Source organism: Candidatus Omnitrophota bacterium, from assembly GCA_021735655.1.
Classification (GTDB): domain Bacteria; phylum Omnitrophota; class Gorgyraeia; order Duberdicusellales; family 4484-171; genus JAHKAJ01.
Genome location: JAIPGM010000003.1, coordinates 115,344 through 278,835, shown reverse-complemented (window position 1 = coordinate 278,835; position 163,492 = coordinate 115,344). Strand labels below are relative to the sequence as shown.

Annotated in this window: 171 protein-coding genes, 15 tRNA genes and 1 riboswitch (1 of these 187 running past the window's edge); of the genes, 15 read left to right on the top strand and 171 right to left on the bottom strand. The window is 37.8% G+C overall.

Going from position 1 to position 163,492, the window contains the following annotated elements; translation table 11 throughout:
• The first annotated feature begins 441 nt into the window (after positions 1-441).
• Positions 442-1,905 (top strand): recombinase family protein, encoded by a 1,464-nt coding sequence (locus K9L86_04155; GenBank protein ID MCF7908045.1) that lies wholly within the window; start codon positions 442-444, stop codon positions 1,903-1,905.
• Here the strand turns inward: K9L86_04155 and K9L86_04150 are convergent.
• The 10 genes from K9L86_04150 to K9L86_04105 all read right to left on the bottom strand — a co-directional run bounded on the left by K9L86_04150 (position 1,868) and on the right by K9L86_04105 (position 9,830).
• Positions 1,868-1,944: transfer RNA gene (locus K9L86_04150), tRNA-His, on the bottom strand. The genes K9L86_04155 and K9L86_04150 overlap by 38 nt on opposite strands.
• A gap of 30 nt (positions 1,945-1,974) precedes the next feature.
• The gene (locus K9L86_04145) at positions 1,975-3,294 is read right to left on the bottom strand and encodes a DUF748 domain-containing protein (protein MCF7908044.1); all 1,320 of its coding nucleotides are present in this window, start codon (positions 3,292-3,294) and stop codon (positions 1,975-1,977) included.
• Positions 3,295-3,333: 39 nt separating this feature from the next.
• Positions 3,334-3,407: transfer RNA gene (locus K9L86_04140), tRNA-Arg, on the bottom strand.
• A 4-nt stretch (positions 3,408-3,411) separates the two neighbouring features.
• A tRNA-Pro gene (locus K9L86_04135) sits at positions 3,412-3,489 on the bottom strand.
• 119 nt (positions 3,490-3,608) lie between these two features.
• Positions 3,609-4,103, bottom strand: coding sequence for a hypothetical protein (locus tag K9L86_04130; GenBank protein MCF7908043.1), 495 nt, complete (start codon positions 4,101-4,103; stop codon positions 3,609-3,611).
• Between the two features lie 36 nt (positions 4,104-4,139).
• Positions 4,140-4,925 (bottom strand): inositol monophosphatase, encoded by a 786-nt coding sequence (locus K9L86_04125; protein MCF7908042.1) that lies wholly within the window; start codon positions 4,923-4,925, stop codon positions 4,140-4,142.
• 61 nt (positions 4,926-4,986) lie between these two features.
• Entirely contained in the window at positions 4,987-5,448 is a 462-nt protein-coding gene (smpB, locus tag K9L86_04120) for an SsrA-binding protein SmpB (protein MCF7908041.1), read from the bottom strand.
• A gap of 11 nt (positions 5,449-5,459) precedes the next feature.
• Positions 5,460-6,407 (bottom strand): AEC family transporter, encoded by a 948-nt coding sequence (locus K9L86_04115; GenBank protein MCF7908040.1) that lies wholly within the window; start codon positions 6,405-6,407, stop codon positions 5,460-5,462.
• A gap of 79 nt (positions 6,408-6,486) precedes the next feature.
• Positions 6,487-7,296, bottom strand: a complete 810-nt coding sequence (locus tag K9L86_04110) for a PKD domain-containing protein (GenBank protein MCF7908039.1) — start codon at positions 7,294-7,296, stop codon at positions 6,487-6,489.
• Complete coding sequence (locus K9L86_04105; protein MCF7908038.1) at positions 7,296-9,830, bottom strand: PKD domain-containing protein; 2,535 nt, start codon at positions 9,828-9,830, stop codon at positions 7,296-7,298. Before K9L86_04105 ends, K9L86_04110 begins: the two co-directional genes overlap by 1 nt.
• Before the next feature lie 141 nt (positions 9,831-9,971).
• On the opposite strand from K9L86_04105, the gene K9L86_04100 reads away from it, so the two are divergent.
• The 3 genes from K9L86_04100 to K9L86_04090 all read left to right on the top strand — a co-directional run bounded on the left by K9L86_04100 (position 9,972) and on the right by K9L86_04090 (position 11,116).
• Positions 9,972-10,053, top strand: a tRNA-Leu gene (locus K9L86_04100).
• Positions 10,054-10,061: 8 nt separating this feature from the next.
• Positions 10,062-10,157 (top strand) — tRNA-Ser (locus K9L86_04095).
• Positions 10,158-10,165: 8 nt separating this feature from the next.
• Positions 10,166-11,116, top strand: coding sequence for a CPBP family intramembrane metalloprotease (locus K9L86_04090; GenBank protein ID MCF7908037.1), 951 nt, complete (start codon positions 10,166-10,168; stop codon positions 11,114-11,116).
• 36 nt (positions 11,117-11,152) lie between these two features.
• On the opposite strand, the gene K9L86_04085 is transcribed toward K9L86_04090, so the two are convergent.
• Both K9L86_04085 and pyrE read right to left on the bottom strand, forming a co-directional pair.
• Entirely contained in the window at positions 11,153-11,803 is a 651-nt protein-coding gene (locus K9L86_04085) for a M48 family metalloprotease (protein ID MCF7908036.1), read from the bottom strand.
• Between the two features lie 143 nt (positions 11,804-11,946).
• The gene (gene pyrE, locus K9L86_04080) at positions 11,947-12,486 is read right to left on the bottom strand and encodes an orotate phosphoribosyltransferase (GenBank protein ID MCF7908035.1); all 540 of its coding nucleotides are present in this window, start codon (positions 12,484-12,486) and stop codon (positions 11,947-11,949) included.
• A gap of 199 nt (positions 12,487-12,685) precedes the next feature.
• On the opposite strand from pyrE, the gene K9L86_04075 reads away from it, so the two are divergent.
• Together K9L86_04075 and K9L86_04070 are read left to right on the top strand one after the other, a co-directional pair.
• Positions 12,686-13,726, top strand: coding sequence for a Na/Pi symporter (locus K9L86_04075; protein ID MCF7908034.1), 1,041 nt, complete (start codon positions 12,686-12,688; stop codon positions 13,724-13,726).
• Between the two features lie 129 nt (positions 13,727-13,855).
• The gene (locus tag K9L86_04070; protein MCF7908033.1) at positions 13,856-14,530 is read left to right on the top strand and encodes a hypothetical protein; all 675 of its coding nucleotides are present in this window, start codon (positions 13,856-13,858) and stop codon (positions 14,528-14,530) included.
• Positions 14,531-14,532: 2 nt separating this feature from the next.
• On the opposite strand, the gene K9L86_04065 is transcribed toward K9L86_04070, so the two are convergent.
• From K9L86_04065 to K9L86_03910, 32 genes are all read right to left on the bottom strand, one after another.
• Positions 14,533-14,925 carry an NUDIX domain-containing protein gene (locus tag K9L86_04065; protein MCF7908032.1) on the bottom strand — a complete coding sequence of 131 codons (393 nt, stop codon included), beginning with the start codon at positions 14,923-14,925 and terminating at the stop codon, positions 14,533-14,535.
• Entirely contained in the window at positions 14,922-16,388 is a 1,467-nt protein-coding gene (locus tag K9L86_04060; protein MCF7908031.1) for an FAD-binding protein, read from the bottom strand. Before K9L86_04060 ends, K9L86_04065 begins: the two co-directional genes overlap by 4 nt.
• An 18-nt stretch (positions 16,389-16,406) precedes the next feature.
• Entirely contained in the window at positions 16,407-17,090 is a 684-nt protein-coding gene (locus tag K9L86_04055; protein ID MCF7908030.1) for a hypothetical protein, read from the bottom strand.
• Between the two features lie 99 nt (positions 17,091-17,189).
• A complete protein-coding gene (locus tag K9L86_04050) occupies positions 17,190-17,609 on the bottom strand; it encodes a type II secretion system GspH family protein (GenBank protein MCF7908029.1) in 420 nt (139 codons plus the stop codon).
• 53 nt (positions 17,610-17,662) lie between these two features.
• Positions 17,663-18,058, bottom strand: coding sequence for a prepilin-type N-terminal cleavage/methylation domain-containing protein (locus K9L86_04045; protein MCF7908028.1), 396 nt, complete (start codon positions 18,056-18,058; stop codon positions 17,663-17,665).
• Between the two features lie 114 nt (positions 18,059-18,172).
• Positions 18,173-19,396 carry a type II secretion system F family protein gene (locus K9L86_04040; GenBank protein MCF7908027.1) on the bottom strand — a complete coding sequence of 408 codons (1,224 nt, stop codon included), beginning with the start codon at positions 19,394-19,396 and terminating at the stop codon, positions 18,173-18,175.
• Positions 19,397-19,413: 17 nt separating this feature from the next.
• Positions 19,414-21,123, bottom strand: a complete 1,710-nt coding sequence (gene tadA, locus K9L86_04035; protein ID MCF7908026.1) for a Flp pilus assembly complex ATPase component TadA — start codon at positions 21,121-21,123, stop codon at positions 19,414-19,416.
• Positions 21,124-21,223: 100 nt separating this feature from the next.
• Positions 21,224-22,714 carry a hypothetical protein gene (locus K9L86_04030; GenBank protein ID MCF7908025.1) on the bottom strand — a complete coding sequence of 497 codons (1,491 nt, stop codon included), beginning with the start codon at positions 22,712-22,714 and terminating at the stop codon, positions 21,224-21,226.
• A 49-nt stretch (positions 22,715-22,763) separates the two neighbouring features.
• Positions 22,764-23,102: a hypothetical protein gene (locus K9L86_04025; GenBank protein MCF7908024.1), complete on the bottom strand. Its 339-nt coding sequence runs from the start codon at positions 23,100-23,102 to the stop codon at positions 22,764-22,766.
• The gene (locus K9L86_04020) at positions 23,099-23,578 is read right to left on the bottom strand and encodes a hypothetical protein (protein ID MCF7908023.1); all 480 of its coding nucleotides are present in this window, start codon (positions 23,576-23,578) and stop codon (positions 23,099-23,101) included. The genes K9L86_04025 and K9L86_04020 overlap by 4 nt, the downstream gene beginning before the upstream one ends.
• A gap of 1 nt (position 23,579) precedes the next feature.
• On the bottom strand, positions 23,580-25,067 hold the full coding sequence (locus K9L86_04015; protein ID MCF7908022.1) for a hypothetical protein: 1,488 nt from the start codon (positions 25,065-25,067) through the stop codon (positions 23,580-23,582).
• Between the two features lie 6 nt (positions 25,068-25,073).
• Positions 25,074-25,259, bottom strand: coding sequence for a helix-turn-helix domain-containing protein (locus K9L86_04010; protein ID MCF7908021.1), 186 nt, complete (start codon positions 25,257-25,259; stop codon positions 25,074-25,076).
• A gap of 235 nt (positions 25,260-25,494) precedes the next feature.
• The gene (gene lipA, locus K9L86_04005) at positions 25,495-26,370 is read right to left on the bottom strand and encodes a lipoyl synthase (GenBank protein MCF7908020.1); all 876 of its coding nucleotides are present in this window, start codon (positions 26,368-26,370) and stop codon (positions 25,495-25,497) included.
• Positions 26,371-26,375: 5 nt separating this feature from the next.
• Entirely contained in the window at positions 26,376-26,768 is a 393-nt protein-coding gene (locus K9L86_04000; GenBank protein ID MCF7908019.1) for a hypothetical protein, read from the bottom strand.
• Entirely contained in the window at positions 26,765-27,337 is a 573-nt protein-coding gene (locus K9L86_03995) for a prepilin-type N-terminal cleavage/methylation domain-containing protein (GenBank protein MCF7908018.1), read from the bottom strand. The genes K9L86_04000 and K9L86_03995 overlap by 4 nt, the downstream gene beginning before the upstream one ends.
• A gap of 5 nt (positions 27,338-27,342) precedes the next feature.
• Positions 27,343-28,239 carry a type II secretion system GspH family protein gene (locus tag K9L86_03990; protein MCF7908017.1) on the bottom strand — a complete coding sequence of 299 codons (897 nt, stop codon included), beginning with the start codon at positions 28,237-28,239 and terminating at the stop codon, positions 27,343-27,345.
• Between the two features lie 135 nt (positions 28,240-28,374).
• Entirely contained in the window at positions 28,375-29,214 is an 840-nt protein-coding gene (locus K9L86_03985) for a hypothetical protein (GenBank protein MCF7908016.1), read from the bottom strand.
• An 83-nt stretch (positions 29,215-29,297) separates the two neighbouring features.
• Positions 29,298-30,866, bottom strand: a complete 1,569-nt coding sequence (locus K9L86_03980; GenBank protein ID MCF7908015.1) for a hypothetical protein — start codon at positions 30,864-30,866, stop codon at positions 29,298-29,300.
• A complete protein-coding gene (locus K9L86_03975; protein MCF7908014.1) occupies positions 30,863-31,279 on the bottom strand; it encodes a prepilin-type N-terminal cleavage/methylation domain-containing protein in 417 nt (138 codons plus the stop codon). The genes K9L86_03980 and K9L86_03975 overlap by 4 nt, the downstream gene beginning before the upstream one ends.
• Positions 31,280-31,381: 102 nt before the next feature.
• On the bottom strand, positions 31,382-32,149 hold the full coding sequence (locus tag K9L86_03970; protein MCF7908013.1) for a lipoate--protein ligase family protein: 768 nt from the start codon (positions 32,147-32,149) through the stop codon (positions 31,382-31,384).
• On the bottom strand, positions 32,128-33,579 hold the full coding sequence (gene gcvPB, locus K9L86_03965) for an aminomethyl-transferring glycine dehydrogenase subunit GcvPB (protein ID MCF7908012.1): 1,452 nt from the start codon (positions 33,577-33,579) through the stop codon (positions 32,128-32,130). Before gcvPB ends, K9L86_03970 begins: the two co-directional genes overlap by 22 nt.
• Positions 33,572-34,918 (bottom strand): aminomethyl-transferring glycine dehydrogenase subunit GcvPA, encoded by a 1,347-nt coding sequence (gene gcvPA / locus K9L86_03960; protein MCF7908011.1) that lies wholly within the window; start codon positions 34,916-34,918, stop codon positions 33,572-33,574. The genes gcvPB and gcvPA overlap by 8 nt, the downstream gene beginning before the upstream one ends.
• A 15-nt stretch (positions 34,919-34,933) precedes the next feature.
• Positions 34,934-35,314, bottom strand: a complete 381-nt coding sequence (gene gcvH / locus K9L86_03955) for a glycine cleavage system protein GcvH (protein ID MCF7908010.1) — start codon at positions 35,312-35,314, stop codon at positions 34,934-34,936.
• A gap of 1 nt (position 35,315) precedes the next feature.
• Entirely contained in the window at positions 35,316-36,425 is a 1,110-nt protein-coding gene (gene gcvT, locus K9L86_03950; GenBank protein ID MCF7908009.1) for a glycine cleavage system aminomethyltransferase GcvT, read from the bottom strand.
• 83 nt (positions 36,426-36,508) lie between these two features.
• Positions 36,509-37,168: a polyphenol oxidase family protein gene (locus tag K9L86_03945; protein ID MCF7908008.1), complete on the bottom strand. Its 660-nt coding sequence runs from the start codon at positions 37,166-37,168 to the stop codon at positions 36,509-36,511.
• A gap of 15 nt (positions 37,169-37,183) precedes the next feature.
• The gene (locus K9L86_03940) at positions 37,184-37,834 is read right to left on the bottom strand and encodes a prepilin-type N-terminal cleavage/methylation domain-containing protein (GenBank protein MCF7908007.1); all 651 of its coding nucleotides are present in this window, start codon (positions 37,832-37,834) and stop codon (positions 37,184-37,186) included.
• A gap of 12 nt (positions 37,835-37,846) precedes the next feature.
• Positions 37,847-38,065 carry a DUF167 domain-containing protein gene (locus K9L86_03935; GenBank protein ID MCF7908006.1) on the bottom strand — a complete coding sequence of 73 codons (219 nt, stop codon included), beginning with the start codon at positions 38,063-38,065 and terminating at the stop codon, positions 37,847-37,849.
• Complete coding sequence (locus K9L86_03930) at positions 37,980-38,996, bottom strand: DNA recombination protein RmuC (GenBank protein MCF7908005.1); 1,017 nt, start codon at positions 38,994-38,996, stop codon at positions 37,980-37,982. The genes K9L86_03935 and K9L86_03930 overlap by 86 nt, the downstream gene beginning before the upstream one ends.
• A 7-nt stretch (positions 38,997-39,003) precedes the next feature.
• Positions 39,004-39,567, bottom strand: a complete 564-nt coding sequence (locus tag K9L86_03925; GenBank protein ID MCF7908004.1) for a hypothetical protein — start codon at positions 39,565-39,567, stop codon at positions 39,004-39,006.
• On the bottom strand, positions 39,552-40,184 hold the full coding sequence (locus K9L86_03920; protein ID MCF7908003.1) for a phosphopantothenoylcysteine decarboxylase: 633 nt from the start codon (positions 40,182-40,184) through the stop codon (positions 39,552-39,554). Before K9L86_03920 ends, K9L86_03925 begins: the two co-directional genes overlap by 16 nt.
• Positions 40,181-41,215 (bottom strand): pyruvate kinase, encoded by a 1,035-nt coding sequence (pyk, locus tag K9L86_03915; GenBank protein MCF7908002.1) that lies wholly within the window; start codon positions 41,213-41,215, stop codon positions 40,181-40,183. Before pyk ends, K9L86_03920 begins: the two co-directional genes overlap by 4 nt.
• Entirely contained in the window at positions 41,212-43,071 is a 1,860-nt protein-coding gene (locus tag K9L86_03910) for an amino acid permease (GenBank protein MCF7908001.1), read from the bottom strand. The genes pyk and K9L86_03910 overlap by 4 nt, the downstream gene beginning before the upstream one ends.
• Before the next feature lie 125 nt (positions 43,072-43,196).
• Here K9L86_03910 and rpsU point away from each other — a divergent pair, with 125 nt between their 5' ends.
• Positions 43,197-43,352: a 30S ribosomal protein S21 gene (rpsU, locus tag K9L86_03905; protein ID MCF7908000.1), complete on the top strand. Its 156-nt coding sequence runs from the start codon at positions 43,197-43,199 to the stop codon at positions 43,350-43,352.
• A 12-nt stretch (positions 43,353-43,364) separates the two neighbouring features.
• On the opposite strand, the gene K9L86_03900 is transcribed toward rpsU, so the two are convergent.
• From K9L86_03900 to K9L86_03685, 44 genes are all read right to left on the bottom strand, one after another.
• A complete protein-coding gene (locus tag K9L86_03900; GenBank protein ID MCF7907999.1) occupies positions 43,365-46,178 on the bottom strand; it encodes a PD-(D/E)XK nuclease family protein in 2,814 nt (937 codons plus the stop codon).
• A gap of 13 nt (positions 46,179-46,191) precedes the next feature.
• Positions 46,192-49,344: a UvrD-helicase domain-containing protein gene (locus tag K9L86_03895; protein ID MCF7907998.1), complete on the bottom strand. Its 3,153-nt coding sequence runs from the start codon at positions 49,342-49,344 to the stop codon at positions 46,192-46,194.
• Positions 49,345-49,383: 39 nt separating this feature from the next.
• Entirely contained in the window at positions 49,384-49,734 is a 351-nt protein-coding gene (locus K9L86_03890) for a hypothetical protein (GenBank protein MCF7907997.1), read from the bottom strand.
• Between the two features lie 75 nt (positions 49,735-49,809).
• A complete protein-coding gene (locus tag K9L86_03885; protein MCF7907996.1) occupies positions 49,810-50,487 on the bottom strand; it encodes a hypothetical protein in 678 nt (225 codons plus the stop codon).
• 5 nt (positions 50,488-50,492) lie between these two features.
• Positions 50,493-51,071 carry a nitroreductase family protein gene (locus K9L86_03880; protein ID MCF7907995.1) on the bottom strand — a complete coding sequence of 193 codons (579 nt, stop codon included), beginning with the start codon at positions 51,069-51,071 and terminating at the stop codon, positions 50,493-50,495.
• On the bottom strand, positions 51,072-52,151 hold the full coding sequence (gene ribD, locus K9L86_03875) for a bifunctional diaminohydroxyphosphoribosylaminopyrimidine deaminase/5-amino-6-(5-phosphoribosylamino)uracil reductase RibD (protein MCF7907994.1): 1,080 nt from the start codon (positions 52,149-52,151) through the stop codon (positions 51,072-51,074).
• Between the two features lie 9 nt (positions 52,152-52,160).
• Positions 52,161-53,009: a PHP domain-containing protein gene (locus K9L86_03870; protein MCF7907993.1), complete on the bottom strand. Its 849-nt coding sequence runs from the start codon at positions 53,007-53,009 to the stop codon at positions 52,161-52,163.
• The gene (gene nusB, locus K9L86_03865; protein ID MCF7907992.1) at positions 52,996-53,415 is read right to left on the bottom strand and encodes a transcription antitermination factor NusB; all 420 of its coding nucleotides are present in this window, start codon (positions 53,413-53,415) and stop codon (positions 52,996-52,998) included. The genes K9L86_03870 and nusB overlap by 14 nt, the downstream gene beginning before the upstream one ends.
• 23 nt (positions 53,416-53,438) lie before the next feature.
• On the bottom strand, positions 53,439-53,897 hold the full coding sequence (gene ribE, locus K9L86_03860; protein MCF7907991.1) for a 6,7-dimethyl-8-ribityllumazine synthase: 459 nt from the start codon (positions 53,895-53,897) through the stop codon (positions 53,439-53,441).
• 12 nt (positions 53,898-53,909) lie between these two features.
• Positions 53,910-55,097, bottom strand: a complete 1,188-nt coding sequence (locus K9L86_03855; protein ID MCF7907990.1) for a bifunctional 3,4-dihydroxy-2-butanone-4-phosphate synthase/GTP cyclohydrolase II — start codon at positions 55,095-55,097, stop codon at positions 53,910-53,912.
• A gap of 111 nt (positions 55,098-55,208) precedes the next feature.
• Complete coding sequence (rpsI, locus tag K9L86_03850) at positions 55,209-55,619, bottom strand: 30S ribosomal protein S9 (GenBank protein MCF7907989.1); 411 nt, start codon at positions 55,617-55,619, stop codon at positions 55,209-55,211.
• A 2-nt stretch (positions 55,620-55,621) separates the two neighbouring features.
• Positions 55,622-56,047, bottom strand: coding sequence for a 50S ribosomal protein L13 (gene rplM, locus K9L86_03845; protein MCF7907988.1), 426 nt, complete (start codon positions 56,045-56,047; stop codon positions 55,622-55,624).
• Positions 56,048-56,125: 78 nt separating this feature from the next.
• The gene (gene hisA, locus K9L86_03840) at positions 56,126-56,836 is read right to left on the bottom strand and encodes a 1-(5-phosphoribosyl)-5-[(5-phosphoribosylamino)methylideneamino]imidazole-4-carboxamide isomerase (protein ID MCF7907987.1); all 711 of its coding nucleotides are present in this window, start codon (positions 56,834-56,836) and stop codon (positions 56,126-56,128) included.
• Entirely contained in the window at positions 56,833-57,432 is a 600-nt protein-coding gene (gene hisH / locus K9L86_03835) for an imidazole glycerol phosphate synthase subunit HisH (protein MCF7907986.1), read from the bottom strand. Before hisH ends, hisA begins: the two co-directional genes overlap by 4 nt.
• Before the next feature lie 15 nt (positions 57,433-57,447).
• Complete coding sequence (locus K9L86_03830) at positions 57,448-58,065, bottom strand: imidazoleglycerol-phosphate dehydratase (protein MCF7907985.1); 618 nt, start codon at positions 58,063-58,065, stop codon at positions 57,448-57,450.
• Between the two features lie 9 nt (positions 58,066-58,074).
• Positions 58,075-59,295: a histidinol dehydrogenase gene (gene hisD, locus K9L86_03825; GenBank protein ID MCF7907984.1), complete on the bottom strand. Its 1,221-nt coding sequence runs from the start codon at positions 59,293-59,295 to the stop codon at positions 58,075-58,077.
• A complete protein-coding gene (gene alaS / locus K9L86_03820) occupies positions 59,292-61,847 on the bottom strand; it encodes an alanine--tRNA ligase (GenBank protein ID MCF7907983.1) in 2,556 nt (851 codons plus the stop codon). Before alaS ends, hisD begins: the two co-directional genes overlap by 4 nt.
• Positions 61,834-62,313: a RecX family transcriptional regulator gene (locus K9L86_03815; protein MCF7907982.1), complete on the bottom strand. Its 480-nt coding sequence runs from the start codon at positions 62,311-62,313 to the stop codon at positions 61,834-61,836. Before K9L86_03815 ends, alaS begins: the two co-directional genes overlap by 14 nt.
• Entirely contained in the window at positions 62,310-63,722 is a 1,413-nt protein-coding gene (locus tag K9L86_03810; GenBank protein ID MCF7907981.1) for a Do family serine endopeptidase, read from the bottom strand. Before K9L86_03810 ends, K9L86_03815 begins: the two co-directional genes overlap by 4 nt.
• 43 nt (positions 63,723-63,765) lie before the next feature.
• Entirely contained in the window at positions 63,766-64,770 is a 1,005-nt protein-coding gene (recA, locus tag K9L86_03805; GenBank protein MCF7907980.1) for a recombinase RecA, read from the bottom strand.
• A gap of 69 nt (positions 64,771-64,839) precedes the next feature.
• Positions 64,840-65,454: a glycerol-3-phosphate 1-O-acyltransferase PlsY gene (gene plsY / locus K9L86_03800; protein MCF7907979.1), complete on the bottom strand. Its 615-nt coding sequence runs from the start codon at positions 65,452-65,454 to the stop codon at positions 64,840-64,842.
• The gene (locus K9L86_03795) at positions 65,442-65,987 is read right to left on the bottom strand and encodes a CDP-alcohol phosphatidyltransferase family protein (GenBank protein ID MCF7907978.1); all 546 of its coding nucleotides are present in this window, start codon (positions 65,985-65,987) and stop codon (positions 65,442-65,444) included. Before K9L86_03795 ends, plsY begins: the two co-directional genes overlap by 13 nt.
• A gap of 16 nt (positions 65,988-66,003) precedes the next feature.
• Positions 66,004-66,309: a hypothetical protein gene (locus K9L86_03790; GenBank protein ID MCF7907977.1), complete on the bottom strand. Its 306-nt coding sequence runs from the start codon at positions 66,307-66,309 to the stop codon at positions 66,004-66,006.
• Positions 66,310-66,324: 15 nt separating this feature from the next.
• Positions 66,325-66,891, bottom strand: coding sequence for a signal peptidase I (gene lepB / locus K9L86_03785; protein MCF7907976.1), 567 nt, complete (start codon positions 66,889-66,891; stop codon positions 66,325-66,327).
• Between the two features lies 1 nt (position 66,892).
• On the bottom strand, positions 66,893-68,689 hold the full coding sequence (gene lepA, locus K9L86_03780; GenBank protein ID MCF7907975.1) for a translation elongation factor 4: 1,797 nt from the start codon (positions 68,687-68,689) through the stop codon (positions 66,893-66,895).
• A 14-nt stretch (positions 68,690-68,703) separates the two neighbouring features.
• On the bottom strand, positions 68,704-69,348 hold the full coding sequence (gene cmk, locus K9L86_03775; protein MCF7907974.1) for a (d)CMP kinase: 645 nt from the start codon (positions 69,346-69,348) through the stop codon (positions 68,704-68,706).
• Positions 69,345-70,187 carry a prephenate dehydrogenase gene (locus tag K9L86_03770; protein MCF7907973.1) on the bottom strand — a complete coding sequence of 281 codons (843 nt, stop codon included), beginning with the start codon at positions 70,185-70,187 and terminating at the stop codon, positions 69,345-69,347. Before K9L86_03770 ends, cmk begins: the two co-directional genes overlap by 4 nt.
• Before the next feature lie 7 nt (positions 70,188-70,194).
• Positions 70,195-71,211, bottom strand: a complete 1,017-nt coding sequence (aroF, locus tag K9L86_03765; protein ID MCF7907972.1) for a 3-deoxy-7-phosphoheptulonate synthase — start codon at positions 71,209-71,211, stop codon at positions 70,195-70,197.
• A 3-nt stretch (positions 71,212-71,214) separates the two neighbouring features.
• Positions 71,215-72,306: a histidinol-phosphate transaminase gene (hisC, locus tag K9L86_03760; protein MCF7907971.1), complete on the bottom strand. Its 1,092-nt coding sequence runs from the start codon at positions 72,304-72,306 to the stop codon at positions 71,215-71,217.
• Positions 72,307-72,334: 28 nt separating this feature from the next.
• The gene (locus tag K9L86_03755) at positions 72,335-72,928 is read right to left on the bottom strand and encodes a type II secretion system protein GspG (protein MCF7907970.1); all 594 of its coding nucleotides are present in this window, start codon (positions 72,926-72,928) and stop codon (positions 72,335-72,337) included.
• Entirely contained in the window at positions 72,918-73,976 is a 1,059-nt protein-coding gene (gene pheA, locus K9L86_03750) for a prephenate dehydratase (protein MCF7907969.1), read from the bottom strand. Before pheA ends, K9L86_03755 begins: the two co-directional genes overlap by 11 nt.
• A gap of 24 nt (positions 73,977-74,000) precedes the next feature.
• On the bottom strand, positions 74,001-74,732 hold the full coding sequence (locus K9L86_03745; GenBank protein ID MCF7907968.1) for a nucleotidyltransferase family protein: 732 nt from the start codon (positions 74,730-74,732) through the stop codon (positions 74,001-74,003).
• A gap of 3 nt (positions 74,733-74,735) precedes the next feature.
• On the bottom strand, positions 74,736-76,493 hold the full coding sequence (ptsP, locus tag K9L86_03740) for a phosphoenolpyruvate--protein phosphotransferase (GenBank protein MCF7907967.1): 1,758 nt from the start codon (positions 76,491-76,493) through the stop codon (positions 74,736-74,738).
• Entirely contained in the window at positions 76,486-76,752 is a 267-nt protein-coding gene (locus tag K9L86_03735; protein ID MCF7907966.1) for an HPr family phosphocarrier protein, read from the bottom strand. The genes ptsP and K9L86_03735 overlap by 8 nt, the downstream gene beginning before the upstream one ends.
• Positions 76,728-77,990 (bottom strand): YvcK family protein, encoded by a 1,263-nt coding sequence (locus tag K9L86_03730; protein ID MCF7907965.1) that lies wholly within the window; start codon positions 77,988-77,990, stop codon positions 76,728-76,730. Before K9L86_03730 ends, K9L86_03735 begins: the two co-directional genes overlap by 25 nt.
• Positions 77,991-78,017: 27 nt before the next feature.
• The gene (locus tag K9L86_03725; protein MCF7907964.1) at positions 78,018-78,488 is read right to left on the bottom strand and encodes a PTS sugar transporter subunit IIA; all 471 of its coding nucleotides are present in this window, start codon (positions 78,486-78,488) and stop codon (positions 78,018-78,020) included.
• A 24-nt stretch (positions 78,489-78,512) separates the two neighbouring features.
• Positions 78,513-78,586 (bottom strand) — tRNA-Gly (locus tag K9L86_03720).
• Positions 78,587-78,599: 13 nt separating this feature from the next.
• A tRNA-Leu gene (locus K9L86_03715) sits at positions 78,600-78,681 on the bottom strand.
• An 8-nt stretch (positions 78,682-78,689) separates the two neighbouring features.
• Positions 78,690-78,762, bottom strand: a tRNA-Lys gene (locus K9L86_03710).
• A gap of 4 nt (positions 78,763-78,766) precedes the next feature.
• Positions 78,767-79,324 (bottom strand): ribosome recycling factor, encoded by a 558-nt coding sequence (gene frr, locus K9L86_03705; GenBank protein MCF7907963.1) that lies wholly within the window; start codon positions 79,322-79,324, stop codon positions 78,767-78,769.
• Positions 79,325-79,339: 15 nt separating this feature from the next.
• The gene (gene pyrH, locus K9L86_03700; protein MCF7907962.1) at positions 79,340-80,053 is read right to left on the bottom strand and encodes a UMP kinase; all 714 of its coding nucleotides are present in this window, start codon (positions 80,051-80,053) and stop codon (positions 79,340-79,342) included.
• Positions 80,054-80,072: 19 nt separating this feature from the next.
• Entirely contained in the window at positions 80,073-80,597 is a 525-nt protein-coding gene (gene tsf, locus K9L86_03695; protein ID MCF7907961.1) for an elongation factor Ts, read from the bottom strand.
• Between the two features lie 42 nt (positions 80,598-80,639).
• Positions 80,640-81,458, bottom strand: a complete 819-nt coding sequence (gene rpsB / locus K9L86_03690; GenBank protein ID MCF7907960.1) for a 30S ribosomal protein S2 — start codon at positions 81,456-81,458, stop codon at positions 80,640-80,642.
• 168 nt (positions 81,459-81,626) lie between these two features.
• Complete coding sequence (locus K9L86_03685; protein MCF7907959.1) at positions 81,627-83,420, bottom strand: ABC transporter ATP-binding protein/permease; 1,794 nt, start codon at positions 83,418-83,420, stop codon at positions 81,627-81,629.
• Between the two features lie 58 nt (positions 83,421-83,478).
• Between K9L86_03685 and K9L86_03680 the strand changes: the two genes are divergently transcribed.
• The gene (locus tag K9L86_03680) at positions 83,479-84,378 is read left to right on the top strand and encodes a Gfo/Idh/MocA family oxidoreductase (protein MCF7907958.1); all 900 of its coding nucleotides are present in this window, start codon (positions 83,479-83,481) and stop codon (positions 84,376-84,378) included.
• A 3-nt stretch (positions 84,379-84,381) separates the two neighbouring features.
• The gene (lpxB, locus tag K9L86_03675) at positions 84,382-85,482 is read left to right on the top strand and encodes a lipid-A-disaccharide synthase (GenBank protein ID MCF7907957.1); all 1,101 of its coding nucleotides are present in this window, start codon (positions 84,382-84,384) and stop codon (positions 85,480-85,482) included.
• A 23-nt stretch (positions 85,483-85,505) separates the two neighbouring features.
• Here lpxB and mnmG read toward each other — a convergent pair whose 3' ends face one another.
• The 15 genes from mnmG to murJ all read right to left on the bottom strand — a co-directional run bounded on the left by mnmG (position 85,506) and on the right by murJ (position 105,094).
• The gene (gene mnmG / locus K9L86_03670) at positions 85,506-87,317 is read right to left on the bottom strand and encodes a tRNA uridine-5-carboxymethylaminomethyl(34) synthesis enzyme MnmG (GenBank protein ID MCF7907956.1); all 1,812 of its coding nucleotides are present in this window, start codon (positions 87,315-87,317) and stop codon (positions 85,506-85,508) included.
• An 86-nt stretch (positions 87,318-87,403) separates the two neighbouring features.
• Positions 87,404-88,147, bottom strand: coding sequence for a 2,3-diphosphoglycerate-dependent phosphoglycerate mutase (gene gpmA / locus K9L86_03665; GenBank protein MCF7907955.1), 744 nt, complete (start codon positions 88,145-88,147; stop codon positions 87,404-87,406).
• 81 nt (positions 88,148-88,228) lie between these two features.
• Complete coding sequence (locus tag K9L86_03660) at positions 88,229-90,520, bottom strand: vitamin B12-dependent ribonucleotide reductase (protein MCF7907954.1); 2,292 nt, start codon at positions 90,518-90,520, stop codon at positions 88,229-88,231.
• 197 nt (positions 90,521-90,717) lie between these two features.
• On the bottom strand, positions 90,718-91,710 hold the full coding sequence (locus K9L86_03655; protein MCF7907953.1) for a LacI family transcriptional regulator: 993 nt from the start codon (positions 91,708-91,710) through the stop codon (positions 90,718-90,720).
• Positions 91,711-91,753: 43 nt separating this feature from the next.
• Positions 91,754-92,938 (bottom strand): hypothetical protein, encoded by a 1,185-nt coding sequence (locus K9L86_03650; protein MCF7907952.1) that lies wholly within the window; start codon positions 92,936-92,938, stop codon positions 91,754-91,756.
• A gap of 52 nt (positions 92,939-92,990) precedes the next feature.
• The gene (locus K9L86_03645) at positions 92,991-93,947 is read right to left on the bottom strand and encodes an ROK family protein (protein ID MCF7907951.1); all 957 of its coding nucleotides are present in this window, start codon (positions 93,945-93,947) and stop codon (positions 92,991-92,993) included.
• Between the two features lie 54 nt (positions 93,948-94,001).
• On the bottom strand, positions 94,002-94,940 hold the full coding sequence (locus K9L86_03640) for a lysophospholipid acyltransferase family protein (protein MCF7907950.1): 939 nt from the start codon (positions 94,938-94,940) through the stop codon (positions 94,002-94,004).
• Positions 94,941-94,954: 14 nt separating this feature from the next.
• Positions 94,955-95,443 (bottom strand): adenosine-specific kinase, encoded by a 489-nt coding sequence (locus tag K9L86_03635; protein ID MCF7907949.1) that lies wholly within the window; start codon positions 95,441-95,443, stop codon positions 94,955-94,957.
• Positions 95,444-95,452: 9 nt separating this feature from the next.
• Positions 95,453-96,904 carry an apolipoprotein N-acyltransferase gene (gene lnt, locus K9L86_03630; protein MCF7907948.1) on the bottom strand — a complete coding sequence of 484 codons (1,452 nt, stop codon included), beginning with the start codon at positions 96,902-96,904 and terminating at the stop codon, positions 95,453-95,455.
• Positions 96,905-96,913: 9 nt separating this feature from the next.
• The gene (secA, locus tag K9L86_03625; protein MCF7907947.1) at positions 96,914-99,772 is read right to left on the bottom strand and encodes a preprotein translocase subunit SecA; all 2,859 of its coding nucleotides are present in this window, start codon (positions 99,770-99,772) and stop codon (positions 96,914-96,916) included.
• Entirely contained in the window at positions 99,765-100,865 is a 1,101-nt protein-coding gene (prfB, locus tag K9L86_03620) for a peptide chain release factor 2 (GenBank protein MCF7907946.1), read from the bottom strand. Before prfB ends, secA begins: the two co-directional genes overlap by 8 nt.
• Before the next feature lie 83 nt (positions 100,866-100,948).
• Positions 100,949-102,025 (bottom strand): PilT/PilU family type 4a pilus ATPase, encoded by a 1,077-nt coding sequence (locus K9L86_03615; protein ID MCF7907945.1) that lies wholly within the window; start codon positions 102,023-102,025, stop codon positions 100,949-100,951.
• 71 nt (positions 102,026-102,096) lie between these two features.
• Positions 102,097-102,366 (bottom strand): MGMT family protein, encoded by a 270-nt coding sequence (locus K9L86_03610; GenBank protein ID MCF7907944.1) that lies wholly within the window; start codon positions 102,364-102,366, stop codon positions 102,097-102,099.
• On the bottom strand, positions 102,363-103,580 hold the full coding sequence (locus K9L86_03605; protein MCF7907943.1) for a GIY-YIG nuclease family protein: 1,218 nt from the start codon (positions 103,578-103,580) through the stop codon (positions 102,363-102,365). The genes K9L86_03610 and K9L86_03605 overlap by 4 nt, the downstream gene beginning before the upstream one ends.
• Positions 103,559-105,094 carry a murein biosynthesis integral membrane protein MurJ gene (gene murJ / locus K9L86_03600; GenBank protein MCF7907942.1) on the bottom strand — a complete coding sequence of 512 codons (1,536 nt, stop codon included), beginning with the start codon at positions 105,092-105,094 and terminating at the stop codon, positions 103,559-103,561. The genes K9L86_03605 and murJ overlap by 22 nt, the downstream gene beginning before the upstream one ends.
• A 72-nt stretch (positions 105,095-105,166) precedes the next feature.
• Between murJ and rpsT the strand changes: the two genes are divergently transcribed.
• On the top strand, positions 105,167-105,469 hold the full coding sequence (gene rpsT, locus K9L86_03595) for a 30S ribosomal protein S20 (protein MCF7907941.1): 303 nt from the start codon (positions 105,167-105,169) through the stop codon (positions 105,467-105,469).
• Here the strand turns inward: rpsT and K9L86_03590 are convergent.
• The 11 genes from K9L86_03590 to K9L86_03540 all read right to left on the bottom strand — a co-directional run bounded on the left by K9L86_03590 (position 105,458) and on the right by K9L86_03540 (position 115,761).
• Positions 105,458-106,150: a hypothetical protein gene (locus K9L86_03590; protein ID MCF7907940.1), complete on the bottom strand. Its 693-nt coding sequence runs from the start codon at positions 106,148-106,150 to the stop codon at positions 105,458-105,460. The genes rpsT and K9L86_03590 overlap by 12 nt on opposite strands.
• Before the next feature lie 63 nt (positions 106,151-106,213).
• Positions 106,214-106,729 carry a hypothetical protein gene (locus tag K9L86_03585; GenBank protein MCF7907939.1) on the bottom strand — a complete coding sequence of 172 codons (516 nt, stop codon included), beginning with the start codon at positions 106,727-106,729 and terminating at the stop codon, positions 106,214-106,216.
• Positions 106,722-108,707, bottom strand: a complete 1,986-nt coding sequence (gene bamD / locus K9L86_03580; protein ID MCF7907938.1) for an outer membrane protein assembly factor BamD — start codon at positions 108,705-108,707, stop codon at positions 106,722-106,724. Before bamD ends, K9L86_03585 begins: the two co-directional genes overlap by 8 nt.
• Positions 108,708-108,760: 53 nt before the next feature.
• Positions 108,761-110,014 carry a ComEC/Rec2 family competence protein gene (locus K9L86_03575; protein MCF7907937.1) on the bottom strand — a complete coding sequence of 418 codons (1,254 nt, stop codon included), beginning with the start codon at positions 110,012-110,014 and terminating at the stop codon, positions 108,761-108,763.
• 196 nt (positions 110,015-110,210) lie between these two features.
• Entirely contained in the window at positions 110,211-110,561 is a 351-nt protein-coding gene (locus K9L86_03570; protein MCF7907936.1) for a helix-hairpin-helix domain-containing protein, read from the bottom strand.
• Between the two features lie 39 nt (positions 110,562-110,600).
• The gene (locus tag K9L86_03565; protein MCF7907935.1) at positions 110,601-110,987 is read right to left on the bottom strand and encodes a DUF2752 domain-containing protein; all 387 of its coding nucleotides are present in this window, start codon (positions 110,985-110,987) and stop codon (positions 110,601-110,603) included.
• A gap of 8 nt (positions 110,988-110,995) precedes the next feature.
• Positions 110,996-111,388: a DUF4234 domain-containing protein gene (locus tag K9L86_03560; GenBank protein MCF7907934.1), complete on the bottom strand. Its 393-nt coding sequence runs from the start codon at positions 111,386-111,388 to the stop codon at positions 110,996-110,998.
• Between the two features lie 137 nt (positions 111,389-111,525).
• Positions 111,526-112,119, bottom strand: coding sequence for a prepilin-type N-terminal cleavage/methylation domain-containing protein (locus K9L86_03555; GenBank protein MCF7907933.1), 594 nt, complete (start codon positions 112,117-112,119; stop codon positions 111,526-111,528).
• A gap of 205 nt (positions 112,120-112,324) precedes the next feature.
• The gene (leuS, locus tag K9L86_03550) at positions 112,325-114,778 is read right to left on the bottom strand and encodes a leucine--tRNA ligase (GenBank protein ID MCF7907932.1); all 2,454 of its coding nucleotides are present in this window, start codon (positions 114,776-114,778) and stop codon (positions 112,325-112,327) included.
• A 19-nt stretch (positions 114,779-114,797) separates the two neighbouring features.
• Positions 114,798-115,646: a deoxyribonuclease IV gene (locus K9L86_03545; protein ID MCF7907931.1), complete on the bottom strand. Its 849-nt coding sequence runs from the start codon at positions 115,644-115,646 to the stop codon at positions 114,798-114,800.
• A gap of 31 nt (positions 115,647-115,677) precedes the next feature.
• Positions 115,678-115,761, bottom strand: a tRNA-Leu gene (locus K9L86_03540).
• Positions 115,762-115,864: 103 nt separating this feature from the next.
• Here K9L86_03540 and K9L86_03535 point away from each other — a divergent pair.
• The 3 genes from K9L86_03535 to K9L86_03525 all read left to right on the top strand — a co-directional run bounded on the left by K9L86_03535 (position 115,865) and on the right by K9L86_03525 (position 119,011).
• Positions 115,865-115,940: transfer RNA gene (locus K9L86_03535), tRNA-Ala, on the top strand.
• Positions 115,941-115,948: 8 nt separating this feature from the next.
• On the top strand, positions 115,949-117,886 hold the full coding sequence (locus K9L86_03530; protein MCF7907930.1) for a DEAD/DEAH box helicase: 1,938 nt from the start codon (positions 115,949-115,951) through the stop codon (positions 117,884-117,886).
• Between the two features lie 63 nt (positions 117,887-117,949).
• On the top strand, positions 117,950-119,011 hold the full coding sequence (locus K9L86_03525; GenBank protein ID MCF7907929.1) for a tetratricopeptide repeat protein: 1,062 nt from the start codon (positions 117,950-117,952) through the stop codon (positions 119,009-119,011).
• Positions 119,012-119,094: 83 nt separating this feature from the next.
• Here the strand turns inward: K9L86_03525 and K9L86_03520 are convergent, their stop codons facing one another.
• The gene (locus tag K9L86_03520; protein MCF7907928.1) at positions 119,095-119,421 is read right to left on the bottom strand and encodes an exosortase system-associated protein, TIGR04073 family; all 327 of its coding nucleotides are present in this window, start codon (positions 119,419-119,421) and stop codon (positions 119,095-119,097) included.
• A 105-nt stretch (positions 119,422-119,526) separates the two neighbouring features.
• Positions 119,527-119,623: riboswitch (cyclic di-GMP riboswitch) on the bottom strand.
• 195 nt (positions 119,624-119,818) lie between these two features.
• Here K9L86_03520 and rpmB point away from each other — a divergent pair.
• Positions 119,819-120,073, top strand: a complete 255-nt coding sequence (gene rpmB, locus K9L86_03515) for a 50S ribosomal protein L28 (GenBank protein MCF7907927.1) — start codon at positions 119,819-119,821, stop codon at positions 120,071-120,073.
• Here the strand turns inward: rpmB and recJ are convergent.
• The 20 genes from recJ to tilS form a co-directional block, all read right to left on the bottom strand.
• A complete protein-coding gene (gene recJ, locus K9L86_03510) occupies positions 120,032-121,702 on the bottom strand; it encodes a single-stranded-DNA-specific exonuclease RecJ (GenBank protein ID MCF7907926.1) in 1,671 nt (556 codons plus the stop codon). The genes rpmB and recJ overlap by 42 nt on opposite strands.
• The gene (gene argS / locus K9L86_03505; protein MCF7907925.1) at positions 121,702-123,318 is read right to left on the bottom strand and encodes an arginine--tRNA ligase; all 1,617 of its coding nucleotides are present in this window, start codon (positions 123,316-123,318) and stop codon (positions 121,702-121,704) included. The genes recJ and argS overlap by 1 nt, the downstream gene beginning before the upstream one ends.
• A 13-nt stretch (positions 123,319-123,331) precedes the next feature.
• Positions 123,332-124,402 carry a threonine synthase gene (gene thrC, locus K9L86_03500; protein ID MCF7907924.1) on the bottom strand — a complete coding sequence of 357 codons (1,071 nt, stop codon included), beginning with the start codon at positions 124,400-124,402 and terminating at the stop codon, positions 123,332-123,334.
• Positions 124,399-125,670: a homoserine dehydrogenase gene (locus K9L86_03495; protein ID MCF7907923.1), complete on the bottom strand. Its 1,272-nt coding sequence runs from the start codon at positions 125,668-125,670 to the stop codon at positions 124,399-124,401. Before K9L86_03495 ends, thrC begins: the two co-directional genes overlap by 4 nt.
• Complete coding sequence (locus K9L86_03490; protein ID MCF7907922.1) at positions 125,667-126,017, bottom strand: PilZ domain-containing protein; 351 nt, start codon at positions 126,015-126,017, stop codon at positions 125,667-125,669. Before K9L86_03490 ends, K9L86_03495 begins: the two co-directional genes overlap by 4 nt.
• A 28-nt stretch (positions 126,018-126,045) precedes the next feature.
• A tRNA-Pro gene (locus K9L86_03485) sits at positions 126,046-126,124 on the bottom strand.
• A 211-nt stretch (positions 126,125-126,335) separates the two neighbouring features.
• On the bottom strand, positions 126,336-126,581 hold the full coding sequence (locus K9L86_03480; protein ID MCF7907921.1) for a hypothetical protein: 246 nt from the start codon (positions 126,579-126,581) through the stop codon (positions 126,336-126,338).
• Positions 126,582-126,608: 27 nt separating this feature from the next.
• Complete coding sequence (locus tag K9L86_03475; GenBank protein ID MCF7907920.1) at positions 126,609-126,959, bottom strand: hypothetical protein; 351 nt, start codon at positions 126,957-126,959, stop codon at positions 126,609-126,611.
• 275 nt (positions 126,960-127,234) lie between these two features.
• Positions 127,235-128,239, bottom strand: coding sequence for an NAD(P)-dependent glycerol-3-phosphate dehydrogenase (locus K9L86_03470; GenBank protein ID MCF7907919.1), 1,005 nt, complete (start codon positions 128,237-128,239; stop codon positions 127,235-127,237).
• Positions 128,240-128,368: 129 nt separating this feature from the next.
• Positions 128,369-128,439 (bottom strand) — tRNA-Gly (locus K9L86_03465).
• A 17-nt stretch (positions 128,440-128,456) separates the two neighbouring features.
• Positions 128,457-128,539, bottom strand: a tRNA-Tyr gene (locus tag K9L86_03460).
• A gap of 9 nt (positions 128,540-128,548) precedes the next feature.
• Positions 128,549-128,622 (bottom strand) — tRNA-Thr (locus K9L86_03455).
• 15 nt (positions 128,623-128,637) lie between these two features.
• Positions 128,638-129,486 (bottom strand): NAD(P)H-hydrate dehydratase, encoded by an 849-nt coding sequence (locus K9L86_03450; GenBank protein ID MCF7907918.1) that lies wholly within the window; start codon positions 129,484-129,486, stop codon positions 128,638-128,640.
• A complete protein-coding gene (locus K9L86_03445) occupies positions 129,440-129,802 on the bottom strand; it encodes a holo-ACP synthase (GenBank protein MCF7907917.1) in 363 nt (120 codons plus the stop codon). The genes K9L86_03450 and K9L86_03445 overlap by 47 nt, the downstream gene beginning before the upstream one ends.
• On the bottom strand, positions 129,799-130,524 hold the full coding sequence (locus tag K9L86_03440) for a pyridoxine 5'-phosphate synthase (protein MCF7907916.1): 726 nt from the start codon (positions 130,522-130,524) through the stop codon (positions 129,799-129,801). The genes K9L86_03445 and K9L86_03440 overlap by 4 nt, the downstream gene beginning before the upstream one ends.
• Positions 130,521-130,658, bottom strand: coding sequence for a hypothetical protein (locus K9L86_03435; GenBank protein ID MCF7907915.1), 138 nt, complete (start codon positions 130,656-130,658; stop codon positions 130,521-130,523). Before K9L86_03435 ends, K9L86_03440 begins: the two co-directional genes overlap by 4 nt.
• A 41-nt stretch (positions 130,659-130,699) precedes the next feature.
• Positions 130,700-131,461, bottom strand: a complete 762-nt coding sequence (gene cdaA / locus K9L86_03430; GenBank protein MCF7907914.1) for a diadenylate cyclase CdaA — start codon at positions 131,459-131,461, stop codon at positions 130,700-130,702.
• Entirely contained in the window at positions 131,461-132,657 is a 1,197-nt protein-coding gene (gene folP, locus K9L86_03425) for a dihydropteroate synthase (protein ID MCF7907913.1), read from the bottom strand. The genes cdaA and folP overlap by 1 nt, the downstream gene beginning before the upstream one ends.
• Positions 132,614-134,449 (bottom strand): ATP-dependent zinc metalloprotease FtsH, encoded by a 1,836-nt coding sequence (gene ftsH / locus K9L86_03420; protein MCF7907912.1) that lies wholly within the window; start codon positions 134,447-134,449, stop codon positions 132,614-132,616. The genes folP and ftsH overlap by 44 nt, the downstream gene beginning before the upstream one ends.
• Positions 134,450-134,545: 96 nt before the next feature.
• Positions 134,546-135,532 carry a tRNA lysidine(34) synthetase TilS gene (gene tilS, locus K9L86_03415; GenBank protein ID MCF7907911.1) on the bottom strand — a complete coding sequence of 329 codons (987 nt, stop codon included), beginning with the start codon at positions 135,530-135,532 and terminating at the stop codon, positions 134,546-134,548.
• Between the two features lie 56 nt (positions 135,533-135,588).
• Here tilS and K9L86_03410 point away from each other — a divergent pair, with 56 nt between their 5' ends.
• The gene (locus K9L86_03410; GenBank protein ID MCF7907910.1) at positions 135,589-136,860 is read left to right on the top strand and encodes a radical SAM protein; all 1,272 of its coding nucleotides are present in this window, start codon (positions 135,589-135,591) and stop codon (positions 136,858-136,860) included.
• On the opposite strand, the gene K9L86_03405 is transcribed toward K9L86_03410, so the two are convergent.
• The 36 genes from K9L86_03405 to K9L86_03230 all read right to left on the bottom strand — a co-directional run.
• The gene (locus K9L86_03405) at positions 136,857-137,189 is read right to left on the bottom strand and encodes a hypothetical protein (protein MCF7907909.1); all 333 of its coding nucleotides are present in this window, start codon (positions 137,187-137,189) and stop codon (positions 136,857-136,859) included. The two genes, K9L86_03410 and K9L86_03405, sit on opposite strands and share 4 nt — an antisense overlap.
• An 18-nt stretch (positions 137,190-137,207) precedes the next feature.
• On the bottom strand, positions 137,208-137,915 hold the full coding sequence (locus K9L86_03400; protein MCF7907908.1) for an MBL fold metallo-hydrolase: 708 nt from the start codon (positions 137,913-137,915) through the stop codon (positions 137,208-137,210).
• 1 nt (position 137,916) lies between these two features.
• Complete coding sequence (locus K9L86_03395) at positions 137,917-138,573, bottom strand: YggS family pyridoxal phosphate-dependent enzyme (protein ID MCF7907907.1); 657 nt, start codon at positions 138,571-138,573, stop codon at positions 137,917-137,919.
• Positions 138,574-138,577: 4 nt separating this feature from the next.
• Positions 138,578-139,336 carry a radical SAM protein gene (locus tag K9L86_03390; GenBank protein MCF7907906.1) on the bottom strand — a complete coding sequence of 253 codons (759 nt, stop codon included), beginning with the start codon at positions 139,334-139,336 and terminating at the stop codon, positions 138,578-138,580.
• A gap of 14 nt (positions 139,337-139,350) precedes the next feature.
• Complete coding sequence (locus K9L86_03385) at positions 139,351-140,370, bottom strand: hypothetical protein (protein MCF7907905.1); 1,020 nt, start codon at positions 140,368-140,370, stop codon at positions 139,351-139,353.
• Positions 140,354-141,811: a hypothetical protein gene (locus tag K9L86_03380; protein MCF7907904.1), complete on the bottom strand. Its 1,458-nt coding sequence runs from the start codon at positions 141,809-141,811 to the stop codon at positions 140,354-140,356. Before K9L86_03380 ends, K9L86_03385 begins: the two co-directional genes overlap by 17 nt.
• Positions 141,812-141,842: 31 nt before the next feature.
• Positions 141,843-141,915 (bottom strand) — tRNA-Phe (locus K9L86_03375).
• Between the two features lie 147 nt (positions 141,916-142,062).
• Positions 142,063-144,222 carry a PAS domain S-box protein gene (locus K9L86_03370; protein ID MCF7907903.1) on the bottom strand — a complete coding sequence of 720 codons (2,160 nt, stop codon included), beginning with the start codon at positions 144,220-144,222 and terminating at the stop codon, positions 142,063-142,065.
• A gap of 7 nt (positions 144,223-144,229) precedes the next feature.
• The gene (locus K9L86_03365) at positions 144,230-145,207 is read right to left on the bottom strand and encodes an ABC transporter substrate-binding protein (protein ID MCF7907902.1); all 978 of its coding nucleotides are present in this window, start codon (positions 145,205-145,207) and stop codon (positions 144,230-144,232) included.
• A gap of 12 nt (positions 145,208-145,219) precedes the next feature.
• Positions 145,220-145,783: a hypothetical protein gene (locus K9L86_03360; GenBank protein ID MCF7907901.1), complete on the bottom strand. Its 564-nt coding sequence runs from the start codon at positions 145,781-145,783 to the stop codon at positions 145,220-145,222.
• A gap of 19 nt (positions 145,784-145,802) precedes the next feature.
• The gene (locus tag K9L86_03355; protein ID MCF7907900.1) at positions 145,803-146,000 is read right to left on the bottom strand and encodes a hypothetical protein; all 198 of its coding nucleotides are present in this window, start codon (positions 145,998-146,000) and stop codon (positions 145,803-145,805) included.
• Between the two features lie 22 nt (positions 146,001-146,022).
• Positions 146,023-146,238 carry a DUF2007 domain-containing protein gene (locus K9L86_03350; protein ID MCF7907899.1) on the bottom strand — a complete coding sequence of 72 codons (216 nt, stop codon included), beginning with the start codon at positions 146,236-146,238 and terminating at the stop codon, positions 146,023-146,025.
• Positions 146,216-146,596 (bottom strand): hypothetical protein, encoded by a 381-nt coding sequence (locus tag K9L86_03345; GenBank protein MCF7907898.1) that lies wholly within the window; start codon positions 146,594-146,596, stop codon positions 146,216-146,218. Before K9L86_03345 ends, K9L86_03350 begins: the two co-directional genes overlap by 23 nt.
• 13 nt (positions 146,597-146,609) lie before the next feature.
• Positions 146,610-147,305 (bottom strand): glycosyltransferase family 2 protein, encoded by a 696-nt coding sequence (locus tag K9L86_03340; GenBank protein ID MCF7907897.1) that lies wholly within the window; start codon positions 147,303-147,305, stop codon positions 146,610-146,612.
• Positions 147,306-147,348: 43 nt separating this feature from the next.
• A complete protein-coding gene (locus K9L86_03335) occupies positions 147,349-148,500 on the bottom strand; it encodes a hypothetical protein (protein ID MCF7907896.1) in 1,152 nt (383 codons plus the stop codon).
• Entirely contained in the window at positions 148,497-149,351 is an 855-nt protein-coding gene (locus tag K9L86_03330; protein ID MCF7907895.1) for a tetratricopeptide repeat protein, read from the bottom strand. Before K9L86_03330 ends, K9L86_03335 begins: the two co-directional genes overlap by 4 nt.
• Before the next feature lie 26 nt (positions 149,352-149,377).
• Complete coding sequence (locus K9L86_03325; GenBank protein ID MCF7907894.1) at positions 149,378-149,833, bottom strand: hypothetical protein; 456 nt, start codon at positions 149,831-149,833, stop codon at positions 149,378-149,380.
• 95 nt (positions 149,834-149,928) lie between these two features.
• Positions 149,929-150,267, bottom strand: a complete 339-nt coding sequence (locus K9L86_03320; protein ID MCF7907893.1) for an exosortase system-associated protein, TIGR04073 family — start codon at positions 150,265-150,267, stop codon at positions 149,929-149,931.
• A gap of 58 nt (positions 150,268-150,325) precedes the next feature.
• Positions 150,326-150,784: a hypothetical protein gene (locus K9L86_03315; protein MCF7907892.1), complete on the bottom strand. Its 459-nt coding sequence runs from the start codon at positions 150,782-150,784 to the stop codon at positions 150,326-150,328.
• Positions 150,785-150,807: 23 nt separating this feature from the next.
• Positions 150,808-151,194 (bottom strand): response regulator, encoded by a 387-nt coding sequence (locus tag K9L86_03310; GenBank protein MCF7907891.1) that lies wholly within the window; start codon positions 151,192-151,194, stop codon positions 150,808-150,810.
• The gene (locus K9L86_03305) at positions 151,191-151,526 is read right to left on the bottom strand and encodes a DUF2845 domain-containing protein (GenBank protein ID MCF7907890.1); all 336 of its coding nucleotides are present in this window, start codon (positions 151,524-151,526) and stop codon (positions 151,191-151,193) included. The genes K9L86_03310 and K9L86_03305 overlap by 4 nt, the downstream gene beginning before the upstream one ends.
• 20 nt (positions 151,527-151,546) lie before the next feature.
• The gene (locus K9L86_03300) at positions 151,547-151,840 is read right to left on the bottom strand and encodes a hypothetical protein (protein ID MCF7907889.1); all 294 of its coding nucleotides are present in this window, start codon (positions 151,838-151,840) and stop codon (positions 151,547-151,549) included.
• Positions 151,841-151,861: 21 nt separating this feature from the next.
• Positions 151,862-152,173, bottom strand: a complete 312-nt coding sequence (locus tag K9L86_03295) for a hypothetical protein (GenBank protein ID MCF7907888.1) — start codon at positions 152,171-152,173, stop codon at positions 151,862-151,864.
• A gap of 211 nt (positions 152,174-152,384) precedes the next feature.
• Positions 152,385-152,648, bottom strand: a complete 264-nt coding sequence (locus K9L86_03290) for a hypothetical protein (GenBank protein MCF7907887.1) — start codon at positions 152,646-152,648, stop codon at positions 152,385-152,387.
• Between the two features lie 22 nt (positions 152,649-152,670).
• Complete coding sequence (locus K9L86_03285; protein MCF7907886.1) at positions 152,671-152,832, bottom strand: hypothetical protein; 162 nt, start codon at positions 152,830-152,832, stop codon at positions 152,671-152,673.
• A gap of 11 nt (positions 152,833-152,843) precedes the next feature.
• Positions 152,844-153,461 (bottom strand): type II secretion system protein GspG, encoded by a 618-nt coding sequence (locus K9L86_03280; GenBank protein ID MCF7907885.1) that lies wholly within the window; start codon positions 153,459-153,461, stop codon positions 152,844-152,846.
• Positions 153,462-153,506: 45 nt separating this feature from the next.
• Positions 153,507-154,622 carry a chorismate synthase gene (aroC, locus tag K9L86_03275; protein MCF7907884.1) on the bottom strand — a complete coding sequence of 372 codons (1,116 nt, stop codon included), beginning with the start codon at positions 154,620-154,622 and terminating at the stop codon, positions 153,507-153,509.
• A 14-nt stretch (positions 154,623-154,636) separates the two neighbouring features.
• A complete protein-coding gene (locus tag K9L86_03270; protein MCF7907883.1) occupies positions 154,637-155,458 on the bottom strand; it encodes a prepilin peptidase in 822 nt (273 codons plus the stop codon).
• Complete coding sequence (locus tag K9L86_03265; protein ID MCF7907882.1) at positions 155,452-156,363, bottom strand: shikimate dehydrogenase; 912 nt, start codon at positions 156,361-156,363, stop codon at positions 155,452-155,454. The genes K9L86_03270 and K9L86_03265 overlap by 7 nt, the downstream gene beginning before the upstream one ends.
• A 1-nt stretch (position 156,364) precedes the next feature.
• Positions 156,365-156,820, bottom strand: coding sequence for a hypothetical protein (locus tag K9L86_03260; protein ID MCF7907881.1), 456 nt, complete (start codon positions 156,818-156,820; stop codon positions 156,365-156,367).
• 47 nt (positions 156,821-156,867) lie between these two features.
• Positions 156,868-158,367, bottom strand: a complete 1,500-nt coding sequence (locus K9L86_03255) for a 2-isopropylmalate synthase (GenBank protein ID MCF7907880.1) — start codon at positions 158,365-158,367, stop codon at positions 156,868-156,870.
• Positions 158,368-158,370: 3 nt separating this feature from the next.
• Positions 158,371-159,363: a ketol-acid reductoisomerase gene (ilvC, locus tag K9L86_03250; GenBank protein MCF7907879.1), complete on the bottom strand. Its 993-nt coding sequence runs from the start codon at positions 159,361-159,363 to the stop codon at positions 158,371-158,373.
• A 58-nt stretch (positions 159,364-159,421) separates the two neighbouring features.
• Complete coding sequence (ilvN, locus tag K9L86_03245) at positions 159,422-159,895, bottom strand: acetolactate synthase small subunit (GenBank protein MCF7907878.1); 474 nt, start codon at positions 159,893-159,895, stop codon at positions 159,422-159,424.
• 143 nt (positions 159,896-160,038) lie between these two features.
• Positions 160,039-161,715: a biosynthetic-type acetolactate synthase large subunit gene (gene ilvB, locus K9L86_03240; GenBank protein ID MCF7907877.1), complete on the bottom strand. Its 1,677-nt coding sequence runs from the start codon at positions 161,713-161,715 to the stop codon at positions 160,039-160,041.
• 109 nt (positions 161,716-161,824) lie between these two features.
• Positions 161,825-163,408 (bottom strand): citramalate synthase, encoded by a 1,584-nt coding sequence (gene cimA / locus K9L86_03235; protein MCF7907876.1) that lies wholly within the window; start codon positions 163,406-163,408, stop codon positions 161,825-161,827.
• Positions 163,405-163,492, bottom strand: partial view of an aspartate kinase gene (locus K9L86_03230; protein ID MCF7907875.1) — the end only. It continues 1,145 nt past the right edge of the window; the window shows 88 of its 1,233 coding nt (coding positions 1,146-1,233); the start codon falls outside the window, past its right edge — the gene reads right to left on this strand; it ends in the stop codon at positions 163,405-163,407. Before K9L86_03230 ends, cimA begins: the two co-directional genes overlap by 4 nt.

The window sequence follows — 163,492 nt, the reverse complement described above, 5'->3', positions numbered from 1 at the left end:
CTATTAGATGTCGCTGGAGTGGTTATATCGATATGGTCAGTTGCGATTCGATAACTTAGTAATGCTGATCAAAATAAGAATAGACGTTATTTGTATTTTTCTTTAAAATGGGTTCTGACTTTTTGATATAGGGACCCCAATGTTCTTTTTTTACCTTCCAGAAGAAAATTAAACGGAATTTTGTAAGAAAATGAGAGATTTTTTTGAAACAGCCGGAAGTTCAAACCAATTTTTTCCAAGAATTCTCTCTGGGGGGCGGGGTTTGCCGGGCTTGCTCCGCAAGCCTTGCGCCATTCGGCACATCCCAAGGCAATCTAGCCCCTCTGTCCTTAAGGTAGAGTCAAAGCAACCGCCAATTTTTTTTAAAACAGAATTCCTAAAATACCTTGGGCTGGATTTTTATTTTTATTGCTAATATCTAAAAAAAAGGGGGCTAGAAAAATGAACAAATATTTTTTATACGTGCGTAAATCTACTGATACCGAAGATAAGCAAGTCCTCTCTATCCAATCGCAGTTAATCGAAACAAGACTGTTTGCTAAAAAGGAAGGTTTGGCCATTATCGATGAATTCCAGGAAGCAAAAACTGCCAGGTCACCAGGCCGGCCGGTCTTTAACCAAATGATTAAACTTATTGAGCAAGGTAAAGCCGATGGCATTATTGCCTGGCATCCTGACCGCTTGGCTAGAAACTCCATTGACGGCGGAAAAATCATTTACCTCACCGACATCGGTAACATCGTTGATTTACGCTTTCCTACTTACCGCTTTGACAATACGGCCCAGGGCAAGTTTATGCTTAGTATCAGCTTCGGCCAATCAAAGTATTACGTGGATAACCTAAGTGAAAATACCAAGCGCGGCATAAGAGAAAAATTACGGCGTGGTGAATACCCGGGCTTTGCCCCGATCGGTTATACTAATGACGGCAAAGGCAAAATCTTAGTGGATGAAGCGGTGGCGCCGCTGGTTAAAAAACTTTTTCTCTTATGCACTGAGAATAAATATACTCTGGACGATTTAAAAAAATTGGCGGCTGCTTTAGGCTTGGTGAGCAAGAGATTCAAGAAACCTCTTGTTATCAGTAATATCGCAAGAATTTTGCATAACCCTTTTTACTACGGTGCCTTTTCCTTTAAAGGCGAACTATATCAAGGCACCCACCAGCCCATAATTGATAAAGAACTCTTTGATATAGTTCAGGAAGTTTTAAAATTAAAAAGTAAAGCTATCCTCCATAAAAATAGGTATTTCGCCCTAAAAGGGTTTATGCGCTGCGCTGAATGCGGCTGTCAAATCACCGCCGAGAACCAAAAAGGGCATAATTACTACCGCTGCACCAAACGCAAAGGCCCCTGTTCTCAGAAGAAATACACCCGCGAGGAAGAGCTAACCGAACAAATCAAAACGGCCATTCTTGCGATTCAGCTTGATGACGGCATTTTTTCTCTAATGATGAATGAGCTTAAGCGGGAAATCGGGCTTTTTGAGGCCGGTAAAATCCACACCCAGCGCAGCGCTGAAATAAAGATAGAAGAAATAAACCAGAAGCTCAAAAAACTGCTTGATCTATATATTGACGGCGGGATATCTGAGGAAGAATATAAAAAGAAAAAATACCAATTAGTAAACAGGAAGGTTGATTGGGAAACTAACCCCCAAAACAGTGACGGGAAATGGTTCGAACCGATGAAAAACTTCCTAACTCTTGCTCACCAAGCCGGTTGTATTGCCTTGGCGGCAAACCCCGCCCCCCAGAGAGAATTCTTGGAAAAAATTGGTTTGAACTTCCGGCTGTTTCAAAAAAATCTCTCATTTTCTTACAAAATTCCGTTTAATTTTCTTCTGGAAGGTAAAAAAAGAACATTGGGGTGGATGACGAGATTTGAACTCGCGACATCTTGAACCACAATCAAGTGCTCTGCCAACCTGAGCTACATCCACCGTAATTTAAAATTTCAAAATATCTAAAAATTAAGGCGCTACTACCGGATTAGGGTGATCCTGTTCTTTGGCCTCAAGGGCACCTTCTTCACCCATCTCTATAAGCTTAGGAATAAATATATCTTTTAAAGCATCAATAAGCTCTTCGCCAGTCTCTTTCATCCTTTCTACGGCATCGTCAGCACCAAGCTCTTTATTGTCTTTTATCAATTCTTTTACGTTCTCCTGCATAACGTTAGCTGCACCTTGCAAAATACCTCCTAAACCAAAATTAAAAGTTGTATTAAAGCTTTCTTTTATCGAAGCAAAATCAATTTTAGGAGTGTCCATCTTAGTTTTAACTACAAAGTTAAAAGATGGCTTATTGTCACCCATGGCAATAAAAGCCAAAATTGTTTTCACAGTTTTAGCCCGAGAGCTACCCTCTTGATCTTCAGCCAGCTCTAGATACTCAATACTATCTAAAAATAAAGTATTTTTAATAGTTAAATCATTATTCTCAGAAACAAAATTAGATTCCAGGGAAAGTAAGGCCTCTTTGACCCCTAAACCTTCCAATTTCCAATTAGGCGGATAATAGTCTTCAAAAGCAGAATAGTCTATTTTATCTAGCCCTAATTCTACCTCCATATTTTTATTAGAATAATCCACCCAGCCCTTTAAAGCTATATTTTTTCGAGAAACCCCCTCTTCAGTTTTTAAAGCTCCACTGATATCTAGAATAAACTTCTCTAAATCCGGGTAGGAAATATTTTTTAAATAAGCATCTATATTATTAATTATAGTAACTATTGGTTCGCGTTTTAATCTATTCGTAAGTTGTATTCGGCCACCCTTAATGTAAATATTTTTTATTACTAAAGAAAACTTTCTTGCTGGCTTACTTTCATTCTCAATTTGTCTTGGCTCTACAGATCTCGACTCAAAATTGGTTTTTTGTCCAGAAAGGGAAGGTTTCTCTTTGATTTCTTCAGGAGTTTTTTTACTACGCTGACGCCAAGACTTAGAAAAAATAGGTTCAGCTCTGACTCCTTTTCTATCTAAGGTTACATTGATTACCGGATCTTCTAGGGAAAGATTACTGATTAGGAAACGCCTAAAAGGATTAGATAAACCTAAGGATGCTTTTGCCTTTCTAAAAGACAAATCACTACTCCGAAAATTCTTGATCTCTATAGCAAAAGGGAAACTTAAACTGATAGATTCTAATCGGGCTTCACTACCAAAATCCTTCTGAAGTTTAGCTATAATAATATCTCTACCCTTTAAATTGATAAAAACGAAAAGGGCTACGTGTAGCAAAACCACGATTACTGCTATCCATACCAAAATGATCAATATTTTTTTCATCCCTTCTCCTACTATTAAAATCTGCTAAATTAAAATACGCGTGCCCGGTAGGAATCGAACCTACAACATCCTGCTTAGAAGGCAGGTGCTCTATCCGATTGAGCTACGGGCACAATTTGGTCGGGGCGAGTGGATTCGAACCACCGGCCTTCTGCTCCCAAAGCAGACGCGCTAACCAAACTACGCTACGCCCCGGACAAATTAAACAAAATAATTTTTCTACACCCTAAGCTTAAAAAATCATAAGCTTCATTTATTATATCGATTTTTTTAGGGGTGTAAAGGATGTTTTTTGGAATTGTTTAAGACTAAGATTAGGCAGTCGCTTTAGTAAGCTTAACTCTTGAAGAAAAGTATTCATAAGAACCAAAAAGGACAACTACATAGACCAAGTTTGCTGCAAGAGAGGTCCTGAAAAAAGGAATAGCGTAAGTAAAGCAAGCTGACAAACCTTCAAGGGTCGGTGGGTACCAGCCCATCATCCATACGCCTAAGTTAGTAACAACGAAGAATAAAACCGATGAAATAATTGCATAAAAACCGGTTGTGACAACTGTTCTTTTCTTAGCTAAAAATGTACCTAAACCATAGATCATAATGATCGATAGCCAAGTAAAAGCCATTGTATTGTGGGTACCGATAATTAAATCAGAAATAATGTAGATTGATAAAGGCAGTAAATAACCATACGGCTTCTTCCAATAAACACCAGAAAAAAGAGCAACCGCAACCAAAGGAGAAAAATTAGGTACATGGGGAATTAAACGTGAAGCGATTCCGATAATAATAAATATTGCTGCTAACCACATAGGATTTTATGATACCAAAAATTTATAACTTGTCAACTATCTTTTAAGTTTAAGATTTGACCTGACAATATCCTCTATTTGCCCGTGGACTCTGTTGTTGGAAGCGATATAGCCTATAGTTTTATAGGTTAATCGCTCACCTCTTAAATCGCTCAAGAAGCCACCGGCTTCCTCAATAATACAAACCCCGCCGGCAAAATCCCAGGGCCGGTCATGAAACTCTACCACAAAGTCTAGAACCCCTTCAGCAACATAAGAGAGATGTCGAGCTGAAGAGCCAAACATTCTAATATTAAATACCTTCTCGGCTAAATCTCCCAAAGTACCCAGCATCGGACCAGGCGTATAGCGGATACTTGAATCAAAAGCAATTGAGCATTCTTTCAAATCATTATTTTCAGAAACTAATATCTTAGTATCGTTCTTGTATGCTCCTGACCCTCTCTCGGCGATATAGAGTTCATCAGAACTAGGCATATAAATTATTCCGGCAACAAAATCCTTTTGCTTATGCACTATGCCGATAGATACGCCAAAAATATCTATATTACGGATAAAGTTATGCGTCCCATCTAAAGGATCGATGATCCATATATATTCACTGTCGAGATCGCTATTTCCGGTTTCCTCAGCAAGAATACCATGACTAGGGAATTGGGCTTTGATTTTATCAATAATCATCAACTCGGCCTCTTTATCTAGATTGGTAGCGAAATCTCGATCGCCCTTCTTCTCAATTTTGCTTACCTTGCCAAAACCATCAAGCAAAAATTCGCCAGCTTCTTTAGCTGCTGCAATCCCTAAATCCAGAATCTTACTCATTGTCTTTATCCTCCCTTAGCAAAGCTATTCTTAACATTTTAGTTATAAAAACGCAATCGAACTAAAGACGTTTCCTATGAAATACCTTTAAGGCCCGCTCGGCTTCTCGCTTAGTAATATCTTCTTTTATCTTTCTGCGTTTATCATAGGAATGCTTTCCTTTAGCTAGACCAATCTCGATTTTAGCAATGCCGCGCTGATTAAAATATATCTTTAAAGGTATAAGCGTATAGCCCTTTTGGACAGTGGAACCGATCAGCTTTTTAATTTCCTTTTTGTGTACCAAAAGCTTTCTAACTCTTTTAGGTTCACTCTTAAAATGCGAGCTCTTGGCAAACTCAGGAACATGCATATTATACAAAAAAAGCTCATCTTTCTCAATCCGAGCAAAACTGTCTTCCAAAGAACAGCTTTTGGTACGTAGAGACTTAACCTCGTTACCTCTCAGCTGAATCCCAGCATCAAAAGTCTCAAGAATACTGTAATCACGCCTGGCTTTTCTATTGGTCGCAACTGTCTTCATCTGTAATCACCCTATAAAAAACTAAACCCGAGAATCTGCAAAAACCCTAACCATAAGGGAATAGTAATAATTCCTAAAATGTGGGTAAAGAACACTCCTTGAGAAATAAACTCATTGTCGGCCCGATGTAAATGAGCAATAATCGGTAAAGAAACTGCTGATGGCATTGCCGCCTCGATTATAACAAAAACTCCAAGCAGTGAAAACACCTTAAAATACAATAACCCGATCAAGAATAAAAGCGGCATAACGACTAATTTCAAAATACTAGCTTCAACGATTAACAACAAACGTTGAGATATACCCTTTGGCTTAATCTTAGCCAGCCAACAACCTAAAATTATTAATGATAATACAAAACTCATATTACCAATCAGCTGCATCGGATCAAGAATAATCTTTGGCATTGAACCGGCCAGCTTGCTGTAAATAAACAACAAAGCAACTAAGGTACTTATGATCGGCGGAGTAAAAATTGATTTGTAATGAAACCGCTCACCCTTTTTGCGGAAAATTAGAAAACTCCCCAAAGACCACATAAGGATATTGTATCCGAGAAGATAAAGAAAAATATAGACTAAAAATTTCTCGCGGACCCCCGGAGGGAAAAGGAAAAAAGCTATGTTCATCGGCAGGTATCCTCCATTCTGGAAACTTACCACGCTAATGAACTCATTTTTTATTTGGTGTTTTTTTCTCCAAGAAACAGCCGCCGCAAGCAGATAGCCGGCAATAAAGATAACAACCGATATTAAAAGAAAAATCCAAACTGAATTAGCTAAAACTATCTGAAAATTCTCAACCAAGCCTGAAAAAATCAAAAAAGGTACAGTAAAATATATAACCAAGGTAGTCAAAACGCCAAGGCCCTTGTCGGTTATGACTTTTCTTTTATAAAGAAAAAACCCAAAAAGGGTAATCAGGGAAAGCTTTGTCACGGCTAGAAATAGTAAACCCATGGCTAAAATTATAGCATAAAAAAATCGAAACGTCCCATTTTTTACCCTGGTTGTTGTTTGGCGGAGAAAAAATTAGCAGCTACTGCCTTATAATCTCCATTGCGGCAACCGGAGAGGCCTGAACATTGGCAGTAAACCCTGAAGTAGCAACATTGCAAGCATCTTGCGACTGATCATAAACTGTTAAGGAAACCTGATATATTCCATTTAAAGGATAGTGATGTTTTACTCTGGCTCCCCTTGCGGTATTACCGTCACCAAAATCCCAAAAGTAAACTAAATTATCTCCATCGGGATCATAAGAGTTAGAAGCATCAAAAATAGCCTCTTTACCCTGACAGCAAACCTTATTCGGACCGGCATCAGCCACTGGAGGTTGGTTAACTTTTACTAAAATCGTACCGCCACTAGAGCTATAAGAAAGTCCTTGTTGGAAATCTTCAGCAAAAACAGCTATTGTATATCTTCCAGGAAGCAAGTAGCTATGGGTGGCTTTCGCCCCAAATTCCTTCTTAACCCCATCGCCAAAATCCCAAACATATTTGGAATAGGCACTATTTTTAAAACCGGTAACCTCATAAACAACTTCTTCCCCTAAGCAAACTACCTGTAAACTTTGGGGCTGATCGTTTTTTCTCATCCGGCGAATCTTAGCCAAACAAGCCTTAGCCTGGGTATTGTCCGGATTAACAATCAAAGCCTTACGACACTCTATCTCGGCATCGCTAAAGAGTCCTTTTTCCAAAAATCCTTTTCCCAACTTTACTAAAAAATCATCAACTGCTTTAGAAAAAACCGGTTGATAGCAAAGCAGAAAAAATAGACTAAAAACTGTAAGCCCGATAAGAAAATTTCTCACCATTCGGGTAAAGATATTTTTCCTTAACATTATTTCTTTCTAACATCAATTACCGCAACCGGGGTAGCCTGAACATTAGCAGTAAACCCTGCCGTACCTAGGTTGCAATCACTTCCTGAATCATCCTTAACCGTTAACACTACGTCATAAATCCCGTGCTTTCTGTAAGCGTGAGTTACTTTAACACCTTTAGCCTTACGACCATCGCCAAAATTCCAAGAATAAGTTAGTTTATCTCCATCAGGATCATAAGAATTAGAAGCATCAAACACTGTTTCCTTACCCTGACAGCAAACCAGGTTAGGCCCAGCATCGGCAACCGGTGCAGTATTAACCCTGACTTCGATATCGGAACTTGCAGTTGAGCAAGGTAAATTTCTTTGATCGTTTACTGTAACCTTAACTTTGTAGCGGCCGCCCTTTGAATATTTATGCGTAACTTTGGCTTTATCTTCTCTTATTGTTCCATCACCAAAGTCCCAGAAATATCTCAAGCTATCACCGTTAAAGTCTCTAGCCGAAGAAGCATCAAAACTAAAAGTTTGATCTAAGCAACCTAATTTAGAGCCTTTCAGAGATACCGAAGGTGAAGAATTAATATCTACCTTGACGATATCGGTAGAACTTGAACAAGGAGTGCCTTTTCCGTCATCAGCGGTGAAAGCAACATTATAGACTCCTCCTTTATCGTAAACATGCTCTGCCCTTAAGCCTTCAACAATTTCTCCACCTCCGAAATTCCAATGATAAGCACAATCATTGCAACCATCCTCACTAGATGCCGAACCGCTAAATTCAACTACTTCGGCTTGGCAGGCGCTAATCTCACCTCCAGCGTTAACTAATGGCACACGATTTAAATTCACAACCAAGCTATCGCTGTCAACGCTACAATTTGTGCCAGAAAAATCATCAACAACTAAATTGACTTTATACTGGCCTCCTTTTTGATAGGTATGGCTGATTATTTTACCCTCGGCTTTGGTGCCATCACCGAAATTCCAATAATAAGTAAGCCGGTTACCATCACTATCCTCAGAACCTCCAGCATTGAACTTTACCTTATATTTATCATCTTGAGATTTTAGGCATAAACTAACATCCTCGCCAGCTGAAGCTACCGGAGGGGTATTAATGCGAACGGTTTTGGCAAATACATCTTTACTACAGGCGGTATCAAAGTTATCGTCCACGCTAAGAGTAACTCTGTAAATTCCACCTTTTTCATAAAACTTTTTAACTTTTTTCCCGACACCAGTTGTTCCGTCGCCGAAATCCCAAGAGTAAACCGTATCTCCCGGGGTTTCATCAACAGTAGAACTAGCATCAAGGGTAATTTTCTGATTTATGCAAGCTGATTCAGTAACCGTAAAATCAGCCCGGGGCGCAGTATTTACAAATATTTTCTGAGTAATCTTATCAGTATTACACTCGAGACCTGAATCATCAAATACGGTCAAAGCAACTAAGTATTCTCCTCCCTGATCATAGGCATGAGTTATGATTGATTCGGTACTAGTTACCCCGTCACCAAAGTCCCAATGAAAAGAAAGATTCTGATCGTCAGGATCGTAAGATTTAGTTGCATCAAAAATAAATTTATTGCACTTAAGCGGAGCCGGTCTTTTAAACGGGATCGGAGAAGGCTCCTCTACTGGAACTCTCTTAACTGATAGTTTTTTTACCAAGGGAAGAGCCTTAGCTGTAGTTACTGGTAAAGCTGGAGCTTTCCTAAAGTAAATTGGCAACAACTCGCCCTTATCATTAGCTATCTTTAAAGCAGCATGGGCTGATCGTTGAGTTCCTTTAGTAATTACATATTTGAATCGTCGCGAGCTCAAAACATTTACCGGCACAACCGTCTTGCTCCACTCTCCGCTGCTCGAATCATTAATATCATATTTAGTCCTTAATAATGGGTCATATAAAACACTGATTCCACCTCTTCGGTCAATATCGTAATTTTCTACTAAAAGCTCTTTAGTGCCAGCCGGCACATCAGGGTAAAAATACATCTCCTCTCCCTCATTAGAAGCTAGACGCATTGTAATATTGTAACTATAGGCCTCAGCGCTTTTCGGAAATATCTTAAATTTAAAAAGATTGGCATCGTCACCTTTAAGGCCCCGGACTTTCATTTTAAATTGATAGCCACCATCTATTTTCTTGCCTTGATCCGCTGAGTAAGGTCCGAAGGTAAAATAATTATAGTCATAGTCTCCTTCGGAAAATTGCTTCTCGGCAAGAAGTTTGTTACCGTAGACAGCGAACTCAGTAACTGTATCCCAAGAATTATCGGCATTCTCTTTCCAGTCGCGTTTTCCTCCAGTATCAGGATCGAAAACCTTAATCAACAAATCTCCGGCTTCCTGATCAGGAATTTCAAAATATATTTCTAATTCATTATCCTCAGCCCCCATCAGCGGGCTGCCCTCTGAACCAAAAACATAAAAATACTTTATGTTTGAATAGTCTTCGGGAAGCCGATAAGCATAAGCTGAGCTTACAACAAGTAATAAAAATACCCCTAGTACAGACAATAATTTGAACCAATTACGACTCATATTCCTACCTCCTAAATTATTTGTGATTTTCTGCCTCTGTGGCCAAGAAGCAGCTAGTTAACTTTGTGCTAGGATTATACACAATAAATGGAAACCTGTCTAGTTTTTTGATATAATCGGTCAAGGCCTAAAAAAGCTTACGCGGAAGTGGCGGAATTGGCAGACGCGCATGATTCAGATTCATGTGGGTAACTCCATGGGGGTTCAACTCCCCCCTTCCGCATAATTTATGGAGAGGTGGCTGAGTCCGGTTTAAAGCGTCCGATTCGAAATCGGATGCCTCGCTTAACAGTGGGGCCCTGGGTTCAAATCCCAGCCTCTCCGCCAATATAAAAATGTCAAAACGAAACCAATACATCCTCTTCATCATAGTTTGCATACTAGCAATACTTCTTATTGAAGCAAGTATCACTCCAATCTCTAATTCAGAGGTAAGTTTTCCCTTTGAGCTTAATAAAGCAAAATTTGTTTTAAACTCGGCCATGATCCTCTTGGTTATTTTTGGTCTCCTCTACTTAAATATTATTCTCATCGGAATAATTCAACTAGCTATCTTAACTGTCCGAAAAATCAAAAAGAAGGCTCTGGCTTCAATTCAAGAGAAACAAAAACCGTTTAACTTATCAGAAGAAAAAGCAAGCCAACTTTTATTCTTAATATCCGCCTGCCTATGTTTTAGCTATATCGTTCCTACTCTCCTCTATAAACTCCAATGGAAATTATCGCTTGATTTTCTGATCTCAATAAATATGTTGCTGCAAATAACAGTAATCTTGTTAGTCTGGAAATATTTAAAAATTAAAAATTTGGGCTTAGCTTTTGATAAAAAATACACCATCTTTGCCTTAAGTACCTATAGCGCTGTCTTACCTATTCTTATAGTTTCAGCTCTGGTTAATGGTTTCGTAGCCAATAAATTGGGTTTTAAGGACTCGCTTAATCCAGCAATCGAACTTTTATTCTTACTGAAAAATAAAACTTCGATTTCCTTGCTGGTTTTACAAGTAATTGCCTTGGGCCCTTTAGCTGAAGAGTTATTTTTTCGCGGATTTATCTATAAATTAGTACGCAGCCGATTTAACTTCTTAGGCTCAGCAATGGTTGTTTCACTGTTCTTCTCGCTCTTACACCGAACCCCTTATAGCGTCCTGCCTATTTTCATCCTCAGTATGGCTCTTTGCTATCTCTATGAAAAATCGCAAAACATTTACCCTTGTTTTCTCTTTCACTCTATCTTCAACACAGTCAACCTTTCATTTTGTTTACTAATGAAAGAATTCTTTTAAAAAATAAATATTTTTGAGGTTTAATTAACTATATTGTTAATAGTTAATGTAATCATCTACGCCTAGAGGTAGACGTAAAACTTCCTTAATTCGGCGGATTCTTTGATCGGTATAAGGATGGGTTTTAAAATAAGAAAGTGGCCTGATTTTCTTTTTGTTTTCTTGATAAAGCTTCTCTTGAACCTCTATCCCGGCAATTGGATTAAATCCGGCCAATCGACAATATTTAACTGCCACCTCGTCGGCATTAAGCTCATCGTCTCGGGAATAGCCGGTTAAGATCTGAGCTAAAGCAAAAGAAAGCCCTTGAGTAAACCTAGCGTTTCGGGTTGCCCCAGCTGAGGCAACGACTAAAAGATTATAGCCCATGGCTGCCTGAAGCCTTTTTATGCTGTGGCGACTCACAATATGGGCGATCTCATGGCCTAAGACAAAAGCAAGCTGATCATCATCTAATAAATCAAAAAGCTCTTTAAATACATAAACATAGCCACCGGGAAGAGCAAAGGCGTTAATTTGACTTTTAGCTTTATCATCCTCTTCAATAATATAGAAATAATAGCTTATTTCTTTACGGTCAGTGTATTCGGTTATTTTTGAAGCAATGTTCTGGAGCCTTTTGATATCTAGGGGATTTTTAGAAATCTTAAATTCCTCGGAAATTTTCTTAGCAATGTTCCTACCCATAGCTACCTCCCGTTCAGTAGAAAAAAAATAGAGGTCCTGGGATTGGGTCCCAACATTATACTCGCTGCTAATACAGCCTAGCAATGATAAGCTAAGAACAAAACAGAGACAATTTTTTACAGTGAGGCTTTTTTGGATACGATTCATAGAAAATCAGATTTTCTAAATAAAGATACAAGCGGGCAATTTAAGGCAGCGAGGTTTTCGGTTGCGCCTTCTTCACGATCGACCACAACCAGAGCTTTTACTACTTTTATTCTCTCCTGTTTTAAAATTTCAATTGACTTAATCAATGAACCGCCGCTGGTAGCGACATCATCAACAATAACCACCTTCATGCCGCTTTTTAAGTCTTGACCTTCAACTAACTTCTGACGGCCATGTTTTTTGGGAGTTTTGCGAATTAAGAATCCTTTTAATTTCTTGTTACGCTTATAAGCAAGCAGGCATACACCGCTAACAATCGGATCAGCTCCCAAGGTTGGACCACCGATCGCCTGAATTGAATCTTTTTTTATCAAGTTAAAAGCAAGCCGAGAAATTAAATAGACTCCCTTAGGGCTTAGGGATACCTTTCTTACATCAATATAAAAATTGCTTATCTTGCCGGAGGCTAGCTTAACTCTTTTTTTAAGAAAAGCCTCCTTTTTTAATAAAGAAAGCAGTTGTTGTCTCTCGCTCATAATTAAAATTATAACCTAAAAAGAAAAGGCTTGCAATGATTCCTTTTCTTTGTATAATACTTTTTCACGAATAGTTTTATAATTTCACTTCTTGAAAAAATATCAAATACACTTTATGCCTCCAAAAAGGCTAAACACTCCGCTAAAATTAATTCTCGTCCTTAGCTTTGTTTATTTATTTTTAGTCAGTATCGGACTAATGGGCGCAGCTTTTAAAGGCTTTGGTAAGGGTTTTGCCGAAAGCTTAATCGCAACCACTGCCAATCCTTTTATCGGGTTGTTTATCGGAATTCTGGCTACCAGCATAGTCCAAAGTTCATCAACCACCACCTCAATTGTTGTCGGCATGGTTGCCTCGGGAGTTATGACTATATCCAACGCGGTCCCAATAGTTATGGGAGCCAATATCGGCACTACCGTAACCGGAATGCTAGTTGCAATCGGCCATATCAACCGCAAAGAAGAATTCAAAAAAGCCGTAACTGGAACTGGAGTGCATGACTTTTTTAATCTTGTCTGTGTATGCATACTTTTTCCGCTTGAGGTAGCTTTTGGCTTTTTAAGCAAAACTGCTGCTCTGATGGCTAAAATTTTTAGTAATGTCGGCGGCATTAAATTTACTAGCCCAATTAAAATCATCACTCAACCTTTAATACATCTAATTGACGGCCTAATTGAAAAATTAAACATTCCCAGCCATGCCCACTACATATTGCTTCTAATTATTTCAATTATAATTCTTTTTTCAGCCCTCTACTTCATTGTAAAAATCATGCGCTCGCTGGTAATGCAAAGAGCTGAGATTGTACTTAATAATGTTTTAGGTAAACATGCTGTCTTGGCTATAATCGTTGGAACTATTCTTACCGCCGTCGTCCAAAGTTCATCAATCACCACTTCTTTGCTAGTTCCGCTGATGGCAGCCGGGATACTAACTGTTGAAATGGCATTTCCGATAACCATGGGAGCCAACATCGGCACTACGGTAACCGCTATGCTTGCTTCCTTTGCTACCGGAAACATCGCAGCAATTACCGTTGCCTTTACCCATTTTCTTTTTAACATTATTGGAGTTTTCATAATTTACCCGATAAAACGAATACGGGCTATACCGATATTTTTAGCTAAAAAATTAGGCCAGCTGGCTTCAATAAAAAGAAGATATGTTATCTTCTATGTCTTAATCATGTTTTTTGCTCTACCGGGTCTATTAATTTTTATTTCCCGGGTGTTGAAATGACAATAATAGTCCGGTCGCCTAAATATCGGAAAAATCTTATTCTCTTCGAGCAGAATATTTTTCCGAAGCGGCTCGGACATAATTCGCTCTTGATAGCTGAAGCATCAAGAGCTCATTAAGGAGGTTATGATGTTTAAAAATCTATTACAATTCTGGAAAGGAAAAAATTTCTTAAGCCAAGTTCTTGATGAGTTTAAAAATATGCTCGACGACTCTCAAATCATGTTCGTCGCTGTATGCAGAAAACTCATTGATAATCAAGAAGAGCCAGGCCTAAAAGAAAAGATCTATGAAATTGACGGCAAAATAAACCAGCTGCAAAAAGATATCAGAAAAAGGGTAATTGAGCACCTCTCAATTCAGCCATCAGTCGATGTTCCTACTTGCCTGCTTTTAATGAGTGTAGTGAAAGATGCTGAGCGGCTTGGCGATTATGCCAAAAACCTTCTTGAAGTAACTAGTCTATTGAATAAACCAGTAGATAAAACAAAATACACCGAGCTTTTTAACAATATTGAAGGAGACATAGTCACCCTTTTTGCCCAGACCAAAAAAGCTTTTATCGAATCGGACGAAACAGAGGCTGCTAAAACCTGGGAATACCAGAAGGAAATAAAACGACGCTGCGATGAAACAATAAAAAAGCTATCGCAAAGTAACCTTTCAGTAAACGAGGCTGTTTCGCTTACTCTAGCTGCTCGTTACTTTAAACGCATTGCTTCGCATTTAACCAATATTGCAACTTCGGTCATATTGCCTTTGACTGATTTAGACTATTTTGACGAAAAACGAAAGGAAGATTAAATCTAGTTAACCTCTTTCAAATAGGCAAGTATCTTCTTATCAGCCGGAGCAAGCGCTAGCCCTTCGGCTTCCGGAAACGAAAAAAAACCAAAATCATTACAATCAAGAGCTTTCGGTTTACCACTCTTAATTTGACAACGAATTAGAAAAATCTTAATTATTAAATCCTGATCTTCATCAAAAAACTCATTGACTAATTCCTTAGCCTCTATTTTTAGACCTAATTCCTCAGCTATCTCCCGCTCTATCGCTTGCTTGTTGGTTTCACCAGCCTCGATTGCGCCGCCGGGAAACTCCCAAAGCAAACTATAGCAATCGTGAGGGTTTCTTTGACAAAGCAAAAACTTGCTATCGCGTTTAATTAAAGCTGCAGCGACAGCTAACTCTTTTTTCATAAATCCTTAAGTAGTTCCCGATCGAATATATTATCTAAACCCAAAAGACAATCAGGATCAAAATATTTCTTTACCCGAGCCATTCCTTTAATATCTTCAGCGCTATACATTAACTTTAAATAAGACTTCTTTATCTTTCCAATTCCATGCTCAGCTGATACTGTACCACCAAGAGCTACTGCCCTCTGACAAAGCTCTTTAAGATACTCTTTAGCCTGCTCACTTTCAGTATCACTCTTAGGCAAAAAGTTAAAATGAAGGTGCGACTCACCGATGTGACCAAAATTAACATAATCAATCCCGCATTCTTTAGCTATCTTTCGATAATCCTGATACATCTGGTCAAATTTACTTTCCGGCACGGCAATATCCGAGGCTACCTTAACCTGCTTAGACTGACGTAAAAATTCATTTATCATCTGAGGTAATTTGTGCCTTATCGCAAACACCTTTTCCCTTTCTTGAGCAGTATCAGCAAAAATAGATTCTTCAACTAAAGCACTACTTTGCTCAATTAAGTTCTGCCACTTATCAATTAATCGTTCATGATCACTGACCACTTCTACTTCTTGCTCAAAGTAAACTGCCGCAGCCGCTTCAGGAATAAAAGAATACTCTTTTTTAAGCAACTTTAAAGAATTGGCATCAAAAAATTCTAAAGATGTCGGGACTATAGTCCTTTTTTGTTTTAAGGCTTTGATATCACTAACAAATTTTAAGCTATCTTCCTCTTTACTGAAAAAAATTAGGCCATCAAAAGCCCGATAGGGAATATCCTGCAAAGATAAAACGCAGGAAACAATAATGCCTAATGTACCCTCTGAACCAATAAAAAGGTCGATCAAATCTAAATTATCTTTCATAAAATAACCGGCCTGAGACTTACAATTAGGGATTGCATAACTAGGAAGCTTAAACTTAAATCTTCTTTTTTTAAGCTCAAAATCAAAAACTCTACCTTTAGCCAATATCTGGCCTCTTTTTATTTTAATTAACTCACCATCAGCAAGGCAAAGTTCAATTTCCTTAACATAGTTGCGTATCCCTCGATAACCAAAACCTCTTACTCCGGAAGCAGCAGTTGAAACCGTACCTACAGCTAAAGCTAAAGGTTCAGTTGGTGAAGCCCGAAGGGTTAGCTTTAACTTATTAATCCGCGTTTCTAACTCATCAAGTGAAACCCCGGCGCTGAGCTTAGCGGTTTTATCTTTAAGGTCAACTTCAATATCTTTTCTAAAACCTTCAAAGGATATGATTGCGCCGCCAAAAGGAGTACATCCGCCGGTTGTCCCGGTTCTACCAGCTGAAGCAGTAAATGGAATCTTTTGGCGCTTAAGTTCAAGAATGCATTTTGAAAGCTCGGTCTTATCCTTAGGGAGATAAACCCGACAAGCACTACCTTTGAGATTAGAGGTATCTTCTAGATAGGTAAGTAAATCTTCTTTTTTATTCTTTATGATCATTGATCCGGGGGGTGATAATTAAAAAGAAATATTTAAACTGCTGGCTAAAGCTTTACCGTCGAAAAGCTGGCCTTCAAGGTTAAGCCAAGTTCGATCGCTCAAAGGTATATCCAAACCTAAAACTAAACCAACACCTTTAGTTAAATCTGACATACGTCGCTTGCGCTGATCATCTACCCAGTGAATATAATCAACTCTCGACCATTTTGTACCCAAATAAGGGGTAACCTTAGAAAAACTATATGAAGCTAACATTGATACCTGCCAATCATCCAAGATAGATCTATTCTCTATGCCATCAAGATCAATAGAGTAAGGATGAACACTAATATGATGAAAACCAAAAACTAGCCTCTTTTTCTGATTATCATAAAGCTTAAAACGAACTCCGTAGCCACCGGCAAAAGATGAATTATAGTCAACCTCATCGCTATCAACCGGATGCTGTTTAAGGTTGCCGACTCCAATCTTTAAATCAATAGTCAGCCAATCAAAAAAACCGTAGGAAAATCCCAAAAAATTCTGAGCAGAACGCAAACTTCCATATTCAGCTTCTAAATCCCGCTCAAGTAAAAGGTGGGTTTGAAATCCTGAAAAATACTGATTAGCCTGTGGCATCTTTGTTCCATAACAAGGAGCTGAAAAGGCAGAGCTAATGGCTAAAAACAAAGTTAAAACTAAAGATAAAATAAACTTAATCATTATTAACTAGATTATATCAAAACTTCGCTGATCGGCAACTAAATAAAAAAAGGCACATTCTATTTTAAAACAGAATGTGCCTCTAATTAACTGTTAAATTTAACGCCCAGTACAAGTAGCAGCAGTAAGAGCGCAATCACAATCAGCTGCTTCATGATCGTCCTGATCAATATGCCAAGCTTCACCTCCGCTGGTTGCTTCAGCGCAAAAAGTTGGTGGATTCGAAGCATTGTTAACAAAACCAGTTGGCACTGAATAACTCCAGTGACCAGTCGGTGATAAATCAAGGCCTAGAAGTTCATTGGTGTTGGTAGTATTTGCCGTATCCACGTAAGCACGCTCTTCGATACGATAGGATTTCTCAGCAGCCTGAATAAGTGTTAGATGGGTTCCGGCCTCGCGGTCAAGAATTCTTCTTTGAACGCTCAGGTAAGTCGGAAAAGCCAAAAGAACTAACAAACTTATTACAATTATAACTGTAATAAGCTCAATTAGGCTAAAACTTGGTCTAGACAACATAGTATTTAAAACCCTTGGAAAAAACAGTTAGCTATCCTTACTGCAAAACTAGTTTAGTGAAAATCGTGGTCCCCACCAACATGATTAGTTTCGTTAATTGTGACTGTTTTACCTCCGTGCTTGGAGCCAGCTGCGCCAACTCTTGTGGCTGTAATAGTAAAAGTATCTGCTGCATCAGCAATTGAATAGTTCCAATCAGCAGCATGGGCAGCTATAGCATCAGATATACCTTCAGTCCAATTGTCGAGATCGCTAAAATTTCCTGTATAAGCGGTATGCTCGGTACGATACATTTTCTCGGCCTGAGCAGCGATAGCAAGGTTATTTTTTGCGGCAGCCACCTTGCCTCTTTCAACTACTGCAAGATACTGAGGAATAGCTACTCCAGCTAGAATTCCAATAACAATTACTACAATCAATAGTTCTAGAAGCGTAAACCCTTTTCTCATCTTGAAACCTCCTTTCAATAAGTCCCAACCATTAGGACGGATTAATAATTATATCCTTTATTCCTTTTATACCACATCTATCAGCCACTGTCAAAACCTAACCTTTGTTAGGCGCTATTGAATGCTAGTCAGCTTAAATAAAGGTAAAAACAGCGAAATAACTAGGCCACCGATAATAACTCCCATAAAAATAATCATTAAAGGCTCAAAAGCAGCAATGATTCTCTCAACCCGGGTAGTAAGTTCTTTACGATAATGCAACGAAACTTTGTTAAAAACTTCAGAAATCGTTCCGGTTTCCTCACCAATTTTAGTCATTTCAGAAACCAAGAGCGGAAAAACATTTGCATTCTTTAACTCCTCAGATAAAGAAGCACCCTCTTTTACTCTCTCCTTAACAAACATAATACTATCCCTAAGCAAGGTATTACCAATGCTTTCGGCGGTAATCTCCAAACCATAGACTACCGGTATGCCGCTATCAAGAAGGATGTAAAGGGTTGAAGTAAGTCGTTCAAGATAAAAAGTAATCATTACCGTCCCAAAAAGCGGGATCTTAAAACAAGCTCGATCCCACCAGCGGCGCACAGCAACTCGATCTTTAATCATAAAAAATAAAACAATTAAACCCACCAGAATTACAACAACCATGAGAAAGTGCTCAGAAAAGAATCGACTAAGTGCAAAAATTATCCGGGTAGGAAGCGGAAGCTCTATATCAAACTGCTCAAAAATCTTTATAAATTTAGGAAGAATAAACTTTAAAAAAATTACAACTGCCAAACCGGCAGCAACCATCAAAATTACCGGATAAACTAAGGCGCTTTTAACCTTTCGCTCAAATTCCATTCGTAACTCTAAATAGTCAGCAAGTTTTTCTAAAACAAAAGGTAAATTTCCTGAAGTTTCCCCAACATGAACGATCCCCCGCCAAAGAGGCGAAAATACAGTTGGATGTTTAGAAATCGCCTCACTGAAAGAAAGACCGCTTTTTACATACTCGCAGCATTTGCGTAATACTTTCTCCAACTTTAAACTCTCGCTCTGATGGGCAATGATTTCCAAACTACGTAAAAGGGTTACGCCAGCTGAAAGGGTAGTTGCTAAATTCCTAGCAAAAAAAGTTAAATCGATAAGTTTTACGCCTGAACGTTTACCTCGACGAACCAAGCCGCCCACCGGAGATCTATGAGCTTTTTCTTTTAGCGGAGATATCGAAATGACAAAAAGACCCTTGCCTTTTAGACGCTCTACTAGCTCCGAACTGGTAAGAGCATGAGTTACGCCCTTAAAAGTCTTTCCATCCTTTGATTTTGCCAGATAATTAAATTTAGGCATATGTTTTAAAGTTTATCTTAGTAAACTACCGCTACCGATAAAATTTCCTCTAGAGAAGTTATCCCTTCCTCCACTCTCTTTAAACCACTCTCCAAAAGACTCAGTGAACCAGTCTTCTTGGCAATCTTCATAATCTCTCCTGGTTCAGCTCCTCGATGTATTGCCAAGCGTACCTCTTCAGTAACTAAAATAATTTCAGTAATAACTGATCTAGACTTATAACCAATAAAATTACACTTTTCACACCCTTTAGCTTTATAAATGACCGGAGAACTGATAGTTACTCCATCAGGGATACTTTCTTTTCTCACCTCATAGGGCTCCTTGCAAGAAGGACAAAGCTTGCGTACTAGGCGCTGGGCAACAATTAGTCTGGTAGAGGCAGTTACCAAGTAACTAGGTATGCCAATGTCGACAAGCCGAGTAACTGTAGAAGCAGCGTCATTAGTGTGAAGCGTTGAAAAGACCAAATGGCCAGTTAAGGCCGCTCGGATCGTCATCTCAGCAGTTTCTAAATCTCTTACCTCTCCGACTAAAATTATATCCGGATCCTGTCTTAAGAAACAACGAAGCGCATTGGCAAAAGTAAGGCCAATCTCTGGCTTCACTTGAACCTGGTTTATTCCTTCAATACGATATTCCACCGGGTCTTCTACAGTAAGAATATTTCTAGTTGAAGCTTTAATTTCGTTTAAAGCTGCATAGAGAGTGGTTGATTTTCCACTTCCAGTGGGTCCGGTAAGAAAAACTAGGCCATAAGAAGTATTAATTCCTTTTCGGATCAACTCAAGTTCCTGGGGTAAAAACCCTAACTTTGCTAAGTCTAATGGTACCCGAGACTTATCAAGAATTCTCAATACTACCTTTTCGCCATAAATAGTCGGAAGAGTTGAAACTCGCAAATCAATAAGACGTTTTGACACTTTTACCATAAAGCCCCCATCTTGAGGGAGGCGTTTTTCGGCTATGTCCATTTTAGAAAGGATCTTGACCCGAGAAATTATCGGTAAGTACAGTCCAGCTGCTGGCGAAGGCATATCAAACAACACTCCGTCGATACGGTAACGTAGGCTTAGCTTATCATAATGTGGCTCAAGATGAATATCAGAAGCATTCTCCTCAATTGCCTGGCGAATCAAAAGATCTACCAACTTAACAACCGGAGCTTCCTCAGCCTGAGCAATAAGTTTATCTAAGCTTAGATCAGTTTCCTCAGAAGCAAGTTCTTTGATCGCGGCTTTTTCTTCAGAACCAGCTATTTGAATAGCATCACGAAATATTTTATCCCGACCATAAAAAGACTCAAGGGCTTTCAAAATATCAGTACGAGTTGAGACTACTACGTTTATTTCACAACTGGTTATTTTTTTTAAATTATCCAAAAGAATCAAATCTAAAGGATCAAACATTACTATAGTTAACGAGTTAAGGCTACGTGAAAGCGGCAAGACAATATTTTTTACGGCAAAATCTTGAGGAATAAGTTCTTCTAAGTTTTGTTCTGAATTTGGTTTTAATCTTCCTGAAGCCAAAGAAACATAAGGAATTGAAAGCTGCTTACTTAAAGCTATGACGATCTGCTCTTCATTTACATAGCCTAAGCGTATCATCACCTCGCCAAGCTTACCACCTTCTTTTTCCTGTAGTAAGATGGCTTCCTTAAGCTGCTTCTCGGCAATGATACTTTCAGAAATTAAAATGTCGCCTAATTTTTTATAACGTGCCATTCTGATCCTACCATTAAAAATAGAAAACAGAAGCCAGCCTTTTCAGGTCAGAATTATTGTCTCTGGCCTTTTTAATCCTGCCTTCTGTTCTCTGATTATTCTATCTAACAAAACTATCTAAGGCTACTGTTACTGAATCTCTCTTAGTTACATCAGCTTGCTCACGAGGTAAAACCTTGATTCTCTTAGCCTGTATCATTGTTCCGTCTTCGACGATTCGCGGGGTTAAAAATACCAGCAATTCCCGCTCTTGATTATCGGCGCCTGGACGTTCGGTGTAACTGAACATTTTTCCCAAAAATGGAATATCGCCCAAAAGAGGAATCTTACGTATGATTTCTTTTTCTTCCTTGCGGATTAAACCACCAATATAAAGAGTTTCGCTATCTTTCAAGCGAATTACACTTTTCGTACCTCTTTCTTCAACGTTCTTCACTTCGCCGCCTGATATACCGGTAACGGTTATACCACTATCAGTAGATTCACGATTAAACATCTCAACCATTAAAGTAATTTCCTGAGTATTAGGATTAACCTGAGGAGTAACCCGAAGCTTAGTCCCAGTTTCCTCACGTTCAACATTCTGAGTAATTGAACCTCCGCCAGAAGTATCTTGGGTAGTAGTAACACCGATAGCTTCATTTACCGTTAAGTTAACTTCAGCTGTTTCATTAGAAATAGTAAGTATTTTTGGCCGAGCGATAAACTTAGTCGAAGTGTCCTCGGTCAAAAACTGCATTACTGAGGTAAAACCGGTTAAGTCCAGTATACTTAAAACCGGCGGAGCTAATCCTCCGGCTGTAGTTTGGACTACTTGTGTTCCTTTTAAAAATTTGGCTCCAAAAGGTACTTCACTTGAACGAGCGCCGGCTCCAACAGCCCCGTATAAACCATTAGCATAGTTAAACCCTAATTTATCAAGGTGAGTCTTAGAAACATCTAGCATTTCTACTTCGATCATAACCCGCGGTATAGCAAGATCCAACCTGCTCACCACTTCATCAATAATCGGAAATTGGGACGGAACATCAACTACGATTAAAGAGTTAGTTATCGGATCTTCGGTCACTTTGCCAAATTCACTCAATACTGCTTCAACAGCCTGTCGAATGCCTCCGGCTTCTGTTTCTCCGCCATCTTCTTCACCGCTCTCAGAATCTTCAATAATATCCTCTATCTCTTTCTGCATTCGAGCGGTTTTTACTCGTACATAGTTTAAACGATAAACTTTACTAATTAACTCTAAGCTTGGTTTACCCATCTCCTTTACTACAAAAATATTAGAATCCGGATAATAATCATAACTAAGTTTATTGGCCTTAAAAACAACGTCCATTGCTTCTCGCAAAGGAACTTCATCAAAATAGAGGGTTAGCTTTCTCTCCTGTACCGCCTCAGTGGATACAAAGTTGAGACCAGTTTGCTGAGAAAGCATTTTCAAAACATCTACCAGCTGGGCTTCCTCAAGGTCAAGTGAAACCCGCTTGTCAAAGGTACCAAGCAAATACCCTCCATAGATATCATCCTGGGAAAACCCGCTACCGGAAATAATAAATACTACCGCTAAAATCAAAGCAAAAATTTTCTTCATATTGCCCCCCTTAATAACCAAAAAAATATTAAATTCTTAGATATCATAATTATTTTTTAGTAACCATCATCTTATGAATCTTATCGCCATGAACTATGAAAACTACATTCTTGGTAATCCGAAGTACTGAAGCATTCTCAAGGCTCTTAAGTTGATCACCAACTTTATAAACCTCACCGTCGATAATCGTCTGTGGCATTAAGCTTCCCCACAAAACCCCCTGAACAACGATCGTTAAAGGCTTGACAACTTCTTGAACCCCTGCCTCTCCGGCAACCTCTTCCTTAGGAAGTAATGATTCAAAAGGATTTCGATAGCTTTCAGCTGAATAAAGCAGTATCGGCAAAAGCAAAAACAATAAAAGAAAAGCCACTTTTATAAGCCTCATTTAAGAACAACCCCCTTTATCTCAGCATCAACCGCTACTTTTTCTCTATCACCACTCAAGCTTGCGGTAACTACCTCTATATTTTTATCAGCGAGGGAATCAACAAACTCTACAAAATTACTATAAGGACAAGTGGTGTTAAGCCTTACCCTAACCTCCCAATAAGAATCTTTATCAATACGCGAAAGTCGCAAGGAAGGAAGATCAATCTTAGCCAGCCTTGCTTTTTCTTCAACAAGCTTCTTAAAAAGAATTGTGTCTTTTTCCAAAAACTGGCTTCTAAGCTGTTCAAGTTTACTGTTAAGGTTTATCCATTCAAATATAATATCCTTAGCCTCTTTTATCTGTACTTCCTCTTCTGATAATTTTTTGAGCTTTAGAGAATAGTTAGAGTAAATACTGCGTAGCGATATTGCAACGATAAGTACAATAAACAAACTAACAACAATATTTTTATAACGCGCTAATTCTTTCATTTTACTTTAAAGTTATAGAAAAATAGGTAACTTCAAATTCCTTTTTAGTTTGTCGCTTAGAAAAATCAATTTCAATGGTCGGAAAAGCTTGTTGTAATGAGGGCTCGGCCTTAAGCCTGGAAACAAAATCATCTAAGCCCGAACGCTCATCTTGATCGTCGTCACGAAACAGATATCCGGTTACCTTTCCATTACTAGTTCCCTTCTGACGAGTAATTCTAAAATTCTCAAGCCACAACCCTTCCGGTAAAACCCTGCGGCTACTTAAAGCTTCAAAAATATTAGCAAGATTACTAAATGACTCTTGAGAATCTTTTAACTCTTTGGTCTTTTTCTCTAGATCCTTAACAACCTCCGGATACTGATCCCAAGAAAAGTTTTCAAGCCCTTTAGGAACAACAACTTCCTCTCTTTGCCTATTTACATAAGCTTTCTTTTCAACAACCTCATTGCCCATAATAATAGAAGTAAAAAAAGCAGCTACCAAACCTATACCTAAAAGAGCTCCGATTAAACCTATCCTTAAGTCGGGAGCATCAACGCCAATCTCAATCATCTCTCCTTCTTTAGAAATCTGGGTCTTCCTGAAGCTTGATTTAAAAACTGAAGGGAATTGATCTTGAACTGCTGCCCCGAAAGCCTTCATGCTTTCAACGCTGGCATCATTACGATTGGCTATATCAGAAGAAGAAACAGCCTCAACTGAAACCTGTAGCCCTTCTTCAAGGCTAGAAGCTAACTCTTTACTCTCAATGTCACTGACCAAGATAAACTTATCAAGTTTATAAGAACGAAATTCACGTTTAAAGTACTGAAAAGAAAAATCTACTGATTCGGAAAATTTACCGGTGTCAAAAGAGTCTTCCTTCTTAGGAATAGTAAGATAACGGTTGAATACCGGAAGTTCATCCTGGAAAAAAGTAAGATGGGATTCGGTCTTTGTAATGTCCAAAAGGGCAAAATCCTTTATTTTTGAGAACCGCTTCAAGGTCTTAAGTGCCCTAAATAGAGATAAAGAAGATGGCTCAATAAAAATAATACCAAGATCCAAACGACCCAAGATATCTCTAATCCGCCCTAGATTTTTGTCCCGGATGCCGACAAAAGATATATTCATCTTTTTCTCTTTGGCTGAACGCACGCTGGCGTAGGTCCACTCCAACTCAGTCATCTTAAAAGGTATATACTTCTCAACTTCATAAACCAAAGATGACTCAATCTCGCCCTTACGCATGAGTGGCATTTCAAGAGAACGAAAAATAAAATCTCGATCAGCTAAAGAAAGGTATATGCTCTCACTAACAACACCCGCTTCTCTGAGTGCTTTATTAATTGAAGCTTCTAAGCGGACATCCTCATTTACCACTCCCTGTTTAGACTCTTCGGCAACAGAAAGGTTAAACTGATTAAAATTAACGAGATTGCGGCCGCTGACTACTGCTACCCCTAAAGTATCTACACCCAAATATAATCCTACTGTTTTAGCCATAACTTATCACTCACTACACTTTTTCAGCCACTGATCAATATACTTACGATCAAAACGCCAAACTTTACCGATTTTTATTCCGGTAATCTTCTTTAAGTGTAGCCAATTATAAATAGTCTGCTTCTGCAGACCTAAATAATCTGCCAACTCATCAACACTCATCAACCGAGGAACTGCCTTTCTCTTTATCATTTGTTATAAAATGGTTATATCTCTATTAAATTATCTTTGTTTACCTCTGTCAAGCATAATTTCCTACGATTTAACGCTATTTTCAATATATTGTATGCTTTTGACTATGCCACTAGATATTGTGTACAAAGCCCCCTTCTAAAATTATCAGGAAATAAGCTCACTTATCCTAAAAAATACCCTGTCTTTCTGATTGATAAGTAAATACTTAGGAAAGTATTTAGTATATATACTATTAAAGGCCGGAACTCATTAAATGAGCCATATATGAAGAACGAACGTAGGGACCACTAATAACATTCTTAAAACCTAATTTTAAAGCATAATTTTTAAAATAATCAAAAGTATCAGGATGAACATAACTTTTTAAAGGGTAATTATTTCGCGAAGGAGGTAAATATTGACCGAGAGTTAAAAAATCACAACCTATAGAATTTAAATCAGCCAAGACCCTCTTAACCTCCTTTTCCTTTTCGCCCAAGCCGAACATTAAACCCGTCTTAGTAAAAATTCGCTGGTTCAACTTCTTTGTAGTCTCCAGAACAAATAAGGAACGCCGATAACTGGCACCTTTCCTTACCTTCTTATATAACTTAGGAACAGTTTCTAGATTGTGAGCTATAGTTTCTGCTCCTGATTCGACTACCTTTTCAATAGAGTCTTTTTTCCCCAAAAAATCAGGTATCAAGAGCTCAACTCTTTTTTTAGGATCTAAAGCTAGAATCTCTCTTACGGTTTCTACAAAAATTGCTGCCCCTCCGTCAAGAAGATCATCGCGAGTAGGAGAAGTAATAACTAGATAATTTAAATTCAAAAGTTTAGCTGCCTGCGCTATCCTCTGCGGTTCATTAAAATCAAGTTGGCCTGGTTTACCTTTACCAATAAGGCAAAAACTACAACCTCGAGTACAAACATCACCTAAAATTAAAAAAGTTGCAACCTGCTTAGAAAAACACTCAGAAATATTAGGACAACGAGATTCCTCACAAACCGTATTTAAAGAAAGATTACGTAGCCTTGTCTTTAGCTTATGATTCAAACTCAAATTTATATTTTTTTTAAGCCAAGCCGGCTTAGAACAAGATAGGCTTGAAGTTTGTCCTGAAACCATTATCTTTAGTGATGGGGGCAAGTTTGGCTACTAGAAGTAACATTTTCTACTGTAATTTTAGGTAAATCCGGAAAAGCAGGTGCCGACCGACTGACTTCTATACATACATGTTCAGTGTCAGTCCAAACGCCGCCTGACTCTTCCTCTCGCATCGGAACAGTTCCCATGCAATTCCAGGCACTAGCCGCAGTAACACAGGTAAAGTTATCCGGAGGGTTACCATCAGAATTAGCCCGTTCAATAAGTTGACCGCTTTTCGAAGCATAAACCCAAGCGCTTTCTTGAGCTTTACGTTTAATCTCTCCTTCAACTATAGCTTTAAAGCTCGGGCTAAAAGATACAAAAGCACTCAAGAGAATAGAAAGAGAAACTGTGATTGAAATTACAATTGCTATCATTGTACTACATCCAAAAACCAAAAACGTATTGCGTCTTCCCGAGAAGCATTAAGACCGAAGCTAACGTTTTCAAGTGTAAGGTTAACCCTAATAAAATGTGGCTCATCAGGAATAGTCACCCCGCCAACGACTTCGCAATGGTGTTCAAAGATTAGCTCGGGGTTATATTTTCCATCAATTAAAACATCAGTAACGCCTCCAGTAGTCTGTAAAATCAAGGCTCCGTCATTCTGTATGCTATAGGTATAATTTACATTATCAGTAATATTATCAGGAGTAATACTATATATATCTGCCTCACCGTTAAAGGTAAAGTTACTACCACTAGTACCATTAATAGTGATACTTCCGCAAGGGCTAAGCGGGGTAATAGTGGTGACAGCGCTAACGCAACGAGTACGCATATCACTAACGGTATATTCTAGCTGACTCCACATATTCGTTCTTTCCCTACTTAAATTAACTTGGCGGGTAAAAAAAATTGCTATAGAAGTAATGGTAATCATTATAAAACTAATAACAAGTAAAACTACAATCATCTCAATTAAAGTAAAGCCTTTGCTATTCATAGCTTTTAATCCCTTTCAAAAGCAAGCACTGTCAAACTAGATCGCTTAACAGATATTTGACCTCTATTTTGTTGCTTATACCAACGTACCTCAATCGTATGGGGATCATTAACACCGGCAGCAGGAATAGAAATTCTTGAAACACTATTAATTACTGCCTGAGACATAATCGGGGTAACTGTCACCATTGAACTCCAGGTTACAGCACCGCTATCGTTATTTATAATCCTGGACCTAGTTACTATATTATCGGCATTTTGAATGCCTGCTCCGTTTAATTCGATATTAATTGCAATATTGTAAATAACTAAAAGATCTTTTTCTACTGGGTAAGCCGGAAGATCTATTGATAAGGAATCGCCACCGGATCCAACTACTGTTTCATTACCAATGCCAAAAAGGACTTCACATCCAGCAGCAGCATCACAGGTAACTACCCCAGTATTAGCCTCACTAAGATGCACCTTAGGAAAAGGAATTATATCCTTTACGGTAACTCTTTTAGTTATGCCACTGTTAGCGCCAGAGATTGCCTCTTCAGGATAATTAACTTGAGCAATAATTTCTTTATAGGGAATACAACGAGTGCTACCGGTGTTGCAAGCCCGTCGATTAGTTACTACCGTGGTCCAATTAAAAAAACCATCTACCGGCGACCCAACCGGATTACTCTGCGTACAAGAGGAACCAAAAAGACCCGGACATAAATCAGCATGGTCATAAGAACGACTAAGAAGTTCTTCTTTGTGCGACAAGGCTATGCTTAAAGCGCGGCCGTCATTTTCAGCTCTTTTTATGAAGTGTTTTCCGGTAACTAAAGCTGTTCCCAAAGCAATTAAAGCTATACCGATTAAAACTACCGAAACTACTATCTCAATGAGGGTTAATCCCTTATGTTTCATTTATAAAACAACTTTTATTTTAACGAACTATAAATATTATAACGCCAGAAAGGCCAATAAGAAAGATAAACTTTACCTATAATAAATAGACATAGAGGGCCGGAATTAGCCCTCTATGTCTTGTCTTCTTTAATTCTAGTTAATCGGTGTTACTGTAACAACTAAATTCCTCATGCCATTAGGACTTTGAACTGACATGCAAGTGTCATTGTAAGCCTTAATTGCAAGATTCAAAGTTGCTGGGAAAGATCCTCCGAACATGTCCGGTGTAAGCGCAACGCTTCCGGTATGGGTTGGATCAACTACGCCTGAGGCTGAACCCTTTCCGCCATAAGGTATAGTCATTATGGCCGGATTACCTATAGGTGAGCCATTAACGAACAACTTCGTATAAACATCACCTTCGGGAAAAGATTGATAGGTAGTTCCACCACAACCACCACTAAACCAAGGATCATGTTTTCGGTTAGGCTGGATAATATTCTTATAACCTTCAAGCCTAATTGTCCAGGTAACCAAAATTCTAGCCACATCACGATACTCAGCCCAGTCGCCATCGAAGTTAACTGTTGCTCCTAAGTCAGAAATTGGAACATACTCAGCATTACTAGGTGCATATTCATAAACTACGTTATAACCTGCTGGAGCCCCGGCATTCGGATAGCTGTGAAGAGTGCCGGTTGATGGATCGATAGCGTCAGTAACATAGCAGAACATACTGCCACAAATTGGATAAAGTGAAGTTGGAGTTCCTTCAATCTTTCGCTTCTTACTGTAATTACTCAATCCACTACAACCCCCAGCTGGAACGTACTTGTAAAAGTCAGGCCAACGGGTTTCAATTAAGGTAAATGTCCCGCTTCCTTCATCAGAAATCACCAAAGGTGCTACTGCAATATTCTGGCCTTCTTGAGCAAAACCCAACAGAGGCAGAACCAACATAGAAACTATAGCCAAAATTGCTATCTTTTTCATTTTGTACCTCCTTGTACTCATCTTTCTTTTTCCTAATACTTAATCTATACTAATCTCTTCCCTCAATGGCGTCTATATAATCCCTACTCCCGCACTCTGAAAACATCCAGTTCCATGCGGTTTACGGTCATCGTTAAGTGTTCGCCAAGAGGAATATTAGAGTCGTTAGGTATAAAATAAGATACCCTTATTTCGTATTTTTTACCCGGTGTAAGCCATGATGAATCTATTGATGTTGCGCCAAAAACACTAAAGGCGGAAGTAAAATTTTTCTGATGTACAATATTCGTAGGAAGACCGAGTTCGCTTCCACCCTGTTCAAATACCCTAACCATGCTATAAAAATAGGTATTAAAATTAGGGTTCATGCCCGCTGGCATATCAGGTACCGCCTCAATAAGCCAAACAAGAACTAAAGACTCTCCGCTTTTTGGCACAAATTCATAGCGAAAATCTGAATCAATTTCAACAAAACAAGCACTACATTCAGACTGGTTATTACTCTGTATGCAGTTATTTACTAATTCTTGCAAAGCAACACATTCAAAAGCTTGAACTGCATGGCAATTTTTACTAACCCCTGCAGAAACAGGTATAAGATTATCCCAATTATTCATTATGCTCGTACAACCACCGTCATCGGCTATAGTAGCTGTATTGCCACCGCTAGTATCGCACTCGCCCATGCCCGCACCACTACATACTCCAGACTGACAACAGTGATTATCCTTAAATCCAACCTCTGCAGCATCAGCATAAACAGAACAAGAATTAATATAATTTAAAAAGGCTCCTGGACCATACTGAAAGCAGGGATCATTGTCTGGATCAAAAGTTATGCCTTCATTATCAAAGGCAACTGTAACGTCATCAGTATCGTTAAAAGTCCCAGCTGGATGAGTAGTAACTGTATAAAAATCACTCCCAGTGCTTGAAGTATGGAATAACGGATTATACCCCAAGCTTGCTACTGCTTGGGCTTCAGTTACAGGAACACAACCTTTATCAAGAGGAGTTTTATCTCCAATGCAATATGTTTCAGGAGGGGAACCAACACTAACGCAACCAACAGAGCTATAATCATCTGAAATCGGACATCCTGCCTGCTGACAATTAGGAATATCGCCACTAACAACATTCAAGGGATTAAAGCCAGTACAATTATCAAACACAGGATCAAGACCACAAAAGGTAGGACCACAGGTAGTACAGGAAACTCGAGTTGAGCCGTCGCAATTTTCACTAAAAGGCACTGGATTATATCCACCACTAGGCCCAGGATCCGTTGCACTGGGAGCACAAAAGTACTCTGGCGGAGTTGTTGGATTAATACAACAATCAGCGCAGCCCTCCTTCCAACCCATACAAGCATTACAATCAGCTAGAGCCTTAAATAAATCTACTCCGCCAAAACTGGGCGGAGTACAGTTTGTTATTTCAGTTAAAGCTAAAGGATAACCGCTAAATCCATCGGTAGAATAAGTAATTATTTCTTCATTGGCTGGGAAATATTTTAGAAAAGGGTGTGTTTGAGCAAATGAATATTCAAAGAAATAGCTTGAGCTAAGAAAAAGAGCCGCCAAAATCAAGACTCCGAAAGCCCCAAAAATACGCCGGTTACCTCGAGCCTTTTTATTCAATCTATTTTTCACCAAAGATCACATCCTTTTATAGGTTCACTTCCACTGTCACTCACATTCATAGTCGCGCCAAGACACAAATTACTATTTATCCTAGTAGCTGTTGCCGTAAAAGTAGTCGTGTTAGCTACTATTCCATAATTAAAATAAGGGTCATTTATATACACTCCCAAGTGATCTTCTAATTCTTGAGAACCACAAGGAGCACTAACACACTGATAGTAGGTCTTCTGAGCCAAGCGATGTCGTTTCTGAGCATTATAAACAGCCATGAGATTAAACTCAGCGTGTTTGCCCCTGCTTCTCTCAATCATCCTGTGATATGAGGGAGAAGCAATTGCCGCTAAAATCCCCAATATGATTATCACCGTGATAATTTCAACGAGCGAAAATGATTTATTTTTGTTCTTACAACGCCTCCCCATTATCGTTCCCCATCTAATTATTTTATACCATATTTATATCTATTATTCAATGGATAAAGAGTTTTTATGAAAACAATGAAAACGCTTTCATTAGCCATAAAATCAAAAAAGATGAATCTGCTGTTTCTTTTTTAGGATATCACTAACTGTCAGCTCTTCTGATGGTGAAATCACATCCCGGTAAAGTTCAAGCCCAAATGTATTTTCGAAGCTTTTAGCTAATAATTGGCTCAAAGAAGAAAAGTCGGTATGATGGCCAAGCAACTGTTCCAAAGAAGTTGCCCTCTTTCTAACATCAAAAGGAGTTTTAATCGCCTTATCAATTATCGAAAAATCCAATTCTTGAGGAATACTACCATGCTGAAAAATTAAGTTTCGCTTACGCCTTTGGGCATTACCACCGATTTTCTTATCAGCCGCAACCAAATCTAATTTCTGCCAACTGGAAAAACAAAAAGGAGTCTGCTCATCTAGGCTTGTCTCTTCAGTATCTTTAGCATACTTAACGGAAATTCCTAAACTTTGGTAGAAATTTATCAAAAAACTACAAATAGTTTTATAGGACTCTTTGACCGAGCTAGTCAAACTTAAATCCTCCAACACGCAGGTAATACTATAAGTAAGCTCACGATCATGCAGAATAGCTGAACCTCCAGTAACTCTCTTTAAAAAAGGTAACTTATTGGTTAATTCTAACACCTCGTTAGGTTCTTGGCTGTAACCTAAAGTAATAAATGGCTCACTCCAGCCATAAATCCGCAAAGTCGGAACCCGCTGAGTTTGATAGTTAAGCAGTATTGCCTCATCAACAGCCATATTATAATAACCGTCTTTTTTCTTATCGACGATTAAGCGCCATCTTTTTTCCATCTTACCTCCGGAAAGCGTGCTGCCTGAACCTCATCAGCCCTTTTAATCGGTGCCTCACAAGGAGCATTCTTAACCTTGTATAATTCCTCAGCTATCTCTCGATCGATGCTAATCATCACCCGGATAAATTTATCGAGAGTCTTTTTACTCTCAGTTTCAGTAGGCTCAATCATCAAGGCCTCCTTAACAATCAAAGGGAAATATATCGTCGGCGGATGGATACCGTAGTCAATAAGTCTTTTAGCGATATCTAAAGCTGAGGCACCTTTTTCTTTCTGAAGCTTAGCTGAAAAAACTACCTCATGCATACAAGGTTTATTGTAAGCCAAATGATAATGATTCTTTAACTTCTCCTTTATATAGTTTGCATTAATTACTGAATTTTGAGCGACTCGCAACAAGCCCTCCCTTCCTAAACGTAAAATATAACTATAGGCTCTAACTAAAACGCCAAAATTACCATAGAAGGTACGTAAACGGCCAATTGAATTTTCCAGCGAGTAGTCAAAATAATAAACGTCATCTTTTTTAGCTACGACTGGTGTAGGAAGAAAATCAACTAACTTGCTAGCAACTCCAACCACACCAGCTCCGGGACCACCGCAGCCATGGGGAGTAGAAAAGGTTTTATGCAAATTAAGATGAATAACATCAAAACCCATTTTCGCCGGGTTAGTAATGCCTAAAAGCGGGTTAAAATTTGCTCCGTCATAATAAAGCAAACCTCCAGCCTGATGAACTATTGCTGCCACTTCCAGAATCTGTTCTTCAAACAAACCCAAAGTATTAGGATTAGTGAGCATTATCGCTGCTGTATCCTGATCTACCGCTGCTCTTAGTTTTTCAATATCGATTAATCCTCCCTCAGTACTTTCAATTATCACTGTCTCATAGCCGCACATACTAGCTGAGGCTGGGTTTGTGCCATGGGCTGAATCAGGAATAATAACTTTAGTCTTCCTATTTCCAGAAACTTGATGAAACTTACGAATCATCAACAAGCCAGTAAGCTCACCTTGAGCACCGCTTGAGGGCTGAAAGGTGAATTGTTTCATTCCGGTTATTTCAGATAAAAGCATATTCAAATTATAGATAAGCTCAAGAGCCCCTTGCACCGATTCTGGATCCTGATAAGGATGGATTCCTTTAAAAGCCTCTAGGTTGGCCAAAGACTCATTAAGCTTCGGATTATATTTCATAGTACAAGAACCAAGAGGATAAAAATGGGTATCGACTGAAAAGTTAAGCTCGGCTAACTGACTATAGTGCCGAATTACTTCAAGCTCACCTAATTGAGGCAGGGGCAACTCGCTACGCAAAAACTGATCAGGAAAAACATCCCTAGGATCAATTAAGGAAACACTCGGTTTCCCAACATAACCACTTGATTTTAACTCGCTATTTTTTTGAAATATTAATTTTCTATCCATGCAGTATCTCGGCTAAAAAATAAATAAATTGATCTATATCATCCTTGGTCTTTTTTTCAGTACAGCAACTTAAAATTCGGTCTTTATGTTGAGGAAATATCTTGCCAATTTGGTAACCGGCGATTACTCCTTTATGATAAAGTTTAGCTAATATAATTTCTGAATTATCCACTTCCCAAACAAACTCATTAAACACTGATTGCGAATAAGGAATATTAATTCCCCTTACTTCCTTAAGGCGCTTATAAAGATATTGAGTATTACTAAAAGAATAAAGAGCAGTATCATAGAGACCATCTCGACCGACAAGTGAAAGATAAACTGCCGCAGCTATTGCATTCAAAGATTGATTAGAACAAATATTGCTAGTTGCTTTTTCGCGACGGATGTGCTGCTCGCGAGTTTGCAAAGTTAAACAATATGCGCACTCACCCTGGGCATCTTTAGTTTTTCCAACAATCCGTCCGGGTAACTGACGAATATATTCATTCTTAGTGGCTAAGAATCCAAATGAAGGCCCGCCGAAATTAAGGCTTCCCCCAAGAGGTTGGCCATCACCACAAATAATATCAACACCTAAATTGGATGGCTCCTTAAATATTGCTAACGATAAAGGGTTGGTCACCATAATCGTCATCGCCCCGTTTTCTTTAGCTAAAGCTGCCAAATCCTCTACCTTCTCAATCAAACCAAAAAAGTTAGGGCTCTGAATAATGCAACAGGCTGTATCTTGATCAATTACCGCTTTAGCTCCCTCTAAATTTACTAATCCATCATCTCCTAATTCTAGGTCTTTAACCACAAAATCAAAACCACTTAAATAGGTTTCGAGAGTTTTACGATATTCGGGATGAAGATTAGAAGGTACAACAATCTTATTGCGTTTAGTTACTCTCAAAGACATCAGGACTGCCTCAGCTAAGCTCGAAGCCCCATCAAGCAAAGAAGCGTTAGAAGCATCCATGCCAGTTAAAAGACAGATATAACTTTGGTACTCATAAATTGCCTGCAAAATACCTTGCGAGCACTCAGCTTGATAAGGGGTATAAGCGGTAAGCAGTTGAGATTGAGAAACTATAAACTCTAAAGCCGCCGGTATGTAATGATCATAGCATCCGGCACCGAGAAATGAATTAAACTCATCAATCGGAATATTTTTTTCAGCAAGCCCCTTAACGGTTCTTTTAGTATCTAACTCACTCAAACCACTAGGTATGTTAAGTGCTGCTTTGAGCCTTAAATCTTTAGGTATTTGGCTGTAAAGATCTTCAATCGAACTTACTCCAATTGCCCGTAGCATCTCTTCAGTTTCTTTGTAGGTATTTAAAATGTAAGGCATATGATTAGTTTCTGCTTATTTACTTTCTTTAGCTACAAACTCTTGATAAGCTACTTCATCCATCAAGCTATCAAGCTGAGAAAAATCAGAAATCTTTACCTTAAGTAACCAGCCAAAATCTTGAGCTGACTGATTAACTAGTTGAGGATTCGAAACTACATTGTTATTAGCTTCAACGATCTCTCCATCGATCGGAGCATAAAGCTCGCTGGCAGCCTTGGTTGATTCAATGGTACCAAACTGCTTAGTCTGTTGAATTGCGCCTCCAGGTTTAGGCAGTTCGACAAATACAACATCACCTAGCTGAGATTGAGCATAATCAGTTATCCCGATAGTTGCTGAATCTGGCTCTACTTTCACCCATTCATGAGATTTAGTGAATTTAAACTCTGACATTTTAAGCCCCCTTACTTGCTAACTTTTTTGTTTTTGGTCTTATAAAAGGAAACTTTACCACTTTTGCTTGATAAAACTTATCACGAATCTTTATTTTAACCTCTGAATCAACTTCTGTGTACTGTTTATCTAAATAAGCCATAGCAATAAACTGTTCCAGATTAGGAGAATAAGTACCGCTAGTAACTTCTCCAACAACTTTATCTTTAAAGTATACCGAATAACCCTGACGCGGAACAGCCCGTTCCTGCATAACTAGACCGACTCTCTTTCTTTTTAAACCCTCCTGCTGAATATGCATTAATTCTTCTTTAGCAATCAAATCTTTATTAAGCTTTAGGGCCCAAGCCAAAGTCGCTTCATAAGGATTAATAATATCATCAAGCTCATGACCATACAAAGGGTAACCAGCCTCAATTCTTAAAATATCACGAGACCCTAGCCCACAAACCGTAATTCCGAAAACCTCACCAGCCGCTAAAAGTTTATTCCACCAAAATTCAGCATCACCAGAAGGAACATAAAGCTCGAAACCATCTTCACCGGTATAACCGCTACGAGAAATTAAAAAAGACTTGTTATCGATTGCAGCTTCTAAGAAAGACATATAATTTAACTCAACAGGCTTAATACCAATAACTTCCGCAATCACTCCAACGGCTTTCGGTCCCTGGAGAGAAATTAGAGCTAACTCCTCACTTTTATCCTTGATTTCAACATTGCCTTGCTTATTTTTATTAAACCAGCTAAAAACCTTATCTTTATTGGAAGCATTCACTACGCAGAGAAATTTATTCTCTAAACAATAAACCATACAGTCATCAACCACACCTCCGGCTGAATTAAGAATAAGATTGTACTGCATCTGTTGGGTCTTAAGTAAAGAAAGGTCGTTGCTCAAAAGTTTTTGCAAAAACGCTAAGGCGTCTTTTCCGGTCACCTCTATTTCGCCCATATGTGAAGCATCGAAAATACCACAGCTGCTTCGGACAGCCTTTGCCTCTTCAAGACTACTTCTATATTCCAAAGGCAGAACCCAACCGGAAAAATTAACCATTCGGCCATTTTGTTTTATGTGCTGTTCGTAAAGTGGTGTCTTCTTTTGATCCATATTAACCTTCTAAATAAATTTAGTTAAGATTGGTTTATAATTTTATCATATAATCTTATAAATGTAATAACAATTTTTAGTCATTATCTTAAAATAAAAGATAAAGTTCTTGATGAGGTATCGCCGCGACGACAAGAAGAAAAATTGCTCTTACTGCATAAGCTACAAATATCTAAATCAATGAAATTGTCTTCTTTTAAACCCCTGGCAATAAGTTCACTCCTAGCAAACTCTACCGGGTTAAAATAGAACCTAGCGTCTGTCTTTTCGATAAAAGGCTTAAACGGCTGATGATTGAGAAAATCATCCCCGACCTCATAACAAGATTTTCTTAAACCCACACCAGCAACTACTTTAAAAGAACTCAATTCATAAGGTAGATTATCCAAAATACCGGCCTTAGCTGATTTCCAACCCATATGCACTGCCCCGATTACCCCCAGCTCCTTACTCTCGAAAAGAAGCGGTAAGCAATCAGCAGTTTTAACAACTAGAACTAAACCAGAATTTTTAGTAAACAAGCCATCACCTTCGTAGCAGCCAGCCTGGTCAACTGATAAGACTTTTTCCGAATGGATCTGGTTTAGATAGGCTACTTTGAACTGTTGATCAGAAAAAGAAAGGGCTGTCTGGATATCTTGAGGAAGATTGCCAACTAGACTGTTTTTAGTAAATCCGACCAAAGATAAAGATGAGAAAACATCCTTAATAAGAAAACAGTACTCTTTATTAACCAATCGCACGTCTAAATGTATGTTCTATATCGGATGAGAAACGTAAAAACTTACTAAACCATCGCAACCGCTATAAACCTGCACTCGCCCGAGCATATCATCAAAAGAATCGTCACCATCTAAAGCCAGGTTGATACTTTTCATCACGTCCGCAGGTATAGGAAAAATATTTATACTCCAAGCGCTATTAACTTCACAGCCAGTAGCAGCTATATAACAAGCTCCGCCGGTACTTGGATTTTTATCCAAATCAAATTTGCCATAACCTCCCGCATGCCAACCGCTGCCCCACCATTGGGTATAATAGTATCCGGGGCTTGTGCAGCCCGGAACACCAGTAGGCGGAGAAGGCGAAGCTAAAGAGCTTTCTAGATAAGGTCCGTCCCAACCAATCCAATTATTAAGATTATCCATAAGAGGATGCTGGCCACTTTTTATCCAAGTCCAAGAATTAGTACCTCCGGGATCTGGCCTAGGTTCAATATTTACCGGCCAACTACCGGTATCAGCATAAAAGCTCATGCTTGCACTCTTAATAGCAGTGAAGTCAGCTATTATTCTAGACGCCTTGGCTTTTTGGATTGCTCTAAAAGCATTAGGGGCGATGATTGCTGCTAGAATTGCGATAATCGCAATGACTACAATCAACTCGATTAAAGTAAAACTCTTCCTCATCGCCAACCTTTTTTAAAAATTAATCTCAACTATCTTATCTCTTTGCTTCTGACCCTTCACTATAGAAATTTGATATTTCTTTACTTGAAAATGTTCAGCCAAAAGTTCAAACAACTTTTTATTAGCCCTGCCTTCAATTGCCGGCTCATTGAGATACACTTTCAGGACTTCTTTGTCTTGGGTGATCCTGGTCTTCTTGGCTTTTGGAATCACTCTCACTTTTATTCTCATCAGAATCACTCCCAATTAAACTTAACTTTGAAGAAATATTCTCTGCCTTCTTTGCTACATCATCATATTTTAAGGAAGCGCTGCGGATATGCGTCCCTAAAATGTTGTACTCCCTTATAAAATTCGAAACATCTTTATCTAAACGCTTTAAACTATCATAAATCTGCTTTGCTCTTTTTTCTATCTTCATTGCCTGAAAACCAATAAAAATAGTCTTTAGGTACGCATAAAGCGTATTCGGACCAACCACAAACACCTTCTTCTGATGAGCAAACTCTAAAAGTTGGGTTTCGGTAACAATAAAATAATAAACTGCCTCTGAAGGTACGTACATTAAAGCAAAGTCAGTTGTTCCTTCGTCAGGATAGATATAACCTGCTGTTTCGCTGATTCGTTTTTTTATACTATCGATACAAGACTTACGCTGGCGCTTTTTATCAGCTTCTTCGGCATCTAGATAATTCTTAAAAGCCTCAAGCGAAAATTTAGCATCAATCGGTACAAGATTTGAAGGAAGTTTAATTACAAAATCAACCTTCTTTCCGTCTTTAAATCCATATTGAGCAACCACTACCTCACCAGGCAAAATGTCGCGAAGCAAGTTCTCTAAAATACTTTCACCCAATTCTCCACGGCTTTTAGTCGGCTTTAGGATATCATGAAAAGACTTGGTGAGTTGAAGAATTTCTCGACTCTCTCGGTCTAAGCCGCCGATTTTTTCATAAAGCTTGGTTAATTCTTCGGATACCGCCCGATGAGAACTAAGAGCATTGTCCTGGGTCTGGATAATATTTTTAGTAAGCTCCTCTCGCAAAGAGTCTAACTTGCCATGAAGAAGAATATCTTCCTTGTCCTTACCTAATTTAAAAATAAGGATAATCAGAATTATTACAAGTACGGCAAGTATAGTAAAAAGAAGGTAAATTGACATCGTCAAACTATTTCCTAAGGAGAGATTTTGTTTTCTTGTAGATTTCAACCACTTCAGGCATTCGGCCTTCTCCGTAAGCGCCACAGGCAAGTTCGCCTCTCTCCGACTCAAGAGCTATGTACTTTTTTAGACCTTTAAGCTTGGCAACGTTATCCTGAATAATTGGATTCTTCCACATAAATTCATTCATTGCCGGAGCCAGCAAAACTTTTACATCTTTAGGTAAGGCGCAAATAACCGTAGTCAAAAGATTATCGCAAATACCGCAAGCTACTTTAGAAAGGGTATTAGCTGAGAGTGGTGCAACTACACAAATATCAGCCCATTGGGCAAGACTTATATGTTTAACATTCTCCTCTTTAGTTAAATTAAACATATCAATATAAACCGAGTTTCTGGAAAGCTCCTGAAAAACCAATGGAGTAACAAATTTAGTTGCCGAATTAGTCATCATTACCTTAACTGAAAAACCACCCTTAATGAAAAGGCGTACCAGCTCACAGGTTTTATAAGATGATATCCCTCCGCAAACACCAATCAGAATATTGCTATTTTTTAGACCTTTTTCCATGATTGTTTTATTATAATCCGATTCAAAGTATCAGCAAGGGCTTTTTTAGATCCGATATTAATCACTTTTTTCTTATCATTAATTAAGAAAGCCTTATAACCTAAGTCCATATCGGTTAGACTATTAGCAACCACAAAATCACTTTTATTGCTTTTTAGACTTTTATAGGCCTTCTCCTTTAAACCTTTACGATTGGCTTCTAATTTAAATTGGATTAATAGTGCTTCCTTGGCTAGTTTTCTAATTGTCTTAACGATCTTCTCAGCCGGCACCAGTTTTAATATTAGGTTGCTCCTGCCCGATGGAATCTTGCCTTTTTTAGGGACCCTTAACTGATAATCACTCACTGCAGCCATGTGAATTATAGCGTCATAATTTTTCTTTCGTAAAATTTGATAAACTTTACTTTTAAATTCATCAAAATAACGATAATAAACTGAAGTGATATCACTTATCTTGCCGGTACAATGAGGGTTTATCAAAAGAGTGACTGAATGACCTTTTTTCTTTAGTTCTCGGGCTAAATAAAGCCCGCTCTTACCAGTAAAGCAATTCGTAAAGATCCGCACCTCATCAACCTTAACCCAGGTTGCTCCGGCTGTTATTAATATCCTCATTTCAATAAATCCTTTAACTTTCTCTGATAGCTCTCAGTGTTCTTAATTACCTTATTCATCATATCTACTACTCTCTGAGGATGCCGGCCAACTGCCGTTTCAGCCGATAGAAGAAGATGAGTCGCACCATCAAGAATAGCATTAGTTACATCACTTACCTCAGCCCGAGTCGGTAACGCTTGGTCAGTCATACTGTCCAGCATTTGAGTCGCCACAACTACCGGCTTATTCTTAGAATGGCACTTCTTAACAATCTCTTTCTGAATGGTGGGGACTTTATAGATTGGAACACAAATACCAAGATCGCCACGAGCAACGATTATTCCATCAGCTTCGTTAATAATTTCATCTAAATTAACCAAAGCAATTCTACTTTCAACCTTAGCATAAAACTTACATTTTGGATGCTTCGGTAAAACTATATTTTTAAGTAACTTTAAATCTTTAGCTGAACTCACAAAAGATTGAGCAATATAATCAAATTTCTGAGCTATGGCTACTTTTACATCCTTTTTATCTTTATCGGTAAGCGCCTCAAACTCTAATTTTGCCTCAGGGATATTTATCCCCTTTGAATCCCTTAATTGACCTTCGGTAACTACTCGAGTTTTTAGGCACTTTTTTTCAACTGACAAAACTCTCAGAGTTATCCGACCATCATCAATATGGATTAAAAATCCTTTTTTAATGCGTCTCAACGAACCTTTATAGTCAAAAGACACTTCTCCTCTATCTCCCAGAATATCTTCCTGAGTTAAGTAAAGTTTTTCACCTTTTTTTAAATAAAATTGCTCTTTTAACTTACCGACTCGCAGACGATAACCCTCTAAATCCTGCATTATCTTAACTGCCCGATGCAATTTTTTATTAAGCATACGGACGATCTTCACTCGTTGTAAATGTTCTTGATGGTTACCGTGTGAAAAATTAAGCCGTACTATATCAAGACCACTCAGGTACATTTTTCTCAGAACAGCCTCGGTATTACTCGCCGGGCCTAGGGTAGCAATGATTTTTGTTTTAGGTATCATATATCTCGTTTGCGGGTTGAAGATAAAACTAACATTCGTAACGATTCACCATCTTTCATTCGCATCCAATCCTTATGAAAGTTATGTCCTTGAACAATCTGAGCAATTGCCATAAGTGATCTAAGATGAAAATTTCGCTCATCCTTTGAACCAGCCAAAACAAATACAATATGAACCGGATCTTTCTCATGTGAAAAAGCTAGGCCCTCTTTTGAACGAACAATAACTATCTCAAACTTATTCTTCCCCTCAACAACGATATGCGGCAAAGCCAAGCCCTTTTCAATTACTGTGGTTGACTGTTCTTCTCGCTCAATAAGTAAATCTTTAACGATTTTCTTATCGATATCTAATCTCTGATGCAAAGCCTCTGAAATCAAAGAAAGAAAACCATCCCTAGTTATATCTTTATCTAAGTCTAGAACTAAACATTTCTCAATCAAATGATCAAAACGATCCTTAATAACATTATCCCGCTTATGAAGAATTTCTTTTAACTCATCTTCCAAAGATATATCTACGAACTCCTTAGCAGTTACCCGCTCAACAATATGCATCAGGGCAGATTGGCGCTTAATCTTTCGCGATGAAAAACCAAACCAAATTAAACTCACACCGATAAAACCAGCACTTATCGCCAAAGGTATTATGCCCATTTTAAAAATTAAAAATCCGTATGCAAAAATGGCAAATATTTGCATCCAGGGATAAAACGGCGAACGGAAATTAGGCCGATAGTTTATCAAGCGACTTTGACGCATTATAATTACCGAAAGATTATCAAAAATAAAAAGAATAATCATCAAAGTTGAGGCAGTCTTAACTAAATTTTCTAAATCCAAAAAAAGTATCAAAAAAAGCATAAACAAGCCGGTAAAAATTATCGAAACATAAGGAGTATTGAACTTTTTTGAAACTAAAGAAAATTTAGAAGGAAGCAAGCTGTCTTTAGCCATGGCATAAGGCACCCGAGCAGAAGACAAAATACCGGCATTAGCAGTAGTAATAAAGGCCGCCAGCGCAGCCAGAGAAATAACTATACCAAAGGTTATTCCGCCAATTTTAATCGCCCCATGAGTTAAGGGGGTAAAAGTTGAAGTTAATTCTCCCGATGAAAGCAAGCCAATTGTCACTGCTACAGATAAAACATAGATCACTTGAACCACCAAGAAAGATAAAAACATACCAACCGGAATAGTTCGCGAAGGATCTTTAGTTTCCTCGGCAATTGAAGCTACCTTAGTAAGACCTCCATAAGAAACAAAAACTAAACCGACTACCGAAAAAAACGGCCAAACACCTTTAGACATAAAAGGACGAAAGTTATCATAATTTATGTTTTTTATCCCAAAAACTATATAAGAAACGCAAATCGTAAGTAAAAAGAAAACTAAAACGTTCTGTAACCGTGCACTCAAGCGCACACTGAATATATTTACTAAAACAAAAACTATACAGAAAGAAGCCGCAATCAGCTTAATGAAAAAGTAAAGTTGAGGACTGCTCGCTGAAGGCAAAAAATATTCTAAAAATACACCGATACCGATTAGAGCAAAAGCACTCTTCAAGCTAAGTGAAAACCAACTGGCTAACCCGCCGAAAATACCTAAAAGTGGGCCAAAGCTTCTCTCGATGAAAAAATAGGTGCCTCCGGACTTGGGCATAGCTGTAAGAAGCTCAGATTTACTAAAAATGGAAGGAATCATTAAAAGACCGGCAACAAGATAAGCTAAAATTATCGAAGGCCCACTATAGCGATAGGCAATAGCTGGTAGGACAAAAAGGCCTGATGAGATCATCGCCCCGGTAGCAATACAGAAAATATCCTTTAAATTAAGCTTTTTATCTTTAACCATTGATAAAAATCATACCACAATTAAGCCTAAGGATAAAGGCCAAAATTGCCCCTTTTTTAACCCCAATATTTTTTCTTTGAAAAATATGATAATTATGGTATAACATTCGAAACCAGGAGGAATCAATGGCTGAAGTACAAATTAACAAAAATGAAGATTTTGAAAGAGCTTTGCGCGGTTTTCGGGCTCAATGTAAAAAAGAAGGGATTGTTAAGAAGTTCCGAGAACGACAATATTTCATAAAACCATCCCAAAAGCGACGCACAAAAAAGAAAAAATAATCCCCCCTCGCCCTAGACGCAAAACCATCTAAAAGGACAAAAGGAACATTTCCTTTCCTCCTTCTCAGGCAAAAAGTCAATCTTAGAGTCAAACAGCTCATCGAATACTGTAGCTAAAGCCCTTAAGCAAATTTCTAATACCCTCTCTCGCTGTGAGTAGTCACTTTCAGCAATAAAACTTTTGCGCTCTAAACTACGCAAATTATAAATTTGAGCATTAATACTTTTATTAGGAAATTCCTGTAAAGTAAAATAATAATAAAGCGGAAGCTGAAATGATCTTATGCACTCTTTTATCGAATCTCGACTCATCTCCATCTTTTGAAGAACTTTAAGTTTCTTAGGTGAAAAATCTGCTCCGCCAGTCTTATAATCAATGATTACCAGGCTATCATCTCCTAGCTGGTCGATCCTATCTACCGTGTAGTTAAATTCTAAAGAGTAGTTATCTAAACTCAACCGCCCAACCCGCCTCTCCTCTAAGCAAATAATCTTTTTAACCGAACGCTCCTTTTCATTGTCAAGAAATCGCTCAAGGCGGTTTTTAATTATTCGCGCAAGTAAAAAAGAATCAGATTTCATGCGCGGCGCAAGTTCATTTTCAAACTTAACATCCATCTTCTTAAAAAAGTAATCTCTGAAGCTTTGATTAATCAACGGTTGGCGGCCCTTAAACTTCTTAAAGGTTTCCTCAAGAAGCTCATGAATAAAAGTTCCAATGTGAGAGCTCTGCGGCTCATCAAGCACATCTTCCTGCTCTTTTAAGCCCAAAACATATTGATAGTAAAACTTTAACGGACAGCTAAGGTAAGTATTGAGCCGACTAGCAGAATATTTCTCCTTTTTTAAAAATTCAATTACCGGAACTGTTTTCTTAATCACAGTCTGTTTTAAGCTAGTAGCAATAGAAAATGAAACACCGGAAACGGTTGCCGCCGAAAGATTTCCTTTTTCTTTTTGAATTCTCCAAAATATTTCTTCAACAAACCGACTCTTTTCTTTTTCCTGACTTTTTTCATATATCAAATCAGCAACCTTGGCCGAAGCAATCAGCGAACTAAACTGATATCTTTGAATTTCTTCTTCCTTTTCGAGACGACTTAAACCTAAATTAAGCATAACTTCACGCGGGATTAAAGGCTCATAAATCTTCAATTTAGGTAAGACCCCTTCATTAAGATCAAGAACAATAACATTTTCAAAACTTAAAGAACGTGTCTCAAAAAGGCCTAACACCTGGGTTCCCTTTAACGGAGAGCCAATAAATGATATCTTTTCATATTCAAGCTTTTGCTCAAAAATCTCCCAAATCTGGCTGCTAGAAAATATTTGATCTTTAAATGACAGACTTTTAAACTCATCAATTAAATTTTGAAGTTTTTCAATAACCTTTAGGTTTAAAGAAAATTTATCCAGCGCACTATTTTCAACAAGGAATCCTAAAACCTTTTTAAAATTATCAGCAAAATCAAAAAAAGTACCATTCTCTTTCCAAATTGAAAAAAATAACTGATGAAGCTTAAGCAACACCCGTCTACATTCGGCCTCCTCAACGTTAATATTGATACTTTTAAGCGTCTGGACAGCCAAGGAATAAATTTTTGCCTCATGTTCTATATCTGAAAGAGATAAAAATAAACTACCACCAATTGTACTAGTTTCACTACCCTGCAACAACTCCTCTAACTTATGTACAATAATCCGAGTTATTACTGGATCGCTAGAAATCTTCAAATTTTTAACTAACGGGTGCCTAATTAAATTTAGGTAATCTCGGGTGTATACTTTTGAGTCTTTTTTACTTTCTTGGACTTTTCGTAGAAGATGGAGCAAAACAAACAGCGAGCTACGCTTCAGAGGATACCCCATCGAAACATTACATGCACCAATTGAAGGAGCGACCTCAGTAAGTAAAGGAATCAAAGTCTCAGTTTTAGGTAAAACAATTACTGTATTTTCTTTGTTCTTAACTTTCTTAAACGCATGATGAGCAAGAACTACTTCTGAATGCATATCAAAACCCTGATAAAAATTTAAATTCGGACGGCTTACCTCTTTAGAATTCGGCTCGATAGTCACTTCGAGTTCAGTTGCAGTTTTATTTAATACCGACCACTCACGGCTTGAACCTTGAAAAATAAAAAAACCCTTGCCGCTAGCCTTAACTTCCTTCATAATTTCCATTTCAGTACTGTGCAGATAAAAAAAGTTACAAAATACTACTGCTTTAAACTCTTCTAATTGCTTCTTTTTTATCTGAAGAGATGCCTCTAAATACATGCCTCCCCGTGAATAAAACTTATTCTCATCTAAAATTTTATGATAGCTATAACGTATTTGGGCGATGTTTTCAAGAAGCTTATTGATGCTAGCTGGCACATCATATCCAATCTCAGCGCTGCTAGCTATCCCTTTAAGCTTCTGATTAGAAATATTTTCCAAATCAAGTTGTTCGATAAAAGAATTAATCTCTCTAGCCCAAGGTAAAAATTCAGCGAAACCCTTTCTTTTCTTAAGTAAGCTCGGTGAATACTTAGCAACAATATTGTAAACACAATAAGCCGCCTCAAGATCACCGATCGGCCTCTTAGCTGATGCACCCAAAGAATATTCCACAAACTCATCAATCGTAAAAATAGTCGGTGGATAAAAAGGCTTTTTTATTTTCTCGCTAAGAGCCCGCCGCAAAAATAAACTTGGCCGCTTGCCGCCAAAAACACAAGCAATATTGCTAAAATCAGTGGTATCCTTGAAATTATCAAGGATAAAATCGGCTAGTCTTTCAATAAAATTATCACTTAAATTTAAACTTACGACTTTTTCCATAACTATTATTAAATTAAAATTTTACTTCTTCTAAAGAAAAATCGTCTAAATACACGATAAACCCTTTAAGTTTCTTTTTAGAATAGATACCGGAAAATATCTCTAAATATTCCTTAACCTGCTCTCTGTCTTTATCCATTTGGCTGCTTGTGCTCTTATAGTCAATGATGGTGATATCTTTTTCACCAATGATCAACCGATCAACTCTTTTTAAATCACCATACTTGTTAACCACTTCTTTTTCACAATAAACCTTAGCTTCGCCAGAATAAAATATATCTTTAAATCTTTCATCTTCCACCAATTTAATAAGTTTATTCTTATATTGAGCAAAGTTATCGATATTAGGATAATCTCTTTTGACAATAGCAATAGCCTCATCAACCGCTAAGCTTTTGTCTCTAACTGAGTAATTTTTAATTTGGGCAAGCAAAGCGTGGATTACTTTTCCTTCCAATATTTTCTCCCGATTAATAACTTCTGACTTAGGAGTCTTTTTTTCACCAAGAACATCTATCCAATTTCGATAATCCTGGCCCTGAGTCTCGATCATTGGCTGAGTGATATCTTTTTTTAAATCCGAATATTCCTTCTGGACGCCAAGCTTAGTTAAATCCTTAGGAATAAAAAACGAAGCCTTATTAGAGCTTGGGCCACTCTTATTAGGAATAAAAATATATAACTCATGTTTAGGCCGAGTTAAGGCTACATAGATATTATTCAACTCATCAATACAGGCCTTCTTGTAATTTTGAGCATAAATCTTATTTAATTTCTTAGAAAAAAGACGGTGAGTTTTTGTAATTCTCACTAAACCTAAATCTTGATTCTCATTGCCAGGCAAAACATAAGAATTCGTTCCTTTAGCGCCGGTTTCTGGGCTTATCTCGATCCTAAAAAAAGGAATAATCACTACCGGGAATTCCAACCCCTTGGACTTATGAACAGTAAGAACTTTAACCGAATCGCTATGGGTGATAGTAACATATAGATCTTCGGAAGCTGCACTCTCTAAATAATCTAAAAACTCCCCAATCCCAACGTATTCATCTTCTCTCTGTTTAACTAACTCAAAAAACTTCATAAAAAAAGCCTGCTGCTTAGAAAAATTAGCAAACAGGCTAAAACGATTATAAATACTCGAAAGCAACTCATAAACTGAAATAAACCCAACACTCTGAAAAAAATCTTCAAAGTACTGCTTCCAAATTTTCGGATACTGCTTGGCAAACTTACGATAAAAAGAAATACCTCCACTTCCCTTCCGCTTAGAATGAAGCTCAAAAATAAACTGGCTGATTTGCTCTCGGGATACCCCACTAGCTTTAATAAATATTTCTCCAAGAATAAAACCGACAAAACTCAAATCGTCAATCGGAGAATTCAGAAATTTTAAAAGACAGATAACTTCCTTGATTAAAGAATTCTCAATGACGTTAAGAGTTTTTTCCGACTCAACTGGAATCTTTTCTGAAAGTAACCAAGAACTTATTAGCTCTACTTCAGAGTTGTTGCGGGTAAGTATTGCAATATCTTCATAGCGGAAACGCTCGCTTAAGCTCTTAAGTAAGCCTATAATCTTAGGCTGCATAATTTCATTTCGCTCGGATTGATTCTTCTCATCCAAATGCTCAACAGACACATAACCCATGCAATTTTTGTCCCTACCTTTCTGAAAGGCATCTTTAAACACATCTGCAATTTCGCTACAACCACCGGAATCACCAGAAAGTGCCTCATTTATTCCAGAAAGCTCTAAAGCCTTAGCTAAGTTATCCTTTGAAAATATCCTGTTGTTAAAATCAATGATTGCTTTTTGGCTGCGCCAATTGTTGGTAAGTTGAGTCGGGATAACATTATATCGTGAAAATTTACCTTTAATTTCATCAAAAAGACCGGACTCGCCACCACGAAAACGATAGATAGCCTGCTTTTTATCCCCAACATAAAATAAAGAACCACCAGTTGACAAAGCCTCATCAATCATCGGCTCTAGATTACGCCACTGCAAAATACTGGTATCCTGAAATTCATCAATCAGGTAGTGTCTGAATCTAGTAGCTAAACGATAATAAGCTTCGGCGACAGTTAAGCCCTCCTGATCAAAAAGTAAACGCGCCTTATGATTAAGCTCTTCTAAAAATAATACGTCTTCTTTTTTAGATATAACCTGAAAAAACTCTAATAGCTTATGAAAAAGAGCTACGTAAGGATTGTAAGCAACCGTCGCGTCAAGCTCGATGAGCTCAACTAACTGCCCATGGATACTCCTCCACCTTTTAATAAAGTCTTCCGGAGCGACTTTTTCCTTATTCATCAGTGGATTAGACTTAGTTAAACTTTGGGGAATGTCAGCGATATCAAATATATTTTCTGACTTATCAACAAAACCAACGATAGACCTAAACGCATTAGCATTGATGCCTTCCGGCAAGGTAAGTGAAAGCTCGACAATCTTTTGATAAATATGTCGTTTCATTTTAATTACATCCAAACCTTTGCCCTTGTAGACCTGAAAAAGACCACCAAACTTATTACTTAAAGTGAACAAAGAATGCATTAAACTTAGAATATCCTCCTTGGGAAACCAACCTTTTCGGTTTTCAACAAATAAATAGTGATCTAAAAACTCCTCAAGAAGCTTTAAGATTACTCGATTACTTGAAGCTTGGTCAATAACTAAATCAAGACAAAAGGCCAAATGATGTCGGTAATCACGCTTAATCTTAAAGGAGCTTGAACGGTCAATGTTTAAAGCGCAACCTAAAAGAAGGGCATTGATAAAACTATCAATAGTTTTAACTTGAAAAAAATTATAATGGCGAACTATCCTATCAACAATATCATGAGCGATCAGCTTAGCCTTTTCCTGATCTAAGCCTAACAAGTTTAGAATATCTTCTCTTTCGGCTTGACTCAAAAAACCATCTAGGGCTATTTTTTTAAGCAGATCAAGAATTCGTTCCTTCATCTCAATAGTTGCTTTATTGGTAAAAGTAATAGCTAAAATCGAGCGTAATGATAGAGGCTCTTTAATAAGCTTAGGGCTAGCGATAAGTTCGAGATACCTTTTGGCTAAAGCAAAGGTTTTGCCTGATCCGGCAGAGGCTTCAACTACTACGACCTGAGGGAATTTATCGAGGCCTAGATCCTTTTTCGAATTCATTAATTTAGAATTTATTTAGACAAGAAAGTTTGATCAAAGCTATCTAGAAGGCCGATCTTGCAATCTCTTAAAATAATACGTGGCGAATGTTGTTTCTTTTGAGGGTTCAACGTCTATTAACTCTCCACCGCAAAAATACCCGCTTTCCGGATCGATAAACTCTGACCAAGCTACCACTAATTTAAGCTGGATTGAATCAAGCTCTTCAGGGATAAAATAATCAATAAGCAAGACTTGCCCTGTCTTCCACTCGGTATCACTAGAAAAGCATATCCCCATAGGTGATATATCTTTAGCCTTGCCCTTATGGACCTTGCCAACCTCAGAAAGTGGACGAATCTCTACAAAATCACCAACATTTAACCTTAGAATGCGTCTTTTATTTTCCATAGAAAATCATTATAGCAAAAAACAAAAAAACTTAAATTCTTATTTTTTTCATTTTATTTTCATATAACATAAAAATCAGCCGCCATTATCATAAAGGGTCTTCTTCGCTTCTCTCAAAATCACCTTTCTGGTCTGAGTTTCCAAATTGATACCACGGCTAAAGGCAATTTTAGATACATCAATAATAATATCGCTTAATAGATCTTTTGAAGCCTTATTGCCTTTCAAAGCCTTGACCTTATCTTTTAACTTAAGATGTAATTTTAGAAACTGATTTTTATTTAACTTCTTTCCAGTTAAATAAGTACACTCTTTTAAAAAAATATTAGCTAAAAGTAAAGAAGGCGCAGCTTGAGGCAACCGGTCTTTTATCGATTTTCGCTTTTTTTTCTTAGCCTTAGCCTTGACCCAATGATCCAAGACCTCCTCTTTCGTATTTAGCCTCTTGCTGCTAAAAACATGAGGATGGCGAGAAATTAATTTATTATTAATTTTCTTAAATACTTTCTTAAGATCAAACTTATTGTTATCGTAACGAAACATCTCGGTGATTACAATCAAAATTAGAAAAATATCCCCTAACTCTTCTTCAACAGTCTTAGCCTGATTTCGATCGATGCCGTCAATAAGTTCATAGACCTCCTCTAAAAGATAGCCTTTCATATCTTTAACTTTTTGAGCTCTATCCCAAGGACACCCTTTAGGTGAACGCAAAATTCGCACTGTTTTCAAAAGTTGATCAAACTCTTTCATAAAATTTAATTAAAATAGATAATATCTTTAAGGGGGCGTTTAGGAACGTGCAGACGACCTTTTTTATCTAACCAATATTTTACTTTTTTTGCATCCGTTTCCAATTTAGGGTATTCTGCCGGATAGCCACAGGCAACTAGAGAGTCTATCTTAAATTTTAAAGGGATTTTTAACGCTTTTCTCAAAGCCACTCTATCAAGAGCAGCAATCCAACAACTAGCAATACCCTCGGCAAGAAGAGACAGAATAATGTTTTCAACTGCTGCGCCCACGTCTCGGGAATCAGGTTGCTTTGACTTTAATTTATTAACCAAGATAAAAATATAACAGGTTGGTCGCTTACCTTGAGGTGGAATTCTTTTTGGATGCAAATATCCGGCCCAACGAGTATGCGGAAACACTTTTTCTAAATTTCTAGAGCCAGTTACAACCAGATATTCTAAATACTGCAGGTTTGCCGCAGAAGGAGCCAAGCGTCCGGCATTAACTGCTTGCTTAAGTATCTTAAGCGAAACCTTCTTTTGCTTAAAAAGTCTGGTTGAGCGCCGGCTAATAATTAAACCATGAAAGGCTTTACTCTTCATCTAATATTTCGGATATCCTGAAATTATTATATCTTGCTTAACCCTTTCTATCCTTACATCTTTTAAGCCTGGGGCGTCTTTAAGCGCAGCAAAACCTTTAGCGCCAATTGAGCTGAGTGCGTCCTTACCGCCAATTATCTTAGGTGCAATAAAGAAAAATACCTTATCAATTAACTTATGATCAAAAAAGTTACCGATCGTTCTTGAACCGCCCTCAACAAAAACTGACATTATCCCTAAGCTATATAGTGATTTCAGAATCTTTTTAATTGGAATTAACCCAGCTTTATCTCTCTTAATAGTTAAAACCGTTACCAGGCCAGGAAGTTTTTTCAACTTAACTTTATCGCCTGAAGCAGTAATAATAATAGTTTTAGTTGGGTTATGTTTTAAAATGTGGGCTTTCGGGTTAATCTTTAAACTAGGGTCGATAACCACCCTAAATGGCACCCTCTTTAATCCGGCTAACACAGGATTATCTTTCAAAACCGTATTAACTCCGACTAAAACCGAATCGTATTTATCCCGCAAAGCTTTAGACATTTTGCGTGAATCTTGACCGGTAATCCATTTAGAAATACCTTTTCTAGTTGCAATTTTTCCGTCCAGGCTCTGAGCAACCTTTGCAACCACAAAAGGCATCGATTTTATACTGTTTTTAAAAAATACCTCATTGAGTTTAGAAGCTTGACTCTTCAATAACCCAACCGAAGTCTTAACCCCGGCTTTTTTTAATTTTCTTATCGACTTACCATTAACCTTTTGGGTAGGATCCTTAGTCGCGATAACTACTCTCCTAAACTTCATTTTAATTATCCTATCAACACAAGGCGGAGTTTTTCCAAAATGAGAACAAGGCTCTAAATTAACATAAAGAGTTGCCCCTCGGCAGGACGAAAGACTAATCTTATTTATTGCTTCGATTTCAGCATGGGCCAAGCCGGATTTTTTATGATAACCTTGAGATACTATCTTATCCTTCTTAACAATAACTGCCCCGACCAAAGGATTAGGCGAAGTAAAACCTTCTCCCTGCTTAGCCAACAAAAGCGCACGCTCCATGTAGTAGCTGTCTAACATCGAATCTTTTTAAGTTTTTAAAGCTTCTCGACGGGCCTTCATTTCTTCAACCCACTGATAAGGAATAGTTATTTTGCCAATTTTGGTAAACTGCTTATAACTGCCATGGGCGTCAGAACCACCGCTCCTAAGAAGACCAAGCTTCTTTACCAAATTACCGTACATCAATTTTTTAGCCGGAGACATGCTCGAATAAGCCACCTCTAAGCCGTCTATGCCTAAAGAAAGAAACTCTTCAACCCAATCCTGCCTAGTTATTATATGCGGATGAGCCAAGAAGGAAAGTCCTTGATGCTTTTTAATTAGATTAACTGCATCAGCTACCGAATGCTTAAAGCGAGCCCGATAAGCTGGCTTGCCCGGCGAAAGATATTTTCGAAAAGCTTCATACAAAGATGAAACTATTCCTTTATTCAAAAGATATAATGCTAGATGCAAACGAGTTGGTACTATATCGCCAACCATTGACATTAACTCTTTTGGGTCTACCTTTAAGCCTAAGGAAGCTAAAACCTCAGTCATTTCAATGAGTCGATTACGCCGCGATATTTTAACCTCATCCAACTCTTTACGAAACTCTAAGTTATCAGAATCAACAAAATAGCCTAGAATGTGAACCTCAACATCTTTGTGTTGAGCGCTTAACTCAAAAGCTTCAATCAGCTCAATGTCATATTTCTTACTATTAATTCGAGCTTCAGGAATGCCTTCGCATGTATCATGATCAGTTATAGCAATGCAACGAAGGCCTTTTTCTTTAGCCTGCTTAAAAATATCCTCTACTTCTAAGTCACTATCAGAAAACTTAGAATGAATATGTAAATCGCAGCGATCATTGCTAACTCTATTTATCAACATTCTTGCCCTCGGCTTTATATATTTTATCTACCATGCCATTAACAAATCGCGGCGAATCTAAATCACCGAAACGCTTGGCAAGCTCAATTGCCTCGTTGATGGTTACCTTGGGTGGAATATCGTCTAAAAACAATAATTCAAAACAAGCTAAACGCAAAATATTACGATCAATAACTGCCATTCTGCTAATTTCCCAGTTCTTAACATACTTTTTTATCAAAAAATTAATTTGGTCCATATTTTTATGCACACCTTCAACCAACAAAGAAAAAAAATCAATAACTTCTTGTTTTTGGGGATATTGTTCTGAATAATTCTTGAGGGCGTCTGATGGGGAAATTTTTGACAGCTCTATTTGGTAGAGAAGACTTAGGGCAATCTCCCGGGATTTTGTTCGTAAACGCATTTTAAAAAATCAAATATCGAAAATTAAATTTGCAAATAAATGTCTGCCATCTCTAGAGCACTTAAGGCAGCATCGCGACCTTTGTTGCCTTGCTTAGTGCCAGAGCGCTCAACTGCCTGCTCAACTGTATCAGCGGTGATTACTCCGAAGACTACTGGAACTTTTTTATCTTGAGCAAAACGAGCAACTCCTTTAGAAACTTCAGAAGCAATATAATCAAAATGGGGAGTTTCACCTCTAATTACCGCCCCCAAAGCAATAACCGCATCAAACTTCTTTGTTTCCAACTTGCTCAATACCTGTGGTATCTCAAAAGCTCCCGGTGTCCAAATAACCGAAATACTGCCATCGGCTACGCCTGACTTCTTTAAAGCGTCAACACATCCGGCAAGCAACTGATTACTGATAAATTCGTTAAATCGGGAAACAATGATGGCGATTTTTTTTCCTTTACCGGAGAAACTGCCTCTTATTTCTTTCATAGCTACCTCCTCTTACAATATATGGTCCAATTTATTCTTCTTAGTTTTAAGATAACGTTCACTTTCTGGATGTGCGACACTTTTTATCGGCACCCGCTCAGTAATTTCTAAACCATACCCCTGGAGACCGATTATTTTCTTAGGATTATTAGTTAAAAGTTTTATTTTCCTAACCCCTAATTCTACCAAAATCTGGGCTCCGATTCCATAATCTCTAAGATCGGAAGCAAAGCCTAAGCTCTGATTTGCCTCGACAGTATCAAGGCCTTTCTCCTGTAAATGGTAAGCTTTCATCTTAGCTTTTAAACCAATTCCTCTTCCTTCCTGACGCATATAAAGAAGGACCCCACCGCAATCAGCAATCATTTTCATCGACTGATGAAGTTGATTACCACAATCACAACGGTGCGAAGTAAGAATATCTCCAGTAAGACACTCTGAATGCACACGTACTAAAACCGATTTTTCACTTATCGTTCCTTTAACTAAAGCTAAGTGCTCAGATCCATCAAGTAAAGATTCGTAAAGAAAAAGTTTAAACTGTCCGTAATCGGTAGGCAAATTGACTTCCGTAACTAACTTTACTAGTTTTTCTTTCTTGCTGCGATACTTAATTAACGAAGCAATGGTACATATCTTTAACCCGTGCTTTTTGGCAAACTTTATCAAACCCGGAAGCCTAGCCATTGAACCATCTTCCTTTATTATTTCACAAATTACTCCAGCCGGGTAAACCCCTGCCAACTTAGCTAAATCTACAGCAGCTTCAGTATGCCCAGTTCTTGTCAGTACTCCACCGTCTTTAGCCTCTAGAGGAAATAGATGGCCTGGTTTTGTAAAATCGCTTGGTTTACTTTCAGGGTTAATTAAAACTGAAATAGTCCTTGAACGATCAAAGGCTGAAATACCAGTAGTAACTCCAGTAGCAGCATCTACTGAAACTCGCCAAGCTGTTTTGAAAGGATCTCGGGAAGGCTTATGATGCATTGGCTCTAAATCAAGAGCTTCGATTCGCGAACGCTCCATCGGAACGCAAACTAAACCCCGAGCCTCCTTAATCATAAAATTAATCGCCTCAGGAGTAGCGAATTCAGCAGCAACTACTAAATCCCCCTCATTTTCTCGAGCCTCATCGTCGACTACGATTACTGGCTTTCCGACTAAAATATCAGCTAAAATATCTTCAATTGAACTAAACATAATAAAATAAATTAACCCAAATAGCTAGAATTGTCAAGGCATTTCAGGCCTAAACAATTAACCCAATCAAATAGTTTTACTGGAATTAAGACTTGAAAGTAACTGTAAAAGTTACCGTTTCGTCCACTGAAATCTTTTGCGGGCGCCTTTACGGCCGTATTTCTTGCGTTCTTTGGCGCGAGGATCACGGGTAAGAAGATCTTCCCTTCGCAATAAACTACGAAGTTCTGGATTCCATTCAACCATACAACGAGCTATACCTAAGCTTACAGCTCCAGCCTGGCCGCTAAGGCCTCCCCCACTAACATTAGCGAAAACATCCATTTTACCTTCAGACTCAGTTACAATTAATGTTTTCCTAACCTGCATTCTATTATCAACTGTAGAAAAGTAAGCCTCAAAATCTCTACCATTAATCACTAATTTACCTTTTCCTTGAGGAAAAACACGTACCCGAGCGATAGCTTTTTTCCTTCGGCCAGTGGCAGCGAAATTTTCTTTTTCTTTTATTTTTGCTTTCATAATTAAATATTAATTGACTCCGGTTTCTGAGCCTGCTGATTATGCTCAGCCTCAGCATATATTTTTAAAGATTTCATCATTTCTCTGCCACGGTTATTCTTGGGAACCATGCCCTTTACCGCCAGATACATTACCCGAGTAGGATTTTTCTTCATTAACTCTTTTAAAGTTAAATCCTTGCGACCACTAGGATATCCTGAATAACGATCATAGCTCTTAGTTTCAGCCTTATTAGCAGTAAGTCTTGCATGCCTTGCGTTAATCACAACGACCCGATCACCACAAATAGAATTTGGTGTATAAGTCGCCTTATTTTTACCTTGCAAAACTATGGCTATACGCGTAGCTAGACGGCCTAAGACCTTATCCTTGGCGTCAATAACTACCCACCTTCTCTCTTTAGGGTTGAAAAACTTAGTCTTTTTCATATTTTTCTTGAAATTCTTAAGAGCCTTTTATATCATATTTGATAATATTGTCAACAGCTAAATTGCAAACCGACAGAATTACTCACCAAGGGCTTCAGTCAGGGTAAATTTACCTTCATAGAGAGCCTTGCCAACTATAACCCCCCAAATGAAAGGGGCACGTTTCTTCAACAACCTTAAATCATCTAAAGAAGCTACTCCTCCGGAAGCTATAATTTTCATATCGCTAAACATATCTAGCTTAGTTATCTGATCGAAGTCAAGGCCTTCCAAAGTTCCATCGCGACAAACATCGGTATAAATGACCCAGCTTATACCTTTAAGCTGCAGGTAAGCTACAAAATCTAAACCGCTGAAATCAGTCTTTTCCTTCCAGCCATCAATTGCCAAACAAGAATTAAAAACATCTACGCCAATAGCAAACTTCTCTTTACCTAAAGATTTTAAAACCTCATTAAGAAAGTCCTCGTCTAAAGCTTTGGTTCCAATAATTACCCTTTCAACGCCTAAGGACAAAAGCTGTTTAGCCTTCTTAATATCACGTATGCCACCACCAACCTGAACCTCGATGTCAACTTCAGCAATGATATCCTTTATTACCTCTAAGTTATCACCTTCACCAAGAGCAGCCGAAAGATCAACTAAGTGAAGAAGCTCTGCACCCTCAGCTTCCCATTTTTTGGCAATCTCTACAGGATTATCGCTGTAAACCTTAGAATATTTTATATCCCCTTTTATAAGGCGGACAACCTTTCCTTGATATAAATCGATAGCCGGTATTACAATCATTGTTTTAAAAAGTTATCGAAAAGCTTAAGGCCTAATCTTTGACTTTTCTCAGCGTGGAATTGAACTGCCCAGATATTTTCAACACTTATGCTTGAAACAAATTCAACCCCATAATCAGTAGTAGTTGCAACTATTTTCTTATCTTTTGGTTCACAATAGTAGGAGTGAACAAAGTAAAGAAAACTTCTGTCTTTAACCCCTTTAAACATAGTTGGCTTTTTAATATTTATCTGATTCCAACCCATATGAGGAATACGCAAACTCTTATCTTTAAACTTCTTAACCTTTCCTTTAATAACTCCTAGACCCTTTAGTCCCGGGGCTTCCTGGCTTTCCTCAAATAATATCTGCATACCTAAACAGATACCGAAAAAAGGAGCGCCTTCGGCTATCTTTTTCTTAATTACCGAAATCAAACCTCGCTTTTTAAGCTCTTTCATCGCCTGAGCAAAATGACCAACACCAGGAAAAATTATCTTCTCAGCCTTAGCTATTACTTCCTTAGAATCAGTAACTATAGCCGGTTTTCCTAAAAGCCTACAAGCGTTAGCTACGCTTTTTAAATTACCCATTCCGTAATCAACAACTACTATCATAATTTTAATTACTAATTAATCAATTATTCCTTTTGTCGAAGGAATGCCTTTGCGGCGTGGATCAATCTGGGTAGCTTGATCTAGAGCCTTGCCCATCGCTTTAAAAAGAGCTTCCAGAATGTGATGAAGATCACCTTCTCCTGACTTTATGTTATAGACCAGGCTCAATCCCCCATGCTGAGTAAAAGCTTCTAAAAACTCTTCGGCATGTTTAGCGGTAAAGCTAGTATCATCGAAGGTCCCACTATCTAAAATTGTATCGACACCAACTTTATTGGCCGCGGTAATTTCTCTATGTAAAGATGGCCTACCCGATATGTCAACATTAGCTTCAACCACCACTTTATCCATGGTTGCTGAAAAGCTACCGTACCGATTGATACCACTTTTATCACCCAAAGCTTCCTTGAAGGCCTTACCTAAAGCTATGCCAATATCTTCAATTATATGATGCTGAAGATCGCCTTCAGCCGCTAAATCTAAATCAAACAAACCGTGAAAGGCAAAAAGGGTCAATAAATGATTGAGCGGCTCAAAACTAGTATTTAGCTTGGTTTTGCCTTCCCCATCAACAACAAAATTACCCTTTATGTCCACTTCATTAGTCTTTCTTTTTATTTGGGCTTTTCTCATCTGATCTCCTTATGCTTGAAGCCTCTTCTTAACACTTTCAATGTGTTTATTCATCCCCTCCAATCCGGCTATTTTCTCTAAAACTTCTACCTCTTCCTGCAAGGCCTTTTTAGTGTAATTTATCACATGGACTTCTTTCAAAAAATCCTTCACTGAAAGACAAGAGAAAAAACGCGCGCTTCCACCGGTGGGGAGAACGTGACTTGGCCCAGCCGTATAGTCTCCTAAAGCCACCGGAGTATAATCTCCTAAAAATATTGCGCCGGCGTTTTTAATTTTTTTCAATAGGGCTGCCGGCTTCTTAGTTAAAATTTCTAAATGTTCAGGAGCGATCCGATTAACCACTTGGCAACCAGCTTCAAGGTTCCTAACTCTTAAAGCTAAGCCAGGAGTTTTCCTTTTCCTAACTTCACGAATAATTCTCCTAGAATTAGTAATTAAAATACCTGATCCATTATAATGCTCAATTTGTGACTCTAAATCAGCAATAATATATTCTACATTGGCATCCTTAGAGGCTAAAATAACTACTTCCGAAGGACCGGCCAACATATCAATACCGACCTTGCCGAAAACCTGACGCTTAGCTTCAGTCACAAATTCATTACCCGGACCAACAATTTTATCAACCTTTTTAATTGTTTTAGTTCCGTAAGCCAAGGCACCTACTGCTTGAGCGCCACCAATACGATAAATTTCCTTTATTTTAAGCAAAGATGCCATCGCCAGAATGAAAGGATTCAGGCTCTTATCTTTTCCTGGTGGCGAGGCTAAGACTATTTCTTTTACTCCAGCAACTATAGCTGGGATAACTGCCATATAGACCGATGAAACTAAAGGAGCGGTTCCGGCTGGAACATACACGCCGACACGTTCAAGTGGCACATAACGGCTGGTAAGCGTTTTACCGTTTGCGTTTCTTACTCTGGTTGTTTTAGGAATCTGGTGTTTATAGAATTTAGTTACGTTATCTATGGCTACCTTAAAAGCCGAGATAAGTTTTGAATCTAACTCATTAAAGGCTGCGCTTATCTCCGATTCGCTTATCCTGAGTTCGCGATGAGATATCTTTACCTTATCGAACTTCTTGGTAAATTCAACTAAGGCAATATCACCACTATCGCTAACGCTCTTTATAATCTTAGCAACCTTCTCGTTAATTTTGTTTTTTCTTAGCCTTTTCTTGCTAAGTATTTTTTCTAAACTGTCTAAATTTCTTACTACTCTCATAATTTTATAAATTGGTTAAGAACCTCTTTTAATTGGTCTAAGAATCCATCACTCCAGTTAGCTACTGATCCTTGGACTATTTTATCACTTCCACCGCCTCTTAGGGATAATTTTTCTCCAAACTCAGAAATTAGTTTTCGGCAACTAAAGCCCTTATTAACTAGATCATCGCCAGCTGAGCAAATAAAAATATCCTTGCCCTCAACTCTTCTAACTAAGAATATAACTGCCAATTTTATTTTTTTCTTTAAGCTATCTGACAATTTAAGCATAACTTCCTTCTCTTCCTTAATCGTAAGGGGACTCTCTTGACTGTAAACATATAGAAGATTTACTCCCTTTATAATTTCTGGAGTCTTTAATAAAAGTTCTTCCTTTCCTTGATTGAATTTTTGAGTAATTTTTCCCCGATCCGGCTTCTTCGACTCTTCAGAACGCTTTTTTAGCTCTTCCTCTGTTTTTTGACGAACCTCTATGACTAGCTGAGCCTGTTTAGCTACTGAAGCCCTGATTCTTCTAATGCCGCTGCTGATTGAAGACTCCGACTCGATTTCAAAATCCTCTATTTCAGCAGTGTTATCAACATGAGTCCCGCCGCAAAGCTCTTTGCTATAATCAGAAATCGAAACTACCCTTACCTTGTCCTGATACTTATCCTTAAAAAAAGCTAAGGCTCCTTCTTCTTTGGCCTGCTTAAAGCTAAGTTCTTTCTTCTCAACCTTAGCCCGGCCTTTGATAAACTCTTTAACTAAGGCGGTAATCTTGGCCTTCTCTTCTTCAGTTAACTTATTAAAATGAGTAAAATCAAAACGAAATTTATCTTCATCAACTAATGAGCCTTGCTGAACAACGTGATCGCCCAAAACTCTACGTAAAGCAGCCTGCAAAAGATGAGTTGCCGTATGCGAACGAGCTAAAGCCTTTCTTCTTTTGGTATCGACAACGGCCAAACAAGCTCCTTTTTCTATGTTCCCCTTAATGATTGTACCTTTATGGACAATTGCTTCATTAACTTTAAAAACTTGTTCTACTTGAAACTCACCTTGATCTGACTTAATAATACCTTTGTCTGAAAGTTGGCCACCAGCTTCAGGATAAAAAGGAGTTTTATCTAAAACAACCAAGGTCTCATCACCTAAAAATACCTTCTCTATTGAAACTTTAATTTCATTAAGTTCATAGCCAACAAACTTAGTTTTCTCGGTTAAGCTTAACTTTCCTTTTTTAAATATATTTTCATCAAACATACTCTTTTTCCGAGAACGTTCTTGTTGTTGCTTTAGTAAATCATTAAACCCTTTTTCATCTACCCCCAAACTGGCTTCCTTAGCTATCTCCTTAGTAAGCTCAAGCGGTAATCCATAAGTATCATAAAAACGAAATAGGTCTTCGGATTTTATTGTTTTTTTATTTTCTTTGTTTAAAGCTTTAACTAGTAACGAGATCTGATACTGTCCATCGTTAAGAGTTGCCAAAAATTTTTCCTCTTCGGCCCGGATAACTTTAGCAATGGCTTCTCTTTTCTTATCTAGTTCAGGATAAACATCTTTCATTACCTCAACAACATAGTCAGACAAACTATAAAGAAAAGGCTCTTTTTTAGCCAAAAGATGTGCAGACCAAAGAGCTTTACGAATTATTTTTCTAATTACATATCCCCTATCTTCATTTGAAGGATATATTCCGTCAGAAATAGAAAAGGTTGCTGCTCGAACATGATCAACTATAGCGTATATTAACCCAAGTGTTGCCTTATCTTGCTTTTCTGTAGCAATCAGCTGTCTAGCTTGACTAACTATCGGCGCTAAAATATCAATTTCAAAGTTAGAGTTTTTACCCTGCAAAACGCAAGCCATCCTTTCAAGGCCCATACCAGTATCAATGTTATTCTGAGGCAAAGGTTCTAATTTATTTTTTCCTGTTCGATTAAACTGCGTAAAAACTAAATTCCAAACTTCAACAAACCGGCCGCAACTACAATCGGGGTTACAGCCTTTTTTTCTACAGCCAACTTCTTCCCCTTGATCAAAAAAAATCTCTGAACACGGGCCGCAAGGTCCATCAGGACCTAGGCTAGGAGCATTTGCCGGCCAAAAGTTGCTGTCCTCTCCTAATTTAACAATTTTGTTTTTAGGAATCCCTATTTGATCCTTCCAAATCTTATAGGCCTCGACATCATCTTTATATACCGAAACCCATAAATCTTTCTCCTTTAGTTTTGCTTTTTTAGTAATAAACTCCCAAGCATAGACTATAGCTTCTTTCTTGAAATAATCACCGAAAGAAAAATTACCAAGCATCTCAAAAAAAGTATGGTGATAGGCAGTTTTACCAACATTCTCTAAGTCACCAGTACGCAAGCACTTCTGACAAGATGTAGCTGTTTTTATATCTTTCTTTTCACCCAAAAAGTAAGGCTTAAACTGATTCATTCCGGCTGAAGTAAAAAGTAATGACTGATCATCGGGAACTAAAGTATCAGATGTAAAGAACTTATGCCCCTTAGCTTTAAAAAAATCTAAAAATGCATTTCTTAATTCAACAGTTTTCAAAATTAGTTACTCCTAAACCATCAATTATCCTGCTAACCTCAGAATAATTAAACCCTCTTGATAAAACCAGCCGCATCACTTTCTGTGATATTTTTTTCGAAGAAAGTGGCGGTTTTTGCTTCTTAAGACAAGTTACTCTTTCCTCTACTATTTGACTTAACTTATTATTGAAAGCAGTGTTTAAAGTTGGTGTGGGCTTTCGCAAATCATAAGAAACGCCTAACTGTTTAAGACGAAAATCTACTTTTCGTGGACCCCATCCTTTTTCGATTGCGCTCAAAATAAACAATCTTGCGAATTCTTTATCATCAATATAATTATTCTTCTCTAAATACTGAACCGTCTGCTTGACTACTGATCCACTATACTTCTTCTCCTTAAGTCGCCGGACAAGTTCGGTCTTTGAACGAGCTCGATACTTAAGAAGTAAAAATGAATAACTGAGCGCTTGGTTAAAATCCTTCACTTACTTTTAAGAACAAAATAACCACGATTAGTTTTAACCAAACAGTTACCCTTTATTTTGGAAACCACTTCTTGGAATTCAGCTTTATTTTTTATATTCTTGTTTTCAATCTTAGTAATAACGTCACCTATCATCAAACCACTTTGGTCAGCTAAGGAATCATTCTCGATAGCTACCACAACAACGCCTTCATCAAGCTTTATTTTGAATTTTCGCTTAGTTTGTAAATCTAAATCTTCTACCGACAAACCCCTAAAAGAGGTCTTGCTCGCAGTCGAAAGCTCTACCTCTTCAACATTCTCAGGAATCTTACCAATCTTTACAGTTAAAGAAATTTTACTTCCTGAGCGAACTATTTTAATTGGCACCAGTTTACCGACCTCGGAAGAAGAAACCATCCGCGACAAATCTCTTGTAGTCTCAACCACTTTCCCGTCAAACTCAGTAATTAGATCTCCTTCGTTGAGGTTGCTTTTTTCAGCCGGAGAATCCTTGTAAACTTTTAGAATAATAACGCCCTTCTTCTCCTTAATATCAAAATAATTGCGCAAATCTTCATTTAGATTCTGTATACTAACCCCGAGCCACCCGTAGAGAATACTTTCACCCTTAAGTAGTTTATTAAGAATTCGCTTAGCTTTATCAATCGGAGTGGCAAAACCTAACCCTTGATAACCTCCGGAAGTAGTTATTATTGCTGTATTTATGCCGATGACTTCACCCTTTAAATTTACCAATGGACCACCGCTATTCCCAGGATTAATCGCAGCATCGGTTTGAATCAAATCATCAAGACTACCTTGACGGTTACCTAAAGCCGGTAAATAACGATGCAGGGCACTGACAACTCCGACAGTAACTGTCGGTTCAGGATTCTCAATGGCAAACCCAAAAGGATTACCTATGGCAACTACCCAGTTTCCGATCTTCAACTCACTTGAATCACCAAGCTTAGCCACCGGAAGATCTTTAGCTTTTATTTTTACTACCGCCAAATCACTTCTTTCATCGGATCCTTTCACTTCGGCATCAAATTCTCTTCCATCATAAAGCTTAACTTTTACCTTAGTGGCACCAGCAACAACATGAGCATTAGTAAGAATGTAACCGTCTTTATCAATAATCACTCCACTGCCTAAACCCATCCGACGGAATTCTCTATCCGGCAACGCTCCAAAAAAATCCTCAAAAAATCCCCTAAAAGGATCATCCTCAGAATCTCCAAAGGGAGACTCAAAGTAACGTCTTCCGTTGACTTTTTCTTTGACCTCGCTACTTATTGAAACTACTGATTTTCCAGTACTAGCAGCAACATCAATGGTTAATTTCTCTAAAGTCGCTACACTCTGAGCATATGTAGACAAGCTAAAAACGATAGCGATAGTTATTAAACTGATTATCTTCTTCATTTTGGCCTCCATATTCACCTGATAAAAATCAGGATTGGTTGAATTAACTAGAAGCAGTTGTGCCTAAAGCTTCTTCTAGCTCGCGACGTAAGCTTTCATCTTCCTTTACTAAGGCTCTCAACTGCTCTTTACCTTGAGCTAAATTTTTATCTTTATAAGAAAACCAACTTCCGGCTTTCTTAATCAATCCTCCATCAATAGCAGCATCAATTAAGGCTCCGGCCTTAGATACTCCCTCGGTATACATAATTTCAAAAATTGCTTCCTTAAAAGGTGCGGCTACTTTATTCTTAACTATTTTAGCCCGAACCCTTATACCCATCGCACCCGAAGGTCCAGTAATAGTCGCAATTCTTCTTAAATCAATCCGCATTGAAGAGTAAAACTTCAAGGCCCTGCCTCCCGGAGTAACTTCTGGAGAACCAAACATAACTCCGATTTTCTCCCGCAACTGGTTAATAAACACAACACAAGATTTAGACTTACTTATCGCCGCGGTTAGTTTTCTTAAAGCCTGACTCATAAGACGGGCTTGAAGCGCAACTTGCGATTGACCCATCTGCCCTTCGATTTCGGCCTTAGGTACCAAGGCTGCTACTGAATCAACAACGATTAAATCAACCGCATTAGATCTTACTAAGGTTTCGACAATTTCCAAAGCCTGCTCTCCGGTATCCGGCTGCGAAATTAGAAGCTCGTCTAATTTTACACCGATTAAACGAGCATAGGCAGGATCAAAGGCATGCTCAGCATCGATAAAGGCTGCTACACCTGAATTGCCTTGGCCCTGGGCAATAATGCTTAGCGTAAGGGTAGTTTTACCGGAAGATTCTGGTCCGAATATTTCAACCACTCTCCCCCGTGGTAAGCCACCTACCCCAAAAGCCTTATCTAAAGAAATTATTCCCGAAGGAATAGACTCAATATCAAGATGAGTATCCTCGCCCATACGCATTATAGCTCCCTTGCCAAACTGTTTCTCAATCTGAGCAAGAGCTAATTCTAAAGCTTTCTTTTTGTTAGCAGAGTTATCTTTCTCTTTAACCATATCATCCTCCCTTTATATAATAATTAATATTTCAATTATACTCTTTGCCATATTTAGTGTCAAACAAATTCAAAAATGTAACTCTTTTTTAGCTAAAATGTTCTTTATATTCTTTCTGTGCCTTAGAACTATGAACAAAAAAAGCAATACCGAAAGAATCAAAAACTCCCAAGGTAATCCGATTGTAAAATAAAAAATAATTGAAAAAATTAAAAATGAAAAAGCACTGGCTAATGAGGCCAAAGATACCACCTTCGAAACAAAAAATACCACAATCCAAACAATAATTGAAATAACTAAAACCGGAATTAACACTGGGAATTTAACTGCTAGTCCGCAAATCGCACCAATACTGGTAGCAACCCCTTTTCCACCTTTAAACTTTAAAAAACAAGTCCAGTTGTGCCCGGACACTGCTAATAAAGCGGCAAAAATAAAAAGCAAAATCTTCGGGTCGTCAACTAACCGGGTCACAATTAAAGGACAAATAAACCCTTTTAAAAAATCTAAAATGAAAACTGCTATACCCCAAGGTTTACCTAAAACTCTGGTTACATTAGTCGCACCAATATTACCTGAGCCAAGAGTTCGAATGTCTACTTTTTTAACTAAGTAAACAGCTACAAACCCAAAAGGTATGCTGCCCACAAGGTAGCTAACTATTAAAAGAATTAATTGTTGCACTGTGCGGCTCTTACCCCTCTTATAAAGTAATCAATACCAGAAATCAAAGTAAAAATTACTGCTGTCAAAGAAACGAAAAAATAATAAGGAGCTCCTAACAAAATCCAAAGAATAGTGAACATCTGAAAGAAAGTGGTGAGTTTTCCCCAAATTGAAGGCGCAATAACCACCTCAATCTTAAGGAAGTGTAAAATTGCAAAGCCTAAAAATATAACAAAATCTCTGCTAATAACCACTAAAACTAACCACAAATACACATTAAGTTGTAAAGAGTTTGAAAGAAAGTAAAGGCTAATGAAAGATGTTAGAAGTAACAACTTATCAGCTAAGGGATCAATAATCTGCCCTAAGTCTGATTTCTCTTTCTTTATTCTCGCCACCAAGCCATCAAAAAAATCGCTAAGAATCGCTAAGATAAACACCACTATAGCTAGATATCGCAGAAAAGGATGGTAACGAGCGTAAATAAGCAGAGAAACAAATACCGGAATAAGGATAATTCTTATGGTAGATACTTTATCAGCTAAACTCATAGTTTATGGTTACCGTTTACTTATCAATATTCTTTAAAGTTGCCCCATCATAAGGACAATACTGAACCGAACCAGCAAACCTTCTACCGCAAGTAGGACAAAACTTATTATCTAATTTTTCTCCAACTATAGCCCCGCCAATACCCCCAACTGCTGCGCCAACTGCTGCACCAGCACCGGTTTTACCGGATTGATGCCCAATTATCGCCCCTAGACCTCCACCGACGACTGCCCCGGTAGCTGCCCCTTTCTGAGTTGTTGTGCATCCGGTAAAAACAAAAACTACTGACAACAATACCAAAGCTAACCCTTTTGAATTCATAGGATACCTCCTTAGTTACTCAATCATGGTTATCCGCCTAGGCGGCCACCAAATAAATATAGCCTTACCAACAACATCTTTTTTATCAACAAATCCCCAGTATCGGCTATCCAATGATGAAATACTATTGTCGCCGAGAAAAAAATACTGGTCTTCGGGAACAACTATAGGCTCTTCCTCTTTTGCATATTCTCCCTGATTATAATAATAATGTGTCATTTTCGAATCAACCACCATCTTCTCGTTAATATAGATATTCCCTCCCTTAATAACTACTTTATCCCCAGGTAGCCCAATCAATCTTTTAATATAGGCTTTCTTTCGATCATGTGGAGGTATAAACACTACCACTTCTCCCCTTTGCGGTTTAGCAAAACCTTTAATACGAAAAGGCGTAAATGGTACCTTAGGGCCATAGGTTAATTTGCTCACAAAAATCTTATCGCCAGGCATAAGGGTTGGAACCATAGAAGTCGTAGGGATCTTATAAATTTGAAAGAAAAAACTCCTGGCAAATATAGCTATCGCCCCAGCAACAACCAAAGCTTCAATCCACTCTCGTAACTGACTTTTTTTATTCATACTACATCTTTAATACTTCTAAAAAGGCATCGTTAGGAAAAGTAACATTACCCAACTGTTTCATCTTTTTCTTACCCTTTTTCTGTTTTTCCCAAAGTTTACGCTTACGGCTAATATCTCCTCCATAGCACTTAGCGGTAACGTTCTTCTTTAAAGCTGATATTCGACTGGAAGCAATTATTTTCGCCCCAATCGCTACCTGAACTTTCACCTCATACATCTGGCGAGGAATTAAATCCTTCAGGCGATCAGCTACCGAGCGAGCTTTAACGTCACACTTTTGTTTATGCACTAAAAAAGAAAAGGCTTCAGCTTTTTTCTGATTAAAAAGAATATCTAATTTTACGATTTCGGTTTTTCGATACCCAACAAACTCATAATCAAATGAAGCATACCCCTTAGTAAGAGACTTTATGTTATCATAAAAATCAATCACTATTTCCCCTAACGGTAAATCAAAAATAATATTTACTCGATCTCGACCGATATAATCCATTTTAACAAATTCACCGCGCCGGTTCTTTGCCAATTCGCATAAATCATCCATATTATCAGGAGGAGCGATTATTATAGCCCGAACATAAGGCTCCTGCATTTCCTCAATAACTCCCGGATCAGGAAACTGATGAGGAATATCTACATCCTCAAACTCCTTGGCACCTCTACGCTTTATTCTATAGCGGACGCTAGGTGAAGTAAGTATCAAGTCAAGATTATACTCACGCTCTAAGCGCTCCTGAACTATTTCCATATGAAGAAGGCCTAGAAAACCACATCTAAAACCGTGCCCGAGATTACCCAAGTTATCAGGCTCATAAACAAAAGATGGATCAGAAAGCTTTAACTTCTCCATTGCCCGACGTAAGGCCGGATAATCTTTAGGCGATGAAGGGAAAATTCCCGAAAAGACCATTGGCGGTAGCTTCTTGTAACCAGCGAAAGCTTCTTTTGTAGGATTTTTAGCGCTAGTTACCGTATCGCCGACATCGATCTCCTGAGGATTTTTAATATTACAACAAATATAACCAACCTCACCACAAGAAAGACTGTCTCTTTTTTCAGCCTGAGGTAAAAATACCCCTACCTCCTCAACCTTGTAAGTTTTATTTTGGTGCATAAGAACGATTGAATCACCGCGGTAAATTTTACCGTCAAAAATTCTTAGGAAAAGAATAACCCCCCGATAAGAATCATAAGCTGAATCAAACAGAAGAGCCTTAAGCGGCTTATTGACATCACCAAAGGGCGGTGGTATTTCATTGATAACTCTAGCCAGTAATTCTTCCACACCTTTTCCGTCTTTAGCCGAAATTAAGGAAATTTCTTCCTCCTTAAAACCAAAAACTTCAAAAAGTTGGTTTATGCACCTTTTAGGATCAGCGCTTGGTAAATCTATTTTATTAAGAGCCGGCATAATTTTTAAGTCACTTTCTAAGGCTAGATGAAAATTGGCTACAGTCTGAGCTTCTATACCCTGAGAAGCATCTACCAAAATAATAGCCCCCTCACAACCTTTTAACGACTTAGCTACCTCATAGCTAAAATCAACATGCCCAGGAGTATCAACAAGATTCAAAATATATTCTTTGCCTTGCCAAGTTATATTCAATCTAACCGCTTTTGCCTTTATAGTAATTCCCCGTTCTCGCTCAAGCTCCATACTGTCAAGCATCTGCTCTTTAGTCTTGCTTCTTGCGAGAGCTCCGGACAAACCTAGAAATCTATCGGCAAGGGTAGACTTTCCATGATCGATGTGGGCAATAATACAAAAATTGCGGATGTTATTTTTTTCTTCCACGTAAACCTTAGAAGTTACTTCACTTGAATATGCTTTGCTATCTCCTCAACGGATTGCTCGATAGTTAAATTGCTGGTATCAATAAAAAAGGCATCAGGAGCTTTTTTTAAAGCTCCAACTTCTCTATTCTTATCAGCATAATCTCGTTTCTCTAAATCCTCCTGAACCTCAGAAAGCTCAATGCTTACTCCTTTAGTTTGCAGTTCTTTCGATCGCCTTTCAGCGCGAATGTTCGGGTCAGCATCAAGATAAAACTTGTATTCGGTATCCGGAAAAACAACTGTAGTAATATCGCGACCCTCTACGACAAAATCTCCTTTTTCAACGATTTTTCTCTGTAGCTCTACGATTACCTTTCGTACCTCGGGATGAGAAACTACCGCTGAGATAGACTTATCTATTTGCGGGGTCCTAATCTTCTCGCTAAGGTCAACACCGTCGAGATAAACTTCGCTCCCCTTTAAATCCAAATTGAGAATTTTAGCCAGCTCGGTTAAAGCCTCTTCGTCCCAAGCGCCAATTTTACGCTCTAAGGCAAGATAGGTTAAAACACGATAAATGGCTCCGGTATCAAGATAAGAAATACCTAATCTTTTAGCCAAAAGTCGAGCCACAGTAGTTTTGCCTGATCCGGCTGGCCCATCAATAGCAATAATCATATAATCTTTTTTTGTTTGTGATTTACCTTGGTGATTAACTTAACAATTAGCTCCCGATCGCCTTTTTTTAACAAAGCTTGATATTTTTTTAAAATTTTAATATAGCCTTTCAAATCCCTTACAATGTTGTCACTATTAGAAATAAAAATATCTGCCCAAACTAAAGCTGGCGAGTTAGCTATGCGAGTTAAATCTTTAAAACTGTTAGTAGAAAACTTCAAATAATCTTCAGAAATAAGCTCACTGAGCGAAAAAGAAATTAAATGCGGCAGGTGAGATATACCAGAAAGAACTTTATCGTGCTGACTAGCGCTAATAAAAACAACCCGACAGCCTAGCTTTTGCCAAAAATTCTTTACTGATTTAGCTGCCTTGGCTTTGGGCGAAGAAGTAATCAAGCAAACTGAACCTTGATAAAGATTTTCGTGGCTAAATTCAGCGCCACTCTTTTCACTTCCGGCTAAAGGATGGCAAGCAATGAAATCGATCGAACGCGGTAAATTCATTTTGGCCGATTTTTCGACTAACTGTTTTGTGCTTCCTAAATCGATAACCGTAGCCCCTTCTTTTAAAAAAGGAGAAACTTTTTTAAAGTAACTACAAATAACCTTAACCGGTAAAGCAAAAACTACTAGATCTGAATCAACCACCAGTTTAGCTAGATCTTTCTCAACCCGATCCAGCAAACTTAACCTTTTAAGCTTATTAAAAGACTTCTGACTGCGGGCAAACCCCCAAATCTTCGCATAAGGCAGCTTCTTCTTCAAAGCTAAAGCTAAAGATCCGCCCATAAATCCAACACCGATTATTGCTATTTTTTTAACTCTTTTCAAATCCATCTTCACCCTACATTTGTCTTTTTACTATTTTAGCTATATCCTTTAATTCATTCATCAAACTTGCAAAGTTCTCGGGCAATAACTGCTGTGGCCCATCGCTTAAAGCCTCTTGAGGATTAGGATGGACCTCAATTAATAAACCATCACAACCAGCTGCAATAGCAGCTTTACTTAACGGACCAACCAACCCCCACTTTCCGGCAGCATGAGACGGATCAACTACAATTGGTAGGTGTGATAGCAACTTTATTACTGGGACTGCGCTGATATCTAAAGTATTACGGGTAAAATCTTCAAAGGTGCGTATCCCCCGCTCACAAAGGATTACATTAAAATTTCCTTCGCTTAATATATATTCAGCACTCATCAAAAGCTCTTTTATCGTAGCATTCAGGCCGCGCTTTAAAATAACCGGCTTCTTGGTTTGGCCGACTTCCTTTAAAAGATTAAAATTCTGCATATTGCGAGCCCCGATTTGCAAACAATCACTGTACCTTGCAACTAGCTCGACATCGCGGGTGTCCATAACTTCAGTAGCTGTAGCTATTGAAAATTTATCCGATGCATCTTTTAGAATCTTTAAACCTTCCTGGCCTAAACCTTGAAAAGTATAAGGAGAGCTTCTAGGCTTAAAAGCGCCTCCCCTTAAAATTGAAGCTCCGGATTTTTTGACTTTCTTAGCAACCTCCATAAGCTGAGCTTCACTCTCTATGGAACAAGGACCAGCGATAACTGTTATTTTCTTACCGCCAACTTCAACGCCTCTTGCAATTTTTACTACTGTGTCATCTTTTTTAAACTCTCGAGATACAAGCTTATAGGGCGCCAAGACCGGCATTACTTTTTCAACACCGGGAAAAACCTCTAAAGGATGCAAACGAATTATGTCTTCCGGACCGATGACTCCGACAATAGTTCGTTCAGTACCTTTGGAAATCATTGCCTTCAATCCTAATTTTTCAATTCGGCTGATTAAATTTGAAACTTCCTGTTCAGTTGCGCCTTTTTTAAATACAATAATCATAGTTTATCCTTTAATTTTGGCTAAATAAGCCTTTAAACAACTTATAAATTTTCTATTTTCCTTAGCTAGGCCCACAGTCACTCGAAAGTAACGCGACAAGCCCCAACCCTTAAGTTCACGAACAATAACGCCATTTTTCAACAAATAATCATAAAGCCCCTTAGTGCTCTTCTTAAAATCAACCACTACAAAATTAGTCGCGCTCTCAACGAATGAAAGTTTGCATTTTTTTAATTCTCGATAAAAATAGCTCTTTTCATTATTTACATAGCTTACTGCCTTTTTTAAAAAACTGTTGTTTCCTAAAGCGGCAACGGCCGCTACTTGAGCAAAGCGATTAATATTAAACGGCTCCCTAATTTTATTTAAAATACCGGCTATCTCTTTAGTAGTAACTCCATAACCAATACGCAAGCCAGCCAAGCCATAGGCCTTAGAAAATGTTCTAGTTACAATGATATTGCCTCTTTTCTTTAAAAAAGCCAAACTTTTAGGAAAATTCTTTGGTGCAAATTCAAAGTAAGCCTCATCAAAAAAAACTAATATCGACTTAGGAATTTTAGCTAAAAAATTATTAATTTCTCGCTGAGTCAAATAGGTTCCGGTAGGATTATCAGGATTAGCAATAAAAATAATCTTTGTCTTCTTATTTACCTTCTTTGCTATTTCCTCTAAATCGTAACGCAAGCCGCTGGAAGGAACTCTAATAACTTTAGCACCGGCTATTTTTGCTTGAATTTCATAAATCAAAAAGGTCGGATAAGACACTATAACCTGGTCACCCTTTTCAACAAAGGCCTTAAGTGCCAGAACAATCAACTCGTCAGATCCGTTACCAAAAACTAGCTGTTCTTCGTTAACTTTTAGTTTTTTAGCTAATTTTTGCCTCAGGTAAAATGAACCACTTTCTGGATAACGATTAATGTTCTTAATCTCAGCCAAAACAGCTTTTTTTATATAGGTCGGTTCAAAAGGAATCTCGTTAGAAGCCAGTTTATAGACCTCACCCAATCCCAAAGCTCTTTTTACTTCTTCGATTGGTTTTCCCGGCTTATAGTTATCGATCTTTTTTAATTCTTTACGATATGTCCCCATAAAGTTTTAGTTAGGCTTTTAATGGCCTTCATCTAACTAGTAGATAGTCAAAATACAAATCGCTAGCCATCTGAAGTTTTCCGGTATCCAAATCTCCGTCATCAAGAATCTCATCTATCCTTTGTCGAACATGTTCTGGCAAGGCTGTAGAATTGCCTGTAGGAGTAACGAAGGCATTCTTGCGAATTGAAACAAAATGACTTTCAGCTATCCCATCTGCATCCCAATCACTCAAATAATAATAACAAACAAAATCCATACCCCAATTGGCTTTTGGCCAACCTTCCAAATAAGGTCCATCCCAACCTGAGGCACCATCATTGTTGATATACCCTTCGCCATTGCTGGTGTCCCAATTGGGTGGATTCCAAACTGCGCCCTCCCAAGGCCACTTTCCAACATCAGCATAATAAGCCTGAGTCGCAGTTTTAAAAGATTTAAAATCCTGAACTGTGGCAGATATTTTAGCTTTCTCAATTGCTCGAAAAGCATTCGGTGCAATGATCGCCGCTAAAATGGCAATGATTGCGATGACTACAATTAATTCAATTAAAGTAAAGCTTTTTTTGATTTTTATCTCCTTAATATTTTTTAACGCCTCAACTAACAGGCTAATTTTCACAGGGGTAAGAACCAAGAAGTTTAACAAAGGAACATTGTTTCTCTAATTTCTTCAAAGACTTCTTAACCAAAGCAGAGCTCTTGTGTCCTTGAAAATCGACAAAGAAATAGTACTCCCAGGCTTTTTTCTTAGAAGGCCGAGACTCTATTTTAGTAAGATTTAAGCCCGAAGCCTTAAACGATGACAAAATATCATGCAAAGCCCCTACTTTATCTTTAGTTGAAAACAAAATAGAGGTCTTATCTTTACCAGAAGGTGGACTATCATTTTTAGCAATTACCAAAAATCTTGTGTAATTGTTTGATGAGTCTTGAATTGAAGAAGCTATTATTCTCAAACCATAAAGATTGGCCAAAATTTTATTCCCGATACAAGCACCATTTTTATCTTTTTTAGCTTCTTTAGCCGCTTTAGCCGTCGATGAAACTGGAACTAACTCAACATCCTTTAAGGAAGCAGCTATCCAGTTTCGACACTGAGCAAATACTTCAGGATTAGAGTAAACCCGTTTTATACTCTCAGACCCTTTAGCTAAGAGGGCGTGCGAAATATTCATAGTTATCTCAGCGCAAATGTTTAACGATGAGCCAAAAAACATATCCAAAGTATAGTTAATTACCCCTTCGGTAGAGTTCTCAACCGGAACAACTCCGTATTGCGCTTGGTCTCTGTCGACGGCATCAAAAACATCACTAATACTTGCTACCGGAAGATAGTCCGGTCTTTTGCCGAATTTCTTTATTGCCGCAAGATGAGTAAAAGTGCCTTGAGGCCCTAAGTAGGCAATCTCCAAATTGGCCTTCTGAGAACGACAGGCTGATAAAACTTCCCGAAAAACATTTTCAATATCTTCTCCACGCAAAGGCCCCTGGCTTAGCTTTTTAAGAGACTCAAGCATGCTAGCCTCTCTTTCCGGAGAATAAAGAGATAATTTCTTTTTCTTCTTAAGAAGGCTTATTTTTATTACTTCCTGAGCCCGCTGGTTAAGCAACTCGACTATTCTTTTGTCTATCTTATCAATTTTTCCTCTCATCTGTTTTAACTGCATACTAATCCTCCATAAATCTAAATCTTATTTAAATGCTTTTTCGGCTAACTTTAAAGAATCAATATGTCCAATATCAATCCACTTGCCTTTTAAGATATAACCGAAAACCTTAGCCGTCCTAACAAGCCAAGCAATATAGCGCCCGGAAGCATCAACACTTCTATGACCCTTAACAAATGTATTTAGTAACCCTAGGGATTTCTTAGGAAAAAAATAAACACATGATGCCGCAAGGGTTGAGGCTGGTTTCTTTGGTTTCTCGGCAAATTTTACAATTCGTGACTTGGTGTTTAAACTAACTATGCCAAACCGGGTTGCCTCTTTTTTTGATTTCAGATCGTAAAGGCCAATTGATGGATTAGATTCTTTATCTAAAGCAAAATCCAAGAAACTGGTCAAACTATCCTCAAATAAATTATCTCCACCAAGTATCAACCAATCACACTTTTCTTTACCCATTGCAAATCTCATATCTTTTATTGCACCTAGACGATCATCAGGGCTAGTTGAACCATCATTGACAATCTTTACTTTTATTTTATATCTTTTCTCCCAGGCTAAAAAATCTTTATAAAACTTATCATTAACTACAACTCGTACCTCATCAATCGGAAAGCTCTTTTTTAAAATAGCTATCTTATCAATCAAAAAATTAAGCATCGGCTTTTTATTCACCAGCAATAACGGTTTAGCAATATGATAAGTTAAAGGATAAAGTCTGGTTCCATAACCGGCGGCAAGAATTATTACTTTCATAGTTTAAACCATTAAAATATGGTTAAATTTATCTTTTAAAATCTTCTTTAGCTCGCCCTGAAAATACTTTTCAACTTCCTTGGCGGTTAAAATATTTAAAGCCTTGACGGCAATCTTTTGAGCGTCAGAAAATTTAACGTTAGAGATTAACTCTTTTATTTTAGGAATCTGAGGCGGAGACATACTAAACTTATCAAGCCCTAAACCTAAAAGTAAAAATGAAAAAATAGGCTCACCACTCATTTCCCCGCACATGCCTGCCCAAATCTTATTTTTATGAGCCGCATCGATAACCTGTTTTATAAGTTTCAATACTGCCGGGTGCCCCGGTTCATAAAGATAAGCAACCTTTTCGTTTCCCCGATCAACGGCTAAAGAATATTGAATCAAATCATTAGTTCCAATACTAAAAAAATCACTCTCTTTAGCTAAGGCATCAGCCGTTAAAGCTGCCGAAGGAACTTCAATCATCGTGCCAACTGCCAATTTTTCATCAAAATGTTTGTTTTCTTTACGTAGTTCACCTTTACACTCATTAAGAATAGCTTTGGCCGCCCTGAGTTCCTCTACCCCCGAAATCATCGGAAACATTACATTTACGTTTTTCTCAACCGAAGCTCTCAAAATTGCCCGTAGCTGAGCTTTAAACACTTCTGGTCGGGCTAAACAAAACCTAATTGCCCGCCAACCTAAAAAAGGACTCATCTCATGGGGAACTTCTGGTCGAGAAAGAAACTTATCCCCACCAATATCAATAGTCCTAAAAACTACTGTATTTGGCTTAACCTTTTTAGCTACTAACCGATAAGCCTCATATTGCTCTTCCTCGGAAGGTAAATCCCTCCGGCCCAGAAAAATATACTCTGTCCGATAAAGACCAATACCCTCTGCTCCGTATTGTTTAACTAAAGATAATTCTTCAGGTAACTCAATATTAGCTGAAATAATAACTTCTTTACCATCCTTGGTTGTTGCCTTTAAAGCCTTGGGAATATGGATAGCTTTAATTTCTTTATCATAAAGGGTTGACTTTTTTTCATATTCTTTAAGAACCTTATCAGTCGGGTTGACTATAACTTCGCCAGTTGACCCATCAACTATAATTTTATCTCCAGACTTAATATTATCAGTAGCTGTTTCGAGACCAACGACTGCCGGAATTCTTAAGGTACGAGCAATAATCGCAGTATGTGATGTCCTACCTCCGATATCAGTAACAAACCCAAGAACATTTTCTTTTGGCAAAGACGCAGTTTGAGAAGGGCCAAGATCATGAGCAACAACAACTACCTTTTCTTTTAAATTACTTAAAGTAGTTGCCTTTTCCTTCAACATTGTCCGTAAAACTCTGCGGGCAATATCTTCGATATCGACAACTCTTTCTCTTAAGTATTCATCGTTCAAATGTAAAAGCGTATCAACATACTTCTTTACACTTTGAGAAAACGCGTACTCTACGTTAACTTTATTATTTTTAATTTGTTTAATAATATCTTCGATAAGCATCCTGTCTTCAAGAACCAAAAAATGAGCTTCGAATATCCTTCCGTGATCAAAGCCAATGTCTTGAGAAATCTTCTTTTGAAGGTCCGAAATTTGCCGACGAGTTTCAATCAAAGCCTCTTCCAAACGATAGATCTCGCGAGAAATCTCATCATGAGCAATTTTTCTCCTAGGAATCGAAAGCTCATCCTTTCTCAAGGTTAGAACTGTTCCGATCCCAACTCCGCCACTAACAGCAATGCCTTTTAATTTAATCATTTTCAGCCTCTAAAAATTTTTTGAGTTCGTCCATAGCCTCTTGGGAATCACCACCCTCAACAACTAAAGCCACTTCTGCCCCCTTGCTTACCCCTAAACTTAAAATAGCGATTATTGACTTACCGTCTACCGCTTCGCCATCCTTGACAACCTTAACGGAAGAATTAAACTTATTGGCTAACTGGACAAAAATAGTTGCTGGCCGTGCATGTAAACCATGCTCTTTATTTACTATTATTTTCTTTTCCAAACTTTCCATCGTCGCTTCCGATAGTTATAAATATTTATAATTTCCTTAGACACTCTTTCTGAATCATGCCTTAAATAATTGCTTCTACTAACAACATTGGCCTCAAATATTCCCACGCCTTTCTTTTTAAAACGCTCACGATCAAAGATAACCGGAAAAGACTTCTCCTGAGCATATTTAACTAAAAGACGATGTTCAAGACGTCCCGAATTCACCAAACAGCTATTAATCACATTTTTCTTAGTGTGTGAAACAATTGTATTGAAATGATCAAAAGCTGTAAAACCATCAGTTTCGCCATTTTGAGTCATAACATTACAAATATACAACTTCATAACATCGCGCTTCGAAATCTCATCTTTAATCTGACCAATCAAAAGATTTGGAATAACGCTAGTGAATAGACTTCCCGGACCAAAAACTATTATTTCAGCCTCGCGGATTGCTTCAATTGCTTCGGGATTTGGCTTAGGGTCATCAGGAATAAGACAAATGTTCTTTATTGATCTTCCCTCGTCAGGAATCTTATCTTCTCCCTCTTTAGTTGTCCCATCACCGTATTCAGCCTTAAGACGAATCCGATCAAGGCTCGAAGGCAAAACCCTTCCCCGGATGGCTAAAACAATGCTTGATTCTTCTACAGCATCCTTAAAACTTCCGGTCACCTGAGTCATAGCCGTGATGAAAAGATTACCAAAGCTATGGCCTTTGATACCATCTCCTTCCTCAAAACGATATTGAAACAAATCACGCATCATCTGAGGAACCTCAGCCAAGGAAACAAGGCAGTTACGTATATCACCCGGTGGCAATATTCCAAATTCTTCACGCAATCGCCCCGAAGACCCTCCTTCATCAGCCACAGTAACGATTGCGGTTATATTCGCGGTGTATTTCTTTAAGCCTTCAAGGATGGTTGACAAGCCAGTTCCTCCACCAATAGCTACAATTTTTGGTCCCTTGGAAAGAAATCGTTTTTCGTAAATTATATCAATCAGTTCTTTATTCTTCCCAGGATAAATGGCTTCAAAAAAACTCTCAATCAATGATTTTACCCCAGCAATAAAACCGGCGAAAGAAAATACAAATAAAACCAAATCGAATATTCGCAAAACCGGATCAACATCATAGATAAAACGAACCGTAGAAAAAATCACGAAAAAACTACTTAAAACTAATAATCCTACCCACCGCTTTATCCGCAAGCCTGGGTATAACCAACGTATAACTTTTATAAATTTTTTCATACTTTTTTACTTTAAAAAGATTTTCCTCTAACCAATCGCTTGCTGTTGCTGACGCAACAACGCTATGACTTCAGTCTGACTTTTTGCGTTCTTCAATCTCTGAACGAGATATTTATCCCGCAACATTCGTGCCAAGAAAGCCAACATTTTAAGATGTAAACCCGCTTCACTCTGGTTCGATAAAAGTAAAGCAATAATGCTAACTGGTTCTTGGTCTAAAGAATCAAAATCAACCCCTTCTTTAGATACTCCTACGCAGATGATAATATCTTTAACCGAATTCACTCGAGCGTGGGGAAATGCTATGTGGTTTCCAATCGCGGTAGAGCCCATTTCTTCTCGACGAAATATGGCCCGGGCAATAGTTTTTTTGTCATCCTTGGTTATCTTCTTTTTTTGAACAAGATAATCAAGCATAGACGAAACAGCAGCCTTTTTATTTTTGGCTTTTAAACCTAAAATAATGCTTTCTGAATCTAAATAATCTAAAACGTTCATTATTGAATTTTAAACTAAAAAAACAGCGGAGGAAGGGAATCGAACCCTCAACCTTCACGTTGGCAACGTGACGCTCTAGCCGATTGAGCTACCCCCGCGAAAAACTACAAATGCCGCGGGGGAGAGTCGAACTCCCACCCCTTACGAGACATGGTCCTAAGCCATGCGCGTCTGCCAGTTCCGCCACCGCGGCGTAACAAGTGAGCCGCCCCAGGGTCGAACTGGGGACAGCCGCCTTAAAAGGGCGGTGCTCTACCAACTGAGCTAGCGGCCCATAGTTAAAATTCTTTCAATTCTTTTTCTTTCTCTTCTAAAATAACTTCTAAATCTTTTATCGATTTATCGGTCAGCTTCTGAAGGTCTTCCTCAGACTTAAATCGTTCATCTTCAGAAATCTTTTTATCTTTTTCGAGTTGTTTTATCCTCTCTTTACCATCTCTTCTCACAGTTCTAATCGACACCTTACCTTCCTCAACAACTTTCTTCACTATCTTTATTAATTCCTCCCGCCTTTCTTCACTTAGAGGGGGGACAATTAAACGGATAATCTTTCCGTCATTCACCGGGGTAATACCTAACTCTGATTGCAATATTGCTTTCTCAATCTCTTTCAAAGATGTCGGGTCATAAGCATGTATAACTACCATCCTGGCCTCAGGAACACCAATAGTGGCTATTTCTTTTAGTAAGGTTGGCGTTCCATAATAATTAACCCTTACCCCTTCGACCATCTTCGGATTTGCCCGCCCTGAACGGAGCTCAGACAACTCTCGTTTAGTTGCTTCAATCCCCTTCTTCATAGTTGCCTCTATTTCACTAAGAACTTGTTTTGCAATCATATCTGCCTCCGCTTAAGTAATTAGAGTTCCTAAATCGCTACCACAAACTACTTTTTTTAAATTATCTTTCTTTAAAAAATTGAAAACAATTATCGGTAACTTATTTTCCATACATAAAGTAACTGCTGTTGAGTCCATTATTTTTAACTCTTTACTGATCACTTCCATATATTTCAAGTTCTTAAACATTTTGGCTTTTTTGTTTTTAAAAGGATCCGATGAATATACGCCATCTACCTTAGTTGCCTTAAACAATACATCAACGCCAATTTCAACTCCCTTTAAAGCTGCTGCCGTATCAGTGGTAAAATAAGGATTGCCAGTGCCGGCAACAAATATTACTACCCTCTTTTTCTCTAGGTGTCTAACGGCGCGCCTGCGAATATAAGGCTCAGCAATTCTTTCCATTCCAATCGAAGTCATAACTCTAGTTGTAATGCCTTGATTCTCTAAAGCATTCTGAAGAGCTAAACCATTCAAGACAGTCGCCAACATTCCCATATAATCGGCAACGGTTCGCTGCATTTGAAACTCAGTAGATTTCGGCACCCCGCGAAAGATATTTCCACCACCAACCACCAAAGCTATCTCAGTGCCTAATTCTACTATCTCTTTAATCTGTTTAGCTAAAAGAGCGCAGACTGAACTATCGATTCCGTGTGAATATTTCCCTTGAAACGCCTCTCCACTTAGTTTAAGAAGAATTCTTTTATATTTAGCCTTCATCAATCAACCTAAAAAACCTCTAAGCTTCTTCTCCTAAAGAAAAACGAATAAACCTTTTGATTACAACATTCTCTCCAGTTTTTGATACTACCTCGTGAAGATATTGAGCAACTGAAAGCTTGCTATTCTTTATAAAGGACTGATCGATAAGGCAATGCTGTTTACAATATGCATCTTTATCTTCAATTGGTTCCAAAATTTCTTTAGGAATATCTTCTTTTTTTATGTACTCCGGACTAGCAGCAGCAATTTGCATTGCGATATCTTTGACAAAAGCCTTAAATACATCGGTTCGAGCAACAAAATCAGTTTCGCAATTTATCTCAACCAATACGCCAAGATTGCCTCCAAAATGAACATATGACTCTATGCGACCTTGGGTTGCACTTCGTGAACTCTTATTTTTTAAAGTTTGCACACCTTTATTCCTTAAAATCTCTAAAGCCTTACTAAAGTCACCCTTTGATTCCGATAAGGCTTTTTTGCAATCATTAATACCTAGAGAGGTCATATCTCTTAATTTTTTAATATCGGTTAGGCTCATCCTCGTCCTCCTTGAAGTTGTAGATATCCGCGAACTGGATCTCTATGCTTTTTTTTCGGTTTTTTTCTGATCTTCTTCTAACTTTTCCTCTTGGGACCCTTCGCTAGAAGCCTTATTTTCTTTGGCTGGGCTTTTTTTAGATTCCTCAGTTTTTACCTGTTTGGTTAAATCGGTTGCTGCCTTTTGTCCCTCATTAACCGCATCAACCAAACAAGAAACTATATACTTTACCGATTTTATTGAATCGTCATTACCCGGTATCGGATAATCGATCATTTCCGGATCAGCATCAGTGTCAATCAAGGCAATAATCGGTATGGAAAGCTTACGGGCCTCTCTCACACAAGCCATCTCTTTTTTAGGATCAATGATGAAAACACAACCCGGTAGCCCATCCATTGTGGTAACCCCACTATAAACCTTTTCCATTCTCTCTATATCCCGGTTTAAGCGTACCACTTCCTTTTTCATCATTGTCTCAAACTTACCAGTGTCTCTTTTCTCAATAAGTTCTAAATACTTATTCACCCTAGTCCTTACTGTGGAAAAATTGGTAAGCAAACCACCAACCCAACGCTCTACCACATAAGGCATGCTACAAGAAGTCGCTAGCTGCCTCATTTCTCCACGTAGTTGCTTCTTAGTCCCTACGAACAGAATTTTCTCGCTCAGCTTCGCCTTCTCTTTTGCAAAATCTTTTGCTTCCTGTAACTTTAGAGCTGTTTTCTCTAAGTCAATAATATAGACATTCTTCTTCTTCCCGAAAATAAATCGCTTCATCTTGGGATTCCAATGCTTACTCAAATGGCCGAAGTGAACGCCACTTTCTAGTAAGTTTTTAATAAGATCGGGTAACGCCATTAGTTTCTTCCTCCTTACTTGAACTTAATATTTGTGAGCTTTTTTGCCTCATTGGGCAGTATTTTACCTTACCAGACAGCCAATTTCCTCCTCTTGACCGTTGGCAATCTTGACTCAAAGTATATCATACTTCTTAATATATTCAATATATATTATGCCCCGAAAGCTTTAGGCATTAAACTGCAAATCATGCAGCTTTTTATAAAGGGAATTGGTCTCGATAAGGTGGGCGTGCGTTCCTATTCCGACAATATTTCCCTTGTCTAAAACTACGATTTTATCGGCCTTTTGGACTGTAGAAAGTCGATGAGCAATAACAAAAGAAGTCTTCCCTTGCATTAAGGTGTAAAGGGCATCTTTTACCAACTGTTCTGAGGCTGAATCAAGATTGCTAGTGGCTTCGTCTAAGATTAATATCGGCGCATCTTTTAGAATAGCCCGGGCAATTGCCACTCTCTGCTTCTCACCACCAGAAAGCCTAAATCCTCTATCGCCGATAACTGTATCATATTTTTCCGGCAAGTTCATGATAAACTCATGGGCTGAGGCTTTTTTAGCTGCCTCTTCAATCTGTTGATTAGTAGTATCCTGATTTCCGTAAGCAATATTAGCTCTTATTGTATCGTTAAAAAGAATCATCTCTTGAGTAACCATACCGACAAGATTGCGCACAGATTTTAAACTTGCATCCTTTATATTTTTCCCGTCAAACAAAATACTCCCCTTATAAGGATCATAAAAACGAGGAATTAGATTTATCATGGTGGTTTTTCCGGCCCCCGAAGGGCCAACCACAGCTATCATCTCGCCTCTTTTAACCTCAAGGTTAGTGCCACTTAGAACATCTTCTGAAGAACCCTCATATTTAAACCAAACATCCTTAAAAACAATCTTATCTTTTAAAATCGGTATATCGATGGCACCAACTGAATCCTTAACTAAAACTTCAGTATCAAGTATCTCGTAAATACGCTTATTAGCAGCTAAACCCTGCTGAGTAGTAAAGTGAACTCCGGTTAACTTCTTTAGCGGCTGCATTAAAGACATAAGTGAACCCATGACCACGCTAAAGCCACCAAAGGAAATATTACCCCGAGCTACCTCCCTTCCCCAAATAGCTAGAATAACCGTTGTGGCTATTGCTCCAGCCATCTCAGAAATCGGAGTAGACAAAAGCATTCTTTTAGTTGCCTTCATCAAGTAGCTAAAATAACGCTGATTCTGCGCTTTAAATCTGCCTAGCTCATAATCTTCCATTGAAAAAGCCTTAACTATTCTCACTCCAGAAATAGTCTCAGAAAGCAATGAACTTATATCAGCCACTTTTTCCTGAGTCTGAGTTGATATTTTTTTAAGCCGCCTGCCAATTCTAGCTATTGGCATAACAATTAACGGTAGAAAAATAACCGTTATTAAGGCTACCTTTCCGCCAATAGCAAAAGCAAACCCGACATAAATAAGGAAACGAAACGATTCATGAATTAAATCTCTGAAAGCAAAAGAAATCGCATTATTAATACATCCAACGTCATTAGTAATCCGACTCATTAGCTCTCCGGTTCTCTGACGTGAGTAAAAAGCCAAAGAAAGTTCCTGAAGTTTCTGAAAAAGCTTATTCCTTACCTCTCTTACCGTACGATAGGCCACCGCATTCATTAAATAACCTTGAAGCCAGAAAAATATTCCTTTAACAAAGAAATAAGGCACAATAGAGATAACCAAGACCTTAAATAAGACGGCCGGATCAACAGCATTTAGCTTATCCACTAAACCTGAGAGAAATGGCGGCAAAGTAGTAGGAATTATTATCTGTTTACCGGTAAAAACAATATCAACTAAGGGTAAAATTGAAAGAATGGTTATTCCGTTTAAGGCCGCAGAAATTGCAGTCGCCAGCAAAGCAATACAAAAAATTCCCAGCTGTGGTCTTAAGAATTTTAGTAGTTTTAAGTAATTTTTCATAGCCAAAATTGTATCACATCAATTGACTTTTCACAAGCGATTTGATAAGATAGGTCCTATGTTAAAGGTAGGAGTCATCGGAATAGGCAAACTAGGCAGTATCCACCTGCGTATATATAAGGAAATCAAAGGGATAGCGAATATCTACCTTGTTGACACCAATGAAACTACGCTTAAAAATAACAACAATTGCCCCTCATTTAAAGACTATAAAGAACTAAAAGACAAGGTAGACTTAGTAAGTATTGCTACCCCCACTACCAGCCACTTTGAAATCGCCAAGTTCTTCTTAAATCATCGGATTCCAGTCTTAGTTGAAAAACCGCTAACTCAAAATTTAAAAGAAGCCGAAGAGCTAGTTAATCTATCGAGAAAAATGCGCACTCTTCTTTTTGTTGGCCATGTTGAGCGGTACAACAGCGCCTATCTAGCCGTGAAAGAATTTATTAAAAATCCCTTATTTATCGAATGTCATCGCCTAAACCCTTACCCCAACCGCTCACTGGACATCAGTGTAGTTTTAGATCTAATGATTCATGATTTAGACATAATTCTTGATTTGGTAAGAGATGAAGTAAAAAAAGTTCAAGCCAAAGGAGTAAAGGTTCTCTCGGCCTCCGATGATATCGCCAATGTGCGTCTTGAGTTTAAAAAAGGCTGTGTGGCTAATATCACTTCTTCAAGAATATCAGCCAAGCGAGAAAGAAAAATCAGAATTTTTATGTCAAACCTTTATGTATCTTTAGACTATGCCAATCAAGAAGTTGAAATCTATCAAAAGTTAGGTGAAAAAATAGTAAAGAAATCGCTGGGGATTAATAAGGAAGAGCCGTTAAAAAAAGAAATTTCTGAATTCATAAAATTAGTGAAAGCTAAAAAATATAAAACTGAATATGCCGAAAAAGCAAAAGATGCCCTCGGCCTTGCCTTAAAAATCCAAAGGAACATTGCAAAGTAAATAATGAACCCCGACGGAACAAGAAAAATTGTCATTATTGCCGGCGACACTTCAGGCGACCTCTATGGAGGCCTCCTAGCTAAAAAACTCAAAGAAAAGTACTCAAGCCTTGAAATCGATTCCTTCGGTGGGCCGGCGCTTGCTGAACACTCTCAACAAATAGTTAACCTTCTGGCGCATTCAGTAAGCGGACTGGTTGAGGTAATCTCTTCTCTGAAAGGTATCTTTGCTATCTTTAACCAAGCTTATGAGCACATAGAAAAAGTAAAGCCAGACTTAGTAATATTGATTGACTTTCCTGACTTCAATCTTCGATTGGCTAAAAAAATTAATAAAAAATACCCTGTCTTTTACTACGTAAGTCCTCAGGTTTGGGCTTGGAGAGAAAAAAGGGTAAACTTAATTAAAAAGTTTATCGACCAAATAATAGTAATCTTTAAGTTTGAAAAAGATTTTTATCAAACTAAAAATATTGATGCTCTTTACTTTGGTCACCCGCTTTTAGAAATTATTGAGAGACCTGAAAACTCAAAAACAAAAAATATAATTTCATTTATGCCTGGCTCACGCAAAAACGAAGTAAAAAAACATCTGCCAGTTATGAGTGAGGCTAAAAAAATTATCGAAAAACAACTCCCCGGGTATCAATTCCAAATAATAAAACCTGAGAGTTTAAGCCAAGAGTTCTATCGACAATTCTCACCGGATATGGACATAGTTAATCACTCATACCTTGCACTAGCTGAATCAAAATTTATCATTGCCTCTTCAGGTACAGCAACCGTAGAGATAGCCATCCTTGAAGTACCTTATTTAATAATTTATAAGGTTAATCCATTAACCTGGCATATTTTAAAAAAATTAGTGAAAACTAAATTTATCGGTATGGTTAATATCCTATCAAAAGAAAAGATAGTTGATGAACTATTACAAAACGAAGCTAGCTCAAACAAAATAGCTAAAGCTACTTTTAGCTATTTAACTAACGATCAGAAATGCAACCAATTAAAAGAAAAACTAAAAAAAGTAAAAGAAACCCTCTCTCCTTACGGAGCAAGCGAAAAATTTGCCGAGTATATTGGTAAATATTTAAAATTGAATTAGCACTTTTATAGCACCAACCTGAACTATACTTTCTGCTTCTTTTTTACCTCATTATAAATAGTTAAAATCGCCGCCGGAGTAACTCCGCTTATTCTCAAAGCCTCACCTAAGGTTTTAGGCTTAAACTTCTTTAACTTTTCAACTATTTCTCTAGAAATTGATGAAATCTTAGCATAATCCATCTTAGGTAACTTTACCCGATCAAACCTTTCTATCTCTTTAGCCTGAGCCAGCTCTCTAATTAGAAAACTCTCATACTTAGCCGCCACCTCTATTTCGCGCTGAACCGCTAAGTTATCAACTGATTTATCGAAATGCTTGTTCACCTTACTAAAACTTATCTTCGGACGTCTTACAATCTCAAGAAGCGAAAGACGCTTTCCTTGAAAAAAAATCTTTTTAGATTTTGCTTCTTTTAAACAGTCCTCAATCGACCGCCTCTTATCGCTGATCAGCTTATACTCACCTCTAGTTAATAGCCCTAAATTATAAGCTAAAGGTCCAAGACGTAAATCAGCATTCATTTCACGCAAAGAAAGACGAAACTCACTACGCGAGGTAAACATTCGATAAGGCTCATTAGTACCCTTGATGGTTAAATCATCAATTAAAACCCCGATATAAGCTTGATTTCTAGCTAAAATAAACGGCTTCTTTTTCTTGACTGACAATGCAGCATTTATTCCAGCTATCGCACCTTGAGCGGCTGCTTCTTCATAGCCAGTAGTTCCGTTAAGTTGACCGGCAAAGTAAAGCCCGCTGATCTTTTTCGCTTCTAAGGTTAGTTCAAGCTCTCGGGCATCAATTAAACCATGCTCGATACCATAGCCAGGACGTAAAACTTCAGCCTTTCCTAGACCTTCTATGCTTTGAATAAACTTTATTTGAACCTCATAGGGCAGGGAAGTTGAGATTCCGTTAGGGTAAACCTCATAAGAATTTCTACTTTGAGGCTCAATAAAAACCTGATGACGGTCTCGATCAGAAAACTTAACCACCTTGTCTTCAAGTGATGGACAATAACGCACGCCTTGAGATTTTATTTTTCCTGAATAAAGCGGCGAATATTTTAAGTTTCTTTTAATTATGTTATGAGTTTTTTTGTTAGTGTGGGCGATAAAACAACTTAAGGCATCTTTGGATATCCTTTTATTAGTAAATGAAAATGGCACAGCGTCAGAATCAGGAACCTGTTCGATCATTTTAGAAAAATTAATCGTCCGAGAATCAAGTCGAGCGCAAGTCCCAGTTTTAAAATGCTTAGTTTTAAAGCCTAGCCCTTTGATACTATTAAATAAGCCATCACTGGACTCTTCATTCAGCCTTCCGCCAGGAAAACTTTTCATGCCGATATGAATTGTACTCTTTAAAAATGTTCCAGCGCAAATAATTACTTTTCTCGATAACAATAGTTCACCGAAATTAGTTTGAACTCCGTACACTTTTTTGCCCTTGACCAAAATTTTATCGACCTTAGCCTGTAATATTCTAATCTTGCCACTCTTTTCGATAAAGTCTCTCGCTATTTTGGGGTAGGTTAACATATCCACCTGAGCCCGATGAGCCCAGACAGCCTTACCCTTACTACGGTTTAGAATTCGATAACCTAAGGCAGCTCGATCGGTTATTCTCCCGATTAAACCACCCAAAGCATCAACCTCACGCACCAAATGCCCCTTAGCCACTCCGCCGACAGCCGGATTACAAGATAACTTGCCAATGGCATCGATATCGAGGGTTAAAAATAACACCTCACAATCAAGCCTAGAGGCTAAATAAGCAGCCTCAATTCCGGCGTGACCTGAGCCAACTACAATACAATCATATTGCTTCATAGATTAAAATTGTATCACAAATAAAAAAAGGGCACACCCTATTTTTAAAATTCGGATCTGCCCCCTAGTTAACTATTCGTTTGCTGTTATTTCTTAGTCTGCTTAGCAACTGAATCAATTGCTTTCTTAATTACTTCTGGATCTCCCAAATAATAGTGTCTGATTGGTTTCAAATTGTCGTCTAACTCATAAACCAACGGTATTCCGGTTGGTATATTCAAGCTTACAATTTCCTGATCGCTAACATTATCGAGATATTTAACTAAAGCCCTAAGACTGTTTCCATGAGCAGCAATGATAACCTTTTTACCGTCTTTTAAGGTAGGAACTATTGTCTCATGCCAATAAGGCAAGAATCTATTCACCGTATCCTTTAAGCACTCGGTTAAAGGTACTTCTTCAGGCTTTAAATTCTGATAACGTAGGTCTTTAGCCGGAGACCGCTCATCATCAGGTGTTAAGGCCGGCGGCTGGGTGTCATAACTCCTTCGCCAAATCAAAACTTGTTCCTCACCGTATTTCTTAACCGTCTCTAGCTTATTTAATCCCTGGAGAGCTCCATAATGACGCTCATTAAGACGCCAGGAGCGTTGAACCGGAATCCACATTAAATCTAAATCATCTAAAACCATCCAAAGAGTCTGAATTGCCCTTCTTAAAACTGAAGTATACGCTACGTCAAAAGTAAAACCTTCTTTTTTTAACCACTTAGCTCCTTCATGGGCCTCTTTTGCTCCTTTGTCGGATAAACCAACATCGGTCCAGCCAGTAAAACGATTTTCTAAATTCCAAATGCTTTCACCGTGACGCAATAAAACTAGCTTAATCATCTCTTCTCCTTCTTAAAAAAAGTGCCTGCTTTTCCCCTACCAGCAGGCACAAATTTATCAATAAAATCTATTTGTCTGTTGTCAGCACTTAGAATAGCCACAAGCATCACAAACAAGGCAGCCTTCTTGATGACGCAGAGCGTAACCGCATTCAACGCATACTCCAACGATAGTATGAGAGTCTCTAGTCGCAACTGGAGCAAAAACTTTATCTGCCTCTTCACTTTTAGCCGGTTGGGTCACAACATTAACTATCTCTTTTTGATCGGTTCCTCTTTTTTCTAAAACTCTGGCTATTGCGTCAGCACAGGAAAAAATCTTCTTTCCCTTATCCCAGGAAGGTGAAGGACATCTAATTCCTTTCAACTGCTCAACAATAACTTTTATATCTATTCCGCCACGAAGAGCTAATGAAACTAACCGACCAACAGCCTCAAGTTGGGAAGCTGCACAACCGCCCGCCTTACCCATCTGAGTAAAAACTTCAAAAAGATTATCTTCCTCATCTTGATTAACGGTAATATAAAGGTTACCACATCCAGTGGTAACCTTGGTAGTAGTCCCCAAAATAACTTCCGGTCTCGGTTTAGGATAAGGTACGGCTATTGAGTAGCCCTGGATTTCCTTATCTTCCTTTTTCTTATCAGCCTTATCTAAGGTCAAAACCTGCACGCTTCTTGAACCATCACGATAAACGGTAACCCCCTTACAACCTAGCTTATAAGCTAGTAGATACGATTCCTTAACATCATCAACAACTGCGCTATTAGGTAAATTTATTGTCTTTGAAACAGCATTGTCGGTGAACTCTTGAAAGGCAGCCTGAGTCTTTAGATGCCAAAAAGGTGATATGTTCATTGCGGTTCTAAAAATTCTTTTTGTTTCTTCAGGAACTTCCTCCATGCTCTGGACATCTTCACCTTTAGCAATCCGCTGCATTAAATCATCTGAATAAAAGCCTTGCTTTTTAGCTGTATACTCAAAGGCCGGATCAACTTCAAGAAGCTTCTCTCCGTCTAGAACATTACGAAAATAACAAAGAGAAAAGTTAGGCTCAACTCCGCCTGAAGTCGGCCCAGCAATAATACTTATTGTCCCGGTAGGAGCAATAGTAGTTAAAGTTGCATTACGTATCTTTATCCCCTTCTTATGCCAAGAACTTCCTTTCCAAGCTGGGAAAACATCTCTTTCTGCGGCTAGCTGTAATGATTGCTTCTTGGCTGCCTCGCGAATAAAACGCATTACATCTTTGGCCAAGTGAATTGCATCATCACTATCGTAAGGAATACCCATAAAACCAAGCATAGTTGCCCAACCCATTACTCCTAAGCCAATTTTTCTTGTATTACGAGTATTTTCTTTAATCTGTTCAAGCGGAAATTTATTGGCATCGATTACATTATCTAAAAAACGTACCGCCGATTTTGTAATCTTTTCCAATCTTTTCCAATCAACTTCAAAACCTTGATCAGTTTTCGTCAACATCTTGGCAAGATTAATCGAACCAAGATTGCAACTTTCAAAAGGTAGGAGTGGTTGTTCGCCACAAGGATTGGTGCTTTCAATGAGTCCAAGATTAGGAGTAGGATTATCACGGTTAATCTTATCGATGAAAACAATCCCTGGTTCCCCATTTTTATGAGCATAGGTTGCAATTAGATTAAAAACTTCGCTAGCATCTAATTTCCCAACAATCTCTTTATTGAAAGGATCAATAAGAGAGTAATCTTGTTTTTGAAGAACTTTATCCATAAACTCATCAGTTAGGGCTATCGAAATATTAAAATTAGAAATTTGCCCCTCTTTCTCTTTACATTTTACAAACTCTAAAATATCGGGATGGTCTACGCGTAATATCCCCATATTTGCTCCCCGACGAGTACCCCCCTGCTTGACCGCTTGGGTAGCTGCGTCAAAAACCTTCATAAAAGAAACCGGGCCAGAAGCAACTCCGCCGGTAGACTTAACAACACTATTTGTAGGGCGTAAACGCGAAAAGCTAAAACCGGTACCACCACCAGTTTTATGAATTAAAGCGGTTGATTTTATAGCATCAAAAATAGATTCCATTGAATCCTCTACCGGCACTACAAAACAAGCCGAAAGCTGACCCAAATCTTTTCCGGCATTCATTAAGGTGGGGGAATTAGGCATAAACTCTAAATTAGTCATCATCTCTAAAAATTCGGCTCTAACTTCCTTTACTCTCTTTGCATCTTGACCGTAGTTTGCCTCGACGCTAGCGATTGCCTGAGAAACTCTTTCTAGTAACTCTTTTGGAGTTTCTGACACCGCACCTTGATTGTTTTTCTTAAGATAACGTTTACGTAAAACAACAATTGCATTCGATGAAAAATTTAACTCTTCCTGCATAACCCCCTTCTCCTTAATGTTTAATTATTGATTATTAATGCTTCTAGTAGAATACTTATTGTATATCATAGCTAATGAACTGTGTCAAGAAAAAATACTATATATAGTATGTAGGTTAAGCTTCAAACTCAACATATTGATACGAAGATTAAAAAAATAACTTATCTGTTTGGCACCTAAGCGCTAAACAGTACGCCTTAAAGAAATCCTACTGTGTCTCTGATGATAAGTTCTGTATCAAGAACCAGCTTCTGAGGAGGTTTATTCTCATCGATAGTATCTTTTAAAATCTTGACCCCTTGTTGGACCATTGCTTTCAGGGGTTGCCGAACTGTAGTAAGCATTAAATTACCATAAAGACAGTGAGGGTTATCATCAAAACCGATAACGCTCAGAGATCTCGGAACCTCGATTCTTTTTTCCTCGGCAAAACTCAAAACTTCTGAGGCTACCTCATCACTGCAGCAAAAAATTGCTGTCGGAGCCTCATCAACCTTAGCAAATAGCTCATCGAGGCCTTCCCGGGCATCCTTACGTGAAAAGTTAGTTGATTTAACGTAATCTTCCCGAAATTCAATTTTATTCTTAACCAAAGCGCTTTTGTAGCCATCAATCCTCTCCTGAGAGCATTGGACGCGTAAATCACCGGCAAGATGGGCGATTCTTTTATGTCCATGATGGATAAGAAACTCTACTGCCTCGTAAGCTCCCTTAAAATTATCAACAGATATCGAGCTAATCCTAGGATCATCAATCCTTCGATTTATAACTATTAGGGGCACCTCCTCCTTAGTTAATCGCTCAAGTTGCTGATCATTGCCAATAACATCAGCCATTATGACTCCGTCGACTAAGGAACTTTGGAAGTTGTCTTTATCCCAAAAAATATTCAGATGCAAATCAATTGAGTTTTGAGCCGTTGATGCAGCGACTTCACGAATTATCTCTAAAGCGTAAAAAGAATAAAATATCCCTTCATAACCAGGAAGAATTAGGCCAAAAGTATTAAGTTTGCCGCCGGCGAGTCTGCGAGCGTAGAGTAAAGGTTGATAATTCAACTCATTTATTGCCCGCTCAACCTTATCTTTATTTTCTTGACGTAGAGGAAAATTATTGATAAAACGAGAAACCGTAGCGATTGAAACGCCCGCCTTTCTGGCAACATCCTTGATGGTTATTTTAGAAGACATTGCTATCCCGTTTTAAAATAGGCTGGATGAAGTAAGAAGAAACTTACCGACTTATAACGATATCGCCTTCTTGAATAGTCGTCCCGCCAACTACTTCTTTTATGTCCGCGGCAGAAATTTCCCTACGAGTCTCAATAACCTCTAAAGTTGCGATTTCTCTATCTCCACGCATAACTTTTAACAAAGCGCCAGGACGTAAACCAGAAGCTTCTCCGATATCAACAACTATGAACTTTTCTTCTTTATTTACAGCTATAACTTCGCCACGAAGTCCTCGCAAACCAGGAGCTTCCGGTTTAACTACAATCGGAGGCAACTGCACCGATGCTGACTCAGAAGCAGTAATACGTTTACTGCCAATTATTGCATGTTCAAGCTGCTCTTGTAATTCGCCGAAAGCTAAAGATTTTTCTTTTAAAACATTCTCGGCATCAGAAATTCTACTTTCCAAACTTTCTTTTCTGTCCAATGCGCCTCTGAGAGTACTTTGCAAATTCATTTTTTCTTTATTCGATAAAACAATCTCTCTCTTTAAACTTATATTTTCGCTTCGAAGTTTTCTCAATTCAGTAACAGCTGAAGCCCGCTCTTCTCTCTCGCTAACCAAATCCATACTCAGGACACGTAAGGTTCTTTCTTTAAAGCGTACTTCTTCGTCAAGTCTTTCTCTTGTTTTATTAAGCTGATCAATTTTTATACTGAGCTCTTTATTATCTTTATCTAATTCCGATATCTTACTTTTTGCATCAAGCAATACTTTATTCAAAGTACCAACTTTTGCTTCCAAGGAAGCTTTTTCCTTAACAAAATCTGCCCAATGATCTTCAGAAAGCTGTCCTCCAGAAACCGTTGAGGGGCTAAAGCTTTGGACTGAGCTTGAACTTGAGCTTGACTGAGTAGGCTTACTACTTAGCTTCTCAACCAACAGATCTCTTTCCTGGGTAACTTCAGCTAACTTTGTCTGGAAACTATCTCGTTCATTCTCTAATCGTGAAAGTTCAGCATTCATCGCTGATTGCCTCTCTTCTAAGGCATTATTTCTCTCTCGCTGAGTATTATATTGCTCTTTTAAGTCTTCTTTCTCTTGGATTAAGGCGGAATTCTCCTTCGTTAAATCTTGATTTTTTTTGCCTAATTCCTGAGACTGCTGATAGAAAGTGTAGGCAATAAATCCTATACCTAAAATAAAAATCAAGAGAATGATCGGAATTATTTTTGATTTGTCCATTAGTGACCTCCTTTTAATTAATTATAACGTATATAATATACTAGCATATATACTATCTCTGTAAAGTATTTTCTTTAAAAACTAACATTGCTGCCCCAAGAGAAGTCGCATCATTACCCAAGCAAGAAAGGGTTATTTTACAGCCCTTTCTCATCTCGTTAAAAGAAAACTTCTTTACCGAGTTTATACATTCTTCTAAAAAGAATTCTCCGGCACTCTCTAAACCGCCACCAATAACAACTGCTTCCGGGTTAAGTAAGTTAATTAAAAAGGCAGCTTTTACGCCTAAAGTTCGAGCAGCCTCTTTTATTAAATCCCGAGCAAGTTTATCTTTCTTATTAGCCTCCTCAAATATAGATTCTAAAAACAATTCGCCGCTAGAACTTATCTTTTTTACTAAGCTAGTTTCTTGACCCAAGGAAATGGCAGTTTTAGCCCGCTTAACTATATCCAAGTCAGCCGGCCAAGCTTTAAGAAAAGAAAAATCGCCTAGATATGAAGACATAACTGCTTTGGGATTTAAAAACAACTCTCCAGCAGCCCCATCTCTACCTTTATATATGTTGCCGTTGGCAATAACGCCGCAACCCACCCCTGAAAACAAATAAACAATATTTTTGTATTTTGAAAAATTAGCTTGGTACTCAGCCCAAGCGCAAGCATTGGCATCATTTTCAATATAAACGCTAAGGCCAAATTTCTTCCTGAGATAATCTCCCAAAGGGACTGCCACATAAGAATCCGGCGGCTGAGGCCAGTAAACAATTCCTTTTTTACTATTTACAATTCCGCCTAAGGCAAGACCCACTCCCTCTATCGAAGATTTATATCGCTTAGACTTAGCAAGAATCCCTTCAAACAACTCTAGTAAAGTTGCCAAAGTTTCGTTGGCATTAACGGTACTCCTATTTTTGATCACCTTTGCTAAAACTTTACCTTCATCATTCAAAAGAACTGCTCGGGCATCAAAAAGATTAAGACCAATACCTAAAGAATATTTCTTACTCATATTAAATCTCTCATCTTAGAAAATTTTAACAAAAAAATCTAGCGATTACAAGTTTTATTGTTCTATTTTAAATTTTAATCTTTCAACTTCTTTTGAAGGCCTCGATTTCCAACGGCGATGAATCCATGACCACTGAAAATCATGTTCTCTCACCCATGCTTCGATAATCCGAGTAAGCTCAATTGCATTAGCCAATACGGTTTCATCTTTTTCTTTGGCGACGTCTAACTGCTGTTCAGAAGATATCTTTATGCAATGTTTACCAGTTGTTTGACGATATATATATGCCGGTACTACCGCACTTTGAGTACGTAGAGCTAAAACTATCGGCCCCACTGGTGTAGCCGCCAACTGGCCGAAAAATTTCACCCAAACGCCGCCAGTACCAAAATTCTGATCCATTTGCATTACTACTATCTCATTATTAGCTAAAGCCTTAATAATACCATTTACGCATTCACGACGTGGATAAGAAAAAATTGTTTTAACTCCGGTAGCACTCCTTAGGCCATGAATATAATCACTAGTCTTCTCATCACGCATCGGCCGAGTAACAAAGCTAACCGGATACCCGGCTTTTGCTAGCTTTAAACTCATTAGCGGAAAATTACCTAGATGGGCGGTTACAATTATAACTCCTTTTTTCTTTGCTAAGGCTTGCCTTAAATATTCTTCCCCCTCAATACTGATATTCTTCAGCTGATGAATATTCTTTAAGCAATGAAGCAGCTCAAAAGAACTCTGAGCCATAAAAATGAATACCTGACGAGCTATTTTTTTGCGTTGTTTAACTGTTTTTTCCGGGAAAGCAAGTTCTAGGCCTTCAAGAGCAATCTTACGATGGCGCCTAACCACTAAGTAAGCAATACTTCCTAAAACACTACCCAAAAAGTAGTTCCAGCCTAAAGGAGTTATTCCGTTAAGATAAGTAAAAATTCGCATGGCAATCCAGCCAGCGTTACGACGCAAGAATTTCTTTTTTTCTTTAGCCATATACTCTTTGTTCCTTAAAGCTTGTATCCAAACTTCCTTAAAAGATCTTTTCTCGCCCTAACATCATCCTCAGTCTCAAGGCCTTTGGGCTTAGCGCCATCAACAACTCCTAAAAGCGCTCTTCCCTGGGCAGTCTCACAAACTATAACCTCCAACGGATTAGCTGTAGCGCAAAAAATGCGACAGACTTCAGGAATATTTTTTATCTGATTTAAAACGTTAATCGGATAGGACTCCTTTAAGGCTATAAAAAACATATGTCCGCAAGCCAAGCTTAACACATTATCGCTGGCTATTTTTTTTAGCTCTGGATCATTACCTTCTGTCCTGACTAAACACTCACCGGAAGCTTCGGAGAAAGCCAAGCCAAATTTTATCGTCGGAGAACTGCTAATGAGTGCTTCATAGATATCTTCAACTGTTTTAATGAAATGGGCTTGACCGATGATTACGTTTAAATCTTTCGGTTTATTAACTTTTATTACTTCTAAATTAACTTTCATTAAAAACCCCTAATCTTTGCTGCTTTTGATAAAAACCGCTAAAAGAAACATACCACAAAAAACCGGGAAAAGCTCACCCCAAAAAGTATAAACCCCTCGTACCCGATTCAAAGAAATTCGAAAAGTTTTAATAGCCGGAAAAAAAACTTCCTTACCTTGATGGGTTAGTTTCTCAATTTCTCCTTTAAAAGATACCCAACCGCTAATTCCAGTATTAGCACTGCGGACAATAGAAACTCTGTTCTCAACAGCTCTTAAAGTCATAACGCCCAAATGCTGAAAGCTCTGGGGGTTTCCACCAAACCAAGCATCATTAGTAATATTAACTAAAAAATCACTATCACCAACCATCTGAGTAACATAACTCGCTAAAACATCCTCAAAACAAATCAAAACCGAATAGTTATGTCCGGATTGCGAAAATCCTGAAAGTGTTTCTCCGGGGCTTATGTCTCCAATTGTATTCAGCACCTCAATAAAACTAAACAATTTCCTAAGAGGAACATACTCACCAAAAGGAACTAGTTTTATTTTACGATAAGAACCACACAAACGGATTGCTGATGCCCTCCACTGAAACAATAAGGCTGAATTATAAAACTTATCTCCTTCTTTGATAACTGAACCAATGAGAATGTGCCGATCTATACTTTCAGCAAAACTTCTCAAATCTTCTACATCTTCTTGAGCTACAGTATACGGCCAAGCTGCCTCAGGGAAAATGACTAAAGATTCTTTCTTTGTTTCTTTAGCTAATGACCCCAACTTATCTACAATTGAAGAAGCTGCGCTAGGATCCCATTTTAAACTTTGGGGAATATTTGGCTGAGCTACTGTAACTTCTAAAGAACCTGCCTCGGTTAAGTTCTTAAGCCGATAAGCTCCATAAGAAAAACAAGCCAGAAAGATCAAACACACAAAAAGAGCTTTCTTGACGATCGCCTTTTTCTGTTTTGGCCCTTTGGTTGTGATTACTTCCCAAATAAAAACATTAGCCATTACGACTAAAAAAGAAATCAGCTTAACTCCGCCAATATCAGCTACCTGGATTAAATGAAGATTATTATACTGAGAATACCCTAGGTTAGCCCAGCCAAAACCAGTCCAAATATTCTCCTTCAAAAACTCAATCAAAACCCAAAAACAAGGTAGGCTGATAAGTCTCAAAGGTTTCTTTAAAAAGTAACGACCGACTAAAAAGAACAATACACAATACAAAGAAAGATAAACAACCAAGGCAATCAATCCCAAAAAGGTAACTTTAGCTATCCAAAAAATAACTACCAGATAATAGGCAAAGCCAAATAAAAAAGCTCTAAAAATTCCCGCCTTAAGCGAGCTCTTACTTATTACTTGAATAAAAGGAACTAAAGAAAACCAGATTAAAAAAGAAGTTGGTTCTGAATTAAAACTCAAACCGGTGAGTATACCACCGCATAAGGCTAGTAAGGTCAAAGTCATTTTACTAAATTAGACTCCACAACACTTCTTATATTTCTTTCCACTCCCACAAGGACAGGGTTCGTTACGACCAACCCTTTTTTCTCCTACTTTAGGCGGAGCGGCCTTTTCCTTAGAAGACTTATTCTCTAAGGGTGTGTATTCAGAATGAATAAAATCTTTGGGTGATTCTGAAAAAACACCGACATCTTCAGGAAGCAGTTTAACTTTAGCTTTAAAAACCATTTCAACTATCCCCTCCTTGATAGTTGAAATCATATCTTGAAAAGCAAGATATGACTCTCGTTGATACTCAACCAAAGGATCTACATGAGCATGAGCTCTCAAATGTATTCCTTCCCGAAGGTGATCCATCACTAAAAGATGCTCTTTCCAACGCGAGTCAACTATCCAAAGACTGGCCGCCCTCTCCATTTGGCGCATCTGATCAACTACAGACTTAGCCTCTTTCTGATGATAGCCCTCTTTTAATTGAGCCTTTACAAATTCAGCTATTTTTTCAACCGCTAATTTAGCAATCTCTTCATTCTCTAGCTCTAAGTCAAACTTTGATTTTACCCATTGGATGAGACCGGAAATATCGCTTTCCTCTTGAAAGTATAACGGTACATTCTTATCAATTGTATCATCAAGCATTAAAAAGATCTCCTCGCGCATATCGCTACTCTCTAAAATCTCCCTTCTCTGACGATAGACAACTTCCCGCTGCTTATTCATTATATTATCATACTGCAATAGCTGTTTACGTATTTCAAAGTTATGCCCTTCAACTCTCTTTTGAGCTACGGCTAAAGAATGATTGATAATTGTGTGCTCTATTGGCTGGTCTTCGGGAAAACCAAGAGTATCCATTAACCCGTATATTTTTTCGGACCCAAAAAGACGCATTAAATCATCTTCTAGGGAAACGTAAAAACGAGATGATCCGGGATCGCCTTGTCTTCCTGATCTTCCCCGTAACTGGTTATCTATTCTTCTTGACTCATGGCGTTGAGTTCCAATAATATGCACTCCACCTAAAGCTACAACCTGATCATGATCTTTTTTAAACTTTTCCTTATATTGCTGATAAAGCCGAGAATACTCCTCTTGATAAGATTCATCTTCTAAAGATATATTATTTTTAGCCAGAATATCTTTTATAAAGTAATCAAGATTGCCACCTAAAACAATATCGGTTCCTCGGCCAGCCATATTAGTCGCAATAGTCACTTGGGCTAATCGTCCAGCCTGAGCAACAATACGGGCCTCTTTTTCATGATATTTTGCATTAAGTATACTATGAGTGACACCGCTTTTATTAAGCAAAAAAGAAAGCTGCTCTGAATCGTCGATTGATGTTGTCCCAACCAAAACTGGGCGTTTTAACTTAGAAAGCTCTTCTACTTCGCTAACTACGGCAGCAAATTTACCTTTCTTGGTCTTATAAATTCTATCAGCATGATTAACCCTGAGGAGCGGACGATTAGTTGGTATAACTACAACATCTAATTTATAAATATGATTAAACTCATTGGCTTCGGTGTAAGCTGTTCCGGTCATCCCGGCTAATTTATCATACATTCGAAAATAATTCTGAAGAGTTATCGTAGCCAGAGTTTGTGATTCCTCTTGTATCTTCAAATTCTCCTTAGCCTCAACAGCCTGATGAAGACCGTCTGACCAACGCCGACCAGACATAAGCCTTCCAGTAAACTCATCAACTATTAAAACCTTGCCCTCTTTTACAATATACTCTTTATCGGCAGCGAAAAGATGATGCGCCCTTAAAGATTGTGTAAGATAATGTGACCAAGGATTAGAAAGCTTATCCGGGGATTCATCGGAAATACTCTTTATCCCTAATAATTTCTCGCAATGCTTTTCTCCAGCAGGAGTAAAATAGGCCTGATGGGTCTTTTCCTCGATGATCGCCTCGTAATGATCCTCCAACTCTTGCGGTGTCATTACGACCTGAGAGCCATCTCTATTTTTTATAGTAACTGTTCCTTCCTTAGTATTATCATACCTTTGAATAATAACCTTAACCTTAATCTGGCGGACGGCTCGATCAGCAAGATAGTATTTCTGAATATAACTCTCGGCCGGACCAGAAATAATCAACGGGGTTCTGGCTTCATCAATTAAGATCGAATCAACCTCATCAACAATTGCGTAACAATGCTTACGCTGAACCATGCTTTGAGGAGAAGTTGTCATGTTATCACGAAGATAATCAAACCCAAACTCATTGTTAGTTCCATAAGTAAGATCACAAGCATAGGCTACTTTTCGCTCAAGCGGAGACATATCTTGTTGAATAACTCCCACCGAAAACCCTAAATATTCATAAATTGGCCCCATCCATTCTCGGTCGCGCTTAGCTAGATAATCATTAACCGTAACAATATGCACCCCTTGGCCTAAAAGAGCATTTAAAGATGCTGCCAAAGTTGCAACAAGAGTCTTTCCCTCACCAGTCACCATTTCAGCTATTTTATTTTTATGCAAAATAATTCCACCGAGAATCTGTACGTCAAAGTGACGCATTTTAACTGTTCGTTTAGCTGCCTCTCTAACCATAGCAAAATAAAATGGCAAAATCTCGTCTAAAACAGCTTCGGTTATATCTTTATGCTCATCAACTGAAGCTTTGGCAATCCTTGCTTTAATCAGGCTTTTAAATTCATTAGATTTGCCCTTAAAAAACTCTTTGGGCTTTGATTCGAGCTCATGCTCATAAGAGTTAACCTTAACCACCAGCGGCGCAAAACTAGTAATAATCTTTAAAGCCGGAGTAGGAATCTCTTTGTTTAACAAAATCTCTACCTGGGGCTTAAGCTTATTAATTTTTCTTTGACAATTTTTAAAAATTATATTTTTAAGCACTTTTCTTAACCTCACTCATGAATCTTAAATAAGCATAAATAAAATCATCTAATTTACCTTCAAGAACGTTCTTAGCATTATGAACCTCTAAGTTAGTTCGATGATCCTTGACTAAAAGATAAGGATGTAACACATAAGAACGAATCTGGGAACCCCACTCTATTCTTTGTTTGATTCCGGAAACTTCTTCCAGCTCCTTTCGATTCTCCTCTTCTTTGCGCTCATATAACTTTGCTTTTAACACTCCAAAAGCAGCCTGTTTATTTTGATGTTGCGAACGCTCATTTTGACAAGCCACCACAATACCACTAGGCATATGAGTAATCCGCACTGCCGAATCAGTAACATTTACGTGCTGGCCGCCAGCACCGGACGCCCGATAGGTATCTATTTTTAACTCTTCAGGCCTTATTTCAATTTCAACATCATCTTTTATCTCAGGAAGAACATCTACCGAAGCAAATGAAGTATGACGACGTTTATTAGAATCAAAAGGAGAAATCCTTACTAAGCGATGTACCCCCCGTTCAGAACGCAAAAGGCCATAGGCCCTAATTCCCTGGATAAAAAAAGTAACGCTCTTTAAACCGGCCTCGTCTCCTCTCAATTCATCCAAAACTTTGAGCTTAAAACCTTTGTCCTCGGCCCAGCGACAATACATCCTAAAAATCATTGAAGCCCAATCACAAGCTTCAGTTCCGCCGGCTCCGGAATTAATTTCTACTATTGCATTATTATTGTCAAACTTACCAGAAAACAAAATTTTGAGCTTAAACTGCTCAGCGTTAACTTCTAGTTTACTCAGCTCCTTAATGATATCCTTTTCAAAAGCCGAATCGTTTAGACTTTCAATCTCGGCTACATTTTTAAAAGCACTATATAAATCCTGCCAGTCATCGACGTCACTTTTAATAACTTTTAGCTCATCAACCACGCTAGCTGCTATCTTTTGATCATTCCAAAATCCGGGTTGAGCCATCTTAAGTTGCAATTTTTCAATTAGCCCCTTTTTATCCTCTATCTTTAAAATTTGCCCAAAACGAACAAGATCTTTCTCTAGCTGTTGAATTCTTTTTTTTATATCCTGAGTCATAAATCTAGTCTTTTCTTATAATAATTGCAAGAAGGGTACTGATGGCAATTATTTCTCGATATTTTAGATAAGCCTTGCCTATTTTAATCCTTTATTAATCCCTTATTACGCATTAGCAGCTCTAACTCTTCGCGGGTATCGGAAAACTGTAAGGCATGATCTGCAGTTACTTTTCCTTCCTCGACAAATTTCAACAAACATTGTTGAAAACTCATCATTCCGTAATGCTCACCAGAAGCAATATATTTAGGAATTTCCCAAATTTTGTTCTCCTTTATAAGTCGGGATACCGATGGGCTAAGAGTCATAACTTCATAGGCTGGAATCATTCCCAAATTGTCAGCACGAGGAATCAAGCGCTGAGAAAGAACTCCTTTGAGCAGAAAAGAAAGCTGATTCATAACAAAGGCATGCTGATGAGGATGGAAAAAGTTCACAATCCTCTCTATAGTAGAAGTAGCATTCACCGTATGAAGCGTAGACAAAACCAAAACTCCGGTTTCAGCGGCAGTGAGTGCCGCATGACATGTTTCAGCATCAAGGATATTACCAATATACATAACGTCCGGTGAATGTAAAGCAAACTGCCTGAGAGCATCATGATAACTCTCAACATCAGTTCCAATCTCCCTTTGATTAACCACTGATTTGTCATCCTGAAAAGTAAATTCGACCGGTTCCTCAACCGTGAGTATATGACGCCCATAGTTATTATTGATAAATTGAATCATGCTGGCGATCGTTGTTGATTTACCACTTCCGGTAATACCGGTAAGCAAAATCAACCCTCTTCGCTCGGTGCAGAAATTTTCTAACACCGCCGAAGGCAAATTAAGTTCTAGAAATGAAGGTATTCTTAAGTCAATTTTACGCACGACCAAGGCCGGAGTGTTTCGTTGATAAAATATACCGACCCGAAAACGCCAATACTCTCGATACCAATAAGTAAATTCGCAACCTCGGTGTTTCTCTAACCTTTCCCGGTCTCGCTCCCTAGTAATCATTTCGATAATCTGTTTAATTTCATCAAAAGTAAATCTATCTTCCCTGAGGACTTCAACTTCAGTATTAATCCTGCCACGTAAAGGACTACCTACTCGCAAGAAAATATCGGTAGCGCTTTTCTCAATCATCAACTCTAAAATATTTTTAAAATCCATCTTTTACCTCCTAAGTAAAATCTTTAATTTTTACAATTTGAATAATTAGTCTTTCCTCATATCTGTATTTATTATTTTACCATATCTTTAATTTTTTTCTCTAAATTTATTAAGTTTACCTTAAGGTCGCTTCCCAAGGAATACCCGCCGGCCTGATTCGATGATTTAACTACCCGATGACAAGGAACAAACAAAGGATAAGGATTTTTCCTAAGAGCATTGGCTACTGCCCGATAAGCCTTAGGGCGACCGGTCTTTATAGCTACCCATTTATAGCTACGCACCTGGCCCAAAGGTATCTTTGAAACTATCCGTAACACCTTTTTCTCAAAATTAGTCATTTCTTAAAAACCTTTCCTTTTCTACGATGAAGCTGATAGCTATGGGCAAATCTATGGGCCTCATCTCTTATCCGCTGTAGAAGATGTAAACAAGGCTGATCTTTAGCTATTGATAAAGAAACTCTTCTGTCGGCAAACCAAACCTCTTCATTTTTCTTAGCTATGCCGATTACGGCTATAGAAATACCTAAGCTTGAAAACACCTTCTGGGCAATTCCTACATGCCCCCTACCTCCATCAATGACAACTAAATCCGGTAAGGACTTCTTTTCTCTTATTAATCTGGAGTAACGCCGCTTAACTACCTCAGCAATCATTGCATAGTCATCCTTGCCCTTAACTTCCCTTATTAGAAAACGACGATAGCTCCCTTTATCCGGCAACCCATCCTTGAAGACGACTACTGAACCAGTGGCCTCACTAGCACCCAAAGAAGATATATCAATAGCCTCTAAGTATAAAGGGAGCTTAGCCAAGCCCAAAGTCTCTTTTAAAGAAATTGTTTCATGAGCTTTAGGCCTACCCTCATAAAGACTATCAATAGCTATAATAATATTTCTAATTTTGGCAGCTTGTTCAAACTTTTGCTTGTCAGCTAAACGCTTCATCTTTACCTTTAAGTTTTGTGTTAACTGCCTTCGCTCACCGTTTAATATTTTTGTAGCATTGCTAATGATTTCCTTGTACTCCCTAGAAACAATCTTCCCTTCACAGGGCGCCGAACAAAGTTTAAGATGAAAAAAAAGACAAGCTGTCTTAGGTAACCTTGAGCAAGAACGAAAAGGAAACACTTTTCGTATTGACTCTAAAGCTGACTTTAAGGTTTTGGCCGCTGGATAAGGACCAAAAAGAATTGCTGGCGACTTTGTCTTAGGGCGAGTGATAAAAATGCGCGGAAAATCATCTTTGCTAACCGCTACGTAAGGATAGCTTTTGTTATCACGCAAAGCAATGTTATATTTAGGTTTTCTTTCTTTAATTAAGGCTGCCTCCAAAATTAATGCCTGCTCGGGGGTTGTGCATTCTATACATTCAATATCACAAACCTCACCAAGAAAATTACTATTTTTAGATTCTGATCGAGAGAAATGACTCATGATGCGTTTTTTTATTGAAGAGGCTTTACCGATATAGAAAACTTCACCGTTGGCCGATTTCATAATATATACACCAGGACCTAAAGTCAACTTCTCTATTTTTTTGCGGATATCCATACTTTTAGGTGACGAATCTGCCTTAAGCCAACAAGGTATCCACCACCAAAAAAAACAACCGCCACAGCGACGATTATCACTAAAGCATTAAGATACTTGTTGTAAGGTGAATAATACCAAAGAAAACGCGCCAATAATCCGACCACTAGGCTAAGCGACAAAACCTTTAGTAATTGAGATCTTGTATCCTGCCAATCTATCGGACCAATTCTTTTTTTAAAAAAATAATACAACAAGAAAAAATTACAAATAGCCGCTAAACTACTGCCTAAGGCTACACCGCCAATCTTTAGAGGAAACATAAGAATCGAACTCAAGATTACATTTACGATAAGTGAAAAAGTAGCTGTTTTCGCCGGCAGAACAGTATCCTTTAAAGAATAAAACGAATTAACCAAAAGTTTGATACCACAAAAGAAAAATAATCCAAAAGAGTAGAAAAAAAGGACTGAAGAGGTCATTGCCAATGAATAAGAGTCAAAAGCCCCTCTAGTAAAAATAATGTTTATAATCGCTTCAGGAATAAACAAAAAAATAACTGAAAGCGGTATAATAAAAAAAATGATGTTCTGAAAAGAGAAAACAAAAAGTTCCTTGAAATCTTCGGATTTTCCCTGACTATGATAAGAAGAAAGATCAACGATTGCCACCCGCGATATTGAAAGAGCGATAATAGCAAAAGGAAATTGGATCAACCGGTTAGCGTAATAAACCGAGGCTAGAGCCCCCGAACCAACAATTACTGTCAATGAAGAAAAAATGGTATCAATAAATACACTTAAATGATAAACGATACTCGACCATGCTCGCGGAATAAAAAGCTTAAACATTCGCAAGACTGCCGCATTTTTCAAGGCCTCAGCGAAACTAAAGCGGAACCTAAAGCCTTGCCTTCTTAGTGAAAAATAAGGAAATATCAACTGTAAAATTCCAGCAACTATAACGCAGATAATCAGAATATAATTTTTTAAAGATTGACTAAAAAAAACTATTCCTAAAATAAACGAGATATTCAAAAAAATCGGGTTAATTGCTGGGATAAAAAATTTCTTTAGTGAGTAAAGAACAGATACCATTACTGATGATAGGCCGATCAAAAAAAGATAGATAAAAGTAATTCTAGTAAACGATACAGCCAGATTAAATTTGAAAACTTGGCTAATGAAGCCAGGAGCAATCAGCATGACTAAAAATTTAGCAAAAATGATACCAAGAATGGTGCAAATAAGCAAAATAACACAAAACAATGAAAGTAAATGGTTCCCCAGCTTAAAAATCTGCTGATGATCCTCTTGATATTCACTCAACACCGGAGTCGCTACCGAATCTGAAAAACCCTCAGCAAATACACTCCTAAATATATTCGGTAGACGAAAAGAGACAAGAAAGGCCTCAAGCAATCCAGAAGTTCCAAAAAAGCTAGCTATCAAGATATCCCGAACAAAGCCTAAAATACGAGAAATCAAAGTTCCCGTTCCTAAAATATAAGTATTTTTAATAATTTTACTACGCATAGCTAGTCTAAAAAAAGTCTTGACAGTCCATAAGTATTCTTATAGAATCCTTCCTAATACTAAGGAGAAAATATGCCACAAAGAAGAGCTGCAAAAAAGGATTTACGACAAAGCAAAAAACGCTACCATCGGAACCTTGCTGTAAAGCGTAACATTAGGGTTGCCTTAAAAACGCTTAAAAAAAGCCTTGAAGAAAAAGACTCAAAAGCACGCGCCAAAGCACTAGAAAAAATATGCAAGCTTTTGGATAAGGCTGTTTCAAGTAATGTTATTCACAAAAACAAGGCAGCCAATAAGAAATCACGTCTATCAAAGCTCGTCAATCCTTCGACTAAAAAAACAACTTCAGCTAAGAAAAAATCCTCAACCAGCTGAAGGGGTAAATATCTTCACTAACAGAGTTTCAATAGCCAGACGACTATCAACTCCTTTTTCTTTAAGCGCTCGGTCAGCCTCCCATAAATATTCTAGACAAATCTCTCTCCGCGGATTACTAAAACCGGAACATTTATGAACCAATACACCAATGATTTGCGGGCCCAGCATGTGTGCGTTGCTACCGGAACGAAAAAGACTCTCAATAATATAAAGCGAACTATTTAAATCATTCTTTCGCAAGCTACTCATTAAATCCTGAAACGAAAAATCTTTTTTTACCGGACTAACCTTATATACCGCAGCTTGCTTTATAGCCAAGGTAAATAAACTATCTGACATAAACCGTTTATCTCTTTGTAGCTGATAATACTCCTTATCGCTGTCAAAAACAACATAATTCGCAAGAAGAATCCTCTTTATATTTTTAAAAATAAACTTTCTCACCGGAGATGCCAACTGATGAAAATTTCTAAAAATAATCATCCTCCGCTGACCAAAGGAAGCAGTGAGCAGCTTGTCATTTAAACCCTTCAACTCTACCTCTTTCCCATAAAAAGTAAAAGTATCTAAAGGGGAATCCTTCTCCTTAAATAACCTTTTCTTTATACCACTGAGTGTACGTTGTCGCTGGTCGAAGTTACCACCGGAAATTAAAAAAAGTCTTTCTCTAACTTTCATAATTTTATTGACTCAAAACAAAGGCGGGCAATTCTTGTGCTTTGACATAAAAAGACTAACGAATCACCATTGCTCCAAAACCGCTTCGGAAATTCTTCGCGCTGTATCGCTTACTAAAGCGATTTGGGCTGTGGTCTCACTTCCGGAAACAAGATACTCGGTCTCACCAACAACATCTTCTTCAATTAATACTTCACCTGTGGCTGAGGTAAGCTTGATGTGTGTATGCAGCCTCAAGCGTTGCTCCTTCACCTCGCCATCATTAGCCTCTTCATAACGCAAAGTCTGTTTGGTGTAACTATCCACTGAACAAGTAAGTGTAAGCGCCTGTTGATCCTGACTGACTACCTTAAGTTGGCCATCATTGTTAAATTTACTTACTATCTCATTAGTTAATTTATTTTCAATCAAAATAGGAAAATTAACATACCCCGATGTTCTTTCACTCAGAGAAGTTACATCAATGGTATTAATTACCGGCCGAACCATTATTTTTTTCCCGGCATAAATAGAACCTCGAGTAGTATAACCGCATCCAGAACTTAAAAAAAATACAGCTAGAATTAATAATTTAATCATTTTCTGTCTCCTTATCTTGAGCTTCTACTTTAGGCTCAGTCCGACTTTCTTTAGCTAATTTTTCTTTACGCTTTTTTTCCTTAAGTGCCATTTTTTTAGCTTTAGCTTTTTGTTTTTTAATTAGCTTCTCTTGACGCTTTTGGGCTTTAATCTGCTTTGCTTTTTGAATACATTCCTGCTTGGCCTTTAACTTCTTTTCCCTAATCGCCTCTTTTCTAACTTTAGCTTCAATTCGACGAGCTAATTTTTCGGCTCGCTTTTTTTCAATAAGAGCTTGTTTATCTTTTAAGCGTTCTGCTTTCTGTCTTAGTTTCTCTTCTCTGGCTGCTTCCTTCCTCGCTTTAGCTTCGTTGCTCCGATCAAGCTTTGCTTTTTGCTTAGCTGCAATTGAATCTTTCTTTTTCTGGATAAGCTCTTCTTTTTTCTTTAACTTTTTAATTCGAGTAAATTCTTTTTTAGCTCTTTTTTGAGCTTTACGCTCAATTTTTCTTTGTCGCTTCTCGGCAAGAAGAGCCTGCTTTCGTTCTCGCTGATCTTGTTTCTTTTTTAGCTTTGGACTCTTTAAAGGTACCTTCTTGGCTTTAGCCGATTCTAATTCAACAAACTTTTCCTTACTTTTTTCTTCAACCAACTCTTTTTTTCCCTGTGTCGGAGCTTCCCTCTTTTTTAACTCTTTAGCTCTTAGGGCCTGTTTTTTCGCCTTAGCCTCATTCTTTCGGGCAAGTTTTTCCTCGCGTCTCTCTTTGGCACGGTTCTTCTTCTCCTGTGCCCGATCCTGCTTCTCTCTTAACTTCTTAGCCCTAGCTATTTCTTTTTTAGCTCTGGCCTCAGACTTAAGCGCAAGCTTTTCCTTACGACGAAGCTCTTTGGATATCTTTGCTTCCTGTCGAATTCTCTTTTTTGTATCTATTTTATTCTGTCGAAGCTCCTGTTTGTTGTCCTTTTTTCTATCCTTTGCCCTAATCTTCTCTGCCTTCTTAGTTTGAGCTGCTTCTTTTTTATGGCTTAAGATTAAATCTTTCTTAGTCAAGTTTCCTTCGATTAACTGATTCAACTCCTGAACCTTCTCTAAAGAACTATCATAATAATCACTATCAATATACTCATCAAGGACTTTACGATAATAAATCACCGCACTTTCATATTGATCCTGATTTTCATAAAATTGAGCTATCTCAAAGTTCTTTTTAGCTTCTCGGTTCCTTAAAATCTTCAGTTGATCCTCAGCCTGATCGGAAATCTTAGCTTCAGGATGTTCTTTAATAAACTCATCAAGCCTGGCAGTAGCCTCCTGTAAGTAAGAAGAATCATAGTCGGCCCCCGGAAAGGCCTTCGAAGTCGCTATAGCTAATTGATACTTTGCCGGAGGAGCCCATTCAGTATCAGAATAATTATCAACTACCTTCTGAAAAGCATCTCGAGCTTCGTCAAACCGGCCTAATTCAAAAAGAATGATCCCCAGCTTATATTGAGCTCGCGGCGCATATTCTGAATAAGGAGCCTTATTGACCAAACTATTAAAAATTAATATCGAAGGATGCTCTACAAAATCATACAATGACAAACCCAGCCATTTCTTATGTTCACGATTCAAAAAGGACTCACCAATATTGTACTCCCTCTCAATTACTTCGTTAATCCGCTGGCTATTAGGATAAGAATCGATTAGTTTTTGATAAACTAAAAAGGCCTCATAAGACTTATCAAACTTCTCAAGGCATCTACCCAGGTAATATTGGCTTTCAGCCGCTTCTTTAGCATCAGGATAGTGAGCTAAGAATTTCTTAAATTCCTTATGGGCTTCCTTGTAGCGTCCTTCTTCAAAAATCTTTAAAGCTGCTTTATACTGAAGGTAAGGAGTGGAAAGGGCTGAATATTTAGGGTTCTTCCACTTCTGAGTCTTAGGAGACCAAACCCAAAAAGGGTAAACCGACCAAGAAAAGGTAAGTAGAATTAAAAGAAAAATGGCCTTCTTCATTGATAAAAAACTATATCAAAGGAGGCTATTCTTGTCAAACCATTAATCAACCCTTAACTATCTGGACTTTGGAGCTTGAGACTACTCTTGAGCTTGAAAAACACAAGAATCCCGGCCAGAACAAAATAGTAGCCAAACACGCCGGTTAGAGAAAATTGCCAGCTAAAATAAGAAAAGCTAAAAGAACCTAAAAACCGGACCAAATAAACAAAAATCAAAATAAGAAATGAAAGTAAAGCCCCTAAATTTTGAGCAATAAAACTTACTGGAGCCAATATAATTAAAAAGAAGTTTATCGTAAGAATAAAAGTAAAAAAAGGAATCAAAACAATATTATAGACTATCCCCAAAGTATTAATATTGCCGAAATAATAAGCGGTTAACGGTGTGACAAATACATTTACAAACAAAGAGCAAAAGAAAATCTGCCCAGAGTAAACCAGAGCTCGACTGCCAACTAACTTAACCGGAAAAATTCGATAACCAACAAGGATGGCAAAAACTGCCATAAAAGATAGTTGAAAGCCAATTGTAAAAAGCATTGCCGGATCTATTAACAAACAAATTAGTCCGGCCAAACCTAAAGAATTGAAAGAGTGTGGTCTTCGTTTTAAGAAAAAACTAAAAGCAAATACCGAGTACATAATAACCGCCCGTAAAGTTGACGGACTGACCCCGGTCAAAAAAGTATAAAGATAAAGAAAAACTAAAGAAATTCCTAAACGGAGCCTAAAAGAAAGGCCGAAGAATCCCAAGAAAGAAAACAAAATTAAAGCGGTAAGACCAACATGCAATCCACTTATCGCCAAAAGATGTGATGCTCCAGCCCGAGAGAAAAATTCACGCTCGCCACCCAGCAACTCCCTTCTTCCTAAAAATACCGCTGCCAGAAACCGATAAGCCTGATCCGTAGAATTCTTTCTAAAAATATCAAGAATATACAGGCTAGTCCCTTTAACAAACTTGTCCCAGGGATTCAAAGAAAGCTCATTTATCCTAGCTTTAGACTTTATCCAAAGATAATAAAACCAGCGATCATGATAGCTCCTTCTGGTTAACTTACCCAAAACCTCATAACTATTTAAGTATTCCAAAGACTTCGTATAATCATAAACTCTTAAAGTTTGTCTAAAGGGATGACCGTCTGCTTGATCTATCTCGGCAGCGAAACTACTGCGCAATTTTGTATTTTTAGGTAAAGATATTACCTTAAGAACAAATCGCTTATCTTTATTTAAAAGGGATTCCGGTTGATGATGCGAATTAGCCAGATACCAAATACCTCCAAGAACAAAAAAGATAACCAAAATTAAGATATCAGAAAGAAACCGTCGATTTCTCCGATAAAAAAAATAGCTAAAAAAACTTACAACAAAAAAACAACAAAGGGAGGTCAAGAATGATGGAAAAAATGCGCTAACTATGATACCTAAGGCAAAAAAAATAAAAAGAAAAAAATTAAAAAAAGAACCATAATTTATATTTACCACAATGACTTAACTCTTAAAAAACAATTAACTCGGCCAAATTTTTAGCCTTTTCGCTTCCGATTCCTTTAACTTTTTCTAAATCTTCGAAACTTTTAAAAATACCGTAATCAGAACGGTAATTAATAATTCTTTCTGCGGTTACCGTACCAATACCCGGCAAAAGCTCAAGTTGTCCTCTGTCAGCCTTATTAATATTGATCAGTATTTGCCGACCACTAGCTTCCTCAGCAGAAGTTTTACTGGCATTCTCTAAAAATATTTTATTTATTTTGTCAGTATTTAAAAATCTTAAAATACCACCCAACAAAATCAAACCAGCGATTAAAAAAATAACCTTTCTTTCTTGAGGAGTAAGGCAAAACATAGTTATTGCTAAATAAATTAAATTGGATTGACTAAACCTTTAGCTTGCTACCAAACCTAATACCCAAACCACTAAAACGCTAACTACTGCTAAATAAACTAAACGCTTATGTTTCAGCCATAAAGGAATACGCCCAAAGAATAAGTAAATTGCCATTAAACAAAATAAAGGTACTGAAAAAGGATTGTAGGTGATCGCCTCTTTAATTTTAAATTGTCCGATGTCCAAAAAAGCATGAGTCATGCCGCAACCGGGACAAGGAATTTTGGTAATCGCCCGAAAAGGGCACAAAGGCAAATACGAAAGATGTTCTTTGAGGTCTATTCCAAAAAAGAAAAAACAAACACCAGAAAGAACAACGATCAAAAAAATAGAACCAATGAGCGCCCGGAGAACATATCTAGACGCCTGGGTCTTGCTCTGCATCTTATTAATTAGCTAACTATCTTATTGATCTCACTTTGATGTATGCAATCAACTATTACGGTCATACCAAAAATAGTTACCAGCACACTGATAATCGGCAAGTTATCAAATACGACCTTATTTTTATTGTGTTGAATCTCAACGATAGCTGATCCCATTTTGTATTGATAAAAAATATGATAAATCCCGCAAGTAACAATCGTAAGAAGAAACCAAAGCCAAAAATCAAACTCTTTCTTGCCTAACAAATCATTACAAGCCTCCATCTGTCGATAATTCCAATAAATATTGAAGAACCCACAAGACAGAAGAGTTAAAATAAGATACACTGGGATGCTGATATTGTGCTGCGATTCTTTCTGACCCCCAACTTGTCCTGATGATACGTTTGATTGATCCATAACTACCTCCTTTCTTGCTTTTTGTTAATTTTTATATTCATAACGCAAAAATATCCACCTACTGAGACGCCCAGGTGGATCAACTTGTTAGATAATTTTATCAGAAAACTATCAACTCTGTCTCCATTTGGTTGAAACTATAAAGCATCCCAAACCAAAATCCAACTTAGATCGCCTTCTACCTGATTTGTAGATGGGCCATCTAAGATACTTCCATTCGTAAGATCCCCGTCATCAACCATGCTGTCAATTTTCAGTTGAGCCTTTAATGGCACAGGACAGCCACCGTTTCCCCAATCTTTAGGAATTTGATAACAATCATCTTCGAAATCAACCCACATATCTACCTCTGGGCCTCTACCAGCGTCCCAACTTTGAAAAGCATACCAACCTCCCCAAGGGTGCTCTGATTTAATTTTCTCAATGTATGGTCCATCCCAACCAACCCAGCCAGTAAGGTCTACAGATAAATCATTATTATCGGATTCCAAGAATAAAAAACAACATACACCAGCAGGAGTAGACTCAATACCCGCACCCTCCATAACCCATTTACCAGTATCAGCATATAAACTATAGGCCGCGGTTTTATATGCTTTAAAATCTCCAATTGCTTCAGATACCTTCGCTTTTTCAATGGCCTTAAAGGCATTGGGAGCAATGATAGCAGCTAAAATTGCGATGATAGCGATGACTACAATTAGTTCGATCAAGGTAAATACTTTTTTCATTTTTCTCCTCATTTCTTTATTTTATATCTAACAATTAACAGACGAACTACCTAATTGCTTAAATTATTTATTCTATTGTTGCCATTTTATCATAATAATATAACCAATTATAAGGTTTTTCCTTATAATATTGTTTCGTAAAATGTCCATAATAGCAGCAAATACGAAGTTCGTATAATATGGTGATTTTGTCATCAAAGAAAAGTTAAACCACAATATTAACAATTCTCTTATCGATGTAGACGACTTTCTTGGGCGGTTTTTCTTGTAGTGATTTTTTTATCTTCTCTAAGGCTAAGGCTTTAACTTCAACTTCTTCCTTAGACCAATTAACATCTATCTTTAATCTATCCTTCACCTTACCATTTATTGAAACTGCGATCTCAACCTCAGCTTGCTTTAAATACTCTTCTTTGACTACCGGCCAAGAACGCTTCAAAACAGACTCTTTATTGCCAAGAATTTCATTAACCTCTTCACTGATGTGCGGAGTAAAAGGAGATAAAAGCAAAAACACCGTATCAACAGTTTGCCTTAAAATATCCTTACTTAAGGCTGCCTCGCTAATACCCTTATAGGCCTGGTTCACTAACTCCATAATTTTTGAAATAGCCGTATTAAATTGAAAATTTCCCTCTAAGTCCTTGGTAACTTCTTTAATCGTTGAATGTACTTTTCTGAGTAAAGCCTTTTCTTGATTATTTGGCTCATGGTTATCTTCTTTTGAACACTCCTTAAACATATCAACCAACTTTAATGACCTTTGAATGAACCGCCAAGCGCCGAGCAATCCCTCATCCTGCCATTCGGCATCTTTCTCCGGCGGGCCGATAAAAAGAATGTAAAGCCGCATGGTATCGGCTCCGTACTTATCAATAATATAATCAGGAGCAACCACATTACCCTTGGACTTAGACATCTTATTGCCATCTTTCACAATCATGCCTTGAGTAAACAAACGCTTAAATGGCTCAGAAAAATCTATCAGCCCCTCATCTTGAAGAAACTTATTAATAAAACGCGAATACATCAAATGTAAAATTGCATGCTCTACCCCTCCGATATATTGATCTACCGGTAGCCACTTATTTACATCATTACTTACAAAAGCTGTTTTTTTCTCTTTAGGCGATATGTAACGTAAATAGTACCAACTAGAATCCACAAAGGTATCCATGGTATCGGTTTCCCTACGAGCTGGCTTACCACATTTAGGACATTTAACCTTAATAAACTTATCAATATAAGTTAAAGGAGATTGCCCAGTAGGTAAGAACTCTTTTACTTCCGGTAAAAGAACCGGTAAATCTTTATCCTCCACTGCAACCTCACCGCAAGCCTCACAATAAATAATCGGAATCGGTGCCCCCCAATAACGCTGACGCGACACCAGCCAATCCCTAAGCTTATAATTAACCGACCTTTTCCCAATATTGTTATTTTCCATAAAATCAACGATTTGCTCTTTAGCTTCTTCCGAGCCTAGGCGATCAAACTTTCCCGAATTAATTAAAGACCCTTCCCCTTCGTAAGCTTCTTGGCTTATGCTAAGGCGCTTTTGTTTATCTTCGGCTTCAATGACTTCAACAATCGGTAGGCTATACTTCTTAGCAAATTCCAAGTCTCTTGAATCATGAGCCGGAACGCACATGATTGCTCCGGTTCCATATCCGGAAAGAATATAATTAGCAATCCAAATCGGTATCTTTTCACCGGTCATCGGATTAATTGCGAACTTTCCGGTAAAAACTCCTTCCTTTTCAAAATTATCTATTAGACGAGCTGACTGAGGTTGCTTTTTTACCTTTTCAATAAAAGCTTCAATCTCGTCTTTATTGGCAAGATCTTTTATTAACTCAACCACATAAGGATGGCCCCAACTTAAACCCAAAAAAGTTGCCCCAAAGATAGTGTCGGCTCGAGTAGTAAAACAGTTAAACTTAAGTTCTGAATTTTCAACCGGAAAGTTAATCTCAGCACCGAAAGACTTACCAATCCAGTTATCCTGCATCGTTCTTACCCGCTCCGGCCACTGTTCTAAAAGTTTTAAATCATCTAAAAGACGGTCAGCATAGTCAGTAATTTTAAAAAACCATTGCTCTAAATTTTTCTGGTTAACCTCATTTGAACAACGCTCACACTTTCCGTTAGTTACCTGTTCATTAGCTAAAACGGTTTTACAAGATTCGCACCAGTTAACCGGGGCTTCTTTGCGATAGGCTAAACCTTTTTTATATAACCTCAAAAAAAGCCACTGGGTCCACTTATAATATTCCGGATCACAAGTTGCGATTTCTCGTGGCCAATCATAGCCTACCCCCCAACTTGCCAATTGCTCCTTTATCCGCTTAATATTTTTAAAAGTCCAGGTCTTGGGATGAATCTTATGTTTAATTGCCTGATTCTCAGCCGGCAGCCCAAAAGCATCCCAACCCATCGGAGAAAGAACACCAAGCCCCTGCATTCTTTTATAGCGACCAACAGCGTCGCCAATTACATAGTTTCGGGCATGACCAACATGGAGTTCACTCGATGGATAAGGAAACATTACCAGGCAGTAATATTTAGGTTTTGCTGAGTCTTTATTATCTACAGAAAAAATTCCCTGCTTTATCCATTTATTTTGCCATTTTTTATCAATCTTCTTATTGTAATTCATATAACTAAACCTCTTATAACTAACCTTTATACAATTGCCGCACCATCTTTATATTTTTCTGATCATCACCTTCATCTTTCCTCGGAGTCTCTAAGATAAACGGAATATCTTTCAACTTAGGATGATTTAGTATCAAACTAAATCCCCTTTTACCGATTTTTCCCTCACCGATTGCAAAATGACGATCGTGACGTGAATCTAATTCTTCTAAGGTATCATTAATATGAATTACTTTTACTCGCTCAAGGCCAACTTCCCGGTCAATCTCCCTCAATAATCCACTAAGGCCAACAGCATCGTTTATTTTATATCCAGCAGCCCAGGCATGAGCAGTATCTAGACACAAGCCAACACGCTTGGTATGACTAAGTTCATCAAAGATAAACTTTTGATGAGAAAATTTATAGCCTAGCCAACTACCAGAGCCTGAAGTATTTTCAAGAAGAACCATAGTTTTAACCCCTTTAGTCTCTTTAAGTATTTTCTTCAAAGCATTAACTATGCGTGAAAGGCCACCGAGTTCGGTTCCACCCTTATATGAACCCATATGAGTTACAAGATAATCGGCCCCTAATTTATCAACTTCAAGAAGATCAGCGATAAAATCTTTTATCGTAATTTTATGAAATGATTGTCGGCAAGAAGCTAAGTTAAGCGTATAAGGTATATGAACAACGATTGGGCTGATATTTTTTTCCTTTGCTCTTTTTTTAAATATATCAGCATCTTCCTGACTAATATCGGTTTTGCGCCATTGTCGGGGGCTACGGGAAAAAATCTGCATGGTGTTGCAACCTAATTCCGCTGCCCTATCTACAGACTTATAGATCTTACCGGCAATTGATACGTGAACACCTAATCTAAGCAACTAGCTCTTGCTCCTCTGATTATTTTACATATGCCGGAGGAGGGACTTGAACCCACACCCTGTCGCCAGGACGGGATTTTGAATCCCGCGCGTCTGCCAATTCCGCCACTCCGGCTAAAACAAAATACAGATAAAAAATCATAACACCCCCCAATTTCTTTGTCAATTGACAATTTGCCAGCTAAATGATAATATTCTTTATAAATTACAGCGATCTTGGGGCCGTGGTGCAGTTGGGAGCACGCAACACTGGCAGTGTTGAGGTCGAGGGTTCAAATCCCTCCGGCTCCACCAATTTTTAAATGAAACCTTTCAAGCTCGACAAATTTCAAAACCAAGCTATTGAGGCTTCCCGAAATAACAATTCAGTAATTGTCAGTGCACCCACCGGGGCTGGCAAAACCTTAATTGCTGAATACATTATTGAAGACTCACTAAAGAAAAAAAAAGGTATAATCTATACCGCTCCAATCAAAGCTCTCAGTAATCAAAAATTCCGAGACTTTTCTAAAAAATACCCCGAACAAGTTGGCATCCTAACCGGCGACGTAAGTATCAACCGCCAAGCCCCGATTTTAATTATGACCACTGAGATATTCCGCAACGCTATTCTGGTAAACCCTCATGAATTTGAACACCGAGAATGGATTATTTTTGACGAAATCCATTATCTTGATGATATTGAACGAGGGACTGTCTGGGAGGAAGCAATAATCCTCCTACCGCCACAGATGAAAATATTAGCTCTGAGCGCAACGATTCCTAACATTAAACAGTTTACCGGCTGGCTGCAAAAAGTTCATTCCTTTCAACTTAAGACAATTATTGAAGAAAATAGGCCAGTACCGCTCCATTTTTTCTTTCAATGCAATAATGAAATATTTTACGATTTCTCAAGTCTGAAAAAATCACCGCACTTGCGCAAAAACTTAAAAAATCCCTCCTACCAAGAACGCTACGTATTTTCTAAGCCGAACCGAATAAAAACACTTATTACCGCCATTAGCCAGAAAAAAGCTCAACCTTGTGTTTATTTTTCCTTCTCACGGCGTCGCTGTGAAGAATTAGCTCAAGAGGTAAGCTACTTTGATTTTCTCACCCTTGATGAAAAAACTAAAATAATAAACCTTTTTGACCAGTTGGTTAAAAAATTTAACATCGATTCATCTCCGCATATAAATTTCTTAATACCCTTGATCAAAAAAGGCATTGCCTATCACCATGCTGGGCTACTGCCAACCTTAAAAGAACTTATCGAACGTCTCTTTACTACCGGTCTAATAAAGCTAATCTTTACCACCGAAACTTTTGCTCTTGGGGTAAACATGCCAGCAAAAACAGTTGTCTTTGACACTATGAGTAAATTCTACGGCCATTACCATGGTTACCTTAAAACTCGTGACTTTTATCAAATGGCTGGACGAGCCGGTCGGCGGGGAATTGACCAAGAAGGATTTGTCTTTTCAAGAATAAACCCATCTCATATTGATGGCCGAAGCCTAGAAAGCATCATCTACGGAAACTATGAGCCGATAAAAAGTCAACTTAACTCCCGCTATGCAACAATTCTTAATCTATATCAAATAATGGGCGATCGAATCTATGATATCTACCCTAAAAGCTTCCACTGTTACCAAAGCAAATCTTGGGAGAAAAAAGAAACTCTGGACCTGTTCAAAAGAAAAATAAAACTTCTCAAAGACTTAAACTATATCACTGGTAATAGTTTAAGCCAAAAAGGAGAACTAGCAGCCCGAGTATACAGTTTTGAACTCACTATCGGTGAACTGTTTGAGGGGGGCTTTCTTGATTCGCTTGATTCAGAAAGCCTATTTATTCTGATAATCGCTCTAGTTTATGAGCCGCGAAAAGGTGAAATCAGGCCTAAGCTAAGCAAAAAAATGAAAGCTACTAAACAAAGCCTAAATAAGTTCATAAAAAATATTCACAAAAAAGAACGTCTTTTTAGAATATACCCTTTAAGCAAAAAGTTCTTCTTCCACCTAGGTCAAGCCTCAAAAATGTGGTATCAAGGGCAAAGCTTCATCAACACACATAAACAATGTTTTGTTGACGAAGGTGAACTAGTACGTTATTTCAGAATGGGGATTCAGGTCTTGCGGGAAATACGCTCATCAAACATAATCAACCCTCAACTAGCGATAAAAATATCGCAGACTTTGAAAAAAGTAAATCGCGATATCGTTAACGCCGAAAATCAATTACGCCAAGATCTATAGCTCAAGAAATTAAAGTTCCTTTATTAGTTGAAAAACAAAACATTCTGTATTAGAATAGAATCAATGAAAATAAGGTCTTTACTCCTTGCCATATTATTTCTATTTGCATTAAATATCCCTCTTGCTTATGCCTTTGATTTCCTGGAAGAAAATGAACAAGAGCCACCACTTAAATACCTTTACGACCGAAATATTGCTGTCGGATTAGAATTACTTGAAAACAAAAAATATTCTGATGCTAAATTTGAATTTGAAAAGGCTAAATTCCTCTTTCCGGAATTTCCCGAAAGTTATATCAATCTCGCCATTATCCATATCAATCGCTACGAGTATAATCAAGCTCAAGAGGAACTCAGCCAAGCAAAAAAGCTAGCTAAAGAAAACTATCCGAAAAAATATATTATCTTCTATAATCTCGGGCTATGCGCCTATCAAAAAGAAAACTACCAAGAAGCGGTTGATTATTTTTCTCAATGCCTAGAATTAAAGCCCGGCTTAAAAGAAGCCCTTAATGGTTTAAGTCTAGCCCAGCAAAATATTCTCCGAAAGCCAGAGCCTCAAGAAATTACCGAAAGTGAAGAAATCGACCCTCAAACAATAACCAAAACTATATATGCCAAAGATCTGGATGCAATATCAAAAGATTCTCAAACTCCCCAAAGCCATAAAACCCTAGAAGCAATGAATCTCCTAAGGAAGGCTTCAGCTCATTTTAAAAATAATGAAACCGAAAAGGCAATTGACTGCCTGCAACAAAGTATTTCGCTTAATCCTAACAACCCTCAGGCTCATTATCGACTAGGTGTGATCTATGCTTACCTAAATAATTTTGATCTAGCCGCTGAATACTTTGAAGAAGCAATTAAGCAGGATCCTTCGTTTGTAAAATCTTATATTAATCTCGGGGCAGCCTACGGAAAACTAAAAAACTACCCCGAAGCCATCAGAGTCTTAAATAAAGCTCTAAAGGTAGACAAGAACAATGCTAAAATATATTACAACTTAGGAATGATTGCTTCAGGCGCTGGCAAGGTAAAGGAAGCAAAAAAACATTTCAAGAAAGCCCGCGCTTTAGCCAACAAGGACAACGACACCGCCCTGCTTGGAAAAATACCCAAACTATAATAAATAAAAAAAGGACAGGCCCTATAAGAACCTGCCCTTTTTTCCTGCTTTTTAAGAGGAAGAGCTAATATTCTAAATTATACTTATTCCCAACCTTCAAAAACAAATTCTGGTTCAAGAAGTGGTTGGTCATAAGGCGGTATCGCAAAAGATGCTATATCATAAGCTCCTTCAGTTACCCGTAAAACCGTATAAACAACTCCCTTAACCATACCATAAGTTATGCCAGTTAAAGGCTCTCTCTCTTTAGAAACTAGATAAACTTGTTTCGGAACCTCTATCCAAGAAGTAACTCCATTGACAATACCACGAGCAAGTTTTGTAGCTGCATTCTGATCATACGCATAAGCACCAAAACTCATACTGCATATACCAATCACCAACATCAAAGCCACGATTTTCTTAACCATCGCATACCTCCCCTTTTTCCCAAGTGTCTAAATTAAGCCCCCCTCTATAACAAAAAAACCCATAGCTAAAAGACTATGGGTTACCTATCCAACTTAATCAGATAATTCGGCAGCTGACTACCCTAGCCATTTGAACTTACTTGGCCTTTAGGCTCTTTGAGCTTTGCGCCCCACAATTTCTTGAGGTTTGCCTTTTCGCTACGAGATTCAATTCCAAAGAACGCTTTAACACCTCTTATATACCATGGATTTAACCACCCTGAACAGGGTATAACAAAGAAATACTGTAAACGTTTTCAGCCAAAATAGCCCCATTTTACCTGCAAATATGGCCTTTGCCATAAGAAAATAATATTTTTCTTGACAATATTTAATTTAAAAGTATAGTAGATTACCTATGAGTAGACGTTGTGGTATTTGTGGAAAAAAAGCTCAAACTGGTTCAAGCATTGCCCGGAGAGGTTTGCCTAAAGCAAAGGGTGGGGTGGGCTTAAAAACTACCGGTATAACCAAAAGAAGGTTCCTGCCAAATTTACAATCTAGAAGAGTAATCGTCAAAGGAAAAGTTAAAAAAACTCTAGTTTGTACTAAATGTATAAAAGCTGGAAAGCTATCCTTTGCCTCCAGAAAGTCTAGCACCCCTGATAACTAACCGCGGAATATTATGGTATGTGTTCATGCCGAGAGTAAAAACTATATCCAGCTTATCGCCAGAATTCATAATTTCTAAAATATTTTTATCGTAAATTATTGCCTCGTAGGTCCTATCACCATCACTTAGCCAAACTGAAGATCCATAGCCTATTCTTTTAGGAACGCTTTTCTTAAAAATATTACTGCTAAAAAATTGCCCAGCTGAATTACCTTCACCATAAGGCTTTAAATTTTCTAAACTTTCAGCTAGCTCAATACTAATATCGCAAAAATTCAATTTAGCATCAATATCAAGCACCGGTATAAAATCTTCCGGGCTTAAACTTTCTTCAATTAAGGTGCTGATCTTATCACGAAAGTTTTCCAATTCAGCCTTAGCTATATGAACTCCGGCGGCTTTACGATGACCACCATAACCAATAAGTGAATCAGCACATTGATCAAGCATCTCCAGGAGATGCACGCTATGAATAGAACGAGCCGAACCTTTGCCTACCTCCTGATCAAAAGAAATAACAAATGTTGGTTTACGGTATTTATCGGCCAGACGAGAAGCAACAATACCTAAAACTCCCTGATGCCAATTGTCTCCGGATACGACTATCGCTGAATGCTCCAAGTAACTATTCTGGAGGTGTTGTTCAGCTTCTTTTAAAATCTGAGTTTCGATATTTTTACGCAACTTATTATATTCACTTAATTTGGTAGCTAACTTGAAAGCCTCCTCTTGATTCTCGGTTAAAAATAGCTTAAAAGAATCATTAGCATGGGCTACCCTACCAGAAGCATTAATCCTTGGTCCAAGAATATAACCAACATGAAAAGTATCGATATTCCTTTGCTTTATGCCGGAAACTTTACAAAGAGCGATAATCGCTGACCGTTGGCTTAACTTAAGAACCCTCAATCCTTCTTTAAGCAAAATCCGATTCTCACCATTAAGCGGAACAACATCACAAATAAGCGATAAAGCAACTAAATCTAAAACCTCATGACAATCTTTTCCAACTAAAAGCTGAAGCAACTTAAAAGACAAAGCCCCCGTGCTCAACTCAGAAAAAGGATATTCAGAATCATTTCTTTTAGGGTTAACCAAAGCACAACTTAAGCCTTGGTCGCCTTTTAAAAGATGATGATCGACTACAACAACATCTATTCCCAAAGACTGTGCTAACTTTACTTCATCATAGCCATTGGTTCCACAATCAAAAGCAAGGATCAAGCTAATCCTCTCCTCTTTAGCTCGTAAAATTGCCTCTCGGTTTAGGCCATAGCCATCTTTAATCCGATGAGGAATATAGAAACTAAAGCTTTCAGGAAAGTTCTTAGCATATTCATTAAAAATAACTAAAGAAGTTATTCCGTCAACGTCGTAATCGCCGAAAACTAAAACCTTTTCTTTATTGTGCGAAGCAAGCTTTATTCTTTCAACGGCTTTTTGAATATCAGGAAGTAAGTTTGGGTCATGAAAGTCAGCCTGGCTAGAATTAAGAAACAAACCGAAGTCTCTCTCGGCGATATCACGATTTATAAGAACTTGAACTAAATAGCAGGGTAAGTTATATTTCTTAGCTAGCTCTTGAGCTTGAGAATTTAGCTCTTTTATTCTCCAAATCTTTTTGGTCATTACATTTTTTTAGCCGGGGTTATCCCTAAGAGATTTAATCCTGATGAGAAAACGACCTTAACCCCTTGCAAGAGGTTAAGTCTTGCCTTAGTTACCTTTTCATCTTCATCAATAACTCGTATTTTCTCATAGAAACGATGGAAACTTGCAGCTAGACTTTTTAAAAACTCAATAATAAATACCGGTTCTAAAGAATAATAAGCCTTCTCAAGGCAGTAGGAAAACTGTAACAGCGAACGCAGCAGATTCATCTCCTCGACCTCAGCTAAATTTGAACTATATTTGCTCTTGAATGAACCGGCCTTGGCCTTTTTAAAAATACTCTCGATCCGTGCACAAACATATTGAATATAGTAAAGCGGATTATCAAAAGAGGTCTGTTTAGCTAAATCAAGATCAAACTCCAAATGTGATGAATTCTTTCTCATAAGATAATAAAAACGAGTAGTATCACCACCAATATCTTTAATTAAATCTGAGAGTAAAACAAAGGTTCCGGCCCGTTTAGACATTTTTTCTTTAGTTTTTAAGGTTACCAGCTGAATAATAACTACCCTTAATAAATCTGGCTTATGTTTTAGAGCACTGAGTGATGATTTAACTCTTTGAATATAACCATGATGATCTGGGCCCCAAAGATTTATTAACTGATCGAATTTACGCTCAAGCTTATCGTTATGGTAGGCGATATCAGAAGCAAAATAAGTTAACTCTCCATCAGCCTTCCTGATTACTCTATCCTTATCATCGCCAAATTGAGTAGTTTTAAACCAAATTGCTCCATCTTGTTCATAAAGAAGTTCCTTTTTCTTTAGCTGCCCGATGGTTTCCTCAACTTTTCCCTGCTTGAGAAGCTTTTTCTGACTAAACCAGTTATCAAATTTTATTCCTAAAGCTTTTAGATCCTTTTTAATAAATTCATCAAGTATATGGCTAACAACAAATTTTTCTAAATCTAAGCTTTGAGAATCCTTGCGATAGGCTTTATTAGCTAAAACTTCTTTCGCAACATCTTTTAAATATTGCCCCTTGTAGCCACCTTCAGGAATCTCTGGCAACTGACCTTTTTTAACCTTAAGCCAAGCTTTAACTGAGGTTTTTAGAAGATCTATTTGCCTTCCAGTGTCGTTGAGGTAATATTCACGGCTTACCTGATTGCCAAAAAACTCTAATATATTAGCAATTGTGTCACCAACCACTGCCTGACGACCATGAGCAATCGACAATGGTCCAGTTGGATTAGCACTCAAAAATTCAATGTTTATCTTCTTTTTAATTTTACTGCGGAAGAATTTATCGCCACTCTCGATAATCTCATTTAAGGAATCTATAAGCACTTCCCTAGAAAAAAATATATTAATAAATCCAGGTCGAACGATCTCGATTTTTTCAACCGAACCTTTAAGTTTCTGCTCTAGGGAAGCTTTTATCTCTGAGGCAATATCCAAAGGATCTTTTTTTAACTTCGAAGCTAATCTTAAAGCAACCATTGATGAAAGATCGCCAAACTGTTGGTCTTTAGGTAATTCCCACAAAGGCGGCTCTAGCTGCAAATCGTAGCCCTTTGCAACTAGCTCATCGAGAATATGGGAAATCTTATCGTAAAAACCTTTCATTATTTTAACTACCTTAGATCCGCGCTTTCTTGACTACTGCTTCTAATTCAGCTTTAACAACTGGAGGGGATTTTATATTTCTTATCGCCACTTGAGGATCTTTGAGGCCATGGCCGGTGAGCGTACAAACAATATTTACTTCTTTCTTCTTGATCTTAGAAAAAAACCTTTTCTTATTTAACATAAATAAACCGGCAACTGAAGCTGCTGAGGCCGGTTCAACAAAAACTCCTTCTTCTTGAGCCAAAAATTTATAAGCTGAAATTATCTCAGCATCACTAACCGCTTGGATCAAGCCTTTAGATTCATCTTGGGCCTCTACTGCTTTTTGCCAACTTGCCGGATTGCCAATTTTTATGGCTGTAGCGATTGTCTTAGGATTCTTAACCGGATGTCCTTTGACGATTGGTGCTGCACCCTTTGCCTGAAAACCAAACATCTTTGGTAAATGCTTAATTTTTTTATAAGAATAATACTCTTTATAGCCTTTCCAATAAGCAGTAATGTTACCAGCATTGCCTACCGGAAGACAATGAAAATCCGGAGCAAAACCCAAAAAATCAGATACCTCAAAAGCCGCTGTTTTTTGACCCTCAATGCGATAAGGGTTAATCGAATTAACTAACTCTACCGGATATTTACGAGACATCTCTTTAACGATTTCTAAGGCTTGATCAAAGTTACCTTTAATTGCAATAACCGTTGCCCCATGAATTAGGGCTTGAGCAAGCTTACCTAGGGCAATTGCCCCTTCAGGAATAACTACAATACACCTTAGGCCACAGCGACAAGCATAGGCAGCAGCCGAAGCTGAGGTATTCCCAGTTGAGGCACAAATAACCGCCTTAGCCCCCTCTTCTTTTGCCTTAGAAATAGCCATGGTCATGCCCCGGTCCTTAAAAGAACCAGTGGGGTTAAGACCTTCATACTTAAGATAAACCTTGAACTTCTTACCTAAAACCGCTGACACTTTCGAAGCTTTAATAAGTGGGGTATTACCCTCTTGAAGAGTTACTATCGGAGTGGCCTTGCTTACCGGAAGATACTTTCTGTAGCGGGAAATAACTCCTTCGTAAGCCATCATAAATCCTCAATTCTTATTACTTGAGAATGACCTTTGACTATCGTTAGTCGATCTATCTCAAGAATAGCCTTACGAATATTTTTCTCTCGGGCTTCGTGAGTAATTATGACTAGCGGAACGAACTTTTCCTTATCTCTTTCTTTCTGATTAACCGAAGCAATACTAATATCAAAAGAAGCAAGTATTTTTGAAATTTTAGCCAATACCCCGGGATGATCCTGAATCATGAAACGGGTATAGTAACGACTCTTTATATCTTCAGTATTACGAATAACCACTTTCTCCTCTTTTCTTATCAAACCTTGTTTGGAGGAGGCGATATTTACGATATCAGACATAACCGAAGAAGAAGTTGCTACCCCTCCGGCCCCTTCTCCATAAAAAAGAAGTTCACCGGCAGGATTAGTATCTAGATACACCGCATTATAACTTAGAGAGGTCCCGGCTAAAGGATGATCCATCGGAATAAGTGTTGGGTGAACCCGCAAGTCAAGGAAACCTTTTTCTTTTTTAGCAACTGCCAATAATTTAATCCGATATTGTAATTGCCGAGCATAAGTAATATCTAAAGCTGATATTCGAGAAATACCCTGGCAATAAACGTCTCCTTTCTTTGGCCAAACTCCGTAACAAAGATAACTTAGAATGCATAACTTATGAACTGCATCCACACCATCGATATCCAAACCGGGATTTTTCTCAGCATAGCCCTCTCTTTGGGCACTTTTAAGCGCCAGATTGAAATCGATATTCTCTTTAGCCATCTTGTATAAAATATAGTTTGTTGTTCCATTAAGAATGCCGTATATTTTCTTAACCTCGCAACCGACCAATCCTTCAGAAATGCTTTTTATAATCGGAATAGCTCCGCAAACAGAAGCTTCAAATCCCAATCGACGGTTCAAAGATCCAGCCAATGAAAAAATCTTCGCACCGCTAGTAGCTAAAAGTGCCTTATTGGCAGTAACCACATCCTTGCCATTAGCTAGAGCTTCCAAGATAAGCTTACGAGCTGGCTCAATGCCGCCAATCAGCTCAACAACAATGTCAATTTCCGGATCTCGAATTAACTCCAAAGGATTAGTGCAAAAGCGGGCTGAAAACTTCTTCACCTCTTTTTCCCTGGCTCGAAGCTTATCACAAACCTTTACAACATCAATCTTTACCGAGCTACGACGGGCAATTAATGAGGAGTACTTCTTGAGGGATTTAAGAACCGCTAAACCTACGTTTCCTAGGCCAATTATCCCAACTTTCTTAGTAATCATTTTAAATTTTCCCGGATGAACTCACCTAACTTTTGAAAAAACTCTTCATCTAAATCTAGAAATTTTATTCTAGTCTCATAAATTAAATCTCGTACCACCTCTCTAGAATCAATAACCTCGCCAGTAACATCAATTTTCTGAGGAATAAGCGGAAAACGTATAGTCATTGCTAAAATTGTACCCCTGTTAAACAACCTATTGGTAGTTAAGAGTATGCCCCCCTGACTTACATTCTTTGACTGGGTAAGATCATAGCCATCAACCACTTCTTTAATCCGATAGCTAATGACAAAGTTTGCATCTAACCGAGGGAATTTCCTTCTTTCTGAGCCCGGATATTCAGCCATTGTTGCCTCCTTATTTAATTTAAACTACTGGTCGGGAGAGTGGGATTCGAACCCACGACCCCTTGCACCCCATGCAAGTGCGCTAATCCAGGCTGCGCCACCTCCCGAAGGGGGAAAACACCCCTAAAACAAAGCCCATATGTCTAGCAAGAATTTTATCACGGTTTATTAAGGGTATCAAGATAAATGTAAAAAGGTAAGTTTGAATGTTTTAAGGTTAAAACCTTAAAGGTGTAACCTTAATTCATAATTATTATATCCACCAAGGATAAAAGCTTTTTTCACGAATATATCCTTATTTAAAAGAATAAACTGACTCTAATTATTTGGCCACTTAAGCTTCTCCGGCCACTTAAGCTTCTCCGGCCATTTAAGCTTCTCTGACCACTTGATTTCGAACTCTTTATCCGGGGTCTTCTGGCTAGTTTGATCAAGTATATACAAAGCTTCCCTGTTGCTAGGGAGAAGAGAATAAACCTTTCTCCCTTCGGAGCTCTCATCAACAAAAGCAACACAGCCTACCAAAAATATTGCAGACAATAACATGCAAATTAAACTTCTCATGCAACACCTCCCAAGAAAACAATAGTTTTAATTCTCACTCCTTATAAATGCGTAATATATCCAAACAACAGCAATAAAAAATATAGCCCCAATTCTTAAAAAAGAAGGGTCAAGAGTTCCTCCATATTGAGCTATCAAGGCTCTATTAATAAGCTCTTCCACTTTAGTTGTAACTAATAAAATGAAAGCAACTACTAAGCTAAAAGAAAAAGCTTTCTTTGACCTCCAAAGCTTCATTGCTATTAAAAACAAAATAGCGAAAAATATCCAAAAAACAGGATTAAATATAGAAAATTGGAAATTTTTTAAACTGGCAAGATTAGAACTAAACCATTGAGTCAAACCGCTAAAATTCATATTTGTACTTAAAGTTACCACTCTTTTAATTATTTATTGGACTTAATTCACTAATAAGATTTTACCACCTTTTGAGTAAGCGCTCAATAGAATAAATATAACATTATTTTATGCCCTTAATTAACAGTAAAAATGGGCTTTAAAACTTAAAATAATACAGTAAATAAAAAATTGAAAACGTTTTTAAAACAACCCTTTTATTCCTTGAAAATGGCAGTTTTTGCATGGTATAATTAGGTACAAGAGAGTTTGATGACAAAACCAAACTAAGGGGGTGAAGAACCCCCTGTCTTATTTTAAACGGTCTTTTCAGCCTTAAGCGGACGACGCATTAAATCAATAACTGCCTGCTTAGGGGACTTTCCTTGATAAAAAACTGCATAGACTTGGCGGGTGATTGGCATATCGATCTTTCTTTTTTTACTTAAACGATAGGCAGACTTTACTGTTTCAATGCCTTCGGCAACCATGGTCATCTTTCCAATAACCGTACTTACTTTCTGGCCACTACCAATTGCCTCACCTACCGAACGATTACGCGAATAGGGAGAAAAACAAGTAGTAACTAAGTCTCCTAAACCACTAATACCCCAAAAAGTCTTAGGATTGGCCCCTAACTTCTTGCCCAAACGGGTAATTTCAACCAAACCTCTAGTTGCCAAGGCTGATTTAGTGTTTGTACCAAAACCTAATCCATCGGAAATTCCACAAGCAATGGCAATGATGTTTTTCAAGGCTCCTCCTAGCTCTACGCCAACAAGATCATTATGCAAGTAGACCCTAAAGGTCGGACTGTTGAATAACTTCTGTAATTTTCTACCAATAGCCTTGTTCTTTGAGGCTAAAATGGCTGCCGAAGGAACTCCAGCTAATACCTCTTTGGCAATATTGGGCCCAGAAAGCACTGCTGGCGACCTTACCCCTAGCTCCTCAACAATTATCTCAGAAGCCCTCTTTAAGGAGTTAGCTTCTATACCTTTACTAACGCTAACCAATATCTTATTGTCTAAACGAACGCCTTGTTTCTTAATTTTAACTAAGACCTTCCTGACAAATTTAACCGGGATAGCAAATATTATAATTTTGTTATTAAGAATTCCTTCCAGGGAGGGGTTTATTCCTAAACAATTAGGAAATTTTGTCCCTTTTAAGAAAAGACGATTTTGGCGCTCTTTTTGCATCTTAAGGTTGTGGTCTTCAAACACACTATAAAGCTCAACCTTAATTTTTTTCTTGGCCAAAACAACCGCTAAAGTTGTTCCCCAGCTCCCGGCGCCGATTATCGAAACTTTTTCAGGCATGTTGTATCTCTTTATTCGAGTCTACCCCGAAACACCCGAATACTCAAAAAATCTCTTTGATATTTTTTGAGAGTGTTCCGGGATAATTCGATTAAACATTTTTTCTTAGAAAAAATGTAAATCTCATTAAGCGGGCGATCGGAATCGAACCGACATGACCAGCTTGGAAAGCTGGAGTTCTACCACTGAACTACGCCCGCAATCAATCTTTAAAAAATGGGCAGGGAAGGATTTGAACCTTCGAAGTGCAAGCACAACAGATTTACAGTCTGTCCCCTTTGGCCGCTTGGGTACCTGCCCTAAAATACGAGCCTAGGAGAGGAATCGAACCTCCAACATCCTCATTACAAGTGAGGTGCTCTGCCAGATTGAGCTACCTAGGCAAATTATCTATTCAATTACAAAGAACTTTTAATAGCTTGAGGCAAATAGTCGATTAAATCAGAAGCAATTAGACAGCTTTCGGTCTTATCTTTAACGGCCAAGTCACCGCTTAAACCATGCAAATACACTCCCAGCTTTGCTGCCTCAAAAGGTTTTAATCCTTGAGCAACTAAGCCAGCAATTATCCCGCTTAAAACATCACCTGACCCAGCTGTCGCCATTCCGGCATTTCCGCTGTCATTTTCAAAAAACTCTTTATTGCGAACTACTAAGCTACGATTACCCTTAAGAACAAGGGTTAGATTATACCTAAGAGCAAAGTTCCCTGCAAGCTCTTTTCTATTTTTTTTGATTTCTTCAATATCAACCTTAACCAGCCTCGAGAATTCCTGATAATGAGGAGTAATAATTAACTGCTTAGTCTTTCTTTTATCTAAAACACTTAAATCAGAAGCTAAGGCACTTATTGCATCAGCATCAATAACTATCGGTTTATCGACATCTCTAATTATTCTTAAAATTAGTTTTCTGGTTGGGTTAGCTAGGCTGGCTCCCGGACCGATGACTAAGACATCAACCTTATCTAAAACTTTTTCAATTTGGGAAAAAGCGCTTTCAGTGAGTGAACCTCCCTTATCGGCAAGCGGTAAGCTCATCTCCTCAGTTAGCTTAATTTCAAAAATATTATTTAATGACTTAGGTACGCCTACCCTAACTAAGCCAGCGCCAATTTTCAAAGCTGCTCTGGCTGATAGGCAGACTGCTCCAGTCAGGCCTAAAGAGGCCCCAATAATCAAAACGCATCCGTAATCCCCCTTATGTGTCTCGGGATTCCTTTTGAGCAACTGCACAGGCAACCGCATAGTCTTCAATGTGGGTTATCGAAAGAAAAATATCAACACCAATATCTTTTTTAAATTTACAATATGGTGCTCCGTTTTCTCTATTTAAAACAATAATATCAGTTAAGGCCAAGGGGTGTTCCTTGGAAATAGCTTTTATTACCGCCTCTTTGGCTGCAAAACGAGCCGCCAGACGCTGATAGTACATCTTACCTTGGGGAATATTCTCAAGTTCCTCATCGTTAAAAACTCGATTCCGAAAAGCATCTCCCCACTTCTCGAATGCTGATTTAATCTTCTCTATCTTTATCATATCTATACCAACGCCAACTATCATAGTTTACTCTTTCCTTTAATTAAAAAAATCATTTCGCTGACTGCTACCGGAAAGCCTACTAACACTGCTCGAGAAACTATTGAATGGCCAATATTAAGCTCATCAATTGCTTTTAGCTTAACAATCGATTTAGTGTTTTCATAATCGAGGCCATGACCGGCGGCAACTGTTAATTTCTTAACTCTAGCAAATTTTACTGCTTCCTTTATCTTGGTTAACTGAACCCTAAAAGCACTCTGAGTTTTGCTTTCTGAATATTTACCAGTATTAATCTCGATTAAATCAACCCCTAGCTCTTTAGCTCTAGTTATCTGCCTTTTTATCGGATCAATAAATAAACTTATTCTTATTCCGGCGTTTTTCAATCTAGCTATCGCCTTTACAATCTTGGATGTATTTTTTAAAAGGTCCAGCCCGCCTTCAGTAGTTAGCTCCAATCTTCGCTCAGGAACTAAAGTCGCCTGGGCAGGAAGAAGCGTTAGCGCAAAATCAACGATGCCTTTATTTACCGACATCTCTAAATTAAGCGGCACCTTTACTGCCTGTTTAATCAAGATCGCATCACGTTCAGTTATATGCCGCCGATCCTCTCTGACATGAACAACTATAGAATCGCAACCAGCATATTCAGCGCAAAGTGCTGCCACCACTGGATCAGGGTATTTCGTGCCCCTCGCTTTTCGCAAGGTAGCAACGTGGTCAACATTGACACCTAATTTCAAGCTGGTTGCCCCCCGCCAGTAATAGTTGCCGCTACGTATAGCCAAACAAAAACAGCAAGAATCAAAGCTAACAACTTAAGCCAAAAATTATGGGTAATTGCTTTTTTAATATTGATCTTTTTTAAAATCTCCATAAACCACCTCTCTAGTTTTATTATTCATTTTAATCTTAAGTCTAGCGAGATTTTGTAAATTGCCCTTTCAAAATTGTTAGTAAGTCATTAGGTGCAAGATTTCTTGATAGCTGTCCATTAATTGCTAAAGAAATTGAACCATTTTCTTCAGAGACAACTACTACCACTGCATCAGAATGCTCAGAAAGACCTACTGCTGCCCGATGACGCATTCCCAATGTTTTCTCCAGGCTCGAATTCTCGCTAAGAGGAAAAAGGCAGGAAGATGCTACTACTTTTGTTCCCTCGACAATAACTCCACCGTCATGCAAAGGGGCAAAAGGATAAAAAATATTTTGAAGTAATTCGGAAGTAAGGTCAGCATTTAAAATTACACCGCTTTCAACAAACTTTTTAAGGGCAATTTCTCTTTTAATAGCAATTAAAGCGCCTACTTTTTTCCGTGAAAGAGTACCAGAAGTGGCAACAATTTCGCGCAAGGTATTTTCGATCTCCTCTCTCTTTGGTTCTATGTAAAAAATATGACGTTTGCCTAAATGGATAAGACCCTCCCGCAGCTCAGGCTGGAAAATAATAACTACTAAAATAATAAAAAAGGCAAAGAAATAAGCCAACAATCTAGTTAACACCGGAAAACTCAAAAAATGAAAAGCTATCAGGGCAATTACTAAAAATATTATACCTCGCAAAAGGTAAAAGGCTTTCGTGCCTTTCAGGAAAATAAAAATCCGGTAGATAACAAACCAGAGAATTATTATCTCAACAATATTTTTCCAATTGAAAGGTCTGAAAATAAAATCCATTAGTTATTGGTTATTTTTGAAGCTACTTTTAAAGCTTGTACCGTCTCAGCAACGTCATGAGTACGTAAAATGTTTGCTCCTTGGCCCACGCTAAGGATGGTCGCTGAAAGAGTACCAACTAAACGTTCACCAGGTTCACTTTTAAGTATTTTACCAATAAAAGACTTCCGCGACAAACCCAAAAACAAAGGCAAACCAAAAACCTTAAATTTATAAAGCTGATTGATAAGCTTAAGGTTATCGTTTAAATCTTTACCAAAACCTATCCCCGGATCAATCATTATCCGTTCTTTATCTATACCAATTCGCTGACAAAACTGTAATCTCTCCTTAAAAAAATCTAACTCCTCACTAATAACATCTTTATAATGAGGATTTTTCTGCATATCTCGAGGTTTACCTTTCATATGCATAAGAACACAACCCAGCTTATAGTTCTTAATCACTGAACTTTTTCGCAAATCCCCGTTTAAAGCAGTAATATCATTGATTAAATCAACACCTTCAGCTGCGGCCGCTTTAACCACTAAATATTTATAGCTATCTAGAGAAATTAAAACTTTCCTGAAACGCTTCCTTATCGCCTTAAGGGTTGGAATTACTCTAGCTAATTCTTCTTTTTCGGTTATTGGCTTTGAAAATGGCCGTGTTGACTCGCCACCGATATCAATCATCTTAGCTCCGGCTTTAAGCATCTTTTCCACTCTTTCTAGTATATATTTCTGATCTTTGTTAAGCAGCCCGTCTTGAAAAAATGAATCCGGAGTCATATTAATAATTCCACAAACCAATGGCTTATTTATTTTGAGCTGCTTATTGTTGGCCCTAAAAATATAAGTTTCTTTATGAATATTATCTAAATAAAATGACAAAGTTTGCGATATCTCTTTTAAATTAAACGGCTGGTTTTTAAGTTTTTTACAGAGATTTTTTAACTGACTGAAACTGCCAAAGATCAAAGCTCCAGTCCTTATATCTTTTACCAAAGCATCTCTCTCTATGGCGGCATCTGAACCCTGAGAAAGAAGATGCTGCTTAAGAATATTAGCCTCCCAAGACTTAATCCCTTCAATTTTAAAAACCGAATAGACGCTCTTCGGAGACAGGATTCTTACTCCTTGGCGACTCACACCTAAAGAACTCATCAGCTCTCTAGCTTTTTGTTCGTTTTTTATTACTACTGGGGTTATCCTCATCTTTAAAACCGATTAGGCGTTTGACTTCCTTGGCATCTAATACTTCTTTTTCGAGCAAGGCTTCAGCTAATATTTTTAGCTTGGCTTTATTATCAGTAATAAGTTGTTTGGCTCTTGTATAGCACTCACCAACAATCCGCTTAACTTCCTCATCAATTATTTTAGCAGTATCTTCGCTGTAGTCTTTTTCTCTAATTAAGTCGCGACCTAAAAATATTGGCCCTTGGTTTGAACCAAGAGCATAGCTACCTAATCGTTCACTCATTCCGTAGTCGCAAATCATCTTGCGAGCAATTTGAGTTACTTTAGTCAAATCGTCACTCGCTCCAGTCGTAATGTCATCTAGATTTACCTCTTCGGACACCCTCCCGCCAAGCATCACGGTTATTGTACCAAGAAGCTCTTTTTTAGATCTATGCCAACGATCCTCACGCGGCGGAGTAAAAGTATAACCGCCAGCCATGCCTCGAGGTATTATCGAAACCTTGGACAAAGAATCAACTTCCGGAATTAATAAAGACAGTATCGTATGGCCAGCTTCATGGTAAGCAGTTAGTTCTTTTTCCCGCTTAGAAATTATTCGGCTCTTTTTCTCCGGACCCATTATTACCCGCTCAATTGATTCTTCAAGCTCTGACTGCTCTACCGATTCCTTACCATGTCTAGCTGCCAATAAAGCAGCCTCATTGCAAAGATTCTCTAAATCAGCTCCCGAAAATCCAGGCGTTTTTTGAGCAATTGTTTTTAAGTCAATTTTTTTGGCTAGACGAATTTTACGAGTATGAACCTTTAGAATTCCCTCTCTTCCCTGAATATCGGGAGCATAAATAACAACATGACGATCAAAGCGCCCAGGACGAAGCAAAGCCGGGTCTAAAACATCCGGTCGATTGGTTGCAGCCATAACAATAACTCCGATCTCAGTCTGAAAACCATCCATTTCAGTCAATAGCTGATTTAGAGTTTGCTCTCGCTCGTCATGGCCTCCGCCGACTCCGGAAAAACGCTGGCGACCGACAGCATCTATTTCATCAATAAAAATAATGCATCCCTTACTCTCGCTTTTAGCGGCTTTTTTAGCCTGCTCAAAAAGATCCCGCACTCGGGAAGCTCCTACTCCGACAAACATCTCGACAAAATCTGAACCACTAATGCTATAAAAAGGAACCTTGGCTTCCCCAGCAACAGCCTTAGCCAATAGAGTCTTTCCACAACCAGGAGGTCCGACTAACAACACTCCCTTAGGGAATCTTCCGCCTAAGCGCTGAAATTTTTTAGGATCTTTTAAAAAATCAATCACCTCTTCGAGTTCTTCTTTGGCTTCGTCGATTCCGGCAACATCATTAAAAGTAACCCGGGTTGTTTTTTCCTTATCCATAAGCTTGGCCCGGGACTTGCCAAAACTCCAAACCCGAGAACCCATTTGGTTACCCTTATAAGACATGTACCAAAAAAATCCAATCAAAATAATTATCGGTCCTAAAGAAAATAGAATATTAGAAAGAAATGTACGCGGTGGCTCTACTTCGAATTTATCAACATTCTTTCTCAACAAAGCAAGCAAGTCTTCATCATCCGCAGGTATATGTAAATAAAATCGATCGCCTCCTGCACTTTCAGTAAAATTGCCCTGAATCAAATTATCAATCATCTTGACCGACTTTATCTCCGGCTTCTCCAAATTATGTTCTAATTTATAGTAAAATTCACTGTAGGCAAGCTTCTTTACGGTGCCGTTAAGCTCTGAGTTAAAAAGGCTGGTCAACCACAAAACACCCAAAAATATAGCCATAATAAAAAATCCTGAACGCAGGAAATTATTATTGGGAGACTTGGTCTTTTTGGGGATTTTTTTCTGATTCATCGCTAATTATTATACTGTATCGGCTTATAAAATCAAGGATTGAATGAGTAGAGAATTTTGCTCTTTTTTCACCATCAAAAATGGTAGATTAACAATACTGCCCAGAGGCCGCTTGGCAACTAAATCATCAACCTCAACTAAATGCTTGGCTTCTAACCTTCGAGTGTGTCCTTGTAAATCTTCAATCGCAATTCTAATTACATTAGCAAAAATTGCCTTAGGTAATTCCTTGAGGCCAGTAAGCCTTAAAGAAATGCTACCCTTGCCTTCTTTCATCTTAAGGGCTAAAAAAGCCTGGTGCGAAAAGCTATACAAAAAAGAGTAGTCGAGAGAAATAGTTCTGGCCGCATTATAAATATTGTTAACTATATTCGGATTAAGCTCCTTGAGCAAAGGCATAAGCTTTGAACGTATACGGTTGCGAAAAAACTTATCTTCAAAATTGCTCTGATCAAGACAATAGTCGATTTTGTTTTGTTTAAGCCATTTCAAAATATCACTCTTCGTTAATTCAATCAGCGGTCTAATAACCGTAAGGCTTCTGAATTTTGATTTTGGCAAGAAACCCTGCAAACCTTTTAAACCTGAGCCACGAATCAGACGCATCAAAACTGTTTCCACTAAATCATCTTTATGGTGAGCCAAGGCAATTTTTTTAAATTTAGTCTGTCGGGAAAGTTTTAAGAAAAAATCAAATCTTAAGTTTCTGGCCGTCTGTTCTAAGGAATCCCCTTTAAAAAAATCATTAACCGGCTTACTTTCTGAGATAAGTTCAACACCCAAACGCTTGCAAGCTCGCCTTACGAAATCCTCCTCGCTATCGGCCTCTTTACGCAGCTGGTGGTTAAAATGCAGGCAGATCAACTTTAGGGAGTATTCTTTCTGCAATTTTAAAAAAAGCTGAAGCAAGCAGAGTGAATCTGGTCCGCCAGAAACTCCCAAAAGCACCTTATCCCTTTTTTTCAAAAGAGAGTATTTTTTTACCGTATTTCTAAAGTCTTCTTCAAACATTCTTGGCTCCTATTCTTAAGATTTCCCTATTATAGCATATTTGTTATAATGGACTCGTGAATATTTTAGCAATAAATCCCTGGATAATTGACTGTGCTGCCTACGATTTCTGGCTCAAACCCTATGGATTTTTAGTTATTCTGACCTACCTAAAAAACAAAGGGTTATCAATAGACTATATCGATTGCCTAGATAAAAAAATATCCCAAGCTGATTTTGGCCGCGGTAAGTACTATTGTGAAATCATTCCTACCCCTGGAGCAGCTAAATCTATTCCCCGTTATTTTAAACGCTACGGAATGCCTAAAGATGAATTCGAAAAACGCTTAGTTGGCAAAAATCCAGACTACATTCTTATTACCTCATCAATGACTTATTGGTATCCAGCAATTATCGAATTAAATTTAATATTAAGGAAAAAATTTCCCAAAATTCCGATAATTTTAGGAGGCACCTACGCAACCCTCTGTGATAGCCATGCTAAAGAAAATAACTGTGGCGACTTTATTTTTAAAAACTCTGAAATTGACAAATTCTTTAAACTAATAAATTGTCCGTTTAACTTAGAAGAACTCTATTCGACTCTTCCTGATTATGAAAATTTCTATAGCTCTTTAGACTATCTGGTCTTGAGAACCTCATGGGGATGTCCATTTAGCTGTAGCTTTTGCGCTATAAAAAAACTTTCATCGGGATTCCTTAGGATAAACTCTGATAAAATAGTTAATTTTATCGTAAAATATGCCCGACGCGGTCTAAGCCATTTTGTTCTCTACGACGATGCCTTCCTTTATGAACCAGAATATGCAAAAATATTATTGAACAACATAGTAAAAAGAAAATTAAAAATTAACTTTCACACCCCGAATGCTCTTCATCTGCGCTTTCTAGACCCTGAGATATCAAAGCTTCTTAAACAATCCGGTTTTATCAACCCTCATTTTGGCTTAGAAACCCTAAACCCAAAATTACAAAAGGCCTGGGGAGATAAAGCAACCAGAGATGATTTAGTTAAAGGAATAGAATCACTCAAAAATGGCGGTTTCAAAAATGGTGAGTTTAGTATATATCTACTTTTGGGTTACCCCAATCAAGACCTTGATGAATTAAAATCTGATGTTGAATTTATAAACCGACTAGGGGCAAGAGTATCTCTGGCTGAATTTTCACCAGTCCCGGAGACTGAAATATTTAAACATTATCAAAATAATGTCGATGAGCCAATCTTACACAACAACTCTCTATTTAGCTTCTTTCAAAAAGAAAAAATAAAAGATTTTTGGAAAATAAAAAACTACGTAAGAGATCTAAACAAAAAATTGAATTAAAATTCTTCCCACTCCCTGAGCCGATCCTGAGAAAAAAATAGTTTAAGGCTCCTTTTATCATAAGTCCAATATTCATAACCTTCAAGAGTTGTACTTACTTGATCCGGGAGACCAAGCATAGCTATTACTTCATCTTTGTTATCACCGATAACAATACCATCTCCATCCTTAACTACATAATAATCTTTTTTCTCAAGACCAGCACCGAACCGATTCTTAACATCTAATCCGGCAGCCCCCTCGCGAGTCCCGGTATAATCTCGCATCTGAACACATCCAGAAATTAAAACCGCTACAGTTAAAACTACAAAAATAACCCTAAAGCTCATTTAAACACCTCCCTTTGGCTATAGTTCAATTTCTTGACCAATTTTCAAATCAAAAAAATGTTCCTGATATACCTTTTGAAAAACCTTAACTGCATTAAATCCCGTACAATGCCCAGGAATAATATTCTCTACCCCAGCTCCTTTAACCTCATCTACAATGTAGTTGATCGACCGTTCGTCCTCATCCATAAGATGAAGCCCGCCAACTAAAGAATAAAACCTTTTTTCAGGAAAAATCTCTTTAGCCCTATTAATTAAAGCTAAAACCCCCGGATGAGAACAACCAGAAACAAGAGAGATACCCTTTTCGCCACTCAAAACCAAAGCCTGTTCTTTTATCTTACTACCTTTATAGTTGACTGACAAGCATCCGCTGGTATATACATTGTTAGCTATCTGAAGCGGGGCCTCGACCAATTTTAAATTATATCCAAAAAGTTCTTTTCCGAACTCATCTATAAAATCAGAGCAGGCAAAAACTTCTATTTTTTTATTAAGCTCAAGCAAACTCGTAAGTCCAGCACGATGATCCCAATGATTATGAGAAATAACTACCTTTTCAATACCGACGATATCTACAGCTAAGGCCTTTAAATTAGTAATTAAATACTCTGCCTTCTCAGCAGTATCAAATAAAATCTTATCATCAATCAAATAAGCAACCCCCCAACCACCAACACAATTACTATTTACTGATTCTTTATCAAAAATTATCTTTAACTTCATTTTAACCTTTTCGTTTTCCGAAAATTGCCGTTCCAATCCTTACAATATTAGCTCCTTCTTCAATGGCTATTCGCCAAGAAGAACTCATCCCCATTGAAAGATATTTCATTTCTATTTTACCTTGATAATTAGCTTTAATTTTATCAAATAATTCTTTGGTTTTTCTAAAATATGGCCTTATTGCCTCAGGATCTTCTAACCAAGGTCCCATAGTCATCAAACCCGACAGCTTAAGGTTAGAAAAAGCTAAAAGCTGATTCAAAAAAGTTTCTACTTGGTCAGGCAAAACCCCTCGTTTCTGAGGCTCAGAGGCTGAATTCACTTCAACTAAAACTGGCATTACCTTATTTATTTTTTTACACTCTTTATCCAAAATAACGGCTAAATCCAATGAATCTAAAGTTTCAATAAGGTCAAAAATCTTAACTGCCGCCTTTGCTTTATTGCTCTGGAGATGACCAATTAAATGCCACCTTGCTTTCTTGCCAATAAGCTCAAATTTAGCTTCGGCTTCTTTTATATAATTTTCGCCAATTATTTTAACTCCGCCTTCAATGGCTTCGTTTATTTCATCGCTGCTTCGCTCTTTAGTTGCCGCCACCAATTCCACCCCTTGAGGCAACTGGCTTAAAATAGTTTTAATATTTTCTCTAATCATTTGTTTATCTTGAAGTTGAAGCGGTAAACTCTTTTCTTCCATCGTAAACGTCTGAGACAACCTCAGCATCAAAACCGATAATTTTCCTTATCTGCACTAGTTTCTTAGCACTCGGTAAGTTTACCTTGACCGCTGCTGGTCTCACCGGTAAATTAAGTTGGACTCTGCTCGGAGATATCTTTTCAATTATCTTTTTTAATTTCTTTATTTCCGATAAGTTATCATTTATACCCTTAACTAACATAACCTCAAGCCAAATTTGCCCCTTAAACTCCTGAGACAGCTTGACTATACCTTGCGATAACTTATTTAAATCTGCCCCCTTATAAGGCTTATTAATTTTATGAAATACTTTTGCGCTTGCTGCATCTAAAGAAGGAATGATTACATCTGCTGCCCTAAGTTCTTTCCTTACATCTTTTCGATAAAGCAAAGATGAATTAGTAATAACACACACCGAATATTTATTGTTAGTGGTTGTCTTTATTACTTTAATAATTTTATTTAAATCCTTATGTAAAGTTGGTTCGCCACTTCCGGAAATAGTTATAAAATCTATCCGTAGTTTCTTTTTAATTATGGTTTTTAGTTCTTGCTTTAATTTAGCTAATTCAACACAAGAAATTCGTCGGGTAACTTTTTTTGTATTCCTGCCTAATTGACAATAAATACAATCAAAAGAACAAGTCTTTCTGGGAAATAAATCTACCCCCAGAGAAAAACCTAACCTGCGAGAAAAGACTGGTCCATAAAAATAAGTCATTTTAATTGAAGATTCTAGTGCTTAAATTGTTTTAAGGCTTTTTTAAGACTGTTTATATGGGCGCGGTTAGCAAGAAGAATGAAATCTTTAGTGTCAATTAAAAAAGTGTCCTCCATTCCGATAACTAATATTTTTTTTCCTAAATCATTAAGAAAAACTAAATTATTGCGACTATCTTTCATGAAGGATTTACCTCTGGAAACATTGCCCTTACCATCCTTAGAAAAAACTTCATAAATCGATAACCAAGAACCAAAATCTTTCCAACTAAAATTACCCTTTACCAAAGCACCCTTTTTAGTCTTCTCCATTATTGCCTTATCAAAAGGTTTATTTTCCAATCCTCGATAAAGAGATTTTATTTTCTTTTTCGCAAACAGCCTAATAAAATGATTGTAATCTGGATAGTATTTCTTATATTCATCAATCAGGGTAGCTAAAGAAGCCACAAATATGCCACTGTTATAAAAACAACCCCCCTTAGCGATAAGTTTTTTTGCCCGGCTAGGGCTTGGCTTTTCAATAAAGCGTCTTATTGGGTAGCTTCCTTTTTGTTTTGATTTCACTTGAATATAACCAAAATTTGGCGTAGGTTCATTAGGCTTAATTCCCAAAGTACAAACTGAACCGGCTTGGGCTGCCGCCAAAGCAAGATTCAGTGCTTTGTAGAATTCTTTTTCCTTTTCAATTAAATGATCAACCGGAGCAATGATAATACTTTTTCTAGCCTGATTTTTTAAATGTAAAATTGATAATAGCACCGCGGCAGCAGTATTTTTACTTTGTGGTTCAAAAATTATATTAGCTTTTCTGACTATTTTTAACTTCTCAAGTTCCTTCTTCTCAGAAATATTAGCTACCAAAAAAATATTTTCTTTAGGGGTGATTTTTAAAAATCGCTTTACGGTAAGCTCTAAAGGGGAAAAACCAAAAACATCCAAAAAATTCTTACTTTTATATTGCGAAAGCGGCCAAAGCCTAAGAGACCTTCCTCCGCACAAAATTAAAACTAATGGTTTATTGTTGCTGCTCATTAAGTTTTTTTATTCTTTTTGAAAAATATCCTCCACTATACCCATCAATGATAGCAGTTAACTCTTCTAAACGCAACTTCTTTGAAAATAGCTCTTCTTTAGTTAAAGAGCTAATTGCGATTTCATTCTTTAGACGTAGACGCTCATAGTAAACCCGGTTTATTTCATCAATTATATCCAAGCGCAACTGAGTATTAAGGCGACTACGGGTATCAATGTCATCCTCATAACTATTCCAAACAAAATCAGCGAGATTCCAGCTTAAGGATACTCCCCAATCCCGTGGACCAATATAATATTTATCAGAGCCACTGTCATAAGTAACTGTTTTATCATAATCTAAATTAAGATCCGGTAATAACGCTCTAAACTTTAATCTCTTCCTCCATTTAGCTATCTTATCCGGATGAACCTCATTATATTGCAAAACCTTTTGCTGAACTTCATAAATTGAAGGCTCCTTAGCTGCCAGCTCCCTAAAATTATTATTGGCAGTTGGAGTAAAATAGGTTTCCTGAAATAAACCCTTAGAAGTAGACAGGTAAATTATTCCTTGCTGAGTAAAGGTAACCCACCAAATATAAGATGAATGAAGACCTTCAAAAATCTGTTTTGATGATTTTCTTTTAAAATTAACCTTAAAAAAACCACGGGTCGAGCCTAGATAAAGAACATCATTTTGAAGCTTAGTCTGAGCAATACAATTAATAAATAGACTGCCAAGACCACCAATATAAACCTTACTCCAATTCTTTCCGGAATTTAAGGAACTGTACAGTCCTCTGCTTGTTCCCAACCAAAGACGATTTTTATCAAATATATCTACCTTAATAATCCGGGGAACAAACTCCTCAGCATCTTCCTCTTCCTGCCTTCTCACAACAAACAATCGCTTAAACCGATCATCACCGCTTAAGCTGTAAACACCTCTATCAGTAGCCAAATATACTTGTTCATTGGCCGGCTCGATATAATAAACTGTTGCTTCAATTGAATTCTTTGGTTTATGCCAGATTAAAGCATCTTCGAAGGAAAAATAGAGCCCTTTGTTGGTCCCAACGTATATCTTCTCTTTATGGCGGGCAGCACTATAAATAAACTCCTCATCAGGAGCAGAAAATAATACTTCTAGTTTTTCTTCCCAACGATAAAGGTGCCGGCTAGTTACAATATAAACTATGTTAGCAAAATAAGGGTCAAAAAAAAGATGTTGAACCTCTTCATCCTTGAAAACCGATACTTTTTCGAAACTTTTTCCTGAATCTTGACTTTGATATAAAGAATTCTTAGAAGTAGTATAGACAGAAGTCGAATCAAATGGAGAGATTACTAAGCGTTTTATTTGGGTATCTTCTAAATTCTCAACTGGCTTAAAAAGGGCAAATGAACTGTTGGCAGGAAAAATTAAAAGAAAAGCGATGAAAAAAAATAGAGTTTTCACACTTCTTAAAAAGGTACTTCGTTTAAAAAAGTGGCGAGGGAGGGAATTGAACCCCCCACGCAGGGATTTTCAGTCCCTCGCTCTACCGACTGAGCTACCTCGCCTAGGTTTAAAACAGATAAAAATACCAAATAACAATTAGAAAATTATAGCAGTAGAGGGTATTTTAGGCAAGGGATTTTCTTCTATTGAAAAATTATTTGGTTTATTAAAGTATTAGAAAATAACTTAAGTGGATTTTTAATCCCTTTTTAGGTTACTATTGGTAAAATAAAACTAAAAAGAGACCCTTTTCCTAGCTCAGACTTAACCCAAATCTTTCCCTTATGTTGCTCGATTATTTCTTTACAGATCGCAAGACCCAAGCCTGTGCCTTCTATTTTTCTACCCTTTACTCTTTCTAATTGCTCAAATGACTCAAAAATCTTAGAAAGGTCTTGAGCTCTAAGCCCAACCCCGGTGTCCTCCACCATTACACAAACATGGTTGGCCTCTCTTCGAGTAGTAATTGTAACCTGGCCACTATCGGTGAATTTAATAGCATTGCTAATCAAATTAGTTAACACCTGAATGATTCGGTCTTTATCAAAAGAACTCTTAGGAAGATTCTTTTCAAGCTCAAGGCCAAGTTGTAATTTTTTTTGTTTTGCTAATGAATGCATTATCTTATAGACCTCTTTAATTGTCTGGTTTATATCATTTTCCTCTACCTTAAACTGCATTTTGCCAGATTCTAATTTCTGGAAATTTAAAACATCGTTAATTAAACGGCCTAAACGATCAACATTTTTTTTAACAATACCAAGGAAATCACTTTGCTCAGCATTAATTTTTCCGGTTAACCCGTCTCCAACAATATTTATACCAGTCTTAATCGCCGCTAAAGGGGTTCTTAGCTCGTGTGAAACCATTGAAGTTAATTTTGACTTCATCTCGGCCACTTCTTTAATTTTTTCTTCAGCCAATTTGCGTTCGGTAATATCCCAAGCAGTACAAATAATACAGTTTATACTCCCATCTTCATTTTTCATCAACGAAACGCTAAAAAGAACCGGCACTTCTTTGCCAGCCTTAGTGCGATAATATACTTCCTGATTCATCAAGCTACCCTTTTTTATCTGCAGCTTTAGTGCTGATTTTGCAAAGCTAGCATCTCTAAACGAAATGATCTTTTCAATTGGCTTATTTATGAGCTCCTCCTCCCTATATCCTAAAAGTTCAGATGCTGCCCGGTTAACCCGGTCTATTTTTAATCTGGGAGTAACCACAATCAAGGAATCACTCATACTTTCAATAATACTATCTACATAAGCTTTGGAAACGGTCGTCTTCTCCAAACTCTCAGCCATCTCATTGAAAGATCGCCCTAACCAACCTATCTCATCTTTTGAATTTATATCGATCTTATAGTTTAAATTACCCTTCCTAATTTCCTCTGTTCCTTTTACCAATCTGATAATCGGATTGGTGATTGTTCTTGAGAGAAAAAAACTCAAAATAACTGTCAAGATAAGAACAACAACATTAACTACAACCATAATATCTCTTAACTCTTTGACTGGCTTTAATGCCTCTTCCTCACTAATCTCAGCCACTAAACAAGTATCTGTTTCGGAAAACCACTTATATGCACCGATAGTAGAAACACCTCTGTAATTATTATAAGTTTTGCGCCCAGAGTTTCCTTTTAGACAGTCTTTAACGGCATCATTATAAACCGCCCCCTTTAAAGCCAAGCCGCCCTCAAATCTTGATTCGGTAACCATGTAATTAAATTTACTAACTAAATAAGTTTCGCCAGTTTCTCCCAAACCAGAACGCTCAAGCATAGTATTACTAATTTTATCCAAATTAATCCGAGCCGCCAACACACCAATAACCTTTTCCTTATAATCCTTAATCGGGACAGCAATAACCGTAGTCAACTGCCTCAATCTTATACTGTAGTAAAAATTCTGAACAAATATGTTTTTTTTGCCTTCAATAAAATAAGGCATCGAGATTTTATCTGTCCCCTGATTGGCCTTATCGGTCGAGAGATAAACATCTCCTCGACTATTTAAGATAAACAGCTCTTTAAAATCCTGATCACCGACCAATCTTTCTCTTAATAGCTCATGGCACTCCTGACAATTATCTCCCAAGTTAGATTGGCTACTTTTATTCTCAACTGATTTTAAAAAATTATCGACAAGGACTCTCTCCCGAGCTATACCTTCTAAGCGGCTGGTTGCATCCTTAATAAAAACCTTAAGCTGATTCCCCTTTAATACGGTAACGCTTTCAAGCTGAGCTTCCGTCCTTTGGGCCAAAGAGCTTTCTCCCTGAATAACAAAAACAAATCCGTTTATCAAGGTAATTAAAACGGCCACAACCACAAACAAAATAATTAATTTAGCACGTATCTTCATTTCTAATCTATTTTAGCTTTAATTCTTCAATTACTATTTCTTGAGCATCAAATTTGTTCTTTATAAAACCGTATTTGAATGAGGCATCAATCATTACCTGTAAGTCCTCTTTAAGTATATGCTCTGTAAAAAGAGGCAGACGAATTTTTCCCGATAACTCCTTTGGCAACCGAGTGTTATAGGCAACAATCTCGGCTGTCTCTTCAGGATTATCCACGATAAACTTAGTTGCTTTGTTAATTGCCCTGATGAAGGCTTGAATTTCCCTGGGGTGTTCTTTTAGTCTTGATTCGGTAACAAACCAACTGGCAACCATTAACCGTCTGGAGATAGCATTAAGCGGGTACCTGTCTAAAACCTTGGTAACGCCGTGTAAAAGACTTAAAGTTGCAAAAGGCTCGTTGACAATAGCAACGTCAATTTGCTGCGTCTCAAAGGCTGATTCCATTTGTGGGAAAGGAACCGGAACTACATTAACCTTGTCAATGTCTACCTTGTTCTTATCGAACCAGGCCCTGATTGCTAATTCATTTATATTGGCCATCGTATTTATAGCTACTGTCTTACCGTTAAAATCTTCAGGATCTAAAGAATCATACCCTTTATACATTAGTAGATGTTGCGAGTCGGTACCTATACTCGAATCCCGGAAAGATCCCGGAGTTAGAAATTTAAACTTAATCCCTTTATCGTAGGCAAAGATTATCGAAGGCACATTCGAAAAACCAATATCCAGCTCTCCAGACTCTACTGCCGGGGCGATATCTGCACCACCAGCCATAATAACAGTTTCTATCTCTAAGTTTTCTTGCTTAAAAAATCCCTTCTCTTCAGCTACAAGAAACTGCAAACAATCGACTATCGTCATCCTTCCTGCCTTAATCTTCATAACTGGCTGTGGCCGAAAGGAACAAGTAGCTGAAGTCAGCAGAACCCCTAAAGCGATAATTCCCAAAATTAACTTAACCATTTTTGTATTTTTCATTGTTTTTTAAATTTAATAATTATTATGAATCAAATAAAAAACTCGCTTATTAGGAGTATATCTAAGGCTTCCGGTTGAAGAATTTCCATCATCAATTATTTCATCCATCGCCGGAACTATCTTTTCTACATCTCCATTAAAATCTAATTCTGATATACCGATATTAGTCCCTCGATAAGGATTAGTTCCAATAACTGGATCGTATACGTTGTTGTTGTCATTATCATATAAGTAAGGCGCAAGCCATGGCGAACGACACTTACCTTTATAGTAAGGGCCATTCCAACTGCTTCTGCTTAGAACATCCTTAGTGATATCTGTATCTTTCATCAATGGCCCGACTTCACTATGTGAATAAACCCCTTTATCTTTATAATCATTTTCAGTAGGAAAATACCCGCAATCAGAGTAAAAAGAATACCAAGCTGTCTTTAAAGCTTTGACCTCAACCGCCATTTTAGAAATCTTAGCCTTCTCAACAACACTAAAAGCATTAAAAAAAGCTGCTGCCGCTAAAATTCCAACAACAACCAGTAATACTACCAGTTCAAATAATCTTGCTCTGTTTCTATCCAAATTGGCCCCCCTAATTATATTACTTCTTAAGCCAAAAAGAGTAAAAAGGCTTAGCTAAGAATATAATTGCCAACACTAATAAAATTGAATAATTAATCTTTAATAAATCAGGAATAAACTTAACCATTGCGATGCTTATGAAAAAAGTTGATAACTGCAACAATTTAACATCCATCAAAGTTAATTTTTCCGCTCTTTTATTTAACTTTTTAAACATGGTTTACTCCCCTCCCTAAAGGTCAATCTAAATTTTCCAAGATTTCTTTGGCTCTTTTTAAATCGCCCCGCCTAACTAGTAGCCTTATCCCTCCGGATAATGTATTCAAGCCCGGAAGCTGACCGCCAACATCATCTATTGAGATTACTGACTCTACTCCCCTATCTAGAAGGAACCCCCTGACAACTTCTGCCTCATGGCGGCTTAAAAATATCTCAATCGGAACTAAATCCTGCATCCTCTACTTCTGCCTTAATTTCGATTTCGCTACATACCCTAATAAAAGGTTCAGATATGTCATTATCAATTATGTAATAATAGTCATTTTTTGGTGCGACTTGCGGCCATTCACCAACACCGCTAACCGTTTCGCCCTCTTGGATCCAAACAACGCCGGTTACCTTCCCCAATTCAAGGCCACGTAAAGGTATTGGATGAGAATCATTATTGCAAGCATCCTTGCCAACAGCCACGCAATAAGGGTTAGCTGAGCCTTTACATAGACTTTGCCAACGCGGCTGATCTTGCCCAAAAACAAAAAACTGACTCATAAGAATAATTACTGCAAAAACTAATATAAATTTACCCTTAGTCACGTTACCCCCTTTCTTAATTCTGCCGGCATAATGCGTATTTAATAATTGTAACTATTGTTTTAACTCCATCGCGCCAACCGATCTTTTTCCCTTGTTCATAAGTTCTTCCGTTATAAGAAATACCAACCTCATAAATTCTGCATTTTAACTCAGCCACTTTAGCGGTAACTTCCACTTCGAAACCGAATCCATCTTCTTCAAGCTTAACCTTATCAAGGATACTCTTTCGAAAAACCTTATAGCCAGTCTCCACATCGGTAAGGTTTAAATTAGTAAATATATTGGAAAAAAGAGTAAGAGCTTTATTACCAACCATATGCCAAAAATACAAAACTCGATGCCCACTCGACCCGACAAAACGTGAGCCATAAACTACATCAGCTTTTCCTTCGATAATCGGCTTAATTAATTTTGGATATTCCTCAGGATCATATTCTAAGTCAGCATCTTGGACTATAACAATGTCTCCACTAGCCTTAGCAAACCCTTTGCGCAAAGCTGATCCTTTGCCCAAATTCTTATCGCTATAAACTACCTTAGCTACCTGTTTATGAAGCTCATTCTTGATCAACTCTCTGGTTCCGTCAGTCGAGCAATCATCTACTAAAATTATCTCTTTATTGACAACTGGGGCTTTATTCACCCGATCAATGATTTCTCGTATAAAGTTTTTCTCATTAAAACAAGGGATAATGATTGATAAACGTATACTCTTTTGATTTTGCATAAATTTTGCTCCTTAAAATAAAAAATCAGTTATAAAGCTTTAAATAAGTTAAAATCGAGTTCAGGCCACAGCCTAAAATAAGACCAAGGTAAGAAACAACGAAAAATCGGTATAGAATTTTTATTTTTTTAAGTGAGCTGATACCTTTAATAATAAAATAAAAAACAAAGGGAGCAAAGAATAAAGTTACCCTTTCTCCAGTAAAAGGATACTTTTTTAGAATTCCCAAAACTAACAACTCAAGGAAAATAGCCAAACCAACAGAATCCAGACTGAAAAGTCGACAGCTATTGCTTTTGAAAGATTTAAAACCATAGACAAATAAAGAAATTGTAAAAAAAGGTATGACGAAAGAAGCACTTCTCTTTAAAAAATCGACATTACCAAACCACCAAGTAGCGAGTTTCCTTAAACCTTCACCAAAGGATTTAAAAAAACAATAGGCCGAATCAGTGCAAACAAAATAATCATTCCAATAAGATATGAGCCCGGGAGTTGAATAGCCATGTCTCAAATCAATCCAATATGTCGAAATTCCAAATAAAAAACAAAGTGCAGAATAGATCATTAAAAGATAGAGTATTTTTTGACTTCTTTTAACAACGAATAAAAAATTATAAATTACAATCCAAAAAACTAAAAAACTAGCATAGGAAAAGAAAAGGGTAATCGGTAAAAGTAAAGTTGCAACAATAAACTTTTTTGAAAGGCCTTTAGAGTCCAGTTTTTTTTGATAAACAAAATAAAGACAAAATATAGCTACTACCAATACATCCATAGAGTAAGGCTTTAATTCCGCCGCATAATAACTAAAATAATAAATACTACTCAAAGAAGATAAGGTTAATAACGCCAGCCAACGACTATCTAGGACTTGACGATACACTCTCTTCCAAATAAAAAATGCCGACAGCATACAAAGAAATGGTAAAAAACGTAACGACAAAACATGATACTGAAACACTTTTGAAAATGATTGAACTATCCCTAAATAAACTCGAGGAAAAGCCTGGCTGTCTTTAAGTACTCCGAAGAGTTGTTTAAATGATCTGTCTCTGATGTTATCGAGAACGAACTTCTCATCTCCCCAAAGAGGCCTCTGAGAAAAATAATGAAAGAAACAGAGAAAAATAAACAGGAATATACAGGCTGTGAGCAGAATTTTATAAGCTTTCATTTAAGAGAATCTTTAGGAATGTTTTTGAGTTGGTCCTCTGCTTTTTGCACACCATGATAGTCACCCTGAGCCTTATAGAGCTCTATTGCTTTCTCAAGATATTCCTTGGCTTCTTTTGCCTTACCCAAATCATTATAGGCCACACCAAGGCTACGAGCAGAGTCGGCATTTTGAGGGTCAATTTGAAAAGCTTTCTGATAATAGATAACCGCTTCTTGATACTGACCCAGAAAAAGATAGGTAGATGCAAGATTATTGTAAGCAGTGACAAATTCTGGATCTATACTTATGGCTTTATCAAAATAAGGCAAAGCTTCACGATAGCGGCGTAAAAATGAATAAACAACTCCGATATTATCATAAGCTTGAACATATTCAGAATTTATTTCTATAGCCTTTTTAAAGTTAGCTATAGCTTCTTCATACTTACCTAGCTGAATGTTAGCAAAACCTATGCCAGTATAAGCCTCATATGCTCCAGGGTCTTCTTTCAAAACCTCATTAAACTCCAATATTGCCTGTTCGTATTGACGATTCTCAAGATATTGCTCAGCCTGGGCATAATGCTTGCGCCAAGTCTCACTGATTACTCTATCTTGCTTAACCTTAGCGCCTAATTCTACGCCTTCCTTACTAAGCCCAAGATCAGAAATTTTCTCACCATCAATGCTTTCAATCGTTTCAAGATAATATTTTATTGATATGCCACTAAGCTCAATTTTTAAATATTGCGAAGTTCGCTCGGTTATTTCCCCTTCAATAACTTTGCCATTTTTAAAAACAACCACTTCGGCTTGAGCAAAAAAAACGAAACCAGTTGTGAAAATTAATAATATTGATTTTTTAATCATCGCTAAAACTCACTTAAAGTTAAACGCTAATTATCGGAAACCTTTCCAGTAGCCTTAAGCATAAGATAATGAAATCTAGACTGATCTTCCTCAGAAAGTAAACCAATCGCCTTATAGTTTAACTGCCGCATAGCTAAAACATCATCTTCAGTAAAGCTCTTATGCCCTTTATAGGCGTATTTTTTCTGCAATTTTTCAAGTTTATCTCGCTCATACTCAGGAAGCACCCTCATGCCTTTTGCAATCAAACTATTTAAATCTGCGAATTCGACTTCTGATAATCTAAGCTCTAGCTGGACAAAAGCCTGAGCAATCTCTTCTTTGTCCCGAAGGTGTAAATCTCCGTAGGTTTGCTGGTTGGAAACTTGAAAATTCTTAAAAACAACCAAAAGGATTATTGCTCCAACAAAAATAATTATACTGAAATTAAACTGTTTAAGGCTTTGGGCTGAGGAAAATTTATGAACTCTCTCTGTCTTCATAACTTTTTTCCTAACAACGATAGATGTATTGGCATGCCTTTATGAGACCACCACCAACAATATTCGGCCAGCTTAAAAAAATATCTATAATTCCTCTACTCCTCATCAGGAGTAAGGTCATTATACTCTTCAGTAAGTACAAATTCTGGTTCAACCACCGGCTTATAGGGTGGAATTAAAAAAGTAACTACTTCATACAAGCCTATAGCCATTCTACCGACAGTAAAAAGAATGCCCTTTGGCGCTCCGTAAAAAACACCGGCTACACTGCCAGATTCTTCACGAGTTATCCCCATCTGACGAGGAATTTCAGTTAACCCGAGAAAAGTGTTAGAAAGACCTCTTCCGAATTTACGTAAAGCATTATAATCTTGAGCATGTACGGGAAGAAAAAATAACTGCAATATGACTACTAAAAGAACTATCTTTTTCACTGGACACCTCCTTGTTAAGACTTATTATATCAAAAATACAATCTGGGTAAAGCCTTTTTTACTCTCCGCCGGTAAAAAACGGTAAAAATAAAGCTGGGATTACCAATGGTACCATTATTTTAAAAAAATCGGTTACACTAGCTATAAAGTCTGGGTTCGAAAAACCAACCCCAATGCCTTCCTTAATTTTTAAGGCTAGAATAAAAACAATGAATACCCACACCGAAAATAAAATATAGGTAGCACCAATACGCGGATTATGTTTCAAGCTAAGTATCGAGATAGCCGCTAAAAAATATATTGAGCCAACGAACAAAGATAGATAAGCAAAGGCTGGCGTAGAAGAAAGACCGGCAAAGATAAACCCAATCACCTTATATTGCTGGCCTAAAGCACCTATATAGTCATGCACCGAGACCGAGAAAAAACTGCCCAACAAACATGCACTATAAACTAAAAGTACTAAACCAATTAATACTCTAAATATTTTTAAAAATACTATTCCTGCTTTAGCCATTGGGCCTCCTTTTTACTTACTTATCACACTCTATCCTGTTCTGCGCCTAAAGAACACACTAATTTAATCCCACTAACCACGTCCTCAATGCTTACCGGTTTAACCAAATAGGTATCTGCTTCTAAGTTATAGCCTCGCTTCATGTCCGATACCCCATCTTTAGCTGAAAGGATAATGGTAGGAATGAATGATTTTTTTTCTTCACGTAACCATTGTAAAACCCCCCAACCATCCAAAACAGGCATAACAAGATCAAGCAATATTACATCCGGATTGTCACTTAATATCTTATTCTTTGCTTCTATTCCGTCAAAAGCGCAAACCGTATCAAAACCTTCTTTGATAAGGCCTCGTTCTAATGACTCAACGACCTCTTTCTCATCATCAACAATAAGAACTTTTATTTTCATTGTTCACCTTTGCACTTATCGCAAGTTTTGGGTTTATTTGGAAATTGCATGTCAATAACATTTCCCTTTTCAAAGTATACAAACACTTCTCCGGTTTTTTCAAAATTGTAGCTCCAAACTTCTTTTCGCTTGTAATTACTGACATTCATCGGGTTACCCAGTCTACTGACAACCTCGCGCATTGAATCACCCTTTGCAACCGGGCCAAAAGGTGTCGTAAAAACAGTATAGTTTTCTACCGCTGCATATTGGTGACAACCGATAGACAAACAGATGAAGACAACTAAACTAATACCTGATAAAAGCTTCATGATTGATTGTGCTTTATTCACCTACTCACTCAATAAAAAACTTAATCGTAGGAAACTTCACTAACGTAACCGTCAGTAAAGGTAATCTTCATTCCTCTTTCTTCAGCAAGTCGATAGTTCCAATGATCGGTGCGATGTTTAAAGCTAAAAGAAATTTCTTTTGAGGTCGGCTGACCAAACTTTCTGGCCACGGCTTCTTTAGATAACCCCTCTAAATTAGAATAATACCCTATCTTAGGTCCTGGTTGGCGCGTTATTTCATCAAGAAAACCAGTACAACCCGACAGGAAAACTACTAAAAAAATACTAACAATCAATTCTCGCATTAATTTCATTATAACACCTAAACTAAAAATTTAAATCAATTCAAAACCTTTTTGCTTAACTGACAATATCTCAACAATCTCTGCTTTGCCTTTTACGCCATCAGTCTTTAAATAGGCTTCTATAAATTGTCGAGGGATAATGCAGCTAGGTGGTGAGAAAAAACGCACGATATACCAATGATGTTTGGGCCGATAAGTAATATTGTCCACTTTTCTCTTTAGGCCAATTTCATTAATGACTGCTTCAATTACTTCTTTCACTGCACTCTCGGTACAACGAACATGTTTCACTGACTCGTTAGAACCAAACCAACTGCTAATTTTCTCAAACACTCCACTCATGATTTCCTCCTAGCTAAAAAATATTTTAGCCCTAAAGCCGCAAAAAAACCTAAAATTGCCGAAAGTATCAAAAGTTTTATCTTTTTCTCTAATGAACCTGGTAAAAATAACAAGATGACTAAAATAATTAGACCAAGCGCTATTGAAACCCTCGGGTACTGCTTAATGAATTTAAAAAAAACTGTATTCGGTAAATTCATATTAACATTATTTAGTTTTTCTTTCCTTTACGGTAAGCTAAGACAAAAATAACTACTAAACTAAAAAGAATCAAATTAGCAATATTGAAAGTTCGCCAAACTAAATCATCAGTAGTAAATCCCGAAGGAGCCATTAGAACAAAACAAATCCAAACGCCCAAAGCCCAATACATACTAATATCACGTGAAGACTTTCTCTTTACAATTCTTACAATTAAAGGGATATTCCAAAATGGTAAAACTATTGCCGCGACCAAAGCTATCTTCTCAATCATTTTTAATCCTTTTTTTATTAGACTATTGCTTCTGCTTAAGTAGTACTACTATTTCCTCAAGCTGCTTAGATATCTTTTTTAAGAGAGTTAACTGTTCACTCTGTTGGCGTTCCTGATTCTTCTGAATCTCTTTAGCCTGATTGGCCATTTTACTTAAATCACCTAACTTATTCATATCAAACATTAGTACTCCTCCTAAAAATTTGCTATTGTCAAAATAACAAGACCGCTAGGATCATCCACTGTAGCCGGGGCTGGCAAAAGATGCCGGTCAAAATCTTGTTGCTGAAGTCTAACCTCTGCATTAGCCGGAACTTCAGTACCGGAATTACCAACAGCAAAACCACAAACAGCGGGAGTACTATCCCACTTGGCACGAGCGCTTATATAACAACCTGGCGGCATTTGCCACACCACTGCTCCGGACGGCCACCATTCCCAATCATAGCTTCCACCCCAAGGCGTTGAATTAGGAAACCCCCCTTCTAAATACGGACCATCCCAATAATCTTCAATCAAAGCAATAAAAGCTGGGATATCTCCATTAGGAACGGTAATACAACAAGCCGTAAGGAACGCATCATGACTCATAAAACCAGGATCATCATTAGGGCAAACATCAGGCGGCCACTGACCAGTGTCACCATAATAAGACATCGCTGCAGTTTTTAAAGTTTTTAAATCACTCACCACTTTACTAACCTTTGCCTTTTCTATCGCCTTAAAAGCATTGGGAGCGATGATTGCTGCTAGAATTGCAATGATTGCAATAACTACGATTAGCTCAATTAAAGTAAAGCCTTCTCTAATCATGCTTCCTTTTTTATCATATTCTTATATTTGACCTAAAAATATTGCTTATTTAGAATAATTTTTATAATTGGTTTTTATTTCAGCTAATGAATCACAACCAAACTTCTCTAGCATACTTTCAGTAATTGCAATGGCTGACATACTTTCAGCAATCACTCCACAAGCAACTACAGCGCAAGTATCTGAACGCACTGTTGGAGCTTTGTCGATTTTTTTAGTCTTAAGATTAACTGATTCCAATGGTTCAGCCAAAGTTGCTATTGGCTTCATAGCTATACGCAAAACAATCGGTTCACCAGTAGACATACCGCCTTCGATTCCGCCGGAATTATTAGCCTTATGGTAAAACCCTTTGTTTTTAGAATAACAAATAGCATCATGGGTTTCTGAACCTCGCATTAGCGCATATTCAAATCCCAAACCAACCTCTACCCCTTTTATTGCTGGTATACTCATTAAATTATAAGCCAGTTTGGCATCAAGACGCTGATCATAGTGCATACAGCTACCTAACCCGGCTGGTAAACCAGCTATCCAAATCTCAATAATGCCACCAAGGGTATCCTTATCCTTCCTGGCCTTATTAATCTCGGCTAACATTTGACTATCTTTATCGATAGAATTAAGTTTTGATTTTTTAGTCTTATTGATTATCTCACTTATGCTGGTTGGCCTTTTGTCAGACACCACATCACCTAAACCAAGAGTAAAACTTACAATCTGTATTTTGAAATTACTTAAAAATTGTTTACAAACTGAGCCTACGCAGACCCTAGCAACAGTCTCTCTGGCTGAAGAACGCTCTAAGATATTTCTCACATCGCTCTCACCATACTTTAAAGCGCCGGCTAAACCAGCATGAGCCGGTCTCGGCACATTCATCGCTGACAAATTATCAGCCTTTTGAGCAAAAATAGTATTATCTTTATTTTTAACCAATAGGCCAATCGGACTTCCCAAGGTAATTTTATTACGAAGACCGGAAAGAATCCGAACTTTATCGTTCTCGATTGACATTCTCTTTCCTCGACCTGGTCCGGAAGCTCTTCTTTGTAACTCCTGATCTATAATTTCTGCATCAATCTTAACACCCTTAGGAAAGCCTTCTAAAATAGCAATATTAGCCTCACCATGAGACTCACCGGCAGTTAAAATTCTCATCTATTACCTCCAGTTTAAAATATAAAACTCAGAATTTTACTTCCCCAAAAAAACGCAGTCAGAGTCGCTAAAGATAAGTACGGTAAATAAGGTATTAAATGTGACTTTTTAAAAATAAGTGCAAAAATTGAATAAAAAACCGCAAAAAAAGGAGCTAGAAAAAATACCAAGACAACCGATTGCATTCCCAAAAATACACCAACCATGCCCATAAAATCAACATCTCCTAAGCCTAGGGATTCAGTTTCCCCCTCAATTGATTCTTTTTTTCTAAACTTTAAATAAAAATCAATAAAAACATCACCGAAAAACTTAAATAAATAAGTAAAACCGAAACCAAAAATAAGCCCTTTAACCGCCAAAAATAGCGGTAATCCATCTAGGCTGACCACTCCTGATTTGAATATATTTAAACTTGGCACAATCGTAAAAGCCAAGCCGACAATGATTCCAACAACACATAAATAAACCGGAATGGCATGGTAATCAATATCAATAAAAGAAACTACAACCAATAAGGCGAAAAAGAAAACAAATTTGAATAAAAGAACACTTAAGCCAAATTTTGAATAAAGAACCAAAGTCAAAATTCCAGTAATCAACTCAACCAAAGGATATCTAAATGATATTTTCTCACCGCAACCTCTACATTTGGCTCTTAAAATTAAATAGCTCAACAGAGGTATATTATCATACCACTTTATAGTTACCTTACACTCCGGACAAAACGAACGCGGCCGAACAACAGATTTTTCCTTCGGTAATCGATGAATACAAACATTCAAAAAACTACCCAAACAGCTTCCCAAAATAAAGGCAACTATCTTTTCTAACATTTTTTCTTAATCTCCTCGTTTAAAGTTTTACGCATTACCTCAACCGGTGCAGTTTTCTTAGTCCATAACTCCCAAGCCGCTACCCCTTGATAAAGTAGCATCCCCAGACCCCCGGAAACTGCACTACACCTCGCCTTAGCATCGCTAATTAACTCTGTATTCCTATTATACACCACATCATAAACAAATAAATCTTTATGAAGCATATTTTTATCAATTGGCGAAGGATCTCCTTCTTTCATTCCCAAAGGTGTTGCGTTAACCAATAGTTGAGATTCCTTTATTTTCTCAGCTATTTTATCTTGCGAGATAACTTCGATTTTTTTATCAGCAATGGCTCTCCATTCTTGAGGTAGGGTTAAAAAATGTCTTTGTAAAGAATCAATAGCTTTTTGGTTTAAATCATATATGTATATTTTTTCAGCTCCTCCATTCTTCCAACTTAAAGCCGCAAGCACAGCTCTACCAACTCCGCCACACCCAATAAGTAATACAGTTTTAGCTTCTGGTTCAAACTGTAAATCTTCCTTTAAAGACCTTAAAAAACCTCTCGCGTCAGTGTTGTAATAATCTGCGCCTTCACCTTTTCTTTTTACTGTATTTACAGCTCCCGATAATTTAACGTAGTATAAATCATCTAGCGTTGCTTTTGAATTTTTGTTAAAAGGAAAGTTCTTCTCCAGAATTTGGCAAGCTTTCACCTTATGAGGAATGGTAATATTAAAACCAGCAATATCGTTTCTTTTGAGCAAAAAGTTTTCTAGCTCCGGAGACTCTACTTCAAATAATTTATACTCAGCAGAAATATTACAAGCGGCGAATGCCGCATTATGCATGGCTGGAGAAAAGGAATGTTTGATTGGAAATCCAACTAAACCATAAAGAGCTTTTTTACTCTGGTTCATCTCACCATGATACCTTGGCTATACTCCAAAGTTCCCGCCAATCATTATCCTTTAAATAATTAAGATCTGTATACTCATAACGTAGGATAGATTCAACTTCTTCACGAGTTTTATAGCGGTATACTTTAAAACCACCGTCATCAACCTTATCCGCTATATAAACAAGGTTCCACATAAGCTCCCAATCAGAATCACCAAACTGCTCCAGGAAAACTTCCGGCATCCAGTTCTGAAGTTCTCCCTGAATTTGCATAAAAGTTAATGGGCGCTGGCGGGAAGGTTTTAACTCCTCACTTATATTTTTCTTCTTAGCTTCAACAAAATTCTTAGTACTCTTAAAAAAATTTGATACATGCCAGCGAGCCGTAGAATAGGCGTCAGTCTGCTTAAACTTAATGGCACCAAAAACTAAAAAAGCAATTACGCCGATGGCAATAAGATTAGTTATATACTTCATTAAAAACCTCAATTTAATTATTCAGTAAAATCCAATTGCTAGCAGAATTAAATAATTTTATTCAGAGCATCAAGGTAAGCCTTGACCGAAGCCTCTAAAATATCGGTACTTGAGCCTCTGCCAGAGCTCTGTTTACCTTTGGCCTTAATTTCCACTCTTACCAGGCCTTGAGCATCCTTTCCAATGGTAATTGCTTCAATCTTATAATTAGTAAGCCTAGCTTTTATTTTAGTTGATTTATCAATTGCTCGATAGCAGGCGTCCACCGGTCCGTCACCACTTGACTTAGCTTCAAGAATCTTATTTTTATGCTTAATTTTAACTACTGCCTCTGGCTCAATACCAGTTCCGGTAGTTACTCTTATTGAAATAAACTGATAAGCTTTGTGCTTAGGTTTTGTTTCTTCTTCAGCTAAAACAATTAAATCATCATCAAAAATTTCCTTTTTCTTATCAGCTAACTGCTTAAACTGTTTAAAAACCAAATCTATTTTTTCTTTTGAAAATTTAAATCCTAACCTTTCTAAGCGCTTAGCCAAAGCATGCCGCCCAGAATGTTTACCTAGAATAATCTGGCTCTTATCTACACCAACATCCTTAGGATCCATTATCTCATAAGTATTCCTCTTCTTAATAACTGCATCCTGATGAATCCCGGCCTCATGAGCAAAGGCATTTCTGCCAACAATAGCCTTATTCGGCTGGACAACAAAACCGGTTAAATGACTTACTAACTTTGAAATACGTAGAATCTCCTTAGTATTGATATCAATGGTAATTCCCTTAAAAGCATCCTTACGAGTCTTTAAGGCCATTACCACCTCTTCCAACGAAGCATTCCCGGCTCGTTCACCAATTCCGTTAACTGTGCAATGAACCTGGCGAGCTCCGGCTAACACCGCTGAAAGCGAATTAGCAACGGCCATACCCAAATCATCATGGCAATGAATTGAAATAACTGCCTTGTTGATACTGGGAACATTATTGATAATATCACTTATCAAGGAGTGTACCTCTTGGGGATAGGAATAACCGACTGTGTCGGGAATATTTATCGTCCGAGCCCCTTGGCTAATTGCGGCTTCAATCACTCTAAATAAAAAATCTCGATTCGTGCGAGTCGCATCTTCAGGAGAAAATTCAACGTCGGAACAATAGTTTCTAGCCAAAGCGGTAGCCTTCTTAGCCAAAGCTAATATTTCAGCTTCAGCCTTTTTAAACTTATATTTAAGGTGAATCTTTGACGTAGCTAGAAATATATGCATCCGAGGATGTTTTGCTCTTTTTAAAGAATCCCGGGCAGCCTCAATGTCTTTTTTAAGACAACGAGCTAAACCGCAAACAATACCTTTCTTGATATTGCGAGCAACCAAATCAACAGCTTTAAAATCGTCAGGCGAAGCTATCGGAAACCCAGCTTCAATTACATCAACCCCTAAATGCTCCAATTGATAGGCAACCTCTAGCTTTTGCTCAGAGCTTAACGCTGCCCCTGGAGCCTGCTCACCATCACGTAAAGTTGTATCAAAAATTATTACTTTTTCCATTAACTATTCTTTCATCCAAGGCATCATTTCTCTTAAATCTTTTCCTACTTTCTCGATCTGATGATTATCGCCATCTTTCATTAATTTATTAAAATTCTCACGACCGGTTTCATTTTCTTTAATCCATTCCTTGGCGAATTTACCTGAGGTAATTTCTTTTAACATTTTCTGCATTGTTTTACGAGTCTTATCAGTAATTACTCTTGGGCCACGGGTTAAATCGCCATAGCAAGCCGTGTCAGAAACTCTCCGGCGCATACCGCTGATTCCAACCTCTTGAACCAAATCAGTAATTAATTTTAATTCATGTAATACTTCGAAATAAGCAATCTCCGGTTGATATCCAGCTTCAACCAAAGTATCAAAACCAGCCTTAATCAATTCGGTTACTCCACCGCAAAGAACAGCTTGCTCACCAAAAAGATCAGTTTCAGTTTCTTCAGAAAATGTTGTTTCAATAACTCCCATTCTAGTTCCACCGATTGCTTTTGCATAAGATAAAGCAATATCTTTAGCTTTTCCGGTTGCATCTTGATGTATAGCAATTAAACAAGGTACACCCTTCCCCTGCTCATACATCCTTCTAACTAAGGCACCCGGCCCTTTTGGAGCAACCATAAAAACATCAACCGTCTTAGATGGCTTAATCTGTTTAAAACGAATGTTGAAACCATGCGAAAAACAAAGTGCTTTTCCCTTTTTTAAATTAGGCTTTATTTTATCCATATAAACTTTAGCCTGAACATGGTCTTGAGTTAAAATCTGAATAACATCGGCTTTCTTGGCTGCTTCTTCGGCAGTCACTGGATCAAAACCATCAGCCTTGGCCTGTTTGTAATTCTCTGTCCCCTCAAGTTCAGAGACAATAACTTGGCAACCAGAATCACGTAAGCATAAAGACTGGCCTCTTCCTTGTATGCCATAGCCAATAATAGCAATTTTTTTTGATTTTATAAGTTCCAAATCCGCATCTTTGTCATAATACACCTTTGCCATAACTTTCCTCCTTGTTTAGTGAGCCCCCGACTTATGGAACATAAGTTGTTGAGGCGAATTATTTGCTAATTGCTATCCTACCTGTCCTTACCAATTCTTTAAGCTCAAACTTTTTTAGACTTTGGAGGACTTCTTTTATTTTATGATGCTCAGCAGAAACTTCAATAATGCAGTAACCGCCAGTTTCTTCGGTAAGTTTTAAATCGTAAGCCTTAATTAATTTATCAATCGTGGCTTTTGATTCCTTGGTTTTAACAACCTTGGCCAAAAGCAGTTCTCGATCGATATGGTCACGACGCGTAAAATCAATAACCGTGATAACATCAATAAGTTTATGGAGCTGCTTTTTAATCTGCTCTAGTATTCTTTCATCTTCAGCGCTAACCACAATCGTCATGCAAGAAATTGTTGGATCCTGAGTTTCACCGACAGCCAAAGAACTGATATTGTAACCGCGAGCGCTAAATAAAGAAGCAACCCTAGCCAATACGCCAAACTTATTTTCAACTAGTGCTTGAATTGTATGTTTTATCATTACCTAATAAATAGTTATACGTGAAGAATGTTAAACTTTCTTCGATCTTTCTTAGTCAGCCGTTTATCTTTCTTCCGCGACTTCTTTGGTTTGCCCTCTCTTCTTCTTTCTTTGGGCCCTTCTCTTCTATCTTTCATTTTCTATGCCATGCCTCCAATCATCCGATTAATAGCCTCACCAGCCGGAACCATTGGAAAAACATTCTCTTCCTCTTCAATCCAAAAATCAGCCAAAACTGGTTTTTTTGAAGATAAAATTTCTTTTACTGCACTTTTTACATCTGAGGGCTTTTTTACCCTGATGCCTTTTATACCATAACCCTCGGCAACCTTTACAAAATCAGGGTTTTTTAAAGGCGTTCCCGAATAGCGACGATCATAAAAAAGCTCCTGCCATTGCCTAACCATACCCAAATAATTATTATTTAGAATAATTATCTTTATGTTAACGTTATAAGCACTCAAAGTTGCTAACTCCTGAATATTCATCTGAATAGAGCCGTCTCCGGCAATAACTATTACTTCCTTATTAGAATTTGCTATTTTAGCTCCGATTGCTGCCGGAAAGCCATAACCCATTGTGCCCAGACCACCGCTTGATAAAAAGCTACGCGGATAATCATATTTATAAAATTGGGCTGCCCACATCTGATGTTGGCCTACCTCAGTAACGATTATCGCTCCGCCCTTAGTCTGATTATAAATTTCCTCGATAACATATTGAGGTTTAATTTTTCCGGTTTTTTCTTGGCTGTACTTAAGCGGATTCTTTTTCTTCCAAGTTTCAATGTTCTTATGCCAACTATCTAAATTAGAAAGTTTTGATTCATCTAACTCTTCAATTAACTGCTCAAGAACTGTTTTAGCATCGCCAACTACAGGAATATCAACATTAATATTCTTGCTTATTGAAGTCGGATCAATATCAATATGGACTATCTTGGCTTTCGGTGCAAATTCAGAAAGCTTTCCGGTAACTCGGTCGTCAAAACGGCTGCCCACTGAAATTAAAAGATCACTTTCAGTGATAGCCATATTAGCATAAACTGTTCCATGCATCCCCGGCATACCTAAGGCTAGCTTATGGGTCGAAGGAAAACCACCCAAACCCATAAAAGTGGTCGTAACCGGAATATTAGTTTTCTCAGCAAACCGCAAAAGCTCCTGATTGGCTCCGGAGATAATAATTCCACCTCCGGTAATTAAAACCGGTTTTTTAGCACTATAGATTAGCTTAAGAATTTTCTTTATTTGACCGGCATGGCCGAAGTGGCTAGGCCGATAGCTCCTTATTTCAATCTTATCAAAATAGTCAAACTTAGCATCTTGCATTTGAACGTCTACCGGAAGATCAATAACAACCGGCCCCGGCCTTCCGCTGCTAGCTAAGTAAAAAGCCTCTTTTATTGTATAAGCTAGATCCTTAACGTCTTTTACTAAGTAATTATGCTTGGAAATAGAACGGGTGATTCCAGTAACATCAGCTTCCTGAAAAGCATCGTTACCGATTAAAGAATTCTTTACCTGTCCAGTGATAGCTACCATTGAAACTGAATCCATATGAGCGGTGGCAATACCAGTAGTTAGATTGGTTGCCCCAGGCCCAGAAGTTGCTAGGCAAACTCCGACCTTTCCGGTTGAACGAGCATAACCATCAGCCATATGAGCTCCAGCTTGTTCATGGCGGGGAACGATAAGCTTAATTGGAGAATCGTAAAGAGAATCAAACAAAGGTATGACTGAACCTCCCGGGTAGCCAAAAATTACCTCAACTCCCTCCTTAAGTAAGCTTTCAATTAGTATCTTAGCGCCTTTCATAGTCCTTAAATTATATCATTAGCTTCTGAAAAAACAATATGAAATTGACCTGCTTGTTAAAAGGTTATTTTCTAGGCTAAAGCAGGTAAATATTGGCTGGAAACTACCCTCAACTGGGCTTCTTGGTATCCTTCAGCAATTTATATTCCACACTATCCAAAAGGGCTTGCCAGGAGGCTTCGATGATATTTTCCGATACTCCGATAGTCGACCAATTATCTTTTTCATCCTGAGATTGGATAAGCACCCTTACTTTGGCCGCCGTACCTGATTTTTCATCTAGGACTCTCACCTTAAAATCAGTTAAATGCATCGAAGCAAGGGTCGGATAAAACTTAGCTAGGACCTTGCGAAGAGCAGCATCTAAAGCATTAACTGGACCGTCACCTTCGGAAGTAGCTTGTTCCATCTTATCTTTAATTTTTAATTTAATCGTAGCCTCAGAAGCCATTTTACCGTCTTCTCTTTTTTCAACTACAGTCTTGAAACTTACCAGATCAAAGAACTTCTTACATTTTTTAAGCTCTTTTTCAAGCAATAACTTAAAAGAAGCTTCGGCAGCTTCAAATTGATAACCTTGATTTTCTAATTTTTGAATTAACGAATGTAAATCTTTGGCTTGCTTTGATTTTTTATCTAAATCAAAATCTAACTCCTTAGCCTTAACCACCAAGGTGGACTTTCCGGCCAACTCGGAAACTACAAATCTACTTTTATTGCCAACTTTTTTAGGCTCAAGATGCTCATAGGCCAAAGGGTTCTTTATTACCGCATCAATATGTACTCCGCCTTTATGAGCGAAAGCGCTCCTTCCGATAAAAGGATGATTATCGCGATGGACCATATTGCTCACTTCGCTGACAAAGTGAGAAAGGTGAACTAACCCTTCCATCTTTTTTGGCGAAACTACTGATTGCCCCATCTTAAGCTGTAAAATTCCCATGATCGAAATTAAATCCGCATTACCGCAACGCTCACCATAACCATTGATTGTACCCTGGATATGACAGCAACCTTGATCAACCGAAGAAACCGAATTGGCAACAGCTAGACCTAAATCATTATGACAATGGATCCCAAAGCTATCTAAAGCTAGATCAGCCTTAACTTTAGCGGCGATCTCTTTAACTTCCCAAGGCAAAGTCCCACCGTTAGTATCACAAAAAATAATTAGCTCAGCTCCGGCCTTTATTGCTACGGCCAGTGTCTCTAAAGCATATTTAGAGTTGCTCTTATAGCCATCAAAGAAATGTTCGGCATCATAGAAAACCCGTTTGCCTTTTTTCTTTAAAAAAGCAACGCTGTCAGAAATTATCCTTAAATTGTCCTCTGGCTTTATCTTTAAAACTTCTTTTACGTGTAAATCCCAGGTCTTTCCAAAAATAGTAACGTACTCAGTGCCGGAGGAAACTAAACTAAGAAGATTTTCATCCTCACTCGCCGGATGAGCCGGATGAGCAGTTGAACCAAAAGGAACCAACTTGCTTTTCTTCAACGGATTCTTCTTAAAATAATCAAAAAGTTCTTTATCCTTAGGGTTTGAAAAGGGCCAACCGCCCTCGATAAAATCAACCCCAAAATCATCTAGCTTCTTGGCGATATTAATCTTATCCTGAGCTGAGTAAGATATCCCTTCAGTCTGTGAACCATCTCTTAAGGTTGTATCGTAAATATAAACTCTTTTCTTGTTCATGATTTTATTTTACTTAATTTAAAGGCTTGATGAAGCAGCCTTAGGGCTCTCTTTCCAGAACCTTTTTTAACTACACAAGAAATA

Bases quoted from the DNA above. Each gene is read 5' to 3' on its own strand.
- K9L86_04155 (MCF7908045.1), top strand. From the start codon at position 442: ATGAACAAATATTTTTTATACGTGCGTAAATCTACTGATACCGAAGAT.
- K9L86_04145 (MCF7908044.1), bottom strand. From the start codon at position 3,294: ATGAAAAAAATATTGATCATTTTGGTATGGATAGCAGTAATCGTGGTT.
- K9L86_04130 (MCF7908043.1), bottom strand. From the start codon at position 4,103: ATGTGGTTAGCAGCAATATTTATTATTATCGGAATCGCTTCACGTTTA.
- K9L86_04125 (MCF7908042.1), bottom strand. From the start codon at position 4,925: ATGAGTAAGATTCTGGATTTAGGGATTGCAGCAGCTAAAGAAGCTGGC.
- smpB (MCF7908041.1), bottom strand. From the start codon at position 5,448: ATGAAGACAGTTGCGACCAATAGAAAAGCCAGGCGTGATTACAGTATT.
- K9L86_04115 (MCF7908040.1), bottom strand. From the start codon at position 6,407: ATGGGTTTACTATTTCTAGCCGTGACAAAGCTTTCCCTGATTACCCTT.
- K9L86_04110 (MCF7908039.1), bottom strand. From the start codon at position 7,296: ATGTTAAGGAAAAATATCTTTACCCGAATGGTGAGAAATTTTCTTATC.
- K9L86_04105 (MCF7908038.1), bottom strand. From the start codon at position 9,830: ATGAGTCGTAATTGGTTCAAATTATTGTCTGTACTAGGGGTATTTTTA.
- K9L86_04090 (MCF7908037.1), top strand. From the start codon at position 10,166: ATGTCAAAACGAAACCAATACATCCTCTTCATCATAGTTTGCATACTA.
- K9L86_04085 (MCF7908036.1), bottom strand. From the start codon at position 11,803: ATGGGTAGGAACATTGCTAAGAAAATTTCCGAGGAATTTAAGATTTCT.
- pyrE (MCF7908035.1), bottom strand. From the start codon at position 12,486: ATGAGCGAGAGACAACAACTGCTTTCTTTATTAAAAAAGGAGGCTTTT.
- K9L86_04075 (MCF7908034.1), top strand. From the start codon at position 12,686: ATGGGCGCAGCTTTTAAAGGCTTTGGTAAGGGTTTTGCCGAAAGCTTA.
- K9L86_04070 (MCF7908033.1), top strand. From the start codon at position 13,856: ATGTTTAAAAATCTATTACAATTCTGGAAAGGAAAAAATTTCTTAAGC.
- K9L86_04065 (MCF7908032.1), bottom strand. From the start codon at position 14,925: ATGAAAAAAGAGTTAGCTGTCGCTGCAGCTTTAATTAAACGCGATAGC.
- K9L86_04060 (MCF7908031.1), bottom strand. From the start codon at position 16,388: ATGATCATAAAGAATAAAAAAGAAGATTTACTTACCTATCTAGAAGAT.
- K9L86_04055 (MCF7908030.1), bottom strand. From the start codon at position 17,090: ATGATTAAGTTTATTTTATCTTTAGTTTTAACTTTGTTTTTAGCCATT.
- K9L86_04050 (MCF7908029.1), bottom strand. From the start codon at position 17,609: ATGTTGTCTAGACCAAGTTTTAGCCTAATTGAGCTTATTACAGTTATA.
- K9L86_04045 (MCF7908028.1), bottom strand. From the start codon at position 18,058: ATGAGAAAAGGGTTTACGCTTCTAGAACTATTGATTGTAGTAATTGTT.
- K9L86_04040 (MCF7908027.1), bottom strand. From the start codon at position 19,396: ATGCCTAAATTTAATTATCTGGCAAAATCAAAGGATGGAAAGACTTTT.
- tadA (MCF7908026.1), bottom strand. From the start codon at position 21,123: ATGGCACGTTATAAAAAATTAGGCGACATTTTAATTTCTGAAAGTATC.
- K9L86_04030 (MCF7908025.1), bottom strand. From the start codon at position 22,714: ATGAAGAAAATTTTTGCTTTGATTTTAGCGGTAGTATTTATTATTTCC.
- K9L86_04025 (MCF7908024.1), bottom strand. From the start codon at position 23,102: ATGAGGCTTATAAAAGTGGCTTTTCTTTTATTGTTTTTGCTTTTGCCG.
- K9L86_04020 (MCF7908023.1), bottom strand. From the start codon at position 23,578: ATGAAAGAATTAGCGCGTTATAAAAATATTGTTGTTAGTTTGTTTATT.
- K9L86_04015 (MCF7908022.1), bottom strand. From the start codon at position 25,067: ATGGCTAAAACAGTAGGATTATATTTGGGTGTAGATACTTTAGGGGTA.
- K9L86_04010 (MCF7908021.1), bottom strand. From the start codon at position 25,259: ATGATAAAGAGAAAGGCAGTTCCTCGGTTGATGAGTGTTGATGAGTTG.
- lipA (MCF7908020.1), bottom strand. From the start codon at position 26,370: ATGGTTTCAGGACAAACTTCAAGCCTATCTTGTTCTAAGCCGGCTTGG.
- K9L86_04000 (MCF7908019.1), bottom strand. From the start codon at position 26,768: ATGATAGCAATTGTAATTTCAATCACAGTTTCTCTTTCTATTCTCTTG.
- K9L86_03995 (MCF7908018.1), bottom strand. From the start codon at position 27,337: ATGAATAGCAAAGGCTTTACTTTAATTGAGATGATTGTAGTTTTACTT.
- K9L86_03990 (MCF7908017.1), bottom strand. From the start codon at position 28,239: ATGAAACATAAGGGATTAACCCTCATTGAGATAGTAGTTTCGGTAGTT.
- K9L86_03985 (MCF7908016.1), bottom strand. From the start codon at position 29,214: ATGAAAAAGATAGCAATTTTGGCTATAGTTTCTATGTTGGTTCTGCCT.
- K9L86_03975 (MCF7908014.1), bottom strand. From the start codon at position 31,279: ATGGGGAGGCGTTGTAAGAACAAAAATAAATCATTTTCGCTCGTTGAA.
- K9L86_03970 (MCF7908013.1), bottom strand. From the start codon at position 32,149: ATGGAAAAAAGATGGCGCTTAATCGTCGATAAGAAAAAAGACGGTTAT.
- gcvPB (MCF7908012.1), bottom strand. From the start codon at position 33,579: ATGGATAGAAAATTAATATTTCAAAAAAATAGCGAGTTAAAATCAAGT.
- gcvPA (MCF7908011.1), bottom strand. From the start codon at position 34,918: ATGCCTTACATTTTAAATACCTACAAAGAAACTGAAGAGATGCTACGG.
- gcvH (MCF7908010.1), bottom strand. From the start codon at position 35,314: ATGTCAGAGTTTAAATTCACTAAATCTCATGAATGGGTGAAAGTAGAG.
- gcvT (MCF7908009.1), bottom strand. From the start codon at position 36,425: ATGGATCAAAAGAAGACACCACTTTACGAACAGCACATAAAACAAAAT.
- K9L86_03940 (MCF7908007.1), bottom strand. From the start codon at position 37,834: ATGAGGAAGAGTTTTACTTTAATCGAGTTGATTGTAGTCATTGCGATT.
- K9L86_03935 (MCF7908006.1), bottom strand. From the start codon at position 38,065: ATGAGAATAAAAGTGAGAGTGATTCCAAAAGCCAAGAAGACCAGGATC.
- K9L86_03930 (MCF7908005.1), bottom strand. From the start codon at position 38,996: ATGTCAATTTACCTTCTTTTTACTATACTTGCCGTACTTGTAATAATT.
- K9L86_03925 (MCF7908004.1), bottom strand. From the start codon at position 39,567: ATGGAAAAAGGTCTAAAAAATAGCAATATTCTGATTGGTGTTTGCGGA.
- K9L86_03920 (MCF7908003.1), bottom strand. From the start codon at position 40,184: ATGAGGATATTAATAACAGCCGGAGCAACCTGGGTTAAGGTTGATGAG.
- pyk (MCF7908002.1), bottom strand. From the start codon at position 41,215: ATGATACCTAAAACAAAAATCATTGCTACCCTAGGCCCGGCGAGTAAT.
- K9L86_03910 (MCF7908001.1), bottom strand. From the start codon at position 43,071: ATGGTTAAAGATAAAAAGCTTAATTTAAAGGATATTTTCTGTATTGCT.
- rpsU (MCF7908000.1), top strand. From the start codon at position 43,197: ATGGCTGAAGTACAAATTAACAAAAATGAAGATTTTGAAAGAGCTTTG.
- K9L86_03900 (MCF7907999.1), bottom strand. From the start codon at position 46,178: ATGGAAAAAGTCGTAAGTTTAAATTTAAGTGATAATTTTATTGAAAGA.
- K9L86_03895 (MCF7907998.1), bottom strand. From the start codon at position 49,344: ATGAATTCGAAAAAGGATCTAGGCCTCGATAAATTCCCTCAGGTCGTA.
- K9L86_03890 (MCF7907997.1), bottom strand. From the start codon at position 49,734: ATGGAAAATAAAAGACGCATTCTAAGGTTAAATGTTGGTGATTTTGTA.
- K9L86_03885 (MCF7907996.1), bottom strand. From the start codon at position 50,487: ATGAAAGAGTTTGATCAACTTTTGAAAACAGTGCGAATTTTGCGTTCA.
- K9L86_03880 (MCF7907995.1), bottom strand. From the start codon at position 51,071: ATGAAGAGTAAAGCCTTTCATGGTTTAATTATTAGCCGGCGCTCAACC.
- ribD (MCF7907994.1), bottom strand. From the start codon at position 52,151: ATGTTAGACAGCTACTACATGGAGCGTGCGCTTTTGTTGGCTAAGCAG.
- K9L86_03870 (MCF7907993.1), bottom strand. From the start codon at position 53,009: ATGTTGATAAATAGAGTTAGCAATGATCGCTGCGATTTACATATTCAT.
- nusB (MCF7907992.1), bottom strand. From the start codon at position 53,415: ATGCGTTTACGAACAAAATCCCGGGAGATTGCCCTAAGTCTTCTCTAC.
- ribE (MCF7907991.1), bottom strand. From the start codon at position 53,897: ATGAAAGAAATAAGAGGCAGTTTCTCCGGTAAAGGAAAAAAAATCGCC.
- K9L86_03855 (MCF7907990.1), bottom strand. From the start codon at position 55,097: ATGTTTAGTTCAATTGAAGATATTTTAGCTGATATTTTAGTCGGAAAG.
- rpsI (MCF7907989.1), bottom strand. From the start codon at position 55,619: ATGAAAGCAAAAATAAAAGAAAAAGAAAATTTCGCTGCCACTGGCCGA.
- rplM (MCF7907988.1), bottom strand. From the start codon at position 56,047: ATGAAAAAGACTAAGTTTTTCAACCCTAAAGAGAGAAGGTGGGTAGTT.
- hisA (MCF7907987.1), bottom strand. From the start codon at position 56,836: ATGATTGTAATACCGGCTATCGATTTATATCAAGGAAAGGTTGTCCGC.
- hisH (MCF7907986.1), bottom strand. From the start codon at position 57,432: ATGATAGTAGTTGTTGATTACGGAATGGGTAATTTAAAAAGCGTAGCT.
- K9L86_03830 (MCF7907985.1), bottom strand. From the start codon at position 58,065: ATGAGAAAAGCCCAAATAAAAAGAAAGACTAATGAAGTGGACATAAAG.
- hisD (MCF7907984.1), bottom strand. From the start codon at position 59,295: ATGAGAGTAGTAAGAAATTTAGACAGTTTAGAAAAAATACTTAGCAAG.
- K9L86_03810 (MCF7907981.1), bottom strand. From the start codon at position 63,722: ATGAAGAAGATAATCAGTTTAATAACTATCGCTATCGTTTTTAGCTTG.
- recA (MCF7907980.1), bottom strand. From the start codon at position 64,770: ATGGTTAAAGAGAAAGATAACTCTGCTAACAAAAAGAAAGCTTTAGAA.
- K9L86_03795 (MCF7907978.1), bottom strand. From the start codon at position 65,987: ATGAGTTTAGCTGATAAAGTATCTACCATAAGAATTATCCTTATTCCG.
- K9L86_03790 (MCF7907977.1), bottom strand. From the start codon at position 66,309: ATGAATTCAAAAGGGTTAGCTTTGGTATTGTTGTCAGTAGTTTTTGTT.
- lepB (MCF7907976.1), bottom strand. From the start codon at position 66,891: ATGAATAAAAAAAGTCAGTTACGAGAGTGGATTGAAGCTTTGGTTGTT.
- cmk (MCF7907974.1), bottom strand. From the start codon at position 69,348: ATGATTATTGCTATTGATGGGCCAGCCGGATCAGGCAAAACTACTGTG.
- K9L86_03770 (MCF7907973.1), bottom strand. From the start codon at position 70,187: ATGGATTTGAAAAGAGTTAAAAAAATAGCAATAATCGGTGTTGGATTT.
- aroF (MCF7907972.1), bottom strand. From the start codon at position 71,211: ATGATTATTGTATTTAAAAAAGGCGCAACTGAACAGGAAGTTTCAAAT.
- hisC (MCF7907971.1), bottom strand. From the start codon at position 72,306: ATGGGGACATATCGTAAAGAATTAAAAAAGATCGATAACTATAAGCCG.
- pheA (MCF7907969.1), bottom strand. From the start codon at position 73,976: ATGCAGTTAAAACAGATGAGAGGAAAAATTGATAAGATAGACAAAAGA.
- K9L86_03745 (MCF7907968.1), bottom strand. From the start codon at position 74,732: ATGAAAGTAATAATTCTTGCCGCCGGTTATGGAACCAGACTTTATCCT.
- ptsP (MCF7907967.1), bottom strand. From the start codon at position 76,493: ATGATTAAATTAAAAGGCATTGCTGTTAGTGGCGGAGTTGGGATCGGA.
- K9L86_03735 (MCF7907966.1), bottom strand. From the start codon at position 76,752: ATGGAAAGTTTGGAAAAGAAAATAATAGTAAATAAAGAGCATGGTTTA.
- K9L86_03730 (MCF7907965.1), bottom strand. From the start codon at position 77,990: ATGAAAAAATTTATAAAAGTTATACGTTGGTTATACCCAGGCTTGCGG.
- K9L86_03725 (MCF7907964.1), bottom strand. From the start codon at position 78,488: ATGAACGTTTTAGATTATTTAGATTCAGAAAGCATTATTTTAGGTTTA.
- pyrH (MCF7907962.1), bottom strand. From the start codon at position 80,053: ATGAAGGCTAAATATAAAAGAATTCTTCTTAAACTAAGTGGAGAGGCG.
- tsf (MCF7907961.1), bottom strand. From the start codon at position 80,597: ATGAGCCTAACCGATATTAAAAAATTAAGAGATATGACCTCTCTAGGT.
- rpsB (MCF7907960.1), bottom strand. From the start codon at position 81,458: ATGGCGTTACCCGATCTTATTAAAAACTTACTAGAAAGTGGCGTTCAC.
- K9L86_03685 (MCF7907959.1), bottom strand. From the start codon at position 83,420: ATGAAAAATTACTTAAAACTACTAAAATTCTTAAGACCACAGCTGGGA.
- K9L86_03680 (MCF7907958.1), top strand. From the start codon at position 83,479: ATGTTAAAGGTAGGAGTCATCGGAATAGGCAAACTAGGCAGTATCCAC.
- lpxB (MCF7907957.1), top strand. From the start codon at position 84,382: ATGAACCCCGACGGAACAAGAAAAATTGTCATTATTGCCGGCGACACT.
- mnmG (MCF7907956.1), bottom strand. From the start codon at position 87,317: ATGAAGCAATATGATTGTATTGTAGTTGGCTCAGGTCACGCCGGAATT.
- gpmA (MCF7907955.1), bottom strand. From the start codon at position 88,147: ATGATTAAGCTAGTTTTATTGCGTCACGGTGAAAGCATTTGGAATTTA.
- K9L86_03660 (MCF7907954.1), bottom strand. From the start codon at position 90,520: ATGCAGGAAGAGTTAAATTTTTCATCGAATGCAATTGTTGTTTTACGT.
- K9L86_03655 (MCF7907953.1), bottom strand. From the start codon at position 91,710: ATGTCTTCTAAAATAACCATCAAGGATGTTGCCAGAAAGGCGGGCGTT.
- K9L86_03650 (MCF7907952.1), bottom strand. From the start codon at position 92,938: ATGGACAAATCAAAAATAATTCCGATCATTCTCTTGATTTTTATTTTA.
- K9L86_03645 (MCF7907951.1), bottom strand. From the start codon at position 93,947: ATGAGTAAGAAATATTCTTTAGGTATTGGTCTTAATCTTTTTGATGCC.
- K9L86_03640 (MCF7907950.1), bottom strand. From the start codon at position 94,940: ATGGCTAAAGAAAAAAAGAAATTCTTGCGTCGTAACGCTGGCTGGATT.
- K9L86_03635 (MCF7907949.1), bottom strand. From the start codon at position 95,443: ATGAAAGTTAATTTAGAAGTAATAAAAGTTAATAAACCGAAAGATTTA.
- lnt (MCF7907948.1), bottom strand. From the start codon at position 96,904: ATGACTTTGACCTTACTAGCCTTATGCGGTGGTATACTCACCGGTTTG.
- prfB (MCF7907946.1), bottom strand. From the start codon at position 100,865: ATGACTCAGGATATAAAAAAAAGAATTCAACAGCTAGAGAAAGATCTT.
- K9L86_03615 (MCF7907945.1), bottom strand. From the start codon at position 102,025: ATGGATTTTAAAAATATTTTAGAGTTGATGATTGAGAAAAGCGCTACC.
- K9L86_03610 (MCF7907944.1), bottom strand. From the start codon at position 102,366: ATGACTAATTTTGAGAAAAAGGTGTTACGGATAGTTTCAAAGATACCT.
- K9L86_03605 (MCF7907943.1), bottom strand. From the start codon at position 103,580: ATGGATATCCGCAAAAAAATAGAGAAGTTGACTTTAGGTCCTGGTGTA.
- murJ (MCF7907942.1), bottom strand. From the start codon at position 105,094: ATGCGTAGTAAAATTATTAAAAATACTTATATTTTAGGAACGGGAACT.
- rpsT (MCF7907941.1), top strand. From the start codon at position 105,167: ATGCCACAAAGAAGAGCTGCAAAAAAGGATTTACGACAAAGCAAAAAA.
- K9L86_03590 (MCF7907940.1), bottom strand. From the start codon at position 106,150: ATGAAAGTTAGAGAAAGACTTTTTTTAATTTCCGGTGGTAACTTCGAC.
- K9L86_03585 (MCF7907939.1), bottom strand. From the start codon at position 106,729: ATGATTAAATTATTAATTCTAGCTGTATTTTTTTTAAGTTCTGGATGC.
- bamD (MCF7907938.1), bottom strand. From the start codon at position 108,707: ATGAAGAAGGCCATTTTTCTTTTAATTCTACTTACCTTTTCTTGGTCG.
- K9L86_03570 (MCF7907936.1), bottom strand. From the start codon at position 110,561: ATGTTTTGCCTTACTCCTCAAGAAAGAAAGGTTATTTTTTTAATCGCT.
- K9L86_03565 (MCF7907935.1), bottom strand. From the start codon at position 110,987: ATGCAGAGCAAGACCCAGGCGTCTAGATATGTTCTCCGGGCGCTCATT.
- K9L86_03560 (MCF7907934.1), bottom strand. From the start codon at position 111,388: ATGGATCAATCAAACGTATCATCAGGACAAGTTGGGGGTCAGAAAGAA.
- K9L86_03555 (MCF7907933.1), bottom strand. From the start codon at position 112,119: ATGAAAAAAGTATTTACCTTGATCGAACTAATTGTAGTCATCGCTATC.
- leuS (MCF7907932.1), bottom strand. From the start codon at position 114,778: ATGAATTACAATAAGAAGATTGATAAAAAATGGCAAAATAAATGGATA.
- K9L86_03530 (MCF7907930.1), top strand. From the start codon at position 115,949: ATGAAACCTTTCAAGCTCGACAAATTTCAAAACCAAGCTATTGAGGCT.
- K9L86_03525 (MCF7907929.1), top strand. From the start codon at position 117,950: ATGAAAATAAGGTCTTTACTCCTTGCCATATTATTTCTATTTGCATTA.
- K9L86_03520 (MCF7907928.1), bottom strand. From the start codon at position 119,421: ATGGTTAAGAAAATCGTGGCTTTGATGTTGGTGATTGGTATATGCAGT.
- rpmB (MCF7907927.1), top strand. From the start codon at position 119,819: ATGAGTAGACGTTGTGGTATTTGTGGAAAAAAAGCTCAAACTGGTTCA.
- recJ (MCF7907926.1), bottom strand. From the start codon at position 121,702: ATGACCAAAAAGATTTGGAGAATAAAAGAGCTAAATTCTCAAGCTCAA.
- argS (MCF7907925.1), bottom strand. From the start codon at position 123,318: ATGAAAGGTTTTTACGATAAGATTTCCCATATTCTCGATGAGCTAGTT.
- thrC (MCF7907924.1), bottom strand. From the start codon at position 124,402: ATGATGGCTTACGAAGGAGTTATTTCCCGCTACAGAAAGTATCTTCCG.
- K9L86_03495 (MCF7907923.1), bottom strand. From the start codon at position 125,670: ATGATTACTAAGAAAGTTGGGATAATTGGCCTAGGAAACGTAGGTTTA.
- K9L86_03490 (MCF7907922.1), bottom strand. From the start codon at position 126,017: ATGGCTGAATATCCGGGCTCAGAAAGAAGGAAATTCCCTCGGTTAGAT.
- K9L86_03480 (MCF7907921.1), bottom strand. From the start codon at position 126,581: ATGAGAAGTTTAATTTGCATGTTATTGTCTGCAATATTTTTGGTAGGC.
- K9L86_03470 (MCF7907919.1), bottom strand. From the start codon at position 128,239: ATGCCTGAAAAAGTTTCGATAATCGGCGCCGGGAGCTGGGGAACAACT.
- K9L86_03450 (MCF7907918.1), bottom strand. From the start codon at position 129,486: ATGCGGTTGCCTGTGCAGTTGCTCAAAAGGAATCCCGAGACACATAAG.
- K9L86_03445 (MCF7907917.1), bottom strand. From the start codon at position 129,802: ATGATAGTTGGCGTTGGTATAGATATGATAAAGATAGAGAAGATTAAA.
- K9L86_03435 (MCF7907915.1), bottom strand. From the start codon at position 130,658: ATGGAGATTTTAAAAAAGATCAATATTAAAAAAGCAATTACCCATAAT.
- cdaA (MCF7907914.1), bottom strand. From the start codon at position 131,461: ATGGATTTTATTTTCAGACCTTTCAATTGGAAAAATATTGTTGAGATA.
- folP (MCF7907913.1), bottom strand. From the start codon at position 132,657: ATGAGGATAACCCCAGTAGTAATAAAAAACGAACAAAAAGCTAGAGAG.
- ftsH (MCF7907912.1), bottom strand. From the start codon at position 134,449: ATGGCTATATTTTTGGGTGTTTTGTGGTTGACCAGCCTTTTTAACTCA.
- tilS (MCF7907911.1), bottom strand. From the start codon at position 135,532: ATGTTTGAAGAAGACTTTAGAAATACGGTAAAAAAATACTCTCTTTTG.
- K9L86_03405 (MCF7907909.1), bottom strand. From the start codon at position 137,189: ATGAGCTTTAGGGTTATTTTTGTAGTTTTAACTGTAGCGGTTTTAATT.
- K9L86_03400 (MCF7907908.1), bottom strand. From the start codon at position 137,915: ATGAAGTTAAAGATAATTTTTGATAAAGAATCAGTAAATAGTAATTGT.
- K9L86_03395 (MCF7907907.1), bottom strand. From the start codon at position 138,573: ATGATTAGAGAAAATATTAAAACTATTTTAAGCCAGTTGCCTCAAGGG.
- K9L86_03390 (MCF7907906.1), bottom strand. From the start codon at position 139,336: ATGACTTATTTTTATGGACCAGTCTTTTCTCGCAGGTTAGGTTTTTCT.
- K9L86_03385 (MCF7907905.1), bottom strand. From the start codon at position 140,370: ATGAGCAGCAACAATAAACCATTAGTTTTAATTTTGTGCGGAGGAAGG.
- K9L86_03370 (MCF7907903.1), bottom strand. From the start codon at position 144,222: ATGAAGATACGTGCTAAATTAATTATTTTGTTTGTGGTTGTGGCCGTT.
- K9L86_03365 (MCF7907902.1), bottom strand. From the start codon at position 145,207: ATGAAAAATACAAAAATGGTTAAGTTAATTTTGGGAATTATCGCTTTA.
- K9L86_03355 (MCF7907900.1), bottom strand. From the start codon at position 146,000: ATGTTTAAAAAGTTAAATAAAAGAGCGGAAAAATTAACTTTGATGGAT.
- K9L86_03350 (MCF7907899.1), bottom strand. From the start codon at position 146,238: ATGCAGGATTTAGTTCCGATTGAGATATTTTTAAGCCGCCATGAGGCA.
- K9L86_03335 (MCF7907896.1), bottom strand. From the start codon at position 148,500: ATGAAAGCTTATAAAATTCTGCTCACAGCCTGTATATTCCTGTTTATT.
- K9L86_03330 (MCF7907895.1), bottom strand. From the start codon at position 149,351: ATGATTAAAAAATCAATATTATTAATTTTCACAACTGGTTTCGTTTTT.
- K9L86_03325 (MCF7907894.1), bottom strand. From the start codon at position 149,833: ATGAAGACAGAGAGAGTTCATAAATTTTCCTCAGCCCAAAGCCTTAAA.
- K9L86_03315 (MCF7907892.1), bottom strand. From the start codon at position 150,784: ATGGCTAAAGCAGGAATAGTATTTTTAAAAATATTTAGAGTATTAATT.
- K9L86_03310 (MCF7907891.1), bottom strand. From the start codon at position 151,194: ATGAAAATAAAAGTTCTTATTGTTGATGATGAGAAAGAGGTCGTTGAG.
- K9L86_03300 (MCF7907889.1), bottom strand. From the start codon at position 151,840: ATGAAATTAATGCGAGAATTGATTGTTAGTATTTTTTTAGTAGTTTTC.
- K9L86_03295 (MCF7907888.1), bottom strand. From the start codon at position 152,173: ATGAGTGGAGTGTTTGAGAAAATTAGCAGTTGGTTTGGTTCTAACGAG.
- K9L86_03290 (MCF7907887.1), bottom strand. From the start codon at position 152,648: ATGATTGAGAAGATAGCTTTGGTCGCGGCAATAGTTTTACCATTTTGG.
- K9L86_03285 (MCF7907886.1), bottom strand. From the start codon at position 152,832: ATGTTTGATATGAATAAGTTAGGTGATTTAAGTAAAATGGCCAATCAG.
- K9L86_03280 (MCF7907885.1), bottom strand. From the start codon at position 153,461: ATGATTAGAGAAGGCTTTACTTTAATTGAGCTAATCGTAGTTATTGCA.
- aroC (MCF7907884.1), bottom strand. From the start codon at position 154,622: ATGAGAATTTTAACTGCCGGTGAGTCTCATGGTGAGGCTAATATTGCT.
- K9L86_03270 (MCF7907883.1), bottom strand. From the start codon at position 155,458: ATGTTAGAAAAGATAGTTGCCTTTATTTTGGGAAGCTGTTTGGGTAGT.
- K9L86_03265 (MCF7907882.1), bottom strand. From the start codon at position 156,363: ATGAACCAGAGTAAAAAAGCTCTTTATGGTTTAGTTGGATTTCCAATC.
- K9L86_03260 (MCF7907881.1), bottom strand. From the start codon at position 156,820: ATGAAGTATATAACTAATCTTATTGCCATCGGCGTAATTGCTTTTTTA.
- K9L86_03255 (MCF7907880.1), bottom strand. From the start codon at position 158,367: ATGGAAAAAGTAATAATTTTTGATACAACTTTACGTGATGGTGAGCAG.
- ilvC (MCF7907879.1), bottom strand. From the start codon at position 159,363: ATGGCAAAGGTGTATTATGACAAAGATGCGGATTTGGAACTTATAAAA.
- ilvB (MCF7907877.1), bottom strand. From the start codon at position 161,715: ATGAAAGGCGCTAAGATACTAATTGAAAGCTTACTTAAGGAGGGAGTT.
- cimA (MCF7907876.1), bottom strand. From the start codon at position 163,408: ATGAACAAGAAAAGAGTTTATATTTACGATACAACCTTAAGAGATGGT.